Annotated in this window: 199 protein-coding genes, 1 tRNA gene, 1 other RNA gene and 6 pseudogenes (2 of these 207 only partly in view); 117 read left to right on the top strand and 90 right to left on the bottom strand. The window is 74.3% G+C overall.

What is annotated here, in order from left to right; genetic code table 11:
• A protein-coding gene (locus ACQ452_RS21025) for a hypothetical protein (RefSeq protein ID WP_433386829.1) crosses the window boundary here: on the bottom strand, nucleotides 1-195 show its beginning. The gene continues 456 nt to the left of window position 1, outside the view; 195 of the gene's 651 nt are visible here — the first part of the coding sequence; its start codon is at nucleotides 193-195; its stop codon lies beyond the left edge, outside the window.
• Nucleotides 196-415: 220 nt separating this feature from the next.
• On the opposite strand from ACQ452_RS21025, the gene ACQ452_RS21020 reads away from it, so the two are divergent.
• Nucleotides 416-1051 (top strand): copper resistance protein CopC, encoded by a 636-nt coding sequence (locus ACQ452_RS21020; RefSeq protein WP_433386828.1) that lies wholly within the window; start codon nucleotides 416-418, stop codon nucleotides 1049-1051.
• Nucleotides 1052-1122: 71 nt separating this feature from the next.
• Here the strand turns inward: ACQ452_RS21020 and gltX are convergent, their stop codons facing one another.
• The 3 genes from gltX to ACQ452_RS21005 all read right to left on the bottom strand — a co-directional run bounded on the left by gltX (nucleotide 1123) and on the right by ACQ452_RS21005 (nucleotide 5174).
• Complete coding sequence (gltX, locus tag ACQ452_RS21015; RefSeq protein WP_433394291.1) at nucleotides 1123-2493, bottom strand: glutamate--tRNA ligase; 1371 nt, start codon at nucleotides 2491-2493, stop codon at nucleotides 1123-1125.
• 87 nt (nucleotides 2494-2580) lie between these two features.
• The gene (locus ACQ452_RS21010; RefSeq protein WP_433386827.1) at nucleotides 2581-3846 is read right to left on the bottom strand and encodes an MFS transporter; all 1266 of its coding nucleotides are present in this window, start codon (nucleotides 3844-3846) and stop codon (nucleotides 2581-2583) included.
• The gene (locus tag ACQ452_RS21005; RefSeq protein WP_433386826.1) at nucleotides 3843-5174 is read right to left on the bottom strand and encodes a GH1 family beta-glucosidase; all 1332 of its coding nucleotides are present in this window, start codon (nucleotides 5172-5174) and stop codon (nucleotides 3843-3845) included. The genes ACQ452_RS21010 and ACQ452_RS21005 overlap by 4 nt, the downstream gene beginning before the upstream one ends.
• A 186-nt stretch (nucleotides 5175-5360) precedes the next feature.
• Here ACQ452_RS21005 and ACQ452_RS21000 point away from each other — a divergent pair, with 186 nt between their 5' ends.
• Nucleotides 5361-5807, top strand: a complete 447-nt coding sequence (locus ACQ452_RS21000) for an SRPBCC family protein (RefSeq protein ID WP_433386825.1) — start codon at nucleotides 5361-5363, stop codon at nucleotides 5805-5807.
• Between the two features lie 137 nt (nucleotides 5808-5944).
• Here the strand turns inward: ACQ452_RS21000 and aceE are convergent, their stop codons facing one another.
• Nucleotides 5945-8689 (bottom strand): pyruvate dehydrogenase (acetyl-transferring), homodimeric type, encoded by a 2745-nt coding sequence (gene aceE, locus ACQ452_RS20995; protein ID WP_433386824.1) that lies wholly within the window; start codon nucleotides 8687-8689, stop codon nucleotides 5945-5947.
• 208 nt (nucleotides 8690-8897) lie between these two features.
• Here aceE and ACQ452_RS20990 point away from each other — a divergent pair, with 208 nt between their 5' ends.
• The 10 genes and pseudogenes from ACQ452_RS20990 (at nucleotide 8898) to ACQ452_RS20945 (ending at nucleotide 16161) form a co-directional block, all read left to right on the top strand.
• The gene (locus tag ACQ452_RS20990) at nucleotides 8898-9302 is read left to right on the top strand and encodes a YjbQ family protein (protein ID WP_433386823.1); all 405 of its coding nucleotides are present in this window, start codon (nucleotides 8898-8900) and stop codon (nucleotides 9300-9302) included.
• Nucleotides 9303-9363: 61 nt separating this feature from the next.
• Complete coding sequence (locus tag ACQ452_RS20985) at nucleotides 9364-9846, top strand: MarR family winged helix-turn-helix transcriptional regulator (RefSeq protein ID WP_433386822.1); 483 nt, start codon at nucleotides 9364-9366, stop codon at nucleotides 9844-9846.
• Between the two features lie 51 nt (nucleotides 9847-9897).
• Nucleotides 9898-12471, top strand: coding sequence for a thiamine pyrophosphate-dependent enzyme (locus ACQ452_RS20980; protein WP_433386821.1), 2574 nt, complete (start codon nucleotides 9898-9900; stop codon nucleotides 12469-12471).
• A 112-nt stretch (nucleotides 12472-12583) separates the two neighbouring features.
• A complete protein-coding gene (locus tag ACQ452_RS20975; RefSeq protein ID WP_433386820.1) occupies nucleotides 12584-13021 on the top strand; it encodes a DUF3052 domain-containing protein in 438 nt (145 codons plus the stop codon).
• 86 nt (nucleotides 13022-13107) lie between these two features.
• Nucleotides 13108-13575: a peroxiredoxin gene (locus tag ACQ452_RS20970; protein ID WP_433386819.1), complete on the top strand. Its 468-nt coding sequence runs from the start codon at nucleotides 13108-13110 to the stop codon at nucleotides 13573-13575.
• Between the two features lie 78 nt (nucleotides 13576-13653).
• Nucleotides 13654-13725 (top strand) — tRNA-Val (locus ACQ452_RS20965).
• Between the two features lie 227 nt (nucleotides 13726-13952).
• A complete protein-coding gene (locus ACQ452_RS20960) occupies nucleotides 13953-14567 on the top strand; it encodes a hypothetical protein (RefSeq protein WP_433386818.1) in 615 nt (204 codons plus the stop codon).
• A 278-nt stretch (nucleotides 14568-14845) separates the two neighbouring features.
• Nucleotides 14846-14971: pseudogene (locus tag ACQ452_RS20955) on the top strand.
• 129 nt (nucleotides 14972-15100) lie between these two features.
• Nucleotides 15101-15520, top strand: a pseudogene (locus ACQ452_RS20950) (NADAR family protein).
• Entirely contained in the window at nucleotides 15517-16161 is a 645-nt protein-coding gene (locus ACQ452_RS20945) for a hypothetical protein (protein WP_433386817.1), read from the top strand. The pseudogene ACQ452_RS20950 and the gene ACQ452_RS20945 overlap by 4 nt, the downstream one beginning before the upstream one ends.
• A 118-nt stretch (nucleotides 16162-16279) precedes the next feature.
• On the opposite strand, the gene ACQ452_RS20940 is transcribed toward ACQ452_RS20945, so the two are convergent.
• Nucleotides 16280-17182 (bottom strand): aminoglycoside phosphotransferase family protein, encoded by a 903-nt coding sequence (locus ACQ452_RS20940; protein WP_433386816.1) that lies wholly within the window; start codon nucleotides 17180-17182, stop codon nucleotides 16280-16282.
• A 247-nt stretch (nucleotides 17183-17429) separates the two neighbouring features.
• On the opposite strand from ACQ452_RS20940, the gene ACQ452_RS20935 reads away from it, so the two are divergent.
• From ACQ452_RS20935 to ACQ452_RS20925, 3 genes are all read left to right on the top strand, one after another.
• The gene (locus ACQ452_RS20935) at nucleotides 17430-17582 is read left to right on the top strand and encodes a hypothetical protein (protein WP_433386815.1); all 153 of its coding nucleotides are present in this window, start codon (nucleotides 17430-17432) and stop codon (nucleotides 17580-17582) included.
• A gap of 148 nt (nucleotides 17583-17730) precedes the next feature.
• Entirely contained in the window at nucleotides 17731-18573 is an 843-nt protein-coding gene (locus tag ACQ452_RS20930) for an aldo/keto reductase (RefSeq protein WP_433386814.1), read from the top strand.
• A 124-nt stretch (nucleotides 18574-18697) separates the two neighbouring features.
• Nucleotides 18698-19165 carry a GNAT family N-acetyltransferase gene (locus ACQ452_RS20925; RefSeq protein WP_433386813.1) on the top strand — a complete coding sequence of 156 codons (468 nt, stop codon included), beginning with the start codon at nucleotides 18698-18700 and terminating at the stop codon, nucleotides 19163-19165.
• 80 nt (nucleotides 19166-19245) lie between these two features.
• On the opposite strand, the gene ACQ452_RS20920 is transcribed toward ACQ452_RS20925, so the two are convergent.
• Entirely contained in the window at nucleotides 19246-19818 is a 573-nt protein-coding gene (locus tag ACQ452_RS20920) for a dihydrofolate reductase family protein (protein WP_433386812.1), read from the bottom strand.
• Between the two features lie 78 nt (nucleotides 19819-19896).
• Here ACQ452_RS20920 and ACQ452_RS20915 point away from each other — a divergent pair, with 78 nt between their 5' ends.
• Both ACQ452_RS20915 and ACQ452_RS20910 read left to right on the top strand, forming a co-directional pair.
• Nucleotides 19897-20478 carry a TetR/AcrR family transcriptional regulator gene (locus ACQ452_RS20915; RefSeq protein ID WP_433386811.1) on the top strand — a complete coding sequence of 194 codons (582 nt, stop codon included), beginning with the start codon at nucleotides 19897-19899 and terminating at the stop codon, nucleotides 20476-20478.
• 128 nt (nucleotides 20479-20606) lie between these two features.
• Entirely contained in the window at nucleotides 20607-21752 is a 1146-nt protein-coding gene (locus tag ACQ452_RS20910; protein ID WP_433386810.1) for a polysaccharide pyruvyl transferase family protein, read from the top strand.
• A gap of 6 nt (nucleotides 21753-21758) precedes the next feature.
• Here ACQ452_RS20910 and ACQ452_RS20905 read toward each other — a convergent pair whose 3' ends face one another.
• Complete coding sequence (locus tag ACQ452_RS20905; RefSeq protein ID WP_433386809.1) at nucleotides 21759-21965, bottom strand: hypothetical protein; 207 nt, start codon at nucleotides 21963-21965, stop codon at nucleotides 21759-21761.
• 84 nt (nucleotides 21966-22049) lie between these two features.
• Between ACQ452_RS20905 and ACQ452_RS20900 the strand changes: the two genes are divergently transcribed.
• Nucleotides 22050-22571: a DinB family protein gene (locus ACQ452_RS20900; RefSeq protein ID WP_433386808.1), complete on the top strand. Its 522-nt coding sequence runs from the start codon at nucleotides 22050-22052 to the stop codon at nucleotides 22569-22571.
• A gap of 16 nt (nucleotides 22572-22587) precedes the next feature.
• Here ACQ452_RS20900 and ACQ452_RS20895 read toward each other — a convergent pair whose 3' ends face one another.
• Nucleotides 22588-23451, bottom strand: coding sequence for a carbohydrate kinase family protein (locus tag ACQ452_RS20895; protein WP_433386807.1), 864 nt, complete (start codon nucleotides 23449-23451; stop codon nucleotides 22588-22590).
• Between the two features lie 1115 nt (nucleotides 23452-24566).
• On the opposite strand from ACQ452_RS20895, the pseudogene ACQ452_RS20890 reads away from it, so the two are divergent.
• Nucleotides 24567-27287: pseudogene (locus ACQ452_RS20890) on the top strand (DEAD/DEAH box helicase); the annotation flags it as partial.
• The gene (locus tag ACQ452_RS20885) at nucleotides 27284-28279 is read left to right on the top strand and encodes an SWIM zinc finger family protein (RefSeq protein ID WP_433386806.1); all 996 of its coding nucleotides are present in this window, start codon (nucleotides 27284-27286) and stop codon (nucleotides 28277-28279) included. The pseudogene ACQ452_RS20890 and the gene ACQ452_RS20885, both read left to right, overlap by 4 nt.
• Nucleotides 28280-28310: 31 nt before the next feature.
• Here the strand turns inward: ACQ452_RS20885 and ACQ452_RS20880 are convergent, their stop codons facing one another.
• Nucleotides 28311-28568 (bottom strand): DUF3040 domain-containing protein, encoded by a 258-nt coding sequence (locus ACQ452_RS20880; RefSeq protein WP_433386805.1) that lies wholly within the window; start codon nucleotides 28566-28568, stop codon nucleotides 28311-28313.
• Between the two features lie 457 nt (nucleotides 28569-29025).
• Here ACQ452_RS20880 and ACQ452_RS20875 point away from each other — a divergent pair, with 457 nt between their 5' ends.
• The 5 genes from ACQ452_RS20875 to ACQ452_RS20855 all read left to right on the top strand — a co-directional run bounded on the left by ACQ452_RS20875 (nucleotide 29026) and on the right by ACQ452_RS20855 (nucleotide 35283).
• Entirely contained in the window at nucleotides 29026-31086 is a 2061-nt protein-coding gene (locus ACQ452_RS20875) for a DUF1800 family protein (RefSeq protein WP_433386804.1), read from the top strand.
• Between the two features lie 8 nt (nucleotides 31087-31094).
• Nucleotides 31095-32474, top strand: a complete 1380-nt coding sequence (locus ACQ452_RS20870) for a DUF1501 domain-containing protein (RefSeq protein WP_433386803.1) — start codon at nucleotides 31095-31097, stop codon at nucleotides 32472-32474.
• Nucleotides 32471-33892: a ferredoxin reductase family protein gene (locus tag ACQ452_RS20865; protein ID WP_433386802.1), complete on the top strand. Its 1422-nt coding sequence runs from the start codon at nucleotides 32471-32473 to the stop codon at nucleotides 33890-33892. The genes ACQ452_RS20870 and ACQ452_RS20865 overlap by 4 nt, the downstream gene beginning before the upstream one ends.
• Nucleotides 33893-33902: 10 nt before the next feature.
• Nucleotides 33903-34493 (top strand): FMN-binding protein, encoded by a 591-nt coding sequence (locus tag ACQ452_RS20860; protein ID WP_433386801.1) that lies wholly within the window; start codon nucleotides 33903-33905, stop codon nucleotides 34491-34493.
• A 67-nt stretch (nucleotides 34494-34560) separates the two neighbouring features.
• On the top strand, nucleotides 34561-35283 hold the full coding sequence (locus ACQ452_RS20855) for an FAD:protein FMN transferase (protein ID WP_433394289.1): 723 nt from the start codon (nucleotides 34561-34563) through the stop codon (nucleotides 35281-35283).
• Between the two features lie 735 nt (nucleotides 35284-36018).
• On the opposite strand, the gene ACQ452_RS20850 is transcribed toward ACQ452_RS20855, so the two are convergent.
• Nucleotides 36019-36690, bottom strand: a complete 672-nt coding sequence (locus tag ACQ452_RS20850) for a bifunctional DNA primase/polymerase (RefSeq protein WP_433386800.1) — start codon at nucleotides 36688-36690, stop codon at nucleotides 36019-36021.
• Between the two features lie 241 nt (nucleotides 36691-36931).
• Here ACQ452_RS20850 and ACQ452_RS20845 point away from each other — a divergent pair, with 241 nt between their 5' ends.
• From ACQ452_RS20845 to ACQ452_RS20800, 10 genes and pseudogenes are all read left to right on the top strand, one after another.
• Nucleotides 36932-38161, top strand: coding sequence for a helix-turn-helix domain-containing protein (locus ACQ452_RS20845; protein ID WP_433386799.1), 1230 nt, complete (start codon nucleotides 36932-36934; stop codon nucleotides 38159-38161).
• A gap of 16 nt (nucleotides 38162-38177) precedes the next feature.
• The gene (locus ACQ452_RS20840; RefSeq protein ID WP_433386798.1) at nucleotides 38178-38768 is read left to right on the top strand and encodes a flavoprotein; all 591 of its coding nucleotides are present in this window, start codon (nucleotides 38178-38180) and stop codon (nucleotides 38766-38768) included.
• A gap of 85 nt (nucleotides 38769-38853) precedes the next feature.
• On the top strand, nucleotides 38854-39720 hold the full coding sequence (locus ACQ452_RS20835) for a Nif3-like dinuclear metal center hexameric protein (protein ID WP_433386797.1): 867 nt from the start codon (nucleotides 38854-38856) through the stop codon (nucleotides 39718-39720).
• A complete protein-coding gene (locus tag ACQ452_RS20830; protein ID WP_433386796.1) occupies nucleotides 39717-40454 on the top strand; it encodes a zinc ribbon domain-containing protein in 738 nt (245 codons plus the stop codon). Before ACQ452_RS20835 ends, ACQ452_RS20830 begins: the two co-directional genes overlap by 4 nt.
• Before the next feature lie 3 nt (nucleotides 40455-40457).
• Entirely contained in the window at nucleotides 40458-41678 is a 1221-nt protein-coding gene (locus ACQ452_RS20825; RefSeq protein WP_433386795.1) for a bifunctional RNase H/acid phosphatase, read from the top strand.
• Nucleotides 41679-41854: 176 nt separating this feature from the next.
• Nucleotides 41855-42436, top strand: coding sequence for a DinB family protein (locus tag ACQ452_RS20820; protein WP_433386794.1), 582 nt, complete (start codon nucleotides 41855-41857; stop codon nucleotides 42434-42436).
• Between the two features lie 35 nt (nucleotides 42437-42471).
• Nucleotides 42472-42618 (top strand): annotated as a pseudogene (locus tag ACQ452_RS20815) (IS5 family transposase); the annotation flags it as partial.
• A 210-nt stretch (nucleotides 42619-42828) separates the two neighbouring features.
• A complete protein-coding gene (locus tag ACQ452_RS20810; RefSeq protein WP_433386793.1) occupies nucleotides 42829-43071 on the top strand; it encodes a DUF3311 domain-containing protein in 243 nt (80 codons plus the stop codon).
• Nucleotides 43072-43189: 118 nt separating this feature from the next.
• A complete protein-coding gene (gene mctP / locus ACQ452_RS20805) occupies nucleotides 43190-44848 on the top strand; it encodes a monocarboxylate uptake permease MctP (protein WP_433394287.1) in 1659 nt (552 codons plus the stop codon).
• Between the two features lie 143 nt (nucleotides 44849-44991).
• Entirely contained in the window at nucleotides 44992-45450 is a 459-nt protein-coding gene (locus ACQ452_RS20800) for a hypothetical protein (RefSeq protein ID WP_433386792.1), read from the top strand.
• A gap of 75 nt (nucleotides 45451-45525) precedes the next feature.
• Here the strand turns inward: ACQ452_RS20800 and ACQ452_RS20795 are convergent, their stop codons facing one another.
• The gene (locus ACQ452_RS20795; protein ID WP_433386791.1) at nucleotides 45526-46287 is read right to left on the bottom strand and encodes a sulfite exporter TauE/SafE family protein; all 762 of its coding nucleotides are present in this window, start codon (nucleotides 46285-46287) and stop codon (nucleotides 45526-45528) included.
• A gap of 147 nt (nucleotides 46288-46434) precedes the next feature.
• On the opposite strand from ACQ452_RS20795, the gene rnpB reads away from it, so the two are divergent.
• The 7 genes from rnpB (at nucleotide 46435) to ACQ452_RS20760 (ending at nucleotide 52623) form a co-directional block, all read left to right on the top strand.
• Nucleotides 46435-46852, top strand: an RNA gene (rnpB, locus tag ACQ452_RS20790) — RNase P RNA component class A.
• Nucleotides 46853-47094: 242 nt separating this feature from the next.
• The gene (locus ACQ452_RS20785; protein WP_433386790.1) at nucleotides 47095-48642 is read left to right on the top strand and encodes a hypothetical protein; all 1548 of its coding nucleotides are present in this window, start codon (nucleotides 47095-47097) and stop codon (nucleotides 48640-48642) included.
• Nucleotides 48643-48901: 259 nt separating this feature from the next.
• Entirely contained in the window at nucleotides 48902-49189 is a 288-nt protein-coding gene (locus ACQ452_RS20780; RefSeq protein WP_433386789.1) for a hypothetical protein, read from the top strand.
• A gap of 133 nt (nucleotides 49190-49322) precedes the next feature.
• Entirely contained in the window at nucleotides 49323-50273 is a 951-nt protein-coding gene (locus tag ACQ452_RS20775; protein ID WP_433386788.1) for a DUF4034 domain-containing protein, read from the top strand.
• A gap of 117 nt (nucleotides 50274-50390) precedes the next feature.
• Nucleotides 50391-51257, top strand: a complete 867-nt coding sequence (locus ACQ452_RS20770) for an AraC family transcriptional regulator (RefSeq protein ID WP_433394285.1) — start codon at nucleotides 50391-50393, stop codon at nucleotides 51255-51257.
• 65 nt (nucleotides 51258-51322) lie between these two features.
• Entirely contained in the window at nucleotides 51323-51655 is a 333-nt protein-coding gene (locus tag ACQ452_RS20765; RefSeq protein WP_433386787.1) for a PadR family transcriptional regulator, read from the top strand.
• The gene (locus ACQ452_RS20760; protein ID WP_433386786.1) at nucleotides 51649-52623 is read left to right on the top strand and encodes a hypothetical protein; all 975 of its coding nucleotides are present in this window, start codon (nucleotides 51649-51651) and stop codon (nucleotides 52621-52623) included. Before ACQ452_RS20765 ends, ACQ452_RS20760 begins: the two co-directional genes overlap by 7 nt.
• 70 nt (nucleotides 52624-52693) lie before the next feature.
• Here ACQ452_RS20760 and ACQ452_RS20755 read toward each other — a convergent pair whose 3' ends face one another.
• Entirely contained in the window at nucleotides 52694-53530 is an 837-nt protein-coding gene (locus ACQ452_RS20755; protein ID WP_433386785.1) for a nucleotidyltransferase domain-containing protein, read from the bottom strand.
• Between the two features lie 76 nt (nucleotides 53531-53606).
• Nucleotides 53607-54050, bottom strand: a complete 444-nt coding sequence (locus tag ACQ452_RS20750) for a hypothetical protein (RefSeq protein WP_433386784.1) — start codon at nucleotides 54048-54050, stop codon at nucleotides 53607-53609.
• Between the two features lie 190 nt (nucleotides 54051-54240).
• Between ACQ452_RS20750 and ACQ452_RS20745 the strand changes: the two genes are divergently transcribed.
• The 5 genes from ACQ452_RS20745 to ACQ452_RS20725 all read left to right on the top strand — a co-directional run bounded on the left by ACQ452_RS20745 (nucleotide 54241) and on the right by ACQ452_RS20725 (nucleotide 58418).
• Nucleotides 54241-54444 carry a hypothetical protein gene (locus tag ACQ452_RS20745; protein ID WP_433386783.1) on the top strand — a complete coding sequence of 68 codons (204 nt, stop codon included), beginning with the start codon at nucleotides 54241-54243 and terminating at the stop codon, nucleotides 54442-54444.
• A gap of 76 nt (nucleotides 54445-54520) precedes the next feature.
• Nucleotides 54521-55414, top strand: coding sequence for a histone (locus ACQ452_RS20740; RefSeq protein WP_433386782.1), 894 nt, complete (start codon nucleotides 54521-54523; stop codon nucleotides 55412-55414).
• 66 nt (nucleotides 55415-55480) lie between these two features.
• Entirely contained in the window at nucleotides 55481-56914 is a 1434-nt protein-coding gene (locus ACQ452_RS20735) for an RNB domain-containing ribonuclease (protein WP_433386781.1), read from the top strand.
• Nucleotides 56915-57025: 111 nt separating this feature from the next.
• Entirely contained in the window at nucleotides 57026-57724 is a 699-nt protein-coding gene (gene npdG / locus ACQ452_RS20730) for an NADPH-dependent F420 reductase (protein ID WP_433386780.1), read from the top strand.
• A gap of 250 nt (nucleotides 57725-57974) precedes the next feature.
• The gene (locus tag ACQ452_RS20725) at nucleotides 57975-58418 is read left to right on the top strand and encodes a VOC family protein (RefSeq protein ID WP_433386779.1); all 444 of its coding nucleotides are present in this window, start codon (nucleotides 57975-57977) and stop codon (nucleotides 58416-58418) included.
• A 43-nt stretch (nucleotides 58419-58461) separates the two neighbouring features.
• Here the strand turns inward: ACQ452_RS20725 and panB are convergent, their stop codons facing one another.
• Both panB and ACQ452_RS20715 read right to left on the bottom strand, forming a co-directional pair.
• Complete coding sequence (gene panB / locus ACQ452_RS20720) at nucleotides 58462-59307, bottom strand: 3-methyl-2-oxobutanoate hydroxymethyltransferase (protein ID WP_433386778.1); 846 nt, start codon at nucleotides 59305-59307, stop codon at nucleotides 58462-58464.
• 137 nt (nucleotides 59308-59444) lie between these two features.
• Nucleotides 59445-61205, bottom strand: a complete 1761-nt coding sequence (locus ACQ452_RS20715; RefSeq protein ID WP_433386777.1) for an NAD+ synthase — start codon at nucleotides 61203-61205, stop codon at nucleotides 59445-59447.
• 189 nt (nucleotides 61206-61394) lie between these two features.
• Between ACQ452_RS20715 and glnA (ACQ452_RS20710) the strand changes: the two genes are divergently transcribed.
• The 4 genes from glnA (ACQ452_RS20710) to ACQ452_RS20695 all read left to right on the top strand — a co-directional run bounded on the left by glnA (ACQ452_RS20710) (nucleotide 61395) and on the right by ACQ452_RS20695 (nucleotide 64639).
• The gene (gene glnA / locus ACQ452_RS20710; RefSeq protein WP_433394283.1) at nucleotides 61395-62744 is read left to right on the top strand and encodes a type I glutamate--ammonia ligase; all 1350 of its coding nucleotides are present in this window, start codon (nucleotides 61395-61397) and stop codon (nucleotides 62742-62744) included.
• A 108-nt stretch (nucleotides 62745-62852) separates the two neighbouring features.
• Nucleotides 62853-63278 (top strand): DUF350 domain-containing protein, encoded by a 426-nt coding sequence (locus tag ACQ452_RS20705; protein WP_433386776.1) that lies wholly within the window; start codon nucleotides 62853-62855, stop codon nucleotides 63276-63278.
• 101 nt (nucleotides 63279-63379) lie between these two features.
• A complete protein-coding gene (locus ACQ452_RS20700) occupies nucleotides 63380-64075 on the top strand; it encodes a helix-turn-helix transcriptional regulator (RefSeq protein ID WP_433386775.1) in 696 nt (231 codons plus the stop codon).
• A 189-nt stretch (nucleotides 64076-64264) separates the two neighbouring features.
• Nucleotides 64265-64639: a VOC family protein gene (locus ACQ452_RS20695; protein WP_433386774.1), complete on the top strand. Its 375-nt coding sequence runs from the start codon at nucleotides 64265-64267 to the stop codon at nucleotides 64637-64639.
• Between the two features lie 152 nt (nucleotides 64640-64791).
• On the opposite strand, the gene ACQ452_RS20690 is transcribed toward ACQ452_RS20695, so the two are convergent.
• The gene (locus ACQ452_RS20690) at nucleotides 64792-65301 is read right to left on the bottom strand and encodes a hypothetical protein (protein ID WP_433386773.1); all 510 of its coding nucleotides are present in this window, start codon (nucleotides 65299-65301) and stop codon (nucleotides 64792-64794) included.
• A 207-nt stretch (nucleotides 65302-65508) separates the two neighbouring features.
• Here ACQ452_RS20690 and ACQ452_RS20685 point away from each other — a divergent pair, with 207 nt between their 5' ends.
• Nucleotides 65509-66393 (top strand): Vgb family protein, encoded by an 885-nt coding sequence (locus ACQ452_RS20685; protein ID WP_433386772.1) that lies wholly within the window; start codon nucleotides 65509-65511, stop codon nucleotides 66391-66393.
• A gap of 26 nt (nucleotides 66394-66419) precedes the next feature.
• Here the strand turns inward: ACQ452_RS20685 and ACQ452_RS20680 are convergent, their stop codons facing one another.
• Complete coding sequence (locus tag ACQ452_RS20680; protein ID WP_433394281.1) at nucleotides 66420-67295, bottom strand: S66 peptidase family protein; 876 nt, start codon at nucleotides 67293-67295, stop codon at nucleotides 66420-66422.
• A gap of 298 nt (nucleotides 67296-67593) precedes the next feature.
• Here ACQ452_RS20680 and ACQ452_RS20675 point away from each other — a divergent pair, with 298 nt between their 5' ends.
• Nucleotides 67594-68364 (top strand): type 1 glutamine amidotransferase, encoded by a 771-nt coding sequence (locus ACQ452_RS20675; protein WP_433386771.1) that lies wholly within the window; start codon nucleotides 67594-67596, stop codon nucleotides 68362-68364.
• Nucleotides 68361-71372 carry a bifunctional [glutamine synthetase] adenylyltransferase/[glutamine synthetase]-adenylyl-L-tyrosine phosphorylase gene (locus ACQ452_RS20670; protein WP_433386770.1) on the top strand — a complete coding sequence of 1004 codons (3012 nt, stop codon included), beginning with the start codon at nucleotides 68361-68363 and terminating at the stop codon, nucleotides 71370-71372. The genes ACQ452_RS20675 and ACQ452_RS20670 overlap by 4 nt, the downstream gene beginning before the upstream one ends.
• Before the next feature lie 44 nt (nucleotides 71373-71416).
• Here ACQ452_RS20670 and ACQ452_RS20665 read toward each other — a convergent pair whose 3' ends face one another.
• Nucleotides 71417-72112, bottom strand: a complete 696-nt coding sequence (locus tag ACQ452_RS20665; protein ID WP_433386769.1) for a class I SAM-dependent methyltransferase — start codon at nucleotides 72110-72112, stop codon at nucleotides 71417-71419.
• Nucleotides 72113-72218: 106 nt separating this feature from the next.
• The gene (locus ACQ452_RS20660; protein WP_433386768.1) at nucleotides 72219-73916 is read right to left on the bottom strand and encodes a hypothetical protein; all 1698 of its coding nucleotides are present in this window, start codon (nucleotides 73914-73916) and stop codon (nucleotides 72219-72221) included.
• A 44-nt stretch (nucleotides 73917-73960) separates the two neighbouring features.
• Between ACQ452_RS20660 and mptB (ACQ452_RS20655) the strand changes: the two genes are divergently transcribed.
• The 3 genes from mptB (ACQ452_RS20655) (at nucleotide 73961) to ACQ452_RS20645 (ending at nucleotide 77362) form a co-directional block, all read left to right on the top strand.
• The gene (mptB, locus tag ACQ452_RS20655; protein WP_433386767.1) at nucleotides 73961-75361 is read left to right on the top strand and encodes a polyprenol phosphomannose-dependent alpha 1,6 mannosyltransferase MptB; all 1401 of its coding nucleotides are present in this window, start codon (nucleotides 73961-73963) and stop codon (nucleotides 75359-75361) included.
• A 14-nt stretch (nucleotides 75362-75375) separates the two neighbouring features.
• Entirely contained in the window at nucleotides 75376-76839 is a 1464-nt protein-coding gene (gene mptB, locus ACQ452_RS20650; protein ID WP_433386766.1) for a polyprenol phosphomannose-dependent alpha 1,6 mannosyltransferase MptB, read from the top strand.
• Nucleotides 76840-76927: 88 nt separating this feature from the next.
• Entirely contained in the window at nucleotides 76928-77362 is a 435-nt protein-coding gene (locus ACQ452_RS20645) for a phosphotransferase (protein ID WP_433386765.1), read from the top strand.
• Between the two features lie 158 nt (nucleotides 77363-77520).
• Here ACQ452_RS20645 and ACQ452_RS20640 read toward each other — a convergent pair whose 3' ends face one another.
• The 3 genes from ACQ452_RS20640 to glnA (ACQ452_RS20630) form a co-directional block, all read right to left on the bottom strand.
• The gene (locus tag ACQ452_RS20640) at nucleotides 77521-78531 is read right to left on the bottom strand and encodes a hypothetical protein (protein WP_433386764.1); all 1011 of its coding nucleotides are present in this window, start codon (nucleotides 78529-78531) and stop codon (nucleotides 77521-77523) included.
• Entirely contained in the window at nucleotides 78528-78887 is a 360-nt protein-coding gene (locus ACQ452_RS20635; RefSeq protein WP_433386763.1) for a PadR family transcriptional regulator, read from the bottom strand. Before ACQ452_RS20635 ends, ACQ452_RS20640 begins: the two co-directional genes overlap by 4 nt.
• Before the next feature lie 177 nt (nucleotides 78888-79064).
• Nucleotides 79065-80489: a type I glutamate--ammonia ligase gene (glnA, locus tag ACQ452_RS20630; protein WP_433386762.1), complete on the bottom strand. Its 1425-nt coding sequence runs from the start codon at nucleotides 80487-80489 to the stop codon at nucleotides 79065-79067.
• Between the two features lie 338 nt (nucleotides 80490-80827).
• On the opposite strand from glnA (ACQ452_RS20630), the gene ACQ452_RS20625 reads away from it, so the two are divergent.
• A complete protein-coding gene (locus tag ACQ452_RS20625) occupies nucleotides 80828-81229 on the top strand; it encodes an RDD family protein (RefSeq protein WP_433386761.1) in 402 nt (133 codons plus the stop codon).
• A 52-nt stretch (nucleotides 81230-81281) separates the two neighbouring features.
• Here the strand turns inward: ACQ452_RS20625 and ACQ452_RS20620 are convergent, their stop codons facing one another.
• Nucleotides 81282-81971, bottom strand: coding sequence for a DUF4191 domain-containing protein (locus tag ACQ452_RS20620; RefSeq protein WP_433386760.1), 690 nt, complete (start codon nucleotides 81969-81971; stop codon nucleotides 81282-81284).
• Nucleotides 81972-82165: 194 nt separating this feature from the next.
• On the opposite strand from ACQ452_RS20620, the gene ACQ452_RS20615 reads away from it, so the two are divergent.
• Nucleotides 82166-82336 (top strand): hypothetical protein, encoded by a 171-nt coding sequence (locus tag ACQ452_RS20615; RefSeq protein WP_433386759.1) that lies wholly within the window; start codon nucleotides 82166-82168, stop codon nucleotides 82334-82336.
• A 193-nt stretch (nucleotides 82337-82529) separates the two neighbouring features.
• Entirely contained in the window at nucleotides 82530-85427 is a 2898-nt protein-coding gene (locus ACQ452_RS20610; RefSeq protein ID WP_433386758.1) for a helix-turn-helix transcriptional regulator, read from the top strand.
• A 48-nt stretch (nucleotides 85428-85475) separates the two neighbouring features.
• On the opposite strand, the pseudogene ACQ452_RS20605 reads toward ACQ452_RS20610, so the two are convergent.
• Together ACQ452_RS20605 and lipA are read right to left on the bottom strand one after the other, a co-directional pair.
• Nucleotides 85476-87162, bottom strand: a pseudogene (locus tag ACQ452_RS20605) (hypothetical protein).
• 66 nt (nucleotides 87163-87228) lie between these two features.
• Nucleotides 87229-88221, bottom strand: a complete 993-nt coding sequence (gene lipA, locus ACQ452_RS20600; RefSeq protein WP_433386757.1) for a lipoyl synthase — start codon at nucleotides 88219-88221, stop codon at nucleotides 87229-87231.
• Between the two features lie 467 nt (nucleotides 88222-88688).
• On the opposite strand from lipA, the gene aspS reads away from it, so the two are divergent.
• Complete coding sequence (aspS, locus tag ACQ452_RS20595) at nucleotides 88689-89975, top strand: aspartate--tRNA(Asn) ligase (protein ID WP_433386756.1); 1287 nt, start codon at nucleotides 88689-88691, stop codon at nucleotides 89973-89975.
• Between the two features lie 71 nt (nucleotides 89976-90046).
• Here the strand turns inward: aspS and ACQ452_RS20590 are convergent, their stop codons facing one another.
• From ACQ452_RS20590 to ACQ452_RS20580, 3 genes are read right to left on the bottom strand one after another with little or no spacing between them, the layout of a single operon-like run.
• Nucleotides 90047-90670 carry a TetR family transcriptional regulator gene (locus ACQ452_RS20590; RefSeq protein ID WP_433386755.1) on the bottom strand — a complete coding sequence of 208 codons (624 nt, stop codon included), beginning with the start codon at nucleotides 90668-90670 and terminating at the stop codon, nucleotides 90047-90049.
• 13 nt (nucleotides 90671-90683) lie between these two features.
• Entirely contained in the window at nucleotides 90684-91358 is a 675-nt protein-coding gene (locus tag ACQ452_RS20585; RefSeq protein WP_433386754.1) for a DUF4166 domain-containing protein, read from the bottom strand.
• Nucleotides 91355-92065: an SRPBCC family protein gene (locus ACQ452_RS20580; RefSeq protein WP_433386753.1), complete on the bottom strand. Its 711-nt coding sequence runs from the start codon at nucleotides 92063-92065 to the stop codon at nucleotides 91355-91357. The genes ACQ452_RS20585 and ACQ452_RS20580 overlap by 4 nt, the downstream gene beginning before the upstream one ends.
• A 140-nt stretch (nucleotides 92066-92205) precedes the next feature.
• On the opposite strand from ACQ452_RS20580, the gene ACQ452_RS20575 reads away from it, so the two are divergent.
• Nucleotides 92206-93255 (top strand): FUSC family protein, encoded by a 1050-nt coding sequence (locus tag ACQ452_RS20575; protein WP_433386752.1) that lies wholly within the window; start codon nucleotides 92206-92208, stop codon nucleotides 93253-93255.
• Between the two features lie 103 nt (nucleotides 93256-93358).
• Here ACQ452_RS20575 and lipB read toward each other — a convergent pair whose 3' ends face one another.
• The 3 genes from lipB to ACQ452_RS20560 form a co-directional block, all read right to left on the bottom strand.
• Nucleotides 93359-94000 (bottom strand): lipoyl(octanoyl) transferase LipB, encoded by a 642-nt coding sequence (lipB, locus tag ACQ452_RS20570; protein ID WP_433386751.1) that lies wholly within the window; start codon nucleotides 93998-94000, stop codon nucleotides 93359-93361.
• Between the two features lie 98 nt (nucleotides 94001-94098).
• A complete protein-coding gene (locus tag ACQ452_RS20565; protein WP_433386750.1) occupies nucleotides 94099-95919 on the bottom strand; it encodes a DUF2079 domain-containing protein in 1821 nt (606 codons plus the stop codon).
• Between the two features lie 83 nt (nucleotides 95920-96002).
• Complete coding sequence (locus ACQ452_RS20560; RefSeq protein ID WP_433386749.1) at nucleotides 96003-96704, bottom strand: helix-turn-helix transcriptional regulator; 702 nt, start codon at nucleotides 96702-96704, stop codon at nucleotides 96003-96005.
• Between ACQ452_RS20560 and ACQ452_RS20555 the strand changes: the two genes are divergently transcribed.
• Together ACQ452_RS20555 and ACQ452_RS20550 are read left to right on the top strand one after the other, a co-directional pair.
• Nucleotides 96587-97051, top strand: coding sequence for a TetR-like C-terminal domain-containing protein (locus tag ACQ452_RS20555; protein ID WP_433386748.1), 465 nt, complete (start codon nucleotides 96587-96589; stop codon nucleotides 97049-97051). The genes ACQ452_RS20560 and ACQ452_RS20555 overlap by 118 nt on opposite strands.
• Nucleotides 96994-97941, top strand: a complete 948-nt coding sequence (locus tag ACQ452_RS20550; protein WP_433386747.1) for an alpha/beta fold hydrolase — start codon at nucleotides 96994-96996, stop codon at nucleotides 97939-97941. Before ACQ452_RS20555 ends, ACQ452_RS20550 begins: the two co-directional genes overlap by 58 nt.
• A 16-nt stretch (nucleotides 97942-97957) precedes the next feature.
• Here ACQ452_RS20550 and ACQ452_RS20545 read toward each other — a convergent pair whose 3' ends face one another.
• Both ACQ452_RS20545 and ACQ452_RS20540 read right to left on the bottom strand, forming a co-directional pair.
• Nucleotides 97958-98857 (bottom strand): TIGR01777 family oxidoreductase, encoded by a 900-nt coding sequence (locus ACQ452_RS20545; protein ID WP_433386746.1) that lies wholly within the window; start codon nucleotides 98855-98857, stop codon nucleotides 97958-97960.
• 133 nt (nucleotides 98858-98990) lie between these two features.
• Complete coding sequence (locus ACQ452_RS20540) at nucleotides 98991-99986, bottom strand: aldo/keto reductase (RefSeq protein ID WP_433386745.1); 996 nt, start codon at nucleotides 99984-99986, stop codon at nucleotides 98991-98993.
• Between the two features lie 51 nt (nucleotides 99987-100037).
• Here ACQ452_RS20540 and ACQ452_RS20535 point away from each other — a divergent pair, with 51 nt between their 5' ends.
• Nucleotides 100038-100475 (top strand): MerR family transcriptional regulator, encoded by a 438-nt coding sequence (locus ACQ452_RS20535; RefSeq protein WP_433386744.1) that lies wholly within the window; start codon nucleotides 100038-100040, stop codon nucleotides 100473-100475.
• A 429-nt stretch (nucleotides 100476-100904) separates the two neighbouring features.
• On the opposite strand, the gene ACQ452_RS20530 is transcribed toward ACQ452_RS20535, so the two are convergent.
• The 4 genes from ACQ452_RS20530 to lpdA form a co-directional block, all read right to left on the bottom strand.
• On the bottom strand, nucleotides 100905-101822 hold the full coding sequence (locus ACQ452_RS20530) for an LLM class flavin-dependent oxidoreductase (protein WP_433386743.1): 918 nt from the start codon (nucleotides 101820-101822) through the stop codon (nucleotides 100905-100907).
• Nucleotides 101823-102045: 223 nt separating this feature from the next.
• Nucleotides 102046-103377, bottom strand: a complete 1332-nt coding sequence (locus ACQ452_RS20525) for a low temperature requirement protein A (RefSeq protein ID WP_433386742.1) — start codon at nucleotides 103375-103377, stop codon at nucleotides 102046-102048.
• 113 nt (nucleotides 103378-103490) lie between these two features.
• Complete coding sequence (sucB, locus tag ACQ452_RS20520; protein ID WP_433386741.1) at nucleotides 103491-105329, bottom strand: 2-oxoglutarate dehydrogenase, E2 component, dihydrolipoamide succinyltransferase; 1839 nt, start codon at nucleotides 105327-105329, stop codon at nucleotides 103491-103493.
• 66 nt (nucleotides 105330-105395) lie between these two features.
• Nucleotides 105396-106787 carry a dihydrolipoyl dehydrogenase gene (gene lpdA, locus ACQ452_RS20515; protein WP_433386740.1) on the bottom strand — a complete coding sequence of 464 codons (1392 nt, stop codon included), beginning with the start codon at nucleotides 106785-106787 and terminating at the stop codon, nucleotides 105396-105398.
• A 202-nt stretch (nucleotides 106788-106989) separates the two neighbouring features.
• Here lpdA and ACQ452_RS20510 point away from each other — a divergent pair, with 202 nt between their 5' ends.
• Nucleotides 106990-107319, top strand: coding sequence for a hypothetical protein (locus ACQ452_RS20510; protein WP_433386739.1), 330 nt, complete (start codon nucleotides 106990-106992; stop codon nucleotides 107317-107319).
• A gap of 67 nt (nucleotides 107320-107386) precedes the next feature.
• Here ACQ452_RS20510 and ACQ452_RS20505 read toward each other — a convergent pair whose 3' ends face one another.
• Nucleotides 107387-108946: a leucyl aminopeptidase gene (locus tag ACQ452_RS20505; protein ID WP_433386738.1), complete on the bottom strand. Its 1560-nt coding sequence runs from the start codon at nucleotides 108944-108946 to the stop codon at nucleotides 107387-107389.
• A 161-nt stretch (nucleotides 108947-109107) separates the two neighbouring features.
• On the opposite strand from ACQ452_RS20505, the gene gcvT reads away from it, so the two are divergent.
• Complete coding sequence (gcvT, locus tag ACQ452_RS20500) at nucleotides 109108-110244, top strand: glycine cleavage system aminomethyltransferase GcvT (RefSeq protein ID WP_433386737.1); 1137 nt, start codon at nucleotides 109108-109110, stop codon at nucleotides 110242-110244.
• A gap of 99 nt (nucleotides 110245-110343) precedes the next feature.
• On the opposite strand, the gene ACQ452_RS20495 is transcribed toward gcvT, so the two are convergent.
• The 5 genes and pseudogenes from ACQ452_RS20495 to ACQ452_RS20475 all read right to left on the bottom strand — a co-directional run bounded on the left by ACQ452_RS20495 (nucleotide 110344) and on the right by ACQ452_RS20475 (nucleotide 116658).
• A complete protein-coding gene (locus ACQ452_RS20495) occupies nucleotides 110344-111639 on the bottom strand; it encodes a DUF2314 domain-containing protein (protein ID WP_433386736.1) in 1296 nt (431 codons plus the stop codon).
• 66 nt (nucleotides 111640-111705) lie between these two features.
• A pseudogene (cobS, locus tag ACQ452_RS20490) lies at nucleotides 111706-112478 on the bottom strand (adenosylcobinamide-GDP ribazoletransferase).
• On the bottom strand, nucleotides 112468-114444 hold the full coding sequence (locus ACQ452_RS20485; protein WP_433386735.1) for a bifunctional adenosylcobinamide kinase/adenosylcobinamide-phosphate guanylyltransferase: 1977 nt from the start codon (nucleotides 114442-114444) through the stop codon (nucleotides 112468-112470). The pseudogene cobS and the gene ACQ452_RS20485 overlap by 11 nt, the downstream one beginning before the upstream one ends.
• Nucleotides 114445-114556: 112 nt before the next feature.
• On the bottom strand, nucleotides 114557-116404 hold the full coding sequence (locus ACQ452_RS20480; RefSeq protein WP_433386734.1) for a protein kinase domain-containing protein: 1848 nt from the start codon (nucleotides 116402-116404) through the stop codon (nucleotides 114557-114559).
• A gap of 53 nt (nucleotides 116405-116457) precedes the next feature.
• Nucleotides 116458-116658, bottom strand: coding sequence for a hypothetical protein (locus ACQ452_RS20475; protein ID WP_433386733.1), 201 nt, complete (start codon nucleotides 116656-116658; stop codon nucleotides 116458-116460).
• 210 nt (nucleotides 116659-116868) lie between these two features.
• Here ACQ452_RS20475 and ACQ452_RS20470 point away from each other — a divergent pair, with 210 nt between their 5' ends.
• Nucleotides 116869-117069 carry a hypothetical protein gene (locus ACQ452_RS20470; RefSeq protein ID WP_433386732.1) on the top strand — a complete coding sequence of 67 codons (201 nt, stop codon included), beginning with the start codon at nucleotides 116869-116871 and terminating at the stop codon, nucleotides 117067-117069.
• Nucleotides 117069-117866, top strand: coding sequence for a site-2 protease family protein (locus ACQ452_RS20465; RefSeq protein WP_433386731.1), 798 nt, complete (start codon nucleotides 117069-117071; stop codon nucleotides 117864-117866). The genes ACQ452_RS20470 and ACQ452_RS20465 overlap by 1 nt, the downstream gene beginning before the upstream one ends.
• Nucleotides 117867-117951: 85 nt before the next feature.
• Here ACQ452_RS20465 and ACQ452_RS20460 read toward each other — a convergent pair whose 3' ends face one another.
• Both ACQ452_RS20460 and ACQ452_RS20455 read right to left on the bottom strand, forming a co-directional pair.
• The gene (locus ACQ452_RS20460) at nucleotides 117952-118950 is read right to left on the bottom strand and encodes an aldo/keto reductase family protein (RefSeq protein WP_433386730.1); all 999 of its coding nucleotides are present in this window, start codon (nucleotides 118948-118950) and stop codon (nucleotides 117952-117954) included.
• Between the two features lie 59 nt (nucleotides 118951-119009).
• Nucleotides 119010-120236, bottom strand: a complete 1227-nt coding sequence (locus ACQ452_RS20455; protein ID WP_433386729.1) for a WG repeat-containing protein — start codon at nucleotides 120234-120236, stop codon at nucleotides 119010-119012.
• A gap of 103 nt (nucleotides 120237-120339) precedes the next feature.
• On the opposite strand from ACQ452_RS20455, the gene ACQ452_RS20450 reads away from it, so the two are divergent.
• Nucleotides 120340-120819, top strand: a complete 480-nt coding sequence (locus ACQ452_RS20450) for a hypothetical protein (protein ID WP_433386728.1) — start codon at nucleotides 120340-120342, stop codon at nucleotides 120817-120819.
• 4066 nt (nucleotides 120820-124885) lie between these two features.
• Here the strand turns inward: ACQ452_RS20450 and ACQ452_RS20445 are convergent.
• From ACQ452_RS20445 to nadA, 3 genes are all read right to left on the bottom strand, one after another.
• Nucleotides 124886-125494 (bottom strand): DUF3043 domain-containing protein, encoded by a 609-nt coding sequence (locus ACQ452_RS20445; protein ID WP_433386727.1) that lies wholly within the window; start codon nucleotides 125492-125494, stop codon nucleotides 124886-124888.
• A gap of 70 nt (nucleotides 125495-125564) precedes the next feature.
• Complete coding sequence (gene murA / locus ACQ452_RS20440; protein WP_433394279.1) at nucleotides 125565-126932, bottom strand: UDP-N-acetylglucosamine 1-carboxyvinyltransferase; 1368 nt, start codon at nucleotides 126930-126932, stop codon at nucleotides 125565-125567.
• Nucleotides 126933-127132: 200 nt separating this feature from the next.
• Nucleotides 127133-128332 (bottom strand): quinolinate synthase NadA, encoded by a 1200-nt coding sequence (nadA, locus tag ACQ452_RS20435; RefSeq protein WP_433386726.1) that lies wholly within the window; start codon nucleotides 128330-128332, stop codon nucleotides 127133-127135.
• Between the two features lie 68 nt (nucleotides 128333-128400).
• Between nadA and ACQ452_RS20430 the strand changes: the two genes are divergently transcribed.
• From ACQ452_RS20430 to ACQ452_RS20420, 3 genes are all read left to right on the top strand, one after another.
• Nucleotides 128401-129540: a glycerate kinase family protein gene (locus ACQ452_RS20430; RefSeq protein ID WP_433386725.1), complete on the top strand. Its 1140-nt coding sequence runs from the start codon at nucleotides 128401-128403 to the stop codon at nucleotides 129538-129540.
• A 147-nt stretch (nucleotides 129541-129687) separates the two neighbouring features.
• Entirely contained in the window at nucleotides 129688-130056 is a 369-nt protein-coding gene (gene erpA / locus ACQ452_RS20425) for an iron-sulfur cluster insertion protein ErpA (protein WP_433386724.1), read from the top strand.
• A gap of 259 nt (nucleotides 130057-130315) precedes the next feature.
• Entirely contained in the window at nucleotides 130316-131293 is a 978-nt protein-coding gene (locus ACQ452_RS20420; RefSeq protein WP_433386723.1) for a carbohydrate kinase family protein, read from the top strand.
• 73 nt (nucleotides 131294-131366) lie between these two features.
• Here ACQ452_RS20420 and ACQ452_RS20415 read toward each other — a convergent pair whose 3' ends face one another.
• On the bottom strand, nucleotides 131367-131600 hold the full coding sequence (locus ACQ452_RS20415) for a sulfurtransferase TusA family protein (RefSeq protein ID WP_433386722.1): 234 nt from the start codon (nucleotides 131598-131600) through the stop codon (nucleotides 131367-131369).
• Entirely contained in the window at nucleotides 131597-132748 is a 1152-nt protein-coding gene (locus ACQ452_RS20410; RefSeq protein ID WP_433386721.1) for a cysteine desulfurase family protein, read from the bottom strand. Before ACQ452_RS20410 ends, ACQ452_RS20415 begins: the two co-directional genes overlap by 4 nt.
• 190 nt (nucleotides 132749-132938) lie before the next feature.
• On the opposite strand from ACQ452_RS20410, the gene ctaC reads away from it, so the two are divergent.
• Nucleotides 132939-133910 (top strand): aa3-type cytochrome oxidase subunit II, encoded by a 972-nt coding sequence (gene ctaC / locus ACQ452_RS20405; RefSeq protein ID WP_433386720.1) that lies wholly within the window; start codon nucleotides 132939-132941, stop codon nucleotides 133908-133910.
• Nucleotides 133911-133920: 10 nt separating this feature from the next.
• Nucleotides 133921-134349, top strand: a complete 429-nt coding sequence (locus ACQ452_RS20400) for a cytochrome c oxidase subunit 4 (RefSeq protein WP_433386719.1) — start codon at nucleotides 133921-133923, stop codon at nucleotides 134347-134349.
• Between the two features lie 446 nt (nucleotides 134350-134795).
• On the opposite strand, the gene ACQ452_RS20395 is transcribed toward ACQ452_RS20400, so the two are convergent.
• The 4 genes from ACQ452_RS20395 to ACQ452_RS20380 all read right to left on the bottom strand — a co-directional run bounded on the left by ACQ452_RS20395 (nucleotide 134796) and on the right by ACQ452_RS20380 (nucleotide 137870).
• Nucleotides 134796-134999: a hypothetical protein gene (locus ACQ452_RS20395; protein ID WP_433386718.1), complete on the bottom strand. Its 204-nt coding sequence runs from the start codon at nucleotides 134997-134999 to the stop codon at nucleotides 134796-134798.
• Between the two features lie 212 nt (nucleotides 135000-135211).
• Nucleotides 135212-136258, bottom strand: coding sequence for an anthranilate phosphoribosyltransferase (gene trpD / locus ACQ452_RS20390; protein ID WP_433386717.1), 1047 nt, complete (start codon nucleotides 136256-136258; stop codon nucleotides 135212-135214).
• Nucleotides 136259-136344: 86 nt separating this feature from the next.
• Entirely contained in the window at nucleotides 136345-136740 is a 396-nt protein-coding gene (locus ACQ452_RS20385; protein ID WP_433386716.1) for a hypothetical protein, read from the bottom strand.
• 185 nt (nucleotides 136741-136925) lie between these two features.
• A complete protein-coding gene (locus ACQ452_RS20380) occupies nucleotides 136926-137870 on the bottom strand; it encodes a cytochrome c oxidase assembly protein (RefSeq protein WP_433386715.1) in 945 nt (314 codons plus the stop codon).
• A 107-nt stretch (nucleotides 137871-137977) separates the two neighbouring features.
• Here ACQ452_RS20380 and ctaE point away from each other — a divergent pair, with 107 nt between their 5' ends.
• The 5 genes from ctaE to ACQ452_RS20355 all read left to right on the top strand — a co-directional run bounded on the left by ctaE (nucleotide 137978) and on the right by ACQ452_RS20355 (nucleotide 143121).
• Nucleotides 137978-138577: an aa3-type cytochrome oxidase subunit III gene (gene ctaE / locus ACQ452_RS20375; protein WP_433386714.1), complete on the top strand. Its 600-nt coding sequence runs from the start codon at nucleotides 137978-137980 to the stop codon at nucleotides 138575-138577.
• Nucleotides 138578-138649: 72 nt separating this feature from the next.
• The gene (gene qcrC / locus ACQ452_RS20370) at nucleotides 138650-139483 is read left to right on the top strand and encodes a cytochrome bc1 complex diheme cytochrome c subunit (protein WP_433386713.1); all 834 of its coding nucleotides are present in this window, start codon (nucleotides 138650-138652) and stop codon (nucleotides 139481-139483) included.
• A gap of 67 nt (nucleotides 139484-139550) precedes the next feature.
• A complete protein-coding gene (gene qcrA / locus ACQ452_RS20365; protein ID WP_433386712.1) occupies nucleotides 139551-140639 on the top strand; it encodes a cytochrome bc1 complex Rieske iron-sulfur subunit in 1089 nt (362 codons plus the stop codon).
• On the top strand, nucleotides 140636-142264 hold the full coding sequence (gene qcrB / locus ACQ452_RS20360) for a cytochrome bc1 complex cytochrome b subunit (protein WP_433386711.1): 1629 nt from the start codon (nucleotides 140636-140638) through the stop codon (nucleotides 142262-142264). The genes qcrA and qcrB overlap by 4 nt, the downstream gene beginning before the upstream one ends.
• Before the next feature lie 182 nt (nucleotides 142265-142446).
• Complete coding sequence (locus tag ACQ452_RS20355; protein WP_433386710.1) at nucleotides 142447-143121, top strand: DUF4142 domain-containing protein; 675 nt, start codon at nucleotides 142447-142449, stop codon at nucleotides 143119-143121.
• Between the two features lie 93 nt (nucleotides 143122-143214).
• Here ACQ452_RS20355 and ACQ452_RS20350 read toward each other — a convergent pair whose 3' ends face one another.
• From ACQ452_RS20350 to ACQ452_RS20330, 5 genes are all read right to left on the bottom strand, one after another.
• The gene (locus tag ACQ452_RS20350; protein WP_433386709.1) at nucleotides 143215-143502 is read right to left on the bottom strand and encodes an Lrp/AsnC family transcriptional regulator; all 288 of its coding nucleotides are present in this window, start codon (nucleotides 143500-143502) and stop codon (nucleotides 143215-143217) included.
• Nucleotides 143503-143538: 36 nt separating this feature from the next.
• Nucleotides 143539-144387 (bottom strand): nucleotidyltransferase family protein, encoded by an 849-nt coding sequence (locus tag ACQ452_RS20345; RefSeq protein ID WP_433394277.1) that lies wholly within the window; start codon nucleotides 144385-144387, stop codon nucleotides 143539-143541.
• A gap of 74 nt (nucleotides 144388-144461) precedes the next feature.
• A complete protein-coding gene (locus tag ACQ452_RS20340) occupies nucleotides 144462-145004 on the bottom strand; it encodes an NUDIX domain-containing protein (protein WP_433386708.1) in 543 nt (180 codons plus the stop codon).
• 55 nt (nucleotides 145005-145059) lie between these two features.
• Complete coding sequence (locus ACQ452_RS20335) at nucleotides 145060-146850, bottom strand: RelA/SpoT family protein (protein ID WP_433386707.1); 1791 nt, start codon at nucleotides 146848-146850, stop codon at nucleotides 145060-145062.
• A gap of 129 nt (nucleotides 146851-146979) precedes the next feature.
• Nucleotides 146980-148734 (bottom strand): DEDD exonuclease domain-containing protein, encoded by a 1755-nt coding sequence (locus ACQ452_RS20330; protein WP_433386706.1) that lies wholly within the window; start codon nucleotides 148732-148734, stop codon nucleotides 146980-146982.
• A 127-nt stretch (nucleotides 148735-148861) separates the two neighbouring features.
• On the opposite strand from ACQ452_RS20330, the gene ACQ452_RS20325 reads away from it, so the two are divergent.
• Both ACQ452_RS20325 and ACQ452_RS20320 read left to right on the top strand, forming a co-directional pair.
• The gene (locus ACQ452_RS20325; RefSeq protein ID WP_433386705.1) at nucleotides 148862-150397 is read left to right on the top strand and encodes an NYN domain-containing protein; all 1536 of its coding nucleotides are present in this window, start codon (nucleotides 148862-148864) and stop codon (nucleotides 150395-150397) included.
• Between the two features lie 145 nt (nucleotides 150398-150542).
• Nucleotides 150543-150752 carry a hypothetical protein gene (locus ACQ452_RS20320; RefSeq protein WP_433386704.1) on the top strand — a complete coding sequence of 70 codons (210 nt, stop codon included), beginning with the start codon at nucleotides 150543-150545 and terminating at the stop codon, nucleotides 150750-150752.
• Nucleotides 150753-150848: 96 nt separating this feature from the next.
• On the opposite strand, the gene ACQ452_RS20315 is transcribed toward ACQ452_RS20320, so the two are convergent.
• Nucleotides 150849-151523: a cytidylate kinase family protein gene (locus tag ACQ452_RS20315; protein WP_433386703.1), complete on the bottom strand. Its 675-nt coding sequence runs from the start codon at nucleotides 151521-151523 to the stop codon at nucleotides 150849-150851.
• 365 nt (nucleotides 151524-151888) lie between these two features.
• Here ACQ452_RS20315 and ACQ452_RS20310 point away from each other — a divergent pair, with 365 nt between their 5' ends.
• The 3 genes from ACQ452_RS20310 (at nucleotide 151889) to ACQ452_RS20300 (ending at nucleotide 154555) form a co-directional block, all read left to right on the top strand.
• Nucleotides 151889-153148, top strand: coding sequence for a M48 family metallopeptidase (locus tag ACQ452_RS20310; protein WP_433386702.1), 1260 nt, complete (start codon nucleotides 151889-151891; stop codon nucleotides 153146-153148).
• Nucleotides 153145-154269: a glycosyltransferase family 4 protein gene (locus ACQ452_RS20305; protein ID WP_433386701.1), complete on the top strand. Its 1125-nt coding sequence runs from the start codon at nucleotides 153145-153147 to the stop codon at nucleotides 154267-154269. Before ACQ452_RS20310 ends, ACQ452_RS20305 begins: the two co-directional genes overlap by 4 nt.
• A gap of 160 nt (nucleotides 154270-154429) precedes the next feature.
• Nucleotides 154430-154555, top strand: coding sequence for a hypothetical protein (locus ACQ452_RS20300; RefSeq protein WP_433386700.1), 126 nt, complete (start codon nucleotides 154430-154432; stop codon nucleotides 154553-154555).
• A 27-nt stretch (nucleotides 154556-154582) separates the two neighbouring features.
• On the opposite strand, the gene ACQ452_RS20295 is transcribed toward ACQ452_RS20300, so the two are convergent.
• From ACQ452_RS20295 to ACQ452_RS20275, 5 genes are all read right to left on the bottom strand, one after another.
• The gene (locus ACQ452_RS20295; protein ID WP_433394275.1) at nucleotides 154583-156235 is read right to left on the bottom strand and encodes a putative bifunctional diguanylate cyclase/phosphodiesterase; all 1653 of its coding nucleotides are present in this window, start codon (nucleotides 156233-156235) and stop codon (nucleotides 154583-154585) included.
• Nucleotides 156236-156350: 115 nt separating this feature from the next.
• A complete protein-coding gene (locus tag ACQ452_RS20290) occupies nucleotides 156351-157160 on the bottom strand; it encodes an SAM-dependent methyltransferase (RefSeq protein ID WP_433386699.1) in 810 nt (269 codons plus the stop codon).
• Nucleotides 157161-157351: 191 nt separating this feature from the next.
• Nucleotides 157352-158020, bottom strand: a complete 669-nt coding sequence (locus tag ACQ452_RS20285; RefSeq protein WP_007072219.1) for a response regulator transcription factor — start codon at nucleotides 158018-158020, stop codon at nucleotides 157352-157354.
• A 7-nt stretch (nucleotides 158021-158027) separates the two neighbouring features.
• Nucleotides 158028-159710 carry a sensor histidine kinase gene (locus ACQ452_RS20280; protein WP_433394273.1) on the bottom strand — a complete coding sequence of 561 codons (1683 nt, stop codon included), beginning with the start codon at nucleotides 159708-159710 and terminating at the stop codon, nucleotides 158028-158030.
• A gap of 26 nt (nucleotides 159711-159736) precedes the next feature.
• Complete coding sequence (locus tag ACQ452_RS20275) at nucleotides 159737-161539, bottom strand: AMP-dependent synthetase/ligase (RefSeq protein ID WP_433386698.1); 1803 nt, start codon at nucleotides 161537-161539, stop codon at nucleotides 159737-159739.
• 209 nt (nucleotides 161540-161748) lie between these two features.
• On the opposite strand from ACQ452_RS20275, the gene ACQ452_RS20270 reads away from it, so the two are divergent.
• The 6 genes from ACQ452_RS20270 (at nucleotide 161749) to ACQ452_RS20245 (ending at nucleotide 167108) form a co-directional block, all read left to right on the top strand.
• Complete coding sequence (locus tag ACQ452_RS20270) at nucleotides 161749-162204, top strand: SRPBCC family protein (RefSeq protein WP_433386697.1); 456 nt, start codon at nucleotides 161749-161751, stop codon at nucleotides 162202-162204.
• 31 nt (nucleotides 162205-162235) lie between these two features.
• Nucleotides 162236-162871, top strand: a complete 636-nt coding sequence (locus ACQ452_RS20265) for a hypothetical protein (protein WP_433386696.1) — start codon at nucleotides 162236-162238, stop codon at nucleotides 162869-162871.
• A gap of 76 nt (nucleotides 162872-162947) precedes the next feature.
• The gene (locus ACQ452_RS20260; protein WP_433386695.1) at nucleotides 162948-163895 is read left to right on the top strand and encodes an ROK family glucokinase; all 948 of its coding nucleotides are present in this window, start codon (nucleotides 162948-162950) and stop codon (nucleotides 163893-163895) included.
• 11 nt (nucleotides 163896-163906) lie between these two features.
• Entirely contained in the window at nucleotides 163907-164614 is a 708-nt protein-coding gene (locus tag ACQ452_RS20255; RefSeq protein ID WP_433386694.1) for an endonuclease/exonuclease/phosphatase family protein, read from the top strand.
• Nucleotides 164615-164706: 92 nt separating this feature from the next.
• Nucleotides 164707-166116, top strand: a complete 1410-nt coding sequence (locus ACQ452_RS20250; RefSeq protein ID WP_433386693.1) for a flavin-containing monooxygenase — start codon at nucleotides 164707-164709, stop codon at nucleotides 166114-166116.
• A gap of 191 nt (nucleotides 166117-166307) precedes the next feature.
• Nucleotides 166308-167108 carry an alpha/beta hydrolase gene (locus tag ACQ452_RS20245; RefSeq protein WP_433386692.1) on the top strand — a complete coding sequence of 267 codons (801 nt, stop codon included), beginning with the start codon at nucleotides 166308-166310 and terminating at the stop codon, nucleotides 167106-167108.
• 86 nt (nucleotides 167109-167194) lie between these two features.
• On the opposite strand, the gene ACQ452_RS20240 is transcribed toward ACQ452_RS20245, so the two are convergent.
• Together ACQ452_RS20240 and ACQ452_RS20235 are read right to left on the bottom strand one after the other, a co-directional pair.
• Nucleotides 167195-168613, bottom strand: a complete 1419-nt coding sequence (locus ACQ452_RS20240) for an alpha,alpha-trehalose-phosphate synthase (UDP-forming) (protein WP_433386691.1) — start codon at nucleotides 168611-168613, stop codon at nucleotides 167195-167197.
• Nucleotides 168614-168793: 180 nt separating this feature from the next.
• Complete coding sequence (locus ACQ452_RS20235) at nucleotides 168794-169642, bottom strand: DUF308 domain-containing protein (protein WP_433386690.1); 849 nt, start codon at nucleotides 169640-169642, stop codon at nucleotides 168794-168796.
• Nucleotides 169643-170031: 389 nt separating this feature from the next.
• On the opposite strand from ACQ452_RS20235, the gene ACQ452_RS20230 reads away from it, so the two are divergent.
• On the top strand, nucleotides 170032-170739 hold the full coding sequence (locus ACQ452_RS20230) for a lysophospholipid acyltransferase family protein (RefSeq protein ID WP_433386689.1): 708 nt from the start codon (nucleotides 170032-170034) through the stop codon (nucleotides 170737-170739).
• Between the two features lie 19 nt (nucleotides 170740-170758).
• Here the strand turns inward: ACQ452_RS20230 and ACQ452_RS20225 are convergent, their stop codons facing one another.
• Nucleotides 170759-174322, bottom strand: coding sequence for an ATP-binding protein (locus tag ACQ452_RS20225; protein ID WP_433386688.1), 3564 nt, complete (start codon nucleotides 174320-174322; stop codon nucleotides 170759-170761).
• A gap of 164 nt (nucleotides 174323-174486) precedes the next feature.
• Between ACQ452_RS20225 and ACQ452_RS20220 the strand changes: the two genes are divergently transcribed.
• The gene (locus ACQ452_RS20220; RefSeq protein ID WP_433386687.1) at nucleotides 174487-174696 is read left to right on the top strand and encodes a hypothetical protein; all 210 of its coding nucleotides are present in this window, start codon (nucleotides 174487-174489) and stop codon (nucleotides 174694-174696) included.
• Nucleotides 174697-174754: 58 nt separating this feature from the next.
• Here ACQ452_RS20220 and ACQ452_RS20215 read toward each other — a convergent pair whose 3' ends face one another.
• A complete protein-coding gene (locus tag ACQ452_RS20215) occupies nucleotides 174755-175447 on the bottom strand; it encodes a Crp/Fnr family transcriptional regulator (protein WP_204941321.1) in 693 nt (230 codons plus the stop codon).
• Nucleotides 175448-175683: 236 nt separating this feature from the next.
• On the opposite strand from ACQ452_RS20215, the gene ACQ452_RS20210 reads away from it, so the two are divergent.
• The 4 genes from ACQ452_RS20210 to proC all read left to right on the top strand — a co-directional run bounded on the left by ACQ452_RS20210 (nucleotide 175684) and on the right by proC (nucleotide 178829).
• Entirely contained in the window at nucleotides 175684-176181 is a 498-nt protein-coding gene (locus ACQ452_RS20210) for a polyadenylate-specific 3'-exoribonuclease AS (protein ID WP_433386686.1), read from the top strand.
• Nucleotides 176182-176241: 60 nt separating this feature from the next.
• Nucleotides 176242-176745 carry a pyridoxamine 5'-phosphate oxidase family protein gene (locus ACQ452_RS20205; RefSeq protein ID WP_433386685.1) on the top strand — a complete coding sequence of 168 codons (504 nt, stop codon included), beginning with the start codon at nucleotides 176242-176244 and terminating at the stop codon, nucleotides 176743-176745.
• 164 nt (nucleotides 176746-176909) lie between these two features.
• Nucleotides 176910-177938 carry a 6-phosphofructokinase gene (locus tag ACQ452_RS20200; RefSeq protein ID WP_433386684.1) on the top strand — a complete coding sequence of 343 codons (1029 nt, stop codon included), beginning with the start codon at nucleotides 176910-176912 and terminating at the stop codon, nucleotides 177936-177938.
• A gap of 72 nt (nucleotides 177939-178010) precedes the next feature.
• The gene (gene proC, locus ACQ452_RS20195; protein ID WP_433386683.1) at nucleotides 178011-178829 is read left to right on the top strand and encodes a pyrroline-5-carboxylate reductase; all 819 of its coding nucleotides are present in this window, start codon (nucleotides 178011-178013) and stop codon (nucleotides 178827-178829) included.
• 272 nt (nucleotides 178830-179101) lie between these two features.
• On the opposite strand, the gene ACQ452_RS20190 is transcribed toward proC, so the two are convergent.
• Nucleotides 179102-179680: a TetR/AcrR family transcriptional regulator gene (locus ACQ452_RS20190; RefSeq protein ID WP_433386682.1), complete on the bottom strand. Its 579-nt coding sequence runs from the start codon at nucleotides 179678-179680 to the stop codon at nucleotides 179102-179104.
• A 90-nt stretch (nucleotides 179681-179770) separates the two neighbouring features.
• Between ACQ452_RS20190 and ACQ452_RS20185 the strand changes: the two genes are divergently transcribed.
• The gene (locus tag ACQ452_RS20185; protein ID WP_433386681.1) at nucleotides 179771-180217 is read left to right on the top strand and encodes an anthrone oxygenase family protein; all 447 of its coding nucleotides are present in this window, start codon (nucleotides 179771-179773) and stop codon (nucleotides 180215-180217) included.
• Nucleotides 180218-180364: 147 nt separating this feature from the next.
• Complete coding sequence (locus ACQ452_RS20180; protein ID WP_433386680.1) at nucleotides 180365-180493, top strand: hypothetical protein; 129 nt, start codon at nucleotides 180365-180367, stop codon at nucleotides 180491-180493.
• Nucleotides 180494-181131: 638 nt separating this feature from the next.
• Here the strand turns inward: ACQ452_RS20180 and ACQ452_RS20175 are convergent.
• The 4 genes from ACQ452_RS20175 to ACQ452_RS20160 all read right to left on the bottom strand — a co-directional run bounded on the left by ACQ452_RS20175 (nucleotide 181132) and on the right by ACQ452_RS20160 (nucleotide 184705).
• Nucleotides 181132-182427 (bottom strand): exo-beta-N-acetylmuramidase NamZ family protein, encoded by a 1296-nt coding sequence (locus tag ACQ452_RS20175; protein WP_433386679.1) that lies wholly within the window; start codon nucleotides 182425-182427, stop codon nucleotides 181132-181134.
• Between the two features lie 504 nt (nucleotides 182428-182931).
• The gene (locus tag ACQ452_RS20170) at nucleotides 182932-183606 is read right to left on the bottom strand and encodes an NADPH-dependent F420 reductase (protein WP_433386678.1); all 675 of its coding nucleotides are present in this window, start codon (nucleotides 183604-183606) and stop codon (nucleotides 182932-182934) included.
• A 68-nt stretch (nucleotides 183607-183674) separates the two neighbouring features.
• Complete coding sequence (locus tag ACQ452_RS20165; protein ID WP_433386677.1) at nucleotides 183675-184106, bottom strand: hypothetical protein; 432 nt, start codon at nucleotides 184104-184106, stop codon at nucleotides 183675-183677.
• A gap of 104 nt (nucleotides 184107-184210) precedes the next feature.
• Complete coding sequence (locus ACQ452_RS20160) at nucleotides 184211-184705, bottom strand: glutathione peroxidase (protein ID WP_433386676.1); 495 nt, start codon at nucleotides 184703-184705, stop codon at nucleotides 184211-184213.
• 172 nt (nucleotides 184706-184877) lie between these two features.
• Between ACQ452_RS20160 and ACQ452_RS20155 the strand changes: the two genes are divergently transcribed.
• The 4 genes from ACQ452_RS20155 (at nucleotide 184878) to ACQ452_RS20140 (ending at nucleotide 189804) form a co-directional block, all read left to right on the top strand.
• On the top strand, nucleotides 184878-186503 hold the full coding sequence (locus tag ACQ452_RS20155) for a glycosyl hydrolase family 18 protein (protein WP_433386675.1): 1626 nt from the start codon (nucleotides 184878-184880) through the stop codon (nucleotides 186501-186503).
• 169 nt (nucleotides 186504-186672) lie between these two features.
• On the top strand, nucleotides 186673-187170 hold the full coding sequence (locus ACQ452_RS20150; RefSeq protein WP_433386674.1) for a hypothetical protein: 498 nt from the start codon (nucleotides 186673-186675) through the stop codon (nucleotides 187168-187170).
• Between the two features lie 87 nt (nucleotides 187171-187257).
• Nucleotides 187258-188664: a class II 3-deoxy-7-phosphoheptulonate synthase gene (locus ACQ452_RS20145; protein WP_433386673.1), complete on the top strand. Its 1407-nt coding sequence runs from the start codon at nucleotides 187258-187260 to the stop codon at nucleotides 188662-188664.
• Nucleotides 188665-188784: 120 nt separating this feature from the next.
• Nucleotides 188785-189804 carry a threonine aldolase family protein gene (locus ACQ452_RS20140; protein ID WP_433394271.1) on the top strand — a complete coding sequence of 340 codons (1020 nt, stop codon included), beginning with the start codon at nucleotides 188785-188787 and terminating at the stop codon, nucleotides 189802-189804.
• Nucleotides 189805-189893: 89 nt separating this feature from the next.
• On the opposite strand, the gene ACQ452_RS20135 is transcribed toward ACQ452_RS20140, so the two are convergent.
• Together ACQ452_RS20135 and pknB are read right to left on the bottom strand one after the other, a co-directional pair.
• Nucleotides 189894-190757 carry a deoxyribonuclease IV gene (locus ACQ452_RS20135; protein ID WP_433386672.1) on the bottom strand — a complete coding sequence of 288 codons (864 nt, stop codon included), beginning with the start codon at nucleotides 190755-190757 and terminating at the stop codon, nucleotides 189894-189896.
• 2 nt (nucleotides 190758-190759) lie between these two features.
• Nucleotides 190760-192748, bottom strand: a complete 1989-nt coding sequence (pknB, locus tag ACQ452_RS20130) for a Stk1 family PASTA domain-containing Ser/Thr kinase (protein WP_433386671.1) — start codon at nucleotides 192746-192748, stop codon at nucleotides 190760-190762.
• Between the two features lie 164 nt (nucleotides 192749-192912).
• On the opposite strand from pknB, the gene ACQ452_RS20125 reads away from it, so the two are divergent.
• Nucleotides 192913-193305 carry an Rv2175c family DNA-binding protein gene (locus ACQ452_RS20125; RefSeq protein ID WP_433386670.1) on the top strand — a complete coding sequence of 131 codons (393 nt, stop codon included), beginning with the start codon at nucleotides 192913-192915 and terminating at the stop codon, nucleotides 193303-193305.
• Between the two features lie 294 nt (nucleotides 193306-193599).
• Here the strand turns inward: ACQ452_RS20125 and ACQ452_RS20120 are convergent, their stop codons facing one another.
• Both ACQ452_RS20120 and ACQ452_RS20115 read right to left on the bottom strand, forming a co-directional pair.
• Nucleotides 193600-194682: a polyprenyl synthetase family protein gene (locus ACQ452_RS20120; protein ID WP_433386669.1), complete on the bottom strand. Its 1083-nt coding sequence runs from the start codon at nucleotides 194680-194682 to the stop codon at nucleotides 193600-193602.
• Nucleotides 194683-194691: 9 nt separating this feature from the next.
• The gene (locus ACQ452_RS20115; protein ID WP_433386668.1) at nucleotides 194692-196059 is read right to left on the bottom strand and encodes a helix-turn-helix domain-containing protein; all 1368 of its coding nucleotides are present in this window, start codon (nucleotides 196057-196059) and stop codon (nucleotides 194692-194694) included.
• A gap of 246 nt (nucleotides 196060-196305) precedes the next feature.
• Between ACQ452_RS20115 and metF the strand changes: the two genes are divergently transcribed.
• A complete protein-coding gene (gene metF, locus ACQ452_RS20110) occupies nucleotides 196306-197220 on the top strand; it encodes a methylenetetrahydrofolate reductase [NAD(P)H] (protein ID WP_433386667.1) in 915 nt (304 codons plus the stop codon).
• A gap of 46 nt (nucleotides 197221-197266) precedes the next feature.
• Complete coding sequence (locus ACQ452_RS20105; protein WP_433386666.1) at nucleotides 197267-197956, top strand: CDP-alcohol phosphatidyltransferase family protein; 690 nt, start codon at nucleotides 197267-197269, stop codon at nucleotides 197954-197956.
• A 15-nt stretch (nucleotides 197957-197971) separates the two neighbouring features.
• On the opposite strand, the gene ACQ452_RS20100 is transcribed toward ACQ452_RS20105, so the two are convergent.
• From ACQ452_RS20100 to ACQ452_RS20075, 6 genes are read right to left on the bottom strand one after another with little or no spacing between them, the layout of a single operon-like run.
• Complete coding sequence (locus ACQ452_RS20100) at nucleotides 197972-199459, bottom strand: phytoene desaturase family protein (RefSeq protein WP_433386665.1); 1488 nt, start codon at nucleotides 199457-199459, stop codon at nucleotides 197972-197974.
• Nucleotides 199460-199470: 11 nt separating this feature from the next.
• The gene (locus ACQ452_RS20095; RefSeq protein WP_433386664.1) at nucleotides 199471-200598 is read right to left on the bottom strand and encodes a glycosyltransferase; all 1128 of its coding nucleotides are present in this window, start codon (nucleotides 200596-200598) and stop codon (nucleotides 199471-199473) included.
• Entirely contained in the window at nucleotides 200595-201440 is an 846-nt protein-coding gene (locus ACQ452_RS20090) for a carotenoid biosynthesis protein (RefSeq protein ID WP_433386663.1), read from the bottom strand. The genes ACQ452_RS20095 and ACQ452_RS20090 overlap by 4 nt, the downstream gene beginning before the upstream one ends.
• Entirely contained in the window at nucleotides 201437-202012 is a 576-nt protein-coding gene (locus ACQ452_RS20085) for a GNAT family N-acetyltransferase (protein ID WP_433386662.1), read from the bottom strand. Before ACQ452_RS20085 ends, ACQ452_RS20090 begins: the two co-directional genes overlap by 4 nt.
• Nucleotides 202009-202764, bottom strand: coding sequence for a monooxygenase (locus ACQ452_RS20080; RefSeq protein WP_433386661.1), 756 nt, complete (start codon nucleotides 202762-202764; stop codon nucleotides 202009-202011). Before ACQ452_RS20080 ends, ACQ452_RS20085 begins: the two co-directional genes overlap by 4 nt.
• Nucleotides 202761-203249: a YbaK/EbsC family protein gene (locus tag ACQ452_RS20075; protein WP_433386660.1), complete on the bottom strand. Its 489-nt coding sequence runs from the start codon at nucleotides 203247-203249 to the stop codon at nucleotides 202761-202763. The genes ACQ452_RS20080 and ACQ452_RS20075 overlap by 4 nt, the downstream gene beginning before the upstream one ends.
• A gap of 503 nt (nucleotides 203250-203752) precedes the next feature.
• Between ACQ452_RS20075 and ACQ452_RS20070 the strand changes: the two genes are divergently transcribed.
• The 9 genes from ACQ452_RS20070 (at nucleotide 203753) to ACQ452_RS20030 (ending at nucleotide 214411) form a co-directional block, all read left to right on the top strand.
• Nucleotides 203753-204202 carry an SAV_6107 family HEPN domain-containing protein gene (locus ACQ452_RS20070; protein ID WP_433386659.1) on the top strand — a complete coding sequence of 150 codons (450 nt, stop codon included), beginning with the start codon at nucleotides 203753-203755 and terminating at the stop codon, nucleotides 204200-204202.
• 78 nt (nucleotides 204203-204280) lie between these two features.
• Complete coding sequence (locus ACQ452_RS20065) at nucleotides 204281-205081, top strand: hypothetical protein (RefSeq protein ID WP_433386658.1); 801 nt, start codon at nucleotides 204281-204283, stop codon at nucleotides 205079-205081.
• On the top strand, nucleotides 205078-206640 hold the full coding sequence (locus tag ACQ452_RS20060) for a DNA polymerase Y family protein (protein ID WP_433386657.1): 1563 nt from the start codon (nucleotides 205078-205080) through the stop codon (nucleotides 206638-206640). The genes ACQ452_RS20065 and ACQ452_RS20060 overlap by 4 nt, the downstream gene beginning before the upstream one ends.
• A gap of 195 nt (nucleotides 206641-206835) precedes the next feature.
• Nucleotides 206836-210267 carry an error-prone DNA polymerase gene (locus tag ACQ452_RS20055; RefSeq protein ID WP_433386656.1) on the top strand — a complete coding sequence of 1144 codons (3432 nt, stop codon included), beginning with the start codon at nucleotides 206836-206838 and terminating at the stop codon, nucleotides 210265-210267.
• Between the two features lie 100 nt (nucleotides 210268-210367).
• Entirely contained in the window at nucleotides 210368-210541 is a 174-nt protein-coding gene (locus ACQ452_RS20050) for a hypothetical protein (protein ID WP_433386655.1), read from the top strand.
• 131 nt (nucleotides 210542-210672) lie between these two features.
• Nucleotides 210673-211437, top strand: coding sequence for a class I SAM-dependent methyltransferase (locus tag ACQ452_RS20045; RefSeq protein WP_433386654.1), 765 nt, complete (start codon nucleotides 210673-210675; stop codon nucleotides 211435-211437).
• Complete coding sequence (locus ACQ452_RS20040; RefSeq protein ID WP_433386653.1) at nucleotides 211434-212585, top strand: alkaline phosphatase family protein; 1152 nt, start codon at nucleotides 211434-211436, stop codon at nucleotides 212583-212585. Before ACQ452_RS20045 ends, ACQ452_RS20040 begins: the two co-directional genes overlap by 4 nt.
• Nucleotides 212586-212637: 52 nt before the next feature.
• Nucleotides 212638-213897: a DNA polymerase IV gene (locus ACQ452_RS20035; protein WP_433386652.1), complete on the top strand. Its 1260-nt coding sequence runs from the start codon at nucleotides 212638-212640 to the stop codon at nucleotides 213895-213897.
• A gap of 115 nt (nucleotides 213898-214012) precedes the next feature.
• Nucleotides 214013-214411: a DUF3040 domain-containing protein gene (locus ACQ452_RS20030; RefSeq protein ID WP_433386651.1), complete on the top strand. Its 399-nt coding sequence runs from the start codon at nucleotides 214013-214015 to the stop codon at nucleotides 214409-214411.
• 283 nt (nucleotides 214412-214694) lie between these two features.
• Here the strand turns inward: ACQ452_RS20030 and ACQ452_RS20025 are convergent, their stop codons facing one another.
• Genes ACQ452_RS20025 through ACQ452_RS20015 form a run of 3 tightly spaced genes read right to left on the bottom strand, consistent with a single transcriptional unit; the run spans nucleotide 214695 to nucleotide 219547 of the window.
• A complete protein-coding gene (locus ACQ452_RS20025; protein WP_433386650.1) occupies nucleotides 214695-217175 on the bottom strand; it encodes a transglutaminase TgpA family protein in 2481 nt (826 codons plus the stop codon).
• Between the two features lie 16 nt (nucleotides 217176-217191).
• Complete coding sequence (locus ACQ452_RS20020) at nucleotides 217192-218490, bottom strand: DUF58 domain-containing protein (RefSeq protein WP_433386649.1); 1299 nt, start codon at nucleotides 218488-218490, stop codon at nucleotides 217192-217194.
• Nucleotide 218491: 1 nt separating this feature from the next.
• Nucleotides 218492-219547 (bottom strand): AAA family ATPase, encoded by a 1056-nt coding sequence (locus ACQ452_RS20015; protein WP_433386648.1) that lies wholly within the window; start codon nucleotides 219545-219547, stop codon nucleotides 218492-218494.
• Nucleotides 219548-220120: 573 nt separating this feature from the next.
• On the opposite strand from ACQ452_RS20015, the gene leuS reads away from it, so the two are divergent.
• The gene (gene leuS, locus ACQ452_RS20010) at nucleotides 220121-222955 is read left to right on the top strand and encodes a leucine--tRNA ligase (protein WP_433386647.1); all 2835 of its coding nucleotides are present in this window, start codon (nucleotides 220121-220123) and stop codon (nucleotides 222953-222955) included.
• Between the two features lie 91 nt (nucleotides 222956-223046).
• On the opposite strand, the gene ACQ452_RS20005 is transcribed toward leuS, so the two are convergent.
• Nucleotides 223047-223901 carry a hypothetical protein gene (locus tag ACQ452_RS20005; protein ID WP_433386646.1) on the bottom strand — a complete coding sequence of 285 codons (855 nt, stop codon included), beginning with the start codon at nucleotides 223899-223901 and terminating at the stop codon, nucleotides 223047-223049.
• The gene (locus ACQ452_RS20000; RefSeq protein ID WP_433386645.1) at nucleotides 223898-224812 is read right to left on the bottom strand and encodes an ATP-binding cassette domain-containing protein; all 915 of its coding nucleotides are present in this window, start codon (nucleotides 224810-224812) and stop codon (nucleotides 223898-223900) included. The genes ACQ452_RS20005 and ACQ452_RS20000 overlap by 4 nt, the downstream gene beginning before the upstream one ends.
• Nucleotides 224813-224945: 133 nt before the next feature.
• On the opposite strand from ACQ452_RS20000, the gene ACQ452_RS19995 reads away from it, so the two are divergent.
• A protein-coding gene (locus ACQ452_RS19995) for a sensor histidine kinase (RefSeq protein WP_433386644.1) crosses the window boundary here: on the top strand, nucleotides 224946-226079 show its 5' portion. 117 nt of this gene lie beyond the right edge of the window; 1134 of the gene's 1251 nt are visible here — the first part of the coding sequence; its start codon is at nucleotides 224946-224948; its stop codon lies beyond the right edge, outside the window.

The following is a 226079-nucleotide window of genomic DNA, read 5'->3' as shown; positions in this document are numbered from 1 at the left end:
GAGCGCCACGACGTGTGCGGGGCGGTCGTCGGCGCGCAGCCGCAGCGGCTCCGCCAGGCCCTGCCCGGTGATCTCCACGCCGGCGGGTGGGGGCTTCGGCGCCGCCCGCGCCGTCTCGGCCAGCCCGAGCGACAGGACCGCCGCCGCGAACCCGCCCGTCAACACCGCGACCAGCCGCCGCACCGTTCGGACCATCGCCGCCTCCTCGCCCCGTTCGATGGGTGGCTTGCTGCAGGTCACGTTGATCGGCCGACGGGGGTGACCGGACCCGGCCGGGTGCCACCCTCTAAGACTGCGCAGAACGTCGATCTCTTGCAGCTTGTGGAACAGTAATTGGAACTATCTGTGATCCCGGACCGACTAACCAGCGGCAACGATTGATCAGCGGGCGGATCGTACCTTTACGGAGGGGTTCATGGGGGGCAGGTTTCCACGTGCGGCGCGCACCTGGGCAGTGGTGCTCGGCGTGGCGCTCGGTGTGTCGTTGTTGCTGCCGGCCGCGCCGGCGGCGGCCCACAACTCGCTGACCCGCAGTGATCCCCGCGACGGGGCCCGGGTGGCCGAGGCGCCGGCCCGGATCGAGCTGCGGTTCCTGGCCCGGGCGGACCCGAACACGACGAAGATCACAGTTACCGGGCCGGACGACGTGGCCGCGCTGGGCGGGGCCCCGAGCTTCGCCGGCTCCCGGGTGAGCGTCCCCTTCAAGCCGGGCCGGGCGGGTCTCTACATCGTCGGCTACCGGCTGGCCTCCAGCGACGGGCATCCGGTCACCGGCGAGGTGCGTTTCACGCTGACCACCGGCACCCCCGCCGAGCCGCCGGTCACCGCCGGCCCGAGCGCTCCGGCTGCCGTAGCGCCGTCGGGCGGGACCGGGCCGACGTCGGCCGCGCCCGACCCGGCGGGCTCCGGCACGCCGGCGGCCGTGGCGCCCGCCGCGCGGGAGAGCGACGGCGGGACCGGGCGTGGCTGGCTGTGGGCCCTCGGCGGCGCGCTCCTGCTCGCCGCCCTCGCCGGGGGTCTGCTGTGGCGCCGCCGAGCCGCCCGCCGCTGAGCGGGCACCAACGCGTCAGCGCCCGGACCGGCCGGTCCGGGCGCTGACGCGTGCGTCGGCTGGGCGGGGGCTCAGACCAGGCGGAGCCGGGCGGCGCGCAGCCGGGCGAGGCTGCGTTCGCGGCCCAGCACCTCCAGCGACTCGAACAGCGGCAACCCGACGGTGCGGCCGGTGACCGCGACGCGCACCGGGGCCTGGGCCTTGCCGAGCTTGAGGCCGCGTTCGGCGCCGACCGCCTCCAGCGTCGACTTCAGCGTCTCCGCGTCCCAGGACTCCAGTGCCTCGAACGCCGCCGTGGCGGCGTCCAGCAGCTCCGCCGAGCCTTCCTTCATCGCCTTGGCCCAGGCGGCCTCGTCGATCAGCGGCGAGGCCAGGAAGAGGAAGTCGACGTTCGGCACGATGTCGCTGAGCACCGCGATCCGGGTCTGCGCGAGCGGGGCGACGGCCGCGAAGGCGTCCGCGTCGAACTCCTCCGGCTGCCACGGCGGCGGGGCGATGGTGCCGGTGCCGGTCAGCCACGGCTGGCAGGCGTCGACGAACTCCTCGACGCCGAGCGCCCGGATGTATTCGCCGTTGAACGCCCGGAGCTTCTTCTCGTCGAAGAACGCCGGCGAGGGGTTGACCTCATCCAGCCGGAACTCGTCCTCGATCACGGACCACTCGACGATCTCCCGGTCGCCCGACGGCGCCCAGCCGAGCAGCATCAGGTAGTTGCGCATCGCCGCGGCGAGATAGCCCTCGTCCCGGTACGCCTCCAGGGCCACCTTGTCGCGCCGCTTGGAGAGCTTCTGCCGCTTCTCGTTGACGACCACCGGCACGTGTGCCCAGATCGGCGGCCTGACGCCGAGGGCGTCCCAGAGCAGCTGCTGCTTCGGGGTGTTGGGCAGGTGTTCCTCGGCCCGGATCACGTGGGTGATCCCCATGGTCATGTCGTCGACCACGTTGGCCAGCAGGAAGACCGGCGAGCCGTCACCCCGGGCGATGACGAAGTCCTCGATCAGCTTGTTGTCGAAGGTGGGCTCGCCGCGGATCAGGTCGACCACCACGGTCGCGCCCTCGTCCGGCGTGCGGAAGCGCAGGGCGCGCCCCTCGCCGGGCGGCAGGCCCCGGTCGCGGCAGAAGCCGTCGTAGCCCTGGTACTGCGAGCCGGTGCGGGCCTGCACCGCGTCGCGGGTGCAGTCGCAGTAGTAGGCCCGGCCGGACTCGTGCAGCCGGGCGGCGGCGGCCCGGTGCTCGCCGGCGTACTCCGACTGGAAGTACGGGCCCTCGTAGCTGTCGCGCTCGATACCGATCCACTCCAGCGCGGTGAGGATGCCCTCGGTCCACTCCGGCTTGTTGCGGGCCGCGTCGGTGTCCTCGATGCGGAGCACGAACACCCCGCCCTGTTGTTTGGCGTAGATCCAGTTCTGCAGCGCCGAACGGGCGCCGCCGACGTGGAACATACCGGTCGGGGAGGGGGCGAAGCGTACACGCACAGTCACGCCCCCAGCCTACGGCGACCCGCGACCGGGTTCCGCCAGGGGTGCGGCTCAGGGCACCGAGCGGATCTTCAGGACCAGGACGCTGCCCAGCACGGTGACCACGGCGGTGACCGCGTAGAGCGCCGGGTAGCCGCCGAGGTGCACCACGAGCGGTGCGGAGAGCGCCGGGCCGAGCACCTGCGGGGCGGAGTTGGCAATGTTGATCACGCCCAGGTCCTTGGCCCGGTCGGTGGCGGTCGGCAGCACCTGGGTGATCAGCGCGGCGTCCACCGACAGGTAGACGCCGTAGCCGGCGCCGAGCAGCAGCGCGGCGACCACGGCCACCGGCCAGACCGGCGCCACGGCGAGCAGCAGCGCGGCGACCGCCATGATGCCGCCGGCGGTGATGACGAAGACCTTGCGCCGGCCGGACCGGTCCGACAGCCGCCCGGCCACCACGGCGGTGGCCGCCAGGCCGGCCGTGTAGAGCAGGATCAGCACCAGCAGCCCACCCTCGGGGTCGACGTGGCGCACCTCGTCGGTGAGGAAATAGAGCAGGTAGAGCGTGCCGAGCGCGTTACCGAGCTGCACCAGGAACCGGGTGATCCAGGCCCAGGCGAAGTCGGGATGGCGGCGCGGCGAGATCCACATCGACGCGAACAGGGCGCGCCAGCGCAGCGCCGGGCGGTGTGCCCGGGGCAGCGGGTCGTCGGTGGTGAGCAGCGCGAACGGCAGGGCCAGCAGCAGCACCGCCGCCGCCATCGCCGCGTAGCCGGCGGCGGTGCCGCCGACCACGGCGGTGACCAGCACCACCCCCAGCACCAGCCCCAGCGCCTGGGGGATGCCGACCCAACCGGAGACGCCGCCGCGCTGGGTCACGGGGACCCGGTCCGGCACGGCGGCGGTCAGGCTGGCCAGCATCGCGTTGAAGCAGACCTGCGCGGCCACCCAGGCGAGCGCGACCCCGGCGACCGTGCGTTGCTGCGCCAGCAGCACCAGGGCCGCGGCGCCGAGCAATGCGCCGCCGGCGGTCCAGACGTGCCGGCGGCCGAACTCCCGCCCGGCCAGCCGCAGGCAGGTGCGGTCCGACAGCGCACCGGCGAGGGGGTTGGCGAGCACGGCGGCGAGCGCGCCGAGGCCGGTGACCACGGCGAGCGCGGCCTCCTTGTCGGCCGGCGCGATCTGCCCCAACTGTTGCGGCAGCAGCACCTGGATCGGCGTGAAGAACGCCATCCAGACGCCGAGGTTCGCGGCGAAGATCAGCGCGATCCAGCTCCGTGGCACCGCGGCGGTCGGCTCGGCCAGCGCCGCCGGCACCGGGCCGGCGGGCCTCACGGCCGCCGGATCAGGTCACGAAGCCAGGCGTACGAGGACTTGGGCGTGCGCAGCTGGGTGTCGAAGTCGACGTGCACGAGGCCGAAGCGCTTGGTGAAGCCCTCCGCCCACTCCCAGTTGTCCAGCAGGGACCAGACGAAGTACCCGGTCACGTCGACGCCCTCGGCCATCGCGGCGCGCACCGCGCGCAGGTGCCCGTCGAGGTAGGCGATGCGCTCCGGGTCGTGCACCCGGCCGTCGGCGTCGGGTCGGTCGTCGTACGCGCAGCCGCTCTCGGTGATCTGGATCGGCGGCAGGTCGTCGGCGTACGTGCGGTGCAGCCAGCCGAGCAGCTCGTGCAGCCCGTCGGGGGCGACCGGCCAGTCGAAGGCGGTACGCGGGTATCCCGCCACCGGCACCAGCTCGAACGGCAGCGGCGAGCCCTCCGGCGCGGCGCGTACGCCTGTGGGGTTGTAGTAGTTGACGCCGAGCACGTCGATCGGCGCGGCGATCGCGTCGAGGTCCCCGGCGCGCACCACGCTCGTGTCGAAGCCCAGCTCGGCGGGGTAGCCCCGGCCGAACAGCGGGTCGGTGAAGAGCCGGTTGTGCAGCGCCTCGTACGCGGCGACGGCCGCCCGGTCGGCGGCGGTGTCCCCGGCCGGCCGCACGGGGGAGTAGTTGTTGGCGATGGCGATCGGGCTGGCGGTGTGTGCCCGCAGCGCGGCGACGGCGAGGCCGTGGCCGAGGAGCTGGTGGTGGGCCACCGGGAAGGCGTCGAAGAGCAGGGTCCGGCCGGGGGCGTGTTCGCCCGTGCCGTGCCCGAGGCTCATGTGGACGAACGGTTCGTTGAGGGTGATCCAGAGCTTCACCCGGTCGCCGAGGCGGGCGGCGGTCGCGTCGGCGTACTCGGCGAAGCGGTGGGCGGTGTCGCGGGTGAGCCACCCGCCGGCGTCCTCGAGGGCCTGCGGCAGGTCCCAGTGGTAGAGGGTGGCGACCGGGTCGATGTCGTGGGCGAGCAGGTCGTCGACCAGCCGGTCGTAGAAGTCGAGCCCGCGTGGTTCGACGGGGCCGTCGCCGGTGGGCCGCACCCGGGGCCAGGCGATCGAGAAGCGGTACGCCGAGACGCCCAGCCCGGCGAGCAGGGCGACGTCCTCGGCGTGCCGGTGGTAGTGGTCGCAGGCCACGTCGCCGGTGCTGCCGTCGGCGATCCGGCCACCGGAGTGGGCGAAGGTGTCCCAGATGGAGGCCCCGCGCCCGCCGGCGTCCACGCCGCCCTCGATCTGGTAGGCGGCGGTGGACACCCCCCAGCGGAATCCGGCGGGGAACTCGGGTATCGCTGCGGTCGACATGCGCCCTCCCGGCTGACGTGAATCCTGCTCGCGACCTTAGGGCGAGGCCGGTCGATGCGCCATAGGCCGTAGGGCGTTCCAGCGCAATGGATTTCGGCGTGTCTTTTCCGAACCCGTCCTGTTACGTCCGAATTTGCGCATAGAGTGCCGATATCGTGGGATGTCCTCACTGGAGGAAAGACGGAAATGATCCTCGTGGAACGCAGTGCGCACGTGATGGCGCCGGTGGAAGCGGTCTGGGACGTCGTGCAGCGGGCCGAGCAGTTGCCGGCCTGGCTGGCGGGGGTCCGTGCGGCCGAGGTGCTCTCGGGGGAGGGCTTCGGGCGACGACAACTGGTGCAGGCCGGGCGCGGCGCGGCGCACGAGGCCGAGGTGATCGCCTACCAGGAGCCGACCCTGATCGGCTGGCGTGAACGCGCCAAGGGTGCCGGCTCCCGGTCGGAGGCGCGCACCGAGATCTACGTCCAGCTCACCGCGGACGAGGAGGAGGGCGGAACCATCGTGCGACTCATCGTGGTGCGCTGGCCGGCCGGCCCGGTCAAGGCCGCCCTGCTCCGCCTCGGGCTGCGCAGGGTCGGCGCGGACCTGGAGGACTCGCTCGCCCGGCTGACCGATCTGGCCGCCGTCGGCTGAGCCGGGCACGTCCTGGCGTCAGCCGCGACGGCGGTGCCCGGTGTCCCCGCCAGGGACCACGGCCACCGTCGGTCCGCCGCCGGGAAACGACGAGGGCCCGGCGCAGGGGGTGCGCCGGGCCCTCGTTCACGTACGTCCTAGCTGTCGCCGCCGGTCTCGCCGATCGGGGCCGCCTGCACGTCCTCGATGGCGTACTTCTTGGCCGCCTCGGCCGGCACGCCCGCCGGCACCGTGCCGCGCAGGGCGAGCTGCCGCAGCGTCGCCACCACCACCGACTCGGCGTCGACGTGGAAGTGCCGGCGCAGCGCGTGCCGGGTGTCGGACATGCCGAACCCGTCCGTGCCGAGGGACGTGTAGTCACCCGGCACCCAGCGGGCGATCAGGTCCGGCACCGCGCGCATCCAGTCGCTGACCGCGACCTTCGGCCCGTCGGCGTCGGCCAGCTTGCGCTGGATGTACGGCACCCGCGGCTCGGCGCCCGGGTTGAGCAGGTTGTGCTCCTCGCACTGCACCGCGTCGCGGCGCAGCTCCGTCCAGGAGGTCACCGACCAGACGTCGGCGGCCACGCCCCAGTCCTGGGCGAGCAGCTGCTGCGCCTTGAGCGCCCACTGCATGCCGGTGCCCGAGGCGAGCACGTTCGCCCTCGGCGCGTCGTCGGCCACCGACGGGGCGGGGGAGTAGCGGTAGATGCCCTTGAGCAGGCCCTCCACGTCCACGTCCGCCGGCTCCGCCGGCTGCAGGATCGGCTCGTTGTAGACCGTCAGGTAGTAGAAGACGTTCTCCTGCGCCTCGCCGTACATCCGGTGCAGGCCGTTCTCCAGGATGTGCGCGAGCTCGTACGCGAACGCCGCGTCGTATGCGACCACCGCCGGGTTGGTGGCGGCGATGAGCAGCGAGTGGCCGTCCTCGTGCTGGAGTCCCTCGCCGTTGAGCGTGGTCCGCCCGGCGGTGGCGCCGAGCAGGAAGCCCCGGGCCATCTGGTCCGCGGCGGCCCACAGCCCGTCGGCGGTGCGCTGGAACCCGAACATCGAGTAGAACATGTACATCGGGATCATCGGCTCGTCGTGCGTCGCGTACGCCGAGCCCGCCGCGGTGAACGAGGCGACCGAGCCGGCCTCGTTGATCCCCTCGTGCAGGATCTGCCCGCTCGTGGACTCCTTGTACGACAGGAACAGCTCCCGGTCGACGGCGGTGTACCGCTGGCCGTGCGGCGAGTAGATCTTCTGCGTCGGGAAGAGCGAGTCCATGCCGAAGGTGCGGGCCTCGTCCGGAATGATCGGCACCCAGCGCTTGCCGAACTCCTTGTCCTTCATCACGTCCTTGAGCAGACGGACGAAGGCCATCGTGGTGGCCACCTTCTGCTTGCCCGAGCCGCGCTTGACGTCGGCGAAGCGCTCGGGACCCGGGATGGTCAGCCGCTTGCTCCCCGGCCGCCGCGACGGCAGGTAGCCGCCGAGCTGCTGGCGGCGCTCCTTGAGGTATGCGATCTCCTCAGACTTCTCGCCCGGGTGGTAGTAAGGCGGCAGGTAGGGGTTGTCCTCCAGCGCCTTGTCCGGGATGTCCAGGTAGAGCCGGTCGCGGAAGGTCTTCAGGTCCTCCAGCGTCAGCTTCTTCATCTGGTGGGTGGCGTTGCGGCCCTCGAAGTGCGAGCCCAGCGTCCAACCCTTGATCGTCTTGGCCAGGATCACGGTCGGCTGGCCGGTGTGCTCCATCGCCGCCTTGTAGGCCGCGTAGAGCTTGCGGTAGTCGTGCCCGCCCCGCTTGAGGTTCCAGATCTCGTCGTCGTTGAGGTCCTCGACCATCTTGCGGGTCCGCTGGTCGCGGCCGAAGAAGTGCTCCCGGACGTACGCCCCGGACTCCGCCTTGTAGGTCTGGTAGTCACCGTCGGGCGTCGTGTTCATCAGGTTGACCAGCGCGCCGTCGGTGTCGGCGGCGAGCAGCGGGTCCCACTCGCGGCCCCAGACCACCTTGATGACGTTCCAGCCGGCGCCCCGGAAGAACGCCTCCAGCTCCTGCATGACCTTGCCGTTGCCGCGCACCGGCCCGTCGAGGCGCTGCAGGTTGCAGTTGATCACGAAGGTGAGGTTGTCCAGCTCCTCGCGGGCGGCCACGCCGATCGCGCCGAGCGTCTCCGGCTCGTCCATCTCGCCGTCGCCCAGGTATGCCCACACGTGCTGGTCCGAGGTGTCCTTGATGCCCCGGTGGTGCAGGTAGCGGTTGAACCGCGCCTGGTAGATCGCGTTCAGCCCGCCGAGGCCCATCGAGACCGTGGGGAACTCCCAGAAGTCCGGCATGAGCCGCGGGTGCGGGTAGGACGGCAGGCCGCCACCCGGGTGCGACAGCTCCTGGCGGAACCCGTCGAGCTGGTGCTCGCTCAGTCGCCCCTCCAGGAACGCCCGCGCGTACATGCCGGGGGAGGCGTGACCCTGGTAGAAGAGCTGGTCGCCACCGCCCGGGTGGTCCTTGCCCCGGAAGAAGTGGTTGAAGCCCACCTCGTAGAGCGAGGCCGAGCTGGCGAAGGTGGAGATGTGCCCGCCGACGCCGATCTCGGGGCGCTGCGCCCGGTGCACCAGCATGGCCGCGTTCCACCGGACGTACGCCCGGATCCGCCGCTCCACGTGCTCGTCACCCGGGAACCACGGCTCGCGCTCCGGCGGGATGGTGTTGATGTAGTCGGTGGTGGTCAGCGACGGCACCCCGACCTGGCGTTCGCGGGCTCGCTCCAACAGGCGCAGCATGACGTATCGGGCGCGCTTCGTCCCGCGCTCGTCGATGACACCGTCGAGCGACTCGACCCATTCGCCGGTCTCTTCAGGGTCGATGTCCGGAAGCTGGCTCGGCAGACCAGCGGTGATCACCGGGCGCTTGCGTTCCGTAGCCACAGGCGTTCCCTCGGTTCTGTGTGGGATAGGTCTCTAGCGCCATCCTGCCTCCTGGTGCGGGGGCTCGTCACCTCTACCACCCCCAGACGCGACGCGCGACACAGGTACCCGTCGGTAACCTCCGCCTGCGCACGCCCGGTGACCGCCGCCCCCGCAGGGTCGCGGCCGGTGCCGGGGGACGCGCCCGGCCTCGGGCAGAATGCGCTGTATGCGTACCGAGGTGATCACCGTCCAGACCGGGTCCCACCCCACCGTCCGGGACATCACCGCCGAGGCGGAGCGCTTCGTGCGCGGTGCCGGCGACGGGCTGCTGCACGTCTTCGTGCCGCACGCCACCGCCGGCCTCGCGATCATCGAGACCGGCTCGGGCTCCGACGACGACCTGCTCGCCGCGCTCGACGACCTGCTGCCCACCGACGACCGCTGGCGGCACCGGCACGGCTCGCCCGGCCACGGGCGCGACCACGTGCTGCCGGCGTTCGTCCCGCCGTACGCGACGCTGCCGGTGCTCGACGGGCGGCTGGCGTTGGGCACCTGGCAGTCGGTCTGCCTGGTCGACCCCAACGGCGACAACCCCACCCGCTCCGTCCGCTTCTCGTTCCTGCCCGGCTGACCGGCCTGCCCGCAGTCAACAGTGAAGGTGCTCAACTGTTGACGCCGCTAGAATGTGGGCCATGGCGCAGCCCACCGTCCCCTCGGCACCGCCGGATCCCACCAGCCGCGCGGCGCTGACCGAGGACGTGGTGGGCCGCATCACGCACCTCGCCTCCGCGCTGCGCCACCACCAGAGCGAGGAGATCGCCGCACTGGGGCTGACCCCCGCGACCGCGCGGGCGCTGCACGAACTGGACCCCGACCGCCCCCTGCCGGCCCGCGATCTCGCCGAGGCGCTGGGCTGCGACCGCTCCAACGTGACCGCCCTGGTCGACAAGCTGGAACGGGCCGGGCTGGTCGAGCGGCGTACCGACCCCACCGACCGGCGGCAGAAGACGCTGAGGGTGACCGGGCCGGGGCGGCGGGTGCGGTCCCGGGTGCGGCAGGTCATGTCGGACTCCCGACTGCTGGCCGGTCTCACGGACCAGGAGCTGGCCGTCCTGCGCGAGCTGGTCTGGAAGGTCTCCGACGGCGGCTGCCCCGACAGGTGCGACGACGACTGACAAAGGCCCCGACGGACGTGTCCGAGTGGGCGCGGGGGCCGCTTGTCGGTAATGCTGTCGGACGTGACCACCCCGCAAGATCTCGACGACCGCTTCCGGGAGACGCTGGCCGCGCTGGCCGCCGGGCCGCAGCGGCGTGACCCGGCGCTGCCGGTCACCGACGACACGACGCTGACCGGCGCGCGGGCCCTGGACCTCTTCGACGCCCAGGCCACCAGCCGCCAGCTCGACCTCGCCGCCCGCTGGCTGCGCAGCTTCGACGAGGGGTTCTACACGATCGGCTCCGCCGGCCACGAGGGAAACGCCGCGATCGCCGCCGCCCTGCGTGTCACCGACCCGGCGCTGCTGCACTACCGCTCGGGCGCCTTCTACTGCGTGCGCGCCGCGCAGGCCGCCGGTGCGGCACCGGCCGACCGGCCCGACGCCGGGGCCGCCCAGCCCGGTGCGGCCGACCGGCTCGCCGCCCCGACCGACCGGCAGGCGACGCCCGGCGGATCTGCCCTGACGGACCGGGAGGCCGCCCCGGGCAGTGCTGCCGCCACGGACCGGCAGGCCGCGCCTGGCGGGTCCGCCGCACCCAGCCCGGACGCTCTCGATCCGGACGCTCCCGACCCGGACGGTTCGGCCGCCGGGCCCGACGCGGCCCGGCCGCTGGGCCCGGGGCACGCCGACGCGGCCCGCGACGTGCTGCGGGGCATGGTCGCCTCCAGCCGCGAGCCGGTCGCCGGTGGGCGGCACAAGGTCTTCGGGCGGGCGGACCTGGCCATCGTCCCGACCACCTCCACCATCGCCTCGCACCTGCCCCGCGCCGTCGGGATGGGGCTGGCCGTGGAACGGCTGCGCCGGCTGGACACCGCCGGTCGGCGGGACGGGACAGCCGGCGGCGGCGGGGCGGCCACGCCGGCGCCCTGGCCGCCCGACGCCGTCGTAATCTGCTCGTTCGGCGACGCCTCGGTCAACCACGCCACCGCCACCGCCGCGTTCAACACCGCCGGTTGGTACGACCACGCCGGCCTGCGCGTCCCGGTGCTCTTCGTCTGCGAGGACAACGGCCTCGGTATCAGCGTGCGCTCCCCGAAGGGCTGGGTGGAGACCACCCTGCGCGCCAAACCGGGCATCCGCTACTTCGCCGCGGACGGCGACGACCTGCTGCGGGCGTACGAGGTGGCGTCCGAGGCGGCGGCCTGGGTGCGCCGGCACCGGCGTCCCGCCGTGCTGCACCTGTCGACCGTGCGGCTCATGGGGCACGCCGGCGCGGACGCCGAGACCGCCTACCGCAGCACCGGCGAGATCGCCGCCGACCTCGACCGGGACCCGCTGGTCGGCACCGCGCGCCTGCTGGTCGCCGCCGGGGTCGCCACCGGCGACGAACTGATGGCCCGCTACGACGAGATCGGCTGGCACGTGCGCCGGATCGCCGAGGAGGTGCTGGACGAGCCGAAGCTGACCACACCCGCCGAGGTGGTGGCCCCGCTCGCCCCCCGCCGGCCGGCGCGGGTGACCCGGGCGGTCGCCGACGCGGCTGCCCGCGCGGGTGGCCCCGGGGCGGCGGCCCGGGCGGCGGCGTTCGGCGGCAGGCCGCCGGAGCTGACCGGCCCGCTGACACTGGCGCAGAGCATCAACGCGGCGCTCGCCGACGGGCTGCTCGACCACCCGCAGATGGCCGTGTTCGGCGAGGACGTCGGCGCCAAGGGCGGCGTCTACGGGGTGACCAAGGGGCTGCGGGACCGCTTCGGCGCGGCCCGGGTCTTCGACACCCTGCTCGACGAGACCTCGATCCTCGGAGTGGGGCTGGGCGCCGGGCTGGCCGGGCTGCTGCCCGTACCGGAGATCCAGTACCTGGCGTACCTGCACAACGCCGAGGACCAGTTGCGTGGCGAGGCCGCCACGATGCAGTTCTTCTCGCAGGGCGCCTTCCGTAACCCGATGGTGGTGCGGGTGGCCGGCCTGGCGTACCAGGAGGGCTTCGGGGGCCACTTCCACAACGACAACTCGGTGGCCGTACTCCGGGACGTGCCGGGCCTGGTGATCGCGGTGCCGGCGCGGCCGGACGACGCCGCGCCCATGCTGCGTACCTGCCTGGCCAGCGCGGCGGTGGACGGCAGCGTCTGCGTCTTCCTGGAGCCGATCGCGCTCTACCACTCCCGCGACCTCTACGCCCCCGGTGACGGAGAGTGGCTGGCTCCCTACGCCGAGCCCGGCGCGTGGGCCGGCGGGCACGCGCCGATCGGCCGGGCGCGCGTCTACGGCGTCGGCTCCGCCGAGGACGTCACGATCATCACCTTCGGTAACGGGGTGCCGATGTCGCTGCGCGCGGCGGCCACCCTCGCCGACGAGGGGATCGGCACCCGGGTGGTGGACCTGCGCTGGCTCTCCCCGCTCCCGGTGGCCGACATCATGCGGGAGGCGGCGGCGACCGGCCGGGTGCTGGTGGTGGACGAGACCCGCCGGTCCGGCGGGGTCGGCGAGGGGGTGATCGCGGCGCTGGTGGACGCCGGGTACGTCGGAGCGGCGCGGCGAGTGGCCGGAGTTGACTCCTTTGTACCATTAGGTCCGGCGGCCCGTCAGGTGCTGGTCACCGAGGAAGCCATTACCCAGGGTGCCCACACACTCCTGGCACGGTAAATTCCGTTCCACCCGGTGCGCCACTTGCGCCGGGAGCCACAACTGTGTGGACTTTGCCTGACGGCGTCGCCCTGACGCCGCGGGCAGGGACGAGATGAGGAGGCACGCGACAGTGAGCGCGACCGCTGGTCAGGCCGCCGACGGGGTACGCAGCCTGGCGGACCGGTTCGGCATCGAACCGGGGATGGTCGTCATGGAGATGGGGTACGACGACGACGTCGACCAGGATCTCCGCGACGCCCTGACCGACCGCTGTGGAGATCTGGTCGACGAGGACACCGACGAGGTGGTCGACGCGGTGCTGGTCTGGTACCGCGACGGCGACGGTGATCTCTTCGAACTCCTCGTCGACGCCCTCGGCCCGCTGGCCGACAACGGCGTCGTGTGGCTGCTCACGCCCAAGGCCGGGCGTGAGGGGCACGTCGAGCCGAGCGAGGTCGCCGAGTCCGCGCCCACCGCCGGCCTGCAACAGACCTCCACCGTCAACGCCGGGCGGGACTGGAGCGGTGCCCGCCTCGTCCTGCGCCGCGGGGTGAAGGGCAAGAAGTAGACCGTCGCGGTCGGCCACCCGGCGGCACCCGCCGCCGGATGTGGCAGGCTGTGTTGTCAATCCGACCCCCGTTGCGAGGAGCTCGCATGCCGATCGACGTTGGCGCCGAGGCGCCCGACTTCGTGCTCAAGGACCAGAACAACCAGGAGGTCCGGCTCTCGGACTTCCGCGGCAAGCGCACGGTGCTGCTGGTCTTCTACCCGCTCGCCTTCACGGGCATCTGCCAGGGCGAGCTGTGCGAGGTGCGGGACAACCTCAACGACTACGTCAACGACGACGTCCAGGTGCTGACCGTCAGCGTCGACTCCGTCTACGCCCACAAGATCTGGGCCGACAAGGAGGGCTACCAGTTCCCGCTGCTGGCCGACTTCTGGCCGCACGGCGCGGTCGCCCAGTCGTACGGGGTCTTCAACGACGTCGCGGGCATCGCCAACCGGGGCACCTTCGTGATCGACAAGGCCGGCGTGGTCCGCTTCGCCGAGATGAACATGCCGGGCGAGGCGCGCGACCAGCAGGGCTGGCGCAAGGCCCTCGGCGACGCCGTCGCGGCCTGATCCACCGGGCACTCCGTACGACCGGGCGGGTGGGGGCAGGGTAAGATTGCCTCCCTCCGGCCCGGTCGTACGGGTTCCGGGCGCGTAGCTCAGCGGGAGAGCACTCGCCTTACAAGCGAGGGGTCGCAGGTTCGAAACCTGCCGCGCCCACCCATCACCACCAGCACCGACACCAGGCCCGAAGGTCAGTGACTCGGTCGGTGGCAACAGTTTGATTCATGAAAGCCACCGTCGAGCTTGTCGAGCGCCTCTCGCACGGCATCGAGGTCGGCGTGTGAGTAGATCTTCAGGGTGATTATCGGGTCTCTATGTCGGGCGGTCTCCTGCATGACGTGCGGCGGAGCACCCAGCCCTTTCAGCCGGGACACGATCGTGTGGTGGCCAACAGCCTCGCCGCCGCGCAGGGCCTGATCGTCGTCCTCGACGGAGCGACCGCACGCACGGACACCGGCTGCGTTCAGGGCGCGGCCTGGTACGCGGCGAAGCTGGGATCCACGATCGCCGGCCTCGCCATCGACGGCGAACGCAAGCTCGGCGACGTCCTGACCGATGCCATCGGGATCACCGCGAGGATGCCCCCGGAGTGCGATCTCTACCATCCCGGTAGCCCGTCAGCGACCACGGCGCTGATCCGGCTGACCGAGGATGAGTTGCAGTACCTCGTGCTCGGTGACACCACCGTGGTGGTGGGGACGACAGACGGCATCGAGGTCGTCAACGACGACCGGGTCGATACGACAGCCCGCGCCGAGCGTGTCGAGGCCAACCGATACCCGTTCGGCTCCGCACAGAAGCAGGCAGCTCTCCTGCGGATGAAGCGCCTCGCCGGCCATGGCGTGGTCATCACGGGGCCGTTCACGACGACTTACCTTCAATTCTCGCTCGCGGTCCTCCCTCTCCTTTGCGAGTCGCCTTTCATATTCCGCTTTAATTCGCTCCAGTTCTTGCGCGACCTTGGCGGCCGACTCCTTCTTGGCGTCGCGCCGCTGTAGTCGGTAGATGACGGCTACATTGTGCCTTACTCGGAGTCGGCGGAGATCCGTCGCTTGGTCCTGCTGATTGGCATCTCACGGCGGGTGCGTCGTGCCTTCGGGTCGGAGGAAGGTACGTGCCCGATGCGTACCCGACCCAGAGGTCAGCACCGGTCAGCAGAGGCACCCGGGTTGGCCAGGCTTATCCCGATCTTCGCTCGCTGGGCAGGTAGCACGACTACCTCGGATGTAGATCAATCCGATTCCCAAGCTGACAGTATTTAGGGCAGACTGGCGGCGGACCGGTGGCAGAGCCGGGTTATTGCAGCGCTGAGAGGCCGAGTGGCCGTGCCCGCGGCGGCTCGAAGCGCGTGGGGCCACTGGCATGCCATGCCCCACCGGGGGTTCAAATCCCCTCCGGTCCGCTCTCGGTCCCCGGCAGAGGCGGGTGACTATCTGGATGGCAACCGGGACGGACGCCCGTGGACTGTACCGGACACTGCGGGACAGCTCCCGATGGCGCGTCACCATACGGTTCTGGCACCCTGCCGAACATGCCCGACACTGCCGCCCCGCCGCGCAGCCTGCCGAGCTGCGGTCGGGTCAGGTGCCTGTTCTTCTGGGGCGCCAGCCCCAACCGGACGGCAACATCGGATTGGGGTGTCTGAGCCGATGGGTGGTCGGCCCCAGTCGTCCTAGACGGGATCCGGTACGCCACCGCCGAGCATTACATAATGATCGGCAAGGCACGCCTATTCGGCGACGAAGCGGTTGCCGAGCAGATGCATATGGCGCCACCCGGGTTCTGTCAAGGCCCTGAGCCGGCAGGTTCGCGACTTCGGCCAGGCCACCTGGGATACGCACACTCCTTCGACCTGGTCGTCGCACGCGCACACGATCCCGCCCAATGGCGCGGCCGCAATCTCCTCGGCTTCGCGCTAATGCACGCCGGCGCGCAGCTCGCCACCAGATGAACCGCAAGATCCGCGTACATCAGGGACGGCTCGGCGCCGAACAGTTCCGCGTCATCCGCCCAGCCAAGCCGGTGACCGGCGCGGTGCTGGCCGACAAAAACCCCTGGTTCGTCCTGGAACTCGACGCCGACGCCGCGTTCGCCATCACGGGCTTGTGGATGCTGGCAGCCCGGTCACGCCACACGCTGGTCCATCTGCCGCTACGGGGCAACACGCCACCGGAGCCTTCCCTCGCCACCGTGACCGCCGGTGAGCTTGACCTGGTACTCAGTCACCGCGACCTGCAGTTCGCCCCGAACCGGTGGAAGCAGCTACGCCACCGCCTGGGCGCCGGGACTCCGCACACCATCTCCTGGAACCCGAACGACGTCCCCACCTGGGACGAGGTCCACGAACTCAACCGCCAAGCCCGTCGGCGTTCCTCCCACAGGGACAGATTCCACCAACGCCTGCACGCACACACCCTGTTCATGGCCGGCAACGCGGTCGCGTTCCGGCGTACAGCCCGGTACGTCCTCGACATGGCGCTTCGGCGGCCCGACCCCAGCCACCTCGGCACCTACCACTCCGCGACAGTGCATCCCGCGGACGGCCACTTCGCCACCCCCGGGCAAGGCATCTACCTCATCAGGTGGCGGTAACGGCCCCCCGGCCGAGACGACGTCTTCAACCGTAGCGACGACGGCGACGGGCCCGTCGACTTGCCCGCCCGGACTCGCGGAAGCGCTCGCGGACGACGCCTGAGGCCGGCGGTGGCGTTCAGGTCAGTTCGGCGATCACCGCGCGGGCCATCCGGCGGCCGTGCTCGGCCATCCGGTGGAAGGTGTGCCGGTAGTAGTCGATGCCGATCAGCGACGGTGCGAGGGCCCAGCCGCAGGCGCGGCGCCAGGTGGCCTCGTCGTACCCGACCGCCTTCCGGTACGCGTCCCGTGCGGTGCCGGTGAAGGTCCACAGCGCCGGTGCCACGTCGGGCGCCGGGTCGCCGACGCCGAGTGCCCCGAAGTCGACGACGGCGGCCAGCCGGCCGGCGTCGATGATCAGGTTGCCCGGTTGCAGGTCGCCGTGGATCCAGACCGGGTCCCGGTCCCAGTCGGGCGCGGCCAGGCAGGCGTCCCAGGCGGCCTCGGCCGCGCCCACGTCGAAGCCGTCGTCGTGCCCGGCGAGGCGGGGCAGCACCCGGCGGACGTCCGCGTCGACGTGGCGCAGGGCTGCGCCACGGGAACCCGGTCGCTTGACCGGCCCGCCGGCCGGATCCACCCGGTGCAGGGCGGTCACGAAGGCCGCCACGTCGTGGGCCAGGGGGACGTCGTCGCAGCCAAGCCGGGGCGGGGTCTCGCCCGCGACCCACGGCACCACCGTCCACCGCCACGGGTAGCCCGCGCCCGGCTCGCCGACGTGCAGCGGAACGGGGACCCGCACCGGCAGGTGCGGCGCGAGCACCGGCAGCCACCGCGCGTCGGAGTCGGCCTGGTCGACCGCCCAGGCGACCTTGGGCATCCGGGCGACGAGGTCGTTGCCGATGCGGAACAGGACGTGGTCGGTGCCTTCCAACTCATCGGCCAGGGGAGTCACGGCAAGGCCGGCCCACTGCGGGCACCGGGCCGCCACCAGGCGGCGTACCTGACCGACGGTGGCGCGGACCTCGTCCTCGTGGATGGGCACGACCGGCAGGGTAGTGCGGTGTGCTGGCGCGGTGCCAACCGATTTCGGGGAACGGCGAGCGCGGCCCGACCCCGGTCCCGCGTCGGCAGGGCCGCTCCGGCGACGAAGAGATCAGGAGCGGTGGCCGGGCGCCTGCACGCCATCATCAAGGAAACCGCCCCGGGGTTGGCGCCCATGCTGTGGTACGGCCAGCCCGCGTACGCCCGGGCCGGAAAGGTGTTGTGCTTCTTCCACAGCGGTCAGGTGGATGGACAAGGAACGCTACTCGTCCTTCGGGTTCACCACCGAAGCGAAGCTCGACGAGGAACACGGCATGTGGCCCACGTCCTTCGCCCTCACGCGGTTGAGCGAGAAGGGCGAGACGGCGATCAGGAAGCTTCTCAGGCGGGCCGTGGACTGAGGTTCCCGTCAGTGCGGAAACGAACGTGGCCGCGTCCACGCGGTGACTCCGCCACGATGCGGTCGGGTCCACCAGCAGCACCGTTCGTCGGGGCCGCCGTGGACCGGCCGGGCTGTTAGCGTGACCCGGCTAAACCGACGATGGGGTGATGCCGACAATGCGCTCGACCACGTTTCGTGTTGGTGGGGACCTCAAGGTGCGGCGGCTGGGGTTCGGTGCCATGCAACTGCCGACCGACCCCGGCCCGGCCCGCGAGGCCTCCGTGCGGGTCGCCCGCCGAGCCGTCGAGCTGGGCGTCACCCTGATCGACACCGCCCATCTCTACGGCGGCGGGGCCAACGAGGAACTCCTCGCCGAAGCCCTGCATCCCTACCCGGAGGACCTGCTCGTCACCACCAAGGTCGGTGTGGCGCGCACGGGGGGCGAATGGCGGCTCGACGGTCGGCCGGAGGTGCTACGTGAGCAGGTCGACCATGCGCTGCGTCGGCTGCGCGTCGAGCGGATCGAGCTGCTCCAACTGCACCGCATCGACCCGGAGACACCGCTCGCCGACCAGGTCGGCGCGCTGCGCGACCTCCGGGACGCGGGCAAGATCGGTCGGATCGGGCTCTCCGAGATCTCCGTGACCGAACTCGACGAGGCGCGTCAGATTGTCGACATCGCGAGCGTGCAGAACCGCTACAGCCTGCTCGACCGCGAACACGAGCCGGTGCTCGTGGCCTGCGAGGCGGCGGGGATCGCGTTCCTGCCGTGGCGGCCCGTCGCCGGGGCGGCCACGGGCGCGCCGGACGGGCTCACCGCCGTGGCGGCGGAACTCGCCGCCACCCCCGCGCAGGTCGCGCTGGCCTGGCTTCTCGACCGCTCCCCGGTGGTGCTCCCGATCCCGGGCACCGCCCGGGTCGACCACCTGGAGGAGAACGTCGCGGCGGCCGACCTGCACCTGGACGCGGCCCAGCGTGAGCGCCTCGACCGGTTGCCCGGGCGGGCCTAGCGTCCCGACTGTTCGCGCGCTGGCGGGCCCGGTGGCCGTCGTGTCCGGGCCCGCCGCCGGCGGGCCGTGTCCGTTCCCTCCCCTCCGGGCGGCTCGGCCGGAGGGGCTGAAATACGGTGTCGGGGTGACGCTGAGACTCGAGCCGATGACCGACGAGCAATACCTCCGCTACCGGCGGCAGGCGGAAGGCACCTACGCGCGGAACCTCTCCGACTCGGGCGCGATGCCGCTGCCGGAGGCGGGGGAGAAGGCGCGCGAGGAGTACGCGAAGCTCCTGCCCGGCGGTCTGGCGACGCCGGGCCACCACCTCTGGACGGCCTACGACGGCGACGACGAGGTCGGCATGCTGTGGTTGCACGTCGAGCAGAAGTCGGACGGCCCGCACGCCTTCGGCTACGACTTCGAGGTGCTGCCGGACCTGCGGCGTAAGGGCTACGGGCGGGCGATGATCGAAGCCGTCGAGAAGCGGTGCCGCGAGTGGGGGGTCGTCTCGATCGGCCTGAGCGTCTTCGGCTTCAACCTCGGCGCCAGGACGCTGTACGAGCAGATGGGCTTCGAGGCGACCGCCATCCAGATGCGTAAGCGCCTGTAGCTCCCGGTAGCGGGTGGCGCCCGCCGCCCGTGTGGACACCGCCGGCGGGGTGCCCGGCTCGGGCGGTCCGGTCAGCCGTTTCAGGCGGGGCGGGTGTAGTGGAGCAGGACCGCCCCGCTGTCGAACGGGCGCGCGTCGACCAGCGTGTACCGGTGCGGGTCGAAGCCGCGGTCGGCGAGCGGGATCCCGCTGCCGATCACGAGCGGGTAAAGCTTGATCATCAGCTCGTCGACCTCGGGCAGGAGTTGGCCGACGAGTTGGCCGCCACCGCAGAGCCAGATGTCGCGCCCGTCCCGCCGCTTGAGCTCGCGGACGAATTCCAGCGGGTCGGCGGAGACGATCTCCACCTCGGGCTCGGCGGCCGGGGGCAGCGTGCGGGAGAAGACGTACTGGGTCAGGTGGGCGTACGGGCTGGTGATGCCGTGGCTGAGCGCCGGCTCGTAGCTGCCCCGGCCCATCAGCACGGCGTCGAACCGCCCGTTGGGCGCGTCGATCCCGAGAGCCGACCGGTGCACGGTGGGCACCACCTCCGGCAGGAGGTTGTTGACGTGTGCGCTGAGGTCGGCCTCGATGGGGAAGAAGTCGAACGACCCGTCGGGGCCGGCGATGAAGCCGTCGAGGGTGCTGGCGACGTAGTACACGAGCTTGCGCAAAGGGGCTCCCAATCACTACGGATGTCGTGAACAGCTCCGACACTACTACACCCGTAGTGGTTCCGGTAGGGTGTCGTCATGGCGCGAAACGTGGAGCGACGGGCGGCCCTGGCCGACGCGGGGCTGCGGGTCCTGGCGGCGACGGGCGCGCGCGGCCTGACCCACCGGGCCGTCGACGCCGAGGCGGGTGTGCCCACGGGCACCGCCTCCAACTACTTCCGCTCGCGCGACGCGCTGCTCGGGGCGCTCGGCGAGCGGATCATGGAACGGTTCGCGCCGGACGAACGGGTCCTGGCCGAGCTGGCCGCCCGCGAGCCGTCCCTCGAACTCTTCACGGACCACCTGCGGTACATCGTCGAACGCACCACCCGGCAACCCGACCTCACCCGGGCCCTGATCGAGCTGCGGTTGGAGGCGGCCCGCCGCCCCGACCTGGCCCGGATCCTCGGCGACACCCTGCGCCGGGGCTACCGCGCCGACGTCGCCTTCCACCTCGCCTCCGGCATGCCGGGCGGCGCGTTCGAGGTCGCCCTCCTGCACTACGCCATGGACGGGCTGCTGCTCGACCTGCTCGGCACCTCCATCGAGGCGGGATTCGATCCCGACGAGGTCGTCGTGGCGTTCGCGTCCCGGCTGGTCGCCGGCGCGACCGACCGGTGACCAGGGAGGCGACCATCGGGACGTGGGGGACCGGACGGGACGCACCGCCCGCCCGGTCCGCCCGCGTCAGGAGTGTTCCCCCGCGCAGCGGGAACCCCGCCCCGGACGCACCTGGGGAGGAGCGACGGATGACGCATGGTGGCGGACTGACCATCGGTGTGCTCGGCTCGTACGGCGGTCGCAACCTCGGTGACGAGGCGATCCTGACCGGCCTGCTGGCCGACCTGCGCCAGCAGGAGCCGAACGGGCGGATCATCGTCTTCTCCCGGAACCCGGAGCACACCCGCCTCGCCCACCCGGACGTGGAGGCGGTGCCCTGGGAGGGCATCAGCCGCGCCGACTCGGCGGTGGTCCTGGCCCAGCTCGACGTGCTGATCCTCGGCGGCGGCGGCATCCTCTACGACCGGGAGGCCCGCCGCTACCTGCGGGTGGTGCGGGTCGCCCAGGAACGCGGCCTGCCGTTGCTGACGTACGCGGTGGGGGTCGGGCCGCTCAGCGAGGACGTGGACACGGGCATGGTGCGCGAGACCCTGGCCAGCGCCGTCCAGGTGACCGTGCGGGACCAGGAGTCCCGGATGGTGCTGGAGGAGGCGGGGCTACTCAACCCGATCACGGTGACCGCCGACCCGGCGTTCCTCATCGAACCCGAGGACTTCCCGGCGGAACTGCTCCGCGAGGAGGGTGTGCCGGCGGGCCGGCGGCTGGTCGGGATGAGCGTACGGGAGCCCGGCCGGGCCGCCGAGCGGCTCGACGTCGACGGCTACCACCGTCTGCTGGCCCAGATCGGCGACTTCCTGGTGCACCGGATCGACGCGTACGTGCTCTTCGTCCCGATGGAACGCGACGACATCCGGCACTCGCACGGCGTGCTGTCGCACATGGTCGCCGCCGAGCGGGGCCGGATCCTGCACGGCACCTACTCGCCGCAGCAGGTGCTCGGGCTGATGCGCCACTTCGACCTGGCCGTGGGCATGCGGCTGCACTTCCTGATCTTCGCCGCGATGGCCGGCACCCCGTTCCTGCCGCTGCCGTACGCCGGAAAGGTCTTCGACCTGGCCCAGCGGCTCGGGGTGCCGGCGCTGCGCGGCGTCGAGCGCGAGGTCGAGGGCCCGTTGCTGGCCGAGGTCGACCGGCTCTGGGACGAGCGGGAGCAGCGGGCCGAGGCCACCGCACTCCGGGTGGCTCAGGTGTGCGACGAGGCCCGGGGGACCTCGCAGGTCACCCGGGCGGTGCTGGACAGCCTGCGCGCCCAGGCCCTGACCCGGGTGGGCTGAGCCGTCTCAGACCGCCGGCCCGCGCCAGCGGTAGCACCACGAGTCGGCGCCGGCGTCCACGGACTCCAGCTCGTAGATCTCCGCCTCGGCCAGCCCCTTCGCGCCGAGGTGGTGGTGGGTCAGCGGCGGGCGGCCGTTCGGGTCCAGCTCCACGGTGACGGTCTCGCCGTCGGCCACGCCACCGAACAGGGGGATTTCTGCCGTTGATGCCATGCGCCCCATCCTGCCCCGCCCGGCCCGACCCCGCAGCGGATAGCGGGGCAGCGCCCCGGGCCGGCCCGGCACTAGTGTCGGTGAATGGTGGAGATAGAGATCGATCCCACGCTCGGCCCGGTGTTGGCGCGCACCGGTGACGAGCGGGCCGTGCTCGAATCCTTCCTCGATTTCCACCGGGGCGTGCTGCTGCGCAAACTGCGCGGGCTCTCCGACGTCGACGCGTCCCGCCGGTTGGTGCCGTCGGCCACCACCGTCGCCGGCCTCGTCAAACACCTGACCACGGTGGAGGGCAACTGGTTCCCGGGCCTGCTCGACCCCGGTCCGGGCGAGACCCACCGCACCACGATGGAGGACGCCCTGGCCAGCTTCACGCTCGCCGAGGGCGACACCGTCGACTCGCTCGCCGCCGCATACGAGCGGGCCTGCGCCCGGTCCCGGGAAGTGGCCGCCCGGTTCGACCTCGACCACGTCGTACCGCAGCCGCAGCTCGGTGAGGTCTCGCTGCGTTGGATCCTGGTGCACATGGTCGAGGAGACCGCCCGGCATGCCGGGCACGCCGACATCCTCCGCGAGCTGACCGACGGCACCACCGGCGCGCTCTGAGCGTCGCCCGGCGTCGTCAGCGACGTGGCAGGAGGCCGGGCGGATACTCCATGCCGTCGTGGGTGCAGGCCGCCGCCGCGACCCGGGCCGCGTACGCCGCGGCATCAGCCAGTGACGCGCCGCGCAGCCGGCCGGCGATCACGCCCGCCGCGAAGGCGTCCCCCGCGCCGTTGGTGTCGACGACCGCCCCTGGCGGCACGGCGGCCGGCACCAGCGTCGGGTCGCCCGCGCCGGTGTGCAGCTCCGCGCCGTCGGCACCCCGGGTCACCAGCACCGGGCGGGGCGCCAGCGCGGCGGCGAGCACGCCGGCCCGCGCGCCCAGCCGGACCGCGCTGACGAAGACCAGGTCGGCCGCCTCGGCGAAGGGCCGGTGGTACGCGTTCGCGCCGTCCCAGTCGTGCAGGTCGGTGGAGAGGACGCCCCCGGCGGCGCGCAGGGCGGGCAGCAGCGGAACCGTCCAATCCATGATCGACAGGTGTACGTGCGCCGCCTCCCCGGCCAGCGCGGCCAACTCGGTCGCCGGGAAGGGTGCCGGGCCGTGCCAGGGGCGCGGGTCGTACAGCGACATCCGGCGGCCCGTCGGGTCGACCATGTTGACCGACCGCCGGGTGCCGGCTGAGGCGTCGCCCAGCACGGCGTGCACACCGGTACGGGCCAACGCGGCCCGCACCACGTCGCCAGCCGGGTCGGCGCCGATGACGTCGATCACCGCCACCCGCAGCCCGAGCGCGTGCGCAGCGAGGGCCACCCCGGCACCGGTGTTGCCGATCCGCAGCTCGATCGGGTCGACGGTGACGGAGTCGGCGGCCGGAAGCGGGATCGCGGGTACCCGCACCCGCACGTCGACGCCGAGCCCGCCGACCACGAGAAGGTCGTACACGCGCCCGAGGCTAGTGCCTCGTCTGTGACCGTTGGTGGGGTGATCCCGGGCGACGGCGGAGGACCCGCCCGCGAGACGCTTTGGAGCTGATGTCGTAAACGACTCACCGGCCGGCCAGTCGATTCGCTGGCCGGGTATGAGACTTGCCAGTCGATGGGCGACCCACCGGTCCGGTAGGGCGAGTCGCGAGTTGGGTGCTGCCCCTGCGGCCGATACGCCGTCTGATGTCATAACCGACTCAGCTCCAAAGCGTCTACGACCTCTCCCCACGACCCACCTCGGCCACCACCACCGGCGCACGGAACACGTGCCTCCGACGGTCACGGCCACGAGCGCCATTCCCAACGCCACGATTTATCCAAGGGGCGCCGCGACTGCGGCGGGGGCTCCCCGTGGGGCGGGGTCGGGCGGCCGGGTAGCAGCGACCGCTGGTCGGCGGGCATACGCCGTTCGCGGCTTCGATCGGCGTGCTGCCGGGCACTGCGCGGCTCTGCCGTGAGCGGCCGGATATCCTCGCCGGGGTCGCCGGGAGGAGGGGTCACGTGCTGGTCGTCCACGGGGTCTGGCGCGCGGGCGTCGGGCTCGCGGTCTGGGCCGAGGACAGCACGCTGCCGGCCCAGGCGCCGCGCCGCCCGGGCCGGGCGCCCCGGGAACGGCCACACCCGTTCGCCGCCGGCCACGCCGCGCTCGCGGCCACGCTGGCCGGTGCGGCCGAGCCCGCCGATCTCGGTACGGCGCTGCTCAGCCTCCCGACCAGGGCCGGCACGCCGCTGGACTCCCCGGAACTCGTCCGCGCCGAGGCCGGCGGCGCGGTCCGGGGGGCGGTCAGCCTCGCCGGGTGGCGGGTTCCCGTCCTCTGGTACGCCCCCGATGCCGCCCTGCCCCTGCTGCGCGGCCTCGACGCGGTGGTCGCCGCGCCGGGCGCGACCCTGCGCCACCTCGCCCAGTTGGCCGACTTCGCGGTCGACCTGGCCGCCCGGGGCCGGGTCCTGCCCGGCCTCGCCGAGTCGTCCCCGGCCCGAGCGGCCGGCGTCGCCGAGCCGGCCCGATCCGGCGCGGGCTGGCGGCGGGCCACTGGGGGGTCGTCGGCCGGTTCGGCCCGGGTGACGGTCGATGCCCGGGCGGTGTGGCGGCCGTTGCTGACCGGGACAGACGCCGCCTGGGCCCGGGCGTTGGCGCTGGCCCTGCCCCCGGCCGCCCGCGCCGCCACCGGGCCGGACGAATCGGGATACCCCGGTGCCGCTGCGGGTGCCGTCGCTGCCGCCAGCGCCAGCGTGGGCGTCGGTCGCCGTCGCCCCGTGCGACCCGCCCCGCCCGCCGGAGGCCGCCGGGGCGGGTCGGCTGGCGACGACGGCTCCGCAGCGCTGGTCGCCGACGCGCTCGACGCGCTCACCGACGCCGCCGTCCGGGCGGCCCTGGCGCAGGCCGCGCTGGCCCGGGGCGTACGCCCGAACGGCGCGGTGCCGGCCTGGCTGGCCGCGCTCTCCGGAGCGGTGCGGGAGTTCACCGCCGACCCGGCCGAGTTGGAGACCCTCCGCGTCGCACTGGACGCGTGGCAGCGCGACGCGGCCGGCGGCGCGGTGCGGGCGAGTTTCCGCCTGGTCGAGCCGCCGGCCGACGAGGTCACCGAGGCGGTCGTCGTGGTACCCGCCGACCCGGCGGCGACGCTCACACAGGCCGGGCGGTGGCGGGTCGAGTTCGGCCTGCAGGCGGCCGACGAGCCGAGCCTGCACGTGGACGCGGGGCAGGTCTGGCGGGCGCCGGAGACCGTCGCCGGGCTGGCGGGGCGCGGCGACGACCCGCAGGAGACCCTCCTCGCCGAGTTGGGGCGCGCCAGCCGGCTCTGGCCCGAGCTGGACACCGCCCTGCGTACGGCCGCGCCGCAGACCCTGGAGCTGGACGTCGAGGGGGCGCACCGGTTCCTGCGCGAGGGCGCGCCGGTGCTGCACGCCGCCGGGTTCGCCGTGCTGCTGCCCTCCTGGTGGCGACGCCCGTCGTCCCGGCTCGGCGCCCGGTTGCAGGCCCACGGCCGGACCGCCCCCGGCACCGTCGCCACCGCGAGCGGCCTCGGACTGGACGCCCTCGTCGACTACCGATGGGAGGTGTCCCTCGGCGACCAGCTTCTCACCGCCGAGGAACTGGCGTCGCTGGCCGCGCTGAAGACCCCGCTGGTGCGACTGCGCGGAAAGTGGGTGGAACTCGACCCCAAGCGGCTCGCCGCCGGCCTGCGGCTGCTGCGTTCCTCCGGCGAGCTGACAGTCGCCGACCTGCTCCGGCTCGGTCTGGCCGACGCCGAGCAGCCGGACGCGCTGCCGGTGCTGGAGGTCAGCGCCGACGGGGCCCTCGGTGACCTGCTCGCCGGGGCGGTGGAACAGCGGCTCACCCCGGTGGATCCGCCGCCGACGTTCCACGGCACGCTGCGGCCGTACCAGCGGCGGGGGCTGGCGTGGCTGGCGTTCCTCCAGTCCCTCGGCCTCGGCGGGGTGCTCGCCGACGACATGGGGCTGGGCAAGACCGTGCAGCTGCTCGCCCTGCTCGCCGGGGACCCGCCGGGCACCGGCCCGACCCTGCTGGTCTGCCCGATGTCGCTGGTCGGCAACTGGCAGCGGGAGGCGGCACGGTTCACGCCGGGGTTGCGCGTACACGTGCACCACGGCGCGGAACGGGCCCGGGGCGCGGCGTTCACCACGGCCGTGCACGACGCGGACCTGGTTCTCACCACCTACTCGGTCGCGGCCCGCGACGCGGTCGACCTGGCCGGAATCGACTGGCGGCGGGTGGTGATCGACGAGGCCCAGGCGATCAAGAACGCCGCGACCCGGCAGGCCGAGGCGGTCCGCGCGTTGCCCGCCCGGCACCGCATCGCCGTCACCGGCACGCCTGTGGAGAACCGGCTGGCGGACCTCTGGTCGATCATGCAGTTCGTCAACCCGGGCCTGCTGGGGCCGGCGGCGACCTTCCGCAAGAAGTACGCCGAACCGATCGAGCGGCACGGCGACGCCGAGGCGGCCGAGCGGCTGCGCCGGATCACCGGCCCGTTCGTGTTGCGCCGGCTCAAGACCGATTCCTCGATCATCTCGGACCTGCCGGAGAAACTGGAGATGGAGGTGCTCTGCAACCTCACCGCCGAGCAGGCCTCGCTCTACCGGGCGATCGTCGACGACATGCTGGCGCGCATCGAGTCCAGCGACGGCATCGAGCGGCGGGGGCTGGTCCTCGCCGCCATGACCCGGCTCAAGCAGGTCTGCAACCATCCGGCACAACTGCTGCGCGACGGCTCGGCGCTCGACGGTCGCTCCGGCAAGCTGGCCCGCCTGGAGGAGATCCTCGACGAGGTCCTCGCGGCGGGGGAGCGGGCCCTGCTGTTCACCCAGTACGCCGAGTTCGGCGGGATGCTGCGTGGGCACCTGTCGGCCCGCTTCGGACGCGAGGTGCTCTTCCTGCACGGCGGGGTCGGCAAGGCCGACCGGGACGCCATGGTCACCCGGTTCCAGTCCCCGCACGGCCCGGCGATCTTCGTCCTGTCGCTGAAGGCCGGCGGCACCGGCCTCACCCTCACCGAGGCCAACCACGTGGTGCACGTCGACCGGTGGTGGAACCCGGCCGTCGAGGACCAGGCCACCGACCGGGCGTTCCGCATCGGCCAGCGGCGCCGGGTGCAGGTCCGCAAGTTCGTCTGCGCCGGGACTGTGGAGGAGAAGGTGGCGGCGCTGATCGCCGAGAAGCGTAGCCTCGCCGCCTCGGTCGTCGGCGCCGGCGAGCAGTGGGTCACCGAGCTGTCCACGACGCAGCTTCGGGAACTGTTCACGTTGGCGCCCGGGGCGGTGGTGGAGTGAGCGGGCAGCCGGAGCACGGGGCGAGCGGCGGGTTCGCCGACTACGGGCCGCCGCGTCGGGTCGACGGCGGGCTGAGGGCGCGCAGTGCCCGGGGGGCCATCGGCCAGTCCTGGTGGTCCCGGCGTTTCCTGGAGGTCCTGGAGTCCTTCGCCCTGGGCACCCGGCTGACCCGCGGCCGGTCGTACGCGCGGGCCGGGCAGGTCCTCCGCCTGGACGTCGCCCCCGGCGCCGTCACCGCCTCGGTGCAGGGTTCCCGTGCGCGGCCGTACGAGGTGAGCATCGCCCTGCGCCCGTTCCCGGCGGCGCTCTGGGCCCGCATCGAGGCGGAGTTGGCCGCCCAGGCGTTCTTCAGCGCCCGGCTGCTCGCCGGCGACCTGCCGGCGGAACTGGAGGCGTTGTTCGTCGCCGCCGGTGCCCCGCTCTTCCCCGCCGACGTGGCGGAGCTGCGGCAGCGGTGCAGTTGCCCCGACCACGCCGTCCCCTGCAAGCACCTCGCGGCCACCTTCTACCTGCTGGCCGAGGCGTTCGACGCGGACCCGTTCCGGCTGCTGCACTGGCGGGGGCGCAGCCGGGCGGAACTGCTCGACCGGCTGCGCGTCCTGCGGGCCGTCCCCGGCGGCGACCGCCCGGACGCGACCGCCGCCGCCCCGTCCACCACGGATCGCGGTGAGCCGCGCGCCGGTGCGGAGCGTGTCGGGTCGGACGTCGGTCCCGCCGGCGGTGCGGAGCGTGCCGGGTCGGACGCCGGACGGGACATCGTGGACGTCCCGCCGGTCGGGGCGGCACGGGCGCTCGCCGGCCTGCCGCCGGTGCCGCTGGCCGAGGCGGTCGACCGGTTCTGGCTGCCGCCGGTTCCGCTGCCGGACCGGCCGCCCAGCCTGTCGACCGGGCCGGATCTGCTGCTGCGGCAGCTCGGCGCGCCGGCCCCCGCCATCGGCGGGCCCGGTCTGCTCGAGCGGCTGCGGCGGGCGTACCGGCTCCTCGGCCCGTAGGGCCGGCGGCGCGACCGTACCCGACGGCGGGTCACAGCCAGCGGCGGCGAAACCGCCACATCATGGCGGCGTTGGCGACCAGGGCCACCGCGCACACCGCCCCGGCCAGCGGCCCGGCCAGCACGGTCATCGCCGGCAGCGCGGCCCACAACACGAGCGTCAGCAGCATCAGCCACCGGCCGCGCCGGGCCCTGGCCCGGTTGTCGAGCCGGGCGAAGAACGCCGGATCGCTCTCCCGGAGCTGACGGGTTATCTGGTCGAACCTGCGCTGATCCTCTTTGCTGAGCATGTGCCTTCCCCTCACGTGTTCAGCGGTTCGGCGGCATACCCGTTGCGGCGGCGGCTCACGCGCTCGTCCTGCTGCTTCTTTGCGGCACCGCCCGGCCGGGCGCGGGGCGTGGGGTGGGTGGGCGGAAATGTCTCAGCGCATGCTTAGCGGAACCTTAAATTTACCTTTGCCGATGTGCGTGTCCTCCCGCGTCGACTGGGAGGCGAACGCCGGGTCCGGGCCGGGGTGTGCCGGGGACGCCCTGCTCGGGGGGTTCGTGCCGGACCGGGCGGGCACCCCGGGCCGGCGGCACCGTGCTGAGCGGCGCCTTAAGTGCGGTCCTGGGCGCTTGCGGCCCTGCTTGAAGGGGCCCGGACGCTTCACTACCTTCCGGTGCAACCCCCTCAGGCACCAGCCGCCGCACGTGCCCCCCAGTGCCCAGTGCCAGGCGTCGCGGCGCAGCAGAACGGATTGGTACATGGCCGACCAGAATGTGCCACCACGTCGACCGCGGGACGACCGCGGATGGGACGGACGGCAGTACCCCGCCGCCGACGGTCACCACGACCCCTCCCCGTACGGCGCCCACCCCCGAGCACCGCAGCAGGGTGGACACCCCACCGACCCGCCCGGTGGGTACGCCCACGTCGGGTACCCGCCGGCTCCCGGGCCGCAGTGGGTCGGCCCCGACGGCTTCACCCGGCAGACCAACGCGCCGTCGCCCGGCCCTGGGCTGCCCCACCTGGACGACGACGAGCCCGGCCGTGGCGTCGGCCGCCGCAGGGCCCTCGCGGCCCTCGGTGGTACCGCGGCCGTGGTCGCCGGTGGCGCCGCCCTGGCGATGACCCCGCAGATCCGTGGCCTCTTCGGCGACGACGTGGTGGCCGGCGACGCCACCGCCGCCACGGTCACCGACGGCACCCCCGCCCGCCCGAGCGGCCAGCAGCCCAGCACGGTGCGCACCTACACCGAGCAGAACGAGAGCTACATGGGCTCCCGGGCCGGCGAGGCGCTGAAGAAGAACGCCCCGAGCGGTGGCCGGACCTTCTCCGGGCCGGCGGCCGCCGCCGCGCAGACCAAGGTGACCGTGAAGACGGTGCTCGCCAAGGACCCGGTGCTGCACCTGGCCCGGCGGGCCACCTTCGGCGCCACCAGGCAGGTCGTCGCCGAGATCAAGGAGCGGGGCATCGACGGCTGGCTGCGCTGGCAGCTCGACCCCGACAAGATCGCGCCGACGAGGGCCGAGCTGAAGCTCGCCGACCTGCCGACGCTCAAGCTGGGCACCGCGCAGCTACGTGAGCAGCGCGAGCAGCTCAACGAGCGGGGCGCGCACCCGGAGAAGGAGATGGTGGACGCCACCGTCGCCCGGCAGATCTGGTCCAACCGGCAACTGTTCGAGGTGATGGTCGACTTCTGGAACGACTTCCTGCACGTCGCCGCGGACTTCGACGGCGGCGAGGTGTACCGCGCCTCCTTCGACCGCGACGTCGTGCGGGCGCACGCGCTCGGCAGCTACCCCGAGATGCTGCTCGCCGCGAACCGGCACCCGGCGCTGCTGCTCTACCTCAACCAGAACGAATCCCGCGCCGACGCGGTCAACGAGAACCTGGCCCGGGAGAACCTGGAGCTGTACTCGGTCGGCGTCGACGGCGGCTACAGCGAGAAGGACGTCCGGCAGGCGGCCCTGCTGCAGACCGGCCGGGGCGTCAACGACGGCAAGTACGTGTTCCGCCCCGACCGGCACTACGTCGGCAAGGTGAAGATCCTCGGTTTCACCCACGCCAACAGCAGCAAGGAGCCGAAGAAGGCCGAGGCGGCCATCGACGCGTACGTGACGTACATCGCGACGCACCCGTCCACCGCGAAGTACGTGGCGCAGAGCCTGGCGACCCGGTTCGTCTCGGACACCCCACCGAAGTCCCTCGTGGACCGGCTGGCGCAGACGTACACCACCAACAAGGGCATGATCAAGCCGGTGCTGATGACCCTGTTCAGCTCCTCGGAGTTCTGGGCGGCGGTCGGGCAGAAGGTACGCCGGCCGATGGAGTACCTGGTCGCCACGTACCGGGCCCTGGGCGTCTCCCCGGAGGCGTCGCCGAAGCACGACAACGGCGACAGCAAGCGCACCCCGTACGCCCGGGGGCTGCGCCAGGTCCACGACCGGATGCGCGAGCTGGGCCAGTACCCGATGGGCCAGCCCACCCCCGACGGCTACCCGGACGTCTACGTGGCCTGGACCTCCGCCGGCACGATGGTCAACGGCTGGAACGAGGCGGGCGAGCTGCTCGCCGGCCGGCGTACCGTCTTCACGTACACCCCGGCGGAGAAGCTGGTGGCCCGGCCGCCGGCCACCGCCGGTGCCTACGTGGACGCGCTGGCCCTGCGGCTGGTGGGTCAGAAGCTGAGCGCCCGGGAGCGGTCCCTGATCCTCGGCGTGGCCGGCATGTCGGCCGGCGACCGGGTCGACGCCACATTCGACGGGGCCGTCGCCGCAGTGGCGCGGGCGATCCTCGCTTCCCCCCAGCACCACCTCCGGTGAGGCACCCGATGGAGAAGACTGTGCACACGTTCCCCCTGCACCCCGACTGCCCCGACCTGCGGCGGTTGGCCGACGACCCGGCCGAGGCGCTGCTGCGGGCGGAGGCCGACATCGTCGCCGCCGAGAACGCCGCCGAGGCCGACCGCTACCGGCGGCTGGAGGACCTGGAGGAGGCCCAGCAGGACGGTCGCGGCGTCACCCGGCGGACGTTCGTGGCCGGCGCCGCCGCCACCGCCACCGCCCTCGCGACCGCCCAGTTCGTCACGACCTCGGCCTCCTTCGCCGCCACCAAGACGGGCACCCTGATCCACGTCTTCCTCTACGGGGGGCTGGACGGGCTGAGCCTGGCCGCCCCGGCGGACGACCCGGTGCTCGCCAAGGCCCGCCCCGACCTGCTGCTCGGCGAGGACTCCCTGGCGTTGGGCCGCGGCTTCAAGCTGACCAGCGCCTTCAAGCCGCTGGAGAAGTGGCTCAAGAGCGGCAACCTCGGTTTCCTCCCGGCGGTCTCCGACGAGCGGCTCTCCCGCAGTCACTTCCAGGCCGCGGACGCCTGCAACCTCGGTGGCCTGCCCAGCCAGACCGGCGGCCGGGGCTGGCTGGACAGCCTGGTCGACACGCTCGGCACGGGCACCGCGTTCCGCAGCGTCGGCATCGGCAGCACCCTGCCCCGGTCGCTGGTCGGCAACAACGGCGCGCTGTCGCTCAACAGCGTCGGCTCCCTGCGGCTCAACGGCGAGGACCGGTACCGGGCCGCGACCGAGAAGGCGATCAAGGGGCTCTTCACCGGGATCAACCATCCGGTGCAGGAGGCCGTGCAGGACGGCCTGGGCGCGCTGGCCACCGCGCAGCGTCTGGCCGCGAAGCCGTACGAGCCGGCGGAGGGCGTCGAGTACAAGGGCGTCGGCTACGCGTTCCAGCAGCTCGCCCAGCTCATCAAGGGCGGGGCGAACGTCCGGGTCGCCACCGTCGGGATGGGCGGCTACGACACCCACGAGAACCAGGGCACCCGCTCCGGGGGCCAACTGCACCGGCGGCTCAACGAGCTGGCCAGCGCCATGGCGGCGTTCTTCACCGACCTGGGGGAGCGCTCCGCCGACGTGACCATCATGGTCTCCAGCGAGTTCGGCCGACGCGTCGCCTCCAACGGCGGCGGCACCGACCACGGCCACGGCAACGTCGTCACCGTGCTCTCCGGCCGCAAGCTCGCCGGCTCGCTGATGGGCACCTGGAACGGGCTGAAGGACCTGGACTCGGGTGACGTGCCCGAGTACAACAACATGTTCAACGTCTACGGGGCCGTCGCGCAGGGCCGCTTCGGGCTCACCAACGCGCAGGTGGAGAAGATCTTCCCCCGGCAGAAGTTCACCCCGATGAAGCTCTACGCGTGACGTACCCGCGCGCCCACGCCGCCGGCCGCCGCGCCGGGACGATCCCGTCCCGGCACGGCGGCCGGCCGGCTGCGGACGTACGCCCGCTGGTGCCGCCGCGGCGCGGACCCGGCGGCCGGCGGCTGCTGGCAGTCCTGCTCGTCGTGGGACTGCTGGCCAGCGTGCTGCCCTGGTGGCTGGGCACCCCGGCCGGTTCGCTGCGGTCGACGGCCGCCACGGTCACCGCCGCCGGCCGCATCGCCGGGTTGATCGCCGGCTACCTGCTGCTCGTGCAGGTGCTGATGATGAGCCGCCTGCCGGTGCTGGAACGGTGGGTCGGCGGCGAGCACATCGCCCGCTGGCACCGCGACGTCGGGGCCACCCTGCTGGTCGCCGTGCTCGCGCACGCGTCGCTGATCCTGGTCGGCTACGCCGGCCTGGAGGACAACTCCGTGCTCACCGAGGCGGGGGTGCTGCTGCGCGACTACGAGGACATGGTCTCCGCGTTCGCCGCCGCCGGCATCCTGGTGTTGATCGGCCTCACCAGTGTCCGGGTGATCCGCACCGCACTGCCCTACGAGCTGTGGCACGGCCTGCACCTGGCGAGCTACGCGGTGCTGCTGCTCGGCTTCGGCCACCAGTTCAGCAACGGCGCGCAGCTCTTCCGTTCCGGCCCGGTGCGTACCGGCTGGATCGCGATGTACGCGTTGGTTGTCGCCGCCCTGCTCTGGGGTCGGGTGGTCGCGCCGCTGACCGTCAACCTGCGGCACCGGCTGCGGGTCGCCGATGTGGTCGCGGAGAGCCCGGACACGGTCTCGATCTACCTGACGGGGCGACGGCTGGAGCGGCTGGAGCTGCTCGGCGGGCAGTTCTTCCGCTGGCGCTTCCTCACCCGGGGCTGCTGGTGGCAGGCCCACCCGTTCTCGGTCTCCGCCGCCTCGAACGGCCGCTGGCTGCGGCTCACCGTCAAGGTGGTCGGCGCGTACACGGCCGACCTGCGTGATCTCGACCCGGGCACCCGGGTGTGGGCTCAGGGGCCGTCGGGCACCTTCACCGCCGCCCACCGGACCTGCGAGCGGGCCCTGCTGATCGCCGGCGGCAGCGGGATCACCCCGATCCGGGCGCTGCTGGAGGAGCTGCCGCCCGGGGCGGCGCTGGTCTACCGCGCCCGCACCCCCGCCGACGTGCTGCTGCAACGGGAGCTGGACTGGCTCGCCGAGGCCCGGGAGACCGCCATCTGGTACGTCGTCGGTTCCCGCCACGATCCCGGTCCCCGTCAGGTGCTGAGTGCGCAGGGGCTGCGCCGGCTGGTGCCCGACGTGGCCGGCCGAGACGTCTACCTCTGCGGACCACCCGGCCTGGTCGCGCAGGCGCAGCGGGCGCTGCGCGGGGCCGGCGTGCCCCGCCGGCAGATCCACCTCGCCACGTTCGAGCTGTAGGAAGGCACCCATGCGTCGCGTCCTGCTCGCGATCACCGGCCTGGCCGCCGGCACCACCGCCATGGTGGTGCTCAAGGGCTCGCCGGGCGTAACCCCGGTGGCCCAGGACCTGCCGACCGGCCGTCCGCCGGTGCTTCCCACGCCGGCCGGTGCGGCCCCGACCGGCGAGGCCGCCTCCGCCACCCCGTCGCCGTCCCGCCGGGCCGCGTCCCCCCGGCCCGGCCGCACCGCCACCCGGACGCCGGCGAGCCGGCCCAGCACCACCACCCGGGTGCCGTCCGCGCCGCGTACCACCAGCAAGCCGCCGCCCGCGCCGAAAACCCGCACCGTCGCCGGCCCGGTGGTGGAGAACGAGTACGGCAACGTCCAGGTGCAGATCACCCTCTCCGGTACGCGCATCGTCGACGTGGTGGCCCTGGAACTGCCGGAGGAGACCGCCCAGTCCGACCAGCGCAGCGAGCAGGTCGACGGCCGCTACAGCGGCAGCTCCGGGCTGGTGGTGCAGCGGCAGAGCGCCGACGTGGACACCGTCTCCGGGGCGACGACCACCAGCGGCTCCTACAAGCGGTCGTTGCAGGCCGCGATCGACAAGGCGAACTGACGTGCCGACGGTGGCCGCGGGGCTCAACGCGGCGGGTCGGGTGGGGCTGCGCCGGGTGGAGCAGGTCATGGGCACCGCGATCAGCGTCGACCTCGCCGACGACCGGCCCGCCGCCGAGTTGGCCGAGCTGGCCGACGACGTGTTCGCCTGGCTGCGCGACGTGGACGCCCGGTTCAGCACGTACCGGGCCGACAGCGAGGTGTGCCGCGTCGACCGGGGCGAGCTGCCGCTGGCCGAGGCCGGCGCCGACCTGCGGGCCGTGCTGGCACGTTGCGCGGACCTGTGGCGGGCCACCGACGGTTTCTTCGACGCGTACGCCACGGGGCGGCTCGACCCGTCCGGCTACGTGAAGGGCTGGTCGGTGCAGGTCGCCTCGGACCGGTTGCTCGCGGCGGGGGCGGTGAACCACTGCCTCAACGCCGGCGGCGACGTGCGGGTACGCGGCCACTCCTCGACGGGGCAGCCGTGGCGGATCGGCGTCAGGCACCCGTGGGACGCGATGTCCACCTGCCTGGTGCTCAGCGGCACCGACCTGGCCGTGGCCACCTCCGGCGTCTACGAGCGCGGCCACCACGTGCGCGACCCCCGCCGGGGCGCACCGGCCCGGGGCCTGCGCTCGGTCACCGTGGTCGGCGCGGACCTGGGGCTGGCCGACGCGTACGCCACGGCGGCCGTGGCGATGGGCCCGGCCGGCATCGGTTGGCTCGACGCCCTGCCCGACCACCAGCACGCGGTCGTCACCGACGACGCCCGCCTCCTGCACTCGACCGCGCTCCCGCTGGCACCCTGAGCACGCCCCACCGGCCGCCGATCGCAGCGCTGCGGTGCGACAGGCCGCGTGTTGGCGGTGCGACAGGTCCGCGTGCTGGTGGGGCTAGCGGTGCTGTCGGACGGTGACGGTCGGTGAGAGCCGGCCGCCGGGACAGGGTGCTACGACGCTTTGGAGCTGAATCGTCTACGACATCAGGGCTGCCTGAATCGTTTACGACATCAGCTCCAAAGCGTCTCAGGTGTACATCCCCGGCTCATGGGCGTCGGTGGGCGGTCAGTGGGACTGGGGTGGGCGATCACCGGCGGTCGCCGAAAGTCGGCCGTGGGCGCGCAAGGCGGTCGCCGAAAGTCGGCCGTGGGCGCCGGAAACCGGCTGGGTGGTCACCGGACGGGGCGGGTGGTCACCGGACGGGGCGGGTGGTCACCGGACGGGGCGGGTGGTCACCGGACGGGGCGGGTGGTGGCGGGGCGGGAGCCGAGGGGACGCGGCCGGCCCGGCCGGGAACCGTAGGGCCGGGTGACCGGCCAGCGGCGACGCGGCCGGTAGTGCCGGGGTGGCGGCTCCGCGCCGTCCGGCGGACGCGTGGTGTCGTCGGTGGACATGTAACCCCCGCTCCCGGCGCGGGTGCGCCGCTGCCGTGCTCAACGAGTGCCGGGCTCCCGGCGTCGCTGTCGAACCCCCGTCATCTCCCGGCGGCTCCGGGCGACTCGCGACGGCTCCCGGCTACTCGCCGCGACTCGCGGCGGGTGGGCGTCACCTGCCGCGGCGGGGCAGTGGCAGGTGGCCGGGGAGCAGATCGGAGGTGACCGTGACGCCGGTGGCGCGCAGGGCCTCGATCAGCGCGTTCTGCACCAGGTACGAGTCCGGCAGTTGCCAGCGGGCCTGCTCCGGCGCGACCGCCCAGCGGACGGTTCCCTCCGGCAGCCGGGTCGGCGGCGCGGGGATCCACGAGCCGGGGCCGTGCCGGACCACGTGGAAGCAGTGGTCCAGCTCGGGCCGCAGCGGGTCGCCGGGGCGGACCAGGAACATCCAGCGGCCGGTCGGGGTCACCACCACCGGGCCGCGTACGCCCACGCCGGCGGGGTGGGTGCGGACGGCGTCCAGCACGTGCCGGCCGAGGTGGGTGGGGACCTCCAGCACGTCGAACGCCCGCCCGGTGGGTAGCAGCACGCCGTGGGGCCGGGCGCGCCACCAGGTCGCGACCCGGGCCGGGTCGGCGCTGGCCGCGTACTCCCAGTCTTCCAGGGCGGGGTGGCAGCCGACCGTCGGACAGCCGGCCCGCCCGCAGACGAAGCGGCTGCGGGCGAGACAGGCGCCGGGGGTGACGTCCCAGCCGTGCAGGGCGTACCGCACGGCGACCCGGCGCAGCCGCACCCGCTCCAACGGCGACAGTTGAACGACGCGTGGCGCGACATTCCCCCACATGTGCCATCTCCCCTCGCCGGACCCGGCCGGTGCCCAGGTCGCATGTCGAGCACCGTCACTGCCGTAACCCGCGATCGTTGAGTTGACGAACGGCTGATGCAAGTTGCACGAAAACTATGAGGACTGACCGCACGGGTGACGTACATGCTGTGCGACCAGCGAAAATCTGAGACGTACGAGCGCCGCACCCGGGACGACCGGTTGGCACGCAGGCCGGAGCGGCCAGGGGAGGGACGGGTAGATGGACGAGTTGCCCATCGGGCGGCGGGTGGCCTACTGGCGCGGGCGGCGCAAGATGTCGCAGCAGGTCTTCGCCGATCGGCTGGGTAAGTCGAAGAGCTGGGTGGACAAGGTCGAGCGCGGGGTGCGCCGGCTCGACAAGTTCTCCGTCCTCTACGAGATCGCCGACATCCTCCAGGTCGACGTGCAACTGCTGGTCGGCAAGGATCCGGAACGGCGTACGGACGCGTTGAACTGCATCGACCAGGTCGAGGTGGAGGAGATCCGGGCGGCCCTGGAGCGGTACGACTCGATGAGCGCGTACTTCAGCGCCGCGCCGTGCCCGCCGCCGCTGGCCGACATGCGCAAGGCCGTCAACCACGCCTGGCTCACCTACCAGTACGGCCGCCACGCGATGCTCATCCGGGCGCTGCCGAAGCTGCTGCGCGACGCCCAGGCCGCCGACGCGGGTTACGGCAACGACCAGGCCCGCGAGGCGGCCCACCTGCTGGGGCAGGTCTACCAGATCGCCTCGTCGGTGCTGCGCAAGCTGGGCGAGTGCGAGCTGGCCTGGCTGGCCGCCGACCGCTCGATGGCGGTCTCCCAGCGCGCCGACGATCCGTTGCTGGCCGGCATCGCCACCACCCGGGTCTGCAACGCGCTGGTGGCGATGGGTCGGCCGCGGCCCGCGCTCGAGCTCAACGTCAGGATCGCCAACCAGCTCGCCCCCGGCGGCGGCAACGAGGCGTCCCCGGCCCTCCTGTCGGTCTACGGGATGCTGCTGTTGCAGGGCGCGATGGCCGCCGCCCGGCTCGGCGACGCCGCCACGGTCGACGACCTGATCGGCCTCGCGCAGGAGGCGGCCATCCTGCTCGACGGCGACCATAACCACTACTGGACGTCGTTCGGGCCGACCAACCTGGAACTGCACCGGGCGGCGGCGGCGGTGGAGCTGGGCGACGGCGGCCGGGCCGTGGAGGTGCACCGGTACAAGATCCTGGAGCCGGCGTTCAACGCGTTGCTGCCCGAACGCCGGGCCCACCACCTGCTCGACATCGCCCGGGGCTACGCCCAGATCGGCGACGTCGCCAACGCCGGCGAGATGCTGCTGCGCGGTGACCGGCTCGCCCCGTCGGAGATCCGCTGCCGGCCGATCTCCCACGAGGTGATGGCGGAGATCCTGCGTCGCACACGTGGTGCGCCGCCTTCTCCGATTGCGGAGTTGGCTGAGCACATGGGAGTAGGGGTATGAGCGCGGAGCCGGCCTGTTGACCGGCCCGCAGCAGAGCAGCGAGCGCCACCAGGTGCTCTACGTCATCGCCTGCGGTTCGCCGCTGGCCCGCCACGTCGGCCGGCTCGTCGAGCTGGCCCACGAGGACGGCTGGGACGTCTGCGTGGTGACCACACCGGACGGCGCGAAGTTCGTCGACCGGGCCGCGCTGGCCCGGCAGACCGGCCATCCGGTGCGCACCCACTACAAGAACCCGGGCGATGTCGACGTGCTGCCGCAGGCCGACGCGATGCTCGTCTGCCCGGCGACGGTCAACACCGTCAACAAGTGGGCGGCCGGGATCACCGACACGCTGGCCCTGGGGCTGCTGGTGGAGGCGCAGGGCCTGGGCGTGCCGGTGGTGGCGGTGCCGTACACGAACGCGGCGATGGCGGCCCACCCGGCCTTCCGGGCCGGCATCGCCCGGCTCGCCGAGTGGGGTGTCACGGTGCTCTTCGGCGAGCACGTGGTCCCGTTGCACCCACCCGGCACCGGCGAGCGGCACCTGCACGCCTTCCCGTGGGCCGCGGGCCTCGCCGCCCTGCGGGACCGGTGCGCGGACGGGACCCTTGCCGAGGCCGTGCGTTAGCAGGGGCGCCTCTCCCACTTCAGCGTGCCGTGGCGTCGGTGGGCGACGCCTCCCGCCACGGCCCGCGCCGGTAAGCTGGCCCGCCGTGAGCACCAACGCAGTTTCACCCACCGTCGCCGACGTGGTCGCCGAGTTGGAGCGGCGGTATCCGCCGGCCTGGGCCGAGGAGTGGGACCGCGTCGGGCTGGTGCTCGGCGAGCCGTGCGCCCCGGTGCGCCGGGTGCTCTGCGTGGTCGACGTGCTGCCGGAAACGGTCACCGAGGCACTCGACGCCGGCGTCGAAATGATCGTCGCCCATCATCCGCTGCTGCTGCGGGGCGTCTCCTCGGTGGCCCCCACGACCTTCAAGGGCCGGATCGTCCACCGGCTGATCAAGGCCGACGTGGCGTTGTACGTGGCACACACCAACGCCGACGTGGCCGACCCGGGGGTGTCCGACGCCCTCGCCGCCCGGTTCGGGCTGACCGGGCTGCGCCCGCTGCACCGCCCCGCACCCGGTGCGCCCGCCTCCGGCGGGGGGCGGGGGATCGGGCGGATCGGCGAGCTGCCGGAGCCGATGACCCTGGCGGAGCTGACCCGGCACGCCGCCGCCGTGCTGCCCGCCACCGCGTGGGGAGTTCGCGCCGCCGGGGATCCCGGGCGTATGGTTCGTACCCTCGCGGTCAGCGGCGGCGCGGGGGACGGTTTCCTCGCCGACGCGACCGCGGCCGGGGTGGACGCGTTCCTCACCGCCGACCTGCGCCACCACCCGGCCGGCGAGCACCTGGCCGCCGACGGCCCGGCCCTGCTCGACGCCGCCCACTGGGCGACGGAACGACCGTGGCTGGACGACCTGGCCGCCCTCCTGCGGGAGGCGACGGGTGTCGAGACGCTGGTGTCCGACCGGGACACCGACCCGTGGACCGTACACGCCGCCCCACCCGCGGTGGACGACAAGGAGCCCCGACCGTGAAGGCTGACCCCCAGGTCCAGCGCCGCCTGCTCGACCTTCAGGCGATCGACACCGCCCTCGCCCAGCTCGCCCACCGCCGCCGCGCCCTGCCCGAGCGGGTCGAGCTGGACGCGTTGGCGCGGGAGTTGTCCGCGCTGGAGGACCAGCGGGTACGCGCCCAGGTGGCGGTCGACGACCTGGACCGGGACATCGCCCGACAGGAGAAGGACGTCGAGCAGGTGCGGGTCCGCAAGGCCAAGAACGAGGCCCGGCTCGCCGCCGGCAGCGGCCCGGCCCGGGAGCTGGAGGCCCTGCAGCACGAACTGGTCTCGCTCAACCGCCGCCAGGGCGACCTGGAGGACGCCGAGCTGGAGCTGATGGAGCAGCGGGAAACCGCACAGGCTGTCCTGGACGACGTCGAGAAGCGGCTCGCGGAGGTGCGGGAGAAGCGCGCCGCCGTCGAGTTGCGCCGCGACGAGAGTCTCGCCGAGATCGCCAAGGAGGAGGAGTTCAAGCGCGGCGCCCGCCAGCCGCTCGCGGGCGACCTCCCGGCCGACCTGGTGGGCCTGTACGACAAGATCCGTTCGGACACCGGGCTCGGCGCGGCGCTGCTCACCGCCGGTCGCTGCGGCGGCTGCCGCCTGGAGCTCTCCGGCGCCGACGTGGCCCGGATCCGCAAGGCCGCCCCGGACGAGGTCGTCCGCTGCGAGGACTGCCGGCGGATCATGGTCCGCACCAACGAGTCCGGCCTGTAGCCCGTGGCGCCGCGCGTGGTCGTCGCCGAGGCGGACGGTGGTTCCCGGGGCAACCCCGGCCCGGCCGGCTACGGCGCGGTCGTCCGCGACCCCGACACCGGTGAGGTGCTGGCCGAGCGGAGCGAGTCGATCGGCGTCGCCACCAACAACGTCGCCGAGTACCGGGGGCTGATCGCCGCGCTGGAGGCCGCCGCCGAACTGGGCGCCGCCGAGGTCGACGCGCGGATGGACTCGAAGCTCGTGGTCGAGCAGATGTGCGGCCGCTGGCAGATCAAGCACCCCGGGCTGCGCCCGCTCGCCGCGCAGGCCGCCGGGCTGGTGAGCCGCTTCACCGCCGTCCGGTTCCACTGGATCCCGCGCGAGCGCAACCGACACGCCGACGCCCTCGCCAACGCCGCCATGGACGCCGCCGCCGGCCGTTCCCCGGCCCAGGCCGCCGTCGCGCCGCCGCGTGTCGCGGAGCCGCCGCGCGAAGTCGCCGGCCCGGACTCGCCGGCGCGGGCGCGGGCCCGTGAGGTGGCCGCCCGCGCCGCGTCGACGAGCACCGGCACCGACCCGGCCACCGCGCCCGCCTCCTGGGAGCCGCGGCCGAGTTTCGCCGCGACCCGGCTGATCCTGGTCCGGCACGGCGAGACCGCGTACACGGCGCAGCGCCGCTACTCCGGCCGGGGCGACGTGCCCCTGTCGGAGCGCGGCCTCGGCCAGGCCCGGGCCGCGGCCGCCCGGGTGGCCGCGCTGGCCCCGACCGTCGCGGCCGTGGTCAGCTCACCCCTGTCCCGTTGTACGGCGACCGCCGAGGCGATCGCCGGCGCGCTCGGCGGTGCGCCGGTGCGCCGCGAGGACGACCTCGTGGAGTGCGACTTCGGGGACTGGGAGGGGCGTACCTTCGCCGAGGTCCGCGAGCAGTGGCCGGGGGAGATGGACGCGTGGCTCGCCTCGGCCCGGGTGGCCCCGCCGGGCGGCGAGTCGTTCGCCGCCGTCGCCGAGCGCTGCCGGCGCGCGGTCGACGGGCTGTGCCGCGCGTACCCCGGGGAGACCGTGGTGGTGGTCTCGCACGTCTCGCCGATCAAGCTGGTGCTGCGCGACGCGCTCGCGGCCGGTGACGGTTTCCTGCACCGGCTGTTCCTGGACCCGGCCGGCATCTCGGTGCTCGACACGTGGCCCGACGGCGGCGTCGCGGTGCGCTCGGTCAACGACACCGCGCACCTGGACGGGGTCGGCTGACCCTCGGCGGCAGCCCGTCGTCCGACCCCCGCGCCCGCCACCTCCCGCCGGCGGGCTCGCGAGCTTCTTGTAGCAGGTCAGGGCGGTGGCCATGGCCAGGCCTCGGCTCTGCCGGTCGTTGCGGATTCCGTAGGGGATCTTGAGACCGCGAGTAGCCCATGGCAGGCTCATGCCGCGTGATCGATGATTTCGCGAAAGCCAACCTGCACGGGAGACTGCGGCGGGACCGCAAGGCGCTGCTCTGGAAACTCGACGGCTTGTCCGAATACGACGCCCGCCGGCCTTTGACAGCGACCGGGACCAACCTCCTCGGCCTGGTCAAACACGTGGCCACCGTCGAGGCCAGGTACTTCGGCGAGGTCTTCGACCGCCCTTCCCCGGAACCGCTGCCCCGGTGGCAGGACTCCAACGGCAGCGATCTGTGGGCGACCGAGGACGAGACCCGCGATCAGATCATCGCGTTCTACCGGCGCATGTGGGAGCACTCGGACGCGACGATCAACTCGCTTCCCCTCGACGCCCCCGGCCACGTGCCGTGGTGGCCGGAGCCTTATGCCGACACGAACCTGTTCGCCATCATGGTCCATGTCCTCGGCGAGTCCATCCGGCATGCCGGGCACGCCGATATCCTGCGCGAGGGCCTCGACGGCCGGACCGGGTTGCGCGCCGAACACGAGAGCCAGATCGACGGGGAAGCCCGTGCAGCCTACTGCGCGAAGATCGAGCAGGCCGCCAGGTCGGCTGACCAGGCGGCCTGACCTGACCGGCGGGCAGTGGCTGTTCTGGCTCTGCCGACAAGGGCCTCCACCAGCTACGCCACGTCGTCGAGAACGGCATCAACAGACTCAAACGCCACCGCGGCGTCGCCACCCGCTACAAGAGACTGGCAGTCCGCTTCCACGCCGTCCTGACCATCACGATCATCACTGAGTGGCTCTGACCGGTTCATGAACACGCCGTGCCCCGCGCCCGCCGCCTTCCGCCGTGCCCGCGCCCGCCACCGGGCGACGTTCGCGGTGACCGCCGTCCGGCGCACGTCGCCGGCCGTTCGGCGCAGCGTCAGGCCTCCATCGAAGGTGACCGGGGTCACAGGGTCGTAGCCTCCGGCCGTCCACCAATGTCGATCTATGACACGGGAAGGTTTGTCGCAATGGCCGAACCCGAACCGGAGGCGCCGACCGTGGCGCGCACCAGGGCGAAGGACCACAGCCCCTGGAACTGGTTGCTCTTCCTCCCCATCCTGGTGCCCCTGGTCCCGGTGTTCTTCAACGCCGACTCGCCCCGGCTGCTCGGCTTCCCGCGCTTCTACTGGCTCCAGCTCACCTACATCCTGCTCGGCGTGACCACGACGACGTTCGTGTACCGGATGACGAAGAAGCGGGGTGGCCGGTGAGCGCGAGGAGTGAGCCGGGCCTGCGAGCCCCGCAGTCGCGAACGAAGGTGTCGTCGGTGAGCGCGAGGAGTGAGCCGGGCCTGCGAGCCCCGCAGTCGCGTACGAAGGTGGTGCGGTGATGTGGCGCGACCACCTCACCGAGATCATCGTCTTCTCGGTGCTCTTCCTGCTGGTCAGCGGCATGGGGTTCGTGGCGGCCCGGTGGCGGGCCCCGAAGGACATGGCCCACCTCGACGAGTGGGGGCTGGGCGGGCGCAACTTCGGCGGCTGGATCACCTGGTTCCTGGTCGGCGGCGACCTCTACACCGCGTACACCTTCGTGGCGGTGCCGGCGCTGATGTTCGGGGCCGGCGCGGCCGGCTTCTTCGCCGTGCCGTACACGATCGTCGTCTATCCGCTGGTGTTCCTGGTGCTGTGCCGGCTCTGGTCGGTCTCGCACCGGCACGGGTTCGTCACCCCGGCGGACTTCGTCCGCACCCGCTTCGACTCGCCGGTGCTGGCCCTGCTCATCGCGATCACCGGCATCGTCGCCACGATGCCGTACATCGCGCTGCAACTGGTCGGCATCGAGGCGGTACTCAAGACCATGGGGGTCACCGGCGAGAGCGCCCTGGCCCGGCACCTGCCGATCATCATCGCGTTCGCGATCCTGGCCGCGTACACCTACCAGTCGGGGCTGCGCGCGCCGGCGCTGATCGCGTTCGTCAAGGACACGCTCATCTACATCGTGATCCTGGTGGCGGTGCTGTACCTGCCGTACAAGCTGGGTGGTTGGGGGGAGATCTTCGACGCCGCGGAGGCGAAGTTCGACGCGTCGCCCAACCCCAACGACGGGGTGCTGCTGAACACCAACAACCAGCTCCAGTACGTCACGCTGGCGTTCGGCTCGGCGCTGGCGCTGTTTCTGTATCCGCACAGCATCACCGGCGTGCTGGCCAGCCGGAACCGCTCCGTGATCAAGCGGAACATGTCGGCGCTGCCCGCGTACAGCCTGTTGCTGGGGCTGATCGCGCTGCTCGGCTTCATGGCCATCGCGGCCGGGGTGAAGCCGCTGCCGGGGTCGTCACCGGGGAGCGTGGACAACAACACGGTGGTCCCCGTCCTGTTCGACCAGCAGTTCCCCGACTGGTTCGCGGGCGTCGCGTACGCGGCCATCGGCATCGGCGCGCTGGTGCCGGCGGCGATCATGTCGATCGCGGCGGCGAACCTGTTCACCCGCAACATCTACAAGGAGTACCTGAAGCGGGACGCCAGCCCGGCGCAGGAGGCCACCGTCTCCAAGATCACCTCGCTGGTGGTGAAGGTCGGCGCGGTGGCCTGCATCGTCTTCCTCGACCCGCAGTTCTCCATCGACCTCCAGCTCATCGGCGGTGTGATCATCCTTCAGACGCTGCCGGCGGTCGCCCTCGGCCTCTACACCCGCTGGTTCCACCGGGACGCCCTGATCGGCGGCTGGGTCGCGGGCATGGGGCTGGGCATGTGGATGCTCTACCAGATCCCGAACGCCGCCACCGGCCGCAAGCACTTCGGCGGCTCGGCGTTCCCGCTGTCGGACTTCGGCTTCGACACCTCGAAGACGATCTACGTCGGGATCGTGGCGGTACTGGTCAACCTCGCGGTCGCGGCCCTGCTGACGCTGGCGCTGCGCGCCGCGAAGGTACGCGACGGCGGCGACGGCACCACGTCGGACGACTACTTCGCCGACGAGGGTGACCCCCGCGTCGTACCCGGCCCGCGCCGCGCCGCCGACGCCGCCACCCCGGAACCGGCCGCGTGACAGGAAGGGCCCCCGCCCATCGCGGTTCGACGTGCGGGGGCCCTTCCCCGCACCGGCAGGCCGGGGCCGGCTCGGCGCTGCGCCCACCGGAGCGGGCGCGAAGCCGCCTCGCCCCGCCGGGGCGGCGCGCATAGGATCCGGCGATGACCAACGAGCCGCCGGACCGCCCGCAGCCCGCCGGGCGGGGCCCGACGCGGCGGCCGGCCAGCATCGTGGTGAGCGTGTCGCTGCTCGCGCTCTGGTGGGCGTACGCCCTCGCGGTCGACATCGTGCTGCTCGGTGCGGTCGGTGGCGCGGGAAACTGGCTGGCCCTGGCCTGTTGCACGGTGGCGGCCGTAGCCGTGCTCCGGGGGCTCTGGCACGGCGGCCCGCTGGCGTGGCGGGTGGTGCACAGGTTCGCCGCGCCGGTCGCCGTCGCCGTCCTCGGCGGGGCCGGCATCATGCTGCTCCTCGGGCCGAGCCCCGGGTCGCTGATCACGCCGCCGGTCGATCCGGCGTTCGTCGCGGCGGCTGCTGGCGGGCTGCTGACGGTGCTGGCGTTGCTGGTCAGCGGGCTCCTGGTCCGCACCGCGCCGGCTCGTGCCTGGTGCGGTCGCGGCTGAACCCCGCACCCGTCCCACGGATGCGCCCTCCCGCCCCGAGGCGACGCCACCTGACCCGGCCCGGCCGGCACGGGCTCAGCGCACCGCGCGCCACAGCAGGTAGAGGCCGATCGCCGTGCCGAAGACCACGATCAGCACCTTCAGCACCACCGGCGGCAGCCGGCGGACCAGCCGCGCGCCCGCGTACCCGCCGACCAGCGTCGCCGGCGCGACCACCGCGACGGCCGCCCAGTTCACCGGCCCGAACAGCGCGAACACCACAAGCGTGGTCAGCCCGACCAACGCGGAGAGCAGGTTCTTGATCGCGCTCACCCGGGCCAGCGTCGCGTCCAGCACCAGGGCCAGGCCCGCGACCAGCATCACCCCGAGCGCCGCGCCGAAATAGCCGCCGTACACCGCGCCGACGGCGACCATGGCCTGCACGGTGACGGTACGGCGGCGGGCCGGCAGGTCGCGGGGATGCCCGACCAGCCGGCGCAGCGGATCCTGGAACGCCAGCACCGCCGTCGCCCCGAGCACCAGGAAGGGCACCACCAGCTCGAACGCCCGGGCCGGGGTGGCCAGCAGCAGCAGCGTGCCGGCGATCGCGCCGACGATCGTGGTGGGCACCAGCGTGGCCAACGCCCGCCGGGGCGGCAGATCCTGCCGGCTGCCCGCCACACTCGCCACGTACCCCGGGAAGACCGCCACCGAATTGCTCACGTTGGCCGGCACCGGCGGCAGGCCCACCGCGATCATCGCCGGGAACGTGATGAGCGACCCCCCGCCAGCCACCGCGTTGACGGTGCCCGCGGCGAGACCGGCGGCGAGCAGCAGCGCGGCGTCGGAGACATCCATGGTCACCAGAGGCTAGTACGCGCCCCGGGCGGAGCGGCTGCCGGTGCGGCGTGGCGGACACACCGCCCGCTGACGTGCGCGCCCGGCACCGGCCCCGGGGCGGCAATAGCCGCGCCCATGGCGTCGTTAGGATGGGTACGCGACGGACGAGTCGACCGGGCGGTCGCGTCGGCGGGCTCCGGCCCGCCGCCGAGGAACGTCCGGACTCCACAGGGCAGGGTGGTTGCTAACGGCAACCCGGGGCGACCCGCGGGACAGTGCCACAGAAAACAGACCGCCGACCCCATCGGGGACGGTAAGGGTGAAACGGTGGGGTAAGAGCCCACCAGCACCCCGGGTGACCGGGGTGGCTCGGTAAACCCCACCCGGAGCAAGGCCAAGTAAGGGCCGTCATCAGCAAAGGTGACGACCCCGCGCAGACGCTTGAGGGCTGCCCGCCCGATGTCTGCGGGTAGGCCGCTTGAGCCTGCCGGCAACGGCAGGCCTAGATGGATGGCCGCCGCCGGCGCGAACCCCTCGGGGCACGTGCCGGTCACAGAATCCGGCGTACAGGTCGACTCGTCCGTCGCCCACCAGCTCAGAGCCGCGATAAGGCTCTGAGCTGTTTCCATGTGCGGGCGTCGATGGGGGTTCTTGGTCAACTTTGCCCGACGGTTGACGCCCTGCTGGCGCCTGAGCTTGGGGCCGGGCGGTAGGTGGCAGGCTCGTCGGGTCGGTGGAGATCGATGTCGTGGGGTGATACTTCCTCGCAGAGCCGCCCACCGTCGCGACGGTCGGTTGCCGGGGCGGCGGAACGGGGGATCTTGCATGCTGACTGATCCAGTCGGTACGTCGCCGGCCCGGAACGGACGGTCGGTCCGTTGGCTGCCGGCGGCCGTACTCGCCCTGCTCATGTTCGTGCTCGGGGGCCTGACCGTTCCGACCGCTGCCACCGGCCCTGCCGGGCGGCTGCCGGCCACGCTGCCGGTCGCGACCACATACGGCCCGTTCGACGTCGGCTTCGCCGAGGGCAGTGGTCTGCTCGACGCCGATCTGACCCGCCGGCTGGACGACATGGTCGCCTACCTGCCCGGCCGTTCGCCGATGATCCGCGTCGACCTCGACTGGTGGTACGTGCAGCCGTGCCGCACCTGCGCGCTGCGCTGGGACCGGCTCGATCCGGTGGTGGACGCCGCCAGGGCCCGGGGCATCCGGGTGCTGCTGGTGCTCGCCTACGCGCCGCCCTGGGCCAACGGCGGGAACAGCACCGACAAGTGGTTCCCCACCGACGACACCGACTGGACCGCGATCGTCGACGCGACTGTGCGGCGCTTCGCCGGTCGGGTGCACGCCTACGAGGTCTGGAACGAGCCCAACAACGGGCGCACCGGCGACTATGAGGGCTTCGGCAACTACGCCACCGACCGGAAGACCCGCTACTGGCAGTTGGTCCGGCTCGCCTACCCCCGGATCCACGCCGCCTGCCAGGACTGTGTGGTGCTCGCTGGCGCCTCGGGCAACGGCTCCCCGGTCACCGGCACCGGCAACCCGAACGAGTCGGCGTTCTGGCTGGACTGGGCCTATCGCAACGGGTACGGCCCGTACTTCGACGCGGTGGCGCACCACCCGTACCCGGCATGGAACTCAGGTCTGGGCCCGGCCGCGCCGGAATGCGTCAACCGCTGGTGGAACCTCTTCGGTCCGCCCAGCGAGAACCCGCCCTGTGGGGAACTCGCCTACCTGCGCTCGGTCATGCTCAAAAACGGTGCCGGGGCGAAGAAGATCTGGGGCACCGAGTTCGGCTACCCCACTTCGGGGGCGACGGGGCTGAGCCGGGAGACGCTCCGGGACCACCTGGTCCAGGCGGTGCACATGTGGCGGGCACTGAGCTACACGGGACCGTTCTTCGTCTACTCCTACCGTGACGCCTGCGTCGACCCGGCCAATCCGGAGTGCAACTTCGGGGTGGTGACCCGCGACTTCAGCCCCAAGGAGCCGATCTTCAGCGATCTCTCGGTCAAGCTCTCCGACGCCGTACCGGCTGATCTGCGCACCGGGCAGACCCTGCGCCGCTGGGCCGGGCTGCGCTCCCTCGACGACCGCTTCGAGCTCTGGTTGCAGGCCGACGGCAACCTGGTCCTCTACCGCAGAAGCACAGCCACCGCGCTCTGGGCGAGCAACACCCGCGACGGCGTGCGGCTGGTCAACGGCTCCGACGGCAACCTGGCGCTCCACCGGGCCGACGGAACAGTCACCTGGTCCAGCCGGACCGGGGGGCACGGCCCCACCACGCTCTGGCTACAGGAGGACGGCAACCTGGTCCTCTACCGAAACAGCGACGCGGAGCCCGTCTGGGCCAGCGGCAACACGGGCTGACCGACCCAGACGGTACGGCGGCCGTTGCGCACCCGCGTCGACGGCCGCCGTACGCACCCCTTACCGCGCACCCGGCCCCCGCCCACCGGCGGCGTCCGGCTCCACGCGGAGTTGTCGCAGCGCCGCTGCGAGATGAGCGCGGCTACCCCGGCGCCCTCCTGCCCGCCGACGTTCGCCGGCCGGGTCGCCGAGGTCGCTTTTCGTGGCTGCTGGTGTGTGGTGGCGCGAAGGAGTGTGGTCCGGGATAGCCTTGGCGCATATGGCTACCTATCGCAGCGCCTCAGTGCTTCTTTCCTCGGACGGCACCAGGACCCCTGGCACCGCCGCGCTCTTCGCCGAGCCCGCCCGTAGGGGTGGTACGCCGCCGTGGGCGGGTGACTTCCGGCCCGCCAACAGTGCCGGCAGTGGTCCCAAGAACGCGGTCGGGAAGACCTTCACGTTGGAGTTGCCCGACGGCAGCACCGGTCGGGTCGTCGTCCAGGGCCTCAAGAGCGGTAAGGGCGGCGTCGTGCTGGCGCTGATGGGCGAGGACGCGCCCCCCTTCTGACCAGGAGACCGACCCCCTCCTGAAGCTCATGTCCCAGACCACGTCGGGGCCGGCTCCCGGGCGCCGGCGCCCGACGCGGACCCTGCCCTCTCCTCCGTGTCTGACGTGCCGGCGGTGCTCCTACGATGCCGGCATGTGGTCAATGGGACTGAGGTGGGACCCGGCTGCGGGAGACCCCACCGTGCACGCCCTGCACAGGGCACTGCGCAGCCGGAACTGGGCCGAGGCGCGACGGGTGGTCGACGCGACCCCCGGCGACGAGCGCATCGCGCTGATCGACGGGTTCGCATACCTGCCGAACGCGTACGCGCTGGCCAGCGGCTGGGTGGCCGCGGAGTCGCACGACAGGTTGCCGGCACTGGTGCAGGGGGCGGCAGGCGTCAGATGGGCCTGGGAGGCCCGGGGGGCCCGCGTCGCCAAGCTGACCCGGCAGTCGCAGTTCGAGGAGTTCCACCGCCGGCTCGCACTCGTCGAGCGGACGTTGTGGGAGGTGGTGGCCGACGATGAGGACGATCCCGCGCCATGGACCTTCCTGGTGAAGTCGGCACGCGGCTCACGGGCCGACCGGGGCGAGGCGCAGCGACGGTTCGTCGGCGCCACCCGGCACGCGCCGTTCAACACCGTCGCGCACGCGCACATGCTGCAGTACAGGTGCCGCAAGTGGTTCGGTAGCCACGAAGAGATGTTCGTGTTCGCCCGATCCGCCACGAGAACGGCACCGGCCGGCAGCCTCCTGCCCGTCCTCGTCGCGCTCGCCCACTCGGAGCGGTGGGTCAGCTCCGGTGGCGAGGAGGTCTGGAACTACATGCGTGCTCCCGAGGTGCGGGCGGAGCTGCGCGCCGCCGCCGAGCGGTCGATCTGGCACGCCGACCACCGCCACAGCATCGGCTGGCCGAGGGCGTGGAACTCGTTCGCACTCGCGTTCAGCGTGGCCCGGGACTGGCCGTCGGCGGCCAGGGTCTTCGATGGCCTCGGCAACCGGGTCACCGACGACTGGCACTACGTTCTCGGCCCGGCCCGCCTGCGGTTCCGCCTGGCCCGCCGCAAGGCGTATGCCAACCGCGACCTGCCGGTGGCGGCGTGAGGACCCGGCCGCCGTGCTGTCGCCCGCCGGCCGATCCGACCTGTCCGGGCACAGCATGTCGGGTCGGGCGGCCCCCGCGCGCCTAGCGTTGCGGCGGTGACAGGGGAGGAGCAGCGGGTGCTGGAGCGGCTCAACGAGGCCATGGAGCACATCGAGCGGCACCTCGATCAACCGATCGAGGTGACCGAGCTGGCACGGATCGCGGTGACGTCGGAATACCACCTCCGGCGGCTCTTCTCCGCGCTGGCGGGCGTCGGCCTGTCCGAGTACATCCGGCGGCGGCGGCTCACGGTCGCGGGCGCGGAGGTGCTCGCGGGGGAGCGGACGCTGCTCGACGTCGCGGTCCGCTACGGCTACGGCTCCACCGAGGCGTTCGCCCGGGCGTTCCACGCCGTGCACGGTGTGGGCCCCGGCGAGGCCCGGCGTACGGGGGCGGCGTTGCGCTCCCAGCCCCGGATGTCCTTTCGGCTCGTCGTCGAGGGGAGCAGCAGCATGCGGTACCGGATCGTGCGGAAGGACGGGTTCCACCTGGTGGGCCGCACGGCCCGCGTACCGCTGCGGCACGAGGGGATGAACCCCGCGATCGCCGCCTTCGTCAAGGGCCTCGACACCGAGACGGCACGCCGGATCGGGGCCCTGTCCGACCAGGAGCCGCAGGGCATCGTCAACGTCAGCGCCGACGTGGCCGACGGGCGCGCGGAGGGTACCGAGCTGGACTACTGGCACGCCGTGGTGACCGGCGCGGACGTGCCGGAGGACCTGGACGCGTTGGCTGTGCCGGCGGGCGCCTGGGCGGTCTTCGAGACCGCCGGGGCGTTCCCGCAGGCGGTGCAGTACCTGTGGCGGGACGTGTTCACCCAGTGGTTCCCGTCCAACCCGTACCGCAGCCGGCCGGGACCGGAGATCTCGCGTACCCGGCTGTCGGCGGACGGCACGCAGGCGGACGCCGAACTCTGGATCCCGGTGGAGCCCGTGACCGACTGACACCGGGGGGCCCGCCGAAATTGGCGGGCCCCCCACCCTATGTAGGGTTTCGATATAGTCCGGCCGTGCGCATCACCATCCCGGTCGCGCGGGTGCTCGCCGCGCTGCTGACCGAACCGGACGTCGAGCGCTACGGCCTGGACCTGATCGCCATGACGGGCCTGCCCAGCGGCACCCTCTACCCGGTGCTGCACCGGCTCCGGTCGGCCGGGTGGCTCACCGCCGAGTGGGAGGCCGTCGACCCGTCCAGCGTGGGCCGGCCGGCGCGACGCTACTACCGGCTGACGGCGGAGGGGGTGGCCGCCGCCCGGCGCGCACTGGCCGAGCTGCGGGCCCTGGCCCCCGACCCCCGCCCGTCCGGGGGCGGCATCGAGCCCACCGGGGCGCCGGCATGGTGAGCCGACGCGTGGCCGCGATGCTGCTCGCGGTCGCGCGGCGCCGCTGGCCGATCGAGCTCCGTGCCGAGCTTGGCCGGGAGTGGGCCGCCGAGCTGCAGGTCCTCGCCGAGCGGGGACAGCGGGTGCGGATGTTGCGCTTCGCCGCCAGCCTGGCCGTACGCCGCTCCGGCGTCGATGCCCCCGACCACGCGCCGATCGCCCGCCGACTGCTCCGGACGACCCTTCCGCTGCTGCTCGCCCCGTCGGCTTGCGTCGGGGTGGTGCTCGTCAGCCTGTTCGCGATGAACGTCGTGGTCGAGTGGCTGAGCTGGCGGGTCGGGTGGGCGTTCGACCTGCAACTGCCGATCGCCACCGTACTGACCCTCTGCGGAGCGGTGGGGCTGGCCGTGTGCGCGGAACGGCTGGCTCGCGGCGGCGCGCCCGCCGGAGGCTGGCGCGTGTCCTTCGGCATCGTGGTTCCCGTCGCGCTGACCCTCGCGGCGGCCGGGCGAGCCGTGATCGGGGACGCCGACGCGCTGGCCCGCGTCGCGCCCGGGCTGGTGCTCTGGCTCGCCGGGCTGGCCCTGGTCCTACGGGTGACGACCAGGCTGGCCGGGCGCGGCCGGGTTCGGCTCGCGTGGTGCGTCGGCGTGCTCGGCGCGATCGTCGTGGCCGACCTGGCGACGGTCGTCGCCGTGTTGAGCCACGTTCCGGCGGGCACGGGGACCGTCGTCTACGGGGTGCCGGAGGGCGTGGACCCCACCTTCGCCCCGCTGTGGCTCCTCGCCTGCTACACCGACTCGGCGCTCGGCCTGCCCGGACCGACCGAACAGGAGATTTTCCTGATCACCGACGCGGTCCTCCTGGAGCCCCTGCTCTACCTCGCCTGCACTCCCTACGCGCTGGCCTGGGCGATCCGGGCCGCCCGAGGCCGGCCGGAGCCGGCCGCCGACCACGCCGTCCCCGAACCGGTCGTCCGTCCGTCCTGACCCGACCGCGAGGCGGGGCGACCGGTCGCGGCCGGCCGCTGCCAAACCCCGGCCCGGCCCGGGCCGCAGGTCACACCGCCGCAGCGCGGATCTCGTCCAGGACGCGCCGTTGGAAGGCGCGGGCCTCGGGACCGCCCGGCGGCGGCCCGCCGGCCCGCGCCGCGATCGACCGTTCGATCAGGTTGGCGGCCCCGCCGCCGGTCGGGTCGGCAGCCGCGTCGCCGTCGGTCGCGTCGGCCGGCCGGCTGTCGGCGAGCAGCCGGCGGCCGGCGTCGACCTTCGACAGCCAGATGCCGTGGCGGAGCCTGACCAGGGAGCGGCAGGCGCCGAGCACCGCGTCCTCGGCCCCCGGGGCGGGACCGTCGCCGGGCGGGGTCGGCAGGGCCAGCCACCAGCGCAGCGCGTCGGTCAGCAGGCGGCGCAGGTCGGCGGGGGAGAGGTCGGCGAAGGCCTCGGCGGCCGGCGGCCCGAGCAGGGCGTACCCGCACTGGTGCAGGATGCTGCGGTCCAGGCCGTACCAGAACCTGCCGTCCTCGGCGGGTCGGTCGGCGGCGGCCCACGTCGCCCGGAACGGCATCCGCGCCCCGGTGTTCAGCTCGACCTCGAAGCCGGGTTCCGGCGTGCCGGAGCGGGCGACCGCCCGGCGGTAGACGACCAGTTCCAGTCCGCGCGCCGGGCAGGGCAGCGCCTCGTGCCGCAGCCGCGCCACCAGCTCCCGCCTGCGGGCGAGGTCGAGGGCGTCGGCGCAGACCAGCGCGACGTCGACGTCGCTGCGCCCCGGCTGGTACGCGCCCAACCCGACCGAGCCGGCCGCGTACGCCCCGACGAGGTCGACGCCGAGGACGTCGCGGGCGGCGGCGACCAGGTCGCCGAGGTAGCGGCGCAGGGGCGCATCGGGCCCGGTCATCTGCCCGCGCGGCGCGACCGCCGGCCGTCGCGCGGGGGTCGGCTGCCGCGCGGGGGCCGTAGGGCGGCCGGCCGGGTCAGTCGGGGCACGACAGCCGTTCGAGGGCGGCCGGGTCGGCGTCGGGCGGCACGGCCAGCGCGAAGCACGCCGCCGAGTCGGCCCGCTGCCAGCCGAAGACGGACGCCGCCGTCTTGCTGACCCGGACGCGCAGGACCAGCCGTACGGTCGGCTCCGAACGTGGCCCGCCGCTGTCGACGGTCAGCACCTCGACCCCGTCCACCGCGTCGGCGGCCTGCCGCAGCGTCGGCTCCCCGGCCGCCGGGTCGGCGAGCACCCGCGCGCGGGCGAGTTGCGCGGTGGCGGTCACCTCCCGCTCGGCCCGCTGCTCCAGCCGCTGCTGCGACCGCTCCCGCAGCAGCGGCAGCCCGACGGCCGCCCCGATTCCCGCCAGCACGATCGTCAGCAGCGCCACCGCCAGCCCGCGCCGCAGCCGTACCGAAATCCCACCCCCGTGTCGCACCCGGGGATTGTGCGGCACAGGGGTGTCCCGCGGCTGCCCCGTTCCGGGACGACGGGGCGCCCCGGGGATCCCGCAGGGCCTGTTTTCGCAGTTCCCGCCCCTGCCGGCGGAAGCACGTCTACTGTGGAGAACATCGACGACTTGTCGTGTTCCGGTGGCGGCCGGGTGGTCGGCGGTGCACAGTGATCCCATGAGCGACAGCGAAAGCGGTGCGCACTTCTACTGGTGTACCCGGCACCACCGGGTCGAGACCGACGCCGACGTGTGCCCCGCCAGGCACGTTCTGGGGCCGTACGCCTCGGCCGCCGACGCGGAGAACGCCCTGCAGACGGTGCGGGAGCGCAACGACGCGTGGGAGGCCGAGGACGCCCGCTGGTCCGGGGAGGGCAGATAGGCGGCGCGGGATGGCCCGTGCCGAGGTACGTGGTGCTCCGCGAGGGCGAGAGCACCTCCCCAGGAAGGGAACCAAGATGGCCGAAGCACAGCAGGCCACCACCCGCCCGGCCGCCGGACGCACGACCGCCAGGAAGACCGCCGCGGCGGAGCGGACCGCGGGCACGGCGCGTACCGCGCGCGGGTCGGCCCCGGGCACGGCGGCGAAGAAGGCCCCGGCGAAGAAGGCGGCGGGCGGTGCGGGCCGGGCCCCGGCGAAGAAGGCCACCGCCACGAAGGCGCCCGCGCGGCAGAGCACGGCGAAGAAGGCGCCCGCGAAGAAGACGGCGACCGGGGCCGCCACCGCGGCGAAGAAGACGACGGCCGCGGCGAAGCGCACGGCCGCCACCGCCGCGAAGAAGGCGCCCGCCGCGGCGAAGCGGACGACGGTGGCCGCCAAGAGCCCGGCGGCGAAGAAGAAGACCTCGGCGAGGACGCCCGCCCGGCAGGCGGCGGCGGTGGCCGCCACCACGGCCAGGAAGGCCACCGCCCCGGCCAGGAAGGCCAGCACGGCGGCGAAGCAGGCCCCGGCGAAGAAGACCGTGGCGCCGAAGGCCACGTCGGCGGCGAAGAAGGCCACCTCGGCGGCCCGGAAGGCCACGACGAAGACCACGTCGGCGGCGACGAAGGCCCCCGCGAAGAAGACGACGCCCGCCAAGAAGGCGACGCCGGCCAGGAAGGCGGCCGCGACCCGGCCCACCGGTGGCGCCCGCAAGGCCGCCGCGACGAAGGCCCCCGCCAAAAAGGCCACCGCGACCTCCTCGGCCACCACCCGCAAGGCGGCGGCGAAGAAGGCGCCGGCGAAGAAGACGACAGCCGTCAAGGCCCCCGCCAGGAAGGCCACCGCCCGCAAGGCGCCCGCGCCGACGGCCGCCGCCCGCGCCACCGCTCCCAAGGGGGTACGGGCCACCTCGCGTCGGGCGACCGGCTGACAACCGCCGCCGGGCCGGATGCTCGCCGGCAGGCGGATCATCCGCCACACTGTCAGGATCGACCCCGTGGTGATCCGACGCGTACTCGCCCCCCGCATCGACTTCGGCGCGCTGCGCCGCGAACTGGGGCTGCCCGAGGCTTTCCCGGCCGCGGCGCAGCGCGAGGCGGACGAGGCGGCGTCCGCGCCGCCCCGGCCCGCCGCCGACCGCACCGACGTGCCGTTCGTCACCGTCGACCCCGCCGGCTCGCGCGACCTCGACCAGGCGATGCACCTCGCCCGCCGCGCCGGCGGCGGCTACCGGGTGTCGTACGCCATCGCCGACGTCGCCGCGCACGTCCGCCCCGGCGGCGCGCTCGAGGAGGAGACGTGGCGGCGCGGGCAGACCGTCTACCTGCCCGACGGCACCGTGCCGTTGCATCCGGAGACCCTCAGCGAGGGCGCGGCGAGTCTCCTGCCGGACGTCGACCGGGCCGCCGTCGTGTGGACCGTCGACCTGGACGCCGACGGCGGCACCGTCGGGGTGACGCTCTGCCGCGCGCTGGTGCGCAGCCGGGCCAAGCTGGACTACGTCGGCGTGCAGGCCGCCGCCGACGCCGGGCGGCTGCCCGACCCGATCGCCCTGCTGCCCGAGATCGGTGCTCTGCTCACCGCCCGTGGGCTGCGCCGGGGAGCGATCAACCTGCCGCTGCCCGAACAGGACCTGGAGGCCGACGGCGACGGCTGGCGGCTGGTGCTGCGCGGGCCGGCGCCGATGGAGGAACACAACGCCCAGATCTCGCTGCTGACCGGGATGGCCGCCGCCGACATCATGCTGGCCGGGGGGATCGGGCTGCTGCGGACGATGCCGGCGCCGAAACCCGAGGCGGTGACGCGGCTGCGGGCCGCCGCCGCCCCGCTGGGCGTGCACTGGCCGGACGGGGCCGGCCCCGGCGAGGTGATCGCCGGCCTGGACCCGTCACAACCCCGGGCCGCCGCCTTCGTCGACCAGGCCGCCGAGCTGATGCGCGGCGCGGCGTACACGGCCTTCGACGGCGGGCCGCCCGAGCAGCGCGAGCACGGCGGGGTCGCGGCCGCGTACGCCCATGTCACCGCGCCGCTGCGGCGGCTGGCCGACCGGTACGCCACGGAGGTCTGCCTGGCCCTGCACGAGAGCCGGCCGGTGCCCGACTGGGCCCGCGCGGCGCTGCCCCGGCTGCCCGACGTGATGGCCAGCACCGACCGGGCCGCCTCGGCGGCCAGCCGGGGCGCCATCGAACTGGCCGAGGCGGTGCTGCTCCAGCACCGGGTGGGGGAGAGCTTCGACGCGGCGGTGCTGGACGTCGACGCGCCCCCGAACGGCCGCTCCCGCCCGGGCCGCCCGCCCGGCGGCACCGTCGCGCTGGACGACCCGCCGGTGCGCGCCCGCTGCCTCGGCGAGCTGCCGCTGGGCGAGCGGGTCCGGGTACGGCTGGTGACCGCCGACCCGGTCACCCGCGCGGTGGCCTTCGAGCGGGCCTGACCCCGCCGCCTGCCCGGCCGTTCGCCGTCTGCGGTTCGCGGTTCGCGGCAGCGGGGATTGTCACAGGGCCAGCCGCTGCGGCCGGCGTCACGGGTTTGCGAGGATGACGGCATGGCTTACGACGCGAGCACGCTGCCCGACGTGTCCGGGCTGACTGTCGGCATCATCGGCGGCACCGGCGACCAGGGGCGGGGCCTGGCCTACCGGTTCGCCCGGGCCGGCCAGACCGTGCTGATCGGCTCCCGCTCCGCCGAGCGGGCCGCGCAGTCCGCCGAGGAGATCGCGGCCCTGCCCGGCGTGGCCGCCGGGGCCCGGGTCACCGGCGCGGGCAACGAGGAGGTGGCCCGGCGCAGCGACGTGATCATCATCGCGGTGCCGTGGGACGGGCACGCCGCCACCGTCGCCGCGCTCGCCGAGCCGCTCGCCGGCAAGATCGTCGTGGACTGCGTCAACCCGCTGGGCTTCGACAAGCAGGGCCCCTACGCGCTCCCGGTCGCCGAGGGCAGCGCCGTGCAACAGGCCGCCACGCTGCTGCCCGACTCCCGGGTCTGCGCCGCGTTCAACCACGTCAGCGCGCCGCTGCTGGCCGACCCGGAGATCGACCGGATCGACCTCGACGTGCTGATCTGCACCGAGGACCGGGAGCTGGTGGGTGTGGTCGCGGCGCTGGCCGCACGGATCCCCGGCATGCGGGGCATCTACGCCGGCCGGCTGCGCAACGCCCACCAGATCGAGGCGTTCACCGCCAACCTGATCGCCATCAACAAGCGCTACAAGGCCCACGCCGGCATCCGCGTCACGGACCTCTGACAGCCCCCACCTGCTCGACGCCGCCCCGCTCGGCTGCGCTCTGCTGATCTGTGCCCGGCCTTCGGCCCGCCCCGCCCTCGCCTCGCCCGGGATCCTGGCAGGGAACGGCCCTCCGGGGGGCCATTTCCTGCCAAGGTTTCTACCGGGCAGGCCGCCGGGCGGGGCTGCGTGCGCCGGGGCTGCGTGAGCCGGCGGGCGGGCGGGCTGCACGCGCTGTCGTCCTGTCGTACCGGCGGGGCAGGATCGGGGCATGACATGGCAGCTCACGATCGACTGCGGGGACCCGGGCCGGCTGGTGGCGTTCTGGGCGGAGGCGCTGCGTTACCGGCCCGCGCCCCCGCCGGCCGGGCACGCGACCTGGCGCGAGTGGTACCTGGCGACCGGCATCCCGGCGGACGAGCTCGGCGAGGGTGACTGTCTCGACCGGATCGAGGACCCGACCGGGGCCGGCCCACGGATCTGGTTCCAGCCGGTGCCCGAGCTGAAGTCGATCAAGAACCGGCTGCACATCGACCTGACGGTCGGTGGCGGGCGGTCGGTGCCGGTCGCGCAGCGCCGCGAGCGGGTGGACGCCGAGGTGGCCCGGCTGACAGGGCTGGGCGCGCGGGTGCTCGGCAGCATGGACGCCCCGGAGAACGACCACTACTCGGTGCAGCTCGCCGACCCGGAGGGCAACGAGTTCTGCGTGGTCTGACACCCCGGTGGTGCGGCCGGTGGGGCCGCACCACCGGCGGCGGTCAGAAGGTGTGTTCCGCGGCCGGGAAGTCGCCGCCCCGGACCTCGTCGGCAAAGCGTCGCGTCGCGTCGGTAAGCGTGCCCGCCAGGTCGGCGTAGCGCTTCACGAAGCGTGGTGCCCTGCCGGTACGCAGGCCGGCCATGTCCTGCCAGACCAGCACCTGGGCGTCGGTGTCCGCGCCGGCCCCGATGCCCACGGTCGGGATCGGCAGCTCCGTCGTGATCCGCTTGGCCACCTCGCCGGGCACCATCTCCAGCACCACGGCGAACGCGCCCGCCTCGGCCACGGCACGGGCGTCGGCGATCACGTCGTCGGCCGCGTCGCCGCGCCCCTGCACCCGGTACCCGCCGATTGCGTGCTCGCTCTGCGGGGTGAAGCCGACGTGCGCCATCACCGGGATGCCGGCGCCGGTGATGGCGGCGATCTGCGCCGCGCAGCGCCGCCCGCCCTCCAGCTTCACCGCCTGGCAGCCGCCCTCCTTCATGAACCGCACGGCGGTACGCAGCGCCTGCGTGGGGCCCTCCTCGTAGGAGCCGAACGGCAGGTCGCCGACGACCAGCGCGTGCCGGGTCGCCCGGACCACCGCGCGCACCAGCGGGAGCAGTTCCTCGGCGGTGACCGGCACAGTCGTCTCGTAGCCGAAGACGTTGTTGGCCGCCGAGTCGCCGACCAGCAGCACCGGAATGCCGGCCTGGTCGAAGATCGAGGCCGTGTACTGGTCGTACGAGGTGAGCATCGGCCACCGCTCGCCGCGCTCCTTGGCGGCGATCAGGTCGCGGGTGCGGACCCGCCGGGTGGCCGGGCCGCCGTAGAGGGCGGTCACCTCGGACGGGGTGGATTCCACCATGACTCTCTCCTTCCTCGAGGCCGCGTACGCGGTCCCCGGGTTCCGTCGCGATCGTCGCACCCGACGACCGTGCCACGGCAGAGCGCAGTGGAGGATGTCACTCCCGGGCCGCCCCGCCGGCCCGGGAGCCGACCGGTTCAGCCGTCCTCGCGCCAGCGGTTCGTGATCGGCAGCCGCCGGTCGCGGCCGAACGCCTTCATCGAGATCTTCGTGCCCGGGGCCGACTGGCGGCGCTTGTACTCGGCGGTATCCACCATCCGCAGCACCCGGTCGACGATGGCCGGGTCGTGGCCGGACGCGACCAGCCCGTCGCGGCCGAGGTCGCCGTCGACGTAGCCGATCAGGATCGGGTCCAGCACGTCGTAGTCGGGCAGGGTGTCGCTGTCGAGCTGGCCGGGGCTCAGCTCGGCGCTCGGCGGCTTGCCGATCGAGTTCTCCGGGATGGGCGGCGTCTCGCCCCGGCGGGCGGCGTCGGCGTTGCGCCACTTCGCCAGCCGCCAGACCAGCGTCTTCCAGACGTCCTTGACGGGGTTGAAGCCGCCGACGGAGTCGCCGTAGAGAGTGGAGTAGCCGACCGCCAGCTCGCTCTTGTTGCCGGTGGTCAGCACCAGGTGCCCCTCCTGGTTCGACAGGGCCATCAGGATCACCCCGCGGACCCGCGCCTGGAGGTTCTCCACGCTGACCCCGGAGAGCGACAGGTTCGCCAGGAAGGTGTCCACCATCGGCTGGATCGGCTCGACCCGGTAGTCCAGCCCGGTCCGCTTCGCCAGCTCGGCCGCGTCCTCCCGGCTGTGCTCGGAGGAGTGCTGGCTGGGCAGCGACACCCCCACCACCCGGTCGCCCCCGAGCGCGTCCACGGCCAGCGCGGCGACCACCGCGGAGTCGATGCCGCCGGAGAGCCCCAGCACCACGGAGGGGAACCGGTTCTTGTTGACGTAGTCGCGCAGGCCGAGCACGAGCGCCTGCCAGACCTCGGCCTCGTCGGCCACCGGGGCGATCGTCCCGCCGCTGGCGGCCGGCCCGGTGGGTGCCGGCGGGACGTCCCCGGCCTCGGCCCGCACCACCCGCATCCCGTCGGCCAGCACCTGCTCCGGGGCGGCCGGCTCGCCGGCGGCGGGCAGCTGCACGTCGTGCACCAGCAGGTGCTCCACGAACTGGGGGGCCCGGGCGAGCAGCGCGCCGTCGGCGCTCACGATCATCGAGTCGCCCTCGAAGACCAGCTCGTCCTGGCCGCCGACCATGTTGACGTACGCGACGGCCGCCCCGGCCTCGGCGGCCCGGCGGCGCACCAGCGGCAACCGCACGTCGTCCTTGTTCAGCTCGTACGGGGAGCCGTTGACGGTCAGCACCAGACCGACCCCCGCCTGGCGGGCGGCGGCGAACGGGCCGCCGGCCTGCCACAGGTCCTCGCAGATGGTCAGCGCCACGTCCACCCCGCCGACGCGGACCACGGTCAGCGCGTCGCCGGCGACGAAGTAGCGGTCCTCGTCGAAGACCCCGTAGTTGGGCAGGTGGTGCTTGAAGTAGCTGGCGACGATCTTCCCGTGGTGCAGCAGGGCCGCCGCGTTGCGGGCGCCCCGCCCGGGCTCGGCATCGCCGCTGACCTGCGGCGGCCCGTCGGCGTCCAGGTAACCGACCAGCACCGGCAGCCCGCCCAGCCCGTCGGCGACGAGGTCGGTGGCGAGGCGTTGCAGCGCGGCCTTCGACGCGGCGACGAAGGACCGGCGGAAGACCAGGTCCTCGACCGGGTAGCCGGTCAGCATCATCTCCGGGAACGCGACGATCTGGGCGCCGGCGTCGGCGGCGCGGCGGGTCCAGTCACGGACCAGGCCGCAGTTGCCGGCGAGGTCGCCGACGGTCGGGTTGACCTGGCACAGGGCGAGACGCAGGGTGGGCATGTCCCTCATCTTGCCCCAGCCGCCCGTCGCCGACACGGCGGGCGGCGCGGCGGGGCGCGGTGCGTGGGACAGGGCAGGACGCCCGCCGGCGGGTCGCGTAACGTCGGCGTAACGAGGCCGGTGGAGACTGGGCGGTCAGGCCGGGAAGGTTCCCGGTCGCCGGTGGGCAAGGTGTCGCGAGGGGTGGAAGTGGACCGTCAGCAGGAGTTCGTCCTCCGTACGCTGGAAGAGCGGGACATCCGGTTCGTCCGGCTGTGGTTCACCGACGTGCTGGGCACACTCAAGAGCGTGTCGGTGGCGCCCGCCGAGCTGGAGTCGGCCTTCGACGAGGGCATCGGCTTCGACGGCTCCGCGATCGAGGGGTTCGCCCGGGTCTTCGAGTCCGACATGGTGGCCATGCCCGACCCGACCACCTTCCAGGTCTTCCCGTTCGAGGGCGGGGCCAGCGGTGAGAGCGCCCGGATGTTCTGCGACATCCTGCTCCCCGACGGCGGCCCGTCCTGGGCCGACCCGCGGCACGTGCTGCGCCGGGCGCTGTCCCGGGCGGCCGAGAAGGGCTTCACCTTCTACACCCACCCCGAGATCGAGTTCTTCCTGCTGGAGAACGGCCCGCTGGACGGCTCGGTGCCGGTCCCGGTCGACACCGGCGGCTACTTCGAGCACACCACGCACGCGGTGGCGCGCGACTTCCGCCGCCAGGGCGTGCTGGCGCTGGAGCGGATCGGCATCTCGGTGGAGTTCAGCCACCACGAGGTCGCCCCCGGCCAGCAGGAGATCGACCTGCGCTACGCCGACGCGCTCACCACCGCCGACAACATCATGACCTTCCGGCACGTGGTCAAGGAGGTGGCGCTCTCCACCGGCGTGCAGGCCACCTTCATGCCGAAGCCGTTCACGGACCAGCCGGGCAGCGGCATGCACACCCACCTGTCGCTGTTCGAGGGGGAGCGCAACGCGTTCCACGACGCCGGTGACCCGATGAAGCTGTCGAAGGTGGCGCGGGCGTTCATCGCCGGGTTGCTGGTGCACGCCCGGGAATACACGGCCGTCACGAACCAGTGGGTCAACTCCTACAAGCGGCTCTTCCCGCAGGCGCTGCCGGACCGGGTCACCGAGAGCCCCGCGTACGTCTGCTGGGGTCACCTGAACCGGTCGGCGCTGGTCCGGGTCCCCGCCTACGGCAAGCCGAACTCGGCCCGGGTGGAGGTCCGTTCGCCGGACTCGGCGGCCAACCCCTACCTTGCCTTCGCGGTGCTGCTCGGTGCCGGGATGAAGGGCATCGAGGAGGGCTACGAGCTGCCACCGGGTGCCGAGGACGACGTGTGGTCGCTGACCAGCGCCGAGCGGCGGGCGATGGGCTACGAGCCGCTGCCGGAGAACCTGGCCGAGGCGATCGACGTCATGGCCGGTTCGGAGCTGGTCGCCGAGGTGCTCGGCGAGCACGTCTTCGACTTCTTCCTGCGTAACAAGCGGGCCGAGTGGGAGCAGTACCGCCGCGAGGTCACCCCCTACGAGCGGCAGCGATACCTGTCGCTGTAGGCCTGCCTCCGGGCGCCGCGGCGGGGCTGCCGCCGCTGGCGCGGTCCCGCTATCGTCTCGGTCACCGCGCCGGCATTCCCGCCGGGCGCATAGTTCGGGAGGCAGTCGGTGCTGGAGGACCTGCTCAGCGGAGCCTGGCAGAGCGTCGTGTTCGGGGTCGTCGGGGTGGGGCTGATGGCGGCCGGGTTCGGGCTGGTCGACGTGCTCACTCCCGGCCGGCTGCGGGACCTGATCTGGGTACGGCGCAACGGCAACGCCGCGCTGCTGCTCGCCGCCAACCAGCTCGGCATCGCCGGGATCGTGTTCACCGCGATCCTGACCAGCTACAGCGACTTCGCCCGGGGTCTCGCCTCGACGATCGTCTTCGGCCTGGTCGGGCTGGCCATCATGGCGCTGGCGTTCTTCGTGCTGGACCTGCTCACCCCCGGCCGGCTCGGCGAGATCATCGGCTCGGACGAGCCGCACCCGGCGGCGCGGGTCAGTGCCGCCACGCACCTCGGCGCCGCGCTGATCGTCTGCGCCTGCATCGCCTGAGCTGCTCGTCCGTCGCCGGGGCGGTCGCGGCACACCCCGCCCGAGCCGCTCGTCCGTCGCCGGCGGGCGGTCGCGTCGCACCCCCGCCGTAGGTTGCGGGGGTGAACCGGACGGACCGCCTCTACGCCCTGGTCGAGGAGCTGCGTGCCGTGTCGCCACGGCCGCGCAGCGCCCGCTGGCTCGCCGACCGTTTCGAGGTCAGCACCCGCACCATCGAGCGGGACATCGGCGCCCTGCAACAGTCGGGGGTGCCGATCTGGGCGGAGCAGGGCCGCACCGGTGGCTACGCGCTCGACCGGGCGCGCACCCTGCCGCCGGTCAACCTGACCCCCGTCGAGGCGGTCGCCATGGCGGTGGCGTTGCACCGGATGCGCGGCACGCCGTTCGCCGCCTCGGCCGGCACCGCACTGCGCAAGCTGCTCGCCGTGCTGCCCGCCGCCGACGCCGCCGAGGCGCAGCGGCTCGCCGCCCGGGTGCACCTGATCGGCGACGGGCCGGTGACGCCCGTCCCGGCCGCCGTCGCCGACGCGGTGCGCGCGCGGCGCGTGCTGCGCATCCGGTACGCCGACCGCGCGGGCGCCGGCTCGCTGCGTGACGTGGAGCCGTTGGGCTACCTCGGCAACCCCCGGCACTGGTACCTGCTGGGCTGGTGCCGGCTGCGCCACGGCGTGCGCGCCTTCCGCACCGACCGGATCATCTCCGTCGGCACGTTGGCCGAGCGGGTGCCGGAGCGGGAGCTGGCCCCCGGCGACCTCGACATCCCCGGGGAACGGATCCGCCGCCTCAGCCTGGTCTGAGGAGGCCGCCCGCTGCCCGACCGCGTGCCGGGGTGTCCCCTCGCGGCGGTCTCCCGGGCAGGCCGTGGCCGCCTCCTGCCCCGGGACGACCCCGTGCGCAAACACCGACAGGACGGTGTCGCGGACACCGTCGAGGCTGACTCCTGACGGCGTCGGCCGAGCGGCCGGCGTACGAACGGGAGGCGACACATGTCCACGATCAGCAACGCGGTCACCTGGTTCGAGGTCGGCACCGACCGGCCGGAGGAGACCGAGCGGTTCTACACGGACCTGTTCGGCTGGGTGTTGCGCGAGCAGGGCACGCCGGGGGCGTCGTACCGGGTGGCGGAGCCGGGGCCGGAGGGTTCCATCCAGGGGGCGATCCGGGACACGGGCGGGGCGAGCCCGAACTACGCGGTCTTCTACGTGCAGGTCGCCGACGTGGCTGACACGCTGCGGCGGGCGGTGGCGGCCGGCGGTCGCGTGCTGGTGCCGACGAGGTCCAACGACGACGGCATCACCCTCGCGCACCTGGCCGACCCGGTCGGCAACCACTTCGGCGTGTTCTCCCCGCCGGCGGCCTGACACCCCGCGCGTGGTGGCGGATCGGGGCGCGCCGGCGACCTGAGCCGGGTTGCCGATGGTGGCCGGGTGGCGGTCGTGGGTGGGTGGCGGTCGTGGGTGGCCTGAGCCGCGTCGTCCGCCCCGGCGTGGGTGCCGGGGCGGACGACGTGCGGTCACCTGCCGGCCGGGCCGCCCTGCCCGCCCGGGCCGGTGAAGACGCCGGCCTCGGCGGCGGCGGTGACGGCGTCGGCCTGCTCCTGGGTGAGCTTGCCGTCCTCGACGGCCTGCGTCAGGCGCTCCTTCAGCGCGGCCTGCCGGTCCGTGGCGTCGCCCCTGTCGTCCTTGCCGGGCCGCTCGCCCTTCTGGCCGTGCCCGCCCTTGCCGGCGTGCTCGCCCTTGCCGGGCCGGTCGGCCGGCCTGTGCTCCTCGTGCAGCTTCTCCAGCGCCGCCGTCACCTTGTCGGTGTCGACGCCCAGCTCCTCGGCCAGCTTTCCGGCGAACTCCGCCTGGCGGTCGGCCCGCTGCTGCTGACGCTCGTCGCTCCCGTTCTCGCTGGCGCTGGCGCTCGGCGCCGGGGTGGCGCCGTCGGCGAACGCGACGGTCGGGGCCGCGATCCCCACGCCGAGTACGCCGGCTGCGGCCAGCCCGGCCAGCAGGTGCTTCTTGCTCATCGTGCGGGACATGCCGTCCTCCAGCTCGTCGTTGTTCGGTGCGATGACCTCACCGACAGTGACGAGCCGGGCTGAGGGGAGGCCGTGGCGACCCTGTCAGCCGGCTGGCAATCTGACCCGGCGAGCCGGACAAACGGGTTGCCGGCGCGCACTGGGGCGGTGAAAGTGTGCTTTCGGCGGGCCCCGCGGGGCGAAGCAGGTGACGGAAGGTGACTCCTCTTGACGACCGAACCGAAGATCCGGGAAGTTCCGCTGACGGGTGCCGGCGCCGGCCCGTACGGCATCACCGTCGGTCCCGACGGCGCGCTGTGGCTGACGCTGGTCCACGCCGGCGAGATCGCCCGGGTGGGCGCGGACGGCGAGGCGCGCACCTGGCCGGTCGCGGCGGGCAGCCGGCCGTTGATCATTACCTCGGGCCCGGACGGGGCCCTGTGGTTCACCCGCTCCGGCGACGACCGGATCGGCCGGATCACCACCGACGGCGAGCAGAGCGCCGTCGCGCTCCCGCCCGGCACCGGCCCCTGCGGCATCGCCGTCGGCCCCGACGGCGCCCTCTGGTACGCGGGGATGAGCTCCGACACCGTCGGCCGGGTCACCACCGGCGGGCAGGTGACAAGTTTCCCGCTGCCGGTGAGCGGCGGCTTCGCCTCGATGGTGGCCGCCGGCCCGGACGAGGCCGTCTGGTTCACGCTCAACCAGGCGGACGCGGTGGGCCGGATCGACCCGGACGGCGCGGTGAGCCTGCACCCGCTGCCGACGCGGGAGGCGGCGCCGGTCGGCATCACCGCCGGGGTGGACGGGGCGCTCTGGTTCGTCGAGATCGGCGCGGGTCAGCTCGGCCGGATCACCCCGGACGGGCGGCTCGACGAGTACCCGCTGCCGGACCGGGCGGCCCGGCCGCACGCGATCGTCGCCGACCCGGCCGGCGGCTGCTGGTACACGGAGTGGGCCGGCAACCGCATCGGTCACGTCGCCCCGGACGGGGCGATCACCACCCACGACCTGCCGACCCCGGCGTCGGAACCCCACGGCCTCACGATCGCCCCGGACGCCACGGTCTGGGCCGCCCTGGAGGTGGGCGCCCTGGCCCACCTGACCCCCTGACCACCCGCGTCCCGGGGCCAGCGGGGTCAGCGGACGGCGGGGGCGATCGTGAGGGTGGCGGTCTGGGTGTCCAGGGTGGCCTCGGTGCCCACCGGGACGGTGAGCTGGCCGGGGCCGTGGCCGATCGGGAGGCCGCCCAGGACGGGGACGCCGAGGTCGCCGAGGCGCTCGGAGAGCACGTCCGCGGCGCCGACCGACCACCCGTCGGCGCAGTCGGTGAACTGCCCCACCGCCACCCCCGCCAGCCCGTCCAGCACCCCGGCGCGGCGGAGCTGGGTGAGCATCCGGTCGACCTTGTAGGGCGGTTCCTGCACGTCCTCGATGAGCAGGACCGCCCCGGTCAGGTCGGGCATGTCGGGGGTGCCCAGCGACGCCGCGATCAGGCAGAGGTTGCCGCCCAGCAGCGGGCCGGTGGCCCGGCCGGGCACGCGTACCGCGAAGGTCTCCTCCTCGGCGACGGGGCTCACCGTGACCGGTTCGGTGGTCATCAGGGCGGCGCGCAGCGACTCGGCCGAGCGCAGCGGGGTGCGTTCGTCCAGCCAGGCCGCCCCGGGGCCGTGCACGCCGGCCAGCCGGGCGCCCCGCCAGAGCGCGAACTGCACCGCGGTGATGTCGGAGAAGCCGGCGACCACCTTCGGGTCGCGGCGGACGGCGGCCATGTCGATCGCGTCGACGATGCGCTGGGCGCCGTAGCCGCCCCGGGTGCAGATGACCCCACGCACCTCGGGGTCGGCGAACGCCGTGTTCAGGTCGGCGGCGCGCAGCGCGTCGGTGCCGGCCAGGTAGCCCTGCCGGGCGTACGCGTGCGGTGCCAGCACCGGCCGCAGCCCCCAGCCGGTGAGCAGCTCGACGCCCCGGGCCACCCGCTCCGGCCTCGTCGGTCCGGACGGCGACACCAGCATCACGGTGTCGCCGGGGCGCAGCACCGGCGGGCGTACGGCGGGTGCGGTGGGGGTGCGGTCGGCCACAGCGGCAGAGCCTAGCCGCGGCGGTTCGGGTCGCCACGTCCCGGTCGGCCCAGTCCGCCGACGGTGTGACGGGCGCGACGACGTCGATGGGTCACCGCCGGGTTGAGCGGGAGCCCCCGCACTACGCCCCGGGTGCCGCGGGAGTGGTCGGGGCCACCCCGGCCGGCGGGTGGGGCGCCGCGTCGTGGAGGCGTTCCGGGGCGCGTCGGCGGGACCGGCTAGCCTCGACGTCGTGGCTACCGCGCTGGTGATCGAGAACGACCCGACCGACGACGCCCGGCGGCTGGGTGAGTGGCTGACCGAGGCGGGCCTCGACCTGTGGGTGGTACGCGCCCACGCCGGTGACGAGATCCCCGCCGATCTGACGGGATACTCCGCGCTGGTGGTGCTCGGCGGCGCACTGGCGCCGTATCCGCTGCCGGACGGCTCGCCCGGCGCGCCCTGGCTCCCGGCGCTGGAGGGGCTGCTGCGCAAGGCCGTGCGGCACCGGGTGCCGACGCTCGGCATCTGCCTCGGCGCGCAACTGCTCGCCACCGCGCACGCCGGCGAGGCCGCGCGCAGCCCGAGCGGCCCGGAGGTCGGCCCGACCGTGGTCGGCAAGCGGGACGCCGCCGACACCGACCCGCTGTTCCGTTACGTCCCGCTGATGCCCGACGTGTTCCAGTGGCACGCCGACGAGATCACCGTGCTGCCCCGGGGCGCCACCCTGCTGGCCGCCTCCACCCGCTACCCGCACCAGGCGTTCCGCCTCGGCGACCGGGCCTGGGGGCTGCAGTTCCACATCGAGTGCGACACCGCGATGATCGCCGACTGGGCCGTCGACTCGGCGCTGGTGGCGGAGCTGGGCTACGACCCCGACCTGGTGGTGGCGGCCTGCCACGACGTGATGGTCGACGTCGAGGAGGTCTGGCAGCCGTTCGCCGCCCGGTTCGCCGCGCTGGCCCTCGGTGAGCTGGACGACGCCGCGCCGCGCCGCAGCCTGCCGCTGCTCGGGCAGGGATGAGCCGGCCGGCCAGAGCCACGGGCCGGCTCGCCCGCTACGGCTTCAACACCGACGGCGTCGGTGTGGTCCGTGCCGCCGACCTGCTGGGCCCGGACGGGCTGGGGCTGTGGCGGCCGGAGGTGCAGGAGCCCACCGACGAGCGGGCCGCGGAGCTGCTGGCCGCGCTCTCCCGGGCCGCCGACCCGGACCTGGCGCTGCGCCAACTGCACCGCATCGTCGAGGCCGAGCGGCGCGGCGCCCCGGAAGGCGCGGCGTCCGCGCTGCTGGTCGCGCTCGCGGACGACCCCGGCCTGCGCCGCCGGCTGATCGCCGTCCTCGGTGCCTCCGCCGCGCTCGGCGACCACCTGGTCGCCAACCCCGATCACTGGCCGGCCCTGCGCACCGCCCCCGACGGGTTGGCGCCGACCGCTGAGGGGCGGCTGGAGCTGTCCGGCGACGGGCCGCCGGTGGCGGTGCTGCGCAGCGCGTACCGGCTCGCCCTGCTGCGCATCGCGGCGGCCGACCTGACCGGCGGCCGGGTCCTGGAGCAGACGATGGGCGCGCTCTCCGCGTTGGCCGACGCGACCCTGGCGGCGGCGTACGAGATCGCGGTCGGCGAGCTGCCGGCGGGCACCGACCGCCCCCGGCTCGCCGTCGTGGCGATGGGCAAGTGCGGCGGCGACGAGCTGAACTACGTCTCCGACGTGGATGTGATCTTCGTGGCCGCGGAGGACGACGACCTTCCCGCGGCGACCCTGGTCGCCACCCGGCTGATCCACGTCTGCGGGCTGGTCGCCTGGCCGGTCGACGCCGCCCTGCGCCCGGAGGGCAACCGGGGGCCCCTGGTGCGGACGCTGGCCAGCCACCTCGCCTACTACCGGCGTTGGTCGCGCACCTGGGAGTTCCAGGCCCTGCTCAAGGCCCGGCCGGCGGCCGGCGACCTGGCGCTGGGCCGGGAGTGGATCGACCAGCTCGCCCCGCTGGTGTGGCGGGCCGCCGAGCGGCCCGAGGCCGTCGAGGACGTCCGCGCCATGCGGCGCAAGATCATCGACAACATCCCGCCGAAGGAGCAGGAGCGCGAGATCAAACGCGGGCCGGGGGGCCTGCGCGACATCGAGTTCGCCGTGCAACTGCTGCAACTCGTGCACGGCCGGGGCGACGAGTCGCTGCGGGTGCCCGGCACCATCCCGGCGCTGCGGGCCCTGGTCGCCGGCGGCTACGTCGGCCGGGCCGACGGCGAGGCGCTGCTGCGCGGCTACCGCTTCCTGCGCGGCGTCGAGCACCGCCTCCAGCTCCAGGGGCTGCGCCGCACCCACACCGTGCCGACCGACCCGGCCGCGCTGCGCTGGCTGGCCGCCGCGCTGGGCCACACCGCCACGCCGGGCCGCAGCGCCGTCGAGGAGTTCCGCGCCGAGTGGGTCACCCACGCCGCCGAGGTACGCCGCCTGCACGCCAAGCTGCTCTACCGGCCGCTGCTGGAGTCGGTCGCCCGGGTGCCGGCCGACGGGCTGCGACTGACCCCCGAGGCCGCCCGGCACCGGCTGGAGATCCTCGGCTTCGCCGACCCCGCCGGGGCGCTGCGTCACCTCCAGGCCCTCATCGGCGGGGTGAGCCGCACCGCCGCCATCCAGCGCACCCTGCTGCCGGTGCTGCTCAGCGAGTTCGCCGACGCCCCCGAGCCCGACCGTGGCCTGCTCAACTACCGGCAGGTCTCCGACTCCCTCGGCAGCACCCCCTGGTACCTGCGCCTGCTGCGCGACTCCGGGCCGGTGGCCCGCCGGCTGGCCCGGGTGCTCTCCTCGTCCCGGTACGCCGCCGACCTGCTGGCCCGCGAGCCGGAGGCGCTGCGGATGCTCGCCGAGGAGAGCGAGCTGACCCCCCGGCCCAAGGGCGTCCTCTGCGAGGGCTTCGCCGCCGCGGCGGCCCGGCACGGCGACCCCGTCGAGGCGACCCGGGCGATCCGCGCGTTGCGCCGCCGGGAGCTGGTCCGGATCGCCTGCGCCGACCTGCTGAGCCGGGCCGGTTCGTTGGCTCCGGCGCCGCCCCGGCCCGACGGCGGGCGGGCGGTGCCGGGCCTCGCCGACGTGACCGCCGTCGGCACCGCCCTGGCGGGTGTCACCGACGCCACCCTGGCCGCCGCGCTGCGGGCCGTCCGGGCGGCCCGACCGACCGTGCCGGGGCTGCGCTTCGCCGTGATCGGCCTGGGCCGGCTCGGCGGGTACGAGTCGAACTACCTCTCCGACGCCGACGTGCTCTTCGTCTACGACGCGCCGCCCGACGCGGGCGACGGCGCGGCCGGTGCCGCCCGCGCGATCGCCGAGGAGCTGCGCCGACTGCTCGCCATGCCCGCGCCCGACCCGCCGCTCGGCGTCGACGCCGACCTGCGCCCCGAGGGCCGGCAGGGCCCGCTGGTGCGCAGCCTCGCCGCGTACGCGCAGTACTACGCCCGTTGGTCGAAGGTGTGGGAGGCGCAGGCGCTGCTGCGGGCCCGGTTCGTCTGCGGTGACGCCGACCTCGGCGCGCAGTTCGAGGCGATGGCCGATCCGGTGCGCTATCCGGCGGACGGGCTGACCCGCGAGCAGGTGGTGGAGATCCGCCGGATCAAGGCGCGGGTGGAGCACGAGCGGCTGCCCCGGGGCGCCGACCCGGCCACCCACACCAAGCTGGGGCGGGGTGGCCTCGCCGACGTCGAGTGGGCGGTGCAACTGCTCCAGCTCCGGCACGCCGGGGCGGTGCCGGCGCTGCGCGGCACGCGTACGCTCGACGCCCTCGCGGCGGCCCGGGAGGCGGGCCTGGTCGACCCGACGGACGCCACCGAGATGGCGGCGGGCTGGACGCTTGCCGCACAGGTCCGCAACGCGCTGATGCTGGTCCGGGGCCGGGCCGGCGACCAGCTGCCCCGGCACGGCGTCGAGCTGGCCGGGGTGGTCCGGCTGCTGGGCCGCGACGATCCGGGCGAGTTCCTCGACGAATACCTGCGCACCTGCCGCCGTTCCCGCTCGGCCATGGAACGCGTGCTCGACTCCTGACCCGGCGCGGCCGGCCCGCCGAACGGCCCGGCCGCCGCCGGGGACTACCGCGTGCGGCGCACGAGCACCACGTGGTCGACCAGCTCGCCGGTCTCGCCGTGCGGGCCGGTGGCCTGGCGGCGCGGGGCGTCGAGCCGCTCGGTGTCCCACCGGTCGGGGTCGAGGTCGAGCACGGCCAGGGTCTCGCTCGGGGTGGAGAAGCGCGCGTGCGCGTGGTCGTGCCGTCCCCACGGCGGCACCTCGCCGTGCTCGACGATGAGCAGCCGGCCGCCGGGGGCCACGGCCCGGGCCGCCGACTGGAGCAGCTGCGCCCGGGGCAGCTCCAGCGGCGACTGGAGGAACTGCGCGGAGACCAGGTCGTACTCGCCCGGCGGGAAGGTCCGGGTGAGGTCGTGCCGGCGGAACTCGATGCGGGACTCGACCCCGGCGGCGGTCGCCTCCTCGGCCGCCCGGGCCAGGGCGGTCTCGGCGACGTCGACGGCGGTCACCCGCCACCCCCGCCCGGCCAGCCAGATGGCGTCGGCGCCCTCGCCGCAGCCCAGGTCCAGCACGGTGCCGGCCGGCAGCGGCGTGGCGACCTCGACCAGGATCGGGTTCGCCCGGCCGCTCCAGACCCGCTCGTTGCGTCCGTAGTGCTCCTCCCAGAACCGCGCGGTCTCGTCGCCCACGTCCGGCTGCCCGGGCTGGCCGGCGCTCGCCGTGGGGTCGTGCCGGTGTCCTGCGGTGTCGTGGTGCCGCACGTCTCGTCCTCCTGGTGTGCCGCCTGGGTGACCTGCCGGGCCGATCGTGCGCGCCGACGGCGCAGGGAGCAAGTAACGTTGCCGGATCGGCAAAAGTCGGCGCCGGTCAGCCGCCGAGCCGGTACTGCCCGGCACGCGGCACGGTCACCACCGTCCAGCCGCCGTCGGCGGCGACCGTGGCCCCGCCCGAGGCGGTCAGCCAGCGGCTGTGCCGCACGCGCACCGGCACCGTGCCGGCGGCGGGCGCCCGGAACGTCACCGAGGCGCCGTCCTGCGCCACCAGCTGGGCCGGGGGGCCGACGACCGGGGTCGGGTCGGTCACCGCCCAGACCCGCCAGTGCGGGCCGGACCAGACGGGCGTCAGGTACGGCAGCCCGCCCGCGACCAGCTCGGCCTCGGCCCGCCCGACCCAGGACAGCGGGGCGTCCGGCACCGCGACGAACTGCACGGCGTTGTCGGCGAGCCAGTCCCGGTAGCTCGCGGCGGTCAGCGGCACCCCTGTGCCGGCCGCCCCCGGCACGCTCGTGAAGAACAGCGGATTGCGGTCGATGTCGGCCTGTCGCAGCCAACCCCGGGCCAGCGGCACCTCGCCCAGCGAGGCGGCCTCCCAGTAGTTGCGGGTCGGCGGGACCTCCACCCGACCGGTGAGCCGCTGCCCGTCGAGGAACGCCCCCAGCGGCGCGAAGTAGGCCGCCCGGCTGGTCGGGTCGTCGACACTGCGCAGGTCGGCGGGGGACACCGGCGGCTGCCACCAGCACACGACCGCCAGCAGCACGGCCAGCGCGACCCCACCCCGGGCGGCTGAGGCGCGGTGGGCGGCGGACGACGCGCCGGGCCGGCGGCGCCGGGCGAGCCACGCCGTCAGCCCGGCCGGGGGGCGGGCGGCGGCGGCCAGCAGGGGCAGGGCGAACATGACGGCCAGCCGGGTGGCGTTCAGCCCGACGGGGGTGTGTGCCAGCGCCGCCGCCAGCACCCCGGCCGCCGAGAGCAGCGCCCCCACCCGCACCGGCCGGTACCCCACCAGCGCGGCGACGAGCAGGCTGGTCAGCACGGCGCGGACCGTGTCGGTGCGGCTGATGTTCATCCAGCCGCCGTCGCCGAAGAGCAGGGCGGTCACCCCGAGCGGCAGCGCGGCGGCGACGCCGAGCACCATGCCGTCGGCGTACCGGCGGGTCAGCAGCAGCGCCGCGCCGGCCAGGCCGACGAAGAGACCCGCCACGGGGCTGGTCGCCGACGCCAGCAGCGCCCCGGCCGCCGCCAGCCCGAGCCGCCCGAGCCGCCGACGCCGCACCCGCCCGGCCGCGCCGGCGTCGGCCGGCGCAGCAGGGCCGGCGTCGGCCGGGGCGTCCGGGCTGGCGTCCGTCTGCGGGGCCGCGACACGGGGGAGGGTGAGGGCGAGCAGCGCCCCGAGGCCGAAGGCCACCCCGAGGCCGTACGTCACCCGCCCCGAGACCAGGTTGCCGGCGATGGTGAGCACCCCGACCAGGCTGCCGAGCAGCGGGCGGGGCACGCCGGTGCGCACCAGCAGCGCCGCGAAGGCGGTGGCCGCCGCCACCAGGGCCAGCGCGCCGGTGACCCGCGCCCCGAGCAGCGCCATCACCGGCTGGGAGAGCAGGCTGTAGCCGAACTGCTGCACGCCGCCGTACCAGCGCAGGTCCACCGGGGCGAGGCCGTGGGCGGCGAAGAAGTCGGCCCGCGCGACCTGCGCGGCGAGGTCGGAGCCGGTCGCCGGGAGGGTGAGGTAGGCCACCGCGAGCAGCACGGCGGACGCGGCGGCCACCGCCACCACCCGACTGCGCCGCATGCCCACCTCCGTACCGCGACCACCGTACTGGCAGCATGTCCGGCGTGTCTCACCACCTCGCGCGCTGGCTCGGCCTCGCCGGCTCGACGCTGCTCGCCGTGGCCGCGTTCCTCGGCGGCGCGTTCCCCGGCGGCGACCTGCGCCCCAACCCGGTCAGCATCTGGCAGGGCCCGCACGGCCCGTTGATCATCGGCGCGTGGGCGGTGGGCACCGCCCTGATGTCGTACGCCTGGTGGGCGCTGCGCGACCGGGTGCCGTCGACCCGCTGGGCGCTGGTCACCGTCGGGCTCTGGCTGCTGCCGCTGCTCATCACGCCGCCGCTGGGCAGCCGGGACGTCTACGCGTACGCCTGCCAGGGCGCCAGCTACGCCGCCGGGCTCAACCCGTACGAGCAGGGCGTCTCGGCGCTGCCCTGCCCGTGGCTGGACACCATCTCCTACATCTGGCGGGACACCGCAGCCCCGTACGGGCCACTGTTCGTGCTGCTCGCCGGGGCGGTGGTCGAGGCGACCGGGTCGCTGGTCGGCAGCATCGTGCTGTTCCGGCTGCTCGCCGTGGCCGGGGTGGGGCTGGCTGCGGCCACCCTTCCGGTGCTGGCCCGCCGCTGCGGCGTACCGGGCGGCCGGGCGGTCTGGCTGGCGCTGGGCTCGCCGCTGGTCGGGGTGCACCTCGTCTCGGGGGCACACAACGACGCGCTGATGGTGGGGCTGCTCGTCGCCGGGCTGGCCGTGGTGGTGTCCCGGCCGGGTCGCCCCGGCCCGCTGCTCGCCGGGGGAGTGCTGCTCGGCCTGGCCACCGCGATCAAGGTGACCGCGCTGGTCGTGGTGCCCTTCGCCGCGCTGGCCGCGATCGTCGGGGCGTACTCGATCAGGGCGCTGGTGCGCGACGGCGGGTGGGTGGTCGGCGGGGCGGTCGCCGCCGTGGTCGGCGCGACCCTCGTCACCGGCCTGGGCTTCGGCTGGGTGACCGGGCTGGAGCAGGGCGGTCTGGTGATCGCCTGGACGTCGCCGCCGACGGCGGTGGGGCAGACCGTCGCCTACCTCGCCGCGCCGTTCGGCTGGCACGGCGACCCGCTGCCGGTCACCCGGGGGATCGGCATGGCGGCGCTGGCGCTGGTGCTGCTCTGGCTGTGGTGGCGGGCCCGCCACCGGGAGCCGATCTGGCACGCCGGCGTGGCGCTGGCCGCCACCGTCGCGCTCGCCCCGCTGTTCCACCCCTGGTACTGGACCTGGCCGCTGGCCGTGCTCGCCGCCTCGGCGCGGCGCACGGGCTGGTTCGCGGTGGTGACGATCGTCTCGGCGTTCCTGGTGCTCGCCGACGGCACGGGGCTGGCCCGCTACACCAAGACCGTCGGTGCGCCGCTGATGACGCTGTTGGTGATCGTGGTGGTGGTCCGCTTGGTACGGTCGGCTCGGGCGGCCCGCCGACCGGCCGCCGTGGACTGAGGAGAGGGCCGCCGGTGACCGCGTCGCCGGGCACCCCGCAGCCTGACCCTTCGCCGGGCGCTGCCCGGCTCGCCCGCTACGCCGGGCTGGCCGGGGCGGTGCTGCTGGCCGTCGCCGGCTGGCTCGGCGGCGCGCTGCCCCGGGCCGCTCCTGTGCCGGACCCCTGGGACGAGCCATGGACCGTCGCGCTGTGGCTGGCCGGCACCGGGCTGCTGGTCGGCGCCTGGTGGGCGCTGCGCCGGGGCGCGCCGTCGACGCGGTGGGCGTACCTGACCGCCGGGCTGTGGGCGCTGCCGCTGCTGGCCACCCCGCCGCTGGGCAGCCGGGACGTCTACTCGTACGCCTGCCAGGGCTGGACGTACGCGCACGGCGTCGACCCGTACGCCACCGGTGTGGCCGAGGCCGGCTGCCCCTGGGTGGACGCGGTCGCGCCGATCTGGCGGGACACGCCCGCGCCGTACGGGCCGTTCTTCGTGCTGCTCGCCGCGCTCGCCGTGACCCTCGGCGGCGGCCTGGTCGGCGCGATCGTGGCGTTCCGGCTGCTCGCGGTCGCCGGGGTGCTGCTGGCCGCCGCCTGCCTGCCGGGGCTGGCCCGGGCCACCGGTATGCCCGCCCGCCGGGCGGCCTGGCTGGCGCTGGCCGGCCCGCTGGTCGGGGTGCACCTGATCGCCGGCGCGCACAACGACGCGGTGATGCTCGGACTGCTCCTGGCGGGCCTGCTGCTGCTCGTCCGCCGCCCCGGCCGGCCCGGCCCGCTGCTGCTGGCCGGGGCGCTGCTGGGGCTGGCGGTGACCGTGAAGGCCACCGCCGTGGTGGTGCTCCCGTTCGCGGCGCTGGCCGCCGTGCCCGGCCGCCACACCGTCCGGGCGCTGCTGCGCGCCGGCGGCTGGCTGGCCGGCGGGGTGCTCGGCGCGGTGGCGGTCACCTCGCTGCTGTCCGGCCTCGGCCTCGGCTGGATCGGCGGGCTGACCCGCAGCGGCGACTCCGAGCAGTGGACGTCCCCGCCGACGGCGGTCGGCTTCGTGATCGACTACGCCGGCGGGCTCGTGGGCCGGGAGCCGGGCGCGGTGCCGGCGACTCGGGCGGCGGCGCTGCTGCTGCTCGCCGTGACGGTTGCGGCGCTGTGGTGGCGGGCCTGGTCGGAGCCGCGCCGCCTGGACGCCGCCCGCCTGGACGCCGCCCGCCCTCGGGTCGCCCTGCTCGGGGCCGGGCTGGCGTTGGTCGCCACGGTCGTGCTCGCGCCGGTCTTCCACCCCTGGTATGCCACCTGGCCGCTGGCGCTGCTCGCGGTCGCCGCGAGGCGGACCACCTGGTTCGTGGCGCCCTGCGCGGCGGCGGCCCTCCTCGCCCTGCCCGACGGCGCCAACCTGGCCCGGTTCAGCAAGGCCCCGGGGGCGCTGGCGATGACGGCGCTGGTGCTCGGGCTGGCGGTGTGGGGCCTGCGACTGGGCCGCCCCGGTGCCGCGCGTTCCGGCTGACGCCCCTGTCCGGCTGGCGGATTCGTGCCGACACTCCGGCGGGCGGGCCGTTGCGGCCTGGCGGGTTCGTGTCGGGTTCCGGCCGGCGGTGTGGCAGCGGCTCATCCCGCCGGACCGGGAGGAACTCGTCTGCCACAACGACGTGGCCCCCTGGAACCTGATCAGGGCGGACCGGGGCTGGGTCCTGATCGACTGGGACGGCGCCGCGCCGGGCTCGCGGCTCTGGGACGTCGCGTACGCCGCGCAGAGCATGGCCGGCCTGCGCCCGGCCCGGCCGGTGACCGAGTCGGCGGCCCGGCTGCGTGCCTTCGCCGACGGCAACCGCCTGGACGAGGCGTCCCGCCCGGCCCTGGCCGTCACGCTGGGCCGTCGCGCCCGGGCCATGTACGACCTGCTGCGGGAGGGTGCGGAACAGCGGCGCGAGCCGTGGGCCCGGATCTGGACCGAGGACGGCCCGTACTGGCTGGCCACCGCCGACCACCTCGACGCCCACACCGAGGCATGGGAGACCGCCCTGGGCTGACCGCCCCGCCGCCGCGCGAGCGGTCTCGCGGCGAGCGCCGATCCGCGCCACCACCCGCCGCCGCGGCTCGGCCGGGGCGAGTGGAACGCCATGGTTGTCAAGACCTGCCGGTGACACCCACGGCGTTCCACCGGTCGCGCGGATGCCGCCGCTGCGGTCTAAGGGACCCGTTCGGCGGTGTGTCCGCAGGTCGGGCAGCGGTCGCCGGATCGGGCCGGGCCGGGCCGGCGTATCCGCCCGCGCAGGGTGATCGTCAGCGGCAGCAGCGCGGGGCCGAGCAACCCGACCACGACGGCCGTCGCGGCGAGCGCGGCCCAGCCCGGGGTCGTTGCGCCGTGCAGGAGGCCGTCCGCCGCACCGGCCAGAATGTGCAGCGAGAGCAACCCCAGCGGGGTGACCAGGGTGGCCAACGCCCAGCCGCCCCGATGGTCTGCGCGCAGGGCCAGCCCGGCACCGAGCAGCAGCACCACGGCGAGTATCACCGCGGCAGCCCAGGGCAGGATCTGTCGCCCGACCCACTGGTAGGAGGTCGCGACGAAGTCGACCGGCGGTTGCAGGTTGAGCTGTGCGAACGCCGCGGCAGCGGCGGCGAGCAACGGCACGCTCCGCATCGGCGCCGGCAGCCGGTCGGGCAGAGCGAGCGCCACCAGGCCCAACCCGACCTGCGGCACCAGCACCAGAAGCGGCGGTCGGGGCAGGCCGGCGAGGGCGGCGACGGGCACCACCGCGAGGGTCAGCAGCATCGCGGCGGCGATGACGCGCCGTGCCCAGCGGGCGGGTGCGACGGCGTACGCCGCCGCGGCACAGAGCCAGGCGGCCCACACCGCGACGCCGATCGAGACGAACGGTCCGACCGTCCGTACACCCCAGGCGGCCGGTGGCGGACGCAGCTCCAGCACCGACCAGGCCCCCGCCAGGGCGGTCGCGGTGAGGAAGGCGAGGACGGCGGCGAGGCGTACGCCGGGGATCAGGTCGTCGGCCCCGGCGGCCCGCAGCCGCTGGCGCAGCCCGCCGCGCAGGAGGTCCGCGGCGTCCGCCGGCGAGGGCCAGCGCCGGCCCGGCCCGGCCAGGTCGAGGTAGGTGCCGACGATCTCCGCGCCGCGCGCCCGCCGGTATTCGGCCGGGTAGGCCCGCAGCAGGCGCTGGTAGCGCCGCTCCAGCCCGCTCACGCCAACCCCCCGGCGGTACGCGGGGCGAGCGGTCGGGCCGCGCGGGCGCGCAGCCGGGCGGTGGCCGCCTCGACGTTGCGGCGCAGGCGCTCGGTCTCGGCGCTCAGCGTGGCGTCGCCGGCGGGGGAGAGGCGGTAGTAGCGGCGCAGCCGCCCGTCCACGACCTCCTCCCGGTCGGCCTCGACCAGGCCCGCGTCGGTCAGCCGGTCGAGTGCGCCGTAGAGGGTGCCCGGCCGCAGCGACACCCGCCCCTCGGAGAGGGCGGCGACCTCGCCGATCAGGCCGTAGCCGTGCATCGGCTCCCCGGCCAGCGCGGTGAGGATCAGGAAGGTCGGTTCGCGCAGCGGTGTGTCCACCCCCGCAATATAACGGACGCGAAGGTATCCGATGGCCGTTGCGCCCGGTGTTCCACCGGCCGCGCGAGTCGGCAGTGTCGACAAGGCGGTCTCGGCAGGGCGGTGTCGGCACGAAGGAAGGCCCCGGGCGGACCCGGGGCCTTCCTGTGGTTCTGCTGCGTCAGCAGTCGGAGTGCGTCAGCAGTCGTAGTACATGGCGAACTCGTGCGGGGTCGGGCGCAGGCGCACCGGGTCGACCTCGTTCGTCCGCTTCCACTCGATCCAGGTGGAGATCAGGTCGGGCGTGAACACCCCACCGTCGAGCAGGTAGTCGTGGTCGGCCTCCAGGGAGTCGAGCACCGCCGACAGCGAGCCGGGCACCTGCTTGACGTCGCCCCACTCCTCCGGCGGGAGGTCGTAGAGGTCCTTGTCGATCGGCGCCGGCGGCTCGATCTTGCTCTTGATGCCGTCCAGGCCGGCCATCATCATCGCCGAGAAGGCCAGGTAGACGTTGGCCGACGGGTCCGGCACGCGGAACTCGACGCGCTTGGCCTTCGGGTTGCTGCCGGTCACCGGGATGCGGGTGCAGGCGGAGCGGTTGCGCTGCGAGTAGACCAGGTTGACCGGCGCCTCGAAGCCCGGCACGAGCCGGCGGTACGAGTTGATGGTCGGGTTGGTGAACGCCAGCAGCGACGGGGCGTGGTGCAGCAGGCCGCCGATGTACCAGCGGGCCATGTCCGACAGGCCGGCGTAGCCGGTCTCGTCGTAGAACAGCGGCTCACCGTTGAGCCAGAGGCTCTGGTGGGTGTGCATGCCGGAGCCGTTGTCGCCGAAGAGCGGCTTCGGCATGAACGTCGCGGTCTTGCCGTTGGCCCAGGTCTCGTTCTTCACGATGTACTTGAAGAGCTGGAGCTGGTCGGCGGCGTGCAGCAGCGTCGAGAACTTGTAGTTGATCTCGGACTGGCCGGCGGTGCCCACCTCGTGGTGCGAGCGCTCGACGGTGAAGCCGCCGTCGATGAGCCGGCGCACGATGCTGTCGCGCAGGTCGGCGAGGTGGTCGACCGGCGGCACCGGGAAGTAGCCACCCTTGTACGGGGTCTTGTAGCCGCGGTTGCCGCCCGGCTCCTCGCGGCCGCTGTTCCAGGCGCCCTCGATCGAGTCGATGTAGTAGAACGACTGGTGCGCCGAGGTCTCGTGGCGGATGGAGTCGAAGATGTAGAACTCCGCCTCCGCGCCGAAGTAGGCGGTGTCGGCGATGCCGCTGGCGGCCAGGTACGCCTCGGCCTTCTTCGCCACGTTGCGCGGGTCCCGGCTGTAGGCCTCGCGGGTGAACGGGTCGTGGATGAAGAAGTTGAGCGCGACGGTCTTCTGCGCCCGGAAGGGGTCGATGAAGGCGGTGGCGACGTCCGGGAGCAGGAGCATGTCCGACTCGTGGATCGCCTGGAAACCGCGGATCGACGACCCGTCGAAGGCCAGGCCGTCGGTGAAGAAGGCATCGTCGACGGACTCGACCGGCAGGTTGAAGTGCTGCATCACGCCGGGCAGGTCACAGAAACGTACGTCGACGAACTTCACGTCCTCGTTCTTGAGGTATCGCAGGAGTTCCTCGGGATTGGCGAACACACGTCCTCCTGGCACGTCCACGGGTGGCTGGGCTCCTGGCGACGCTATGGCGACGCGGTTGCCCGGCCATGTCTTGAGTGTTTCTGCCGTGTTACGTCCCTCGCGGAGCGTCATCCGCGCCGCTCGGACGGCCCGGACCCCGCGACGGGACGCCGCCGGCCGTGCCATTGTATTGACACTTGCTCGCTTTCGCCCCTTTTCGCGCTCCGGGCCTGCCCGGAGCGCCGCCGGGCGGGCCACGTCGGCGGTTGCCCCGGCCTGCCTTGGACCGCCGCCGGGCGGGCCGCGCCGGTGGGTGCCCCCGGCCTGCCCGTACGCCCTGGATACCCTTGACCGTTGTGACGAACCCGCCTGATCGCCCCGTGCCGCCCGCGACGGATCCCGCCTTCACCCCGCCCAGCCTGGGGCGCCGCTTCGGCGCGCTGGTGATCGACTGGGTGCTCTGCCTGCTGGTCGCCATGGGCTTCGCCGACCCGGTCCGCGACGGGTGGGCGCCCGTGCTGGTGCTGATCGTCGAGTACGGCTTCTTCCTCGGCCTCTTCGCGCAGACGCCGGGCATGTTCATCACGAAGATCCGCTGCGTGGCCTGGGCCGACGGGGGCCGCATCGGCGTGCTGCGGGCCCTGCTGCGCGGTCTGCTGCTCGCCCTGGTCGTCCCGGCCCTGCTGATGGACGGCCACCGCCGTGGCCTGCACGACCGCCTCACGGGCTCCGTCATCACCGACGCCCCCCGCCCCTGAGCCGCGAGAAGCCGGGCCCGACGGGCCCGGCTTCTCCGGCGTACGCGGTGGGTCAGCGACCGCGCGACTGGCGGAACGCGCCACCCGCGGGGCGCATGTTCTTCGGGATCGCGCCCTTGGGCATCTGCGGTCGGGCGGTGAGCGCCTTGAGCCGCCTGTCCAGCGCGTTGACGTCCTTGCCGGTGAGGTTGCGCGGCAGCCGCATCAGGGTCATCCGCAGCTTGCGGATCGGCAGCTCGCCGTCCTCCTGGCCGATGACGTAGTCGAAGAGCGGGGCGGAGCCGATCACCTTCGCCAGCCGCCGCTTCTCCTGCCCCAGCAGGCTGCGCACCCGCTGCGGGTTGCCCTCCGCCAGCAGGATCACGCCGGGCCGGCCGATGACCAGGTGGATCATGTCCATCTGCGTGGTGGAACTGACCGCCGGGGTGACCCGCCAGTCGCCACGCATGTTCTCCATGATCTGGGCCGCCGCGCCGGGCTGCCCCTCGGCGGCGTTCATCATCGCCCGGTTGGACCGCAGGTTGAGCACGATCAGCAGGCAGAGCAGGGCGAACAGGATGCCCAGGGGCAGCCAGATCCAGCCCCAGAGCAGGACCGCGACCACGGTGAGCGCGAGCGGGATCAGCACCGCGCCGGTGGCCATCGGCGCGAACCACCGGTCCTGCTTGGCGGTGAACTTGAACACCATCCCGATCTGCTTCAGCCGCTGGCCGAACGAGACCTTCTCCTGGGGCTTTGCCATACCGCAGAGTCTAGTGGTCGCCGCGCGTCGCGTTGTTCGCGGCCGGGCTGAGTACCTTACGCCGCCGAGGCGGCGGTGCGGGGCACAGGTAAGGAGGGTCCGCGGACGAAGATCAGGCGGCGCACCGATGCTCCCGGGGGGCCTTCCGGCGCAGAGTCGAAGTCGACAGGGACGACGAGCTCAGGGAGCCACACATGTTCGGCAACGACGCGGACTTCATCCTCTCCATCCACCGTACGCACGCCGCCGAGCTGCGCGCCGAGGCCGCAGTCGACCGGCTCGCCCGGGCGCTGCCGCGCCGCAACACGCGCGCCTGGCTGAGTCGACGGCATCGCCCGGGACACGCCGGCGGCGCCACCCGGTGACCGCCCCAGCATCCCCGACGGTCGCCGCCCCGCCAGGCCACGAGCGCCCGCCGGCGGCGCTACCGATCGGCCCGGCGAGCGGCCCGGCGGTCCCGAGCGGCCCGGCGGTGCCGGCCGCGAGCCGCGCCCGGGGTCGCCCGCTGAGCGGCCGGTCAGCGGGGTCGGCGGCGTGGGACGTGGCATGCTCGGTGCCGTGACCGCACGCGCCGCCAGCACCGTCCTCGTGGGCCGCCAGCGGGAGCTGGCGGCCCTGCGGGACGCCCTCGCGCGGGCCCGCGCCGGAGAGCCCGCCACCGTCCTGGTCGGCGGCGAGGCCGGGGTGGGCAAGACCCGGCTGCTGGAGGAGTTCGGCCGCTCGGCCACCGGGGCCGGCGCGCGACTGCTGGTGGGCCAGTGTCTCGAACTCGGTGAGGCCGGCCTGCCCTTCGCACCGTTCGCCGCCGCGCTGCGGGCGGTGCTGCGCAGCGACGGCGCCGGCGTCTTCGACGGGTACGAGGCCGAGTTCGCCCGCCTCCTGCCGGAACTCGCCCGGGGGCCCGGCGGCGTCGCCGCACCCGCCCCGGCGGCGCTCTCGGACACCCCGCGCGGCTACCTGTTCGACCTCGTCGCCGAGCTGTTCCAGCGGCTCGCCGCCGGGCAGCCCCTGGTGCTGGTGATCGAGGACCTGCACTGGGCTGACCGCTCCACCCGCGACCTGATCGCCTTCCTGGTGCGCGCCGCCCGCCCCGCCCGGCTGCTGCTGGTCTGCACCTACCGCACGGACGAGCTGCACCGCGGGCATCCGCTGCGGCCCTTCCTCGCCGAGCTGGACCGCGCCCGCGACGTCGAGCGGGTCGAGCTGGGCCGCCTCGACCGCGACGGCACGGGGGCGATCCTGACCGACCTGCTCGGCGGCGAGCCGCTCGCCCGCGCGGTCGACGACATCCACCAGCGCACCCAGGGCAACCCGCTCTTCATCGAGGAGCTGGTCGCGTCCGGCGGCCCAGCCGGCTGCGCCACCCTGCCGGAGACGCTGCGTGACCTGCTGCTGGCCAAGGTGGACCGGCTGCCCGACAGCGCCCAACGGGTGCTGCGCATCGCCGCCGCCGGTGGCACCCGCTTCGCCCACCAACTGCTCGCCGAGGTTGCCGGGCTGCCCGAGGCGGAGCTGGAGGACGCGCTGCGCGCGAGCGTCGCCGCGCAGCTCGTGGTGGCCGACCCGGAGGGCGACTACGAGTTCCGGCACGCGCTGGTGCGCGAGGCCGTCCACGACGAGCTGCTGCCCGGCGAGCACGCCCGGCTGCACGCCCGCTGGGCGGCGGCCGTCGAGGCCCAGCCGCACCTGGTCGCCGCCGGCCGCGCCCCGGCCGAGATCGCCCACCACTGGTACGCCGCCCACGACCACCCCCGCGCCCTGCTGACCGCCCGTACCGCGGCGTGCGCCGCCGCCGACCGGTACGCGTACGCGGAGCAGAGCCGGCTGCTGGAGCGGGTGCTGGAACTGTGGGAACTGGTGCCCGACGCCACCGACCGGCTCGACATGGACCACCTCGCGGTGCTGGAGGAGACCGTCGCGGCGGCCACCACCGCCGGCAACTACCAGCGCGCCCTCACCCTGACCCGGGCCGCGCTGGCCGAGGTGGACGTCGAGGCGGAGCCGCTGCGGGCGGCGCGGCTGCTGGACCGGCGCGGCCGGATGCTGGCGATGCTCGGCACCGGCGACGGCGTCGCCGAGCTGCGGGAGGCGTACCGGCTGTGCCTCGGGGCGCCGGACGGCCCGGAGCGGGTCCGGCTGCTCGCCGACGTCGCGGTGCAGTTGCTCCGGCTCGAACCCGAGCACGCCGGCCCGCTCGCGGCGGAGGCGGGCAGGGCCGTCGAGGCGCTCGACGACGGCCTGGAGCTGCTGCCGACCCGGATCGCCATCCTCAGCCGCACCGAACCCGCACCCGAACGCCGCCTGGCCGGGCTGCGCCTGGCCGAGGAGCGGGCCCGGGCCGCCGGCCACGCGCCGGCACTGGTGAGCACGCTCGTCCACCTTTCCGACGTGCTGTTCGAGCTGGGCCGCTACGCCGAGTCGGCGCAGACCGCCGCCGACGGGACGGTTGAGGCGCGGCGGGTGGGCATCAGCCGCTCCACCGGCGCGTACCTGCTCTCCAACCAGGCCGAGGCGCTGATCGCCCTGGGGCGCTGGGACGAGGCCGACGCCGCCTGCGCCGAGGCGGCCCGCATCGACCTGCCGGGCGTGTCCGGACTGCACTGGCTCCAGCTGCGTGCCGGCCTGCGGCTGGCGCGCGGGCACCGCGCCGCCGACGAACTGGTGGACCGCGCCCTGGCCTTCCTGGCCCGGCCCTTCCTGTGGCCGAACCACCGGCTGCCGTTGCGGGAGCTGCGGATAGAGGCCGCGCTGGCGGCGGACGACCCCGCCGAGGCGGTGCGCGCGGCGCACGCCGCGCTGGCCGACGAGCGCCTGCCGCAGCTTCCCCGGGAAGGCTGGCCGGTGCTCAGCGCCGTCGCCCGCACCGCCGCGCGCACCGGGGACAGCGCGCTCGCCGGCGAAGTGTCCGCGTTCGCCGCCGGCCTGCCGGCCCGCCATCCGGCCGAGCGGGCGCACGCCACCCAGGTGGCCGCCCTCCTCGGCCCGGACGGCGAGACCCTCGCGGCATGGCGTACGGCGGTGGCGGCGTGGCGGGCCGACGGGCAGCCGTACCCCCTCGGACGGGCGCTGCTGTCGTTCGCCGAGGTGGCTGCCGCGGCCGGGCGGCGGGACGAGGTGGCGGCGGCGGTCGCCGAGGTCGCCGTGCTGGCCGGTGGGCTGGGCGCGGCACCGCTCGCGGCGCAGGCCGCCACCCTGGCCCGCCGGGTCGGCCTGCGCGGGGCGACCGGGGGCCGCCCCGGCGCGGGCCTGCTCACCCGGCGGGAACGGGAGGTGCTGCTGCTGGTCGCCGAGGGGCACAGCAACAGCCGGATCGCCGAGCGGCTCTTCATCTCGCCGAAGACGGCCAGCGTGCACGTCTCCCGGATCATCGCGAAGCTCGGCGTGCGCAACCGCGTCGAGGCCGCCGCCCTGGCCCACCGCCTCGGCCTGCTCGGCGAACCCACCGCCCCGCGCTGACCGTCGTCGGCGCGTGTCGCGGTGCGGCGGGGGACCGGCCGGGCCTCGTCAGCGGCGGGGGAGGTAGATCCGCCAGCCGGGGACGGTGACCAGTTCCAGGGCGGCCGGTCCGGCGCGCCGGTGCTCGTCGAGGCGCGCGGCCAGCGGCGAGCCGTCCGGCGCGACCCAGGCCGGGGCGTGCGCGCCCCGCACCGCCCGGCGGTACGGCGGGTACCGGTCGTGCCCCGGGCGCAGGTCGTCGCCGACGACCGCGCAGAGCACGTCCTCCCCCGCTGGCGAAGATGAGCCGGTTGCAGGTCCAGTAGCCGCCGTACACGTGCCGGACGCCCCGCTCGCGTAGCGCCGCGACCAGGCCGGCGTGCCGGGCCTCGGCGGCGCGGGCCGCGGGGGCGGCGTCGAGGGCGCCGGCGGTGGCCACGGCGGCGGTGCCGAGCGTCGCCGCCAGCGTCACGACCGCCGTGACGCGCGTCGCGGCCCGCCCCGGTCGGGCCGTCCCGTCACGGGCCCCGGGCGTGCCCGGCGCGCAGGGGTGACGGGCGGTCGACCGGCGGGCCGCCGACCAGAGCGGCCAGAGCAGGGCCGGGACCGATATGAGCAGGCAGGACAGATACCGGGAACTCTCCACGGGGGTGCGCCCGGCGGCGCTGCTGGCGGCGTAGGCGGCGAGCGTGCCCACGGCGGCCCCGACGAGCGCGAGCCGGACCGCCGCGCCCGCAGATCTTGGAGCCTCGCCGTCGGCTCCGGCCGGCGACTTGTCGGCATCCGTGGCGGGCGGGGTGCGCAGGGTGCGCCAGGCCGCGAGGCCGGCCGCCGCCAGCAGCAGGGGGAGGGCGACCGCCCACCAGAGCTGGGCGGTCGTGCAGCGGCCCGGGGAGCAGAAGCCCATGCCCAGCGGCGGGCCGAGCACCAGCGCCCCGTGCAGCCGGTCCGCCCAGCCGGCGGGTTGCCCGGAGCCGCCGGCGGTGAGGACCGCCGCGAGCGGGTTGCGTCCCGTCGCCAGGCTGTGCGCCAGCAGCGGCCCGGCGCCGGCCAGCGCGGCGGCCCCGAGCAACGCGCCGGCCCGGCCGCGCAGCTCCCGCCAGCGGTACGCGAGAAGCACCGCGCCGGTCGCCGCCACGTACGGCAGCACCAGCGGGTCCACCCAGAGCATCAGCCCGGCCAGGAAGCCCCACGCCGCCCAGCGCGGCAGCCGGCGTCCCGGCCGGCCGGCCGCCAGGTCGTACGCCAGCACCGCGAGCGCCACCCCCGCCGCGTTCATCTCCGGGTAGCCGCCCCCGGCGATGAGCTGGTTCTTCACCACCCGGTCCGAGCCGAGCGCCAGCAGCACCACGACGAGCAGGGCGAACCAGCGGTCCCCGGTCAGCCGCAGCGTCAACCGCCAGGCGAGCACGACGAAGATCGCGTACAGGGCGAGGGTGGGCAGGCGCAGCCCGAGGGTCGACGGGCCGGCCAGCGCGAACACCGGCGCGGCCAGGTACGCCTCCAGGGTCCCCATGTACGCCTGGCCGTAGAACCAGACGGGGAACTCCTGGCCTCGGGAGATGTGCAGCGCGGCCAGCCCCATGGTGGCCTCGTCGCTGTTGGTCGGCGGCGCGTCGTGCAGCAGCAGGCCCAGGCGGTAGCCGATCCCGACCACGACGGCGAGCGCGGCGAGGAGCGTCGGCAGCGGGGGCCACCGGCCGGGCGGGAGCGCGGGACGCGAGTCACGTCGCTGCGTGCGTACCCCGGCGGTCATGCGCCGATCATGGCACCTGGCCGCCGGCCCGCGGTCGAGCGGTGCCGGCGCGTCGGTCGGGGTGGGTCAGGCGGCGGGGACGGTGGCGCCCGCGCGGGCGTCGAGTGCCTGCCGGTAGAGCCGGCCGGCGCGGTACGACGAGCGCACCAGCGGCCCGCTCATCACGCCCGCGAAGCCGATCTCCTCGGCCTCCTCGCGCAGCTCGACGAACTCCTCCGGCTTGACCCAGCGGGTGACCGGGTGGTGCCGGGGGGTGGGGCGCAGGTACTGCGTGATGGTGATCAGCTCGCAGCCGGCCTCGTGCAGGTCGCGCAGCGCCTGGGTGACCTCGGCACGCTCCTCGCCCATGCCCAGGATCAGGTTGGACTTGGTGACCAGGCCGTCGGCGCGGGCCTGCCGGATGACGTCCAGGGACCGCTCGTAGCGGAACGCCGGACGGATCCGTTTGAAGATCCTCGGCACGGTCTCGACGTTGTGCGCGAGCACCTCCGGCCGGGCGCCGAAGACCTCGGCGAGCTGCTCCGGGACCGCGTTGAAGTCGGGGATCAGCAGCTCGACGCCGCAGCCGGGCTGCAGGGCGTGGATCTGCCGGACGGTCTCGGCGTAGAGCCATGCGCCGCCGTCGGGCAGGTCGTCGCGGGCCACCCCGGTGATCGTCGCGTAGCGCAGGCCCATCGAGACCACCGACTCGGCGACGCGGCGCGGCTCGTCGGCGTCGAACTCGGCCGGCTTGCCGGTGTCGATCTGGCAGAAGTCGCAGCGCCGGGTGCACTGGTCGCCACCGATGAGGAAGGTGGCCTCCCGGTCCTCCCAGCACTCGTAGATGTTGGGGCAGCCGGCCTCCTGGCAGACGGTGTGCAGCCCCTCGCGCGAGACGAGCCCGCGCAGTTGGGTGTATTCCGGCCCCATCTTGGCCTTGACCTTGATCCATGGCGGTTTGCGCTCGATCGGTGTCTCGGCGTTGCGGGCCTCGATCCGCAGGAGGCGCCGCCCCTCGGGGGCGGGCGTCACCGTGCGCGCTGCCTGGCCGGTCGTCGGCGCGGAGTCCTCGATCGTCACAAAACCGAGCCTACGCCCGACGTCCGCCGTCGATGTAGCACAGGCGACCGGCGTCACCCCGGGAGTCTTGTGACGCCGGACACCGCAGGCGCTAAAAACCCGTCACAGGGACGCCGGCGGGGGTGTTAGCGTGCCCGGCAGAGCTGTGACGGAGCCGAGTAGCGCACCGGGCCGCCAGTTGAAGAGAGCCGCCGGTTGCTGCGAGGCGGTCTGGCCCCGGCGCGCGAAGACCCTCCCGAGCTGCGGGAAGAACGGCAGGTCGGGAAGGACGCCCTTCCGGCCGCGCCAAGTAGAGCCCGCCCGGCTGGCCCCGGTGAAAAGGCGACGAGACGAGGCCCCCGTCCGCGGGGGCGAAGGTGTGGTGGCACCGCGAGGTTTCCCGCTCGCCCACACCTGACGGGGCTGAGGCGATGCTTCGCCGCCCACGGGCGGCGCAGGCGTCGCGATCGATCGAGGAGCAGCCCGCCGTGCAACGCATCCCTTCCACGCAACTCTCCACCCATGTCGGCGTGCCCGTCCGGATCGCCGGCTGGGTGCACCGCCGCCGGCTGCTCAAGTCGGTGGCCTTCCTGATCGTCCGGGACGCGGCCGGCCTCGCCCAGGTGGTGGTCGTCGACCCGGCCGTGCGCGCCGAGGTGGAGGCACTCACCGAGGAGACGGTCGTCGAGGTCACCGGCACGGTGGTCGCGAACCCGACGGCCCCCGCCGGGGTCGAGCTGACCGGGCCGACGGTACGACCGCTCGGGCCGCCCGCGCAGCCGCCGCCGTTCGACCTGTACCGGCCGGCGTTGACCGCGAGCCTGCCCACCCAGCTCGACCACGCGCCCGTGGCGTTGCGCCATCCGACCCGCGCGGCGGCGCTGCGCGTCTCGGCGGCGGCGGTGTCCGGGTTCCGGGCCACGCTCGACGCCCGCGACTTCGTGGAGATCCACACGCCGAAGGTGGTCGGCTCGTCCACCGAGAGCGGGGCGAACGTCTTCGCGCTGGACTGGTTCGGCCGGCCCGCGTACCTGGCCCAGTCGCCGCAGTTCTACAAGCAGCTCATGGTCGGCGTCTTCGAGCGGGTCTACGAGGTCGGGCCGGTGTTCCGGGCCGAGCCGCACGACACCGTGCGGCACCTGGCGCAGTACACCTCGCTCGACGCCGAGCTGGGCTTCGTCACCGACCACCGCGACGTGATGGCCGTGCTGCGGGACACGGTGGCCGGCATGCTCGACGCCGTACGCGGGCGGGCCGCAGCCGCGCTCGCCACCCTCGGCGTCGAGGCCCCCGAGGTGCCGGCGGAGATCCCCGCCGTGCACTTCACCGAGGCGCTCAGGATCGCGGGGGCACCGGCCGACGAGCCCGACCTCGCCCCGGCGCACGAGCGGGCGCTGGGCGAGTGGGCGCGGCGGGAGCACGGCTCGGAGTTCCTCTTCGTCACCGGCTACCCGATGGCGAAGCGCCCCTTCTACACGCACCCGGACCCGGCGCGGCCCGCGTACTCCAACGGGTTCGACCTGCTCTTCCGGGGCCTGGAGCTGGTGACGGGCGGGCAGCGGCTGCACCGGCACGCCGACTACCTGGCGGCGCTCGCCGCGCGCGGCGAGCCGGTCGAGCCGTACGCCGGCTACGTCGACGCGTTCCGGCACGGGATGCCGCCGCACGGCGGTTTCGCCATCGGGCTGGAACGCTTCGTGGCCCGGCTGACCGGCGCGGCCAACGTCCGGGAGGTGACCGCCTTCCCCCGCGACCTGCACCGGCTCACCCCGTAGGGCGGATCGCCGCGACGGCTGGGGGGGTGACGTCGGGCGCTGCGGCGTCGTCCCCCGGCCCGCGCCGGAGGTCAGCCCCGGGCGGCCAGCCGGCCCCGCAGCGCCCGGCGGGCGAGCGGACCCAGCTCCTCGACCACCTCGACGAGCACCGCGAGGCGTTCCAACGAGTCGAAGGCGTCGCCCGCGCCGCTCGGGTCGACCCCCTCGAAGAGTTCCAGGCCGACGAACGCGGCCGAGATCGCGCGGGCCAGCCCCGCCGGGTCGGCGACGGGGGCGAGCGGCGAGTCGCGCAGCAGCCGGCGCAGCACGGTCTCGATCTCGGCCGTCCACAGCCGCAGCGCGGCGGCGGTCGACTCCGCGAGCCGCTCGTCGGTCTGGGCGCCGGCGAGCAGTTGGGCCAGGACGGCGACGTTGCCCCCGGCCCGTTCCTGTTCGTGCAGGGCGCGGCCCAGGTCGAGCAGCTCGCGCAGGGACCGTACCGCCGCGAAGCGTTCGCGGTAGACGGCGACGCGGGCCGTCGTCGCGTCGCGGCACGCCTCGGCGAGCAGGGCGTCGACGCTGCCGAAGTGGTAGAAGACCAGGGCCTGGTTGACCCCGGCCGCCGCGGCGATGGTGCGGGCCGAGGCGCCGGCGATGCCGTGGGTACGGATCGCCGCGAGCGCCCCGTCGATCAGCTTCTGGCGGGTGGCGGCCATGGGGTCCTCTCCGTCAGTCCCCGGGATTCTCCCGCAGTGGCCGCACCGCCGCCGGCACGGGTGCCAGGTCGGGCCGGACGTAGCGGACGGTGAAGCTGCCCGTGTAGCCGAACAGCGGCCCGACGAGCGGGTTTGTCACCCGCACCTCGATGCGGAACCGTCCGCTGCGCTCGTCGTACCACTCCCGCAGGTGCGCGCGGCCGGTGAGGGCCGCCGGGCAGGGCACCCCGCCGCGGAAGCGCTGGGCGCCGCTGCGCACGGTCAGCGCGCCGGTCGGATCGACGCCCAGGTGCAGGTCGACGGCGAGGTGCTGGTGGGTGCCCAGGTAGTCGACCAGGACGCCGCGGCGCGGGCTGTAGACCATCGTGGCGTCGAAGCGGCGGCGACGGTGCGTCGCCACCTCGAAGGTCCGCACGAAGGTCAGCGTGGGCCGGCGGTACGAGTCGGCGTAGGCGTAGCTCTCGATGGTGAACGGGACGTCCACGCCGGTCTCGGGGAACAGGATGTGCCGCAGGGTGCCCAGGCGCAGGAACGGCGCGGTGAAGGCGGGGCCCCGCCAGACGCGTTCCATGACGCCGGTGCCCACGCAGCCCACGTCGGTGCCCCCGTCGACGCCGAAGCGACGCCGTAGCCGGGGGTGCAGTCGGTCGAAGTCGGCGCCCAGGGCGCGTTGGAAGACGGAGGTCACAGCTTCTCCAGCAGGGACGGCGGTCGGGCGGCGAGCCGGTCGGGCGGCCGGCGTCGGCAGCGGCGGGCGGCCGGGGTGTGCGGGTGGGGTGGCAGCGCCACCGCGAGGACCGTGGCGGCGAGCGCCGTGAGCGCCGTGGCGATGGGGTCGTCGGTGGCGCGGGCGGTCAGGGCGCCGACGCCCGCGACCGCGAGCGTCCGCAGGGCGACGTCGCGGGCGGCGTTGCCGAGGGCGCGTTCCGGCGGTACGCCCTGCTCCAGCCAGAGCCGCAGCCGGTCGAACGACCACGCCGTCGCCCAGCCGAACGCCGGGCGGAACGCCAGGTCGGCGAGCCGGCCCCAGGGCCCCCAGCGGGGTGCGTACGTGTAGCCGGTCAGGAAACGCACCCCGGCCGGGCCGGGCACGTACCGCCAGTAGCCCGAGCCGGACGCGATCAGGGAGCGGCGGTCGTCGGAGCCGAAGCGCAGTGCCGAGGTGCGGGTGCCGTCCGGCCGGGTCCGCTCACCGGCGTGCACGCCGTAGCCGCCGATCCGTACGGCGGGCAGCACCCGCGTGGCGTAGCGGAACCGGGCGGGCGTCGAACCCGGCACGGGGTCGATGCTGGTGAACCTGGCGTCCCAGCGCGGGTGCGTCGCGGGGTCCTGCGTCGCCCACCACACCTGTTCCATCGGCGCGTCGACGAGCGTCTCGACGTAGATGGTCGGCACGCGGGCCTCCTCCCCCTTGTTGAGCGGTCGCTCAAACGGGAGCGTACCGGTATTTGAGCGAACGCTCAAGACGCCGGATCGCCGGTCGACGACTTCGGCGTCCCGCCGCCCGGGACCGGCCCGCGGGGTAGGAAGAAGCGGTGGGCCGGCGGACCGGCAGGGCGACGGGTGGGCGGCTCCGGGTGGCGCTGCGCGACCTGCTGCACCTGCGCGCGCAGCCCGGCGCCCACCGCGTCGCGCTGCGGGCCGGGATCAGCGTCCTCGTGCCGCTGCTCACGGTGCTGGCGGCGGGCCGCCCCGACTGGTCGCTGTACGCCGCGTTCGGGGCCTTCACCTCGCTCTACGGGCGCAACCACGTGCACCTGTCCCGGGCGGCGATGCAGGCGAGCGCCGGGGTCGCGCTCACCGCGTCGGTGATCCTCGGCGTGCTGGTCGGCTCGTTGGAGTCGCGCACGTGGATCCTGGTGCCGGTCGCGGCGGTGGTCGCGGCGCTGGGCGCCGTGCTCGCCGCCGCGCAGGACTGGCACCCGCCGGGCCCGCTCTTCCTGGTCTTCGGCTTCGGCGCCGTCGCCTCGGTCCCGCATCCGCTCGCCGAGGTGTCGACGGCGGCGGGCGTGGCCGGGCTCAGCGCGCTGTTCGCGCTGCTCGTCGGCAACGTCGGCAGCCTCCTGCGGCGGCAACGCAGCCGGCCGGCGCGGCTGCGGCACGTCTGGTCCTGGGAACCGGCGCGCTACGCCCTGGCCGTGCTGCTGGCCGGCGGCACGGCGACGGCGGTCGGGATCGGGCACCCGTACTGGGCGATGGTGGCTGCCGTCGCGCCGCTCAGCGCCCGGGGCGTCGCCGCCCAGCTGGTGCGGGCCGGGCACCGCATCATCGGCACCCTGCTCGGGCTGCTCACCAGCGCGGCACTGCTCGCCCCGGCGTTGTCGCCGGTGGCCACCGTGCTGGTGGTGGCGGCGCTCCAGATCGTCGCCGAGTTGCTGGTGGGGCGCAACTACGGGCTGGCGCTGCTGTTCATCACGCCGATGGCGCTGCTGATGGGCCAGCTCGCGGCGGCCCGCCCCGTGGGGTCGCTGCTGCTCGACCGGGGGGTCGAGACGGTGATCGGGGCCGGCATCGGCGGGGCGATCGTGCTGTGCCAGCCCTGGCTCCGGCGGCGCGGCGTCGCGCCGCCCGCCGAGGCGACCTGACCGCGCGGGGCCGGGCCGGGCAGGCCCCGGTGACTCCCCGTGAAGAGGGCGACGGCGGGGTCGTGCTCGGCCACGACGACGTGACCAGGTCGATCCGCGCCGGTCAGCTCGTGACGAGGGTGGACAGGTGGCGCTCGACCACCGGCAGCACGTCGGCCACGCCGACCGGGCGGCCCAGCTCGGCGGTGAGCGAGGTGACCCCGGCGTCGCGGATGCCGCAGGGCACGATCCGGTCGAAGTGCCCCAGGTCGCAGTCGCAGTTGACGGAGAAGCCGTGCAGGGTCACGCCGCGGGCGACCCGGATGCCGATCGCGGCCACCTTGCGGGCCGGACCCCGCTCGTCCTGCGGCACCCAGACCCCGCTGCGCCCCTCGACCCGCCCGGCGGTCAGCCCGAACTCGGCGCAGACGTCGATCAGCAACTGCTCGGTGCGGCGGACGTAGGCGACCACGTCGACCGGGTCGGGCAGCCGCACGATGGGGTAGCCGACGAGCTGCCCCGGGCCGTGCCAGGTGATCTTGCCGCCGCGGTCCACGTCCACGACCGGGGTGCCGTCCATCGGGCGGTCCCACGCCTCGGTGCGCTTGCCGGCGGTGTAGACGCTCGGGTGCTCCAGCAGCAGCACCGTGTCGCCGCGCTCGCCGGCCACCACCGACCCGTGCAGCCGGCGCTGCTCGTCCCAGGCGGCCTGGTAGTCGAGGACACCGGCGCGGACGGCCGTGAGGCCGGGGGTCGTCGTGGTCACGCCGCCAAGCCTAGACCCGTACCGGCCGGTCACCTTCGGTGACGCGGCTCACGACCGGGCCCGTCGGCGGGGCCGCGACCGGACCGGTCGGCGACGACTCAGCCCTGCGGGACACGCCACAGCCACACGTCGTCCACCCGCTCGGGCGGGCCGAGCAGCGCGGTCACGGTGCGCCGCACCGCCTCCTCGTCGACCGGCCACTTCGCCCCGTGCGCCTCGTCGGCCAGCACGACCGTCTCGACCCGCCAGTACCGCAGGTCGGCGCGGGTCTCCAGGATGCTGCCCTCGGTGATGATCGGCACCAGCCCGGTCCGGCCGGCCTGGTCCACCAGCGCGGCGAACGGGCGCGGCGGCGGGCCGATCCGGCCCCGCCCGTCCGGGCCGCCGGGCCCGAGGAAGAAACCGGAGGGGATGGCGAACTCGCCCTGCCGGTGCGCCAGCGCGTACGCCTGCCAGCGCTGCCCGTCGGGGTAGACGTCCAGGGCCAGCGGCACCGGGGTCAGCACCCCGCCGGGCGAGACGTACTCCCGCCAGGTCCCGGCGGTGATGAAGCGCGGGATCGGCTCACGCTCGGTGGTCAGCAGCGGCACCGGCACCAGCGGCACCAGGGCCAGCGCGAACGCCGCGCACCAGGCCAGCCGCGTGCGGCGGCGCCGGGGCCCGTCGGCGCGCAGCCGGTCGACGGCGTACGCGAGCAGCACGCCGATGACCGGCGCCACGACCAGCGCCAGCCGGGCGGGCAGGGCGGCGTTCACCACCGGCAGGTGCCCGAGCAGGTCGAACGGCAGCGGCAGGTCGAAGCGGCGGCCGTCGACCTTGGCCACCGGGCCGAACGACAGCACCGTGAAGACGACGGCGGTCACGCCCAGCGCCCAGAGCGTCGCCCGGCGGCCCGCGTCGGCCCCGCGCCACAGCAGCACGAAGCAGGCGACGGCGAGCAGCAGCAGCGGCAGGCCGAAGAACGAGTTCTCCTCCGTCGGGTTGGGCGCCAGCCGGGTGCCCAGCCCCACCTCCCCGGCCAGCGACCGGCGCGGGTACGCCCCGTACGCGGCGACGTCCTCGGAGTGGATCACCGCGTCGAAGCCGGTGCCGTGGAAGCGCTGCGGGCCGGCGAAGTGCAGCCACAGCGGGTACGCCAGCAGCACCCCCGCCACGACGGCGGCGGCCCCGAGGCCGCGCAGGAAGTTCGGCAGCGCCGCGCGGGCCTCGGCGCGGCGGGCCGGGTGCAGCGCCCAGACGGCGACGAAGACGCCGAGCGCCAGCGCGGTGAAGAAGAGTCCCTCGGCGGCGATGGAGAAGGCGACGGCGACGAGCACGCCGAGGATCGCGCCGTCGCGCAGCGGGTGCCGGGAGCGGCGCAGCGCGAAGGTACGCCAGATCAGCAGCGGCACCAGCCAGCCCGCCGTCCAGTTCAGGTGGGCGTTGGCGTGCGAGACCATGCCGGGGGAGAAGCCGACGAACAACCCGCCGACGGCGGCGGCGAACGGGCTGCGGAGCAGGTGCCGGGAGAGTAGCCAGTACCAGGCGAACGCGGTGGCGGCCAGGTTGAGGGTGAGGATCACCAGGAACGTGGCCGGCGGCCCGATCAGGTACGTCAGCGGCGCGAAGACCACCGCGTACACGGTGATCGAGGTGTTGACCGCGAGGTTCACCCCGTCCGGGACGTTGACCAGGTAGGTGAAGAGCGGGTTGTCGCCGTGGGTCACCGCGTGCCCGCCGAAGGCCAGCAGCCACTCGAAGAGCGCCTGGTCGCTGGAGTTGACCGTGATGGTGCGGGTGTTCGGGTCCCGCCACAGCCCGCTGGTCACCCAGACGGCGAGGGCCAGCGCGACCAACGCCACGGCCAGGTCGGCCCGCCGGTGACGGCCGACGCGGGGCGGCGAGGCCGGCGAAGGCGCCAGGGGCGGGGAGGTCGGCACGCAGCGGACGTTACCAACCGCACCGGGGCAGGCCGGTCAGGACGCCCATCCTTCCGGCCGTGGATGTGTGACCGTGCTCTATGTCACAGCGCCGCCCGGCCCGCTTCGGCCCCGACGGCGGGGTGCCCGGCCTCCGTGGGGGCCGGGCCCGCCGCCCGGGCGGCCCGGCCGCTGATCGCACGCAGGTACGCGACGAGTTCCGGCGGCTCGTGCACCTCGAACTCGCAGCCGAGCGTCAGCAGCCGCCAGGCCAGCCATTCCAGTGTGTCGGTGTGCCCGCTCAGCCGGCAGCTGTTGGCGTCGATCGGCACGAGATCGCCGGGCGCGTCGCCGACCCGGCCGGCCATCGCCTCGACGGGGGCGTGCAGGGTCGCCACCGCCCGGTGCGTCGGGGTCCGTTCGAGCAGCTTCTTCGTTACGTACGCGGCCAGGTACCACCGGCGTCCCGCCGACACCAGCCGGTGCGGCTCCACGCGGCGTTCGGCGGCCACGCCGTCGTGCCGGCGGTAGGCGAACCGCAGCCGCTCGCGGTTGGCGATGGCGGCGGCGAGCCCGGTCAACTGCTCGGGACCCACCGTCGGCCGGCTCCAGGTCAGCATGGACTCGGTCGCGGCGCTCAGCGCACCGACGCGGTGCCGCAGCCGGGCGGGCAGCACCTGCTCCAGCTTTGTCAGCGCCCGCACCGACGCCTCCTCGATGCCGGTCACCGCGTGCCCGGCGGCGGTCCGCAGGCCCACCGCGATCGCCACGGCCTCCTCGTCGTCGAGCAGCAGGTCGGCTGCCACCCGCGCTCGCGGCGCTCGCGAAGCGTTTCGGTGTCCGCGACGCCAGCCTCTACACCCACATTCGGGGCCTCGCCGACCTGCAGGAGCGCGTGGCGCTGCTCGCGCTCACCGAATGGGCCGACGCGCTGGGCGCCGCCGTGGCGGGACGCTGCTACGCGCTGCTGCGCGGCTACGACCTCTCCGAACCCGACGCCACCGACGCGGTCCGGTTGCTGCGCAGCACCTTGCACGGTTTCAGCGACCTGGAGGCGCTCAGCGGGTTCACCGCCGGTCGCAGTGTCGACGCCTCATGGCGGCGGGCGGTCGACACGCTCCACCACACGCTGGCCAACTGGTCGAAGATCTAGAAACCCGACAGGAGAAACCCATCCTCACCGGCACGCTCACCCTCGACGGCACTCCCATCGACTACCGCGACCGGGGGGACGGTCCTCCGCTGCTGCTCCTGCCCGGCGGCGTGGGCCACGCCGGCATCCTCGACGGGCTCGCCGCGCACCTGGCCGATCGCTACCGCGTCGTCGCCATGTCCAGCCGGGTGGTTTCGGCCCGGCCGGGCACGGAGCACGGCGACCAGCACCCGAGGACCTACGCCGAGGACACCCTCAACCTGATCGAGGCGCTCTTCGACGAGCCGCCGACCGTGTTCGCCTTCAGCGCCAGCGCCATCACCACCCTCGAACTGCTGGCCCGCCACCCCGACCGCCTCCGCCTCGCGGTTGTCCACGAGCCCCCGGTGCTCGGCCTGCTGCCGGACGCCGGACGCCACCGGGACGCGCTCGAAGCGGTCCGGACAGCCGCGCGTACCCGGAGGATGGACGAAGCGGCTCGGCTCATGGCCGAGACCATGACGGCCCTGAAGCCCGGCACGGACTCCCCGGACCTGCGCCACCCCGGCGACTGGCTCGACGGCTACACCGAAACCCTCCCCGAACCGCCCACCCCGGAGCTGCTGGAGCTGCTCTCGCTGCTCAGCGAGCTCCAACCGCTGTTCCTGGAACACATCCTTATCCCGTTCACCACAAGTGAGGTCAACCTGGCCGCGCTCGGCGCGGCGGGCCCGCGACTGGTCCCCGTCGCCGGCGTCGACTCCCGGGGCCAGCTTCCCTACCGGGCCGCCGCAGCCCTCGCCACCGGGCTCGAACTCCCCCTGAACGAGCTCCCCGGCGGCCATCTCGGGCCCATTGAACGCCCCGCGCAGTTCGCCGGCGCGCTCAGGGCGCTCATCGAAGGACGCTGACGCGAGGGGGGTGGACCTAGTTGGTGAGGGCGGCGCGCAGGGCACCGGCCAGGTCGGGGTGGCGGTAGGTGAAGCCGGCCCCGGTGAGCACCCCCGGCAGGACGCGGGTGCTGGTCAGCGCCTCGTGGGCGAAGCCGCCGAGCGCCAGCTTCAACGCCAGCGCCGGGATGGGGACGACCGCCGGCCGGTGCAGTTGCCGGGCCAGCTCCCGGGTGAACTCGGCGTTGGTCACCGGGGCCGGCCCGACCACGTTGACCGGCCCCGCGACGTCGTCGCGCGCCAGCAGGAACCGCACGGCGTCCAGCCAGTCGGTCATCGAGATCCACGGCAGCCACTGCCGGCCGCTGCCGAGCCGGCCGGCGATGCCCAGCCGGAACGGCAGTAGCTGCGGCTTGAGCAGCCCGCCGTCGCGGTGCAGCGGCAGCCCGGTGCGCAACCGCACCACGCGTACGCCCGCGTCCTCCGCCGGCCGGGTCGCGGCCTCCCAGACCCGGCAGACGTCGGCCAGGAAGCCCTCGCCCGCCGGGGCGTCCTCCTCGACCACCCGGTCGCCGGTGTTGCCGTACCAGCCGACGGCCGAGGAGTTGAGCAGCGCCCCGGGGCGGTCGCCCGGCGGCAGTGCGGCGATGGCGCTCGCCAGCGCGGTGGTGGTGTCGACCCGGCTGGACCGGATCAGTTGCCGGTACCTGTCGTCCCACCGCTTGTCGCCCACGCCCGCGCCGCCCAGGTTGAGCACCGCGTCCGCCCCGGCCACCACCGCCGGGTCGAGCTGCGCGGCGGCCGGGTTCCAGCGCCGCTCGGCGGGGGTGCGCGGCGGCCGGCGGACCAGCCGGGTGACCTGGTGCCCGTCCGCCGAGAGCCGGTCGGCGAGCCGGGTGCCGAGGAAGCCGGACGCGCCGGCCATGAGGATCCGCATACCCCCATCTTCGGGTACGGGGCCCGGCACGGACGCGCCGAGCGGCACGAGCCACCGCTGACGCCTGCCGCCCGAACCACGTCGACCCGGTCGTCGACGGGTTTGGCTACGACCCCGTCGGCGCGTCCGACCGTCACCGGTCCTGGCTGCGGAGGTCGGCCAGGAGGCGTTCGACCTCCGCGAAGGCGTCGTCGGGCAGCGGCCCGAGGGCGAGGGTGGCGAAGTTCTCCCGCGCCTGGGCCACCGTCCGGCAGCCCGGGATCGGCACCGCCCGGGGGCTGCGGGCGAGCAGCCAGCCGAGCGCGCCCTGGGCGAGGGTGCGGCCGTCGGCGGTGAGCGCCGCCCGGATCCCCTGCACCCGGGCCGCCCACGCGGGAGTCGGCCGGCCGTCGGTGAACCAGCGCAGCCACTCGGGGGCCATCCCGCGCACGTCGTCGCGGCCGACGGCCCGGGTGGAGCCGCTGAGCAGCCCCATCGCCAGCGGCCCCCGGTTCAGGGCGGCCAGGTCCGCCGCCTCGCACACCGCCAGCATCCGGGCGTTGTCCAGCAGCACCGACTGGTCGTGCTGGATCGCGGCGCAGTGCGCTCCGGCCGCCGCGAACGCCTCGGCCGACGCCGGGTCGTCGGTGCTCCAGCCGTACGCCCGGATCTTGCCCTGGGCGACGAGGTCCTCCAGCGTGCCGACCAGGTCGAGCGCGGCGGGCACCGGCAGGTCGTTGATGTGCAACTGGTAGAGGTCGACGTGGTCGGTGCCGAGCCGGCGCAGCGACTCCTCCAGGCTCGTCACCGCGTAGGCGGGGCTGGCGTCGGTGCCGGTCCACCGCCGCGTCGCCTCGTCGGCGCGGTTGCCGAACTTGGTGGCGATCACCGCCCGGTCGCGACGGCCGGCGAGTGCCCGGCCGAGGACCCGCTCGCTGTGCCCGGCGCCGTAGTTGCTGGCCGTGTCGAAGAGGGACACCCCGAGGTCGAGCGCGGCGTGGACGGTGCGGACCGACTCGTCGTCGTCCACCTCACCCCAGCCGAACGGCTGCCCTCCGTCGCCCCACAGGGGCCCACCGATCGCCCAGCAGCCCATACCGAGCGCGCCTACCTCGATTCCGCTGCGGCCAAGAACTCGTGTCGTCGTCATGCCCCACAGCGTTCAACCTGGAGTGCGCTCCAGGTCAAGTACGCTGCCGGAATGAGTGGCTACGGACCCTCCGAGGCGGCCCGGCGCAGCGGCTTCAGCCTCGACACCCTGCGCTACTACGAGAAGATCGGCCTGCTCGGTGGGATCGGGCGCACCTCGGGTGGTCGGCGCGTCTTCACCGACGACGACCTGGGCTGGCTGGTGCTGTTCCGCTGCCTGCGTGACACCGGCATGCCGATCGCCGAGATGACCCGCTACGCCGAGCTGGCCCGCGAGGGCGGGCACACCACGGGCGAGCGCCTGGCGCTGCTACAGGGGCACGCGGAGCGGGCCGAGGAGCAGATGCGCCTGCTGCAACGCCAGTACGACCACCTGCGCGAGAAGATCCGCTTCTACGAGCGGCTACCGCCCCCACCTGACGCCACCGCCCCGCCCACGCCCGCCCCACCCACGACCGCCCTGAGCGCCGCCGCAGGGGCCGCTCCATGATCGGATGATGTCCCGCCGGGGCTGAGCCGGCGCTGGGGCCGGTGCTCCGTCAAACGATCACGGCTCGCTGAGTCCAGCGCAGAGAGACGCGGCGTCGGGGGCGGGTCGTCGTGGGGGTAGCTGGCGCCCGCCGTCGACCCGGCGGCTCTGCGCCCGCTCGTCGGCCGAACCGCCCGCTCGCCCGGCGGATTCGACCGGTCGGTGCGGCTGGCCGGTCAGCGAGCGTCACCGGCGCCAGCGCCTCGGTCGCGTCCGTGATCGGATGACGTTCCGCCGGAGCTTTGCCGGCGCTGAGCCCGGCCCTCCAACAGAGGATCATGGCCGTCGGGGTGGAGCGGCGACGGCGGGGGAGCGGCGACGGCGAGGGTCGGCGGGGAGCGGCGACGGCGGGGGTCGGCGGGGAGCGGCGACGGCGGGGTCGGCAGGGGTTCAGGGAGCGAGGCGGGGCAGCACCGGCGTGAGCGGGTCGAGCGCGTCGGCGCGTACGACGAAGCGGGTGATGCCCCAGCGACGCCGGTGCACGGCGACCGCCGCGACGATCTCGTCCTCGGTGCCGATGAGCACGAACGGGGTGGCCAGCAGCTCGGGCACGCTCAGGCCGACGTCGGCCGCCGTGGGCGCGGCGGCGGCCTCCGCGTCGTCGGTGACGATGGTCTGCTGCACGAGCGCCTCCAGCGCCGGTGGGTCGGCCCGCCCGGTCGCCCCGGCCGCCACGCAGCCGAGCTGCTGCTCGATGTCCGCCTCGCGCCAGCGCACCTCGTGCGCGTAGCCGTCGGGCAGGGTGCGGCCGAGACCGGAGAGACCGACCACGTCGGCGTGGGCGCCGGCCCAGCGCAGCAACCGGGAGTTGGCGGTGCCGATCGTGAGCGGGATCCGGGCCCGCACCGGCCGGGGCTTGTCCAGGCGGGCCGCCCGCATCGTCAGCTCGGGGGAGTCGACGGTGACCTCCTCGCCGTCGAGCAGGGCGCGGACGGCCTCGGCGACGGCCAGGCAGCGGCGTACCCGGCCGGCGACGTCGGGGCGCTCCCGGCCGACCGCGAGCCACTCGGCCGGCGTGTGGCCGGCGCCGAGGCCGAACCGGGCCCGCCCGCCGGAGAGCAGGTCGAGGCTGGCCACCTCGGAGGCGAGCAGCATCGGCTCGCGGACGCCGGCGTTGGAGACGTACGAGCCGAGGCCGATCCGCTCGGTCACCGCCGCGGCGGCGGCCAGGGCGACGAACGGGGACGCCGCCAGGCCGGGATGGTCGGCGGTGGACAGGGCGTCGAAGCCGGCGGCCTCCACCCGCCGGGCCAGGTCCAGCCAGCTCGGGCCGTCGGACGGGGTCGCCTGGAGGGTGAAGGTCGCCATCCGCCCACCCTGCCGGGCATCGGGCGCGGGACAAAGCCCGAAGACGGCGATTCTGCTACCGGCAGACCGACCCGCCGGACCGGGTCACCCGGCCGGTCGACCCGGTGAGCATGCTCTGCCGCGCAGTGATCCCGGTCGAATGAGTTACGCGGTGCCGTGCCGCCGTGGCGGGCGCGCACGGGTGGTTACGCGGTGCCGTGCCGCCGTGGCGGGCGCGCACGTGTCACGTCGACGGTTCGTCCGGCGCGGGTTCGTGCCAGCGGGCCCGCCAGGCGGCCTCGTGCGCCTCGTGGGTGGCCTTCTCCTCGAAGACCATCTCGCGCAGCGCGCGCCGGGAGTCCGCCATGACCACCGCCTCGATCGTCACCAGCCCGATGCAGATGGCGGTGAGCAGGGCGAAGGCGGCCAGTGCCGGCAGGCGTTGGCCGACCGGGATGGTGGCGGCGAGCAGCAGCACCGTGCCGAGCCGCGTCCAGGACAGGGTGCGCAGGGTGCGCAGCTGGAACAACATGTTCGCGACCAGGTAGCAGATCACCCCGCCGAACAGCAGCGGCACGCCGGGGCCGTGCGTCGGCTCGGTGACCGGTGCGGCGGGGTCGGCGATCTGGTGCACCAGCTCCTCGGCACCGAGGGAGAACATGATGATGCCGGCGATCATCGGCAGGTAGAGGTAGGCGTACGCGTCGCGGGCCATCGCCACCCGGGCCGGGCCCTCGGCCGCGTGCAGGGCGATGCGGGCGGCGGGCCCGACCACGTCGTAGTGTGCCCACCACAGGGCGGCCGTGAAGAAGATGCCGAGCACCGACGCGATGACCTCCGGCCAGCTCGGTGGCCGGCCGAGCAGGTTGCTGCCGACGCCGACGGAGATGACCGACTCGCCCAGGGCGATGATCAGGATGAGGTCGTACCGCTCGGTCCAGTGCTCCGCGGAGGTCAGCGTCCAGCCCCAGTTGCGGGCGAACACGCTTCCGCCGTACTGGAGCACGATGACGCTGATCCAGAGCCCGTCGCGGACGACCCCGGCCCGGTCCGGGTCGGCGATCTGCGGCGGGACCAGCGCGGCGGCGGTGAGCAGCAGGGTGCTGACCACCAGCTCGGGGAGGTACCGCACCAGCAGCCGTCGCTCAACCGGGTCGTCCCTGGTGAAGTTCCAGTGCAGCAGCAGGTGCACGGCGCGGATGACCACGTAGCTGACCGCGACGACGATCGGCCCGGCGGCCACGTCCTGCAGGTCGCCGAACGCCTGGGGCAGCGACAGCGCGAAGCTGAACAGCGCGGCCATGGCCACGACCATCAGCACCGGTACGAAGCCCTCGCCGAGCCGGACCCGGGTGGCCACCACGGAGTGCACCACCCAGATCCACCACAGCACGGCCAGCACCAGCAGGGCGTGCAGGAGCTGCGAGCCGGTGATGTTGGCCGCGGTGGCCCTGGTGATGATGAAGAACGAGAAGACGAAGACCAGGTCGAAGAAGACCTCGAACCGGTCGACCCGGGCCCCGGGGGCGATCGAGACCGCGGGTCCCAACCGCCCGCGCCACCGGAAGCCCGCCATCCCACCACTCTGGCAGCGCCCCGATGCCCCCGGGACAAATTCGGACAGCCGGCCGGACGGCGAAGGGCGCCCCGGTCGACCGACCGGGGCGCCCTTCGTGTGTCGCTACCGGGTCACAGACCCAGCTCGGCCTCGAAGCTGCCGGACTCCAGCCGCTCCTTGATCGCGACCAGGAAACGGGCGGCGTCCGCGCCGTCGATGATCCGGTGGTCGTACGACAGGGCCAGGTAGACCATCGACCGGACGGCCACGACCTCGCCCAGCTCCGCGTCGTTGACCACGACCGGCCGCTTGACCACGGCACCCGTGCCGAGCATCGCCGACTGCGGCGACGGCACGATCGGGGTGTCGAAGAGGGCGCCCCGGCTGCCGGTGTTGGTCAGCGTGAAGGTTGCCCCGGCCAGCTCGTCCGGGCTGATCTTGTTGGTCCGGGTGCGCTCCGCCAGGTCGGCGATCCGCTTGGCGATGCCACCCAGGTTGAGGTCGCCGGCGCCGTGGATCACCGGCACCATCAGGCCGCGCTCGGTGTCCACGGCGATGCCGAGGTGCTCCGAGTCCGGGTAGGTGATCGTGCCGGCGTCGAGGTCCATGCTGGCGTTGACGATCGGGTGCGCCTGCAACGCCTCGATGGCGGCCAGGGCGAAGAACGGCAGGAACGACAGCTTCACGCCGTGGCGCTGCTGGAACGACTCCTTGGCCTTGGCCCGCAGCTTGGCGACCTTCGTGACGTCCACCTCGACGACCGTGGTGAGCTGGGCCATCTCGTGCAGCGACTCGTGCATCCGCTTGGCGATGACCGCGCGGATCCGGGGGAGCTTCTCGGTGCTGCCGCGCTTCGGGCTCGGCTGCGCCTTGGCGGCCGGCTTGGCCGGGGCCGCCGCGGGCTGCTGCTGCGCCGGGGCCGGCGCGGCCTTGGCCGCCTTCGCCTTCTCCGCCGCCTCCAGCACGTCCTGCTTGCGGATCCGGCCGCCGACGCCGGTGCCGTTGACCGAGGAGAGGTCGACGCCGTGCTCGCCGGCCAGCTTGCGCACCAGCGGGGTCACGTAGCCGGCGGCCTCCTCGCCGCCCTGGGCGGGCGCCGACGGGCGCTGCGCGGCGGGGGCCGACGGTACGGCCTTCTGCTCGGCCTGCGCGGGCTGCGCCGAGGTCTCAGCCTCCGCCGACGGCTCGTTGTACGACATGCCCGGGGTCGGCTCCTCGACCTTGGGCTCGGGCTTCGGCTCCGCCTTGGCCTCGGGCTTCGGCTCGGGCTTCGGCTCCGCCTTGGCCTGCGGCTTCGGTTCCGCCTTGGGCTCCGGCTTCGCCTCGGCCGGAGCGGCGCCGGCGGCACCGATCACGGCGAGGTCGGCGCCGACCGCGGCGGTCTCGTCCTCCGGGACCTTGATCTCCAGGACCGTGCCGGCCACCGGCGACGGGATCTCGGTGTCGACCTTGTCGGTGGAGACCTCCAGCAGGGGCTCGTCCACCTCGACGGTGTCGCCGACCTGCTTGAGCCAGCGGGTGACCGTGCCCTCGGTGACGCTCTCGCCGAGGGCCGGCATCTTGACCGGGGTGCCCTCGCCCGACGGTGCCGGCTCGGCCTGCTCCTGGGCCGGCGGCTCCTCGACGGCCGACTGCTCCGCCTCGGCCTGCGGCTCGGCGGCGGCCTCGGCGGCCTCCTCGGCCGGCTCCTCCTGCTGCTGCGGGGCGGCCTCACCGCCGCCGGTGGACTCGCCCTCGCCCGCGATCACGGCCAGCTCGCTGCCGACCTCGGCGGTCTCGTCCTCGCCGACCACGATCCGGCTCAGCACGCCCGCCGCCGGGGACGGGATCTCGGTGTCGACCTTGTCGGTCGAGACCTCGAGCAGGGGCTCGTCGACCTCGACGGTGTCGCCCTCCTGCTTGAGCCAGCGCGTGACGGTGCCCTCGGTGACGCTCTCACCGAGCCGGGGCATGGTGACCGATACCGGCATCTTCAAAGACTCCTTCATTTCCCTGGTGGGATCATCGCCCGTCGCCGGACGCCGCGGTTGTCGTGATCAGGCGTGCGCGTGCAGCGGCTTGCCGGCGAGCGCCAGGTGCGCCTCGCCCAGGGCCTCGTTCTGCGTCGGGTGGGCGTGCACGAGCTGCGCCACCTCCGCCGGGTACGCCTCCCAGTTGAAGATGAGCTGCGCCTCGCCGACCATCTCGCCGACCCGGGCGCCGACCATGTGCACGCCGACGACGGGGCCGTCGGACACCCGGACGAGCTTGACGAAGCCGGCCGTCTTGAGGATCTGGCTCTTGCCGTTGCCGCCCAGGTTGTAGTTGTAGGTCTTGACCTTGTCGGCGCCGTACTGCTCCTTGGCCTTCGCCTCGGTGAGGCCGACCGAGGCCAGCTCGGGGTCGGAGTAGGTGACGCGGGGGATGCCGGCCTCGTCGATGACGGCCGGGTTCTGCCCGGCGATCTCCTCGGCGACGAAGATGCCCTGCTGGAAGCCCCGGTGGGCGAGCTGGAGGCCGGGCACGATGTCGCCGACGGCGTAGACGTTCGGCACGCCGGTGCGCAGCCGCTCGTCGGTCAGCACGTAGCCGCGGTCGGTCTTGACGCCCTGCTCCTCGTAGCCGAGGCCGGCGGTGTTCGGGCCGCGCCCGACGGCCACCAGCAGCAGCTCCGCCTCGACGGTCTCGCCGCCGGCGATGGTGACCTTGACGCCCGTGTCGGTCTTCTCGACCTTCTCGAACGGCTTGCCGACCTTGAAGTTGATCTTCCGCTTGCGGAACGCCCGCTCCAGGGCCTTCGAGGACTCCTCGTCCTCCGCCGCGACCAGCCGGGGCAGCGCCTCGATGATCGTGACGTCCACGCCGAAGGACTTCCACACGCTGGCGAACTCGACGCCGATCACGCCGCCACCGAGCACGATCGCCGAGGCCGGGATCCGGTCGAGCGTGAGGGCGTGGTCGCTGGTGATGACGCGCTCGCCGTCGACCTCCAGCCCGGGCAGGCTCTTGGCGTACGAGCCGGAGGCCAGCACGACGTTGCGGCCGGTGTAGCGCTTGCCGTCGACCTCGACGACGTTCCTGCCGACCAGCTTGCCGTGGCCCTCGACGATGGTGATCGCCTTGTTGCCCTTGAGCATGCCCTGCAGGCCCTTGTAGAGCCGCGAGACGACGCCGTCCTTGTACGCGTTCACCCCGGCCATGTCGATGCCGACCAGCTCGGCCTTCACGCCGAACTGCTCCGACTCGCGGGTCTGGTCGGCGATCTCCGCCGCGTGCAGCAGGGCCTTGGTGGGGATGCAGCCGTTGTGCAGGCAGGTCCCCCCGAGCTTGCCCTTCTCGACCAGCGCGACCGTCAGGCCCAGCTGGACGGCGCGCAAGGCGGTCGCGTAGCCGCCGCTGCCACCTCCGAGGATGACGATGTCGAAGGTTGCGTCGTTCGGCTCGCTCACGTCCAACTCCCAGGTCGCGTCGCTGCTTCGGGGGTCACCGTGGGGTAACACGGACACACCCCACCTCGGTCATCTTGTCACCACCGCCCGCCGCCCGCGTAGTGAGGTGCCCAACGACACGTCCGTGACACGTACGCTTGGCGTTGGTTTCGAGCACGACTGACGGCCCGTCCCGCAGGACGGGCGAAGGGGGAGACGCGCGGTGGGACTGTTCCGGCGACGCAAGAAGGCGCGGGCGGTCAGCCTCGACCGCGCCGCCGACCGCGCGGACCTGGAGCACCTCGAGGGCTTCATCCGCAGCCGGCGGGGGGTCGAGGCGTACATCGAGCCACGGACCACAGTCACCGAGACCACTGTCATGCTGATCGCCGACGACGGGGAGTGGACCCGCCGCCGCGTCGACGGGCCGGACGGCGCGCGGCGCTTCGCGTACCGGATGGGCATTCCGGTCTACGACGTGCGGCTGATGGGCTACCCGCAGCGGATGCGCGACTACAACGAGCGCCGCAAGCGCCGCCCCGAGCTGTTCTGATCCGGTCTCCGCGCCGGCCACGGGAAACGGAGAAGGGCCCCCCGTCGCCGAGGGGCCCTTCCGTGCGTCAGCCGTTGGCGGCGACGTCCTGCACGAGCTCGACCAGTGTGCGCACCGGCACGCCCGTGCCGCCCTTGGTCCAGTAGCCGGTCGGCTCCCCCGAGTGGTAGCTCGGGCCGGCGATGTCGATGTGCGCCCAGGCGACGTCGTCGGTGACGAACTCCCGCAGGAACACACCGCCCTGCAGCATGTGACCGGCCCGGTCCATGCCGGCGTTGACCTGCGAGATGTCGGCCACCTCGGAGTCCATGCCCTTGCGCACGTCGTCCGGCAGCGGCATCGGCCAGGCCGGCTCGCCGACCGCGTCACCGGCGACCTTGACCCGCTCGCACAGCTCGGGGGTGCCCATCACGCCGGCGATGCGCTTGCCCAGCGCGACGACCTGACCGCCCGTGAGGGTGGACGTCTCGAAGAGGTAGTCACAGCCGTCCTCGCAGGCCCGCGCCATCGCGTCGCCCAGGACCATCCGGCCCTCGGCGTCGGTGTTGAGCACCTCCACCTTCTTGCCGTTGTACATGCTGATCACGTCACCCGGCCGGTACGACCGCCCGGACGGCATGTTCTCCGCCATCGGCAGGTATCCCGTCACGGCCACCGACGGCTTGAGCGCGGCGACCGCCAGCATCGTCGCGGCCACCGCGGCGGCGCCACCCATGTCGGACTTCATCTCCCACATGCCCTGCGCCGGCTTGATCGAGATGCCGCCGGTGTCGAAGGTGATGCCCTTGCCGACCAGCGCCACCCGCTTGCCGTTGCCGCCGTCCGCCGGCGTGTAGCTGAGCTTCACCAGCCGCGGCGGGGCCTCCGAGCCCTGCCCGACGGCGACGATGCCGCCGTAACCGCCGGCGACCAGGGCGGTCTCGTCGAGCACCTCGACCGTCAGGCCGGCCTCGCGGGCGGCGTCGGCCACCGAGTCGGCGAAGGACGGCGGACGCAGCTCGTTCGGGGCCGTGTTGACCCAGTCCCGGGTGCGCCGGACCGCGCCGCCGACCACCTGGGCGCGGGCGATCTCGGCCTGCGCACCGGCGTCACCGGCATCCGGCACGGCGACGAGGACCTCGGCCACCGGCTCGCGCCGGGTCGGCTGCGGCCGGGTCTTGTAACCGGCGAAGCGGTACCCGCCGAGCAGCGCGCCCTCCGCCACCGCCCGCAGCGCGGCCGGCGCGTCGGCGTCGTCCGGCAGCGGCAGCGCGAGGGCCACCCGCGGGGCACCCGCGAGCGCCCGCACGGCCGCGCCGGCGGCCCGGCGCAGGGTCTCCGGTGCCGGGGCGGCGCCGGTCGGCTCCGGGCCGAGCCCGACGGCGGCGATCACCGGGGCGGTCACGGTGCCGAGCGTGGCCAGCTTGATCACCTCGCCGGGGCCACCGGTCGCGCCGAGCAGGGCCAGCGTCTCGGTCAGCTTGCCGTCGAAGGCGACCGCGATGCTCTCCGCGCCACTGGCCAGCAGCAGACCGCCGGTGGCGGCCTGCTCTCCAGTGTGGCTGTGCAGGCCGATCACGATCGCGTCGACGGCGAGTTCGGCGGGGTCGGTGTCGACCAGTCTCAGGGTGGTGCCGGGCGATGTCACTGAAGCTACTCCGGGCGGGCCGGGCCGGTCGCGTCGTCGCGTACCGGCGATGGAGGTCTCCGGCGGAACGTACCCGCCGAAGGTCGGGGCTGTCCCGCCGACGACTCCGACGGGTCCCCGCCGATGCTAACCAGCCGGCCACCCCCCGGTAAGTTCCCACCATGACCGACGTGACCTCCGCCGCCGCCGCGACCCGGCCGCGCCGCTCCCCGCTGCACGAGCGGCACACCGCTCGCGGCGCGAAGTTCGCCCCGTTCGGGGGCTGGGAAATGCCCCTGGAGTACGCCGGCGGCGGGGTGCTGAAGGAGCACGCCGCCGTGCGGACCCGGGTGGGTGTCTTCGACGTCTCGCACCTGGGCAAGGTGCGGGTGACCGGGCCGGGCGCTGCGGAGTTCGTCAACGCCTGCCTCAGCAACGACCTGGGCCGCATCGGGCCGGGCCGGGCGCAGTACACCCTCTGCTGCGACGAGGCCACCGGCGGCGTGGTGGACGACATCATCGCCTACCTGCACGCCGACGACCACGTCTTCCTCATCCCGAACGCCGCGAACACCGCCGAGGTGGTGCGCCGGCTGCGCGCCGCCGCCCCGCCGTCGGTCACGGTCACCGACGAGCACGAGGCGTACGCCGTCCTCGCCGTGCAGGGGCCGCGCTGCGCGGAACTGCTCGGGACGTTGGGCCTGCCGACCGGGCACGACTACATGAGCTTCTCCACCGCCGTCCTGGACGCCGCCGCCGGCCCGGTGGAGCTGACCGTGTGCCGCACCGGCTACACGGGCGAGCTGGGCTACGAGCTGGTGGTGCCGGCGGGCGACGCGGTCGCGGTCTGGGACGCGCTCTTCGCGGCGGACCCCGAGCTGCGCGCCTGCGGGCTGGCCGCCCGGGACACCCTGCGCACCGAGATGGGTTACCCGCTGCACGGCCAGGACCTGTCGCCCGAGATCACCCCGGTGCAGGCCCGCTCCGGCTGGGCGGTCGGCTGGGACAAGCCGGCCTTCTGGGGCCGTGACGCGCTGCTCGCGGAGAAGGCCGCCGGCCCGAGGCGTACGCTGCGCGGCCTGGTGGCGGTCGACCGGGCCATCCCGCGCCCCGGCATGACTGTGCACGTCGGCGACACGCAGGTCGGCATCGTCACCAGTGGCACGTTCTCACCGACGAGGAAGCAGGGCATCGCCCTCGCCCTGCTGGACACGGACCCGAAGCTCGCCGACGGCGACCTGGTCGAGGTCGACATCCGCGGCCGCCGCGCCCCCCTCCGCCTAACCCGCCCCCCTTTCACCACCCCCTCGGTCAAATAACCCCCCACGCTGCGTTGATCATGAAGTTATTGCTGCGACACGCCGATGTCGAGGGCAACAACTTCATGATCAACGCGTGTGGGTGGGGGTGGGTGGGGGTTAGAGCTGGGGGTGGGGGCGTTCGCCGGCGTCCAGGACGGCCTGGGTCCAGCCGCCCTCGATGACGCCGGTGCCGTCGAGCACCGCCCAGTCGACGACGTCGGCCGCCGCCACCACCACTGGCGAGCCGATACGCACCGTGGGGTCGGTGTTGGCGTCGCAGGCGCCGGCGGCCACGATCCGCTCCGGCTCCTCCCACGAGGTCACCCCGGCCCAGACCAGCTCCGGCCCGTCGTCGCCGGGCAGGCCGTACTTCACCACGAGCTGCGTGTCCGGCGGAAGCTGACCGGCGAGGAACCGGGCACGGATGTCGTCCAGCGAGGCCCGGGCGGTGGCGACCGCCCGGCTCATCGCGTCGCCCGACCGGGCGTAACGCACGTCCGGCTGGATGCCGCTGAAGAGCGTGGCGCAGGCGGCGGCGAAGTAGCGGCCGTCCGGCCCGGTGTACCCGGCCGGCGGGCGCAGGCTGAGGAACGAGTCGGCGTCGGGGTCGGTGGCCGGGTCCAGCTCCAGGCGCAGCAGCACCGGCGCCGTCGCCCCGTGCTGCTCCGGATTGCCGTACGCGACCGCGATGTCGTGCCCGGTCACCGTCGCCAGCACCGGTAGCTGCACGAACGCGGGCACCTCCTCGCCGGAGAGCCCGTCGGTCCAGTCGCGCAGCAGCCGCCGGGCCGCGCCGGTCAGCACCGCACCCCAGGCCCGGGTCAGGTGGTCCGGCACCCCCTGGGTCTGCAACTCCAGCAACCCGAAGCGGCGCAGCCCCTTCGTGGTGAACCAGAGCCCCTCCGCGTCGGAGGAGTAGGGCACCAGCACCCAGTCGACCAACCGGATGCGCCCCTGCTCGTCGGGGAGCGAGCGCAGCGCCGTCGCCGGGTCGAGGAACCGGAGGCCGAAGACGTCCACCACGTCGCCGTCGACGGATTCGGCGACGGCCGCGGCGACCGCCCGGGCCGCCCACTCGTGGGCCGGCGGCCAGCCCGGCCGGTATTCGGCCTGCACCACCACCAGGTGGCTCGCCGCCGCCAACCGGGCCAGCTGCGCCTCGGTGGCGCCGAACGCGGTGAGCAGGTCCGGTGGCAGCGCGGGGAACTCGGAGATCGGCCGGGTGTCCACGCTCATCAGCGGGCTGTCGAGCATGTGCCGCGCCAGCCCGTGCACCGGCTCGGCCAGCCGGCCGCTGAGCCGCTCGACGGCGGTCTTCGCGCTCACCCTCGGCAACCCCGTCATGGGCACCAGGTAGGTCGCGCTCAGCGACTCCGGAACCGGTACGGGCAGGAAGTCGTCCGTGATGAGCATGTCGTCTCCCGGATGGCCGCGCCGGTGCTGTCGTGGGAGAACGCTACCCGGCGCGGTGCGCACCGCTCAGCCGGACAGCACCACTCCCAGGTAGACCAGCGTGGTGACCACCTCGACCGTCGCGCCGAGCACGTCGCCGGTGACGCCACCGAGCCGGCGTACCACGTGGCGCAGCAGTCCCGCCGCGACGGCGAGGGCGACGGCGACGGCGAGCGGCCCCTGCCAGGGGCGGCCCGGCACGGCCGCGAGCGCCGGCAGCGCGACGGCGACCGCCCCGGCGGCCAGGGCGACGGGCCCGACGGTGCCCGCGACCAGCGCGCCGAGCCCGTCCGGGCGGGCGGCCGGCACCCCGCGCCGGCAGGCCAGCGTCACCCGAACCGGCCGGCGGCGGTCGCCGCGACGACCGCCGCGAGCGCCGCCGGCCACGACCGTTGCACCAGCTCCGCGAGGGCGGCCGTCTGCACCAGGAGTACGACCACCAGCGCGGCCACCCCGAACGGGCCGACGTCCGGCTTCTTCATGATCTCCAGCGCGGCTGCTCCCCGCCGGTACGACCCCAGCGCGTCCACGGTGTCGGCCAGCCCGTCGAGGTGCAGCCCCCGGGTGAGCAGCGCCCCGGCCCCGACGGTCACCGCCGCCGCGACCAGCGGGGGCGCGAGCGCACCCGGCAGCAGCAGGATCCCGGCGAGGACGACGCCGAGCAGCGCCCCGACCGCCGGGGCGAGCGCCATCGCCGTGGCGGCCACCGAGCGGTCGAGGCGACCGGCGCGTACCGGCAGGATGGTGAAGGTGGTCAGTGCCAGCCGTGCCCCGTCGGCGAGCCGCGACTCAGCCGGCACGCCGGCCGGACGGGTCCACCGGCTCCGTCTCCGGCCCGACGGTGGTCGGACCCGGGCCGGCGGGCTGCGGCTCACGGAAGTCGGGTTCGGTGCTGGCGGGCTGCGGCTCACGGAAGTCGGGTTCGGTGCTGGCGGGGCCGGTGCTGGCGGGGCCGGGACCGGCCGGCTCCGGTTCGGAGAAGTCGGGCTCGTCGGCCGCCGGCCCGCCGTCGCCGTCACCGTCGAGCGCCGGGTGGGTCGGCAGGGCGGCGGCCAGCGTCAGCACCGAGCGCAGCAGCGGCAGCGCGGCGAGCGCGTTCGCGCCCTCACCGAGGTCGAGCCGCAGGTCGAGCAGCGGAGTCAGGCCGAGCACGTCGGCACCGAGGCGGACGGCGGGGTGCCCGCCGTGGTCGGCCAGCAGGCACCAGTGCCGAGCCTGCCCGGCCAGGTCGCGGGAGACCATGGCGGCGGCCACCCCGACCGGGCCGTCGAGCATGACCGGCAGCCGGCGGGCGGTGGCGCCGAGCAGGACACCGGTGGCCACGGCGACGTCCCCGCCGCCCAGCTCGGCCAGCACGTCCTTGGCGCTGCGCGGTGACTGCCGGGTCCGGTGCAGGGCGTCACGCACGGCCGCGCAGCGCCTCATCCAGGCCGCGTCGTCGATCTCACCCGATCCCGTGACGACCCGGCCGAGCACGGCCGGCGCCTCGGCACCCGCCGTCGCCACCAGCACCGCCGCGGCGGCGGCCTCCGTGCCGGCGCCGCACGCCCCCAGCACGAGCAGCCGTACGCCCGCGTCGGCGGCCTCCTCGGCGAGCCGCCAGCCGTGGCGCAGGGCCGCCTCGACCTGCTCCCCGGTCAGCGCCGGCCCGGCCTCCATGGGTGCGGACGCCGGGGCACGCACCACCTCGAGTTCGGCGCCGCTCTCGGCGGCCAGGCGGGCCAGCGCGCCCCGGCCGGAGCGGGCGTCGCGGGCCCGGCGTGCCGACTCGCCCGGCACCGTGCCGGCGGCGGCGTCGCCGAGATGGTCGCCGTGCAGCAGCAGCACCCGCACCGGGTGCCACGGGGCGGGGGTGGCGGTGCCCTGGGTGGCGGCGGCGAACCCGACGGCCCGTTCCAGCACGCCCAGCCCCGCCCCCGCAACGTCCAGGGTGGCGAGCCGTTCGATCGCCTGCGGGCCCGCGTACTCGTCGGGCATGGGCAGTTCCATGCCGGCCTGGATGACCAGGCCGGTGGCGACCACCGGCAGCGCCATGGTCGGGGCGGCCCAGTCGCCGCCATCGGAGGTCTCGGTGCCGCCTCGGGTCTCGGCGTCGCCGGCCGGCTCCGTGGCGGGAGTGAACACGTCCGGGGCGGGTCCCGGGGTGCCCGGCGCCTCGACCGTGCCGGCGGCCGGGGGAGCCGGGGTGGACCGCGCCGCCGCCGCGCCCGCCTGCGGGGCGCCCGGCTTCAACCAGACCGCCTGGCCGGCGACCACGAGGACCACGGCGTCGCAGGCGTCCGCGATCGCCCGGTTGGCCGCGCCGAGCGCGTCGGTGAACGCCCGACCGAGTGGGGTGGTGGGCACCAGCGACAGCCCGACCTCGGGGCTGACCAGCACCAGCCGGGCCGGGCAGGCCCGGACCGCCGCCGCCAGTTCGGCGATGGTGGCGGTGTCGTCCGCCGGCTGGTGGGCCGGGTCGAGCAGCACCGTCGCCCAGCCGCCGAGATCGTCGACGAGCAGCGTCTCGTTCGGCCGGGCGGCGGCGACCACGTCCGCGAGGCGGCGCGGGTCGTCCGCGGTCTCCTCGGTGGTCCAGGTCTCCGGTCGACGGCCGCGGTGCGTCGCCAGCCGGGCCGCCCACTCCGCGTCGTCGGCGGGCGCGTCGGCTGCGGTCGCCACGTAGCGGACCATCGGCGCGTCGGCGACCAGGGACTCGGCGAACTCGGACTTCCCGGACCGGATGCCGCCGAGCACCAGGACCGTGTTCCACCCGTCAACGGACATCCCCGTACTTTAGAGCCAGCGCCGCGGTGCGGCCCCCCGGGAGGTACGGGCCACCGCCCACCGGCAGGGCGGCCCGACCGTCCTCCCGCAGGGGTCGCCCCCGGGCCGGGACTCAACCGCAGTGCTCGAACCCGCTGGCGTAGCTGGCACCGCCCGTGGATCCGCCCCACCTGACGCAGACCCCGGCGGCCCTGGCCCGCACCGGCCCGGCGTAGTAGGAGAACGAACCCCGGTCGGTGCCGCGGGCCCGCCCCCGCACCTCCAGCCAGGCGGTGGCGGCCGTCGCCGTGCCCACCGAGGTCTCCTTCATCGTGACCACGCAGTTGTTGCCGTTGCCGGCGTGGTAGAGCAGGTACACCCTGCCCCTGCGGGTGCCCGACGCGGTCAGGGCGGCCGAGTCGATCACCTGGTACCCGCTGCCGCACGCCTCGACCGGCGTGTACGGGTTGGGCTTCGCCGGCGGCCTGGACGTCGGTGTGGAACCGGGCGGCCCCGGAGCGGTCGCGGTCGGCCCGCCGCCACCGGGGGGTGGGGCCGGCGCACCGCCGGGCGGCGACGCGGACGCGGTGGCCGACGTCGACGCGGACGCAGCCGGCGAGCGGGAGGGACCGCGCGAGGGAGCGACGCGCAGCTCGCCCGAGCCGTCGTCGACCGCCGCGCCGGGCGGATCCGAGGCGGCGGGCTCGCCGGCCAGCGCCGCCGGCACGTTCCCGCCGGCCGGGCGGTCGCCGCCGGAGAAGACGGCGACCGCCCCCACCACCCCGGCCAGCACCGCGAACACGGTGGCCGCCGCGCCGACCAGCGCGCCCCGGCGCCGCCGGGACGGCGGTGGCGCGCCCGGGTCCCGCCGGGTGGACGGTACCGATGCCACGGTGCCGCCCGCCGGGTCCGGCCCCGGGCCGCCGAGCGGGCCGACCGCGTGCGGCATCGCGGTGGGCGTCGACGCGTCGGCGAACGCGGGCAGCACGGCGGCGGGCGCGGTGGACGGGGCCGGCATGGGCCGCCCGGCGCCGGGGACCGGCCCCGCCGCCGCGGGGTCGACGGGCGGCAGCGGCGCCCACAGGTCCGGCAGTGCCCCCGGCCCGGCGACGGACCATGGCGGGCGGGCGGACCGCGGAGCCACCGCCAGGGTGGCGTCGCGTGCCTCGGCCGCCGCGTCGGCCAGCGCCGCCGCGTCGGGAAACCGGTCGCCCGGGCGCTTGGCCATCGCCCGCCGCACCAGCGCGGCCACCGCCGGCGGGATGTCCGACGGCAGCGGCGGCGGCTCGTCCTGGACGTGGCGCAGCGCCACCTGCAGCGGGTTGTCCCCGTCGAACGGCGGCTGGCCGGCCAGGCAGGAGTATGCCACCGCGCCGAGCGCGTAGACGTCCGTCGCCGGGGAGACCCGCTGGTTCGCGGCCTGCTCCGGCGACATGTACGAGGCGGTGCCGAGCACCACGTTGACGCCGGTGATGCCCGCCGTGGTGCCGGAACGGGCGATGCCGAAGTCGACCAGCACCAACCGCCCGTCGGTCTTCACCAACAGGTTTCCCGGCTTCACGTCCCGGTGCACGATGCCGGCGAGGTGCGCCGCGTGCAGCGCCTCGGCGGCCTGCGCCACCACCGACATGGTCGACGTCGGATCGAGGCGCCCCGCGCGGCGCAGCCAGGCACTCAGCGGCCGGCCCTCGACGTACTCCATCACCAGGTAGTCGACCTGGTTGCCGTCGGCGAGCACGGCGCGGCCCACGTCGTGCACCGCGACCACACCCGGATGCCGCAACGCGGCGAGCATCCGTGCCTCGGCCCGGAAGCGGCCGGTGAACTCGGGATCCACGCTCAACGCCGGCAGCAGCACCTTCACCGCCACCCGGCGTTCCAGCATCAGATCCGTACACCGCCAGACCGCCCCCATGCCGCCGGTCGCCACCCGGTCGTCCAGCCGGTAGCGGTCACTCAGCACCAGTCCGTGAGTAAGCACCGCGACACCGTACCGGCCGGGCGCGACACGGGCGGCCGCCCGACGACCGGTGCCTACCGGGGCGCCTGGTAGCGGAAGTCGTTGGGATTGACGGCCGCCGGCTTCGGATCCTCCTGCCAGGCACCCTCCCCGGGACGGGCCACGAGAGCGTCCAGCAGCTCCTCCCGGTCCATCCGCTCGGTGCCCTCGATGCCGCCGCGCGCCGCCATCCTCCGCAGCGTCTCGGTGTCCTTGTCGTGCATCGGTTCGTCCATCGTCGCCTCCTTACGGCCCGGTGGGCGGTTCCGCGACCGCCCGCGCGTCCTGCGGGCACGGCCGCCGCTCGCGTCACGGGGCCCATACCCGCACCGGGGGCGGGGAACCCTCGCCGTCGGCGCCGCACGGGATGGTGAGCCGCCCCGCGCGGAGCCGACTACGCTGGCGGGGTCCGTCCCAAGGACATCAGCGGCGAGGGGAGACGCGGCATGGCGTGGAGCTGGCGGTACGAGGGCGCGAACGGCGAGGCGGTCGAGGGGCCGGCGGAGTCGTTCGGCAGTCAGGCGGACGCCGAGTCCTGGATCGGCCAGGCCTGGCGGGAGCTCGCGGCGTCCGGCGTCACCTCGGTCGCGCTCGTCGAGGACGACCGGGTGGACTACCACATGAGCCTGCTGCCCCCGGCCGAGTGATGGCGGGCGACCGCCCGGGCGGCGAGCCGCTGGTGCTCGGCGTGCCCCGGGCGGCGCTGCGGCCCAGCCCGGTCTTCCTCGCCCTGGTCGCGCTCTTCGTGACCAGCGGGGTGCTCACCTGGAACCGGATCGGCAACGTCCGGCTCGACGTGTTCCTCTTCGTGGTGTCCGGCTGGTTGGTGTCGCTCTGCCTGCACGAGTACGCGCACGCGGTCGTCGCGTTCCGGGCCGGCGACCGCAGTGTCGCGCATCGCGGCTACCTGACACTCAACCCGCTGAAATACAGCCACCCGCTGCTGTCGATCGCGCTGCCGGTGGCCGTCGTGCTGCTCGGCGGCATCGGCCTGCCCGGCGGGGCGGTCTGGGTGGACCGGCACGCCATCGCGGGGCGGCTGCGGCACACCCTCGTCAGCCTCGCCGGCCCCGCCACCAACGTGCTGTTCACGCTGGTCCTGGTGCTCGCCGTACGCCTCGGCGCGGCCGACGACCAGCCGGTCGAGTTCTGGGCGGCCGTGGCGCTGCTGGCGTTCCTCCAGCTCACCGCGAGCGTACTGAACCTGCTGCCCGTGCCCGGCCTCGACGGCGGCAACATGATCCAGCCGTGGCTGAACCCGCAGTGGCGCCGGATGTACGACCTGTTCGCCCCGTTCGGCTTCATCCTGCTGTTCGCGCTGCTGTGGAATCCCCGCATCAGCGGCTGGTTCTTCGGCGCGGTGTTCGCCGTCGGCGACGCCCTCGGCCTGCCACCGTGGCTCTACGCCCTGGGCCTGGACCTGATCCGTTTCTGGCAGGGCTGAGCGCCGCCGCCTACCCCCCGGGGGACGCCGGGCCTACCCCGGGGACGCCGGGCCGGCGCGACCCGCGCGCCGGCCCGGCACCGCCTCACGGCCGCTCGGCCGGGCTCTCGGTCTTCGCCGCGTCCCGCTCGACGATCGGGTCGAGGATCTCGTCGACGGCCTTGATCAGGTCGGCGTCGAGCTTCACACCCGCCGCCTTGACGTTGTCGCGCACCTGCTCCGGGCGGGAGGCGCCGATGATCGCGGAGGAGACGTTCGGGTTCTGCAGCACCCACGCCACGGCGAACTGCGCCATGCTCAGCCCGGCCTGCTCGGCCAGCGGCTTGAGCCGCTGCACCCGGGTCAGGACGTCGTCGGTCAGGAACCGGGAGATGAAGCCCGCGCCCGACTTCTCGTCCGTCGCCCGGGAACCGGCGGGCGGGGGCTGGCCCGGCAGGTACTTGCCCGACAGGACGCCCTGCGCCATCGGCGACCAGACGATCTGCCCGACGCCCAGCTCCTCGCTGGTGGGCACGACCTCGGACTCGATGACCCGCCACAGCATCGAGTACTGCGGCTGGTTGGAGACCAGCGGGATGTGCAGCTGACGGGCGAGCTGGTGGGCCTCGCGGATCTGCGACGCCTTCCACTCCGAGACGCCGATGTAGAGCGCCTTGCCGGAGCGTACGACGTCGGCGAACGCCTCCATCGTCTCTTCCAGCGGCGTGTGGTAGTCGTAGCGGTGCGCCTGGTAGAGGTCCACGTGGTCGGTACGCAGCCGGCGCAGCGAGCCGTCGATCGACTCCATGATGTGCTTACGGGACAGGCCCCGGTCGTTGCGGCCCGGCCCCGTCGGCCAGTACACCTTGGTGAAGATCTCCAACCCCTCGCGCCGCTCGCCCTCCAGCGCGCGACCCAACACGTCCTCGGCGCGGGTGTTCGCGTATACGTCGGCGGTGTCGAAGGTGGTGATGCCGGTGTCGAGGGCGGCCCGGACGCAGGCGAACGCCGCATCCTCCTCGACCTGCGACCCGTGGGTGATCCAGTTGCCGTACGAGATCTCGCTGACCATCAGGCCGGAACGGCCCAGGTGACGGAATTCCATACCCCGACCCTAGCCCGGACGGGAGCACACCCGAAGCCCGCGACCGTCGGCGCCGCCGCTCACAGCACGGGACTGGCGTCGACGAGCAGACGTTCGATCTCGGCGGTGACCTCGTCGCGGTCGTGGTGCACCGGATCGATCAGCGGCTCGCCCCGGCGGTCCAGCGCGCCCCAGCGGCCGGTGCCGTCGCCGACCAGGAACGCGACCGGATGGACGACCAGCGCCGCGTGGGTGGGCGGGACCAGCACCTTCCCGGCCCGGTTCACCACGCCGAGCAGGCCGGCCACCTCCACCACGGCCAGCCCCTCGTCGGTGAAACCCTCGACGTGCCGGCCGTCGACCAGGAGCGTCGCGAACCCCTGGTGCCGGGTGGGCACCACGATCCGGCCGTTGCGGTCGACCGCGCCCCAGCCGTCCCGGCGGACCACCGCCACGCCGCGCCGGAACGGGCGCACGTCCGCGAAACCATGCGCCACGACCACGTCGCCGGTGGCGTCGATCGCCACCCAACCGGCGTCACCGCCGTCCGACACCCAGGCCAACCCGTCGGAGAACGAGCGGACCGCCGGGTACGCCGCGTCGAGCACCGTCACGCCGGCGCGGTCGATCAGCGACCACCGCTCGGCACCCGGACGCCGCACCCAGGCCAGTCCCTCGTGGAACGGCTGCGCCTGCGCGTACCCGGCCGCGACGACCATGTCACCGTCCGGGTCGGAGAACCCCCACAGGTCGCCGTCGCGGGCCGGCACCGGGGGTCGGTCACGCTCCAGCACCTCTTCGCGACTACGCGGGTACGGCCCGAAGCCCGTCCGCGCGACCCGCTCCGCCACCGCGTCCAGGCTCAGCCGGATCCGGGCCTGCAACTCGGGATCCTCGGTGCCGCGCAGGTCCAGGGCCCGCTCGAAATGGTGGCAGGCCTCCATCAGCCGGCCCTGGTCGTAGCAGCACCGGCCGGCGTGCTCGTGCAGCACCGCGCGCAGCCGCTGCGGCAACTCGGTGGAGTTGGCCTCGGCGAAGAGCCGGTCGGCCTCGGCGAACTCGCCCCGCCACCGCAGCACGTGCGCCAGCCGCGCCTGCGCCACCGCCGTACGCCGCAACTCCCCGGTCGCCTCCGCGTACGTCAGCGCGAGCCGGCCGTCCGCGAGGGCGTCGTCCAACTCGCCCAGGATCCGGGACACCACGGCCCGCAGGCTCAGCAGCCGGGCGCGCGTCCTGTTGTCCACGGCCGTACCCAGCTTTCCGGTCAGCCGCCGCCGGATCGACCGGAACTCGTCCGGCTCCGTCACGACCTCCCGGAGGGTCGCCGGATCGAGTCGCCAGCGGTACCTCGCGAGCACCTCCTCCGGATCGCCCTGCGCCCCGACGGTGCTCGTGGCGTTGTCACCCGTCGTGGCGTTGCCGCCCGCGACGGCCTCCGTTGCGGCGCCGTCCGAGGCACTGCCGCTGGTCGTGGCGCTGGTTCTCGCAGTGTCGGGTGTGGTGTCCCTGGTGGTGGCGTGGCCTGAGGCGGTGATGTCGGCTGTGGTGCCGCCGGGCGTCGTGCTGGCTCCTGCGGTGGTGTCGGGTGTGGTGCCGCTCGTCGTGGCGCTGCCCGGTGCGGGGCTGCCCGTCGTGACGCTGTCCGTCGCGGCGGGGCTGGGCTCGGGAGTGCGCGCCGGGGCGGGCGCGTCGGCGGTAGGCGGCGGGGACCCGGGACGGATCGGCGGCTCTGGGTCGGACGGTACCGGCAGGGTCCGGGCGGGCGGCGCCGATTGCGTCGGCGACGCGGCACCGGGTCGGAGCGGCGACGCCGGCCCGGGGTCCGTGACGGGTGTGGCGACGGGCTGCGGTGCGGGCGTCCCGGCCGGCGCGGTTCCGGCGTGGGGGTGACCGGCCGCGGCGTGTCCGCCCTCGTCGGCGCGGTACTGGTCGGCGCGGTCCGGGTGGGCGTGGTCGGGCTGGGGCGTCCTGGCCGGCGCGGCCCCGGTGAGGGCAGGCGATGCCTGCGGTGTGCCGGGCGCGCCCTCGGTCGAGGTGACTTCTGGTGCCGACGGTGTGGCCGGCGCGGTCCCGGTCGAGGTGACGGGCTGTGTGTCCTGCGGCGCGGCGACCGGTGCCGGCGGCGGGGGCGACGCGCTGTCGGCCGGTGGGGCGGTGACCGGTGCGATCGGCGGGGCCGACACCGGTGCGGCCCGCTGCGCGGCGGCGGACGTGGCCGGGTACGCCTCCACCGGTTCGGCCGAGGAGCCGGCAACGGGGAAGGCCGACGCCGGCATCGGGATGGCCACGCGGGCCGGCGGCCCGGACACCGGACGCGGATCGGTCGGCACGGGTGGAACACCACGGGTGTCAAGAGCCTTGGGTGACAACCAAGGTGTTGCACCGACGGGTTCTGCCGGGGCGTTCGGCGCTCGCTCGGTGCGATTCGGGCCGGGCGTCGTCGGGACGTGCCCGGTGGGGGCCTCCGCGCCGGCCGTACGCGGCTGGGTAGGAGCCACGCGGGGGTCGGCGGTGCCCGTGGCGGGGCCGGGTGGGGTCGGCAGGCCGGTGCCGGCGGCGTCCGACACCGGGGGACTGTCGTCGGGCTCGTGAGTGACGGGGGCTCCGAGGGTCGGCGGTGCGACTCGGGGTCGTACCGCCGCATCCGGCACGTTCCGATCCGTTGCCCCGGGATCGGGGCGGGCCGGGTCGGCCGGGACCGCTTCCGACGGCGGTCCGGACGCCGGGCCGGCGACCGGCGCCGGGCCCGGTGGGACGGACGGTGCTGGCGGCGTGAGCCGGTCCGGGGCCGCCGAGACCGCGGGCGCTGCGGGTGCGAGCCGCTCGCGTGGGGTGGTGGCGGGTGCCGCGAGGTCGGGGCGCTCGGATGGGGTGGTGGCGGGTGCCGCGAGGTCGGGGCGCTCGGGTGGGGTGGTGGCGGGTGCGGATGCCGTGGGGACCGGCCGAGCCGACGGCGGGGTCTCCGGCTGCCTGACCGGGGGTGCGGCCGGGACGGCGCTCGCAGGGGCGGCCGGGGCAGGCACGGGGACCGGCCCGGCGGACGGACCGGGCACCGCGAAGGCCCGCTCGCCGGCTTCGGAGCCGGCCCCGGTGGAGGGCTGGGGGACCGCGCGAGCGGGCTCGGGAGAGGAGGGAGCCTCGTCGGCGGGCCACGGGTTGGGGGCGTCGTGACCCGGCACCGGGGCCGGCTGCACGCCCGCGGCGGGGAACCCGGGCGCGTCACCCGCGGCAGCGAGCGGCGCTTCGTCCGGCACGGTCGGAGCCGCCACGGGCTGGGACGGCCGGAACCAGGCGTCGGGCCCGCTCGAAGCGGCTGGCTCGGGGCGTGGCGGGCCGGCCGACGCTGGCGGGTCGCTCGGCGGTGGCGGGACGTACCGCTTGGGTTTGTCGGGTCCGATCAGCGGCGGCGGCGGGGCGTCCGGTGCGGTCGTATCCGCGGTTGGCGTCGGTGCGGCCGGCGGGGCCTGCGTGGCCGGCCCCGGGCGTAGCGGTGCCGGATCGCGTACCTCGCTGGTCGTCGCCCCCGACGGCGCGCGCAGGGCGCTGCCGGGCGTCTCCTCCGGCGCGGGCCGGGACTCCACGGGCCGCCGGCCGGCGGAAGGCGCGCTGGCGCGCTCTGCCGGGGCGGAGTGCGGCGTGCCACCGGTGGGTGGGAGGGATTCCTCGTGCGCCGGTGGTCCCGGCCGGGCGGGGTGCGGGCCCACCGGCGCCACGGGGCGTCCGGCGTGCGGACCCGCCGGCGGCGTCGGGCGCTGGACCGCCCCATCCGCCGGCGGCGTCGGGCGTTCGGCCCTCGGCCGCACCGGCGCGACGGGCTCCGGCCGGTCAACGGACGGCCGGTCGGACTGGGGTCGCTCGGCGGGCGGTCGGTCGGCGGGCGGTCGGTCGGGTTGGGGTCGGCCCGGGGCGGGGGAGACGGGGTGGCCTGGGACCGGGGCGTCCCCGACCGGGGGCCGGAAGTTCGTGGGCGCGGCCGGGCCGGAGACCGGGGAACCGTACGTCGATGATGGCCGCCGGTGGTCGTGGCCGGGCGGGGCGGGTGGGACCGCGGCGTCGTCGGGGCGCTCGACCGGTCGCCGGTACTCGGGGCGGGGCTCGGCACGCCGCGGCGCGTCCCGGTCGAAACCGGGCTGCACCGGGCCGGGCGACGGCCAGGGCAGGCCGCCGTCCTGCTGCGGATGCCCTCGGGTCTCCCGGTAGGCCTCGGCGTCCGGCCGGGTCGCGCGCCGACCCCGATCCGGGTACGTCTCGGCGCGCGCCGCCTCGTGCGCCCGCCGGGGCTCGTCCGGCTCCTGCTGCCACCGTTGCCCGTCGGGGCGCGGGTGCTGCCCGGCGGCGGGAGCCCGATCGGCGCGTCGCCACCCGTCGGCGGGCACGCCGGACTCGCGGCCCCGCCCGCCGCGACCGTCCTCCCCCCGCGAGTCGGCAGAGCGGTCCCACCGCGAGTCGGCCGGGCGTTCCTGCGGGTTGTGCGGCGGGCGCTCGCGCATGCCGTCGGCCGGGCGTTCCCGGGCGATGTCGGAGGGGCGCTCCCGCGACCCGTCGACGGGTCGCGGCGCCGGGGCTCCCCACTGGTAGCGGGGACGGTGATCGTCCTCGCCCGGCCGGCGGTCGTCGGCGGTTCCCGGCCGGCGCTCGGGCCCGGACGCCGCCGGTCGCTCGTGGCCGCGCTCGTCGAGGCGGTCGCGGCCGGGGCCCGGTCGGCGGTCGTGGCCGGCGTCCGGCTCGTAGGTGGACGGACGGCGGCGGGGCGCGTCGTCGACGGGCTCGGGGACCCAGCCCGCCTCCGACCTGCCGGCGGGGGAAACGGGGCGGTCGCGCCCGGTCGGCTCGTACCGGGGCGTGCGGGTGTCGTAGCGGTCGTGACCGGCGTGGTCTCGTGGCCGGGGCGAGTCGACGGGCCGGTGGGAGTCGACCGGCCGGTGGGAGTCGACCGACCGGGCGGGGGTGTCGAAACCGCCCCGGTCGTTGCGGTACGGCGGTTCCTGCCGGGGCGGCCACTGGCGGTCGTCGTCCTGCCGGCGCGGCTGGGCGGGCGGGTGGCGGTACGAGTCGTCGCCGTGTCGTCGCGCGTCGAGGCCGTCGGGCCGACCGGTGGAGCCGTCCTGGCGAGCGCTCCAGCCGTCCTGCCGGCCGGGCCGGCCGTCGGGTAGGTCGTCCCAGGAACGGCCGAGGTAGGTCCCGTCGGGTCGGGTCGGTGCGAGCGGGGGCACTTCGGCCCGGCCGACGGCGGCGGGCCGGCTGCGGGGCGCGTGTTCGACGCCGATGTCGCCCGCGTAGCGCTGGCCAGGGAACTGCGGGTGCCACTCGCTGGTGGGCTCGATCATCCAGGCCGGCTCGCCGGAGTCGCGCCAGTGGTCGACGTAGCGGCTCATCCGGTCGGCCTGCCGGCGTCGGCGCGGCGCCCGAGGGTGGCCCGGGACGGTGGGGACGTGACCCGTCGGCCACCACGGAGGGTAGGCGGGACAGCCGTGGCGCGCGGTCCGCGAGCGGGCGTGCCCGGGTGCCCGGCAGGCGTCTGCCCGCTCACGGCGGCGCCCCGTCGGCCGGCCCGCGTCCGCTCGCTCACGGCGATGTCACCTCAATGCACATTGTCCCGCTGGGCGCTCCACGTGCCGGTAGAGTCGCCCTCTCCGGTACGGCCCTGCTGCGCAAGGAGGGTAACGGCGTGGGCTTGCCCACCGCCACTGTGGCACCGCCCACCGCCCCAAACGTTATCCTACGGTTCCGGACATTTAAGTCTATAACCGGAACGCGCTTTTGTCGTTACGCGCCGTGCCGGTGGCCGTCGTCGGCGGGCGTGGTGACCATGCCGGACGCCGGTTGCGCGTACCGCGTGGGTGAGGCCGGGGCGTGGTTGGTCGTGGGGGCGGCTGCGGCGCGGGGTGGCCGCCGGGCCCGACGCGTCGGGTGCCCCCTCACGCTGGCGCGGGAGGGGGCTTCGTACGCGGCAGGCTCAGACCGGGTCGCCGATGTTGACCTGGGGCGCGGGGGCCCGCATCCGGCGGAACGTGATGGACCGCATGACGGCGTAGAGGTAGAGCGAGCCCATCCGCTGCCCGGTGTTCGGGAAGCGCTCCCGGACCAGCTTGCGGATCTTGCGCGAGATCAGGACCGAGTCGATCACCACACCCAGGGCGAGCGCGCCCCAGAGGATGTTGGAGACCAGGCGGATGACCGGGGGCATGGCGGCGTTCGAGCCGATCAGCACGATCAGCGCCCCACCGAAGAACCAGGTGCCGACCGTACGCCGGGAGTCCACCACGTTGCGGGCCAGCAGCCGCTCCGGGCCACGGTCGCGGGGGCCGCCCTCCCGGCGGAACTCCGCTGCCGCCTCGGCGCGCAGCAGGCGCTTGCGCTCCCGCTGCTCCTCCTTGGTCAAGGGCTTGCTGGGCGCGGTCGGCCGGCGGCCGGCGACGGGACGCTTCGGGGTGACCCTGCCCAGCTCCTTCTTGCTCGGGGTGTAGCCCCGGGGCTGCGCGGGCGTGGACTCCTCGCCGGGGGTCACCGGAGTGACGGCCTCGTCGGCGAGGTCGGAGGACTTGCGGCGAAACAGCGACGGCACCCGGAAAGGGTAGCTACCCGCCGGCGCCCGGTGCACATCGCGGTGCACCGGGCGCCGGCGGGAGCGGACGTTACGGACGTTCGGTGTGCGCGCCCAGGTCGGCGAGCTTCGCCTCGAAGTCCTCGTAGCCCCGGTTGATCAGGTCCACGCCGTAGACCCGGGAGGTGCCCTCGGCGGCCAGCGCGGCGATCAGGTGGCTGAAGCCGGCCCGCAGGTCGGGGATGACCAGGTCGGCGGCGTGCAGCTTGCTCGGCCCCGCGATGACCGCGGAGTGCTTGAAGTTGCGCCGGCCGAAGCGGCACGGGGTGCCGCCCAGGCAGTCCCGGTAGACCTGGATGTTGGCACCCATCGAGTTGAGCGCCTCGGTGTAGCCCAGCCGCTGCTCGTAGACCGTCTCGTGGACGATGGACAGGCCCCGGGCCTGGGTGAGCGCCACCACCAGCGGCTGCTGCCAGTCGGTCATGAAGCCCGGGTGCACGTCGGTCTCCAGGGCCACCGACCTCAGCTCGCCGCCGGGGTGCCAGAACCGGATGCCGCCCTCCTGGCCCGGGTCGCCCAGCTTCGGCGGCCGGGCGTCGGTGACCTCGTACTCGCCGCCGACGGAGCGGAAGATGTTCAGGAAGGTCATCATGTCGGCCTGCTGCGCGCCGAGCACCTCGACGTGGCCGCGGGTGGCGAGCGCCGCCGCCGCCCAGCTCGCCGCCTCGATCCGGTCCGGGATCGGCCGGTGCGTGTAACCGTGCAGCTTCGGCACACCCTGGATCTCGATGACCCGGTCGGTGTGCACCTTGATGATCGCGCCCATCTTCTGCAGGAGGCAGATCAGGTCGATGATCTCCGGCTCGACCGCCGCGTTGCGCAGCTCGGTGACGCCCTCGGCCATCACGGCCGTCAGCAGCACCTGCTCGGTCGCGCCGACGCTCGGGTACGGCAGGGCGAACTTCGTGCCGTGCAGCCCGTTCGGCGCCGACAGGTGCAGCCCCTCCGGGGTCTTGTCGACCGTCGCCCCGAACTCCCGCAGCGCCTGCAGGTGGAAGTCGATCGGGCGCGGCCCGATGTGGCAGCCGCCCAGGTCGGGGATGAAGGCGTGGCCGAGGCGGTGCAGCAGCGGCCCGCAGAACAGGATCGGGATCCGGCTGGAGCCCGCGTGCACGTTGATCTGGTCCGTGCTGGCGCTCTCCACGTTCGCCGGGTCGAAGACGAGCTCGCCGTCCTCCTCGCCGTCGGTGACCTTGACGCCGTGCAGGCCGAGCAGGCCACGGACCACCTCGACGTCGCGGATCTTCGGCACGTCGAACAGTCGACTCGGGCTGTCACCCAGCAACGCGGCGACCATCGCCTTCGAAACCAGGTTCTTCGCGCCGCGCACGCGGATCCGCCCTTCGAGCGGAGTCCCTCCGTGTACGACCAGGACGTCGTCGGTCAATGCAACCTCCAGCGCGTCGGTGCTGCCGTGTTGTTGGTGGGGATCGCGACAGTCATCGCTCCCCGGAACGCGGCCATGTCGGAACGGCCCGCGTGAGTCGTCGCACCGGCAGCATAGCCCTCGGTGACGGCGATGGACCCGGTCACATCACCCCGGAGGGTATTAATCGGTGATCGGACCCTTTTCCGTGCCAATATCGCTACTGACGGTGATCAGCTCGCCGTCGGTGGTGGGGTGTCGGCCCCGGGCAGGGCGAGCATCTGGTCCAGCGCCGCCCGGGCGTGGTGCGCGGTGTCCGGATCGACGGTGATCTGGTTGACCACGCGGCCCGCCACCAGTTCCTCCAACGCCCAGACCAGGTGGGGCAGGTCGATCCGGTTCATGGTGGAGCAGTAGCAGACGGCCTTGTCGAGGAACATGACCTGCTTGTCCGGGTGGGCCAGCGCGAGCCGGCGGACCAGGTTCAGTTCGGTGCCGATCGCCCAGGCCGAGCCGGCCGGGGCCGCCTCGACGGCCTTGATGATGTATTCCGTCGAGCCGACGAAGTCGGCGGCGGTGACCACCTCGTGCCGGCACTCCGGGTGGACCAGCACGTTCACCCCCGGCACCCGCTCGCGCACGTCGTGGACGCTGTCGAGGGTGAACCGGCCGTGCACCGAGCAGTGCCCGCGCCACAGGATCATCTTCGCGTCACGCACCTGCTGCGGGGTCAGCCCGCCGTTGGGCTTGTGCGGGTCGTAGAGGACGCAGTCGTCCAGTGCGAAGCCCATCTCCAGCACCGCCGTGTTGCGGCCCAGGTGCTGGTCGGGCAGGAAGAACACCTTCGACCCCTGCTCGTACGCCCACTGCAGCGCCCGCTTCGCGTTCGACGAGGTGCAGACCACGCCGCCGTTGCGGCCGACGAAGCCCTTGATGTCCGCCGAGGAGTTCATGTACGTCACCGGCACGGTGTCCGCCGCGACGCCCAGGTCGGTGAGCACGTCCCAGGCGGCCTCGACCTGCGACAGCACCGCCATGTCCGCCATCGAACAGCCGGCGGCCAGGTCCGGCAGGATGACCTTCTGCGCGGCCGAGGTGAGGATGTCGGCGCTCTCGGCCATGAAGTGCACGCCGCAGAAGACGATGTGCTCCGCGTCCGGCCGGGCCGCCGCCTCGCGGGCCAGCTTGAACGAGTCACCTGTCACGTCGGCGAACTGGATCACCTCGTCGCGCTGGTAGTGGTGCCCCAGCACGAAGACCCTGCTGCCCAGTTCCGCCTTCGCCGCGGTGGCCCGGGCCACCAGATCCGGGTCGCTGGGCGCCGGCAGGTCACCCGGACACTCGACGCCGCGCTCCGTGGCGGGGTCGCTGCCCCGGCCGAGCAGCAGCAGTGCCGTCGCGGTGGCGGAGGGTTCCATCCAGGTCGAAGTCACATGCCCCATGGTCCCACAGCACGGTCCGGGCGCAGCCCGCACCGGTGTGTGCTGCCACACTGCTGGGCATGCGCGTGCTGCTCTGCCCCGACAAGTTCGCCGGCACCCTCTCGGCCCCGCAGGTCGCCGACGCGGTGGCCGCCGGCTGGCGGGAGATCGCTCCCGGCGACGACCTGCTGGCCCGGCCCCTGTCCGACGGCGGACCGGGCTTCCTCGACGTGCTCGCCGACGCGCTCGGCGGACGCCGGGCACCCGTGTCGACAGTCGACCCGCTGGGCCGCCCGGTGACCGGTGAGATCCTGCTCACCGACGACGGCGCGACCGCCTGGCTGGAAAGCGCCCAGGCGTGCGGGCTGCACCTGCTCGCCACGGGCGAGCGCGACCCGAAGAGCACCACCTCGTACGGGCTGGGGTTGCTGGTCGCCGCCGCCGTGGAGGCGGGCGCCCGGACGGTCGTGATCGGGCTGGGCGGCTCCGGCACCAACGACGGCGGCGCGGGCATGCTCACCGCCCTCGGCGTGACCCCGCTGGACGGCACCGGCAGCGCGCTGCCGTACGGCGGGGCGGCGCTCGGGGCGACGGCGGCCCTCGACGGCACGCCCCGGCTGCGCGACGCCCGCCTGGTGGCCGCCACCGACGTGGACAACCCGCTGCTCGGGCTGCACGGGGCGAGCAACGTGTTCGGCCCGCAGAAGGGCGCCGACCGGGCCGACGTGCTGCTGCTCGACGCCGCGCTGGAACGCTTCGCCGCCGTGCTGGAGCGCGACCTGCCCGGCTGCCCCGAACGGCTCGGCGCCCTGCCCGGCGGCGGCGCGGCCGGCGGGCTGGGCGCGGCCGTCCTGGCGCTGGGCGGGCACTGCGAGTCGGGCATCGGCCTGGTCACCCGGGCGATCGGCTTGGACGCCACGCTCGACGCGGTCGACCTGGTGATCACCGGCGAGGGTTCGTTCGATCACCAGTCGCTGCGGGGCAAGGTGGTGGCCGGGGTGGCCGGCGCCGCCCGCGACCGGGGCGTGCCCTGCGTGGTGCTCGCCGGCCAGGTGAGCACCGGCCGGCGGGAGGCGGGGGCGGCCGGGGTTACCGACGCGTACAGCCTGGTGGAGCACTTCGGCGGCGAGGAGCGCGGCGGGCTGGCCGCCGCGATGGCCCGCCCGGCCGAGGGGCTGCGGGCGCTCGGCACCCGGCTGGCCCGGCAGTGGAGCCGCTGACGGCGGGCGTGGCGGCCCCAGCTCACGCCGAACGGGTGGGTCCGGCTTCGGCGGCGTAGGATCGGATCCGGACCACACCGGGAATCGCTGGGCGACACGAGACGTTGGCCAGTGCGTCCGGACCCAACCCGCGCAGGGAGATTTCACGTGACCACGCCAGCGCAGACCGACTCGACCGAGGCCAAGGCCCCGACGTCCGTCGTCCTCACCGACGTCGCGGCGCAGAAGGTCAAGGCCCTGATCGAGCAGGAGGGCCGCGACGACCTGCGGCTCCGGGTCGCCGTGCAGCCGGGTGGCTGCTCCGGCCTGCGGTACCAGCTCTTCTTCGACGAGCGGTCGCTCGACGGTGACGTCGTCACCGACTACGACGGGGTCGAGGTCGTCGTCGACCGGATGAGCGCCCCCTACCTCAGCGGCGCCACCATCGACTTCGCCGACCGGATCGACGCACAGGGCTTCACCATCGACAACCCCAACGCGGGCAGCTCCTGCGCCTGCGGCGACTCCTTCAGCTGAGCACCTTCCGCTGACCACGGCGGGGCCGTCCTCCGGGGCGGCCCCGCCGTCGTGTTGCGGCCGGGCCGTCGTCTTGTGGCCCCGCCGTCGTGTTGCGGCCGGTCCGTCGTGTTGCGGCCCGGCCGACGGCGCGGGTGGCCGCCCGCGCCGACGTCCGGCACCACCGGGGCGGGGCGGGCCGCCGGGAAGGCGACGAATCATCGTGCGCGCGGGGGGCCGGTAGGCTGACCGGCGCCCCGCTCCCGACCCCGAGGTTGACATGAAGATCGCCGTGACCGGCTCGATCGCCACCGACCATCTGATGAGCTTCCCCGGTCGCTTCGCCGACCAGTTCCTCGCCGACCAGCTGCACAAGGTCTCGCTCTCCTTCCTGGTGGACGACCTCGTGCTGCGCCGTGGCGGGGTGGCGGCCAACATCGCCTTCGGCATGGGGCAGCTCGGCATGCGTCCCGTCCTGGTCGGCGCGGTCGGTGCGGACTTCGCCGACTACCGTTCCTGGCTGGAGCGGCACGGGGTCGACTGCGACTCGGTGCACGTCAGCGAGGTGGCGCACACCGCCCGGTTCGTCTGCACCACGGACACCGACATGTGCCAGATCGCCTCGTTCTACGCCGGGGCGATGAGCGAGGCCCGCAACATCGAGCTGATGCCGGTGGCCCGCCGCCTCGACGGGCTGGACCTGGTCCTGGTCGGCGCGAACGACCCGGCGGCGATGCTGCGGCACTCCGCCGAGTGCCGGGAGCGGGGCTACCCGTTCGCCGCCGACCCGTCGCAGCAGCTCGCCCGCATGGACGGCGAGGACGTCGTCGCGCTGATCGAGGGCGCCGACTACCTGATGACCAACGACTACGAGAAGTCGCTGCTGCAGAGCAAGGCGGGGCTGACCGACGCGCAGCTGCTCGACCGGGTCAAGGTCCGGGTCACGACGCTGGGCAAGCACGGCGTGGACATCGCCGGGCGGGACTTCGACCCCATCCACGTGCCCATCGCGCGGGAGATCCGCGCGGTCGACCCGACCGGTGTCGGCGACGGCTTCCGGGCCGGTTTCTTCACCGCGCTCTCCTGGGGCCTCGGGCTGGAACGGGCCGCCCAGGTCGGCTCCCTGCTCGCCACGCTGGTGCTGGAGACCGTCGGCACGCAGGAGTACGAGGTCCGCCGCGACCTCTTCGTCAAGCGCCTCGCCGAGTCGTACGGCGACGCCGCCGCCGAGGACGTCCGCCCGCACCTGCTGCCCTGACCCCGGCGCCGGTCGCGATCGCCGGGCCGCCGGGGCGGGTGGAGCCGCACCCCCTCCGGCGGCCTCCGCCCGGTCAGTGGCGGCGGCGGACGTCGTAGGCGGGGCCGTCGGGGCCCTGGATCGTGCCGAGGAACTCGTGGCCGCGCATCCGGCACCAGGCCGGGAGGTCCACCGCCGCGGCCGGGTCGTCGGCGAGGACCCGCACCACCGTGCCGACGGGCAGCCCGGGCAGCCGCCGGGCGACCGCGATGACCGGCAGCGGGCAGCGCTGGCCACGGCAGTCGAGGATCTGCGCCGGCGCGGTCACAGCCCCACCACCCCGGCCTCGGCGCGCAGCCCCGCCACGACGCCGGGCAGTTCGGTGAGGAACCTCTCGACATCGGCCTCGGTCGTCTCCCGGTGCAGCGAGACCCGCACGTTGCCGTGCGAGAGCACCCCCATCGCCTCCAGCACGTGCGAGGGCCGCAGCGTCGACGACGTGCACGAGGAGCCCGAGGAGACGGCGAAGCCGCGACGGTCGAGCGCGTGCAGCAGGGCCTCGCCGTCGACGTAGAGGCAGGAGAAGGTCACCAGGTGCGGCAGGCGGTTCCCGGGGTCGCCCACCACCTCCACGTCGGGCACCTCCGCCGCCACCCGGGCCCGGATCCGGTCCACCAGGGGCGTCAGCCGGGCCGCCTCGGCCGCGGCGTCGGCCGCCACCGCGCGCAGGCTTGCCGCCGCCGCCACCACCGCCGGCAGGTTGAGTGCTCCCGGCGTACGCCCCGCCTCCCGGTCGTCGGCCGGCCAGGGCGACTCCCACCGGGTGCCCTTGCGCACGACCAGCAGCCCCACCCCGGGCGGCCCGCCCCACTTGTGCGCGCTGGCGCTGAGCACCGACCACCCCTGCGGCACCGGGACCCGACCCACGACCTGGGCGGCGTCCACGTACAGCGGCACCCCCGCCGCGACACACTCGCGCGCGGCCTCCGGCACCGGCTGGAGGGTGCCGACCTCGTGGCTGGCGGCGATCAGCGCGGCGAGGGCCACCCCCGGCGCCCGGACGGCCGCCGCCCACCCGCCCAGGTCGAGCCGGCCCGCCCGGTCCACCGGCACGGACGTGGCCGTGCCGTCCGCCGCGACGTGCTTCTCGGCGGCGTGCAGCACCGCCGAGTGTTCGATCGCGGAGTGCACCAGGGTGGGGCCGACCCGCCGCCGGCCGGCCAGGCCACCCAGCACGGCGGAGTGCGCGGCCGCCGTACCGCTGGGGGTGAAGGAGAGCTCGTCCGCGCGGACGCCGAGCGTCTGCGCGGTGGCCTCGCGGGCGGCGTCGAGCAGTTGCCGGGCGCGGCGCGCCCGGGCGTAGAGCCGCCCGGGGTCGGCCCAGCCGTCGTCGAGGGCGGCCAGCAGCGCCTGCCGGGCGACCGGATGCAGCGGCGCGGCCGTGGCCGCGTCGAGGTAGACCGGGGATGCGCTCACGGATGCCAACGTATCGCGCCGGTATGCCCAAGATCCCCCCGATGGGGGCGGACGGTGACCCCAACACGGTCCAGCCCGTCATGGTCGAGTAATCTGCGACCGTCGGTGACGCCTTTGCCGCTGGTGCTGTCGCTCCGCAGGCGGAGGGCAGGGGACAGGACACCGCGGCGCGCTAGGGAGGCAGGACCAGGTGGTCGCAAGGAGTTCGGAGGTACGGCGGTCAGCCGTACGGCACAGCGCTTCCCGAGGCGCCGATGGGCGCCGGGGACGTCGTGTCGCTCGGATGGCCGGGCTCGGCCTCGGCGGAGCGGCGCTGCTGGTCCTGCTCACGGGCTGCAACGTCGGTTCGGCGTTCGGTGGCTTCGGCTGGCCGCAGGGCGGCATCACGCCGGAGGCCCACCGGATGTACGACCTGTGGATCGCCTCGTGCATCGCGGCGCTCGCGGTCGGCGTCTTCGTGTGGGGCCTCATCTTCTGGTGCGTGGTGCGCTACCGCAAGCGTGGCAACGAGCTGCCGGTGCAGACCCGCTACAACATGCCGATGGAGTTCCTCTACACCATCGCGCCGATCCTGATCGTCTCCGTGCTCTTCTACTACACGGCGATCGTGCAGACCGACGTGGTGCGGACGACCAAGAACCCCGACGTCACGGTCGAGGTGGTCGCGTTCAAGTGGAACTGGCAGTTCAACTACCGCGACGGCCAGGGCCAGGACGCCAACACCGTGGCCTCCGTGCTCGGCACCAGCGACGTCATTCCGATCCTGGTGCTGCCGACCGGCCGGTCGATCCGGTTCGAGGAGACCAGCCGCGACGTCATCCACTCCTTCTGGGTGCCGGAGATGCTGTTCAAGCGCGACGTCTTCCCGGGCAAGATCCGCAACGTGTTCGAGGTCTCGGAGCTGGAGTCCGAGGGCGCGTACGTCGGTCGCTGCGCCGAGCTGTGCGGCAGCTACCACGCGTTCATGAACTTCGAGCTGCGGGTCGTCTCCCCGGAGGCGTACGACCAGTTCCTGGCCGCCAAGCGGGACGGCAAGTCCACGCAGGAGGCGCTGAGCGCCATCGGCCAGGACCCGTACGCGAAGACCACGAAGCCGTTCGAGACGCGTCGCACCGAGGCCAACTTCAACCCGGACGACGCGCCGGCCGGCGCGGGAAACTGAGGGATCGGGCATGAAGACCGAGTGGCGCATCTTCCTGGCCATCGCCGGGTTCCTGCTCTTCGCGACCTTGCTCTACGGCGGGTGGACCGCCGCCGACGCCGGGGGCCAGGTCGAGTGGGTCGGCACTGTCGCCCTGCTGCTGAGCTTCCTGCTCTGCGCCATGTGCGGCGGCTTCTTCTGGTTCGTCTCGCGCCGTATCGACCTGCGGCCGGAGGACCGGCCGGACGGTGAGATCGCCGATGGCGCGGGCGAGGTGGGCTTCTTCAGCCCGGGCAGTTACTGGCCGTTCGGGCTGGCGATGGCCGTCGGGCTGGCCGGCTTCGGCATCGCGTTCTGGCAGTTCTGGATGATCGGCCTCGGCCTGGTGGCGGTCACCTTCTCCGTCTGCGGCCTGCTGTTCGAGTACTACAGCGGCACCCGGCGTACCGCCGAGCACTGATCCGTCGGTCCCGCCGACGGCTCACCGCGAACATCACGAAGGCCCGCCTCCCGAGGGAGGCGGGCCTTCGGTCGTTGGGGTGGCAGGCCGTCGGCCAGGTGCCTCGTCGGGCCCGCCCTCTTGATCGTTTGCTGCTCACCCGGCGCAATCCGCATCCGGGACCCAGGTAGGCGACAAACAATCTCCGCTGCCTGGCCCCGGCCGGCCACTTCTGCCCCGCCGGCCGCTTCGGCTCCGCTGGCGGGACGACCGAAGCTCGGCCACCTTCCGCCATTCCGCCCTGATCTTGAGGCCGACGGGAGATCTTGCCACGAATCGGCCCCCACAGGGGCAATTCCGGTGCCAAGATCTCCCGCCCGGTCAGTCGTGGCGCCGGAGGTGGCGCTCCTGGCCGTGGTGCTGTGGGCGCGTGGGCTCAGCGCCGGCGGGCGTGCGGCAGCCGGCGGTCAGGCGGCGCGGCGGTGGGTCGCCCGACCGGGCCGGCCGGCCGGGCGTGCCAGGTGGACCGTGAAGGTGGTGACCAGCAGGGCCGCACCGCAGCCCGTGCAGGCCAGCTCGGGGCAGTCGGCGCCGTGGCCGTCGGCGCACGGCGGCGCCTCGAACGGCTCGACGCCCTCACAGGTGTCGCAGTAGAGCTCGCGTACCGACACGGGCGTCTCCTCTCGCTCCGGTCCCGCAGGGGCCTCGCACCCGCCCGGCGGGACGCCGCACCCGACGGCGCGGCGGGGTTGGATGCCGCACCCGACGGCGCGGTGGGGTCGTATGCCGCACCCGACGGCGCGGTGGGGCTGCGGGAACTACTCGGCTGTAGTTTCCCACGGGGGTCCGACAACCTTCCGCGCCGCCCGAGGGCGCCCGGCGCTCACTGGGAGCGCGCGACCTCAATCCAGCGGTCGAGCACGCGGGCGGCGGCGCCGGAGTCGACGGATTCGGCGGCCCGGTCCAGCCCGGCGCGCAGCGCCCCGGTCAGGTCGCCGTCGAGCGGGCCCTGCGTGGCCAGCGCCGCCGCCGCGTTGACCAGGACGGCGTCGCGTACCGGGCCGCCCTCGCCGGCCAGCAGTCGGCGGACCACGTCGGCGTTGAAGGCGGCGTCCCCGCCCCGCAGGTCGGCCAGGGTGGCCCGGGGTACCCCGAGGTCCCTCGCGTCCAGCAGGAACTCCCTGACCACCCCGCCCTGGGCCGCCCAGAGGCGGGTCGGCGCGGCGGTGGTGAACTCGTCCAGCCCGTCCTCGCCGCGCATCACCAGCACCGAGTCGCCGCGGGCGGCGAATACCCCGGCCATCACCGGGGCCATCCGGCGGTCGAAGCAGCCGACCGCGCCGGCCCGGGGGCGCGCGGGGTTGGTCAGCGGACCGAGGAAGTTGAACACGGTGGGCACGCCCAGCTCCCGGCGCACGGGGCCGGTGTGCCGCATCCCGGGGTGGAACCGGGCGGCGAAGCAGAAGCCCATGCCGGCCTCGGCGACGCACCGGGCCACCCCCTCGGGACCGAGGTCCAGCGGCACCCCGAGGTGCTCCAGCACGTCGGCGGTGCCGCACGAGGAGGAGGCCGCCCGGTTGCCGTGCTTGACCACGCGCACGCCGGCGCCGGCCACCACCAGCGAGGCCATGGTCGAGATGTTGACCGTGTGCGCGAGGTCACCACCGGTGCCGACCACGTCGAGGGCGGTGGCGCGCAGGTGCTCGGGCAGCTCGACCGGGACCGCCCGGCCGAGCATCGCCTCCACCAGCCCGGCCAGCTCGGCCGAGGTCTCACCCTTGGCGCGCAGCGCGACGACGAAGCCCGCCATCTGCGCCGGGGCGGCCGAACCCGCCATGATCTCGCCCATCGCCCAGGCCGTGTCGGCGGTGGCGAGTTCCTCGCCACGCAGCAACGCGTTGAGCAGGTGCGGCCAGGTCCGATCGCCCATGGCGGGCCTCCCGAGCGTACGAGATGCGGGTGTGCGGGAACCGGCACCGGTCGGCCCGCCGCCGGGGCGGGGCGGAGCGGGAAACGTCAGGCGGGCGCGTGCGCGTGCAGCAGCTGGGCCACCGTGGTGCCGGTGGTCACCGGGTCGAGCGGGTGCACCAGGGTGGCGTCGACCTCGGCGTAGGCGGCGAGCCACCGGTCGGCGGCGCGCGCGATCACCACGCAGGTCGGGGGAGCGTCGTCCCGGTCGTCCTTGATCTGTCGGGCGATGCCGATGCCGCCGCCCGGGCTGGCCTCGCCGTCGAGCACCAGCAGGTCGATCTCGTAGTCGTCGACGAGCCGGACGCACTCGGCGTAGGCGGACGCCTCCACGAACTCGATCCGTAGGCCGGGCGCGGGGCGTGGCCCGACGGCGAGCCGCATCTGGTCGCGGACCTGCGGGTCGTCGCTGTAGAGCAGGACGGTGCAAAGACGATCGCTCATGCCGACACTCCGCTTCGCTGCGTGCCCCGTAGAGGCACCATCGCAGTGATCTCGATTCGTTCGCCGCGCACGCTCGGGGGCGGGAATCCGGCCCCCACCTCGTGGCTGCCCGCTGATCGTACCGGTCCGTGTGAGGTGTGCGACGTCCGCCCGGCGGCGGTGCCGGGGCGTACCGCCGGCGGGGTTCAGGCGGGGGACTCCGCGGCGCGCTGACGGGCCTCCTGGCGGTCCAGGTCGCGGTCCACCCGGCGGGCCTCCCGTTCCGCGTGCCGCATCCACTGCACGACGAGCACGGCGAGCATGGTCACGCTGACGAACTCGCCGCCGGCCCAGAGGATGCCGCCGGCGACCACCTGGTCCTGCCACGGGTCCGACCAGGTCAGGCCGAGCGACGGGTACCAGTCGCCGCCGAACAGGGTGGTGCTCTGCATGATGGTGAGCCCGAGCACGGTGTGGAACGGCACGGAGAGCAGCATCAGCAGCGCCCGGGCCGGATAGGGCCAGCGTCCCGGCAGCGGGTCCAGGCCGAGCAGCGGCCAGAAGAACACGCAGCCGGTCATGATGAAGTGCGCGTGCACCAGCTCGTGCGCCCACACGTGTTCGAGGGTGTAGCGGTACAGGTCGGTGAAGTAGAGCGCGAACGGGTTCACCACGAAGATGGCGAAGGCCACCAGCGGGAAGCTGTAGATCCGCGCGATCCGGCTGTGCACGACCGCCAGCAGCCGCTTGCGCGGTCGGGGCGGCAGGGTGCGCAGGGCCAGCGTCACCGGGGCGCCCAGCGCGAGGAAGATCGGCGCGATCATGGAGAGCACCATGTGCTGGACCATGTGCACCGACAGCAGCGCGGTGTCGTACGCGTGCAGGCCGCTGACGGTGACCGCCGCGATGCCGCCGAGGCCCGGGCCGAGGAAGAAGATCGTCCGGGCGATCGGCCAGCGGTCGCCCCGGACCCGGAGCCGGTGCACCCCGTAGAGGTAGAGGCCGGCGGCCAGCACGAGGCCGACGGCGAGCCAGCTGTCCAGCTTGGTCTCGGTGAACACCGAGGTCACGGTGAACGGCGGCGGGGTGGCCGCGGTCGCCGCCGGCGCGGCTACCGTGGCTGCGGCGGAGATCGGATCGGCGAGCAGCACCTTTTCAGCCTAGGTCAGGCGAACCGGACTACCCCGTTCGGGCTGCGGATGCCACGGGTTTGGCCCCCCGCTGATCGCCGGCCCCGGTCAAGGGCAATAATGACCGCGTGACTGCGGCCCCAGCCATTGACAAGAGCCGGATCCACTCCCTGACCCGACCGAACATGGTCAGCGTCGGGACGATCGTGTGGCTCTCCAGCGAACTCATGTTCTTCGCGGCGCTGTTCGCGATGTACTTCTCCATCCGCGCGGCGGCGCCCGAGCAGTGGGCGGAGCACACCGAGCACCTCAACATCCCGTACGCGACCACCTTCACGGTGATCCTGGTGATGTCCTCGGTGGCCTGCCAGATCGGTGTCTTCGCCGCCGAGCGGGGTGACGTGCACGCGCTGCGGCGCTGGTTCACCATCACCTTCGTGATGGGCCTGATCTTCGTCCTCGGTCAGCTCAACGAGTACCGCGAGCTGGTGCACGAGGGCATCAAGATCAACGGAGACGGTTACGGCTCGGTGTTCTACCTCACCACCGGCTTCCACGGCCTGCACGTGGCCGGCGGTCTGGTCGCCTTCGTCATCTTCATGATCCGCACCACCATGGGCCGGTTCACCCCGGCGCAGGCCACGTCGGCGATCGTCGTGTCCTACTACTGGCACTTCGTCGACGTCGTGTGGATCGGGCTCTACGCCATGATCTACTGGCTTCAGTGATCTTGGCGCGTCACGAACCGCGCCGCTGCTCCGTCCCCTGAGACAAGGTCCAACCGGTTAAGGACACAGGTCATGACTTCTGACAACGACCGCCGACGCGGTCTGCTCGCGCGGCTGCGCGAGCGGCCCGCGGCGCGCAGCAGGGGCCGCCGCCGGCTGGGTGCCGCGGTCCGGCTGTTCGCCGCACTGATGCTGGCCGGCGGCGCCTACACCGTCTTCGCCCCCGGCGTGCAGGCACAGGACACCCCGCTTTCCGGCGCCGCCGCGGAGGGCAAGGCGCTGTTCGACGTGAGCTGTGTGACCTGCCACGGCCTCAACGCCCAGGGCATCGAGGGACGCGGGCCGAGCCTGGTGGGCGTCGGTGGCGCCTCGGTCGAGTTCCAGGTCAGCACCGGCCGCATGCCGATGGCCCGGCAGGAGGCCCAGGCCCAGCGCAAGCCGGAACTCTTCACCGACGAGGAGGTCCGCCAGCTCGCGCAGTACGTCCAGGAACTCGGCGGCGGCCCGGTGGTGCCCGACGGCACCGACCTGCACGCCGACGGCAACGTCGCCGCGGGTGGCGAGCTGTTCCGGATCAACTGCGCGCAGTGCCACGCCTTCGGTGGTGGCGGCGGCGCCCTCTCCTCCGGCAAGTACGCGCCGAGCCTGCGCCCCGCCAGCGACCGGCAGATCTACGCCGCCATGCTGAGCGGCCCGCAGAACATGCCGGTCTTCGGTGACAACCAGATCTCCCCGGACCAGAAGGCCGACCTCATCGCCTACATCCAGGAGACCCTGAAGCACGACCGGGACCCGGGCGGCTTCAACCTCGGTCGGTACGGGCCGTCCACCGAGGGCCTGGCGATCTTCCTGGTGGGCATCGTCGCGCTCGTGTTCGCGAGCCTGTGGATTGCGGGCAAGTCGTGACCGGGCTGCCCATCCGATTCAGCGCCGTGGTGCCGCAGGCCGGCACCGCCCGTAGCGAGGTGACGGCATGACCGCGCACACCGAGCACCAGGCCCAGCAGGGCCGGGAGCCGCTCGACGTGAACACCCCCGGGCTCAGCCAGTTCGACATCGTCCGCGAGGGCGCGCGCCGGGACGACATCGAGATCGTCCACTACGAGCCGCAGGTGGCCCCGGGCAGCAGGGCCGAGCGCCGGCTGACCCGCACCGTGGCGTCGTTCTTCCTGCTGACCGGGCTGGCGGCGACCGCCTTCCTGGCGATCTACATCTGGTGGCCCTGGGAATACACCCCGGGCAGCGGCGGCGACAAGTGGTACACGCCGCTGCTCGGCGTCACCCTCGGCGTGGCTCTGCTCGGCATCGGCTTCGGCATCCTCACCTGGGGCAAGAAGCTGCTGCCGAAGGAGGTCTCGATCCAGGACCGGCACGAGGGTGCCGTCGCCTCCGACGACCGGATCATCACCGGCCAGACCATGCTCTACATGGCCGACGAGTTGGGCGTGAAGCGCCGTCCGCTGCTCGGCATCTCGCTGCTGGCCGGCCTCGCGCCGGTCGGCGCGGTCGCCGCGGCGCCCCTGGTCGGCGGGCTGATCTCCCAGCCGCACAAGAACAACCAGATGTTCACCACCGGCTTCGCTCCCGCCGAGGGCGGAGAGAAGATCCGGCTGGTCCGCGAGGACGGCCGGCCGGTGCGCCCGGCGGACGTCAGCGCGGGCGGCCAGATCACCGTCTTCCCCGGCATCCCGCACGGCGTGAGCAACCAGCACGCCGACTCGCCGACCCTGCTCATCCACCTGCGGGACTCGGACGCGCAGAAGTCGCGCCAGGCCAACGAGCGTGAGCAGCACGGCGACTACATGTGGGGCAACTTCGCCGCGTTCTCCAAGATCTGCACGCACGCCGGTTGCCCGGCGAGCCTGTACGAGCAGCAGACCAACCGGCTGCTCTGCCCGTGCCACCAGTCGCAGTTCCTGATCACCGACAACGCCCGGCCCATCTTCGGCCCGGCCAGCCGCCGGCTGCCGCAGCTGCCGATCGAGGTCGACGCCGAGGGCTACTTCGTGGCCAAGTCCGACTACACCGAGACCGTCGGGCCCGACTTCTGGGAGCGGCCGTGAAGCGGCGCAAGTTTGAGATGGCAGCAGTCCCGGGCAACGCCGCCCGGGGAGTGGACGACCGTTTCCAGGTCGCCACCCCGCTGCGCCGGCTGCTGAACAAGGTCTTCCCGGACCACTGGTCCTTCCTGCTCGGCGAGATCGCGCTGTTCTCGTTCGTCGTCCTGCTGCTGACCGGCGTCTTCCTGACGTTCTTCTACGAGCCGGCGATGACCGAGGTGGTCTACAACGGCAGCTACGCGCCGCTGCGGGGCACGCCGATGTCGGCCGCGTACGCCTCCAGCCTGGACATCTCGTTCGATGTCCGCGGTGGCCTGATCATGCGGCAGATGCACCACTGGTCGGCGCTGCTGTTCATGGCCGCCATCGTGGTGCACATGCTCCGGGTCTTCTTCACCGGCGCGTTCCGCAAGCCGCGCGAGACCAACTGGGTCATCGGCTCGCTGCTGTTCTGGGTCGGCTTCCTCGCCGGCTTCACCGGCTACTCCCTGCCGGACGACGGCCTCTCCGGCACCGGCCTGCGGATCGCCTCGGCGATCATGCTCTCCATCCCGGTGATCGGCTCCTGGGTCACCTCGTCGATCTTCGGCGGGGAGTTCCCCGGCATGATCATCATCAGCCGGTTCTACATCGCCCACGTGCTGCTCGTCCCGGGCCTGCTGCTCGCGCTGATCGGCGCGCACCTGGGCCTGGTCTTCAAGCAGAAGCACACCCAGTGGCCCGGCCCCGGCCGCACCAACGGCAACGTGGTCGGCGAGCGGATGTTCCCCCGCTACGCAATCAAGCAGGGCGGCTTCTTCATGGTCGTCTTCGGCGTGATCGCGCTGATGGGCGGCCTGTTCCAGATCAACCCGATCTGGCTGTTCGGCCCGTACGAGGCGTGGGTGGTCTCGGCCGCCAGCCAGCCCGACTGGTACGTCATGTTCCTCGACGGTTCGACCCGACTGATGCCCGCCTGGGAGATCAACATCCCGATCGGCGACGGATACGTGATCCCGCCGCTGTTCTGGCCGACGGTCGTGCTGCCGGGCATCCTGGTCGGGATGTCGACGCTCTACCCGTTCCTGGAGGCACGCCGGCTCAAGGACACGCGGAGCCACAACCTGCTCCAGCGGCCCCGGGACGTTCCGGCCCGGACCGCCCTGGGCGCGATGGCGGTCTCGTTCTTCATCGTGCTGACCCTCTCCGGGGCCAACGACGTCATCGCCGACAAGTTCCAGATCAGCCTGAACGCGATGACCTGGGCCGGCCGTATCGGCCTGCTCATCGTGCCGCCGGTGGCGTACTACGTCACCTACCGGCTCTGCCTGGGCCTGCAACAGCACGACCGTGAGGTGCTCGCCCACGGTGTCGAGACCGGCATCATCCGGCGCCTGCCGGACGGCCGGTTCGAAGAGGTGCACCAGCCGCTCTCGGCCGACGGGCACGGCGACGGGCACGACGCGTTGCCGTACGCCGGCTGGGTCGTGCCGAAGAAGATGAACCGGCTCGGCGCCCTCGGCCCGGCCATCCGGGGCTTCTTCTACCCGATCGAGAAGCCGGCCGAGGCGCCGGTCTCGCCGGGCCACCCGCCGGTCGAGCCCCGCGCCGACCGGGAGGAGATCGGCAGCGGCGACAGCCGCCGCTGACCCTGCGACACCTCGACGTGGCGCCCGCCGGAGTTCTCCTCCGACGGGCGCCGCGTCCGTTTCCGCCCCCCGACACCTCGACCCTGGCGGGTCGGCCGGTCGCCGCCCTCGTCGGGGGATCGCAGGAATAACCCCGGCCAGCCGGGTAACCGTGCGGTCCAACGTCTCAAGGGGGAGGAAGCATGTTGGGTATCAAACGCCTCGGCCTGCTGGCCGCGCTGCTGCTGGTGGGGGTCGCGCCGGCCGCGGCGGCACAGGCCGCGGTGCAGCCGTCACAGCAGGACACCCAGTACCTGCAGGCCATTCACCAGGTCAACCTGTTCGAGATCACCGCAGGGGAGCTGGCCCAGCAGAAGGGCCAGGACCAGGGGGTCAAGGACCTCGGTGCCCGGCTCAAGACGGACCACACCGAGCTCGACCAGACGGTGCAGCAGACCGCGTCCCAGCTCGGTGTGCAGTTGCCGAGCGAACCCACCGCGGATCAGCAGTCCGTCATCGACCAGCTCAACAACGCCAGCGGCGAGGAGTTCGACCGGCTCTGGGTGACCAGCGAGCTGGCCGGCCACGTCCAGGCCATCCAGGCCACCCAGACGGAGATCTCGCAGGGCTCCGAGCAGTCGGTGGTCCAGCTGGCCCAGACCGCCCTGCCGACGCTGCAGGCGCACTACGACGCGCTGGTGCAACTGGCGGAGCAGCTGGGCATCCCGGTGCCGCAGACCAGCGCCAGCGGCACCCCGAGCCCGGGCGGCACGACGCCGGCTCCGGGCGGCACGACCGAGGCTCCGGCCCCGGGCGGCACCACCGAGGCTCCGGCCCCGGGCGACACCTTCGAGACGCCGGCTCCCACGCAGAGCTGACGTCAGCGCACCACGGCGGCCGGCCCATCCCTCAGGGGTGGGCCGGCCGTCGCGGATCCGTGCCGGGTCGCGACGACCGGCCCGGCGCCCGCGTCAGTCGGCGTTGGAGAGGCCGATCGCGAACGCCTCCTCCAGGTCGTGCTGGGAGTATGCCCGGAAGGCGATGTGCGACTCGGTGTTGAGCACCCCGGGCACCTTCGAGATGCTGCCGGCGATCACCTGGGCGATCTGGTCGAACTCCCGGACCCGGACCATCGCGATCAGGTCGACGTGGCCGGCGACCGAGTAGACCTCGCTGACGCCGGGCAGGTTGGCCAGGTTCTCGGCCACCTCGGGGATCGAGTCGGTGGCGCAGTCGATCAGCACGATCGCGGTGATCACGGGGCTTTTCTCCGTTCGTGGGCGTCGTCGCCCATGCTAGATGCTTCCCCGGTCCGGGGTCGGTGCTGTGCCGGGGACGGTGAGGGCGGCGCCGGCGCGGACCGCGTCGTGCAGGCGCTCGCCGGGGCCGACGGTGCCGCCGGGCCAGACGACCGCCCGCCGCACGTCGCCGCGCACGACCGCGCCCGCGCCGATCACCGCAGCCTCGCAACGGCCGGTCACCGTGGCCGTCGGGTCCAGCAGGTTGCCGCCGCCGGCGGCGTGCAGGTTGGCGGCCAGGTAGTCGGCCGGGGTGCCGGTGTCGTAGAACGTGCCCGGGTACGGCACGACGGTCAGCGCCCCGGTGGCCTCCGCCGGCCGCCAGAGGGCCCGGACGAGGTCGCCGAAGCCGACCGGCAGCTCCCGCACCAGCCGCCACGGCAGCAGCGAGAAGCCGGTGAACACGTGGCCGTCGAAGGTTCCCGGCGCGCTCGGATCGGCGGCCGGCTGGCCGAGCAGGCGTACGGTGTCGCCGTCCCAGTCGCGCAGCAGCGCCGCGATGTCGGGGCCCGGAGGGCGGGCCGGGTCGGCGAGGTACGCGTCGGCGTTGCCGACCAGGACCCCGCGTCCGGCGATCCAGTCCCGCAGGTTGGCCACCCCACCGGCGGTGCCGAGCGGCTGGCCCGGCTCCACGGAGAGGTGGGCGCGGCCCCCGACGTGGCGGACGACCTGCTCGCCCAGGTAGCAGGCGTTGACGGCGACCCGGCCCGGCCCGGCCAGGCCGAGCCCGGCCAACCGGTGCAGCGCCCGGTCGAGCAGCGGCACGTTGCCCACCGGGCAGAGGGCCTTGGGCAGCCGTTCGGTCAGGGGGCGCAGCCGGGTGCCCTCGCCGGCGGCGAGCACCACCGCGCAGACCTCGGCCCGGCCGGCGGCCGGCGTCGAGCCGGGGCCGGGGTGGGCGGTGTCGGCGCCGCCGGGGTTCACGGCCTCGTGTCGGGCACCGGCGGCGGGAACTGCCCGGCCAGCGGTCCGATGTCGTAGTACGCGAGCAGCCGGGCCGTCGGCCAGGTCAGCTTGGGCAGGTCGTCGAGCGGGTGCCAGGCGGCCTCGAGGACCTCGGCGCCGTCGACCTTCAGCTCGGTGCTCGACGCCGGCACCTCGGCGGTGAACACGACGTCCACCCAGCCCTTGGCGTGCACCACCGCGTTCGGGACGGCGGGGCTCAGTTGCCGGGGCGAGAGCCGGACGCCGGACTCCTCGTGCAGCTCCCGGGCGGCGCCCACCACCGGCGCCTCGCCCTTCTGCAACAGGCCGGCGGGCAGCCCCCAGCCCCGGCCGGGCGGCTGGCGCAGCAACAGCAGCCGGCCGGCCCCCTCGGCCTCACTGTCGCGGACCAGGGTGACCGCGCCGACGATGTACTTCGGCACGGCCAGCCGGACCAGGTTGCGGCGCAGCGGCAGCGGCAGCCGGTAGAAGACCTGGTAGGCGAAGGCCCGGCCGGTGGCGCGCGAGCGGGGGATCATGCGTCCAGGCTAGTGGCCGCGAGGATCGTTCGGAGCACCCGGGCCGCAGCGGCGGTCACTGCCGGTGGTCGACCAGGTCGATGAGCTGGCGTACGACCGTGTCGGGCTCGATCGCCCGGTCGAAGACCGCGACCAGCAGCGTCTCCAGGTCGGGGTAGCCCAGCTCCTCCGACAGTCGCAGCAGCGGCAGGTCGCTGGCCAGGCCTCGGTCGTGCTTGCGCAGGGCCAGCCCGATGGTGGCCCGGCCGAGGCGGACCTTGTCGGTGATGGAGATGCCCGGCTCGGTGTGGTCGGCGAACCAGCGGCTGATCTGCATCTGCGCCTGCGGGGACTTGACGAAGCCGAGCCACTCCCGGCGGGGCCCGGGCGGGGCGGCGTCGGCGTCGAAGCCGTTCGCCGCGTCGCTCTCGGTGAAGATCTCCACCACGTCGCCCTCGTCCAGTTCGGAGGAGAGGGGGGCCAGCCGGCCGTTGATCCGCGCCGCCAGACAGTGGTCACCCCGCACGGCGTCCAGTTCGTACGCCAGGTCGACCGGGGTGGCTCCGGCGGGCAGCACGACCTGCTGCCCGTCGGCGAAGACCTGGATCTGTGCCTCGGCGAGGTCACAGCGCAGTGATTCGAGGAACTGGGCGGGGTCGGCCGCGTCCTGCTCCCAGTCGAGGACCCGGCGCAGCCAGTCGAGCTGCTCCGCGCGGCCCACCGTGGCGTTGCCGGAGCGCGAGAAGCGGAAGTCGACGGCGACGCCGTACTCCGCCGTGCGGTGCATCTCCTCGGTGCGGATCAGGACCTCCACCGTGCGGTCCCTCGGCCCGCAGACGCTGGTGTGCAGGGAACGGTAGAGGTTGTTCTTGGGGGAGGCGATGAAGTCCTTGAACCGGCCGGGCACGGGCCGCCACAGGCCGTGGACCGCGCCGAGCGCGGCGTAGCAGTCGGTCTCCGGGCCGTCCACCACGATCGCGATGCGGGGCAGGTCGAAGGGTGCACTGTGGCCCCCGGCCACGGTGTCCTTCCAGATGGAGTAGAGGTGCCGGGGACGGGGGGTCACCGCCGCGTCGACGCGGCTGCGGCGCAGGGCCGACCTGGCCCGGGAGACCACCTCGGCGAGATACGCGTCCCAGCCCGGCCGGTCGTGCACGTGCCGGGCGATCCGGGCGTGCTCGTCGGGCTCCAGGTGCAGCAGCACCACGTCGTCGAGCTCACGCTTGAGCGTCTGGATGCCCAGCCGGTCGCAGAGCGGGACCAGGACCTCCTGCGTCTTGCGGGCGATGCGTTCCCGCGACGCGGCCGACCGGACGCCCAGGGTGCGCATGTTGTGCAGCCGGTCGGCCAGCTTGATGATCAGGACCCGGACGTCCTTACCGGCCGCGATGATCATTTTGCGGATCGTCTCGGCCTCGGCGGCCTTGCCGTAGAACGCCTTGTCGAACTTGGTCACCCCGTCGACCAGGTGTGCCACCTCGGGCCCGAAGTCCTCGGCGAGCGCCTGGAGGGTGTAGTGGGTGTCCTCGACGGTGTCGTGCAGCAGCGCGGCGACCAGGGTGATCGCGTCCATGCCGATCTCGGCGCAGATCTGCGCCACCGCCAGCGGGTGGGTGATGTAGGGCTCGCCGCTCTTGCGGAACTGCCCACGGTGCATGTTCTCCGCGATGGTGTAGGCCCGGCGCAGCACGGACGGCTCCGTGCCGGAATGGATCGCCCGATGGGTCCGCACGAGGTGACTGACCGGGTCGGTGTCGGCGGTCGGCCAGCTCAGCAGCGCGCGCAGGCGACGGGCCAGCGGCATGTCGCCCGCCTGGGTCGGAAGGGCGCCCCCCAGGGCGGCGCCGTGTCCGGCGTCGAGGTCCACGCGGGACACCTCCTCACCCCGGCTCCACGGCCGCCGACTGCCGGCAACCGGGAGCAGGCCCACGAAACGGGCAGGACTGCACTTCTCTAACAGCCTAAGGGAGCCTAGGTGGTCCGATCGGTCACTTGGTCATGGGCGTTCGGTTGAGCTTTGCTGGGACGAGGCGTTTTCGGCCTTACGTAACAGGTCGCGGAAGCGGGCCGCACCGGCCACCGGGGACGCCCACCCGGAGGACATCTCCACCAGCCGGGTCTCCGGCCGCTCCAACCAGGACAGGATGCGTTCGGTCTCCTCCGCCGAGGCGCGGGGGATCGGCCCGTGGCCGGGCGGGACCGTCTCGGCTGTCGCCCGGATCGCGGCGATCGTCGGGCGGGGGTGGGCACCGGCCGGCGAGACCCCCGCCCCGGCCAGCCGGCCGTGCCGCACCAACGCCAGCTCCCAGCCCCCGTTGGCCGCCGGGCGCGCGGCGGCCAGCTCGGCGATTCCGGTCAGCGCGGTCAGCCGCTGCATCCGCACGGTGGCCCGCAGCACCGCCGCCAGCCGGGACCGGGCCACCGCCGCCTCCTCGTAGCGCCGGGCGGCGCAGAGCACGTCGATCCGGGCGAGCAGGGCGTCGACCACCGGCCGGGGGTCGCTGACCGTGGCGGTGCGAAACGGCGCGACCGCCCGGGCGTCGTACTCCTCGGGGGAAATCTTGTGCTCGCAGGGCGCCGGGCAGCGACCCAGCTCGGCCAGCGCGCAGGCCGGCGTGAGGGTGCGCAGCGAGAGCCGGTGGGTGCACTGGCGCAGCGGCACGGCGTCGTGGAACCCGGCGGCGGCCAGCTCTGCCGCCCGGCGGGAGCTGAACGGGCCGAGGTAGGCGGCGTCGCCGGGGGAGATGGCCCGCACCACCGACAGCCGGGGGTAGGGCCCGTCGGTCAGCTTGAGCCAGAGCACCCGGTCCGGAAACTTCGACCGCCGGTTGTACGGCGGGGCGTGTGCCCCGATCAGCCGCAGTTCGCGGACCTCCGCCTCCAGCGAGTGGGCGCACTCCAGCGCCTCCACCCGCTGGGCCGCGGCGAGCATCTCGGAGATCCGGGCCCGCTTCTCGGCCGCCGTGAAGTAGCTGCGCACCCGGGTCGCGATGTCGCCGGAGGTGCCGACGTAGAGCGGCCGGTCGTCGGCCGCCCGGAAGATGTAGACCCCCGGCGCCTTCGGCAGCCCCTCGGCCAGGTGCCGCTTGCGCCGCTGCGTCGCGGTGACCGCCCGGGCGAACTCGATGGCGTCGCCGACGGTGTCGACCCGGTGCCCGCCGAGGCGGGCGATCAGCCCGTGCAGCACGTCGACGGTGGCCCTGGCGTCGTCGAGCGCCCGGTGGTTCGGCTGGGTGACCGTGCGGAAGTAGGCCGCGAGGGTGCCGAGCTTGCGGTTGGGCACCTCGTCGCGGGTCAGCACCCGGCGGGCCAGCGCGGCGGTGTCGAGCACGCGCGGGTTGGGCCAGCGGTAGCCGTGCTTCGCGCAGGCGGCCTTCAGGAAGCCCACGTCGTAGGGGGCGTTGTGGGCGACCAGCACGGCGTCGGCGATGAACTCCAGGAAGCTCGGCAGCACCTGCTCGATCGGCGGGGCCGGCATCAGCATGGCCTGGGTGATGCCGGTGAGCACGGTGATGAACGGCGGGATGGGCACGCCGGGGTTGACCAGGGTGGCCAGCACGCCCAGCTCCTCGCCGCCGCGAACCTTGACCGCGCCGATCTCGGTGATGCCGCCCCCGTCCGGCGCGCCGCCGGTGGTCTCCAGGTCGACCACCACGAAGGTCGCCGCGTACAGCGGCAGGGCCGGGTCGATCCCGCCCGGGCCCGGGTCGAAACCGGCCAGCGGCTGCTGGACGTACTCGGTCTGTGCCATCGGCGGCACGCTAACGTTCCGGTCCGACACTCCCGTCGCATCCGCACCAGAGATCGCCATCCGTCTAGGATGAGAGATCGGCTCACTCACCGGGCGGTGGGCCCGGCCGCGGTGGGAGACTTGCCACATGCCCCTCACCGAGCCGCACGACGACCGCCTCCGGCAGGAGGACCCGGTCGACGCTGCGCGTGACCCGGGTGAGGGCGCCCCCCGCGACGCGGGCCCGCCCCGGAGCGCGGACGCCACCACCTCCGGCGACGCCACACCGGCGGGCGACCCCGAGGTCTCCGGCTCCCAGACGCCCGGCCCCGAGCCCGCCGGTGCCGAGTCGCCCGAGCCTTCTGAGGCGGCGGCGTCCGAGCCGGAACCGGTCCTGCCCGAGCCGGTCCGGCAGCGCATCGTGGCGCTCACCGCGGCGGTGCTGCCCGGGCTGCCCGCCGACGAGGTGCCGGTGCCGCTGCGCCGGGTGGCCAAGTTCGCCCCCAACCGCCGGGCGCGGCTGGGGGCCCCGGCGATCGCCGCCCAGCTCACCGCGGACCCGCTGTTCCGTCAGCGGATCACCGCCCGGGTGCTCGCCGACACCGGCGACCTGGGCGCGGCGGTGCTGGAGGGCACCGCCCCGGCCGCCGCCGACCCGGTCGAGGTGGCCGCGCTGGCCTACCTGGCCCGGCCCCGGGGCTGGCGGGAGCTGATCGAGGCCAGCGGCGCGGCGGTCCGCGCCGAGGCCGACAGCGCGGTCGTCGCCGAACTGGTCCGGGAGGCCGAGCAGCGGGCCACCCGCGCCGAGCACGACCGGGCGGTGGCCCGGGTCGAGGCGGAGAAGCTCCGCGACGAGCTGGCCCGGGTCCGGGACGAGGTCGGCCAGCTACGCGAGGAGAGCCGGCAGCTAACCCGGTCGCTGCGCGAGACGCAGGCCCGCGAGCGCAAGGCCACCGAGCTGCTCGCCACCGAGCGGGGCCGCGCCGCCCGCGCGGCGGCGGACGCCGACGCCGAGCTGCGCCGGGTCCGGGCCCGGCTGGCCGAGGCCGAGGGGGCGGCCGGAGTCGCCCGGGCCACCGCCAAGGAAGCCCGCTCCGTCGACGACGCCCGGCTCTGGCTGCTGCTGGAGACCATCGGGCAGGCCGCCGTCGGGCTGCGCCGCGAGCTGGCGCTCGACCCGGTCGACAAGCTGCCCGCGGACTTCGTCGCCGACGCCCTCGCCGAGCCCTCCACCGCGCCGGCCAGCCCCGCCGCCCGGGCCCGGGACACCGACGATCCGGCCCGCCTCGACCAACTGCTCGCCCTGCCCCGTGCGCACCTCGTCGTCGACGGCTACAACGTGACCAAGCGCGGCTTCGGCGAGATGTCCCTGGAACAGCAGCGCAAGCGGCTCATCACCGGCCTGGGCGGGATCGCCGCGCAGACCGGCGACGAGGTCACGGTGGTCTTCGACGGCGCCGAGCGGATGCACGGGCTGCCGCCCTCGCCGCGCGGCGTGCGGGTGCTCTTCTCCCGCAAGGGGGACACCGCCGACGAGCTGATCCGGCACCTGGTCCGCGCCGAGCCGCCGGGCCGCCCGGTGGTGGTGGTCTCGTCGGACCGCGAGGTCGCCGACGGCGTACGCCGGCACGGCGCGTACCCGCTCGGTGCCGACTCGCTGCTGCGGCGGCTGGCCCGGTCCTGATCGGGCCGCTTGATCGCTTTCGAGCCGTCCGCGACCCGTTGTCCCTTTTCTGTCGTACCCCGCGCCTAGCGTCGTGGTGACCGAGGGTGCTCGGGCGGCGACGGTGGCGTCGCGCCCGGGCCGCCGCAGCGCACCAGGAGGCGAGATGCTCATCGACTGCGCGGGATGCGGGATCCGGGGGAGCGGCTGCGCCGGCTGCCTGGTGACCGCCCTGTTCGACGATTCGTCCCCGGCCGCCGGGCTGGGCGGCGCCGAGGCCCGGGCGATCGAGGTGTTCGCCCGGGCCGGTTTCGAGGTGGAGGTGCTGCCCGAGCCCCGGCCGGCGTCCCGCCGCGCCCGGCCCCGCGCCGCGTAGCGGCGCCCGGCGCAGCCCTCGGCATCGCCTGCGGCCCGTCGCCGCGCCATGCTCGGCCGGCAGGTGGGTGCCGGCCCTGGCGGCCTGCCGGCGTCGTCAGTGTGTCCGGGTCTCCCAGGCCGGCTGCTGGGGCACGTCGTTGTGCACGATGATGTCGACGTGATCGGTCGGGCGGACCATAGCGAGGTACAACCGTTGGGAGGGGATGTAACGCTCGCGCCAGCGCCGTTCGACTTCGGCGCGGGATGACACCCGGCGCTCCCGGAACACGGCCCGATCCACGGTCTTCTCGAGTGCCATCGACACGAAGATGCGCAGGTCCCATCGGTCGATCAGTTCCGGGCGCATGAGGAAGACCCCATCGAAGACCAGCACGGCGTCGGCCGGTGCAGTCACGACCGGCGGGGAGAGCGCGGTATCCGCACCGCGGTCGTAGATCGCGGGTTGGAAGCGTCGATCTCCGCCCGGGCCGAGCGGACCGAGCAGAACCCGGTTCAGTGCGTCGTGGTCATGGGCGTCGTGGTAGCAGCCTTCGGCCGAGTACTCGTCGCGCCGATAGCGCTGTGCCCGGGGGAGGAGGAAGTCGTCGATCGTCGCGCGGATGACGTCGCGCCCCTGGCCGCGCAACACGACGGCCAGTTCGTCGGCGAGGGTGGTCTTGCCTGCGGCGGGCGGTCCGTCGATGGCAACCCGCGTCGGGTGCGCGACTGTGACGGACCCTACCGCCTCAGCCAGGCAGCCGAGCATCTCGTCGCGGGCGCCCTGCTCCACGTCCTTTCCCCCAGTCCTGGTCGCGGGAAGCTGACGGTGTCGAGCCGACCTTATGCCCGTGAGCCTTTCCGCGCCGGCCAGGAACAGGGCGCGACGCCGCGACGCGGCGGCCGTCGAGTCGGCAATAGGATGGGCGGTCACGGCGGAGGGAGCGGCGGCATGACGCTGGTACGGCGCACTGGTGACAGCCCCGCCGCGATCGGCGGCGATCCCGGCCCACGACGGTCCCACGTGCCGGGCCCGGCTCCCGGCGTCGCAGGCCTTCGCCGGCGCGACACGGTGCGCCTCCCCGATGGTGACGAGGTCGTGGTCGCGTACGGGCCTGCCCGGACGAACGCGGCGGTCGCGGCGCCAGGGGGGTCGCGGTGACCCCGCGCGGCTGGGCACTGGTCACCCTCGCAGGGCTGGTCGTCGCCCTGGTCGTCGCCGCCGCGCTGCTGATCCCGTGGCACCGGCCACCGGCACCCCGGGCCGACCAGCTCGCCGCGCTGGGCGACCTCCCCGCCGACCAGGTGTCGCGGGGCCGGGAGTTCCGCGCCGCGCTGCGCCCCGCCGGCTGGGCCGCGATCGGCGTCGGCCTGCTGGTGGCCCTGCTGCTCGGTCTGACCCCGCTGGGCAGCCGGCTCGTCGAACTGGCGGGCCGCCCGTTCGGTGGGCACTGGGCCGCCCAGGCCGCGTTCGGCGGGCTCGCCGTGCTGCTCGTCGCCGACCTGATCACCCTCCCGTTCGCCGCCTGGCGGCAGTCCGTGCTCGCCCGCGCCGGGCTCAGCACCAACGGCTGGGGCGGCTGGGCCGTCGACCTGCTCAAGTCGTACGCGGTCAGCGCGGTCATCGGCGCGGTGGCGCTGCTGGGTTTCTACGCCGTCATCCGGCTCGCGCCGCGCTGGTGGTGGGCCTTCGGCGCCGCCGGCGCGGCGACCCTGGTGGCGCTGCTCTCGTTCGTACTCCCGGTGCTCGTGGAGCCGGTCTTCAACAGGTTCACCCCGATGGAGCCGGGCCCGCTGCGCACCGAGCTGACGCAGTTGGCGGCCCGCGACGGCGTGCCGGTGCGCGACGTGCTGGTCGCCGACGCGTCGCGGCGCACGCGGGCGGTGAACGCGTACGTCTCGGGGCTCGGGCCGACCCGGCGGGTGGTGGTCTACGACACGCTGCTGCGTGAGGCGACGCCGGCCGAGGTGACCGCAGTGGTGGCGCACGAGTTGGGGCACGCCAAGGACCGGGACGTGGCGGCCGGCACGTTGACCGGGGCGCTGGGCGCCGCCGCGGCGGTGGTCGCGCTCTACCTGCTCGGCTCCGCCGGCCCGCTGCTGCGGTTGGCCGGCGTCGACTCGGTCGCGCAGCCGCGCGCGTTTCCCCTGCTGCTCGCCCTGGTGACGGTCGCCGGGGTGATCGCCGCGCCGGCGCAGGCGTTGATGTCGCGGCGGGTGGAGGCGCGGGCCGACGCGCACGCCCTCGCGTTGACCGGCGACCCGGCCGCCTTCGAGGCGATGCAGCGGCGGCTCGCCGGCATCAACCTCGCCGACCCCGACCCGCCGCGCTGGGAATACCTCTACTCCGCGACGCACCCGTCCACCGTCGAGCGGATGGCCGCCGCCCGCGCCCACGCCAGGGAGGCCGGCCGATGAGCCGCACACTGCTGATCACCAACGACTTTCCGCCCCGCCCGGGCGGGATCCAGTCCTTCGTGCACAACCTCGCGGTACGCCAGCCCGCCGGGTCGGTGGTGGTCTACGCCTCGGCGTGGCGCGGCGCGGAGAAGTTCGACGCCGACCAGCCGTTCGAGGTGGTCCGGGACCGTGCCCGGGTGCTGCTGCCCACCCCGCGGGTGGCCCACCGGGCCGCGCGGCTGGCGCGCGCGTACGACTGCGACACCGTGTGGTTCGGCGCGGCGGCCCCCCTCGGGCTGCTCGCCGCGGGCCTGCGCCGGCGCGCGGGCATCCGTCGGGTGGTGGCGCAGACCCACGGTCACGAGATCGGCTGGGCCGCCCTGCCGGCCGCCCGGGCCGCGTTGCGCCGCATCGGGCGCGGCGTCGACGTGACGACGTATCTGGGCGAGTACACCCGGGTGCGGCTGGAGCGGGCGCTGCACGGGGTGACCGACCTGCGCCGGCTCGCCCCCGGGGTGGACGTGGAGGCCTACCACCCGTCCGTCGACGGCGAGGCGGTCCGGCTCCGGCTCGGGCTGGCCGACCGCCCGGTGGTGGTCTGCGTGTCCCGACTGGTGCCGCGCAAGGGGCAGGACATGCTGATCCGGGCGCTGCCGGAGATCCGCCGGCGGGTGCCCGACGCCGCGCTGCTGGTGGTCGGGGGCGGCCCCTACCGGTCCACGTTGGAGAAGCTGGCCCGCCAGTCGGGAGTGGAGCGGGACGTGGTCTTCACCGGTTCGGTGCCCTCGGCCGAACTGCCCGCCCACTACGCGGCCGGCGATGTCTACGCCATGCCCTGCCGCACCCGCAACCGCGGCCTGGACGTCGAGGGGCTCGGGATCGTCTACCTGGAGGCCTCCGCGACCGGCCTGCCGGTGGTCGCCGGCGACTCCGGTGGCGCGCCCGACGCGGTCCGCGAGGGCGAGACGGGGTTCGTGGTCCGCGGCCGGGACGTCGCCCAGCTCGCCGACCGGGTGGCCACGCTGCTCGCCGACCGGGACCTGGCCCGGCAGCTCGGCGAGGCCGGTCGCTCCTGGGTGGAGCGGGAGTGGCGCTGGGAGGCGCAGGCGCAGCGGATGGCCGCCCTGCTCGCCGGCTGACGGCTGCTTGCGTCGGCGCCGTTCGGCCCCGCCGAGGCGCAGCGCCACCTGCGGTCGTTTGCGTGGCCGCGCCGGGGCGCAGCGCCACCTGCGGTCGTTTGCGTGGCCGCGCCGGGGCGCAGCACCACCTCCGGACGCCACGACGACAGGAGGAAACGACATGGAGCTGCTGCTGGCCACGGGGGGAACCGCGAGGACGCCGATGCCCGCACCGGTCATGTACGGGTTCTTCCTCCTACTCATCCTCGCGCTGGTCGTCATCATGATCCTGCGCAGCCGGCGGTAGCCCGGCAGCCGGTGGTGTGGCGGGCCGTCAGCCCAGGCGGGCCAGGACGCGCTCGGCGGAGCCCGGGCGGCCGAAGTGCCAGCCCTGGCCGGCGTCGCAGCCGATCGCCCGCAGCCGCTCGGCCTGCCCGGCGGTCTCCACACCCTCGGCGGTGACGGTCAGGTCCAGCGCGTGCGCCAACGAGACCAGCGAGGCGAGGATCCGCTCGTCCGCGCGGGCCTCCGGCGCCCGCAACCCGGTCACGAACTGCCCGGCCACCTTCAGCTCGGTCACCGGCAGGTCCCGCAGGTACGCCAGGTTGCAGTAGCCGGTGCCGAAGTCGTCGATGGCGATCCGGACGCCGAGGTCGGCGAGCGTCCGCAGCGCCCGCACGGGCTCCTCGATGGTGCTCATCATGGTGCTCTCGGTGATCTCCAACTGGAGCCGGTGCGGCGCCAACCCGGTGTGCCGCAGCAGCGCGCGCACCTCCTGGACGAGCCCGGCACGATGCACCTGCCGCACGGCCAGGTTGACGCTGACGAACGGGGGCGGCCCGTCGCCGGCGGCCCAGCTCGCCGCCTGCCGGCAGGCCTCGGCCAGCACCCACCCGCCGAGCGGGATGATCAGCCCGGTCTCCTCCGCCAGCGGGATGAAGCTGTCGGGTTGCAGGACGCCCAGCTCCGGGTGCCGCCAGCGCACCAGGGCCTCCAGGCCGAGCAGCCGCCCGTCGCGCAGCGAGGTCAGCGGCTGGAAGTCCAGGTAGAACTCGCCCCGCTCCAGCGCCGCCGGGATGGCCGCGCAGAGCGCGTACCGGGCCAGGTTCCGGCGGTCCCGGTCGGTGTCGTAGAGCGACCAGCGGGCCCCACCGGCGGTCTTCGCCCAGTGCAGCGTGCTGTCGGCCGCCCGCATGAGGTCACCGGGGGAGGTGCCGGCGGCCTCCCGCTCCACGATGCCGATGCTCGCCGACACGCACAGCTCGTGCCCGTCCACCAGCACCGGCTCGCCTACCGCCGCGAGCGCGGCCTCGGCCACGGCGACGGCGTCGGCGGTGCCGGTGGTGCCCTCCACCAGGACGACGAACTCGTCCCCGCCGAGCCGGGCGACCAGGTGCCCGTCGAGGGCCCGGCGGAGCCGGTCCGCGACGGCCACCAGCAGCCCGTCGCCGACCTGGTGCCCGTGCGAGTCGTTGACCACCTTGAACCGGTCGAGGTCGAGGAAGCAGACGCCGAGGCGCGCGCCCGCGGTGCCGGAGTCGATGGCGGCGCTGAGGCGCTCCGTCAACAGCGTGCGGTTGGGCAGGTCGGTCAGCGGGTCGTGGGTGGCCTGGTGGCGGAAGCGGGCCTCGCTGGTGCGCAGCGCCTGCTCCGCCTCCGCGCGGGCGGTCATGGCGGCCCGGCGGATCGTCTCCTGCTCGTCGAGCGTGCGGTCGCGCAGCGCACGGGCGTAGCCGGTGGTCACGGCGGCCAGCAGCCGGGCCAGCCGGTCCTCGACCTCCTCGGCGACCAGCCCGAGGTCGCGGATCAGCCGCAGTTGGAAGACCTCGACCGTACGACCCAGCGCCTCGGCCGACGCGATGTGCGCGGCGACCAGCTCGGTGCCGACCCGGTGCCCGACCCGCAGGTCGATGGGCTCGGCCAGCAGCGCCCCGGCGAGCTGCTCGGTGAGGCGTTGCAGCAGCACCTCGAGCTGGGCCTGGGTCATCGGCAGGTAGCTGGTGCCGGAGACGGCCCGGGCCCACGCCCGGGCGAAGGTCCCCGGGCGGTTCGGGCGCGCCCCGGTGGCGCCGGCCGGGGCGACGGTGACCGCCCCGGGCGGCTCATCCACCGAGTAGTCCGACGCCGCCGATGAAGGCCGCCCGCTCGGCGTCCTCGGTGCTGTCGGGGGACTCCGGGCGCCACCGCGGCACCCAGACCACGCCCGGGTCGACCAGTTCGAAGCCGTCGAAGAGGGCGGTCAGCTCGTCGTGACTGCGGATCCACAGCGGATTGTCGGTGCGTCGGTAGACCCGCTCGGCGTCGGCCCGCTCGTCGTCGCCGCGCCCGTCGCCGCTGGCCTGCGACAGCACCAGGTAGCTGCCCGGCGCCAGCGCCTCGCGCAGCGTCCGCAGCAGGTCGGCGGGCCGGTCGTCGTCCGACACGAAGTGCAGCACCGCCACGATCATCACGGCGATCGGCTGGTCGAAGTCGAGCAGTCGGCGGACCTCGGGGTGGGCGACGATGCGCTCGGGGTGCCGCAGGTCCTCCTGCACCACCACGGCGTGGTCGTTGCCATCCAGGATCTCCCGGCTGTGGGCGACCGCCACCGGGTCCACGTCGACGTAGACCACCCGGGCGTCGGGGGCCTCGCGCTGGGCGATCTCGTGCACGTTGCCGACGGTGGGGATGCCCGAGCCGATGTCGAGGAACTGCCGGACACCGGCGTCGAGGAGGAACTGCACCGCGCGACGGAGGAACGCCCGGTTGGCCTGCGCCATCAGCGGGGCCTCCGGCACCGCCGCCACCATCGCCTGGGCGGTCGCCCGGTCGACGGCGAAGTTGTGTGAGCCGCCGAGGTAGTAGTCGTACATGCGGGCCACGCTGGGGCGTTCGATGTCGATCTCGTCGGGTGCCCAGTCCGGCCGCTGCATGCGTTCACTCCTCCTGTCGGCGTGCGGACGCCACCGCCCGCGCCGGTATTCTGCCGGCTGATCGCCGGGGAGACCATAGCGCGCCGTGCCGTACACCGCCGCCGTCGATCGGATCGACGACGACAGGTCCGTGCCCGCCGGGCGGGCACGGACCTGTCGGTGCTACGTCGTCGGCCTCCGGCCGCGGCGGGTCAGAACTTCGGGGCGTCCGGCGCCTCGAGCAGACCGAGCCGCAGCGCGGTCATCAGCGCCTGGGCCCGGTTGGCCGCGCCCAGCTTCTCGTAGAGCTTCGAGATGTGGGTCTTGGCGGTGGACTCGCTGACGAAGAGCTGCTTGGCGATGCCGGCCACGCTCATCCCGTCGGCGAGCAGCCGCAGCACCTGACCCTCGCGGGGGGAGAGCTGCGGCCCGGACGGGGCCAGCCGGCGCTTCATCGCCTCGGCCAGATCGGCGGCGGTGAAGGCGCTGGGCGAGGAGGCGGCGTGCCGGGCGGCGGCGACGACCTCGTCGGCCGGCGCGGTCTTCGGCACGAAGGCGCTGGCCCCGGCCTCCAGGGCGCCGAAGAGCTGGTCGTCGCCCGCGTACATGGTGAGCACGACGATGCCCATCGAGGCGCTGGACTTGCGCAGCGCCCGGGTGGCCTCCAGGCCACTGCCGTCGGGCAGCCGGAGATCCATGATCACCACGTCCGGCTGAAGCGCACCGGCCTGGCGTACGCCCTCCGCCGCGGTGGCTGCCTCACCGACGACCTCGAACTGCCGGTCACGCTCGAACGCGTGCCGCAGGCCCTTGCGGATCAGGTCGTGGTCGTCGACAAGGAGGACCTTGGTGCGGGTGGCCGGTGTCGGACTTGTGGTCATCCTCGGGTTACTCCCCTTCTGCTGCCGCTACGCTACCGCGCACGTTATCGCGCCGGGGCGATGAGCCGAGCACCACCGCGACGGTCGTGCCGCTCGGTTGCCTCGGCCTGATCTCCAACCGGCCCCGGATACGTTCCGCCCTCTCGGCCATGATCGCAAGGCCGTAGTGCCCGTCGGAGCGCTGGTCAGCGATCCCCTGACCGTCATCCGACACTTCAATTTGCGCGTACGGGGGGTCGACCGCACAGGTGACCCAGAGATTCGACGCGCCCGCGTGCTTGCGCGCGTTGGTGACCGCCTCCTGGGCGATGCGCAGCAACTCGGCCTCGGTGGCGGCGGGCAGCCGGGCGGTGGTCTCGTCCAGGGACAGGTGCACCCGCAGCCCGCCGGAGGCGCCGACCGTGCGGGCGTACTCGGCGATCGCGGCGGTCAGGCCGCCGTGCCGGTCGACCTCGCTGCGCAGCTCGAACAGGCTCAGCCGCAGCTCGGTGATCACCCGGGTCACCTCGCCGCGCAGCGTGCGCAGCGCCTCGGCGGTCTCCTTCGGGTCCTCGTCGATGTACGCCAGCGCGTTGTCGATGCCGTAGCCGACCATCACCAGTTCCTGCGCCACCCCGTCGTGGATCTCCCGGGCCAGACGCTGCCGCTCCTCGTTGGTGGCCAGCGAGCGGACCTCGTCGAAGAGCAGCGCCGCCTCCAGCCGCAGCGCGGCCGGGCGGGTCAGCCCGGTCACCCGGGACACCACCGGCGGCGGGTACGCCTGCGCCACGTCCGCCTCCAACACCACCAGGCCGACCGTGCGCACCCCGGCCACCAGCGGCACGATCAGGGCGGAGACGTCTCCGCCGCGGTGCGAGCGGGCCTGCGACCGGGCGGCGGTGTGCGGCTGCTGGGTGGCCCACGCGTCGGCGATGGCCGAGTCCGCGTCCAGGGTCGTCTCCCAGTCGACCCGGTCCACGCCCACCTGGGCGAGCACCACCAGCCGACCGCCGCCGCTCGCCGACAGCACGGCCGCCCGGTCGGCGCGGGCCACCGTGCGCAGTTCCTCCAGCAGGTGCTCGGAGATGCCGCCCGGGTCCAGGGTGGCGCCGGGCAGTTGCCGGGCCACCGTGCGCAGTTGGGTGAGCAGGCGGGTCGCCTCGGCGTACGGCTGGGGTTTGCCCTCGTTGCGGACCTGCATCACCCGGTGCAGGCCGATCGCGGCGGCGAGCCCGAGCCCGGCCAGGATCAGCCACTGGGCGCAGACCGCGAGGTAGCCGGGTTGGGCGAGCTGCCGGTCGCCGTCGACAGCGGTGAGCGCGCCGGCCACCAGCAGGGTGGCCGCGGCGACCGCCAGCAGGGCGACGCCCTCGCGGAACCGGCGGCGCAGCGCGGTGACGGTCACCGGGACGGCCAGGTAGGGCAGCACCGCCGAGGCGCCCAGCCCGGCGACGTCGCCGCCGATGGTGGCCACGGCGGCCACCTGGCTGGCGGCCAGCCCCAGCACCAGCACCTCGGCGACCCGGCTGAGCGGGCCGACCAGCCGGTGTTCGGGCGCCAGCAGGGCCGGCAGCCCGGCGACCGCCAGCAGCGCGACCCACCAGAGCTGGCCGGGGTCGTGCGTGGCGAAGAGCGTCAGGACGGCGACGAGGGCCAGCATGACCACGCGCGCGGCGGCGGCGAGGGGATGCGACGGGGGCCGGGGAGGCATCGAGGCGGGCACGTGACGGATGGTAGTCAGCCCCGGTAGATCTCGGCGATGTCCGCCGCGTACGTCTTGTGGACGACCTGCCGCTTGACCTTCAGCGACGGGGTCAACTCGCCGGTGGCCTCGGTGAAGTCGTGGGGCAGGATCCGGAAGACCTTGATCGCCTCGGCCTTGGAGACCGCCCGGTTCGCGGCGTCGACCGCGCCCTGGATCTCGGCGCGCAGCCCCTCGTGGTCGCGCAGCTTCTCGACGGGGGTGTCCGCGGGCAGGCCGGCCGAGTCGAGCCAGCGCGGCAGCGCCTCCTCGTCGACGGTGACCAGGGCGGCGATGAACGGCGCCCGGTCGCCGACCACGACACACTGGCTGACCAGCGGGTGGGCCCGGACCTCGTCCTCGAGCACGGCCGGGGCGACGTTCTTGCCGCCGGCCGTCACGATGATCTCCTTCTTCCGGCCGGTGATGCTCAGGAAGCCGTCGTCGTCGAGCTGGCCGAGGTCGCCGGTGCGGAACCAGCCGTCCGGGCTGAGCGCCTCGGCGGTGGCCTCCTCGTTGCGCCAGTACCCCTGGAAGATCAGGTCGCCGGCGATCAGGATCTCGCCGTCGTCGTCGATGCGGACGGTGACGCCGGGCAGCGGGCGGCCGACCGTGCCGATCCGGGTGGCGTCGGGCAGGTTCGCGGCGGCGGCCGGGGAGGTCTCGGTCAGGCCGTAGCCCTCGCACACCGTCACGCCGATGCCCCGGAAGAAGTGGCCCAGCCGGGCGCCGAGCGGGGCGCCGCCGGAGATGGCGTCGCGGCACCGGCCGCCGAGCGCCGCGCGCAGCTTGCGGTAGACCAGCTTGTCGAAGAGCACGTGCTGGGCGCGCAGCACCAGCCCGGGACCGCCCGGGGTCTCCAGCGCCTCGCTGTAGGCGACGGCGACCTGCTCCGCGCGGGCGAAGATCCCGCCCTTGCCCTCGGCCTCGGCCTTCTGCTTGGCGCCGTTGTAGACCTTCTCGAACACCCGGGGGACCGACAGGACGAAGGTGGGCCGGAAGTCCTGCAGCTCCGCCACCAGGTTCTTGCTGTCCGGGCAGTGCCGCATGGTGGCCCGCGCCTGCACCACGCCGATCTGGATGAGCCGGGCGAAGGCGTGCGCCAGCGGCAGGAAGAGCAGGGTCGTGGCACCCGGCCGGAACAGGTTCGGCAGCACCGGCACGGCGTTGGCGATGTCGGCGTACATGTTCCGGTGGGTCAGCACGCAGCCCTTGGGACGGCCGGTCGTGCCGCTGGTGTAGATGATCGTGGCGACGTCGTCGGCCCGCCGGGCGGCCCGCCGCCGGTCGACCTCCGCCGGGTCGACGGACTCGCCGGAGCGGACGAGCTGGTCCACGGCGTCGAGGTCGAGCTGCCAGACGTGGCGCAGGTCGGGCAGCCGGTCCCGGACGCCGGAGACGAGGGCGGCGTGTGCGGTGCTCTCCACCACGCAGGCCACCGCGCCGGAGTCGGAGAGGATCCAGGCGGCCTGTTCGGCGCTGGAGGTCTCGTAGATCGGCACGGTGACCGCGCCGGCCGCCCAGATGGCGTAGTCCAGCAGGGTCCACTCGTAGCGGGTGCGGCTCATCAGGCCGACCCGGTCGCCGGGCTGCACGCCGGCGGCGACGAGGCCCCGGGCGGCGGCGACGACCTCGTCGCGGAACTGCCGGCAGGTGACGTCGGCCCAGGTGCCGCCCGTGCCGGTGGGCCGGACGAACTGGACCTCGTCGGGGGCGACCTGGGCGTTGTCCCAGACCGGATCGGTGAGGTTGGCCGCGTCGCCGACGGTGACGATCGGCGGGACGGAGAACTCGCGCACCTGCACTCCCTCGTGCTCGCACTGGCCGGGCGGGCCGGCCACCGCGGGTCGGCTGCGTCGAAACCTACCCGCCCGGGCGACGGGAGCGAAAACGCAGGTCGCCCCGGCCGCCGGCGGGTCACCGTCACGCCCCGCCCGCAGGGCGCCGGGGGCGGGCGTGACGGCCTGCCGGGGGCGGGGCGTCGCGCGGTGCCGGGTAGCCTCGCCCCATGGCGGACACCTCCACCCAGTCGATCATCATCGGCGCGTCACCGGAGCGGGTGGCGGCGGTCATCTGCGACTTCCCGAGCTACCCGCGGTGGACCGAGGCGATGCGGCGGGCGGAGGTGATCGAGGAGTACGAGGACGGCTACGCCAGCCAGGTCCGGTTCACCATCGACGCCGGCGTGCTGGCCGACGAGTACGTGCTGGCCTACGAGTACGCCGAGGATCTCTCCCGCATCGAGTGGCACCTGGTGGCGCCCTCGAAGATGCAGAAGTTCCAGCGCGGGTCGTACGACCTGGCGGGCAACCCCGACGGTAGTACGACGGTGACGTACACCCTGGCGGTCGAGCTTTCCGTCGGGATGCTCGGCATGTTCCGCCGCAAGGCCGAAAAAATGATCATGGATACGGCGTTGAAGCAGCTCAAGCTCCGGGTAGAAGCACCCGGTGCGGCGCAGTGACGCGGCCGGCGGCAGGTTAGGGGAGCCGACGATGGATGCGACGGATCCGGGTTCGGCCCGGGAAGAGGCGGAACGGCTGGTCGCCACGGCGCTGGCCGCCGCCCGGCTGGCCGCGGCCGGGGCGAAGGCCGGCCAGTGGGGTCCGCTCGGTGGGATCGTGTCGGGTGTCCTCAGTCACAGCGACGGCCCCGGTGGGGCGTCCGCGGGCGGGTTCGCCACCGGTACGGCCGAGTGCTGCGTCTGCCCGGTCTGTCGGGGCATCGCCGCCCTGCGCGACCCGAGTCCCGAATTCGCCGAGCGCCTCGCCACCGGCGCCGGCGACCTGGCGGCCGGGGTGGCGAGCCTGCTGCGCGCCTTCGCCCCGCCCGGGCCCTCCGCCGACTCCACCGCGGCACCGGCGGCGGACCCGGCCCCCGGTGACGCGGACGACCACGTGTGGCGCGAGGCCACCCGTAGCGGGCATGATTCTCAGCCGGCACCGGAGCGGGACGTCTGGTCGGCCGCCACCCGGGCGGAGGACCAGCCGGCCGCGCCCACCGTGCCGCCCGTCGACGCCGCCGGGCCGGCCGCTGCGGTGACCGTCCGGACGTCGCCCGACGGACCCGTGCTCCCCGCGTCCCGGGCCCCCGGTGACGCGGGCGGGCGACCCGCGGGCGACGGGGCCTGACCACCGCACGTCCCGACCACGCACCGGTCCCGTACCGGCGCCGGTGCGGGCAGCACAGCAGAGGGGAGTGGCAGCGGTGACGCTGACCATCGGAGTCGACGTGGGTGGCACGAAGGTGGCCGGCGGTGTCGTGGACGACACCGGTGCCGTGCTCGTGCAGGCCCGCCGGGAGACCCCCGCCGACGACGTCGCCAAGACCCGCGACGTCATCATCGAACTGGTCGCCGAGCTGTCCACCGGGCGCCGGATCGAGGCGGTCGGCGTCGGCGCCGCCGGTTGGATCGACGCCGGCCGCTCGACCGTGCTGTTCGCCCCGAACCTCGCCTGGCGTGACGAGCCGCTGCGCGACTACGTGAGCGCCGCGACCGGACTGCCGGTGATCGTGGAGAACGACGGCAACGTGGCCGCCTGGGCGGAGTTCCGCCACGGCGCCGCCCGCGACGCCGACGACTCCATGGTCATGTTCACCATCGGCACCGGCGTCGGCGGCGGCATCGTGCTCGGCGGCGAACTGCTGCGCGGCGCCAACGGCATCGCGGCCGAACTGGGTCACATGCTGACCGTGCCGGACGGCCACCAGTGCGGCTGCGGCCGGCTCGGGTGCATCGAGCAGTACGCCAGCGGCAGTGCCCTGGTGCGCTTCGCCCGCGCCGCCGCCCGGCAGGAGCCGCAGCGCGCCGCCGCCCTGCTGGAACTGGCCGGCGGTGACGCCGAGGCGGTCACGGGGCACATGGTCACCGCCGCCGCGCAGGCCGGCGACCCGGTCTCCGTCGAGGCCTTCGCCCAGGTCGGGCGCTGGCTCGGCACCAGCCTCGCCGACATGGCGCAGATCCTCGACCCGCAGGTGCTCGTCGTCGGCGGCGGCGTGATCGACGCCGGTGACCTGCTGCTCGGCCCGACCCGCCGGTCGTTCGCCGACGCCCTCGCCCAGCGCAGTCGCCTCCCGGTCGCCGAGATCCGCCCGGCCGAACTGGGCAACACCGCCGGCGTCATCGGCGCCGCCGACCTGGCCCGCCGGATCTGAGAGGTTAGACCGTGACGCAGACCCCCGGCGTGCCCCTGCGCGTCGTGTCGTACAACATCCACAGCCAGCGCGACGACACGGCCGCGCTGGCGGCGGTCGTCCGCGACGTGCGGCCGGACGTGGTGGTCGTGCAGGAGGGCCCACGCCGGTTCCGGTGGCGGCAGAAGTCGGCGGCGCTGGCCGAGTCGTTCGGCCTGGTGGTGGCCGCCGGCGGGTTGCCGTCGTTGGGCAACCTGCTGTTGACCAGCCTGCGGGTGCGGGTGGTGACCGAGAGGTGCCAGCGCTTTCCGCTCACCCCCGGCCGGCACCTGCGCGGCGCGGCGTACGCCGACTGCGTGGTCGCCGGCGCGGCCCGGTTCACCCTGGCCGGGTCGCACCTGTCCACCGATCCGGCCGAGCGGCCCGCCCAGGCGGCACTGCTCAAGAGCGAGCTGGACGCCGCCGCCGGGCCGGTGATCGCCGCCGCCGACCTCAACGAGGGGCCGGACGGGGCGGCCTGGGCCACCGTGGCGCGCGGGTTGACCGACGCCGCCGTGGCGGCGGACCGGGCCGACCGGCTCACCTACTCCTGCGCGGACCCCCGGCGGCGCATCGACGCCCTCTTCGTCGACCCGCGGATCACGGTGGTCGACTACGACGTGGTGGACACCCCGCAGACCCGCCGCGCCAGCGACCACTTCCCGGTCCTGGTCGACCTGCTGCTGCCCGCCGCCGACTGACCGTCCGCCGCGTCCGGGGCTGGACAACGCGCGCCGTTGTGGGGAGGATGCTGCGCGACCCGGCACTCGTTGCCGCACAAAAGGAGATCCCGGTGTCCACCTCCACCGACCACGGCCAGCCCGACCCGGAGGCGAGCACGCCCTCCCTGACCCGCGACGGTCGGCCGGTCTCCGACCGGGGCGACACCGTCTGCGTCGTCGGTGCCGGGCCCAGCGGTCTCACGGCCATCAAGAACCTCAAGGAACACGGCTTCGGCGTCGACTGCTACGAGCGGGAGACCGGCGTCGGCGGCGCCTGGAACTGGCGGCACGACCGCAGCCCGGTGTACGCGAGCACGCACCTGATCTCGTCCCGCCCGTTCACCCAGTTCCCCGACTTCCCGATGCCGGACGACTGGCCGGACTACCCGCACCACAGTCGGCTGCTGTCGTACTTCGAGCGGTACGCCGACCACTTCGACCTGCGCGGGCACGTGTGGTTCGGCACCGAGGTCGTCCGGGTGGAGCCGGTGGCGGGCGACCGGTGGGACGTGACGACCCGCAGCACCGGCGGCTACGGCCCGGAACGCACCTCCCGCTACGCGGCGGTGGTGGTCGCCAACGGCCACAACTGGTCGCCGAAGCTGCCTCGCTACGAGGGGCTGGAGGAGTTCCGGGGCGAGGTCATGCACGCCTCGTCGTACAAGGACCCGGCGCAGTTGCGCGGCAAGCGGGTGCTGGTGGTGGGCGCCGGCAACACCGGTTGCGACATCGCCGTCGAGGCCGCCCAGCAGGCGTCGCGCTGCTGGCACTCCACCCGCCGGGGTTACTGGTATGCCCCGAAGTACGTCCTCGGCCGCCCCGCCGACCAGGTCAACGACACGCTGCTGGCGCTGCGGGTGCCGCTGCGGGTGCGCCAGTGGCTCTACCACTGGACGCTGCGGCTGACCGTCGGCGACCTGACCCGCTTCGGCCTGCCGAAGCCCGACCACCGGGTCTACGAGACGCACCCGATCGCCAACAGCCAGCTCGTCTACTACGTGGGCCACGGCGAGATCGCCCCGGTGCCGGACGTGGCCCGCTTCCACCCGTACGCCGTCGAGCTGTCCGACGGCCGGGAGATCGACCCGGAGGTGGTCGTCTTCGCCACCGGCTACCTGCCGCGCTTCGAGTTCCTCGACCCGTCGGTGCTCGGCGACGACGGGGGGCAGGGCCGGCCCCGGCTCTGGCTGAACGCTTTCGTCCCGGAGCGGCCCACGCTGACCGTGGCCGGGCTGGTGCAGCCGGACTCGGGCCTGTTTCCCCTGTCGCACTGGCAGACGGTGCTCTTCGCCCGGCTGCTGCGGCTGCGGGTCACCCGTCCGGACCGGGCGGCGGCCTTCGCCGCCCGGGTAGCGGCGAAGGCGGGGGAGCGCTACGCCGGCCCCGTCAAGGACAGCAGCCGGCACTGGTTCGAGGTGGGCCACGCCGACTACCTGCGCGCCGTGCAGCGCGCGCTGCACGACCTGGAGGGTTCCCGGTGAGCGCGAGGAGTGCAGCGCAGCGGAGCCCCGCAGTCGCGAGCGAAAGGCCGGACCGGTGAGCGCGAGGAGTGCAGCGCAGCGGAGCCCCGCAGTCGCGAGCGAAAGGCCGGACCGGTGAGCGCGAGGAGTGCAGCGCAGCGGAGCCCCGCAGTCGCGAGCGAAAGGCCAGAACAGTGAGTCAGGTGCGGATCATGCGGGGGCGGGAGTGGGCGCGCCCCGTGCGTCCGGTCCGGCGTGAGGTGCTCAGCGCGGCCCCGGGGGCGGAACAGGGGCGTCCGCCGTTGCTCTTCGTGCCGGGCTTCGGGCACGGCGCGTGGGCGTTCGCCGAGCACTGGCTGGGCCACGCCGCGTCGCGGGGCTTCCCCGCGTACGCGGTGAGCCTGCGCGGGCACGGCGACAGTGGCCCGGCGCCGGAGGCGACGCTGCGCGCGTACGCCCACGACGTGACCCAGGTGGCGGCGGGCCTGCCGCGGCAGGCGGTGCTGGTGGGGCACGGTGCCGGGGCCCTCGTGGTGGCCCACGCGCTCGCCCGCTATCCGGCCCGTGCCGCGGTGCTGGTCGCGCCGGTGCTCGGCGGCTGGGCGACGTTCGGCGCGGCGCTGCGCCGCAATCCGGTCGGCACGCTGCCGGCGGTGTTCGGCGGGCCGCTGCGGCTGCACCGCCGCCAGTTGTTCAGCCGGGAGCTGCCCGAGGCCGAGGCCCGGCGCTACGCGGACCGGCTGGGCCGGGCCGGCCGGCGGGCCCAGTGGCAGCTACTGACCGGTGGGGTGGCCGAGCCGGCGGTGGGCGACCCGCCGGTGCTGGTACTGGGCAGCCCCGACGACCGGGTCGTCCCGACGGCGGCGCTCACCCGGGCGGCCCGGCGGTACGGTTCGGCGCCGCTGCTCTTTCCCGGCATGGGTCACGACATGATGCTCGACGCGCGGTGGCGGGAGCCGGTCGACGCGCTGCTCGACTGGCTGGAGAAGGAGCCGGCCCCCGCCGGGCGCTGAGCACCCCCGCGCTCGGGCGCGGGTCGCTTTCGCGCTCCGGCGCGGGTCGCTTTCGCGGGGCCGGTGGCGCCGCGCCGGTTCGGCCGTCAGCCGGCGGCGCCCAGCCGGGTCAGCAGCGAGCCGCTGTCGTCGAGGGCGGCGAGGTAGGAACGGGCCCACGCCCGGATGTCGTGCCGGTGCAGGTGCGCCCGCATGGTTCGCATCCGTGCGCCGAGGTCGTCGGGGCCCGCCCGCAGCGCCGACAGCAGCCCCTGCTTGAGCCCCTCCAGGTCGTGCGGGTTGACCAGGTACGCCTGCGGCAGTTCGGCGGCGGCGCCGGCGAACTCGCTGAGCAGCAGCGCGCCCGTGTCGTCGACCCGGGCGGCGACGTACTCCTTGGCGACGAGGTTCATGCCGTCGCGCAGGGGCGTCACCGCCATCACGTCGGCGACCCGGTAGAGCGCGGCCAGTTCGGTGCGGTCGAACGGCTGGGTGAGGTAGTGGATGGCCGGCTCGCCGACCCGGCCGAACTCGCCGTTGATCCGCCCGACCTCGCGTTCGACCCGTTCGCGCAGGATCTGGTACTGCCCGACCCGTTCGCGGCTGGGCACCGCCACCTGCACGAGCACGGTGTCGCGCACCTTGACGTGCCCGCTGGCGATCAGCTCGCTGTACGCCTTGAGCCGCTGCTCGATGCCCTTCGTGTAGTCCATCCGGTCGACGCTGAGGATCACCTGCTCGGGATCGCCGAGGTCGCGGCGCAGCCGGACGGCCCGCTCGGCCACGTCGGGCCGGGCGGCGAGCGCCTCCATCTCGGCGGTGTCGATGGAGACGGGGAAGGCGCCGATGCGGACCTCCCGGTCGTCGACGGTGATCCGCCGGTCCGTGGCGGGAACGTCGAGCACCTTCGCCACCAGTTGGGCGAAGTTGTGCGCGGCCTGGGAACGCTGGAAGCCGATCAGGTCGGCGCCGAGCATCCCGCGCAGCAGCTCGGCGCGGCGCGGGAGCTGCATGAACAGCTCGGGCGGCGGGAACGGCACGTGCAGGAAGAAGCCGATCCGCAGGTCCGGCCGCAGCGCCCGGAGCAGGCCGGGCACCAGTTGCAGGTGGTAGTCCTGCACCCAGACCATCGCGCCGGGCTCGGCCACGTCGGCCGTGGCCTCGGCGAACCGCTGGTTGACCCGCTGGTAGGCCTCCCACCAGCGCCGATGGTATTCCGGTTGCTCCACCGAGTCGTGGTAGAGCGGCCAGAGGGTGGCGTTGGCGAAGCCCTCGTAGTGGTCGCGCAGGTCGTCGGTGCTCAGCGGCACGGTCTGCATCCGCACGCCGTCGACGTCGGGCAGGGCGGGCGCCGGGCCGGTGCCGCCGGCCCACCCGACCCAGGTCGCCGGGGTGTGCCGCAGCAGCGAATGCAGGGCGCTGACCAGGCCGCCGGGGCTGCGACGCCATTCGCAGGCGCCGTCGGGCGCCACACTGTCGTCTATGGGCAGGCGGTTGGCAACCACCACGAGGGAACTCTGTCGCATCTCGGGCATTCCGATCAGCAGGGGAGCGACCGCCGCAGCGGAGGAACAACCGGGCAGTCAGCGAGGGATGTGACGGACAGCGGTATTCCTACTGACAGTAAGTTACACCAGTGTTGCGTCCCGGGCATGGGCGCCCGCCGTCCCGGGATGCGGGCGGGACGTGCCGTCGGGCGGGGACGGTCAGACGACCGCGCCGTCGTCCGGGTCGCGATCGTCGTCGCCGCCGGGGCGCAGCCGCCAGATCAGCGCGACGAAGCCGGCCAGGATGCCGGCGAAGCCGAACAGGTTGACCAGCGAGGGATCGGCCACCGGGAAGACCGAGGGGAACAGGAAGAGCACGAAGCCGAGGACGATGGCGAGCACGCCGACGACCGCGTACTTCGAGAAGCGCGGCAGGGGCGGGGGTGGCGGCGGGGTGTAGCGCTCGTCCTCCGACGCGTCGTCGGGCAGGTCCGCGCCGAAGGTGTCCAGCCCGTCGAGCAGTGACGGCTCGTCCTGCGGGCCCCGGGAGACGGAGACGCCCGAGACGTCCGCCGCGTAGGGCAGCCGACGCACGTCGGTGGCCGTCGGCCCGGCGGGCTCGTCGGGCGTGCCGATGGCCACCTGGCCGCCGGCCGGCCCGCGCGTGTCGTCCACGTCCTCGGCGGCGGGCCACGGGTGGTCACCGCCGCGCGGCGTGGTGGTGTGGAAACCGGCGACGATGCGGGCCCACTCGGCCTCGATATCCGGTTCGTCGGGGCGCGCCGGCTCGGTCGCCGTCTCGTCGGCGAGCTGGGTGAGGTAGTCCCGCGCCGTCACCAGGTGCGAGCGGTCGACGTAGAGCCGGTCGACGGGGCGGGACGGCACGGTGGTGGTGCGGGTGATCGGGTTGAGGTCGGCCGAGGGCTGGAGGTAGGCGGCGATCCCACCGGCGGCCAGGACGTCGAGCAGGTGCTCGCCGACGCGCGGATCCACGTCGCCGGCCACGGCGTACTCGCTCGCGTCGAGCCCGTTGTCCCGCCGTCCCCGGCGGGCACCACCCGCTGACACCCGGAAATCCTCCTCATCACGCGCCCGCGGCGCGTCGCCTGAGCCCCCTCGGCGCCGAGCCGCGCGCCGTGCCTTGAATCGTGACACGTCCGGGGCCCGTTCCGGGAGTGCCTTGTGGCGCGGCGTACGAAGTCAGGAGCCCTCCCGCAGGTCGCGGCGGCGGATTTTGTCCGTTTTTGCTGAGTGTTTTTCAACGGAGCCGATCGCCGAACGGCGCCGCCGGGACGCCACCGCGCCCCGGCCCCGCCGTTCGGCGTCCGCGGCGCAGGTGCGGGGCTCCCGCGGCCCGCCGGACGTTGTGCCGTGCGGCGTCCGGTTCGTAGGCTCAGGCCACGATCGGCCCCGCGCCGACCGCGGCGCCGCCGCGACGACCTTCGGAAAGGACGCCGGTGCTGTACTGGCTGATGAAGTACGTCCTCCTCGGCCCGCTGCTGAGGCTGGTCTTCCGCCCGCAGGTCGAGGGGCTGCACCACCTGCCCGACACCGGCCCGGTCATCCTCGCCAGCAACCACCTCTCCTTCTCCGACTCGATCTTCACGCCGCTGGTGGTGCGGCGGCGCGTCACGTTCATCGCCAAGGCCGAATACTTCACGGGCAAGGGCGTCAAGGGCTGGCTGACGAAGATGTTCTTCGTGGGCTCCGGCACCATCCCGGTCGACCGCTCGGGCGGCCGGGCCGCGAGGGCGGCGCTGGACACCCAGCTCAGCGTGCTGCGCGGCGGCGGCATCGCCGGCATCTATCCCGAGGGCACCAGATCCCCGGACGGGCGGCTCTACCGGGGCAAGACCGGTGTCGCCCGGCTGGCCCTGGACAGCGGCGCCCTGGTGGTCCCGACGGCCATGCTCAACGCCGACGAGATCCAGCCGCCCGGCAAGCTGATCCCCAAGATCGCCCGGGTGCGGATCCGGTTCGGCCCGCCGCTGGACTTCTCGCGCTACGCAGCCATGGTCGGTGACCGGTTCGTCGAGCGCGCGGTGACCGACGAGATCATGTACGAGCTGATGGAGCTCTCCGGCCGCGAGTACGTCGACACCTACGCCCAGCAGGCCAAGAACGCGCCCGCCGCCCCGGCCCCCCGCCAACCGGTCCCCGCCTGAGCACCCGCCCCCGCCGGTGTCAGCAGACCAGGGCCGGGCCGGCCGGGCTCTTCGGCGGGCGGGGCAGGTCGAGCAGGGCGGGGGCGTTGTTGCGCAGCGCGAAGGCGCGCAGCTCGGCCAGCTCCGCGCGGCCGGCCGTCGGCTCGCCGGCCCGCTCCAGCTCCACGGCCGCGAAGGTGAGCGCCAACATCCGGTCGGTCACGTCCGGGATGCCGGCGTAGATCTCGGCGCCGGCCAGGTGCAGCTCGGCGGCCCGGCGGTGATCGCCGTCCGCGGCGGCCAGCGCACCGGTCACGGTCCGCAGCGCCGCCTCCGACCAGGGCGTACGGTGGCCCACCGCGTCCAGCATCGCGCGCACCCGGGCGGCCGCGTCCCGCCCGGCGAGGCTGGCCGCGTACCCGGCCGCCGCGATCCACTCGCCGCTGGCCAGGGCGGGCACGGCCGACCAGGAGGTGACCAGCTCGTCGATCAGCGCTGCCGCCTCCGCGCGGCGGCCCTGCAACGCCCGGCAGAGCGCGCCCATCCCCAGCATGGTCCAGTGCGGCCGGTGGAATCCGCTGCGCCGGGCGGCGTCGAGTGCCGCCGCCACGTCGTCGCTGAACGTGGCGGCGGCGTCGTCGTCGGAGTGCGAGCGCGCCGGCGGCACCCGCCCGCCGCGCAGCACCAGCAGACACGCGCGCAGGCCCCGCACCTGCATGTCCCAGCTCCCCGTCGGGGTGTCCACGAACGCCTCGGCGGCGGCGAGCAGCCGGTCGAAGTCGCCCTCGAACCAGGCGCGCATCGCCTCCGCCGAATAGCTGGTGGTCAGCGTCTGCCCGCTGGCCTTGCGCGCCGGCAACGACGAGAGCAGCGCCTTCGAGCGCAGCCAGTCGCCCTCCTCGCAGACGGCGTAGACGAGGTTCTGGATGGCCCGTGGCAGGGCGATCAGCCGGTTGGCGCGGCTGAGCTCCACGATCGCGTGCAGATCGTCCAGGCCGGAGCGGTCACCCGCCTGGTAACGGGCGACGGCCGAGGTGATCCGGGCGTTGGTGTGGGTCTCGGTGAGGCCCAGCCGCTCGCCGATCTCCACCGCCCGTTCGGCGGCGGCGACCGCCGGGTCGCGCTCGTAGTTGAGCATGTGCAGCCGGCCCAGCTCGGCGTAGGCGTCGGCCTTCTGAGGGCTGTCCGGCAGCGGGGCGAAGAGCTGGACGGCCCGGCCCAGGCAGGCCAGGGCGGCGGCCCGGTCGGCACGCAGCCACGCGGCCTGGCCGAGCAGCGTCCAGGCGCGCGCCGCGCAGGCGTCGTCGCCCTGTGCCAGCAGCCGCTCGGCGAGCGCCTGCACCTGCTCGGGGCCGCCCCGGGACAGGAAGGCGTTGCCGTCACGGTAGAAGGAGATCTCCGTGCTGAGCAGCTCGAGCTGGGCCCGGCCGAGCGGGTCGGAGTCGTCGGCGAGCCCCAGCGCCCGGTCCGCGTGGCCCGCCGCCACGTCGAGGCTGTGCAGCGCGTACGCCCGGCGGGCCGCCCGGTGCAGCGCGGCCCGGGCGGCGGCGGCGAACCGGCCGTCCTCCAGGCCCAGCGTCCGGGCGATCTGGTGCGCGGCCCACCGGTGGTGGGCCAGCACCTCCGCCAGGTCGGTGTCGCGGCTCTGCGAGAGCATGTCCAGCCACTGTGCCGTGCGCTCGTGGCGTGCCACCCGCTCGGTGCGGGGCAGCCGCTGATAGCAGACGTCGCGCACCAGCACGTGCCGGAACCGGTACTCCGGCTGCCCGGCCATTGTCGAATCGGCCTGCTCGTGCACGAAGTCACGCTGCTCCAGCCGGCGCAGCGCGCGCTCGACCGACTCGACGGACTGCCCGAGGGCGGCGGCCACGGCCGCCGGCCAGAACTGCACGCCGACCACGGCGGCGGCCAGCAGCACCGTGCGTTCCTTGGCGTCGAGCAGGTCGATGCGGTTGGCGATGACGGCGTGCACGCCCTCCGGCATCGGCAGGTCGAGGTGTTTCTCCAGTGACCAGCCCAGCCCGGACTGGCGCAGCGCGCCCTGCTCGATCAGCATCCGCACGTACTCGTGGGCGTAGAGCGGGTTGCCGCCGGCCACCTCGATCAGCGGGGTGAGCATGTCGGCGGAGAAGGCCGCCCGGCCGAACATGTGGGCGTAGAGCGCGGCGATGCCCGTGTCGCGCAGCGGGGGCAGGGTGATGGTCGCCGAGCCCGTGATCGTGCCCGCCCAGCTCGGGTCCCGGTCGACGAGTTCCGGCCGGGCGGTGCAGAGCAGCAGCAGGGGCACGTCCCGGGCTGCGGTGCCGAGCAGTTCCACGAAGCGCAGCATGGCGTCGTCGGCCCAGTGCAGGTCCTCGAAGACCAGCACGGTCGGTCGGCGCGCGGCCAGCGCCAGCAGGAACCGCCGCCACGCCGACTCGGTCTCCTCGGCCGGCAGCGCGGTCCCCGCCAGGCCCACCAGCGGTCGCAGGGCGTCCACCAGGCGCTGCCGCTCGCCGGGGCCGACCAGCTCGTCGACGGCCGAGGCGAGCCGCTGGGCGGCGCTGGACGCGGGGTCGGTGTCCAGGATGCCGGCCTCGGACTTGACGATGTCGGCCAGCGCGGCGAACGTCACGTTCTCGCCGAACGGCGGGCACCGCCCGATCCGCCAGGTCAGCGGCTCGTCGACCAGCTGTTCGGTGTGCCGGTACAGCTCCCGGACCAGGCGGCTCTTGCCCAGCCCGGCCCGGCCGAAGACGGTGACGACCTGCGGGCGCCGGTCGCGCAGCGACCGGTGCAGGGCGTTGACCAGCATGCCCAGCTCGTGTTCCCGGTCGATCAGAGGCGTGACGTCCGGCTGCCGGTCGGTGGGTTGGCGGCGGACGGGGGACAGGGCCAGCCACACCTCGGTCGTCGTCGAGCGCCCGCGCAGGGTGACCGGCGGTTGTTCCGAGTAGCGGATCGCCTCCCGGGTGAGGGCGTGCGTCATGCCGCAGACCAGCACCCCGCCGGGCGGGGCGACGGACTGCATCCGGGAGGCCGTGTTGACCACGTCGCCGGCGACGATCGCCTGGCCACCGTCGCGGGCGGCGGCCACGTCGACCAGCGCTTCGCCGGTGGCGACCCCGACCCGGAAGCGCAGCGCGTCCGAGCCGGTGGGGGTGAAGCGGGTCAGCACCCGTTGCAGTTCCAGGCCGGCCCGCACGCAGCGCAGCGCGTCCGTCTCGGTCGCCACCGGGGCGCCGAACAGGGCCATCACCGCGTCGCCGATGTATTTCTCCACCACCCCGCCGTACTGCCCCACCACCCGGCGGGCGGCCGAGAAGAACCCGGTCTGCATGCCGCGGACCTGCTCCGGGTCGGCCCGCTCGACGTACGGGGTGAAGTCGATCAGGTCGACGAAGAGCACGCTGACCCGGCGGCGGTCCTCCTGCGGGACGGGCTGGCGCCCGGCCCCCGGCCGGGCCGCCCCACAGGAGGTGCAGAAGGCCACGTCCCGGGCGAGCGGGTGCAGGCAGTGCGCGCAGACCGCGCCCAGTTCGTTGCCGCAGCCGCCGCAGAAGCGGTCGCCGGTGGCGGCCGTGCGTCCACAGCGGTCACACTGCGTGGCGATGACACCCTCCACTGGCGGTCCTCCCGGTGCCTGGAGCGGCACCGTCGCGGTGTCAGTATCGCCGTCTGCGCTGCTGTCGGGTACCGGGCTGTTGGTTTGTGGACAGTCCACCGGCCGGCCCTGCCGTTACAGTCAGGCGGCTGAATTTCGACGCTCGACCACAGGGGGATCTTCCGATGGTGTACGTGATGTTGCAGAGCGACTGGACCGACGGCAACGGGGTGAGCCACCTCGCGGGCGACTCCGTCGACGTGGACGCCGCCACGCTGGCCGCGTTGCAGGCGCAGGGCGTCGTCAGCGAGCAGTCCGGCGGTGGCAAGGACGGCACGGAGTGGGTCGGTCCGGGCAGCACCAACTGGGTCGGTCCGGGCAGCAACACTCCCTGACACCTGACGTACGGGAAGGGGCCGCGGCAGCCGCTGCGGCCCCTTCCCGCGTACGCCTTCAGCGCTCGTTCATGCCGGCCCGGCGGCGCAGCGCGGCCACGTCGGTGACGACGATCCGCCGGCCCTCGGTGCGCAGCCAGCCCCGGCTGGCGAACGACCCGATCGCCTGGTTGACGCTCTGCCGCGAGCCGCCGGCCATCTCCGCGAGCTGGCTCTGGTTGAGCTCGATGGTGATCATCGGCGCCTGGCTCTCGCCGGCCAGCCGCACCAGGGTCTTGGCGACCCGGCCGGGCAGGTCCAGGAAGACGTGGTCGGCGTTCTGCTCGGTCAGGCGGCGGATCAGCCCGCCGAGCGAGCGCATCACCGCGTCGAGGATGCGCGGATTGGAGTGCACCAGTTCCATGAACGCGCCGCGGGACAGCGCGAGCGCCGCGCAGTCCTCGATCGCCTCGGCGGAGGCGGACCGGGTGGAGGCGTCAAGCAGGGAGACCTCGCCCAGCACGTCCGGCGGACGGATGACCGACAGCACCGCACGTTCGCCGGTCGGCGCGGTGCGGAAGACCGCGACGGCGCCCCGACGCAACACGATGAGTGACTCGCCGGGGTCGTTCTCGACGAAGAGCAGCTGGCCCTTGCGGTATGTCCGGGGGACCGCCGCGGCGATCACCCGCTGCCGGACCTCCGGCTCCAGCCCGGCGAACATCTCGACACCCGTGAGCGCGTCGCCCGGCTCCGGTAGGCGCATTTCCACGGGACAACCCCTCCCCGGTCAAGGACCACAACTCGCTCACCGGGTGAACCTGAAGGCCCTCGACGAGGTGAAATGACACCGGTTCGGCGTCCGGTAGCGGTACACATCAGATCATGACGGTCCCGTCGCTTGCTGTACACCCCTCAAATCACTTCCGTGACAGTCCCGAGCTGCGGCGACCGGCGCGTCCGCCCCGGTCGCCGGGGTGCGACGGGCATGGGCGAGGATGACGGGCGATGGTCTACCGCTATTTTTACGACTGCGAGTTCATCGAGGACGGCCGGCTCGTCGACCTGGTGTCGATCGGCGTCGTCGACGAGTACGGCCGTGAGTTCTACGCCGTCTCGACCGAGTTCGACGACTCGCGGGCCGTGCCCTGGGTGCGCCGCAACGTGCTCGACAAGTTGCCGGCGCCGGCGAACCGTGCCTGGCGTTCCCGCGAGCGTATCCGCGACGAGCTGCACGACTTCCTCCTCGAGCCCGTCCGGGACCGCCCGGGCGAGCAGTTGGAGCTGTGGGCCTGGTACGCCGCGTACGACCATGTCGTCCTGGCGCAGTTGTGGGGCGCGATGCCGGCGCTGCCCCGGGAGATCCCCCGGTTCACCAAGGAGCTGCGGCAGCTCTGGGACGACCGGGGCCGCCCGCCGCTGCCGGACGCCGACGCGGCGCGGCACGACGCGCTGGTCGACGCCCGGCACAACCTGGCCCGGTGGCGGGCGATGACCGGTTCGTAGGTTTGGTCGGTTCTGTCCCGGGCACCGGTGCGACGTCGAGCCGATGTGAGGGAGAGTCCCATGAGCAACGAACCGACCAACGCCGCCGAGGCCCGACGCCGGGTCACCGAGCTGGTCCGGCAGGCGCGCATCTGCATGCTGACCACGAACGCCGTGGACGGGCGCATGGTGAGCCGACCGATGGGGCTGCAGGAGGCGGAGTTCGACGGTGACCTGTGGTTCTTCGCGTACGCCGATTCCCACAAGGTCCGGCAGATCCGGGTGAACCCGGAGGTCAACGTCGCCTTCTCCGACTCGAGGCGTAACTCGTGGGTGTCGCTGGCGGGCACGGCCCGTGACGGCTACGACCGGGCGAAGGCCGAACAGCTGTGGAGCCCGGTGCTCAAGACCTGGTTCCCGGACGGCCTGGAGACCCCGGGGCTCACGCTGATCCGGGTGCACGCCAGCTCCGCGGAGTACTGGGACTCGCCGTCGAGCACCGTGGTCAACCTGTTCGGCTTCGCCAAGGCGGCGGTGACCGGCAGGCCGCCGAAGGCGGGGGAGAGCCACGAGGTCAGCTACTGACCGGTAGGTGGAACCGGCCCGGGGCGCGGTGTCGGGGTATCCCCGCGACGACTACAGTGCGCAGTGACGGCCCGCCCCGGGCCGGCAACGGCGCCGATGGTCTGATCCGACACATATCCTGGGGCAAATCGGGCTTCACCTGATCCCAGGAGGATGAGCAGATCATGCGTATCGGCGTGCTCACCGGCGGCGGCGACTGCCCAGGTCTCAACGCGGTCATCCGGGCGGTGGTCCGCAAGGGCGTCGCCAGCTACGGCCACGAGTTCGTGGGCTTCCGGGACGGCTGGAAGGGCCCGCTGGAGGGCCTGTCCCGTCCCCTGGGCATCGCGGAGGTCCGCGGCATCCTGCCCCGCGGCGGCACCATCCTCGGCTCGTCCCGGACCAACCCCTTCAAGATCGATAACGGGGTCGAGCGGATCAAGGACAACCTCGCCGCGCAGGGCGTCGACGCGCTCATCGCGATCGGCGGCGAGGACACCCTCGGCGTGGCCACCAAGCTGCACGAGCTGGGCGTCCACGTGATCGGCGTGCCGAAGACGATCGACAACGACCTCGGCGCCACCGACTACACCTTCGGCTTCGACACCGCCGTCAACATCGCCATGGAGGCGATCGACCGGCTGCACACCACCGCCGAGAGCCACCACCGCACCCTGGTGGTCGAGGTGATGGGTCGCCACGCCGGCTGGATCGCCCTGCACGCCGGCCTGGCCGGCGGCGCCAACGTGATCCTCCTGCCGGAGCGCAAGTTCGACGTCGAGCAGGTCGCCGGCTACGTCGAGAAGCGCTTCCAGCACCAGTACGCCCCGATCGTCGTGGTCGCCGAGGGCGCCCAGCCGCTCGACGGCCAGATGGTCCTGCACAACCAGGAGCTCGACGCGTTCGGCCACGTCCGCCTCGGCGGCATCGGCCAGTGGCTCGCCGAGCAGCTGGAGGCCAAGACCGGCAAGGAGGCCCGCACGGTCGTGCTCGGGCACATCCAGCGCGGCGGCACCCCGAGCGCCTTCGACCGGGTGCTCGCCACCCGGCTCGGCCTGCACGCCATCGACGCCGTCCACGAGGGCGACTGGGGCAAGATGGTCGCCATGCAGAGCACGGACATCGTCCGCGTGCCGCTCGCCGAGGCCACCCGCGAGCTGAAGACCGTGCCGCTGGAGCGGTACGCCGAGGCCGAGGTCTTCTTCGGTAGCTGATCGACCCACGGCGTCGCGGCGGGCCGTCCGGTCCGCCGCGACCCGGCTCACGGCGAGAGGGGTACGACCGCGATGGCGGGTTCGGTGCACACGGTGGCGGTGATCGGCGCCGGCAAGATCGGTGAGCTGATGCTCTCCGGGCTGCTGCGCTCGGGCTGGCCGGTGGACCGGCTGCTCGCCACCGCCCGGCGGCCCGCCCGCGCCGAGGAGCTGACCGCCCGGTACGGGATCCGGGTGGTCGACAACCTCACCGCCGTGGACGAGGCCGAGGTGATCGCCGTCTCGGTCAAGCCGCAGGACGCGGCGACCCTGCTGGAGGAGATCGGGCCGAAGGTGCCCGCCGACAAGCTCGTGATCTCCCTCTGCGCCGGGCTGCCGACCGGTTTCTTCAACCGCCGGCTGCCCGAGGGCACGCCCGTGGTGCGGGTCATGACCAACACCCCGGCCCTGGTCGACGAGGCGATGACCGCGATCTCCGCCGGCGCGCACGCCACCGAGGCGCACCTCGCGCTGGCCGAGGAGATGTTCACACCCCTGGGCGCGACCATCCGCGTGCCCGAGTCGCAGCAGGACGCGGTGACCGCGCTCTCCGGCTCCGGGCCGGCGTACTTCTACCTGCTGGTCGAGGCCATGATCGACGCCGGCATCCTGCTCGGGCTGCCCCGGCAGGTCGCCCACGAGCTGATCGTGCAGACCGCCATCGGTTCGGCCGTGATGCTGCGCGACTCCGGCGAGCACCCGGTGAAGCTGCGCGAGGCCGTCACCTCGCCGGCCGGCACCACCATCTCCGCCGTGCGCGAGCTGGAGAAGCACGGCGTACGCGCGGCGCTGCTGGCGGCCCTGGAGGCGGCCCGCGACCGCGCCCGCGAACTGGCCGCCCAGGCCGACTGACTTCTTCGGCGTCGGCCGCCTCCGGGGGCTCTCTGGAGCCCGTGGCGCAGCCGACCCGTGGTGCCGATTCTGGGCGGAGCGGACCGGCCCGGTCAGGGCGCGTATCGGGTCGTCATCAATGAGCATCGCAGCTTCCGGGCGGGTGCCCGTCCAGGTATGGGCCCGGCGATCTGCGGCTGCGCCGTGTGGGCGCGAGTGACCGGAAGCGATGCCATGGGCATGCAGCGGCGGGCGCCCGAGGGCCCCGGCCGCATGCCCGCCGGGATGGTGTGTCAGACCACGGCGAGCCGGTCCACCAGCAGCTCCACCCTCGGCTCGGTGTCCTCCGGCGGCAGCCGTCCCGATCGGGTCAGGGTGGCCAACCCGTGCAGGGCCGCCCAGAACACCTCTGTGAACAGTGCCGAGTGGACGCCGTCCCCGGCGACCTCGCCGAGGCTTTCCAACAGGGCGGCGAAGGCGTCCTTGAGAGGTTGTGGGGTGTCCTCGCTCGCGAAGGCCAGGCCGCCGTCGAGCTCGAACATGGCGTCGTAGACCGCCGGGTTGCGTGCGGCGAAGTCGAGGTAGGCGCGGGCGAGGGCGGTGACCCGGGCGCGCGGGCCGTCCGCGGCGGAGGCCGAGGCCCGCAGCGCCGCAGCCATCTCGGCGGCGCCGTCGAGGGCGACGGCGCCGATGATCTCGCGTTTGCCGCGGAAGTGGCTGTAGAGGACGGGCTGGCTGTATTCGATGCGCTCGGCGAGCCGGCGGGTCGTGACCGCGTCCCAGCCCTGCTGCTCGGCGAGTTCGCGGGCAGTCGCCACGATGAGGCGCTCGCGCGCCGCCCGTTCGCGCTCCTTGCGTTCCTGTACCGACATGATTCGATCCTAGCATCGCTAGATAATCAAGCGGCAGCAGTGCTAGCGTTGCCTCATCATCTAGCAGCACTAGATTTCAGAAGGGTCATCATGCTCAACGCACTCGAGGTCTTCGCCATCGTGATCGTCGGCCTGATGGTGGGGGTGGAGTTCTCCGTCGCCTTCGTCATCAACCCGATCCTCAACGCACTCCCCGGTGACAGCGGCCAACTCGGCCGCTCCCACGGGGGCCGGATGCTCGGCGCCGTGATGCCGGTCTGGTACATCGCCTCGCTCGTCCTCGTCGCGGTCTGTGCCATCGCCGGATGGCGCTCCTACGGCAACGGCCTCGTCGTCACCGCCGGCGCGCTGCTGATCCTCAGCGTGATCATGTCGATCCTGCTGCTCGTCCCGATCAACAACCGGGGCAAGACGTGGACCCCTGACAACCGGCCCGCCGACTGGAAGCAGCAGATGAACCGCTGGGACCGCCTCCACTACGTCCGCGTCGCCGTCATCATCGCCGCCTTCGCCCTGCTGGTCGCCGCCCTCACCTGAGCCCGCAGGCCGACACCGCCGGAGCTGGCGCAGGGCCTCGCCCAGTGGCAGGCGTTCTCGACCAGGGTCGGCAACCACCTCTCCACCGGCGACACCGGCGACGACCTGTCACTGCCCCACCCCCCGGAGCGCCGAGAAGAGGACGCCGTGAACTCCACCCCCCGAACCCCGGCCGGGTCCCGAGAGGTCTGGCAGCGCCCGTCCGCGCAGGCCGACCGGAAGTGGTGCGACGACTTCGTGATCGAGCTACGGCTCCGGGACGTGCCCGTCCCGTGATCGGAGAGCACCTGGGCGAGGTCGAAGCCCACTGCGCCGAGACCGGCGAGACACCCTCGGAGGCGTTCGGGATCCGACCGACTACGCCAGGTGGCTCCACGAGAGCGGCTCACCGGCGCCCGTGACGGGGGTCTGGAAGATCACGGTCCTCTCGGCCGCACAGGTGCTGGCAATGCTCGTCGGCACCGCGGCGGTCGCCCCCTGGGCGCGCGGCGAGCGGCTGAGCTGCAACGCGGTCCAGCTCGCCTGCCTCGGGGTGTTCCTGCTCGTGCTCCTGAGCCAGCCCAAGCTGCTGTCGCCCCTGATGCGTCACCCCTTGGCGGTCGGTCTTCCCCTGGCCGCCCTGATGGTGCCCCTCGTCGCCGTGGGGGCAGCGGCCCGGCCTGCCGGCCGTACTGACCCTTCCCGCCCCGGCGCTCTCCCTCGGGCTGTTCGTGGTGGTCGGAGTCCTGGCGTTCGTCGAGCACTGGGAGTTGGCACGCGACGGGGACGGCGACCTCGTCACCTCCCCTTCGCCCCCGTGCCGGGAGCACCGCGGGTGGGCGAGAGGCGTCGACGACTGGCCGCTCTCGTGCCGTCCTGCTCGGTCCCCGTCGCCTACCTCGTCCTGGCCGCCGTCAGCTGGGTCTTCGCCTGAGTCACCGGTAGAGCAGGTACGGCTTGCGTCGGCGGTTGAAGTCGGCCAGCTCGCCGGCCCAGGCGCCGACGACGTCGTCCACGTCGGCACCGGAGTCGATCATCGTGCGCAGCCGTGGCGACCCGGTCAGCTTGTCGATCCAGTACGGCCGCACGGTGTCCCAGGAGTCCTGCCGCCAGGCGAACGCCGCGTACTTGCGCGCCTCCACCAGCATCGCGACCCCCGCGCGGATCGGGTCGTACCTCGCCCGGTCGACGACCTTGACCTCGACCCCGGCGCAGAGCTTGTTGAGCAGCGCGGGCTTCTGCCCGGCGGACGTCGGCGTGAAGTACGCCTCGCGGAACTCGACGCCGGGCAGGCCGCGGGCGTTGAGCCGGTCGGACCAGTGGTAGTCGAAGTCGTCGGCCAGCCCGCCGATCAGCTCGAACGGCTTGCAGGTGCCCCGGCCCTCGGTGAGCGAGGCGACGCCCTCGAACAGGCCGGTGCCGGGGTAGGCCAGCGCGGTGTCGGTGGTGGGCATGTTGGGGCTGGGCATCACCCAGGGCAGGTCGGTGTCGGCGGCCAGCCGGTCGCGCTTCCAGTGCCGGCACTCGACGACGTGCAGGTCGACGCGGCGGCCGGCCTCGGCGGGCAGGAACTCCGCGTTGAAGAACCGGGCCAGCTCGCCGACGGTCATGCCGTGCTGCTGGACGATCTCCTTCAGCCCCACCCCCGAGGTGTAGCCGGCGGTCATCATCGGCCCGTAGGCCCGCCCGCCGATCGGGTTGGGCCGGTCCAGCACCACGTACCGCTTGCCGACGCGGGCGGCGGCCATCATGGACGTGTACATCGTCCAGATGTACGTGTAGAAGCGGACGCCCACGTCCTGGATGTCGAAGACGACGGTGTCGACGCCGGCCTCGGTGAACATGGTCTCCCACCGGGCCTGCGAGGCGCCGTACGCGTCGTAGACCGTGATCCCCGTGCGGGCGTCGATGCCGTTGCCCTCGCTTCCGCCGGCCTGCGCCGAGCCGCGGAAGCCGTGCTCGGGGCCGAACGCCGCGGCCAGCCGCACCGAGCCGGCGGCGTGCATCAGGTCGACCAGGTGCCGGTAGGCCGAGTCCACGCCGGTGGGGTTCGAGATCACGCCCACCCGCTGGCCGGCCAGTTCCGCGAAGTCGGAGCGGACGAGCACGTCGAGGCCGGTCTCCACGTGCCGGATGCCGGGTGCGGCGTGCCCGGCCGCACCCGGGGCCGTCGCCGCGACCGCGCCCGCGGTCACCGCACCCGTCGCGGCCAGGAACCTTCTGCGCTCCATGTCGACCTCCCATCGGTTGGTCGAAACTTAGCTACATGCAGATGCGTCGTCAAGGAAGGTTAGCTACAGGGCTCGCCGGTGCGGGACAGGGACGAGGACCAGCTCCGGCGGCGGACCGTCGGCCAGGATCTCCCTGCCCACGGTGGCCTGGCCGGCGATGACGTCCGGGTCGTCGAACGGGTGCCGCAGGTGGTAGCCGCGCTGCGTTGTTGCTGCCGGCGGAGAATGCGGTCAGCCCGGCCGGCACCCCGTCGCGTTCGACGTCGTCCGCTCTGGTCAGTCGTGCGGTCGCGGCCCAGCCACGCTCACACGGCCGCCCCGGTCCGAGTCGGACCGGGGCGGCCGTCGGAGCCGTCGAACGGGACCGGGCGGGCCGGTCAGCGCCGTGGAACGGGACCGGGCGGGCCGGTCAGCGCCGTGGAACGGGACCGGGCGGGCCGGTCAGCGCCGTGGAACGGGACCGGACCGGCCGGTCAGCGGGTGGAACGGGACCGGACCGGCCGGTCAGCGGGTGGCTTCGGTCAGGGCGGCGCGCACCCTGGCGGCGTCGGCCGGCGCCTCGCGCTCCCAGTTCGCCGGGTCGGCGGAGTAGATGCTGCCGTACGCCGGGGTGTCCGGCTGGTAGCGCCAGCTCTCGGCGAGGGTCCCGGCGTCCACGGTGTCGTAGCCGATCCGGTCGAGGAAGGCCGTGGCCTCCGCCTTCGCGCCCGTGTCGTCGCCGGCGACGGGCAGCGCGCTGCGGTCGTCGGCCCCGGCCGGCCGGGCCAGCGCGTGCAGGTGCTTGAAGTAGATGTTGTTGAACACCTTCACCACCCGCGACTGCGGCAGGTGCCGCTGTAGCAGCTCGCTGCTGGTGGTGGCGCCCGAGTCCAGCTCGGGGAACCGGCCGTCGCGCTCCGGGTAGTAGTTGTTGGTGTCCAGCACCAGCTTGCCGGCGAGCGGCTCCACCGGCACGTCCCGGTACGCCTTGAGCGGGATGGTGACGACCACCAGGTCGCCGGCCTCCGCGGCCTCGCGGGCAGTGGCCGCCCGGGCACGCGGGCCCAGCTCCTCGACGAGGTCCTTGAGGGTCTCCGGGCCGCGCGAGTTGCTCAGCACCACGTCGTAGCCGGCGGCCACCGCCAGCCTTGCCACCGTGCCGCCGATGTGTCCACTGCCGATAAGTCCCACAGTTGTCATGCCATCCCCAACCCCGTTCGCGGCGACGATGTTCCGCACCGGTCCTCGTCCGGGGGCCGAGGTGGGAGTCAGGGCCGGCGGGGCCCGGGCGGGACCCGCCCGGGCCGGACGCCCGGATCGCCGTCGCGGGGGACCGGCACCACCACCCGCTCGACCCGCTCGCCGGTCGCCGGGTCGGACCAGGCGAACACCACCGGTCGGGCCGCCGCGAAGAGCGCCCAGACGAACGTCGGCAGGTCCTCGGGCGGCATCCGGATGTAGGACGGCGCACTGTCGGCCTGAGCGAGCAGGTGGTCCAGGACGAAGCGCCGCCGCCCCGCGTCGTCGAGGTGCCCGGGGGCCGGCGGGAGGTGCCGCGGGCGGCCGTGGTCGCGCAGGACGTCGTCGGGCACCGCGGCGTCGAGCACCACCCGGCCGGCGTCGAGCGGGCCCTGGATGCTGACGTGGTGCGCGGGCGGCACCCCGCCGGGCGGGAGCGTCTCCCGTACCGCGAAGAACATCCCGCCCCCTCCGCCCCGACCAGATGCAAGGTGTCGCCGATCGTAGTCCGGTCGGCACGCAGTGGCACGGTCGAGCCCACCCGGGAGGCGCCCCGTGGGGGCGGTCAAGCCGCCGGGGGCAGCACCTTCTCGATCGCGGCGCGCAGCTCGGCCGAGGTGGGCTCGACGGTGGGCGCGAACCGGGCCGCCACCGTGCCGTCGGGGGCGACCAGGAACTTCTCGAAGTTCCACCGCACGTCGCCGGCGTGGCCCTCGGCGTCCGGGGTCTGCACCAGCGCCGCGTAGAGCGGGTGGCGGCCGGGGCCGTTCACGTCGACCTTCTCGGTGAGCGGGAAGGTCACCCCGAAGTTGACCTGGCAGAAGTCGTCGATCTCGGCGGCGGAGCCGGGCTCCTGGCCGGCGAACTGGTTGCAGGGCACGCCGAGCACCACGAGGCCGCGGCCGGCGTACTCGTCGTGCAGTGCCTGGAGGCCGGCGTACTGCGGGGTGAGGCCGCAGCGCGAGGCGACGTTGACCACCAGCAGCGCGCGTCCGCGGTGCCGCGTGAGGTCGGCCGGGCCGCCGGCCAGGGCGTCGATCGGGGTGTCGAAGACGGTCATGGGCCGAGGTTACGCGGCACCGCGGCGGCGTGGCCGCGACCGGCGGCCGGCGGGCGGCTCGGTCACGCTCCCAGAGTAAATCGATACATGCACATCTTGACGAAGTGATGGCGGCGTGAGTAGCGTCTCACCATCAATCTGGAAAGTTTCCTAACTAATAGGGAGACGCCGCATGAAGAGATCGTTCCGCCGGGCCCTCTGGGTCGGCGCCGTAGTGGCGGTAACCGCCGCCACGATCCCGATGACCAGCGCGTTCGGCGCCGGCAGCGTGACCGCCGGGTTCGCCAAGACGCAGGACTGGGGGACCGGTCACGAGACGCGGGTGACCGTCACCAACGGGACGAGCGCCTCGGTGAGCACCTGGCGCATCGAGTTCGACCTGCCGTCCGGCACCAGCGTCAGCAGCTCCTGGGACGCCGACGTCACCCGCACCGGCGACCACTACGTAGCGGTCAAGAAGAGCTGGGCCGGCCCGCTCGCGCCGGGTGCCACGTTCAACTGGGGCTACAACGGCACCGGCGCGTACAGGGCGCCGCTGAACTGCACGATCAACGGCGCCCCGTGCGCCGGCGGCACGCCGCCGCCCACCAGCGCGCCGCCCACCAGCACCCCGCCGACCTCGGCGCCGCCCACCACCCCGCCGCCGACCACCCCGCCGCCCACCACGCCCCCGCCGGACCCGAGCGGCAAGAAGGTCGTCGGCTACTTCGCGCAGTGGGGCGTCTACGCCCGCAACTACCACGTCAAGAACATCCACACCAGCGGCTCGGCCGCCAAGCTGACGCACATCATGTACGCCTTCGGCAACACCACCGGCGGCCGCTGCACGATCGGTGACAGCTACGCCGACTACGAGAAGGCGTACACGGCGGCGGACAGCGTCGACGGCGTCGCCGACACCTGGGACCAGCCGCTGCGCGGCAGCTTCAACCAGCTGCGCAAGCTCAAGCAGATGTACCCGAACCTGAAGGTGATCTGGTCCTTCGGTGGCTGGACCTGGTCCGGCGGCTTCACCCAGGCCGCGCAGAACCCGGCCGCGTTCGCCGAGAGCTGCCACAACCTGGTCGAGGACCCGCGCTGGGCGGACGTCTTCGACGGCATCGACATCGACTGGGAGTACCCGAACGCCTGTGGGCTCACCTGCGACAGCAGCGGCCCGAACGCCTTCAAGAACGTGGCCGGCGCGCTGCGTACGAAGTTTGGCTCGTCCGCGCTGGTCACCGCCGCGATCACGGCGGACGGCAGCAACGGCGGCAAGATCGACGCCACCGACTACGCCGGGGCGGCGACGCACCTCAACTGGATCATGCCGATGACGTACGACTACTTCGGCGCCTTCAACGCGCAGGGCCCCACCGCCCCGCACTCCCCGCTCACCTCCTACGCCGGCATCCCGCAGCAGGGCTTCTGGTCCGACGCGGCGATCCAGAAGCTCAAGAGCAAGGGCATCCCGTCAAACAAACTGCTGCTCGGCATCGGCTTCTACGGCCGGGGCTGGACCGGGGTGACGCAGGCCGCACCCGGCGGCAGCGCCACGGGCCCCGCCCCGGGCACCTACGAGCAGGGCATCGAGGACTACAAGGTCCTCAAGAACACCTGCCCGAGCACCGGCACGATCGCCGGCACGGCGTACGCCAAGTGCGGCAGCAACTGGTGGAGCTACGACACCCCCGCCACGATCAACGGAAAGATGACGTACGCGAAGGACCAGAGCCTCGGTGGCGCCTTCTTCTGGGAGCTCTCCGGTGACACCGGAAACGGCGAGCTGATCGGCGCCATCAAGGGCGGTCTCGGCTGAGCCGAGCGCCGACGCACCACCCACCCGGCGGGGAGGGACCACGCACCGGTCCCTCCCCGCCGGCCGTGCCCGGTCGGCATGTCCGGTCGCGCGTCGGCGGGGCAGGCCCGGGCCGATGTGACAGACTCGCCCCTCGACGGGCGAGACGCCCACGGTGACGGAGGTGGCGATGCACGCGACGCGTGGCAGGCTGGCGGCGGGTGCCGCGCTGCTCGGAACCCTTCCTCTCGCCCTGCTCGGCTGCGGCATCGGCGAGAAGGACGACCCGGCCACCAAGCCCGGGCGGGCCCCGGCCGAGGAGGCCGCCACGAAGTCGCGGGAGCGGGTGCAGGCATACCTCGACGCGATGACGGCCAAGGACGTCGCGGCCGGGCGCAGCCAGCTCTGCGCCGTCCTGCAGGAGAGCTTCGACGCGGCGGCGACCGGCCCCAACGGCGACTTCGCCGACCACTTCACGGTGCCGCAGGCCGAGATCACCGACGTCCGCTCCGGCCCCCGGGGCCAGGAGGTGAGCACGTCGGTCTCGGTCGCCGCCGGCTCCCGCACGCTGACCCGGCCGCTGCTGTTCACGGTCACCCGCGACGGCGCCGACTGGTGCATCGCCGCCGAGTCGCCGGGCGGCAACACCCCGGCACCGGGTGAGAGCGCCCCGGCCGGCCCCGCCTGACCTGGGCCCGGGTGACTCGACTCTCATCTACCGGAACCGTCCCCCTCGCTGCCCGGTCGCCCGGCCGGTCGCCGTACGCTTCCTGTCATGCGCCATGAGTGGCACCAGCTGAGCCATCCCGCGGTGGGCAGTCCTGCCCTGCAGACCAGCCGTCCGACCGTCGACTCCGCCGAGGACGAGGCCCTCGGCCTCGACCGCTGGCGGGAGCTGCCCCGCGCGCAGATGCCGCCCTGGCCGGATCCGGCGGGCGTCGCCGAGGTCTGCAAGGTGCTCGACACCGTGCCCTCGGTGGTGGCGCCCTACGAGGTCGACCAGCTCCGTCAGCGACTGGCGCTGGTCTGCGAGGGCAAGGCGTTCCTGCTTCAGGGCGGCGACTGCGCGGAGACCTTCGCCGACAACACCGAGAGCCACCTGCTGGCCAACGCCCGCACCCTGCTCCAGATGGCGATCGTGCTCACCTACGGCGCGTCCCTGCCGGTGATCAAGGTGGCCCGGGTCGCCGGGCAGTACACCAAGCCCCGGTCGCTGCCGACCGACGCCCGTGGCCTGCCCGCCTACCGCGGTGACCTGATCAACTCGCTGGAGGCCGCGCCGGAGGCACGCGCCGCCGATCCGCAGCGCATGATCCGGGCGTACGCGAACTCGGCCGCCGCGATGAACATGCTGCGCGCGTACCTGGCGGGTGGACTTGCCGACCTGCATGCCGTGCACGACTGGAACAAGGGCTTCGTCAAGAACTCGGCGGCCGGCGAACGCTACGAGGCGATCGCCCGCGAGATCGACCGGGCGATCGCCTTCATCCGGGCCTGCGGGATGACCGACGACGAGGCGCTGCGCACCGTCACCCTCTACTGCTCGCACGAGGCCCTCGCCCTGGAGTACGACCGGGCGCTGACCCGGGTCTCCGACCGTCGGGCCTACGGCCTGTCGGGGCACTTCCTCTGGATCGGCGAGCGCACCCGGCAGATCGACGGGGCGCACATCGACTTCATCTCCCGCATCGCCAACCCGATCGGCGTGAAGCTCGGCCCGACGACGACCCCGGACGAGGCGCTCGAACTCTGCGAGAAGCTCAACCCCGACAACATCCCCGGCCGGCTCACCCTGATCAGCCGGATGGGCAACCACCGGGTCCGCGACGCCCTGCCGCCGATCGTGGCGAAGGTGACCGCCGCCGGCGCGAAGGTGGTCTGGCAGTGCGACCCGATGCACGGCAACACGCACGAGTCGTCCAACGGCTACAAGACCCGGCACTTCGACCGCATCGTCGACGAGGTGCTCGGCTACTTCGAGGTGCACCGTGGCCTGGAGACCCACCCCGGCGGGCTGCACGTCGAGTTGACCGGTGAGGACGTCACCGAGTGCCTCGGCGGCGCCCAGGGCATCGAGGACCTCGACCTGCCCGGCCGGTACGAGACCGCCTGCGACCCGCGGCTGAACACCCAGCAGTCGCTGGAGCTGGCGTTCCTCGTGGCGGAGATGCTCCGTGGCTGACGCGAGGAGTGAGCTTGCGAGCCCCGCAGTCGGCGGCCGAAGGGATGACAGTGGCTGACGCGAGGAGTGAGCTTGCGAGCCCCGCAGTCGGCGGCCGAAGGGATGACAGTGGCTGAACCAATCATCGACCTTCGTTCGGACACCGTCACCCGGCCGACGCCGGGGATGCGGGAAGCGATGGCCACCGCCGAGGTCGGCGACGACGTCTACGGCGAGGACTCGAGCGTCAACGCCCTGGAGGCGGAGGTCGCCGCGCTGTTCGGGCACGAGGCGGCGCTGTTCGCGCCGACCGGTTCGATGGCCAACCAGATCGCCCTGCAACTGGTGGTGCCGCCGGGCGACGAACTGCTCTGCGACGCCGACGCGCACGTGGTGACGTACGAGATCGGGGCCGCCGCCGCGTACGGTGGCATCTCCTCGCGGACCTGGTCACCGGTGGGCGCGGACATCGACCCGGACGTCGTCGCCGCGATGATCCGCCCCGAGGGTTACCACGCCGTCCCGACCCGGGCGGTCGCCGTCGAGCAGACCCACAACCGGGGCGGTGGTGGGGTGATCGCGTTGGCCACCCTGCGCGAGCTGCGCCGCACGACCGACGAAGCGGGCGTGGCGCTGCACTGCGACGGGGCCCGGATCTGGCACGCGCACGTCGCCGACGGTGTGTCGCTGGCCGACTACGGCGCCCTCTTCGACACCCTGTCGGTCTGCCTCTCCAAGGGCCTCGGTGCGCCGGTCGGTTCGCTGGTCGTCGGCAGCGCCGACAAGATCGAGCGGGCCAGGACGATCCGCAAGCGGATGGGCGGCGGGATGCGGCAGGCAGGTGTCCTCGCCGCCGCCGGCCGGTACGCCCTGGCCCACCACGTCGACCGGCTGGCCGCCGACCACCGGCGGGCGGCCCGGCTCGCCGAGGCGCTCGCCCCGTTCGGGGTGCTGGCCACGACCGTCCGGACGAACCTGGTGCCGCTGGACCTCACCAAGACGGCACTGGACGCACACGGACTGGCCGCCGCCGCCCGCGCCGAGGGCGTCCTGGTTTCGGTGCTCGGCCCCCGCACGGCCCGCCTGGTCACCCACCTGGACGTCGACGACGCCGGCGTCGACCGCGCCACCGAGGTGCTCGCCCGCATCCTGCGGGGCTGACCAGGGGTTCGCGGCTCGGGGCTGACCAGGGGTTCGCGCCCGGGTCGGTCGGCACCGTCGCTGTCGGGGCGGTGCCGCCGCCCTCGGCGTCAGGGGTGCAGACGCCTGAGGGTGGCGATGTCGGCGGCGTGGCCGACGTGCTTCTCCGTCGGGGTCTCCACCACGATCGGAACGCCGGCGGTGGCCGGATGCGCCATCAGTTCGGCGAACGCCGGCTCGCCGATGGCACCCCTGCCGATGTTCTCGTGCCGGTCGCGGGTGGAGCCGCACAGGTCCTTCGAGTCGTTCGCGTGCACCAGCCGCAGCCGGTCGGCCCCGACCGTCGCCACGAGGGTGTCCAGCGTCGCGGTCATGCCGCCCTCGGCGGCCAGGTCGTGCCCGGCGGCCCAGGCGTGACAGGTGTCGAAGCAGACCCCGAGCCAGGGGTGCCGCTCCACCGCGTCGAGGTAGGGCCCGAGCTGCTCCACCCGGGAGGCGAGCGACCGGCCGCCGCCCGCGCTCGGCTCGACCAGCAGCCGGGGGCCGTCCGCCGTCGCCGCCTCGTCGAGCAACGGCAGCAGCGTCTCGCGTACCTGACGCATGGCAGCCTCGGCGTAGCCCTCGGCGACCGCGCTGCCGGCGTGGAACACCACCCCCTCGGCGCCGATCGCCCGGCCCCGGCGCAGCGCGTGGGCGAGCGTCTGCGCCGAACGTTCGACAGTGCCGGCGGTGGGGGAGCCGAGGTTGACCAGCAGCGACGCGTGGATGAAGACGGACACGCCCCGCTCGGCGCAGCCGTCGCGGAACAGCACGTCCTGGGCCGGGTCGCCGTCCGGCAGCGCCCAGCCCCGCGAATTGGAGACGTAGACCTGCACGACCTGCGAAGCGGCCGCGTCGACGTACGGCAGGGCGGCCTTCGCCAGGCCCCCCGAGGTCGGCGTGTGCGAGCCGACCGGGCGGTGAGGTGCCGGCATCCCTACATACATCCGAGGGTGACCGGGGTGCCCGGCGGCACCTGCGTGTTCTCCGGCGGGTTCTGGAACCGGGCGACGCCGTTCGGGTTGAACTGGATCACCACGGGGAAGCCCTGGCTCTCCAACAGCTGCTTGGCCTGCTGGCACGGCAGCTCGACGGCCCTGGGGACGGCGACCAGCGGCGGGCCCTTGCTGAGTTCGAGCTTGACCTTCGCGCCCCGCTCCACCCCCGTGCCGTCCGCCGGGCTCTGCCCCAGGATCTCGTCCTTGGGCTTGTCGGAGTCCTTGTAGGTGGGCGGCTCGACCAACTCCAGGCCCAGTTGGGCGAGGACCGTGCGGGCCTCGGCCAGGCCCTTGCCGACCAGGTTCGGCACGGAGATCGGTGCCCTGCCCTTGCTCAGCACGACCGTGACCTTGTCGCCCGGCTTGACCTCGGCGCCGGCCTTCGGGTTGGTGTCCACCACGACGCCGGCGGGCAGGTCGTCGTTGTAGCGTGCGGCGCCCTTCGCCACCACCAGCTTCGCGTCGAGCAGATCCGCTTCGGCGAGCTCGAACTCCTTGCCCACCACGTCCGGCACGGGGTAGCGCTCCGGGCCCAGCGAGAGGGTCAGCGTGATCGTGCTGCCCTTGACGATCCGGGCGGCGGAGACCGGGTCCTGTGCCAGGACGGCGTCCTTCGGGACCTTCTCGTCGTGGCGCGGGTCGGCGAAGTCGAGGACGAATCCGGCGCGGTCGGCCTGGGACTGCGCGTCGGCCTTGCTCATCGCCACCAACTGCGGCGCCTGCGTGTAGCGCCCGGCCGCAAGCCACCAGCCGCCGCCGGCGGCCACCAGGACCAGCACCACCACGGCGGCCATGACCGCCATGCGGCCCCGCGGGTCGCCCAGGACCCGGGTACGCAGCGCGGACAACCGCGACCAGAGGCTCTCGTCCGGCTCGGGCTCGGCCCGGCGCCGGCCCGCCCGGGGAGCACCGCCCTCGGGCAGTCGGGCCCAGGCGGGCCGCTCGGCCGGCCGCACCGCGGCGACCATCATCGTCGGCCCGGCCATCGGCTCGTCGGTGATCCGGCGCAACACGGTGGTACGCGTGTGCGCGTCGCCCAGGTCGTCGCGGACTGCCTGCACCTCGGCCAGCAGGCTGCCGGCATCGGTCGGCCGCGCGCCCGGATCACGCCGGGTGGCGCGGGCGACCAACTCGTCGAGCGCCTTGGGCAGGCCGGGCACCAGGGTCGACGGCGCCGGGACGTCCTTGTCGACGTGCTGCCAGGCGACGTCGACCGGGCGGTCCCCGTCGTAGGGCACCCGACCGGTGAGCATCTCGAACAGCACGATTCCGGCGGAGTAGACGTCGGTGCGGGGGTCGGCGTGGCCCTCGGTGACCAGCTCCGGGGCCACGTACGCGACCGTGGCCATCAGCTGGCCGCCGTTCTCGTCGTCGGCGCTCGCCTCGACCGCACGGGCCAGCCCGAAGTCGGCGACCTTGACCACGCTGTCGACGAGGTTGGCCGCGCCACCGGTGGGCGCCTCGGCGACCAGGACGTTCTCCGGTTTCACATCGCGGTGCACCAGACCCGCCCGGTGCGCGGCGGCGATCGCGGCGAGCATCTGCTCGGCGATGGCCAGCGCCTCGTCGGGGCTGAGCCGGCGCCGCTCGGCGAGCACGTCACGCAGGGTGCGACCGCGGACGTATTCCATCACCAGGTAGGGCAGGCCGGAGTGGGTGCCCTGGTCGTAGACCGCGACGACGTTGGGGTGGGTCAACCGGGCGATGGTCTTCGCCTCGTCGGTGAACCGCTCCACGAAGCCCGCCGTCCGCGCGCGCGCCTCCGGCGCCTGGGACGGATGAATGATCTTGAGCGCCACGGTGCGCTCGAGGCGCTCGTCGGTGGCGGTGTACACAGTCGCCATGCCGCCACGCGCCACGCGACCGCGGATGCGGTAGCGCTCGTCGATAAGCGAGCCCAGCAACGTGTCGGCGACCTGTGTGTCCATCGGCAGGCAGTCTATGTGTCCAGGAGGTGAAGGTTGAACAGGATGCTACAACTGAGGTACGACGATGGCTGCCCCGGCGCGCTCGTAGCCCTCGTCTGCCCTGTTCAGCCGCCTTGTCGGGGTGCCGTTGGCGCCGGCCGGACGGGACATGGCAGGGTGGTCCGGTGACCGACTCCGTACCCGCCGACCGGGCCGTGCCCGGCGCCGAACTCGCCGGCCCCGCCGACGCCGCCGACTGGCTGACCCTGCCGGACGTGGCCGAGCGCCTCGACGTGTCGATCAGCAAGGTCCACCAGATGATCCGGGACGGGGAGCTGATCGCGGTGCGCCGCGACGGCATCCGCCGGATGCCCGCCGACCTGGTGGCCAACGAGACGGTGCTCAAGCACCTGCCCGGCGTGCTCAACCTGCTCACCGACGCGGGCTACGACGACGAGGCCGCGCTGCGCTGGCTCTACGAGCCGGACGACTCCCTGCCCGGTGCCTGTGCCGCGAAGGCGCTCGGCGGCGACCAGGCCCGCGAGGTGAAGCGCCGGGCCCAGGCCCTGGGCTTCTGACCCCACCCGACCTTCCGTTCGCCCTGCCCTCTGGCACCCTGCCGACGGGACACCTAAGCGACGCGCCGACGCGCTGAGGGCGAGGGCGAGCAGACCTTGGTGAGAAAGGGCCCTCGAAGGGGCCGTTCTTTACCAAGATCTCCGCAGCGCGCCGTGTTGACCTCGGGCAGGGAGCCGCTGCGAGGGGTGCGACTCCGCCCCGGCTGGTGCTCGCCCCGGCTGCCGCTGCCTGCGGGGCACCGGGAGGGGCGAGACGGGAGTCGGGGGATCGCGGCGGCCGTGGCCGTGTGTCGGTCAGTCGGCGCGGCGGGTGGCGGCGACGGCCAGGTCGACCAGGGCCTGCCGGGCCTCGGTGTCCAGGTCGACGGCGTCCAGCGCGTCCAGCGCCGTGTCGGTCAGCGTCCCGATTCGCTGCTCCGTACGCGCCAACGCCCCGCTGCCGTCGATCAGCTCGCGCAGCCGGGCGACCCCGGCCCCGTCCAGCGCCGGGTCGCCGAGCCCGTCGAGGAGCAACTTCCGGCCCACCCCGTCGATCGTCTCCAGGGCGGCCGCCACCAGGTAGGTCCGCTTGCCCTCGCGCAGGTCGTCACCGGCTGGCTTGCCGGTCTGCGTGGGGTCGCCGAAGACCCCCAGCACGTCGTCGCGGAGCTGGAACGCCTCACCCAGCGGCATCCCGTACGCGGAGTACGCCGCCCCGATCTCCGCGGGCGCGTCGGCCAGGGCGGCGCCGAGCAGCAGCGGTCGTTCGATCGTGTACTTCGCGGACTTGTAGCGGGCGACCTTGCTGGCCCGCTCGACCGAGGTGTCCCCGGTGACCTGGGTCAGCACGTCGAGGTACTGCCCGACGGTGACCTCGGTGCGCATGGCGTCGAAGACCGGCCGGGCGCGGGCCACCGTGCGCGGGTCCAGCCCGGCGGAGTGCAGCAGCTCGTCGGACCAGACCAGGGACAGGTCGCCCAGCAGGATCGCCGCGGCGTCGCCGAAGCTGTCCGCGTCGCCGCCCCAACCGGCCGCCCGGTGCCGGGCCGCGAACCGCCGGTGCATCGCCGGCTCGCCGCGCCGGGTGTCGGAGCGGTCCATGAGGTCGTCGTGGATCAACGCGCTGGCCTGCACGAACTCCAACGCGGCGAGGGCGGTGACCACCTGGTCGGTGTCGACCCCGCCGGCCCCCCGGAACCCCCAGTAGGCGAACGCGGGCCGCAGTCGCTTGCCGCCGCCGAGGACGAACGCCTCGATCGCCTCGGCGAGCGGAGCCAGGGCGTCGTCGACCCCGGCCATCCAGGCGCGCTGGTCCGCCAGGAACTCGGCCAGGGCCTTGTCGACCCGTTGGCGCAGCCCGGCGCGGTCGACGGGGGAAACATGAGCAGCGTGGGTCACGCCACGACGCTAGCCGGTCGGGATGGATCCCGTCGCGCCACCGGGGGGCCGACGCGCCGTACGCCACCCCTCCGGTGTCCGTCGGCCGACCGGCCCGGACGTCGGCCCCGAGCGGGGCAGGTACGCGGCGGCCGTGGCGGCGAGCGCCCGGTAGCGCCGCACGGCGGGCTCGTCGCCGTGCCCGGCCAGCCGCCTGCGTACCTCGGCCAGCTCGCCCAGCGCGCGGGGCGACCCGGCGCGCACCGCGTCGAGCAGCGCCTCGCCGGCCACCGCGCAGGCCCGTTCCACCTCGCCGAGTTGCAGGTAGCCCCGGGCCAGCCAGCCGCCGTAGATCGCGGAGGTGCGGGGGCTGCGCCGCCGGACGGCGTGCAGCGGGGCCTCGGCCGGGCGCGGTCGGCCCAGGGCGACCAGCGTGCGCCCGGCCATCGCGGCCAGCTCCGGCCCGTCGAGCCAGTAGAGCCACGGCGGCTCCCGGCCCGGCTCCGGCGCGTCGGTCACCCGGCGGGCCGCGTCGAGCGCCTGCCGGGCCGCCCCGGCCCGGCCGGCCAGCGCCGCGGCCAGGGCCACCCGGTGCAGCAGCAGGGCACGCAGGCCGGGGCTGGCCGATCCCCGTGCCCCGGCGTACGCGGTGCGGGCCAGCACCAGCGCGTTCCCCGGGTCGCCGCTGCCGGTGAGCAGGTGGCTGGCACAGCCGAGCACGTGCCCGGCGAGCCCCGGGTCGCCGGCCGTCGCGGCGGCGCGCAGCGCCAGCCGGTAGGTGCCCAGCGCGCCGGCGGCGTCCCCGGCGTCCGCGGCGAGCCAACCGGCGAGTTGGGCGGACTCGGCCAGCTCCGGCAGGAGCCGGCGGCGCGCGGAGGGTCCGCGCCCGGACATCGACCGCACCGCCCGCCCCAGCCGGTACGCCCCGAGACCGGCGAGGTCGGCCCCGCCGACCAGGTCGTCGAGCCGGCGCAGCTCCGCCAGCCGCACGGGCCCACCCCACCCGCCGGCGGCTTCCCGCGTCGCCGCCGTGGGCGGGCCGGGCAGCAGCACGGCACGGGGGTCGGCCAACCACCGCTGGGCCAGGGCGAGCAGCGCGGCCCGGGGCCGGGACCCACCGGAGGCCGGCGGCGCACCCAGGTCGCGGGTGCGGGCCGCGGCGGCGGTCAGCAGGTCGACCGGCACCGCCAGGACGACGGCGAGCCAGCCGAGCCAGAAGTCGCCCGGGAGGCGCAACTGCCGCTCCCACCGGGAGACCTCGTGCCGGCTGAGGGTCGGCACACCGGCCGCGGCGCAGAGCTCGGCCGCGACCCGCGACTGGCTCCAGCCGTGGGCCAGCCGGAGCCGGGCGAGCAGCGGCCCGAGCAGCAGCGGGCCGGGCGGCGGGGGCGGGGTCATCGGTCCTCCGGACGGGTGTCGGCTCGGCGGCGGCGCGGGGTCCCGCAACGGGACCCGGTGCGCCACCGGTGGATGCTGACCCCCGCGCGTGCCCCCGGCGGGCCCGCCTCCGGCCGGACCCGCCCCGCGCAACCACATGACTACTCCGTGGGTACGACGCTTCGCCGACGGCGCTACGCGCGGTGCGGCGTCCGCCGGCGTGGGAAGCGCTCGGTCCCCGGCGGCCCGGCCCGCTAGAGTCGTGGCGTGGCGCTCGGTCTCCCATCGGTCCTCCCCAATCCGCAGCCGGCGATCGGGGAGCTGATCCGTGAGCGCCGACCGACGTTCTCCTTCGAGTTCTTCCCGCCGAAGACCGCGCAGGGCGAGCGGCTGCTGTGGCAGGCGATCCGCGAGTTGGAGTCGCTGCGTCCGTCGTTCGTCTCGATCACGTACGGCGCGGGCGGGTCGACCCGCGACACCACCGTCGCCGTCACCGAGCGGATCGCCACCGAGACCACCCTGCTGCCGATGGCCCACCTGACCGCGGTCAACCATTCCGTGGCCGAGCTGCGCCACGTCATCGGCCGGCTCGCCGGGGTCGGGGTGCGCAACGTGCTCGCCGTGCGCGGCGACCCGCCGGGCGACCCGGGCGGCGACTGGGTGTGCCACCCCGAGGGCGTCCCGTACGCCGAGGACCTGGTCCGCCTGGTGCGCGACGCCGGCGACTTCAGCGTCGGGGTGGCCGCGTTCCCCTACCGGCATCCGCGCTCGCCCGACGTGGCCAGCGACACGGAGCACTTCGTCCGCAAGTGCCGGGCCGGCGCCGAGTTCGCGATCACCCAGATGTTCTTCGACGCCGACGACTACCTGCGGCTGCGCGACCGGGTCGCCGCCGCCGGCTGCGACACCCCGATCCTGGCCGGCGTGATGCCGGTGACCCAGATCGGCACCATCCAGCGTTCGGTGCAGCTCTCGGGGGCGCCCTTCCCGCCGGCCCTGGCCGAACGGTTCGCAAAGGTCGCCGACGACGCGGAAGCGGTGCGCCGCCTCGGCGTCGAGCAGGCCAGCGAGATGTGCCGGCGGCTGCTCGACGAGGGCGTGCCGGGGATCCACTTCATCACCCTCAACCGCTCCACCGCCACCCGGGAGGTCTGGCGGAACCTCCAGGTGGGTGCACGGTGACGACCCCGCCGCCGCGACACCTGAGCAGCGGTGCGACGGTTGTTCCGTGGTGGGCACACAGCTGAACTGGGACGAGTACGCCACGGCCTGGGCGCGCCTGCACGGGGGCTTCGACCCTCGTGCGGCGACGCCGGTCGTCCGAGCCTGGCTGCGGTTCGCGTACCACGTGGGGTTCGTGTTGGGTCGGCTACGGGTCGGCCCGACCCCGGTCACCGTGGTCGGGGTGCTGCTCTGCGCCTGCGTGCCGCTGTTCGTCGTACGGCCGCAGAACGGCCCCTTCCTCGCGGCGCTGTTCGTGCTGCTGGCCGCCGTGGCGGACAGCGTCGACGGCGCGGTGGCGGTGGCCACGCACCGGACCACCCGGCTCGGCTACGTCTACGACTCCCTCGCCGACCGGCTCGGCGAGATCGCCTGGCTGGCCGCGTTCTGGTTGATCGGGGCGCCGGGGGCGCTCGTCGTGACCGCCGGTGCGCTCTCCTGGCTGCACGAGTACGTCCGCGCCCGGGCGGTCTCCGCCGGGATGCGGGAACTCGGGGCGGTGACCGTGGGGGAGCGCCCCACCCGGGTCTCGGTGGCCCTGGTGGGGTTGCTGCTGGCCGGGCTGACCGGGCTGATCGAGCCGGACCTGGCCGCCGGCACGATCACCATGGCGACCGCCGTCTGGGTGCTGCTGGCGGGGTTCGGCCTCGGCCAACTGCTCTCCGCCGTCCGCCGGGCCCTGATCGACGCCGACTGACCGGCGGGCCGTCCCCTACCAGGCCGGGCCGATGTCGTCGGCGACGATCTGGGCGGAGAGCGTCACCATCGGCAGGCCGCCCCCCGGGTGGCCGGAGCCGCCGACCAGCCACAGCCCGTGCGCCGGGCCCCGGTTGGCGGGGCGCAGCAGGCCGCCCGCGGTGCCGTAGATCGCCCCGCCGGGCGCGCCGGTCGCGTCGTGCAGGTCGGCCGGGGTGCGGACCTCCCGGAACACCAGCCGGTCGCGCACGTCGACGCCGCGTTCGGCCAGCACGTCGAGGACCCGGTCGGCGTACGCCTCGGCGAGGCCGGGCCGACGCCAGTCGACGGCGCCGGGGGCGGTGCCGTGCCGGGGGGCGTTGACCAGCACGAACCACGCCTCGTGGCCGGCCGGGCGGACCACCGGGTCGTCGGCCACGGTGACGAAGACGGTGGGGTCCGCCGCGGGTCGGGCCCGTACGCCGCGCCCCGGGTCGCCGAAGACGGCGTCGAACTCGGCGTCGTAGTCGCGGGGGAAGAACACGTTGTGGTGGGCCAGCCCGGAGTCCCCGGCGACGCCGAGCAGCAGCACGAAACCGGCCAGGCTGCGGTCGGCCAGCCCGGCCAGCCGGCGCGGGTCGGGCAGCAGGTCCCGGTAGAGGGTGAGCGCGTCGACGTTGGCGACCACCACGTCGGCGGGGATCGGCGCGGTGCCACCGCGCAGGCGTACGCCGTGCACCCGGCCGCCCGCGGCGTCGATGCGGGTGACCGTGGCGTCGGTCCGCACGACCACGCCGAGGTCCAGACACCGGGTCAGCAGCGCGTCGGCGAGCGTGCCCAGCCCGCCGCGCAGGTACCAGCCGCCGAAGGTCAGCTCGGCGTAGGGCACGGCGACCAGCGCGGCCGGCGCCCGGCGCGGGTCGGCGCCGGTGTAGGTGGCGTACCGGTCCAGCAGCATCCGCAGCCGGGGGTCGGACAGGTGCCGTCGGCCCAGCCCGCGCAGCGTCCGGCCCGGGCCGATGGCGGCCAGGTCGCCCAGCCGCCAGGCCAGCGCGGCCAGGTCCAGCGGGGAGTCGATCGGGCGGCGCAGGATGTCGCGGTGCGACGCCTGCCACACCCGTGCGGCCCGGCGCCACAGCCGCTGCCAGTCGTTGGCGGCCCGGTCGCCGAAGGCCGCGCCGATCCGGGCGGCGAACTCGGCCGGGTCGGCGCACGAGTCGAGGGCCGGGCCGCCGCCGGGGAAGACGTGCCGCACGATGGGATCCACCGGCGTCAGGTCCAGGTACTCGTCGAGTTTCGCGCCGGTCGCCTCGAACAGCTCGTGGAAGACGTCGGGCAGGGTGAGCAGGCTCGGCCCGGTGTCGAAGTGGAACGGGCCGGCGGGGGTGTCGTGGACGTACCGGGCGAGCTTGCCGCCGACGGTGCCCGCGCGTTCGAGCACGGTGACCTGGTGTCCGGTGGCGGCCAGCCGGGCGGCGGTGGCCAGGCCTCCCACCCCGGCGCCGACGACCACGATCCGCGCCATGGGCGTGCCTCCTAGGTGACGGGGCGGCCACGCCAGGAGAGGCGACGCCGCTTTCGCAGATGGTACGACCGCAGGGTCAGCCAGCCGAGGACCACGACCGACACGGGGTGTGCCAGCGCGTCGGGCCACCACCGGCCGCCCGTCGCCCGGGCGGTGACCGCCCGCCCGGTGACCCCGAGCAGGTAGGCGGCGCCGGCGGCGGCGGCCACCGCCGGCGCCCCGGCGGCCAGGGCCGCCACCGCCAGCAGTGGGGGAGCGGTGTAGAGCAGCAGCAGCGCGCCCACCACGGCGGCTGCGGCGGCGGGGTGGCCGAAGGTCGCCCAGAGCGACTTGGAGTAGCCGTCGCGTAGCTGCGGCCAGTCCTCGTACATCCGGCAGGCGGCCAGCCGCGAACCGTCGGCGAGGGCGATCCGGCCACCGGCCCGCTTGACCGCGCGGGCCAGCTCGATGTCCTCCAGGATCTTCTCGGCCACCGCGGCGTGCCCGCCGGCGGCGTCGTAGCCGGCCCGGTCCACGACCAGGAACTGCCCGCCGGCGGCGGCCAGCGACGGCCGCCGCGAGCGCTCCATCGCCCGCAGCGGCAGGAACGTCAGCCACAGCCACTGCAACAGCGGCTGGACCAGCCGGTCGGCCGCCGTCGCCACCAGGATCCGGGGGTACGGCGACAGCAGTGTCGCCCGCGCGGCGCGCAGCTCGGTGACGGCCGCCGCGACCGCGTCCGGGGCGAGCACCACGTCGGCGTCGACGAAGACCAGCGCGGTCGCCGTGGGGTCGGCCCGGGTGGCGAGCTGCCAGCAGGCGTGCGGTTTGCCCAGCCAGCCCGGCGGCGGGGCGACCCCGTCGAGCAGGGTGACCCGGGGATCGTCGCCGACCACCGCGCGGACCACGTCCGCGGTGGCGTCGGTCGAACCGTCGTCGAGCACCACCACGCGCAGCCGCGGCACGCCCCGCTGGGCGAGCAGCGCGCGCAGGCACGGGGTGACGCGCCCGGCCTCGTCGCGCAGCGGCAGCAGCACCGCCACGCACTCGGTGACCGGTGCCGGCCGGTCGGCCGGGCGGCGCAGCCAGCGGCCGGCGTTGACGAGGGTGTGCGCGGTCAGCGCGGCCACGGCGAGCAGCAGCGCGAGGACGCCGGTCATGCCGTCGCGTCGACGCCGGAACGCTGCGGCTGGCGGGGCTGGCTTCGGTCGCCGCGCCGGGCGCGCAGCAGCGTGACGGCCAGCGGCACGGCGGCCACCGACATGCCGACCGCGCCCCAGAGCGCCGAGGCCGGCAGGTCGAGGAAGACCGCGTGGGCCAGCACGCTGGAGAAGTACGTCCACAGCCAGAGCGCGAACATCGGGGCGTCCCGCCCGTCGGTGGTGGCCACGGCGGGCCCGGCCAGCGGGCGCAGCGCGCTCATCACCAGCACGGCGAAGAGCAGCCAGCCCAGGTAGTTGCTCACCGGGATGCCGGGCAGCCCGGGCAGGGCGGGGGTGGCGTCGCGCCAGACCCAGTAGCCCTCGGCCACCATCTGCGGGTCGAGGAAGAGGTCCCAGGCGGCCAGCCCGACGGTGGCCAGCGCGATCCGCCGTAGCGGGAACGCGCCGCCGCGCCCCGCCGGCCGGCCGGCGGCGCCCCCGGTCAGCCGGGTGGCGGCCAGCCAGGCCGGCCAGGCCATCCAGGTCCAGGCCAGCGGGATGATCAGCGGCACCCCGGCCAGCTTCGGCCCCAGCTCGCCGGAGTAGTCGTAGCTGCCGAACGGGAAGCCGGTGGCCACGCCGAGCGCCTCGATGGCGAACCCGCCGAGCGTGGCCACCGCGACCAGCGCCGCCGCCGTACGCGGGCCCCGGCTGAGCAGCGCGTGGCCGACCGAGAGCAGGTAGCCGAGCACGACGGTGGCGACGGTCAGCCGGGCCCGGGTCTCCCCGGTGGTCAGCGGGTAGCAGATCTGCGCCAGCACCAGCACGGCCAGCAGCGCCCAGGAGAGCCGCCGGGTCACGACGCGGCCCCTCCGGGCGGGGCGGGTGCCGGGGGTTCCAGCGGCAGGGCCCGGCCGAGCACGCCGAACGGGCGTTCGTCGCCGGGGAAGTGGAAGTCGCGCAGGACGTCGGTGAAGCCGAACCGGCGGTACAGCCGCCAGGCCCGGGACCGCTGCTCGTCGGCCTCCGGGGTGGAGAGCAGCGTGGTCGTGCCCTCCGCGAGGCTGAGCAGGGCCCGTAGCTGACCCGCGCCCAGGCCGTGCCCCTGCGCGGGCGGACGGACGTGCAGCTCGACGACCTCGAAGCAGTGGGTCAACCAGCGCTGCCGGGCCGGGGTGTCCAGTGCCCGCCAGACCTGGTCGTGCCACCACTGCCCGGAGGCGCCCAGGTAGCCGTAGCCGAAGCCGGCCAGGCGGCCCTCGCTGGTCAGGCTGGCGACGGCACGGAAACCGGGCCGGCGTACGTGGCTGGCGATGTAGCCACGCCGGGCCTCCAGCAGCTCCGGACGGTATCCCATCGCCTCGCCGTAGACGGCCACCACGTCGTCCAGCCGTCGGACGAGATCGTCCGGGGTCCACCGCACCAACCTCATGCCCGCGCATCCTCCGCCGCTCCCGGGTCGCCGTCCGCGACCCACCCCAGCACCGCCCGGTCACCCACCACGTCGCGCACCTCGAACCGCGCGAAGAGTTCCTCCGCGTACCAGCCCTCGGTGGGGGTCCGCATGATCGCCGCCCGATGCTCGGGGTGACGGTACGCGAACGCCACGAGGTCCGCCGGAGCACGCCACACGCTCACGGTGCCCTGCCAGCCCAGTGGGGCCTCGCCGACGCCGAAACGGGCCAGCAGGCCGGGCGCGGCGTGCAGGGCGGCGGCCACCGGGGGGACCGCCCGCCAGAAGGTGGCCGCCCGCCGTGGCCGCAGCCGGGCCCGGGTCAACGCCAGCACCGGGCCGGTGACCCGGCCGCCGGGCGGCTCCCCGAACGGCCGGTGGCCGGACCACTCGCCCCGGCTGCTCAGCGGGCGCAGGTCGACCCGTACGTGCGCGCGGGCGAGCCGTGCCCAGGCCCGTCCCACCGGCGAGCCGTCGAAGCCGCCGGCGGCGGCGGCGGAGTCCCACACGGTCAGCGCGGCCCATCGGGTCAGGTCGGCGTCGCCCGGCCCGAAGCCGGTGCCGGTCCCGGTGCCGAGCAGCTTGCCGAACCGCACACCGGGCAGCGCGCGCAGTCGACGGGGGTCGACCGCCATCCGGGCCAGCGCCCGGGGCAGCGCGGCGCGGGAGGTGCGCCACACGTGCAGCGTGACCAGCTCCGGTACGCCGCTCACGCCGCCGGTCCCGCTCACGCCACCTCGGCCGGGGCGCCGCCGGTGACCCGCAGCAGCTCCGGGTACGTGGTGGGGAAGACCGCCTGCGGCACGCCGCCGGCCGCCCAGACCTCGTCGTACTCCCGCAGCGCGGTGTCGACCAGGGTGCGCAGCGGGCCTGGGTGGCCGACCGGGGCGACCCCGCCGATCACCTGCCCGGTGTGCGCGCGGACGAACTCGGGGGCGGCCCGGCGCAGCCGGGTGATCCCGAGGGACGCGGCCAGGCCGACGGTGTCCACCCGGTGCGCGCCGGAGGTGAGCACCAGCAGCGGCACGCCGTCCGCCTCGAAGACGAGCGAGTTGGCGATCTGGCCGACCCCGATGCCGAGCGACTCGGCGGCGGCCGCGGCGGTGTGGGCGGCGTCGGGCAGCAGGCGGACGACGCTCGGCGCGCCGGACCCGTCCCGGGCGCCCGCGGCGTCGAGCACGTCCTGTACCGCCCGTACGTTCGGGTGTGACTGCATGCCGGCCATTCTTCCCGGTACGTCGGGCGACGGCTCATCCGGTCGGACCGTACGGATCAGTCCGGGCGCCACGACGCGGTGGCGTCCGGCGGTCCCGGCGCGCGACGGCGGCGCGCCACGCGTTGCATTTTCGTCGGCGGAAGGGTGTACTGTCAGCATCAGTTAGAACGAGTGTTCGATTGACTCGAACGCCCGTTCCAACGACCCGGGCGGTGTTTCGCGGCACCGGCCCGGGCGGTGCGGCTCCGCGGGCCGCACCTGGGTCTCGGGCAGTCGCGAGCCCGGTCCCGTCAGGCAGGAGCGTCGCCCGCCGCCCACGACCCCCGGGCGGCGGGCGACGAACCCGCCGGCAGCGCCGGCCGGGTGTGGTGTGGGGAAGCATCCACACCCGGCCGGCCACCCCACCGGTGCGTCTTCCTCCGCACCATTCGACCCGGCGTCCCGCCGTCGGCCCAGGGGCCGTCCCGCTGGCGACGCCTCGGCCACGCGGAGGAGACAGTCCCATGCCGACCAACCCGGCTCAGGCACCGACGGTGCCGGCGCACGTGCTGCCGCACCGCACCCCCACCCAGCTTCTCGCGGTTGCCCGGCACGGGCTGGCCGAGGCCGCCCAGACCCGTCCCGACGGCCTGCGTTACGCGGCGGCCCACCTGGCCGCGCTCCGGGCGGCCGCCGCGGTGCTCGCCGCCCGTGCGCGTCCCTCGTCCACCCGCCGTAACCGCGTCACCAACGTCTGGGTCCTGCTCTCCGGCGTCGCCCCCGAGCTCGACGAGTGGGCCCGGTTCTTCGCCCTCGGGGCCGGCAAGCGGGCCGCCGCCGAGGCCGGCATCCCGCGGGTCGTGACCGCCCGGGAGGCCGACGACCTGCTGCGCTCCGCCGAGCAGTTCGTCACGGTGGTGGAGACCGCGCTCGGCGTGGCCCACCAACCGGCGCTCGACGGCCTCGCGGCCTGACCCGGGCGCGCCGCCCGTCCCGGGCGGTGTCCGGGCGCACGCACGTCTGATCCGACAGCACGACGGGGGGTAGGTCCGATGGCGGGCCGTATGGTGGTCGGTTCCGCCGCACTGGCCGCGCTGGTGCGCCCGGCGAGCGCACCGGACCTGGCGACCGGTCACCGGATGTTGCCGGTGGCCCCGGAGCTGACCGGGCTGCTGCCCAACCGGGGGCTGCGACGGGGCAGCACGGTCGCGGTCGCCACCGGCCAACCCCGGCGCAGCGGCGGCACCTCGCTGGTGCTGGCGCTGCTCGCCGAGGCGTCCCGGTCCGGCTCGTGGTGCGCCGTGGTCGGGGTCCCGACGTTCGGGGCGGGCGCCGCCGCCGAGCTGGGCATCGCCCTGGACCGCCTCGCCCTGGTGCCACACCCGGGCCCGGAGTGGGCCACCGTCATCGCCGCGCTGATAGACGGGGTGGACGTCGTGGTCACCGCCGTGCCGACGGCGGTCTCCGCCCCGGTCGCCAACCGGCTGGCCGCCCGGGCCCGGCAGCGGGGCAGCGTCCTCGTGCCGTACGGGCAATGGGCCGGCGCGGACGTGACCCTGCAGGTGGTCCGGGGTTCCTGGGAGGGGCTCGGGCCTGGGCGGGGCAGGCTGCGTCGCCGCGAGGTCACCGTCTCCGCGCGCGGACGCGGGGCCGCCGCCCGCCCCAGGGAGATCAAGGTCTGGCTGCCCGGGGACGGGCTGACCCGGCTCATCCCCCGCTCCGCTCCTCCCACCGTCGTCTCCGTCACCGGCCGGTCGAGCGCGGGGCGTCTCCGCCCGGTCGGCCCGACCGTCGCCGCCACGCCCCCCGACCCGTCGCCTCGCGGCGCGCTCACCCTGGTCGGCCCGGCGTGACCGGCACACCGGTGCGCACCCTGCTGCTCTGGTGCCCGGACTGGCCGGTGCTCGCCGCGGAGATCGTCGACGGGGTGCCCGCCACCGACCCGGTGGCCGTGCTGCACGCCAACCGGGTGGTCGCCTGCTCCGAACGGGCCCGCGCCGAGGGGGTGCGCCGGGGGTTGCGCAAACGGGAGGCGCAGGGGCGCTGCCCACAGCTCACCGCCGTCGAGCACGACCCAGGGCGGGACGCCCGGGCGTTCGAACCGGTGCTCGCCGCCGTCGAGGAACTGGTCGCCGGCGTCGAGGTGGTACGCCCCGGCGCGTGCGCGGTGGCGGCCCGGGGGCCGGGCCGCCACCTCGGGGGCGAGGAGATGGCCGCCGAGCGGATCATCGAGCACGTCGCCCAGACCTGCGCGGTGGAGAGCCAGGTCGGCATCGCCGACGGGGTCTTCGCCGCCGGGCTGGCCGCCCGCGAGGGGAGGGTAGTTCCGCCCGGCGGGACCCCGGGTTTCCTCGCCGACCTGCCGGTCGAGGCGCTCGGCCGGCCGGCCCTGACCGACCTGCTGCGCCGGCTCGGCGTACGCACCCTGGGCGACTTCGCCGCGCTGCCCGCCGGCGATGTGCTGGCCCGGTTCGGCTTCGACGCCGCGCTGGCCCACCGGCTGGCGGCCGGGCGGGACCACCGTCCGCTCGTGGTCCGAGAACCCCCGGTCGACCTCGCGGTCACCGCCGACCACGACGAGCCGCTCGACCGGGTCGACGCGGCGGCCTTCGCCGCCCGGGCGCTGGCCGAACGGCTGCACGACCGGCTCGCCGCGCACGGGCTGGCCTGCACCCGGCTGGGCATCGAGGCGGTGACCGCGCACGGGCAGGAACTGCACCGGGTCTGGCGGCACGACGGGCTGCTCACCGCCGCGGCCATCGCCGACCGGGTGCGCTGGCAGCTCGACGGCTGGCTGTCCGGCAGCACCGGCCGGGCCGGCACCCGCCCGACCCGGCCGACGGCGGGCATCATCCGGCTGCGGCTGGTCCCGGACGGGGTGATCGCCCAGGCCGGCCTGCAACCCGGTCTGTGGGGGGAGACCGGCGAGGATCGGGAGCGGGCGCACCGGGCGTTGAGCCGGGTGCAGGGTCTTCTCGGTCCCGAGGCGGTGGTCACCGCGGTGCTCGGCGGGGGGCGAACGCCCGCCGACCAGGTGCGCCTGGTGCCGTGGGGCGACGAACGCCTACCGGCCCGGCCCGCCGCGCCGCCGTGGCCGGGCCGCCTGCCGCCACCCGCGCCGGCCGTGGTGCTGCCCGACCCGCTCGCCGCGCTCGTGCACGACGCCGACGGCGAGCCGGTCGCGGTCAGCGCGCGCCTCCAGGTCAGCGCCGAGCCGGCCCGGCTGACCGTGGGTGCCGCCCGGCCGGTCGGGATCGTCGGCTGGGCCGGTCCGTGGCCGGTCGACGAGCGCTGGTGGGCGCCGGCCGAGGCCCGCCGCCGGGCCCGGTTCCAGGTCAGCCTGGCCGACGGTACGGCACTGCTGCTCGCCGTCGAGGCCGGTCGCTGGCTGGTGGAGGCGATCTATGACTGAGCGCCCGCTCCACCCCCGCCGCCCCGGCCGGTGCGGTGCCCTGTCGGCGTGCCGCCCCGGCGGCGGGCGGGCCCTGCCGAACTGCCCCGTTGACGGGGTCACCGGACGCCGACTCTCGGATCTTGGAGAACTCCGGCCCCTCCGGAGGCCGAAATCGTCCAAGATCTCTCCGGCCGTCCGTTCGGAGGGGCTCCGATGAGCTTCCACAACCCGGAGCTGCCCTGGTCGGAGCTGGAACGGCTGCTCTCCGGCCGGCCCGGCGCCGGGCGCCCGACCCCGGGCCTGCCGGGCACGGGCCTGCCGAGGAAGGGGCGGGACGGTGGGGCCGGCGGCCGGGGGCGCGACGAGCGGCACCTGCACGCGGTCGATCCGCTGGCCGTGGACGCCGACGGCGGTGACTCGCCCGCCTGGAGCCGTCGACGGGAGCACTACCAGCCGCCCGAGGTGGCCCGCCCCGACGACCCGGTGCCGTACGCCGAGCTGCACGCGCACACCAACTTCAGCTTCCTCGACGGCGCCAGCCATCCCGAGGAACTGGCCGAGGAGGCGGCCCGGCTGGGCCTCACCGCGCTCGCCGTCACCGACCACGACGGCTTCTACGGGGTGGTGCGCTTCGCCGAGGCGGCCCGGGCGCTGCACCTGCCGACGATCTTCGGCGCCGAGCTCTCCCTGGACCTGCCCGGCCCGCAGAACGGCGAGCCCGACCCGCTCGGGCGGCACCTGCTGTTGCTGGCCCACGGCCACGAGGGGTACGCGCGGCTCGCCACGACCATCGCCCGCGCCCAGTTGCGCGGCGGGGAGAAGGGCCGCCCGGTCTACGGTGAGCTGGAGGAGGTCGCCGCCGAGCTACGCGACCACGTGCTGGTGCTCACCGGCTGCCGCAAGGGGCACGTGCCGGCGGCGCTGCTCACCGAGGGGGTGGACGCGGCGGCCCGCGAGCTGGACCGGCTGGCGGCCCTGTTCGGTCCGGAGACGGTGGCGGTGGAGCTGACCGACCACGGGCACCCGGTCGACGCCGACCGCAACGACGCGCTCGCCGAGCTGGCGGCGGCGGCCGGCCTGCCCACGGTGGCCACCAACAACGTGCACTACGCCACCCCGGGGCGGCGGCGGCTGGCGAGCACCGTCGCGGCCGTGCGGGCCCGACGCAGCCTGGACGAACTCGACGGTTGGCTGCCCGCGGCCGGCACCGCCCACCTGCGCGGCGGGGCCGAGATGGCGGCCCGGTTCGCCGCGTATCCCGGTGCGGTGGCCCGGGCCGCCGAGTTCGGCGCGGGGCTCGCCTTCGACCTCCAGCTCGTCGCGCCCCGGCTGCCGGCGTACCCGGTGCCGCCCGGGCACACCGAGATGAGCTGGCTGCGCCACCTGACCCGCGCCGGCGCCCGCGAGCGCTACGGCCCACCGGAGGCGCATCCGGGGGCGTACGCGCAGCTCGACCACGAGCTGGACATGATCGAGGCGCTGGGTTTCCCCGGCTACTTCCTGGTGGTCTACGACATCGTCACGTTCTGCCGTGAGCAGGACATCTACTGCCAGGGGCGGGGCTCGGCGGCAAACTCGGCGGTCTGCTACGCGCTGCGGATCACCAACGTGGACGCCGTCCGGCACCGGCTGCTCTTCGAACGTTTCCTCGCCCCGGAGCGCGACGGCCCGCCGGACATCGACGTGGACATCGAGTCCGGCCGCCGGGAGGAGGTGATCCAGCACGTCTACGCCCGCTACGGCCGCGAGCACGCCGCCCAGGTCGCCAACGTCATCTCGTACCGGCCCCGCTCGGCGGTGCGGGACGTGGCCAGGGCGTTCGGGTTCTCGCCGGGCCAGCAGGACGCGTGGAGCAAGCAGATCGACCGCTGGGGGTCCGTGGCGTCCGTCGACGTGGCGGACATCCCGGAGCAGGTGGTCGCGTACGCCGACGAGTTGCAGACCTTTCCCCGGCACCTGGGCATCCACTCCGGCGGCATGGTGATCTGCGACCGGCCGGTGATCGAGGTGTGCCCGGTGGAGTGGGGGCGGATGCCGGGCCGCAGCGTGCTCCAGTGGGACAAGGACGACTGCGCCGCCGTCGGCCTGGTCAAGTTCGACCTGCTCGGGCTCGGCATGCTCTCCGCGCTGCACCACGGCTACGACATGATCGGCCTGAGCCTGGATCTGGGCGACATGACGCTGGACGATCCCGAGGTCTACGACATGCTCTGCCGCGCCGACTCGGTGGGGGTGTTCCAGGTGGAGAGCCGCGCTCAGATGGCCACCCTGCCCCGGCTGAAGCCCCGCGAGTTCTACGACCTGGTGGTCGAGGTGGCGCTGATCCGGCCCGGCCCGATCCAGGGCGGCTCGGTGCACCCGTACATCCGGCGCAAGAACGGTCAGGAGCCGGTGACGTATCCGCACCCGCTGATGCGCAACGCGCTGGAGAAGACCCTCGGCGTGCCGCTGTTCCAGGAGCAGTTGATGCAGCTCGCCATCGACCTGGCCGGCTTCGACGCGGCGGGGGCCGACCAGCTGCGCCGGGCGATGGGCGCCAAGCGCTCCGCCGAGCGGATGGCCCGCATCGCCGACCGGCTCTACGCGGGCATGGCCGAGCGGGGCATCACCGGCGAGCTGGCCGACGACGTCTACCGCAAGCTCTCCGCGTTCGCCAGCTACGGCTTCCCGGAGAGCCACGCGATGAGCTTCGCCTACCTGGTCTACGCCAGTTCCTGGCTCAAGCGTTACCACCCGGGGCCGTTCCTGGCGGCGTTGCTCAACGCCCAGCCGATGGGTTTCTACTCGCCGCAGACCCTGGTCGACGACGCCCGCCGGCACGGGGTGCAGGTGCGCCGGCCGGACGTCAACGCCAGCGGCGCTCTGGCGGTGTTGGAGTCCACCCCGCAGACCCGGTGGGGCAGCGTGGCGGGGGAGCCGCCGCACGCCTGGGGGCTGACCGGGCCGGCCGTCCGGCTCGGGCTGTCCGGTGTGCGTACCCTCGGCGGCGGGGTGGCCGAGCGGATCGAGGCGGAGCGGGCGGCGCACGGGCCGTACCGCGACATGCCGGACCTGGCCCGGCGGGTGGGTCTGGCCGCCGGGCAGCTGGAGGCGCTGGCCACCGCGGACGCCTTCGCCTGTTTCGGGCTGTCCCGGCGGGAGGCTCTCTGGGCCGCCGGCGCGGCGGCGCAGGACCGGCCGGGGCGGTTGCCGGGCACGGTGACCGGCGTCGCCGCGCCAACCCTGCCCGGGATGGAGGCGGTGGACCGGCTGGTCGCCGACGTCTGGGCGACCGGGCTGTCGCCGGAGAGCCACCCGGTGAGTTTCCTGCGTCCCCGGCTCGACGTCCTCGGTGCGGTGCCGATCGCCCGGCTGGGGCGGGTGGAGCCGGGGCGGCGCATCCGGGTCGGTGGGATCGTGACCCACCGGCAGCGGCCGGCCACCGCCGGCGGGGTCACCTTCCTCAACCTGGAGGACGAGACCGGCATGCTCAATGTCACGTGCTCCCCGGGGCTCTGGCAGCGCTACCGTCGAGTTGCCCGCACCAGCAGCGCGCTGGTGGTGCGGGGGCGGTTGCAGCGGCACGAGGGAGTCACGAATCTCACTGCCGACCGGCTGGACGCGATCGAGGCGCCGGTCAGCCCCGCCTCCCGCGACTTCCGCTGACGGCAGTGATCCACGTTACGGTTTCCCGCGCCCGATGGAGGGACACTCCAGCTCGCGCGGGCAGAGCGGCCCGGGTGAGCAAGAGGAGACGAACGGATCTATGGGAAACAACGAGCACAGCGGCGCAGTGGCAAACTCCCGGCGGACCCGGCTCGGCGCCGGTTGGACCCCGAGCCACCACACCGAGCCCCGCGAGTACGAGATCAACGAGGGCCCGGTGGCCAACGCCCTGCGGTCGCGGGCCGAGGACGACGCCGTCACCGGCGAGTCCTGACCTTCCGTCCTTTACCGGCCGGCGGCCCCCCGGCGGGGCCGGCGGGCCGCCCACGGGAGGCCCGGTCCCGCAGAGCCGAGGACCGGCCGGGGCCGGATCGCCGCGGACGCGGCGCGGCCGGGCTGGACCGGGTGACTAGGCTCGACCGGGTGGAGCAGACCCCAGGCCGGCTCGCCGGGCCGTCGCTGACCCCCCGTACCGCCGTCATCTGGTCGGTGCTGCGCGCCGAGTTGGAGCGCCGCGCCGGCAGCACCCTGACCGTGCTCGATGTGGGTGGCGGCACGGGCGGCTTCGCCGTTCCGCTCGCCCAGGCCGGGCACCGGGTCACCGTTGTCGACGCCAGCCCCGACGCGCTCGCCGCACTGACCCGCCGGGCCACGGAGGCCGGCGTGGCCGAGCGGATCCGTGCCGTGCAGGGCGACGGCGACGCGCTCGCCGGCCTGGTCGAGCCGGGCGCCGCCGACCTGGTGCTCTGCCACGCCGTGCTGGAGGTCGTCGACGACCCGGCGGCGGTGGTGGCGGCGCTGGCCGCCGCGCTGCGCCCGGGCGGTGCCGCGAGCGTGTTGGTCGCCGGCCGGGCCGCCGCGGTGCTCGGTCGGGCGATGAACGGGCACCTGGACGTCGCCGCCGCGTTGGCCGCCGATCCGGCCGGCGCGGCCGGCACCCGCGACACGCTGCGCCGGCGCTACGACGCCGACGGTGCCGCCGCGCTGCTCGGCGCCGCCGGGCTCGTGGTCGAGGAGGTCCACGGCGTACGCGTGCTCGCCGACCTGCTGCCCGCGGCCGTCGCCGACGGCCAGCCCGCCGCCCTGGTCGAGTTGGAGCGGGCGCTCGCCGCGCGGGCACCCTGGCGGGACCTCGCCGCCCAACTGCACGTCTTCGCCCGCCGCCCGTGACGGACCCGCTGGAGATCGTCGGGCCGCGCTACGGTGACGGCAGCCTCGCCGACATCCTGCCCGGCGCGCTGGCCGCGCTGGGGGTGCCCGGCGCCGCCGACCCGCTCGGGCTGGCCGCCGCCCTGCCCGGCGTACGCCGGATCGCGGTGCTGCTCGTCGACGGCCTCGGCTGGCATCAGATCCCGACCGCCGCGCCGTACGCGCCGACCCTGGCGGGGCTCGCCGCGACCACGGGCCGGCCGCTGACCTCCGGTTTCCCGTCGACCACGCCGACGAGCCTGGTGACGCTCGGCACCGGCGCCGCACCCGGCGCGCACGGCGTGCTCGGCTTCACCGTGCGGGTGCCGGGGACCGACCGGGTGCTCAACCACGTCGAGTGGGCCGCCGACCCGCCGCCGCCGTGCTGGCAGCCGGTGCGCACCCAGTTCGAGCGCGCGCGGGCGGCCGGGGTCGCGGTGACGGTGGTGAGCCGGCCCGAGTTCGGCGGTAGCGGGCTGACGCTGGCCGCCAACCGGGGCGGCGACTACCGTGGCGCGGCCGGCGTCGATGCGCTCGCCACCCGGATGCTCGCCGCCCTGGCCGCCGGGCCGGGGCCCACGCTGGTCTCCGGCTACCACCCCGACCTGGACCGGCACGGGCACCTCACGGGCGTCGACTCCGTGCCCTGGCGGGTCGCCGCGGCCGAGGTGGACCGGCTGCTGGCCCGGCTCGTGGACGGGCTGCCGGCCGACGCGGCGCTGCTGGTCACCGCCGACCACGGCCAGCTCGACGTGCCGGTCGGGCACCGGATCGACCTGGACGCCGACCCCCGGCTGCGCGCCGGGCTGGAGGTGGTCGCGGGGGAAGCCCGGGTCCGCTACCTGCACGTGACCCCGGGCGCCGTGGACGACGTCGTGGCCGCCTGGTCGGCGGTGCTCGGGGCGGCGGCCCGGGTGCGCACTCGCGACGAGGTGGTGGCCGCCGGCTGGTTCGGCCCGGTTGCCGAGGAGCACCTGGCCCGCATCGGCGACGTGGTGGTGATCTGCAACGCCACGTACGCGGTGACCGCCTCCCGGTCCGAGCCGCCGGCGGCGTCCCGGCTGGTGGCATACCACGGGGCGGACACGGCGGCCGAGATGACCATCCCGCTGCTGGTCGTACGCGGCTGACCGGGCCGCACCCGTTCGGCCCGATGTCGCAGGTCGGGGCTAGCCTGCGGGAATGGGTCGCAGCCAGTCGTTGCCCCGGGGCGGCGATCCCCGGTTCGGGCCGGACGCCGACGATTCCGGCTGTCCGATCCTGCACGTCGACATGGACGCCTTCTTCGCCTCGGTCGAGGTCCGCCGCCGCCCCGAGCTGCGCGGCCGGCCCGTCGTGGTCGGCGGGGTCGGCCCGCGCGGGGTGGTGAGTTCGGCCAGCTACGAGGCCCGTCACTACGGCGTACGCAGCGCCATGCCAACCGCCCGGGCCCGGGCGCTCTGCCCGCACGCGGTCTACCTGCCACCGGATTTCGCCCAATACTCGGCAGCCTCCCGGGCGGTCATGCAGATCTTCCGGGACGTGACCCCGCTGGTCGAGCCGCTCTCGCTCGACGAGGCGTTCCTCGACGTGGCCGGGGCCCGCCGGCTGTTCGGCCCGCCCGCGGCCATCGCCCGGCGCGTCCGCGAGCGGGTCGTCGCCGAGCAGGACCTGACCTGCTCGGTCGGGGTCGCCCCGAGCAAGTTCGTGGCCAAGCTCGGCTCGACCCGGGCCAAGCCCGACGGCCTGCTCGTGGTGCCGGCCACCCGGGTGCTCGACTTCCTGCACCCGCTGCCGGTGTCGGCGCTGTGGGGGGTGGGGGAGCGCTCCACCGAGACGTTGCGGCGGTTGGGCCTGGCCACCATCGGCGACCTCGCCGAGGCGCCCCTGGGCATGCTGCGCAAGGCGCTCGGTGCGGCGGCCGCCGCCGGCCTGCACGAACTGGCCTGGGGCCGGGACCCGCGCCGGGTCAGCCCCGAGCAGGTGGAGAAGTCGATCGGCGCCGAGGTGACCTTCGACGTCGACGTGGGTGACCCGCTGGAGATCCGGCGGGCGCTGCTCGCCCTCTCCGAGAAGGTCGGCATCCGGTTGCGTCAGGCCGGGCAGGTCGGGCGGACCGTGTCGCTGAAGGTGCGGATGGCCGACTTCCGCACCGTCAGCCGGTCCCGCACGGCGGGCGGGTCGACCGACGTCGCCCGGGAGATCTTCGACACCGTCTGGGCGCTCTACACCGCTCTCGACCCGGCTGAGCGGATCCGACTGGTCGGCGTACGGGTCGAGGGGCTCGCCGCCGCGCAGGAGACGCCGCGTCAGCTCGCCCTCGGCGCGCCCGAGCGGGGTTGGCGGGAGGCGGAGGCCGCAGCGGACGCCGCGGCTGCCCGTTTCGGGCGGTCCGTCATAGGTCCGGCCAGTCTGCTCGGGTTCCGGGAGGGGGGACGAAATGAAAATCCACCCCGACCATAGGTCGTCCCGCTTTCCGACGCGGGGGGGCCCTCGTAGACTTGCGGGTAAGCAGCCGGATGGCTGCCACGGTCTGCCGGCCCGACCGGGCCGACCAACGTGACCGGGGAGGAGTGCCGTGCCGCTCTCGGAGCACGAGCAGCGGCTGTTCGAGCAGATCGAGCGGTCGCTTGCCGAGGACCCCAAATTCGCCTCGGCCGTGCGCGCCAGCGACCCGCGTTTCCATACGCGGCGTCGCCTGCTCGTCGCCGCCGGCGTGATGATCGCCGGATTGGCCCTGTTGGTCTACGGCGCGGTGATCAAGACTCCGCCGCTGGCAGTGGCGGGGTTCGTCGTCATGCTTGCCTCGGCCGCGTTCGCGGTGCAGTCGCACCGTCGGGCGCAGTCACCGGACCTGCACGTCGTGGGCGGGACGACGAGTCGTCGTCGCCCCCGGGGCAAATCGGGTGGTCGGCGGCCCTCCATCCTCGACCGGATGGAGGATCGGTGGCGGCAGCGCCCGGAGGGGCACCGCTGAGCCCGACCCGCTGCTGAGCCCGACCCGCCGCTGAGGCGGGCGGCCCCGTGACGACGCTGGTCCGCGCGGCCGGCGACGCCCCGGGCGGGCGTTACCGGCCGGTAGCGGTCGCCGACCTCGTTCGCGGGCGGAAGGTTCGCACGACGCTGTCGAACTGAGTCGTCTGTGTCATCAGGTGGCGTCGGGGCCGCTGTGGCTCCTGAATCGTCTGCGACATCAGCTCGACAGCGTCCCGTGCAGTCGACCGATGCGACTTCAGCTCGGCAGCGTCCCGGCCCGTCGGTCAGCGGGCCACCCGGCTGGCCAGCAGGCGGCGCGGGCTCCAGCGCAGCAGCCGGTGCCGGGCCCGGCCAGCCGCCGCCACCAGCCGCGACGACGCCTCGGCCGTGGTCCGGCGCCACCGCAGCAGCACCGACGGCGGCAGCAGCGCCGCCACCAGCCGGGTGCGCCGGTCGGCCTGGGCGGCGAGCGCGGCCCGAACGGCGCGCAGGGCCGGCAGGAACTGCTCCCCGGTGATCGGATCGCGGGCGTAGCGGGCACGTTCCTCGGCGCGGCCGAGCAGGCGTACCGCCGTGATCGCCGCCGCGTCGGCGGTGAGCGCCTCCCGCGAGAGCCGGGCGGCGGTGGTCCGGGGTGTCTCCGTGCGGTCCATCCGGACCCGGTAGTCCACGAGCGTGTCGAGCAGCTCGTCCCAGGCGGCGTGCGCGTCCGCGCGGGCCCGTTCGGTGTCCGCCAGCACCACCATGCGCCGACCGTCGGCGGGCCCGTCCCCGCCGCCGTCGGTGGCGGCCCCGGCGCCCACCGGCGCCACGGTCGGTGCCGCCGCGCCGCCGCCGCGCCGCCGGCGCAGGGCCGCCCGGCGCAGCGCCGGCACGGCGAGCAGGAACAGCAGGGCCAGCGCCGCGCCGGCGGCGTACCAGGGCCACCTCGGGGCCTGCTCGGTCGGGGCCGCCCCGCCGAAGGCCGCACCGGGGTCGATGTCCTCCTCCAGGTCCTCCCGCCTCGCCGGGTCGGCCGCCGGATCGCTACCGCCGGGGGCGCTCGACGCGCCGGGAACCGGCGCCTCCTCCTCCGGGGCGTCGATGTCCGGCGCCCAGGCCGACCGGGACGAGCCCTGCACGCCGTACGCCGGGGTGGCGTCGAAGGGCACCCAGCCGACCTCGTTGAAGTAGACCTCCGTCCAGGCGTGCAGGTTCCGGTTGGTCAGGGTGTACGGGCCGTCGCCGGAGTTGCTGCCGTTGGCGAAGCCGAAGGCCACCCGCGCCGGGATGCCGGCGGCCCGCACCAGCCACGTCATCGCGGCGGCGTACTGCTGGCAGAAGCCGACCTTGTTGTCGAGGAAGTCGACGATCGCCTGGCCGCTGGTGCCGCTCTTGGTGCTCAGCGAGTAGGTGAAGCCGTTGTCGGCGGAGAAGTGGTCGTAGATCGCCCGGACCTTGTCGTACTCGGTGTCCTTGCCCCGCACGAGCGTGGAGACCAGCGCCTCGACCTCGGGCACGGCCGGTGGCGCGGGATGCAGGCGCCGCACCGCGTGGTCGGCCGGCAGCGGCAGGGACCGCCGCAGGGCCGCGGGCGTGTACGTCGAACGCACGTAGTCGAACTCGTAGCGCTTGTCGCGGGAGTTTTCCCGGTTGGAGAAGACCACCTGCAGGCTCGGGTCGTACGCCCAGTTGCCGCTCAGGTTCTCGGTGCCCACCGGCTCGCTGTAGACCGGCAGCAGCGGCATGTTGAGGTTCTTCGACACCTCGACGCTGGCCCGGTATGCCTGCTGCTCGACGCCCCGCGCCGACGGCGCCGGCAGGTCGCTGACGGGGCGGCCGGTGGGGATGCTGAACCGGAAGCCCCCGCCCTCGAGCTTGTCGGCCACCCCGAAGCGCAGGTAGAACGGGTTCTTCTCGGTGGTGGTGACCTTGACCAGGTCGGTGACCTCGGACTGGTTGAGCTGCCCACTCAGCGCCGCGAACAGGTCGATCCTGCCGGTGCCACCCTGCCCGGGACGGCCGTTGCCGTCGCCGTTGCCGGAACCGCCGCCGATGCTGTCCAGCAGCCCGCCGGTCATGCCGGGCACGGCCAGCGGCAGCGCCACGGCCAACGTCACCCCCACCACGGCCAGCCGCCGGCCGGCGGCGGCCAGCGGTGAGGCCTCCCAGACGTCGACGTCGCGCCCGTCGCCGGTGAACCGCCGGCCGAACCGGCGGACCCGGTCGACGTTGTCGGTCAGCAGCAGCCAGAGGTAGCCGGCGGCGCCCACGACGAACGGCACCGCCGGGACGCTGTCCACGTAGACCGCGACGGGCACCGAATAGATCGCCAGCATCGGCAGGCCGGCGAGCGCCGGCCGGCGCAGCCCGACGGCGAGCACGTCGACCAACGCGGCGACCCCGCCGACCCCGAGGACCGTGACGAACAGCAGCGGTTCGGTGTCGGGCACCTTGATGCCGTAGGAGCGCATGTCCTGTAGCGAGCCGCTGAGCAACTCGCCGAAGTGCGTGAAGGTCGACGGGGCGGGCACGATGCCCAGCAGCTCGCCGCCGCCGGGGAAGAGCCAGGTCAGGGCCAGCGTCAGGCCCGCCAGCATGGCCAGGGGCTGGGCCCACAGTGGCGCCCGGGCCAGCCGGGCGAGCGCGGCCACGGCGGCGACCACGGCCACCGCGAGCGTCGCCTCGATCAGCCACGTCCAGCGTTGGAAGATGGCCGACAGCGGGGCGGCGGCGAGCAGCGTGGCCACGGCGGCCACGAAGCCCAGGTTCCGGTGGGCGATCATGAGGGGACCCTTCCGTTCATCGCATGCCGCCGGCCACCGTCTCGGCCATGGCCGCCCGCAGCGCGAAGCCCTGCGAACCGCGGGCCGCCTGCGGCCACAACGCGGGCAGCCCCGCGCCGTGGTCGACCCCGATGACCCGCCAGCCGCTGCGCATCATGGCCAGCGCGGCGGCGCCGTGCGCCTGGTCGGCCTCGGTCCGCGCCTTGGCCGGCAGGTGCAGCCAGGTGGAGCTGTCGAGCAGGAAACCGACGCAGGTGGCGCCGTTGCCCCGCAGCCCCGCCAGCAGTTCGGCCTCGGCGGTGCCCAGCGAGCCGAACAGCCCGATGATCAGGCCACCGTCGGACCGTTGCCGGACCCGCTGCGCCAGGCTGGTGAGCTCGCCGGTCTTGTCGAGCCGCACCTCGGCGAGGTGGTCGAGCAGCATGCCGTCGCCGGCCGCCTCGGACGCGTCCACGTCGGCGCCGGAGCCGGTCACCAGGCGCAGCTTGTAGCCGGCCTGGCGCAGGTGCACCGCGATGCTCGCCGCCGCCGAGACCGCCCACTCGAAGGAGGCCGTCGGCCCGTCGCCCCGGTGACCGTACGCGCGGGTGTCCAGCACGACGGTGGCCCGGCTCTCCCAGGGCTGTTCCTCCCGGCGCACCATCAGCTCGCCGGTGCGCGCGGTGGACTTCCAGTGCACCCGGCGCAGGTCGTCGCCCATCCGGTACTCCCGGGTGGCGGCGTCGTCCTCGCCGTGCACGGCGACGGAGCGGGCCCGGCTGTCGCCGCTGCCGGCGTACTCGCCGGGCAGCCGCACCGCCGGCAGCGGCGTGACCTGCGGGATGACGGTCAGGTGATCGATGCTCGGGAAGGCGCGGCTCAGCTCGCACAACCCGAACGGGTCGGTCATCCGGACCACCAGCGGACCCACCTCGTAGCGACCGCGCACGTCGGCGCGCACCGTGTAGGCCACCGAACTGGCCTGGTGGGCGCCGAGGCGTTCCAGCACCACCCGGGGCCGGCTGCCCAGCGCGTACGGCAGCCGGTCCTCCAGCAGCAGGGTGCCGGTGGGCAGCCGGGAGAGGTTCTGTAGCCGCAGCACCACCCGGGAGCTCGCGCCCACGGGCGCCCGGTGCGGGTCCAGCGACCGGGTGCAGGCCAGCTTGTAGCGGCTGCGTCCCACGTAGGCCGCGGCGAGCAGCGGCAGGATCGCCAGCAGCACGGCCACCCGGAGCAGGTCCTTCTCGCCGAGGATGCCGGCCGAGATCGCCGCCGCGACCGCGGCCGCGAGAAACGAACGACCGCGGGTGGTCAGCCCTCGCAGCCCGTCGCGCACGTCATCGCCTCCGTGGCTCGTACGTGGCTCGGCCGTTGCCCTCGCCCGGAGGGCGGGTGTCGTAAGGGGAGCGCCCGCGGTCGTGCGGCAGCGGCAGGCGGTGCACCAGGTCGGAGACGATCGCGTCCGTGGTGCGCCGGGCGAGCTGCGCGTCGGCGGTCGGGATGATCCGGTGGGCGAGCACCGGCACCGCCAGCGCCTGCAGGTCGTCGGGGAGGACGTAGTCGCGGCTCTCCAGCGCGGCCACCGCACGGGCGGTGCGCAGTAGTTGCAGGGTGGCCCGGGGGGACGCGCCGAGGCGCAGGTCGGGGGCCTCCCGGGTGGCGGTGACGAGGTCGATCGCGTACTGCTTGACGGCCTCGGCGACGTGCACCTGCCGGACGTGGGCGATCAGCCGGCGCACGGTGTTGGCGTCGGAGACCGCGTGCAGCTCGTCCAGCGGGTCCGTCGCGCCGTGCCCGTCGAGCATCGCCAGCTCGGCGCGCGGATCCGGATAGCCCATCGCGATGCGGGCCGTGAAGCGGTCGCGCTGCGCCTCGGGCAGGGGGTAGGTGCCCTCCATCTCGATCGGGTTCTGGGTGGCGATGACCATGAAAGGCGTCTGCAGGTGGTAGGTCACGCCGTCGACGGTGACCTGACGTTCCTCCATGCACTCCAGCAGCGCGGACTGCGTCTTGGGCGACGCGCGGTTGATCTCGTCGCCGACGACCAGATTGGCGAAGACCGCGCCGGGGCGGAACTCGAAGTCGTGCGTCTCCTGGTTGTAGACGCTGACCCCCGTCACGTCGCTGGGCAGCAGGTCGGGGGTGAACTGGATGCGGCGCACCGAGCAGTCGATCGAGCGGGCCAGGGCCTTGGCGAGCTTGGTCTTGCCGACCCCGGGCACGTCCTCGATCAGGAGGTGACCCTCGGCGAGCAGGACGGCCAGGGCGAGCCGCACCGTGGCGGTCTTACCCTCGATGACCTGCTCGATGTTCGACACGATGGCTTCGCTGGCGGCGCGGAACTCGTCGTGCGGCAGTAGGCCGCCCACCTCGTCCCTGGTCTGTTGTGTCACGGGCCTCCTCCTCGTCGCCGAACGGCAGCTCTGTATAGAGCAGTTGGACCCGCCGTAGGGTTCGCGACGCCGAGCCTCGTATGCCGCAGGAATCTCACTGGCCTCTCAGGCTAACCATGTTTCTCGCTGTCGCCGACCCCCGCAGGTAGACGGTCGGTTACGCACCGAATATTCGCCGGTCGGGGGAGCGGGCGCCGGCTCCCGGCGCCCGTCGCGGTCCGCGCGGGCCGCGACGGGCGCTCACCTGCGGGCCCGGGCGTCCCGGCCGACGGGTGGCGGGCGACGTGCGGGAGCCGGCGGCGGGGTACACTCCCGGTCATGGCCGGATTCTTCCTGCTCCTTACCGGGCCGTGCTGATGCGCTGACGCGCGACAGCACGGCGGCCCCTCCTGCGCGAGGGGCTTTTTTGTGCCCGCTGCCGGACGCCCCGGTGGCCGGCACCCCCACCGGGGCGCGGGCGCGGCGCCGGCGGCGGGCAGAGCCGGACCATACCGACATGACCGCGCCGAGCGAGGTCAGCACCCAGCCCGGCCGCGGCGCGGCCGGCGGCGACGAGCGAAGCGAGGAGACGCCATGAGTGAGGCAGCACCGGCCGACATTCCCCCGTTCCGATACACCGCGGCCCTGGCCGAGGAGATCGAGCAGCGTTGGCAGGACGTCTGGGCGCGCGAGGGCACGTTCCACGCCCCGAACCCGACGGGCCCGCTGGCCGATCCCGACCATCCCCGCGCCGGGGCGGAGAAGCTGTACGTCCTGGACATGTTCCCGTACCCGTCGGGTGCGGGCCTGCACGTCGGGCACCCGCTGGGCTACATCGGCACCGACTGCTACGCCCGCTACCAGCGGATGGCGGGGCGCAACGTGCTGCACGCGATGGGCTTCGACGCGTTCGGCCTGCCCGCCGAGCAGTACGCGGTGCAGACCGGCACCCATCCCCGCACCACGACGGTGCAGAACATCGAGCGCTACAAGGAGCAGCTGCGCCGGCTGGGCCTGGCCCACGACGAGCGCCGCTCGGTGGCCACCATCGACACCGACTTCTACCGCTGGACGCAGTGGATCTTCCTGCAGGTCTTCAACTCCTGGTACGACACCGAGGCGCGGCGGGCCCGCCCCATCGCCGAGCTGATCGCCGAGTTCGAGGGCGGCCACCGGCCGACCCCCGACGGCCGGGCCTGGGCGGAGCTGTCCGTCGCCGAGCGCCGGGCCGTCGTCGACGACCACCGGCTGGCGTACGTCTCGCAGGCGCCGGTGAACTGGTGCCCGGGGCTGGGCACGGTGCTGGCCAACGAGGAGGTCACCGCCGACGGCCGCTCCGAGCGGGGCAACTTCCCGGTCTTCAAGCGCAACCTGAAGCAGTGGATGATGCGGATCACCGCGTACGGCGACCGGCTGCTGGACGACCTGGACGCGCTGGACTGGCCCGAGCCCATCAAGCTGATGCAGCGCAACTGGATCGGCCGCTCCACCGGCGCCCACATCGGCTTCCCGACCACCGTCGAGCCGATCCGGGTGTTCACGACCCGGCCGGACACCGTCTTCGGCGCCACCTACCTGGTGCTGGCCCCCGAGCACGAGCTGGTCGACGCGCTGACGCCGGCGGCCTGGCCGGCCGGGACCGCGGACGCGTGGACGGGCGGGCACGCCAACCCGCGCGCCGCCGTGGAGGCGTACCGCAAGGCGGCGGCGGCCAAGACCGACGTCGAGCGGCAGGCCGACACGAAGGAGAAGACCGGCGTCTTCGTCGGGGCGTACGCCACCAACCCGGTCACCGGTGGGCAGATCCCGATCTTCGTCGCCGACTACGTGCTGGCCGGCTACGGCACGGGCGCCATCATGGCGGTGCCCGCCCAGGACGAGCGGGACTGGGCGTTCGCCGAGGTCTTCGAGCTGCCCATCGTGCGTACCGTGCAGCCGCCGGAGGGCTTCGACGGCAAGGCGTACACCGGGGACGGGCCGGCGGTCAACAGCGCCGCGCCCGCAGGCGGCCCGGACCTGAACGGCCTGGCCGTCGTCGACGCGAAGGCCCGGATCATCGAGTGGCTGGAGGCCAACGGGCACGGCGCCGGCGCGGTGACCTACCGGCTGCGCGACTGGCTGTTCTCCCGGCAGCGTTACTGGGGCGAGCCGTTCCCCATCGTGTACGACGCCACCGGCGCGGCCATCGCGCTGCCGGAGGAGATGCTGCCGGTCGAGCTGCCCGAGGTGGACGACTTCTCGCCGCGCACCTTCGACCCGTCCGACGCCGACAGCAACCCGGAGACGCCGCTGTCGCGCCGGCGCGACTGGGTGGAGGTGGAGCTGGACCTGGGCGACGGCCCGCAGCGCTACACCCGCGAGACCAACGTGATGCCGCAGTGGGCCGGCTCGTGCTGGTACGAGATGCGCTACGTGGACCCGACGAACTCGCAGCGTTTCGTCGACCCGGAGAACGAGGCGTACTGGATGGGGCCGCGCGGCGAGGGCGACTGCGGGGGCACCGACCTGTACGTCGGCGGCGCCGAGCACGCCGTGCTGCACCTGCTGTACGCCCGGTTCTGGCACAAGGTCCTGTACGACCTGGGGCACGTCTCGTCGTTCGAGCCGTTCCGCAAGCTGTTCAACCAGGGCTACATCCAGGCGTACGCCTTCCGGGACGCCCGGCAGACACCGGTGCCGGCGGAGGAGGTCGTGGAGCGCGACGGCCGCTACTTCCACGGCGACCAGGAGGTCACCCGCGAGTACGGCAAGATGGGCAAGTCCCTGCGCAACGTGGTCACGCCCGACGAGATGTGCGCCGTGTACGGGGCGGACACGTTCCGCGTCTACGAGATGTCGATGGGCCCGCTGGAGGTGTCCCGCCCGTGGGAGACCCGGGCGGTCGTCGGGTCGTACCGGTTCCTGCAGCGGGTCTGGCGGGCCGTCGTCGACGAGCAGAGCGGCGCGCTGCGGGTCACCGACGTCCCCGCCGACTCCGCGACCCGGCGGCTGCTGCACAAGACCGTCGACGGGGTCCGTGGCGACATGGAGGCGATCCGGTTCAACACCGCCATCGCCAAGCTGATCGAGCTGACCAACGGGCTGACCCGGCTGTCGGCGACCCCGCGGGAGGTGGCCGAGCCACTGGTGCTGATGGTGGCGCCGTTCGCCCCGCACGTCGCCGAGGAACTGTGGCGGCGGCTGGGGCACGACACCTCCCTGACGTACGCCGACTTCCCGACCGCCGACCCGGCGCTGCTGGTGGCGGAGACGGTGACGTACCCGGTGCAGATCAACGGCAAGGTGCGGGGCCGGGTCGAGGTGCCCGCCGACGCGACCGAGGAGACCGTCCGCGCGGCGGCCCTGGAGGCGGTCGCGGCGGCCCTGGCCGGCAAGGAACCCCGCAAGGTCATCGTCATCAGGGGCCGCATGGTCTCCGTCGTGGCCTGACGTCGATTACCCGCGAGGGTCCCGTCCCGCCGGCTCCCGGACAGGACGGGACCCTCGCCCGCGCCTGGCGCGCCGGTCGCGGGCGTGGCGGTCAGGGGTCGCGGCGGTGCACGAGGGTGACGGCTGCCAGCGCCGCTACCAGGGACCAGGCGGCCAGGGCCAGCCAGGAGCCGGCGACCGTGGCCGGGTACGGGACCGGGTTGACGATGTCGGGATGCACCTCGATCAGTCGTAGCCAGGCGACGACGGGCAGGGTGTCGTACAGCTCGGCGATCCACCGGTGCTCGTCGCGGTCGACCACCATCGGCAGGAGCAGGAGCACCGTCGTGGCCGCGAAGACGGCTGCGGCGGCGTGCCGGGTGAGCGCCCCCATGCCCATCCCGACCAGCGCGCACACGGGCACCACGACGGCGCTCGCCACGACGGCGCGCAGCACCCCGGGTTCGCCGATCGACCAGCTGGCGCCCCGATCGGCGAGGATCGCCTGGGACACCCAGAACGACGTCGCCGCGGTGAGCGTGCCGAGGCCGAGCATGACCCCGGTCAGCACGGCGGCCTTCGCCGCGACCACCGCCCGGCGGGCGGGCACCGCGGCGAACGTGGCCCGGATCAGCCCGCTCTGGTACTCCCCGACGATCGTCAGGGCACCGACGGTGGCCGAGGCGAGGATCAGCAGCAGGTAGCCGGCCTCGGGGAAGGCGTCGCGCACCGGCCCGTACAGGCGGAACATCTCCCGCCGCTCCTCGGGGTACGTCGGCCAGTTGCGGTGGTCGGCGAGGCTGGCGTTGACGCTGACCCCGACCACGAACAGGAAGACCAGCGGCAGCGTCCACCGGGTCGAGCGCAGCGACCACAGCTTGATCCACTCGGCGGCCAGCAGGTCGCGGAAGCGGGCCGGGGCGTCGGCGCGGGTCGGCCGGCGGGTCAGCTCGGTCCCGGCGGTCATCGGGTCTGCTCCCCGGCGAGGTACTCGACGCTGTCAGCGGTGATCTCCATGAAGGCTTCCTCCAGCGAGGCGGTGCGGGTGGTCAACTCGTGCAGCCCGATGCCGTGGGCCAGCGCGAGGTCGCCGATCCGGGCGGCGGTCAGGCCGGTCACGACGAGCGCACCGGCGTCGGCCGGCCGGACGTCCGCGCCCTCGGCGGTCAGCGCGGCAGCCAGCGTCGTCGCCTCGGGCGTGCGGACGGTCACGCTGGCCCGGGTGCTGCCGGCGGCGAACTCGGCGAGGCTCTGCTCGGCGATGAGCCGGCCCCGGCCGATCACCACGAGCCGGTCGGCGCAGTGCTCCATCTCGCTCATCAGGTGGCTGGAGACGAAGACCGTGCGCCCCTCGGCCGCCAGCCGCCGGAACAGGTCCCGGACCCAGCGCACCCCCTCCGGGTCGAGGCCGTTGAACGGCTCGTCGAAGAGCAGCACGGGCGGGTCGCCGAGCAGCGCGGCGGCGATGCCGAGCCGCTGCCGCATGCCGAGGGAGAAGCCGCCGATCCGGCGCCGGCCAGCGGCGGCGAGCCCCACCTCCCGCAGCACCTCGTCGACCCGGCCGCGTGGAATCCCATTGCTGCGGGCCAGGGCCGACAGGTGCGCCACGGCGCTGCGTCCACCGTGCACGTCGCCGGCGTCGAGCAGTGCGCCGGCGTGCCGAAGCCCGCGCGGCCGGTCGGGGAACCGGACCCCGTGCACCGTGACGGTGCCGCCGGTCGGCGCGGTGAGGCCGAGGATCATCCGCAGGGTGGTGGACTTGCCGGCCCCGTTGGGGCCGAGGAACCCGGTGACGTGGCCGGGGCGCACGGTCAGGGTGAGGTCGTCGACGGCCGTCGTGCGGCCGTACCGTCTGGTCAGGGCTCGAAGTTCGATCACCTGGCCCACGCTGCCGGGCGGCGGCCGGCACGGCGTCGCCCCGGCGGTCACAACCGGCGGCCGGCCATTCGCCCCGGGGCGTACGCCCACGGGCCGATGCCCCGGCGGCGGCGGGCTGGCTACCGTGTGCGGCATGGATGCGACCACGCCGCCGCGCCGCGCCTCGGCGCTGGTGCGGGTGGTGCTGCCCTGGGTCGGCGTCGCGGTGCTGCCGGTCGCCGTGCTCCTCGCCCCGACGATGGCGTGGAGCCGGAGCGGCGTGGGGTTCGGCGACTGGTGGTTTCCCGAGCGCTACCTGGTGCCGCTGTTGGCCGTGGCCCCGCCCGCCGGCCTGCTGCGCCGCCGGCCGGTGCTGGCCCTGGCCCTGATGGTCGTCGCGGCGTGCGTGGTCACCGCCGCCGTCAACGTCCCGGAACCCGGCTACCAGACCGACATCTGGTACGCGCAGTTCCTGGCGGTCGACCTGGTGGTGGGGCTGATCGCGGCGAGGAGGTCGCGCCGGGTCTCGGTGCCGGTGGCCGTCGGGGCGCTCGTCGTGCAGATCGCCGCAGGCTTCGTCAACCCCTCCAGCGACCCGGTGAACCGGGCCGCGTTCTCCGTGCTTGCGGTCGTCACCGCGTGGACGGTCGGCAACTCCGTGCGGGCCCGGCGCGGCTACGCGGAGGCCGTCCGGGCACACACCGCCGCCGAGGCGGTCACCGCGGAGCGGCTGCGCATCGCCCGCGAGCTGCACGACATGGTCGCGCACAGCATCGGGGTGATCGCCATCCAGGCCGGCGTGGGCGCCCGGGTCATCGACACCCAACCGGCGCAGGCCCGCGCCGCGCTCGCCACCATCGAGGCGACCAGCCGCGACACCCTGGCCAACCTGCGGCGTACGCTCGGCGCGCTACGCCGCCCGCAGTCGGAGTCGGCGTCGCTGGATCCGACGCCAGGGCTGGACGACCTCGACCGGCTGGTCTCGGCCGCCGCCGACGCCGGGGTGCGGGTGGAGTTGCGGCGCGACGGCGCCCGGCGGCCGGTCCCGGCCGATGTCGACCTCGCCGCGTTCCGGATCGTGCAGGAGGCGCTCACCAACGTGGTACGACACGCGGGCACCGACCGCTGCCGGGTCACCGTCGAGCACGGCCCCGACGAGGTCGCCGTGGAGATCGTCGACGAGGGCCGGGGCGCCCGGGTCGGCGGCGAGGGACACGGAATCCTCGGCATGCGCGAGCGGGTCGCCCTGCTGGAGGGCCGGTTCCACGCCGGACCGGGTCCGGAGGGC

The organism is Micromonospora sp. KLBMP9576 (assembly GCF_050941805.1).
GTDB lineage: Bacteria > Actinomycetota > Actinomycetes > Mycobacteriales > Micromonosporaceae > Micromonospora.
This window is presented reverse-complemented; position numbering and strand designations above follow the sequence as displayed.

What these genes read in the sequence shown, in the direction of transcription:
- ACQ452_RS20165 (WP_433386677.1), bottom strand. Translation starts at nt 184,106, where the DNA reads ATGTTCTTCGCGGTACGGGAGACGCTCCCGCCCGGCGGGGTGCCGCCC.
- ACQ452_RS20530 (WP_433386743.1), bottom strand. Translation starts at nt 101,822, where the DNA reads ATGGCGACCTTCACCCTCCAGGCGACCCCGTCCGACGGCCCGAGCTGG.
- ACQ452_RS20525 (WP_433386742.1), bottom strand. Translation starts at nt 103,377, where the DNA reads ATGGCGGGCTTCCGGTGGCGCGGGCGGTTGGGACCCGCGGTCTCGATC.
- ACQ452_RS20875 (WP_433386804.1), top strand. Translation starts at nt 29,026, where the DNA reads ATGGCCGACCAGAATGTGCCACCACGTCGACCGCGGGACGACCGCGGA.
- ACQ452_RS20150 (WP_433386674.1), top strand. Translation starts at nt 186,673, where the DNA reads ATGCACGCGACGCGTGGCAGGCTGGCGGCGGGTGCCGCGCTGCTCGGA.
- ACQ452_RS20295 (WP_433394275.1), bottom strand. Translation starts at nt 156,235, where the DNA reads ATGACCCAGGCCCAGCTCGAGGTGCTGCTGCAACGCCTCACCGAGCAG.
- ACQ452_RS20495 (WP_433386736.1), bottom strand. Translation starts at nt 111,639, where the DNA reads ATGCTCATCACGGACGACTTCCTGCCCGTACCGGTTCCGGAGTCGCTG.
- ACQ452_RS20160 (WP_433386676.1), bottom strand. Translation starts at nt 184,705, where the DNA reads ATGACCGTCTTCGACACCCCGATCGACGCCCTGGCCGGCGGCCCGGCC.
- ACQ452_RS20280 (WP_433394273.1), bottom strand. Translation starts at nt 159,710, where the DNA reads ATGCCTCCCCGGCCCCCGTCGCATCCCCTCGCCGCCGCCGCGCGCGTG.
- ACQ452_RS20540 (WP_433386745.1), bottom strand. Translation starts at nt 99,986, where the DNA reads ATGACGACGACACGAGTTCTTGGCCGCAGCGGAATCGAGGTAGGCGCG.
- ACQ452_RS20760 (WP_433386786.1), top strand. Translation starts at nt 51,649, where the DNA reads ATGGTGAGCCGACGCGTGGCCGCGATGCTGCTCGCGGTCGCGCGGCGC.
- ACQ452_RS20115 (WP_433386668.1), bottom strand. Translation starts at nt 196,059, where the DNA reads ATGACCCCGCCCCCGCCGCCCGGCCCGCTGCTGCTCGGGCCGCTGCTC.
- gltX (WP_433394291.1), bottom strand. Translation starts at nt 2,493, where the DNA reads ATGTTCCACGTCGGCGGCGCCCGTTCGGCGCTGCAGAACTGGATCTAC.
- ACQ452_RS20485 (WP_433386735.1), bottom strand. Translation starts at nt 114,444, where the DNA reads ATGTCCGTTGACGGGTGGAACACGGTCCTGGTGCTCGGCGGCATCCGG.
- ACQ452_RS20190 (WP_433386682.1), bottom strand. Translation starts at nt 179,680, where the DNA reads ATGTCGGTACAGGAACGCAAGGAGCGCGAACGGGCGGCGCGCGAGCGC.
- ACQ452_RS20155 (WP_433386675.1), top strand. Translation starts at nt 184,878, where the DNA reads ATGAAGAGATCGTTCCGCCGGGCCCTCTGGGTCGGCGCCGTAGTGGCG.
- ACQ452_RS20465 (WP_433386731.1), top strand. Translation starts at nt 117,069, where the DNA reads ATGGCGGGCGACCGCCCGGGCGGCGAGCCGCTGGTGCTCGGCGTGCCC.
- ACQ452_RS20550 (WP_433386747.1), top strand. Translation starts at nt 96,994, where the DNA reads ATGGCGGCGGGCGGTCGACACGCTCCACCACACGCTGGCCAACTGGTC.
- ACQ452_RS20880 (WP_433386805.1), bottom strand. Translation starts at nt 28,568, where the DNA reads ATGCTCAGCAAAGAGGATCAGCGCAGGTTCGACCAGATAACCCGTCAG.
- ACQ452_RS20175 (WP_433386679.1), bottom strand. Translation starts at nt 182,427, where the DNA reads ATGGAGCGCAGAAGGTTCCTGGCCGCGACGGGTGCGGTGACCGCGGGC.
- ACQ452_RS20660 (WP_433386768.1), bottom strand. Translation starts at nt 73,916, where the DNA reads ATGCGGCGCAGTCGGGTGGTGGCGGTGGCCGCCGCGTCCGCCGTGCTG.
- ACQ452_RS20265 (WP_433386696.1), top strand. Translation starts at nt 162,236, where the DNA reads ATGGATGCGACGGATCCGGGTTCGGCCCGGGAAGAGGCGGAACGGCTG.
- ACQ452_RS21020 (WP_433386828.1), top strand. Translation starts at nt 416, where the DNA reads ATGGGGGGCAGGTTTCCACGTGCGGCGCGCACCTGGGCAGTGGTGCTC.
- ACQ452_RS20715 (WP_433386777.1), bottom strand. Translation starts at nt 61,205, where the DNA reads ATGCCCACCCTGCGTCTCGCCCTGTGCCAGGTCAACCCGACCGTCGGC.
- proC (WP_433386683.1), top strand. Translation starts at nt 178,011, where the DNA reads ATGGCGGGTTCGGTGCACACGGTGGCGGTGATCGGCGCCGGCAAGATC.
- ACQ452_RS20845 (WP_433386799.1), top strand. Translation starts at nt 36,932, where the DNA reads ATGGACGAGTTGCCCATCGGGCGGCGGGTGGCCTACTGGCGCGGGCGG.
- ACQ452_RS20170 (WP_433386678.1), bottom strand. Translation starts at nt 183,606, where the DNA reads ATGACAACTGTGGGACTTATCGGCAGTGGACACATCGGCGGCACGGTG.
- mctP (WP_433394287.1), top strand. Translation starts at nt 43,190, where the DNA reads ATGTGGCGCGACCACCTCACCGAGATCATCGTCTTCTCGGTGCTCTTC.
- ACQ452_RS20475 (WP_433386733.1), bottom strand. Translation starts at nt 116,658, where the DNA reads ATGGACGAACCGATGCACGACAAGGACACCGAGACGCTGCGGAGGATG.
- ACQ452_RS20055 (WP_433386656.1), top strand. Translation starts at nt 206,836, where the DNA reads ATGAGCTTCCACAACCCGGAGCTGCCCTGGTCGGAGCTGGAACGGCTG.
- ACQ452_RS20220 (WP_433386687.1), top strand. Translation starts at nt 174,487, where the DNA reads ATGGTGTACGTGATGTTGCAGAGCGACTGGACCGACGGCAACGGGGTG.
- ACQ452_RS20420 (WP_433386723.1), top strand. Translation starts at nt 130,316, where the DNA reads ATGAAGATCGCCGTGACCGGCTCGATCGCCACCGACCATCTGATGAGC.
- ACQ452_RS20930 (WP_433386814.1), top strand. Translation starts at nt 17,731, where the DNA reads ATGCCGACAATGCGCTCGACCACGTTTCGTGTTGGTGGGGACCTCAAG.
- ACQ452_RS20680 (WP_433394281.1), bottom strand. Translation starts at nt 67,295, where the DNA reads ATGCTGGTGTCGCCGTCCGGACCGACGAGGCCGGAGCGGGTGGCCCGG.
- ACQ452_RS20075 (WP_433386660.1), bottom strand. Translation starts at nt 203,249, where the DNA reads ATGCAGTCACACCCGAACGTACGGGCGGTACAGGACGTGCTCGACGCC.
- ACQ452_RS20095 (WP_433386664.1), bottom strand. Translation starts at nt 200,598, where the DNA reads ATGACCGGCGTCCTCGCGCTGCTGCTCGCCGTGGCCGCGCTGACCGCG.
- ACQ452_RS20245 (WP_433386692.1), top strand. Translation starts at nt 166,308, where the DNA reads ATGCGGGGGCGGGAGTGGGCGCGCCCCGTGCGTCCGGTCCGGCGTGAG.
- ACQ452_RS20780 (WP_433386789.1), top strand. Translation starts at nt 48,902, where the DNA reads ATGGCTACCTATCGCAGCGCCTCAGTGCTTCTTTCCTCGGACGGCACC.
- ACQ452_RS20785 (WP_433386790.1), top strand. Translation starts at nt 47,095, where the DNA reads ATGCTGACTGATCCAGTCGGTACGTCGCCGGCCCGGAACGGACGGTCG.
- ACQ452_RS20740 (WP_433386782.1), top strand. Translation starts at nt 54,521, where the DNA reads ATGGCCGAAGCACAGCAGGCCACCACCCGCCCGGCCGCCGGACGCACG.
- ACQ452_RS20340 (WP_433386708.1), bottom strand. Translation starts at nt 145,004, where the DNA reads ATGATCCCCCGCTCGCGCGCCACCGGCCGGGCCTTCGCCTACCAGGTC.
- ACQ452_RS20915 (WP_433386811.1), top strand. Translation starts at nt 19,897, where the DNA reads ATGGCGCGAAACGTGGAGCGACGGGCGGCCCTGGCCGACGCGGGGCTG.
- ACQ452_RS20800 (WP_433386792.1), top strand. Translation starts at nt 44,992, where the DNA reads ATGACCAACGAGCCGCCGGACCGCCCGCAGCCCGCCGGGCGGGGCCCG.
- gcvT (WP_433386737.1), top strand. Translation starts at nt 109,108, where the DNA reads ATGACCGACGTGACCTCCGCCGCCGCCGCGACCCGGCCGCGCCGCTCC.
- ACQ452_RS20905 (WP_433386809.1), bottom strand. Translation starts at nt 21,965, where the DNA reads ATGGCATCAACGGCAGAAATCCCCCTGTTCGGTGGCGTGGCCGACGGC.
- ACQ452_RS20910 (WP_433386810.1), top strand. Translation starts at nt 20,607, where the DNA reads ATGACGCATGGTGGCGGACTGACCATCGGTGTGCTCGGCTCGTACGGC.
- ACQ452_RS20460 (WP_433386730.1), bottom strand. Translation starts at nt 118,950, where the DNA reads ATGGAATTCCGTCACCTGGGCCGTTCCGGCCTGATGGTCAGCGAGATC.
- ACQ452_RS20855 (WP_433394289.1), top strand. Translation starts at nt 34,561, where the DNA reads ATGGGCACCGCGATCAGCGTCGACCTCGCCGACGACCGGCCCGCCGCC.
- ACQ452_RS20070 (WP_433386659.1), top strand. Translation starts at nt 203,753, where the DNA reads ATGCCGACCAACCCGGCTCAGGCACCGACGGTGCCGGCGCACGTGCTG.
- sucB (WP_433386741.1), bottom strand. Translation starts at nt 105,329, where the DNA reads ATGCCGGTATCGGTCACCATGCCCCGGCTCGGTGAGAGCGTCACCGAG.
- ACQ452_RS20270 (WP_433386697.1), top strand. Translation starts at nt 161,749, where the DNA reads ATGGCGGACACCTCCACCCAGTCGATCATCATCGGCGCGTCACCGGAG.
- ACQ452_RS20980 (WP_433386821.1), top strand. Translation starts at nt 9,898, where the DNA reads ATGCTGTCGGACGTGACCACCCCGCAAGATCTCGACGACCGCTTCCGG.
- ACQ452_RS20775 (WP_433386788.1), top strand. Translation starts at nt 49,323, where the DNA reads ATGTGGTCAATGGGACTGAGGTGGGACCCGGCTGCGGGAGACCCCACC.
- ACQ452_RS20205 (WP_433386685.1), top strand. Translation starts at nt 176,242, where the DNA reads ATGAGCAACGAACCGACCAACGCCGCCGAGGCCCGACGCCGGGTCACC.
- panB (WP_433386778.1), bottom strand. Translation starts at nt 59,307, where the DNA reads ATGGTGGAATCCACCCCGTCCGAGGTGACCGCCCTCTACGGCGGCCCG.
- npdG (WP_433386780.1), top strand. Translation starts at nt 57,026, where the DNA reads ATGGCTTACGACGCGAGCACGCTGCCCGACGTGTCCGGGCTGACTGTC.
- ACQ452_RS20850 (WP_433386800.1), bottom strand. Translation starts at nt 36,690, where the DNA reads ATGTGGGGGAATGTCGCGCCACGCGTCGTTCAACTGTCGCCGTTGGAG.
- ACQ452_RS20690 (WP_433386773.1), bottom strand. Translation starts at nt 65,301, where the DNA reads ATGTCCCGCACGATGAGCAAGAAGCACCTGCTGGCCGGGCTGGCCGCA.
- ACQ452_RS20695 (WP_433386774.1), top strand. Translation starts at nt 64,265, where the DNA reads ATGTCCACGATCAGCAACGCGGTCACCTGGTTCGAGGTCGGCACCGAC.
- ACQ452_RS20860 (WP_433386801.1), top strand. Translation starts at nt 33,903, where the DNA reads ATGCGTCGCGTCCTGCTCGCGATCACCGGCCTGGCCGCCGGCACCACC.
- ACQ452_RS20100 (WP_433386665.1), bottom strand. Translation starts at nt 199,459, where the DNA reads ATGGCGCGGATCGTGGTCGTCGGCGCCGGGGTGGGAGGCCTGGCCACC.
- ACQ452_RS20300 (WP_433386700.1), top strand. Translation starts at nt 154,430, where the DNA reads ATGGAGCTGCTGCTGGCCACGGGGGGAACCGCGAGGACGCCGATGCCC.
- ACQ452_RS21000 (WP_433386825.1), top strand. Translation starts at nt 5,361, where the DNA reads ATGATCCTCGTGGAACGCAGTGCGCACGTGATGGCGCCGGTGGAAGCG.
- leuS (WP_433386647.1), top strand. Translation starts at nt 220,121, where the DNA reads ATGAGTGAGGCAGCACCGGCCGACATTCCCCCGTTCCGATACACCGCG.
- ACQ452_RS20970 (WP_433386819.1), top strand. Translation starts at nt 13,108, where the DNA reads ATGCCGATCGACGTTGGCGCCGAGGCGCCCGACTTCGTGCTCAAGGAC.
- ACQ452_RS20620 (WP_433386760.1), bottom strand. Translation starts at nt 81,971, where the DNA reads ATGGCAAAGCCCCAGGAGAAGGTCTCGTTCGGCCAGCGGCTGAAGCAG.
- ACQ452_RS20795 (WP_433386791.1), bottom strand. Translation starts at nt 46,287, where the DNA reads ATGGATGTCTCCGACGCCGCGCTGCTGCTCGCCGCCGGTCTCGCCGCG.
- ACQ452_RS20670 (WP_433386770.1), top strand. Translation starts at nt 68,361, where the DNA reads ATGAGCCGGCCGGCCAGAGCCACGGGCCGGCTCGCCCGCTACGGCTTC.
- ACQ452_RS20005 (WP_433386646.1), bottom strand. Translation starts at nt 223,901, where the DNA reads ATGACCGCCGGGACCGAGCTGACCCGCCGGCCGACCCGCGCCGACGCC.
- ACQ452_RS20025 (WP_433386650.1), bottom strand. Translation starts at nt 217,175, where the DNA reads ATGATCGCCCACCGGAACCTGGGCTTCGTGGCCGCCGTGGCCACGCTG.
- ACQ452_RS20305 (WP_433386701.1), top strand. Translation starts at nt 153,145, where the DNA reads ATGAGCCGCACACTGCTGATCACCAACGACTTTCCGCCCCGCCCGGGC.
- ACQ452_RS20945 (WP_433386817.1), top strand. Translation starts at nt 15,517, where the DNA reads ATGAACCGCAAGATCCGCGTACATCAGGGACGGCTCGGCGCCGAACAG.
- ACQ452_RS20755 (WP_433386785.1), bottom strand. Translation starts at nt 53,530, where the DNA reads ATGACCGGGCCCGATGCGCCCCTGCGCCGCTACCTCGGCGACCTGGTC.
- ACQ452_RS20430 (WP_433386725.1), top strand. Translation starts at nt 128,401, where the DNA reads ATGCGCGTGCTGCTCTGCCCCGACAAGTTCGCCGGCACCCTCTCGGCC.
- ACQ452_RS20210 (WP_433386686.1), top strand. Translation starts at nt 175,684, where the DNA reads ATGGTCTACCGCTATTTTTACGACTGCGAGTTCATCGAGGACGGCCGG.
- ACQ452_RS20330 (WP_433386706.1), bottom strand. Translation starts at nt 148,734, where the DNA reads ATGGCACAGACCGAGTACGTCCAGCAGCCGCTGGCCGGTTTCGACCCG.
- trpD (WP_433386717.1), bottom strand. Translation starts at nt 136,258, where the DNA reads ATGGGCGATCGGACCTGGCCGCACCTGCTCAACGCGTTGCTGCGTGGC.
- ACQ452_RS20810 (WP_433386793.1), top strand. Translation starts at nt 42,829, where the DNA reads ATGGCCGAACCCGAACCGGAGGCGCCGACCGTGGCGCGCACCAGGGCG.
- pknB (WP_433386671.1), bottom strand. Translation starts at nt 192,748, where the DNA reads ATGGACACACAGGTCGCCGACACGTTGCTGGGCTCGCTTATCGACGAG.
- ACQ452_RS20355 (WP_433386710.1), top strand. Translation starts at nt 142,447, where the DNA reads ATGTTGGGTATCAAACGCCTCGGCCTGCTGGCCGCGCTGCTGCTGGTG.
- ACQ452_RS20290 (WP_433386699.1), bottom strand. Translation starts at nt 157,160, where the DNA reads ATGCAGCGGCCGGACTGGGCACCCGACGAGATCGACATCGAACGCCCC.
- ACQ452_RS20545 (WP_433386746.1), bottom strand. Translation starts at nt 98,857, where the DNA reads ATGCGGATCCTCATGGCCGGCGCGTCCGGCTTCCTCGGCACCCGGCTC.
- ACQ452_RS20085 (WP_433386662.1), bottom strand. Translation starts at nt 202,012, where the DNA reads ATGAGGTTGGTGCGGTGGACCCCGGACGATCTCGTCCGACGGCTGGAC.
- qcrA (WP_433386712.1), top strand. Translation starts at nt 139,551, where the DNA reads ATGACCGCGCACACCGAGCACCAGGCCCAGCAGGGCCGGGAGCCGCTC.
- qcrC (WP_433386713.1), top strand. Translation starts at nt 138,650, where the DNA reads ATGACTTCTGACAACGACCGCCGACGCGGTCTGCTCGCGCGGCTGCGC.
- ACQ452_RS20035 (WP_433386652.1), top strand. Translation starts at nt 212,638, where the DNA reads ATGGGTCGCAGCCAGTCGTTGCCCCGGGGCGGCGATCCCCGGTTCGGG.
- ACQ452_RS20900 (WP_433386808.1), top strand. Translation starts at nt 22,050, where the DNA reads ATGGTGGAGATAGAGATCGATCCCACGCTCGGCCCGGTGTTGGCGCGC.
- ACQ452_RS20325 (WP_433386705.1), top strand. Translation starts at nt 148,862, where the DNA reads ATGCCCCTCACCGAGCCGCACGACGACCGCCTCCGGCAGGAGGACCCG.
- ACQ452_RS20050 (WP_433386655.1), top strand. Translation starts at nt 210,368, where the DNA reads ATGGGAAACAACGAGCACAGCGGCGCAGTGGCAAACTCCCGGCGGACC.
- ACQ452_RS20985 (WP_433386822.1), top strand. Translation starts at nt 9,364, where the DNA reads ATGGCGCAGCCCACCGTCCCCTCGGCACCGCCGGATCCCACCAGCCGC.
- ACQ452_RS20185 (WP_433386681.1), top strand. Translation starts at nt 179,771, where the DNA reads ATGCTCAACGCACTCGAGGTCTTCGCCATCGTGATCGTCGGCCTGATG.
- ACQ452_RS20990 (WP_433386823.1), top strand. Translation starts at nt 8,898, where the DNA reads ATGCGTACCGAGGTGATCACCGTCCAGACCGGGTCCCACCCCACCGTC.
- ACQ452_RS20385 (WP_433386716.1), bottom strand. Translation starts at nt 136,740, where the DNA reads ATGAGCGATCGTCTTTGCACCGTCCTGCTCTACAGCGACGACCCGCAG.
- ACQ452_RS20935 (WP_433386815.1), top strand. Translation starts at nt 17,430, where the DNA reads ATGGACAAGGAACGCTACTCGTCCTTCGGGTTCACCACCGAAGCGAAG.
- ACQ452_RS20400 (WP_433386719.1), top strand. Translation starts at nt 133,921, where the DNA reads ATGAAGACCGAGTGGCGCATCTTCCTGGCCATCGCCGGGTTCCTGCTC.
- ACQ452_RS20135 (WP_433386672.1), bottom strand. Translation starts at nt 190,757, where the DNA reads ATGCCGGCACCTCACCGCCCGGTCGGCTCGCACACGCCGACCTCGGGG.
- ACQ452_RS20285 (WP_007072219.1), bottom strand. Translation starts at nt 158,020, where the DNA reads ATGACCACAAGTCCGACACCGGCCACCCGCACCAAGGTCCTCCTTGTC.
- ACQ452_RS20870 (WP_433386803.1), top strand. Translation starts at nt 31,095, where the DNA reads ATGGAGAAGACTGTGCACACGTTCCCCCTGCACCCCGACTGCCCCGAC.
- ACQ452_RS20470 (WP_433386732.1), top strand. Translation starts at nt 116,869, where the DNA reads ATGGCGTGGAGCTGGCGGTACGAGGGCGCGAACGGCGAGGCGGTCGAG.
- ACQ452_RS21005 (WP_433386826.1), bottom strand. Translation starts at nt 5,174, where the DNA reads ATGTCGACCGCAGCGATACCCGAGTTCCCCGCCGGATTCCGCTGGGGG.
- ACQ452_RS20145 (WP_433386673.1), top strand. Translation starts at nt 187,258, where the DNA reads ATGCGCCATGAGTGGCACCAGCTGAGCCATCCCGCGGTGGGCAGTCCT.
- ACQ452_RS20590 (WP_433386755.1), bottom strand. Translation starts at nt 90,670, where the DNA reads ATGGCCGCCACCCGCCAGAAGCTGATCGACGGGGCGCTCGCGGCGATC.
- ACQ452_RS20745 (WP_433386783.1), top strand. Translation starts at nt 54,241, where the DNA reads ATGAGCGACAGCGAAAGCGGTGCGCACTTCTACTGGTGTACCCGGCAC.
- ACQ452_RS20725 (WP_433386779.1), top strand. Translation starts at nt 57,975, where the DNA reads ATGACATGGCAGCTCACGATCGACTGCGGGGACCCGGGCCGGCTGGTG.
- ACQ452_RS20535 (WP_433386744.1), top strand. Translation starts at nt 100,038, where the DNA reads ATGAGTGGCTACGGACCCTCCGAGGCGGCCCGGCGCAGCGGCTTCAGC.
- ACQ452_RS20320 (WP_433386704.1), top strand. Translation starts at nt 150,543, where the DNA reads ATGCTCATCGACTGCGCGGGATGCGGGATCCGGGGGAGCGGCTGCGCC.
- ACQ452_RS20200 (WP_433386684.1), top strand. Translation starts at nt 176,910, where the DNA reads ATGCGTATCGGCGTGCTCACCGGCGGCGGCGACTGCCCAGGTCTCAAC.
- ACQ452_RS20240 (WP_433386691.1), bottom strand. Translation starts at nt 168,613, where the DNA reads ATGCGACAGAGTTCCCTCGTGGTGGTTGCCAACCGCCTGCCCATAGAC.
- ACQ452_RS20065 (WP_433386658.1), top strand. Translation starts at nt 204,281, where the DNA reads ATGGCGGGCCGTATGGTGGTCGGTTCCGCCGCACTGGCCGCGCTGGTG.
- ACQ452_RS20615 (WP_433386759.1), top strand. Translation starts at nt 82,166, where the DNA reads ATGTTCGGCAACGACGCGGACTTCATCCTCTCCATCCACCGTACGCAC.